This window comes from Acinetobacter sp. Marseille-Q1623, from assembly GCF_902809895.1.
In the GTDB taxonomy this organism is placed as follows: domain Bacteria; phylum Pseudomonadota; class Gammaproteobacteria; order Pseudomonadales; family Moraxellaceae; genus Acinetobacter; species Acinetobacter piscicola_A.
Genome location: NZ_CADDWG010000001.1, coordinates 1,787,816 through 2,018,501 on the forward strand (window position 1 = coordinate 1,787,816; position 230,686 = coordinate 2,018,501).

Consider the following 230,686-nt stretch of genomic DNA (forward strand, 5'->3'; position numbering starts at 1 on the left):
CCATCAACTCTAAACCCATTCAGCAGCAAACTTAAATGTTGTAAATAAAAACATCCTAAGCCTAGAAAACCGTTCTATTTTAAAATGAATTGAGCGAGCTTTTGGCTACTCTGCATTGCCAATTGGTCAACATAGCGGCTATAAAATTCAGCCATCCATAAGGTCACAGCGATGTACAATATCGATGCACACATCACTGCATTTAAATAACTCCAATGCCAATTTAAAAATAGATTGAACAACGGAATACACACCAAATACATCAACACCAAATGCAGTAAATACACAGAAAATGAAACTTTACCGAGCCAGATCAGTATAGGTTGATCTAAAACTTTCGATAATTTAGGATTCATTAAAATACTATAAACAATCAAGATACCCGCAAAGAAATTGCTATATTCATAGGTTCTTTCGCCGATTTGCTGATAGATCCATGCATAAGAAGCACTCGTATTATGCGCACCTGCCAAATATAGACCCAAAATCAATAAAATACTCGCAATGAACAGCGGAATTTGACGACCATAAAAATAAAAATACATACCAATAATAAAACTGGCAATGCCCATACAAAAACCTTCACCTCGCCACCAATATGCTAAAGCTGCCAAAACAACAGAAGCGATGATAAAAAGAGATGTATGTAGCTGTTTAATATAAATTAAAAAAAATAAGGCAAATGAGCCAAATAGCTCAATGGTCATTGTCCACAGCACCCAATTAATGCTACTTTCTGCAAATAGAAAAGAACCTATTGTTCCTTCATAGATTGCTGTTTTAAGTGAAAAATCTTGTGTGACATAGGCTTGTAACCACCCACCGACATGGTGACTATCAATTTTAATACTATTAAATACCGCCCAAATGATTACACAGGAAATCAATGCGGGAATCATTAAACGTGGATAACGTTTAATACACATATTTTTAAGTTTAGTTAAAATCAGTTCAGGCGATTTACATAGTGCATAACTCAATACATAACCACTGAGCACAAAAAAGATAAACACAGCCGCTGTACCTGAATACCAAAAGGCAAAAGGTGAATGATGAATGGCATAGATGAATGAATTATTCGCAATATCATTGGCATCAAACCGATGTAAATAAGGAATAAAACTCAAACTTAAATGCGAAAAAACCACCGCCAAACACGCCAAACCACGAATACTTTCAGCCGAATTTATTTTTTGCACGTGGTCATACTCATAACTATTAGCTTTGCATTCATTGCACTACATCGTCCTTGCATCATAAAAAATCCCACTGGATGTGGGATTTTTTCTTTGAATATTATTGAATAGAAATAATATTTCCATTTACGTCATGATGCACTGTGGTAACTTTTTGTTGTCGACCGACCTCAATGTCTTGCCCTTTTAGCGCAAAATGCTCAGCATAATCAGACAACGATTTTTGTTTCGCTTGCTGCGGTGTTTTTGCAGGAATAAAACGATTCCAAAGTAATAAACTGAGTGCACAGACCATCAGCGCAATCAGACCATGCTGCAAGATCACAGAAAAAGCAGCCATAATATTATGCACAAAATGTGGTTTCTGAATCCCAATCACACCCAGCAGCAGCAATAATGGACGCCATAAAAATAACCATACCGCCCAAAGCATCGCTGTTGACGTGTTGGACAAATAGCGTTTATGCCAAGGTAACTGTTGACGTAAGTCAATAATCAAATCTGATTTCATTTTATCAATACTCTACCAAGACCATTAAGAACGCATCCCACGATCTGGACTGATCCAACGTGCACGCTTGCCACTACCACGGAGCAAAACTTTCGGAAATGCGATAATGCTTGCTGTTAATGTAATTAACCAAAAAACAAAGGGATACCAAATCATCCAATAATAATTCTTGAGCAGATTAGGTTCATACCTACTATCCATCCATTTGCTTAAAGCAAACTGAAGTAAACAGCTTAAACCTAAAAGAATTCCACTGCCATAAGGTAAAAATGGTGAGCTTGCTGTCTGACTCAGACCTGAGATTGGGAAAATAAAATGCAGTAACCAAATCACAGCAACAGCAAGCATGAGATATGACCAAACTAAAGTTAATACCAACTCTAAAATCAGTGGCCACAAATAATTAAGTTTAGGCTTAAAAACAACATCGATGTTTTTAATCAATACCTGTGCACCACCCATTGCCCAACGCAAACGTTGTTTCCATAAGCCTGTTAGAGTTTCAGGCATTAAGATCCAAACTAAAGCATTGGGTTCAAAATGGATATTCCACCCTGCACGTTGTAATTTCCATGTAATATCGATATCTTCGGTTAAAGCATTCGGTGACCAATAACCCACATCATGCACCGCACTTTTACGAAAAGCAGTGATTACGCCTGAGACCGTAAACAAGCGTCCAAAGCTACGCTGCGCGCGTTTAATCAAACCCACAATCGAAGAAAACTCACCGACTTGGATACGCCCAAGTAAAGTGGAACGGGTACGAATTCTTGGATTACCTGTAACAGCAGCAACAGAGTTGTCTGCTAAGAAATGACGTACCATCCACATCGCAGCATGGGGGTCTAATAACGCATCGCCATCAATCCCAATCAAATATTCTGCATCTGTGAGCAAGCTACCCGCTTGCAATGCCATCGCTTTGCCTTGATTTTGTGCCAAATGTACCACACGTAACTTTTCATATTTGGCTGCCAAAGCATCCAAGACTTGTGCAGTATTGTCTGAACTTCCATCATTAATGGCAATCACCTCAAAATGTGGGTAATTTAACTGAAGCGCATGACTTAAAGTTTCTTCTGCATTGTCACCTTCATTAAAGCAAGGGACAAGCACTGCCACTTTAGGATAAGTGGGCAGAGGATTTGGTTGATCATAAGCAGGTTCTTTCTTCTCTTTACGGAAGAAAATCACAGCGCCAATCATCCAAAGATACGACATGAATAATGGATAGAAAAACACAAAATCCAAAGCCATATGCCAAAAATGCTGTAAAAATTTCATATAAATACTATCAAGGAACAAGACGATTGGTTTTTAAACCAAAGGTATCTCGCATAATTTTTGGGTCTGGATGATTTTTGAAAGGATCATCAGGATAATAGGCAATGTGCATTGCACCCTGCTGATATAACGATTTTATCGTATCTGCCATCTCTTGTGCTGGAACTGGCTGATTATTTCTCCAATTCGTCGCTTGTAACTCAAAGACAGTTTTCTTCAAACCCTGTGGATAAGACTTCACCCGTTTGACAAGGTCGTTAAAAAATTTCTCTTTATCTTCAGCCTGCTCCATATAAGGCATTGCCATAATGGCGGTAAAATCATAACGTTTAAGTGACTGTTCTAAAGACTGCGCATACCAATTTTCTGAGTATGCATTTAAAGCCACTTGAGCATAAAGATTACGTGCTGTCACTAAATAAGGATGGTAATAACGGATTTCATCTGCCAACTTCATAGCAAAATCATCAATCGTTTTGGTCTTAAATGCTGTCCATTTTTGCAATTGTGCTTCATCTTGACGTACAGCCTCTAGGTCAGTTGAAATCCCCGCAGCTTTATATGCACTCAGCGCATAATCACTGCTGTCTTCATAATCTGACAGTGTGGTATCGTCATGGAATAAAATACCATTAAAATTGGACGACTTCGCCAAATCTTCATAAATTCCACGAATCACTTCACGCGCTTGAGGTGAATATGGCGACAAACGATGGTAGCCCATATTTAAATGATCAGATGTTTTCGCTTGTTGCGTCACCACCAAATGCTTAGATACCGGATTATTTTCAGGTAATTGCCACGCCAAAAGCGGCATCCATGCATATAAACGGTTCACTTGAGTACGGGACTGAATTTGCCATGCGACCCGATTAAACAAATCTGCACGCATCGGTAAATAGCGATTCGGGAAATATACCATATCTGCTGAACCATCTGCATCTGGATCAGAAAAAGCTTGTAAGTACACTGTGTTGACTTTCATGGCTTGAATACGATCAAGCAAGAGTCCGATATTTTTTTCTTCTTGTGCTGGATCAGGATCGTACAAATAGTCTAAATCGACATGCATAATTTTTTGTGCGCGATTATTATCATTTAAACCCATTTCACGGGTTTTAATATCTGCTAATAAATCTGCACGAGTGGTATCACTTTCGACCAAAATCCGATTCAAATGGCTGAGGGACTGCTTCACATTATTCCCCCCATCATCCAACGTAATGGTGATTGGCATACCCAATTGCTTCGCAATTTCGACTGTTTTCATGTTGTACTGTCCATAAGGCCACACCATCACCCGAGGACTACGAATACCATGTTTTTGTAAAACTTCATTGTTTTTCTTTAGATCGGTATAAATTCGTGTTGCATAAGCTTGATCAGACTCATAACTTTTGCTTTCTGGAGAATACAACCGTGTCGTTGCAGCAGGTTCAGAATTTCCTTGAGGATTGCCCAATATGCCACGGTGCAAATCATAACTGTGGTTACCAATCTCAACATAACCACTGTCTTGCATTTCTTTTAACTCAGCCCACGTCAAAATATCACTGCGTGGAATTTTTTGATCACCAAAACTGACTTGCTGACCTTGCGTCTCAATCCACGAGCCTACAACAGACAATACCACAGGAACCCGTTTTTCTTTCACAATTGGATAAGCATATTTATAAAAGCTTTGGTAACCATCATCGACGGTCAGTAATAAAGGCTTTTTTGGTAATTTATATGAACCTTGATTGGCTTTAATCAATTGGTCTACGCTGATAAAGTGGAAGCCATCTTTCTTTAATGACTGAATCTGCTCGGCAAATTGTGTAGATTTAATCGCATATTGTGGAATCAATGCACGTTCATGATCGGTAATTTCATGATAACCAATGATCGTCAGTAAATTTCGATCAGGTGTATGCATGCCCGCATGGGTAACAGCACTCATAGAAGCAGCCAACAGGGTTAAACATGCAACGATGGGTTTAGAAAAACGATTCAACATAAATTTCCAGCTCATTGATTTTATAGATATTTACTTGAAAATAATTATATTCAACATTTAAAACCTTGAGATATCATTACTTTTCTACTTTATTCGTATAGCAACAACATTTAAGCGATTGAAGCAGAGGTCAAGCAAACATTCTTCATGGGATATTTTATAAAATATAATTCTGAAATGAATATTAAAATGAAAGTTTTGTTTTATTTGCAGATTATGTCCTACACTTAACCACTATAAAGCTCACAATTTTTACGATTTGCTTACTTGTTTTCAACATGCTCAATTTTCTTCGCACCTAATAAAAAAACTCCAAGCGATGCTTAGAGTTTTTATGAACTGCAATACCAATCACACGCTTAGTCACGTGTTTTGACATCATATAATTCAATTTCAAAAATCAAGTTTGAGTTTGCAGGAATGATATTACCCATTTTACGTTCGCCATATGCCAAATGTGACGGCACGATCAATTTACGCTTACCGCCCACTTTCATTCCCATGATTCCTTGATCCCACCCCTTGATCACACGCCCCGTACCGATCACAGTTTCAAAATAGTTACCACGATCAAGTGAAGAGTCAAACTTGGTTCCATCTTCTAACCAGCCCGTATAATGTGTGGTAATTAAAGCACCTTTTACCGCTTCTTTACCTTCACCCACCACTAAATCGATAATCTCTAACTCAGCTGTCATTACTTTGCTCCGCATTTAAATGTTTGATTCAATCTCTATATTCGTTTGATATAACGAAGATTACTGCAACTGTGTCCACTCAATCACAGCTTGGGCAGTGTCACCAATTAAGGTCCATTCACCATCCATTACATTGAGCTGTAATTGCATGGTACGTTGGCAAAGGTGTTGAATTGCCTCAGTGGTTGCTTCAGACAACTGCCAAACATGTACATTAGACAATGTTTTTAATTTTGAACTGCGTTTGTACCATTCGGCAACAGCTGAACCATACGCCACTACAGCCACATTTTTACAACGTGCAGCCGCTTTTTTGACTTTATCTTCATCAGGCAAGCCCACTTCGATCCATTGTACCAACTGCCCTGTCAGGTCTTTTTCCCACAGTGCCGGCTCATCCGTTTCAAATAAATCTTTGGTAAATTCTAAACCTTCATCGGCAAAACGCGCATATGCCAACACACGCACCATGAGACGTTCAATGGTTTCTGAAGGATGCAAAGCCATGGTCAGTTGATAATCACCATATTGATGTACATCCATATTGGCAATATTCAAATCTGCCTTATAAATCGTTGCTTTTAACGCCATGAAAAATCCAAAAATTCAAGTTCTCAACTATGGCGTTAGTCTATAAGATTTTAATAACCTTTACTGCGTTTTTTCGGCTGAATCTATGCGACAGTGCAAAATCGCACTTTCTAAACTTGCCCAATCCCGATCATGTTGCGTAATGACTTCTATTCGATTATCAATATTTTCTGCGCCTGACTTATAGTTGAGTTGCTCAGGATTAAAATTAAAGGTCATCCAACCTTGATTGGTATTAAAAATACCCTTAATCCGTAACCAATTTTCTTGCTCACACAGTACATCTAATAGATCATAAAAATCGAATTGCCAACGTTTGGAAAATTTCCAACCTGCAACAGTATAGCCATTGGAAGATTCAACATAGTGATATGGCAACTGCTTAATTTCAGGCAAATTTTCATCTGCTGAAAATTGTTTTTGTATATGTATCAATGGCATGATTTTACGTTGAATGCCTCGGTGGGGTATATCTATTTGTTCAATTTGAATATTGCCCTGCTCTGCCATGATCCACGTTTGGATGCCAGTCAAATATTCATCTTTTAGATCGCTCAATACACGCTGATCAACCTCAGACATACTGTTTGTATGGGACACCAACACAATTTGCGCTGCTTTGAGCTGATCTTGATACAAATCCTGTGAAATCCAATCGGTATCGTGTAAACGTGAGCCATCAATCACGGTAAGCAAAGCCCGCATATTCACTTGTGACTGCCAATGGGGTTCAGTCAACTGTTCAATAAGCTGCGCAGGATGCCCCAAGCCTGTAGGTTCAATAAATAAACGGTCAGGCTTTTTTTCTTGAATCAACCGTGATAATGCAATTTGCATGGGTAATTGACTCGTACAACACAAACAGCCACCAAGGAGTTCTTTGACTTCATAGCCTTGTGCATTGGGTAATAATTGTTGATCAATCCCAATTTCCCCAAATTCATTCATCAGAATTGCCCATGTTTCATGTTCAGGCTTTTGTGCCAATAATGCCTGTAACAAAGTGGTTTTTCCTGCACCCAAAAAACCAGAAATAATGTGGGTTTTGACTGTGACAGTCGTCATAATTTTCACAGAAGCATACTCAATCATGCATAAAATTTCATTTTCAAGCTTAGTGTAGAGTGTATCGTGTATAGATTCATCGCTGAATATTTTAAAAACCATCTCTTCGTGCTAAGTCAATATTTTTTATCATAAAATAATTGTTTGAATCTTATATATCATGCGCTAAATGCTTTATTTTTATATCTTTTAAATACATATCAACAGCTTATTTTGTGTTATTAGTTTTCCTAAAACCTATTGAATATGGCAGAAATCAGGGACATTTTGTTAAAGCTAAGTAATTTTTTAGACGATATTTTAAGCAACTTGTCATATTTACATACATTTTAAGGGCAAAAAATGCATTATTTTTCACATGAAGTACACAAAAGTTAGCGATTTATGTCTGCTTCGTAACCCAAACTGTTTTCCTTTGTTTAGAAGGTTGCCTAAATTTCATTCAGCACTTAGCATAATTTTCGTTCCCAATGATTGTTGTCACTTACTCAATCTACTCGACAATGTAAAAATCTTGGGAGTTATTTTTAAATGAATAAGGATGCCGAAAATGAAACTCGTTAAAACACTACTTGCAACAACTTTTGCTCTCACTGCTGCAACTGCTTCTTTTGCTGCTACCGAAAAAGCGGCTGATGAAGCTGAAAAAGTCATTGTATCAACACAAGAAGGTGCAACAACTGAAGATGCGTCTGCTGCTGCACAACCATCATCTGAACAGCCAGCAACTGAAAGTGCTGTTGAAGGTTCAGTACCTGCTGCTCCACAAGCAAACCAATAAAATGTGTTGATCTCCCTCAAGATAACAATTTAAGTTAAGTCCGCTTAGCTTTAAAAAAACCAGATCAAGCTGCGATCTGGTTTTTTTGTACTTAAGTATTTTAGTATTGTTCTCACTCATCATTTTCTGCCAATATTTTAATCGATGTACCTTGATCAATGCTTATGATTTAAAATGATCCACATGCTTCATCATAGATATTTATAATGATTAGATTTAATAAACCTATACTAAATTTATAATTTTATTTATCATTTTCAAAAACTTAAATAAAAATAAAGATTATCTACTGCACTTTATTCGACTAGCTTTCCACTATGGCATAGCTAGGCTTAGACCTATATTTCAGTCATTAATAGCCCCATATTGTGATTTGAATGGAACCATCGCTATGCGTTCAAAGATTGACTACAGCACTGAAGTGGCTATTTTAGGTGCAGGTCCTGTGGGTTTAACCATTGCTAACTACTTAAGTAAACAGGGCGTAAAAGTCACTGTGGTTGAACAGCTCGACAGTCTGATTGATTACCCTCGTGCCATTGGGATCGATGATGAATCTTTGCGTACCATTCAATCACTGGGTTTGGTAGATCAAGTATTACCTCATACTACACCGAACCATGCGATGCGCTTTCTTACACCGAAAGGTCGCTGTTTTGCGGATATTCAACCATTGACCCGTGAGTTTGGTTTCTCTCGTCGTAATGCATTTATTCAACCACAAGTCGACAGCGTATTACTACAAGGTTTAAAACAGTACCAAGGGGCGCAAGTTTTATTCTCTCGTCAGTTGAATGAGTTTAGCCAAGATGCCAACGGTGTAACCTTAAACATCCAAAACAAAGATGGCGACAAAGAAGTTATTCATGCGCAATACTTGATTGCATGTGATGGCGGTAACTCAATTGTACGTCGTACTCTCAATATTGGTTTTGATGGTAAAACAGCACCAAATCAATGGATTGTCATTGACATTGAAAATGACCCATTGGCAACACCACACATCTATTTGTGTTGTGACCCTGTACGTCCTTATGTGTCTGCAGCATTACCTCATGGTATCCGTCGTTTTGAATTTATGGTCATGCCGGGTGAAACTCAAGAAGAACTGAGCAAGCCTGAAAATATTGCCAAATTATTGTCTAAAGTATTACCTACGACCGATGGGATCGAAGTGATTCGTCAGCGTGTCTATACCCATAATGCACGTATCGCAGATAAATTCCGTGTAGACCGTATTTTACTTGCGGGTGATGCAGCACACATCATGCCTGTATGGCAAGGTCAAGGCTATAACAGTGGTATGCGTGATGCCTTTAACTTAGCTTGGAAAATGGCTTTAGTTGTGCAAGGTAAAGCAACGCCTGATTTATTAGACTCTTACCAAGTCGAACGTAAAGACCATGCCAAAGCCATGATCGATCTTTCTGTCATGGCTGGTCATGTCCTTGCTCCACCAAAAAAATGGCAAGGTTTTGTCCGTGATGGTATTGCCTACGCATTGAATTACATCAAACCAATTAAACAATACTTATTGGAAATGCGTTTTAAACCAATGCCTAAGTATCATGACGGTGCTTTACTTGCAGATGGTCATAAAGACTCACCTGTAGGCAAAATGTTTATCCAACCACAGGTTCAACTTGAAAATGGTCAAACCGTTTTACTTGATGAAGTGATTAGCAATGACTTTGCCGTAATCGCTTGGGGTGTAGATCCGAAATGGGGCATCAACGAAGCCAATATGAAAAAATGGCAAGCGTTAGGGGTTAAATTCATCCAAGTATTACCTGCCGTTCAGTTGGGCAATGAAAAACGTAAAATCCATGATGGTGTGATTACCATTGGTGATATCGGTACCGAGATTCGTTCGTGGTTCGGCAAGACAGATCAAGCAATCGTCATTTTACGTCCTGACCGCTTTGTTGCAGCTTTAGCAATTCCGCAAACCATGAATACGGTCAGTCAGCAATTATTTAGCAAACTCCATGCGAAATAACACAGCAATATTTTGATCATGTGCAAGAATCACCATGTTTCAAACATGGTGATTCTTTTAATGTAATTCATCCCTTCCTCTGTATTTCATTTTTGTTTTACACATCGATGTTATTCATTTTTCACCTCAACAGACTTCTGTAAATAAAAAGCTGTATTGAATGCTAAATTTAAGCATAATATCATCATTCAAATTAAGCCTTTTATTCTTATGAAAAAAATTATTTTAATTGCATTTATTTCCACACTCATAGCCTGTTCAAAAGCCACACCCGAACAAAATGCCTCATCAAACCAAACGGAAGCAAGTATTTCACTACAACCTTCAAAAAATACTTTCGATAGCACACGCTTTATGCGTAGTGATGAGGCTGGACCTTTATGTCCTCAAGACTCCCTACAATGTTATACTTATGCACAAGAGCAACTTCGTTCTAAATATCCTGATTTAATCCAAAAAATTGGCGATGGTATTAGTATTCAATTTTTTGATGGCACAATTAAAAAATATATGCCAAGTCGAGGCAAAGAAGATCATCCTGACTACTGTGAAGTCTGTGCTTATACTGTGGTCAATGAATATCCGGCGATTGATTCTTTACTTCTACATATTCAATATTATGAAGGCTCAAGTTATAGCGTGCTCAATTTAAAAACAGGTCGTGAAACCAGTCTGTCAGGTCTACCCACATTTAGTCCAGATTATAAATACATGCTGAGCATTAATAGTGACTTAGAAGCGGGTTATACTGACAATGAGCTCAATATTTACCAGCTTGATGACCAGCATAATCCTCAACTCATTTTTGAAGCAGTTAAAACCATTCCACAGTTTCAGAGTGAAAATAATATTGGCTTCTCTGCTGCAACATGGCTAGAAAACACAAAATTTATTGTGCAGTCAGACTATCTTTCAAATACCGAAAACTATTCCAATGACTATCCACATAAATTTTATCAATTTAGTTTAATGAATAATGATGCAACACCGCATTGGTCTGTCGAAACATTGTCAGAAGAAAGCTATCAGAAATTAAAAGATCAATAAGCAAATTTTCAGGTTTCACTTGGCGGCTGTTAAATCGCCAAGTGCTGCCTAGTGACTGATACAGCTTGCAAGCAAGCTACATTTGACTGAGTTAGGTTTAACATCCGTTTTGAACATGGTTTGAACTCATTTCCATCATTAAAACTAAACTCACCATTGCACCCGTCAAAACATCTCCATATAAAATTGCTCTTTTAAAATTTTTAAAATTAAATCAATGGCTTCATTCTTTTGATCTTTACGATAACTTGCATATAAACCAATCATCGGCAACGGCTCAAGCGTATTTTTCACCACGATCTTATCACCCAATAAGGGAATCACATAGGCAGGAACCAAACTCCACCCCACGCCCATCCCCACCAGATTGACATTGAGTAGAATATTGGTCGACTTCTGTACCACATTGACATTCAATTTCGATTGCTTGAAAAAATCCTGAATAATTTTATGCAGTTGAGGTGATGCATCTTCATCACTAATGACAAAATCTTGCTGATTAAATGACTTAATCCCGACATGCTTTTGTTGTGCAAAAGGTGAATCTTTAGGAATAATCAGAGTCAAAGGCTCTTGAAAAACCTGTATACTTTCAAACTCCTCGTCATCTCCAAGATAACGTGTGAAAGCAATGTCAATTTCCCCTTTACGCAATGCTTTAAATTGATCAGAATCAGTCAAACTATGAAAATCAATTTTAATATCAGGAAAATGTGCCCGAATATTGGGCATGATATACGGAAAAACTTTCATTTCAGCCACAGGAACGAAGCCAATATTCAGTTGATCTTTATGAATTTTAGCAATCTGACGTGCATCAAAAATTGCCTTTTCCGCATGTTCCAAACTGAGCAATGCTTCTTTTAGAAATGCCCGCCCTTCCTCAGTGAGCTCCACTTTTCGGTTGGAACGAATCAACAGTTGCACACCAACCTCTTGCTCTAAGTCTTTGATTTGTTGACTTAAAGAAGGCTGAACTGTAAACATCCTTTGTGCAGCTTTCGTAAAATTTAATTCCTCTGCCACTGCTACAAAATAGCGTAAATGACGTAATTCCATAGGTTTAGCCTTCTATTTTGCCGAAATTAGTTTTGGTGCAACGCTCATTTTGTATAACAACATGGTCATGAGTACAATCACTGCACAAAAAAGATATGTGAATTGATAACCCAAGTAAGCAATGATCAAGCCCATAACCACTGAACCAACTGCCATACCAAAATCAAACAAAGTGAAAAAAGTTGAAATTGAATACCCCATTCGCTCTTTGGGTACAGCTTGAATGGCAACGGTTTGAAAACATGGAAATAATGAACCATAACCGATACCAATAAAAACTGCTGCTAGCCACAAAATCCATTGTGAATGTACAAAACTGACAATCACTAAACCGATGGCAAAAAATACAAAAGATGGATAAATCACAGCACTCGCCCCTTTACGATCGTAAATTTTCCCAACCCAAGGGCGTACAATAATCATCGCCAACGCAAAAATAATAAAAAATAAGCTGACATATTGCAGTAAATTTTGCATTTCCGCATAGGCAGTAATAAAACTCATAATACTTGAATAAGAAAATGCAACCAGTAACGCTACACAACCGATAGGTACAGCACGTTGCTCAATAATATCTGAAAACTGCACACGCGTTTGAAGCGCTGTTTTCTGGTTTTTAACAGCAGAGTTTGATGCTAAAGGAATCATTAAACAAAAAATAAAACCAACACAAATAATTGCAGTCAAGACCTGAAAAACCGTTATAAAATCAGAATATTGCAAAACAGTTAAAGCAATCAATGGACCAAATACCACAGCCAAATTGGTTGACATCACATAATAGCCCATGCCCTCACCTTTACGTTGTTCAGGAATAAATTCATTGGCAATCGGCACGGCAACTGTCGTGAGAACACTAAACCAAATCCCATGAATAAAGCGAACAACCAATAAGATCCATAAATTATCTGCAAACAAATACGTAAAAGCACAAAGCACGAATAATAATTCAGAACCTCGAAAGGCGATTTTTTCCCCTATTTTTTCAATGATTAAGCCTGAAAATGGACGAATCGCAATAGAAGACACTAAAAATAATGTCAGGGCTAAACCAGCTTGCTGAACAGAGCCCCCCAAAGACTTTAAAATATAAACAGGTAAAATGGTTAAAAATGCAAAATAGTAAGTGAACAAGAATAAATTATTAAAAATGCATAAAATAAAGTTTCTATTCCACAGTTTTTCAGGCTGTATTGCAACCATGCGATTCATACTTGCACCTGTGTTTTTATTGTTTGAATCGGTGCTAAAGCCAATGCGACCAAATCATGAATATAGGCAGCATCAGGCATTTTATTAAAGAAAATAATTTGATAATGAATCGGAGCATAAATACTATCAAGCATCAATTCAAATGGATAATGTTCACAAATTTCACCCCGTTGAATTGCCAACTGAATCAGCTTTCGTGTTTCTTCTCGTCTAGGCAATAAATACTGCTGAAAAAACTCACCTGCTGCTTCTCGATTTTCCGCCATGACCACCAATAAAGCACGTCCGACTTGATGATCTAAGGCTTTGGCTAATTTTAGTAATTGTTGCTCTAAATTGAATTGTAGACTTTGTGAGAAATCCATGTCAAAAATCGAAGCGGTATAGGCTTTAAAGGCTTCAAAAACTAAATCGGACTTGTGTTTCCACCAACGATAAATCGTTGACTTAGCAACACCTGAACGCAAAGCCACATCCTCAATCGTGAATTTACGATAATCATGCTCTTCTAAAGCTTCCACCACTGCATCCAAAATACATTGTTTACGGCGGGCGGTTTTTTCAATTTCCATCATCCCTGCACCAAACGATACGCTACGTTTCGTTTGATTTTAAGAAATCTTGTCTGTCTTGCTAAATAGTTTTTTCCTTTCAGATCATCTGTAAAAACAATCAATCGATTGCGTTGTTTTTTATTTTTATAAAATTTTAAAAGCATGTTTTGAATAAACTGATGTTTAGAAAATCACTTTCAATGGCGTTGTTCACCCATAAAAAAACCTCCTAACAGGAGGTTTTTCTCAGCTATTTGAGCTTTTCTTATAAATACTACATGATGGATGATGGTTTTCTTGCAAACGAGCAACTTTACGATGCTCCGCAGCTTCAAAACGGCAACGCTTCCAATCATTGTCTAAATTTAAAGGCGGAATTTGTTTTGGCTTACCATTTTCATCCACAGCAACCATCGTAAAATAACAACTATTAGTATGACGAATCGAGCGCTTTTGAATATTTTGTGCCTCTACACGAATGCCGATTTCCATAGAAGTACGACCAACGTGATTCACACTCGCTAAGAATGTCACCAACTCACCGACATGAATCGGCTCTTTAAAGTTCACTTTATCCACTGACAAAGTGACAACATAACTGCCCGAATAACGGCTTGCACATGCATAAGCAACTTGGTCGAGCAGCTTTAAAATTGTACCCCCATGTACATTACCTGAAAAGTTTGCCATGTCAGGGGTCATCAAAATAGACATCGTTAATTCAGATTGGTCTTCTGTTGTAGGGATCATTTGATCGAGTGGTGACATTATTTTCTTGACTCAGTGTTAAGACAGGAGATAGAGGACTATTATTATATATCTTTTCAAGCAAAAAAAATGTTTAATTCGGCAATTGACCATTATCTGACATGATATTGTTTGATTGAATCATTTATAAAATATATGGTTCATCCCTTTTCATCATGATTTTTTTCAATGAGACGTAACATTTCCATGGGAATGTTGTCATAGCTAAGATCGTGTTTACTCATACTACACAATTGGATTTCATAAGATTGATCCAAATTTATTTTTGTAACCACAAAGATCACTTCAGGCTGTGTTGCGAGTTTTACTTGTTGACCGACTGCAATTTTCGTCATTTTAATTTCATAATCCTAATCATTAATATTTATTCAATATTAAATTTTTTTGGATTATAAATTTTTCATTAAAAATAGTAAATTTAAATTAATGATTTTTAAACCCATAATGTAATCAAATCACATTATTTATTTAAAAATTGACTCATGCCATAGTTCAAAACGATCAATCAATTATGCACAGTCAATTCAGAAAACTGCCCATTTTGTTGATCTTGTTTCTTGATATTTAACACAGTTTTAATATCGTTCAGTCGCTCATTGGCGGCATCTCGTCCAACTTGCATGGTGTATTCGCGAGTTTTTACATCAAAAATATGTGCTTTTTCACGCAGATCAGGCTGTATGACGATATCAGCACTTTTTAGTTCTTCAGCTGCCAAATGACTTTGCATAATATTAATATTTTGGTTAAACAGTCCCCACATGTTGGTGGTTTCAGTATAAACAGGTTGCGCTAAGATATTGACTGCAATGACAATATCAGCACCAAGCTCTCGTGCAACTTCTACAGGTACAGGACTAACTAAGCCCCCATCAACATATTCATGCCCTTCGATTTGAGTCGGAATAAACATACTTGGAATAGACACTGAAGCACGTACAGCCTGCCCAGTATTCCCATAATTAAAAACAACTTTTTTACCATTTCTTAGTTCAGTTGCGACCACATACATCGGTATTTTCATGTGTTCAAGTGGCTGTTGTCCTACTTGAGCATTGATATAATCTTCAACTTTTTGACCATCAAAAAAGCCTTTCATGCCTATTTTAAATTCACGAACATCTTTAACTTTCAAATTTAAAGCGATTTCACGTAATTCTTGCGCAGATTTACCACTCGCATACAGTGAACCGACAATACTTCCTGCACTCGTTCCGACGATAAAATCAGGCTTAATTCCTTGTTGTTCTAATACTTCAATGACACCAATATGTGCATAACCTCGTGCACCACCACTGCCTAAAACCAATGCAATTACTGGTTTTTTTTGAGAATCTTTAAATTTATAAAAACTTTTGTCGAGCTGAGAGCGTGCTACAGCATGGGCTTGCACAGCTGCTGTACTCTCTAAAGGCACACTTTGACAGCCAATCAGCATAAAACTACAACAGACCAACGATAAGATAATTTTTTTCATAAAAATATGATTCTCACTTTTACATATATCACAGCACAAATGCAGCCAAAAAACTGTTAAATTTTTTTGTCATATTTAAAACGTATAATTTTTAAAATGTATAATCAGAAAATTGTTGTATAGCCTCATCACGAGACAAATGACTCAATAAAAATATATAGACGGTTTAATTTGTGGTTCAGTCGTTTCATTTTTAAATAATACTTTTTTGCTCACATCTATTTTGAAATAATAAAGAGAAGCCAAAATCTTTAGCTTCTCTTTGCTGCGATTAGTTAAACAAAAAACTTCAAGATCAACTGAATCACTGTGGCATTAATCAAGTCGACAAAGAATGCACCGCATAAAGGTACAATCAGGAATGCTTTATGCGAAGGACCATACATATTGGTGATGGCTTGCATATTTGCAACCGCTGTTGGTGTTGCGCCCATCCCAAAACCACAATGACCTGCAGCTAATACTGCTGCATCATAGTTTTTACCCATAACGCGGAAAGTCACAAATCCAGCATAAAGCGCCATCGTCAAGGTTTGTGCTGTTAAAATCACCACCAATGGACCTGCTAAATCTGCTAATTGCCAAAGTTTCAATGATAACAATGCCATCGCCAAATATAGTGATAATGCAGCATTACCAAATACATCAATCGCACGATCAAACATATTAATACGTAATACACTTTCTAAGATATTACGTAAAATAACACCACCACCTAATGCCCAAACAAAAGTGGGTAATTCAAACCACTGCCCTTTACTAAAGCCTGTCATAAATTCAGCAAAAGCCAAACACGCTGCAAATAAACCTAGAGTCGTGATTGCATTATCGGCAGTAATCAAGCGGACTTGTTGAGGGTATTCAAAAGGAACATATTCACCTAAACCACTCAATGGCTCACTGTTAGCATCGTCTACTTCACTGCGCGTTCTCGGGCTAGCAAGTTGATAACGGTTAATTAATAGTTTTGCCAACGGCCCGCCAATGATCCCACCAATAATCAAACCAAAGGTCGCGCTCGCCATACCTAAAGCCAATGCACCTTGGATGCCGTGTTCAGATTCTAAAATTCCACCCCAAGCACCCGCTGTACCATGACCACCTGTGAGGGTAATTGAACCTGCGATAAGACCAATTAATGGATCTAGACCTAAAGCAGATGCCAAACTCATTCCCACAATATCTTGCACAATAATAAATGACGCGACGCAGACAAGGAAAATAACCAAGCCAATGCCACCTTCTTTGAGTTTGGCAAAGTTTGCACTCAAACCAATAGAAGCAAAGAAAACAAGCATAAAACTTGTTTGTAATTCACTACTTGTGGTAATACTATAGCCAAATAAATTATGTACAATCAAAGAAATAACCGCTGCAACCAAACCGCCTGCAACGGGTTCAGGAATATTATATTTACGTAAAAATTCAATTTTTTGAACAAGGAAACGCCCTAATAACAGCACGATGACGGCTGCTATCAGCGTATAAAAGGCATTAAAAGTAAATTCCATCATTATTTCCATTTAATTGAGGTGATACTTTTTGTTCTACAGTCTTATTTATACTTAAATATTTACTTCAAGTATAAGCGGATAAAACTGCACAACGAAAAGACAGATAGAACAATTAAAGTTCTGAGTTAAATTAACCTATGAGTGGCTATATTTTTTGATGGATAAAAATATGATAAACATATTAAATCTATTTGAGAAATCATCATTATTCCTTCTATCATTGATAAAATGGATAGTTTCATCAAAAAACATCAGAATTTACAGCCTATCCCAAGGGATCACATCGTGAATAAACTGAAGCAACAACATTCAAGTGTAAAAAATGCTGTCTTAACTATTATCGCTTTTCAAAACATGATTTTTAGCGATTTTAAAAAGATCGAACATTATGCTTAATTTCAAAAAAATATCAGCTTTTTTTACAAATTTATGCCTTTTTCCATCCTATTATTAGACTAAAGTTATAGATAGCGCTTTTATAGTGATAAATTTTAGCGTGAAGATAAAGTATAAATTTTTAGCAATATGTAAATAAAAACAGGAACTCATAGAGTTCCTGTTATTTTCATCTTCTGGTCACTTAAATGTGATTAGAAGTCATATTTCGCCATCAAACCTAAACGACTATCACGACCTTTTGCACCGCCTACAGTTTCACGCTCACCATAGACATATTCAGTACCGAATGTAATTGGTTTCACAGGGCTATACATCACGTTTAACCAACCTTGTTGTAACTTTTCATTCGCATCAGCGCCTAAAGTACTATCATCATAGAATGCTGCACCATAACCAATAGTACTGCGTAATTTAGGTGTAATCTTATAGGTTGCCCCTACAGTTACTGCATCAATATCAGTTAAGTCGATATCTGTTTTATTTGTTTCAACTTGGTATGGGTTTTCTGTATACAGTAAGAAGAAGTTATCACCTTTTACATGAGAATAATCACCAAATACGGTTAATTGTTCAGCAAGATTCAGTTTAGCACCCAAACCTACCCCCCAACCAAACTCAGTTGCGTCATCAGCAGCACGTGCACGTACTTCTTGAATCAAAGCACGACCTGTTAACAAAGCAGTATCACCCAATTTATGGCTAATTTTTGCAGTTGCCGCAGGTAAACGGTTTTCGTCACGACCTTTTTCTAAACCAACAAAGTATTGAGTATTTGCGTCTAGTTTATCGCTATAACGAACCATTGGAGTACGTTTTGTTCCAATCCCTAATGGTGAGTTGAAATCTAACATTTCTGGCTGAGTTTCAGTTGATAAGAACGATGATGTCGTTTGACCAAATAACCAATTATTATAGTTTAAGTAAGCATGACGAATACGTACTGTGTCACTTGAACCACGGAAATCGATTTCGATTTTACCGCCAACATCCGCACCTTGAACTGGCGCTTTAAAGTCTAAACCAATACGTGATGTTGCTGCTGTACTATAAAGGCGATCATCATTTTTTTCATCGCCTGCTTTATTAAGATCAACCTCATTGATACGGTTAAAAATACCGTCACCACCTTTTGCTTGATAAGAAGCATCTGCACGAACAAAACCATAAAGATTTACATCAGCACCCGTTTTAGATTTTAAAGAGGCTAAAGGTGACTGTGGTGCAGCAGGTTGAGCTGCGACTTCTTGTAATGTAACTTGTTGTTGCTGTTGTACTTGTTGTTGCTGTTGTACCAATGCTTTTAAAGCTTCAACCTCTTGACGAAGTTGTTTAATTTCCTCTTGATCAGATGTTGCTGCGTTTGCTGTCGTAACCATCAATGCTGTTACGGTTAGGGCTAAGCTCTTCAAAACAAATGTTTTACTGCTGAGGAATTGACTCATGAAAAACTCCTAGTTTTTAATCCTGTTGTACGTCCGTGCAAGCATTGGCTGAATCCCCCTATATCATGTTGAAGCAACCAATATTTTTTTGTGATCAGCAATCATTTCTTAATCTGCTAAATCAACAGATGCACTTCTGCTTTTTTGTTAAATTATGAAAGCGTTAAACTTAAGTTAAAACATAAAAGTAACATTATGTGTAAAATAATAACACACTTGTAATTTATCTTAACTCAACAACTTTATTAAAATCAGTTTTAACGAATAACATTGTATTTTCAATTCTTATTTCAGATTAACTTTGCATTTTTTGTTATATATTCTTACATTTATGCTGCAAAATAGCAGATCATTATTTTATGACTAAGACTAATGTCTAGGCATATTTTTATGACTTTGCACAAAAATATGAAAATTTGATGAAGTATCTTCCTCAATTCCTCCCCCACCGAGCGCCATAAGTATCACTTCAACGTTAAATCAACGATGATTTTTTACTGCTGTAATTGCAACTCTTTTTTAACAAACCAAATGGCAATCCCCCCTGTGGCAGTAAATCCCAGCATTAAAATCCCCATATTTAACACATGATTAAACATTAGAAAATTCAGTAAAATCCCACCCACTAAACCACATGTAAATTGAGCACTGCCCATAATTGCACTGGCCGTCCCTGCGCGTTCACCTTGTTTAGACATTGCCAAAGCCATTGCATTGGGGCCTGTAAAACCAATTCCTGAAACAGTGAAAAACAGTCCCACCATCACTACCCAAAGCGGTGTATCAAGAAATAATCCTGAAATAACGATCAGCATAGAACCCAAAATTTGACTCAATCCACCCAATTGCAAACGCTGCACGACAGAGAATTTTTTTGCCAATTTTTTATTTAAAAATGAAATACACATAATACCTAAGGCATTAAAACCAAAGGCATAAGCAAACTGTTGTTCATTCAGATGGTATTGATCCATCAATACTGCAGCAGCAGAACCAATATAAGCAAAAAGTGCAGCCCCTGTTAAACAACCTGCAAGCATAGGTAAATAAAAACTACGATCTTTGCAAATCTCTACATACAGTTGTAAGACTTGTCTCATATTGAGTTGTAAACGGCGTTCTACAGGCAATGTTTCTTTAAAGAAAAAATGCACACATGCCAAACAAAAAAAGCCAATCAACATTAAGACAATAAAAACGGCGTGCCACTCAAAAAAGTATAAAATCCAAGCACCCAAAGTTGGTGCGAGCACAGGTGCAATCCCCATAACAATCATCATACTGGCAAAAGCCTGTGCTGAACCTTGCACATCGAGTTGATCTCGAATGGCTGCACGTGCCATCACTACGCCTACGCAACCTCCAAGCGCTTGCAACACACGTGCCGCAATCAACGACCATTGATCATTGGCTAAAACGCACAGCAAACTCGCACAAGCAAATAAGGTCATCCCAAAGTACAATGGTTTTTTACGTCCAATGCGGTCACTGATTGGACCATAAATCAATTGCCCTACAGCCAAACCAAAGAAATATGCGGGCAATGAATTGGCAACTTGTTGTGTCGAGACATTAAAGTCTTGCGCCATTTGCGGTAAAGCAGGTAAATACATGTCGATCGACAAGGGTCCAAGCGATGTAAAGAGTGCGAGTAGCAAAATCCAACCCATTGAATATTGCGCTTTGACCTGTTGTTGAGACATAGAAAGTATGAATTTAATCGGAGGAAATGCAGACAAGTGTAACGCTTGCATTGTATTATTTCTATTGCTGATTAATTGAAGTTTCACATGTTACGCTTTGATTATTTTTAGACTTATTAAAAAGTGCTACACAAGGAATCGTTTTGAACACGTGGCTCAATCGACTTAAAAAAGCAACCTACAATACCAGTATTATGTATAACATTCGCATGATTATTGCTTTTGCAGGGACGGCTTTTGTACCGTATTTCTTAGACCAGCAGTTGATGACCATTCCTTTAACTTTAGGTGTCGTAGCGGCAGGTTTAAGTGATATTGATGATCGTTTTTCTGTGCGCATCATGAACTTGGTCTATACCTATATTGGTTTTTTTGTGACCGCTGCCTCAGTAACCTTGCTCTTTCCTTATCCGATATTGTTTGCATTTGGACTAATCATCTCCTGTATTGGCTGGATTTTATTAGGCTCCTTAGGTCGACGGTACGCCACCATCTCTTACGGTTGCTTAGTCATTTCAGTTTATTCGATGCTCGGTGTGCACTTGTTTGAACCCTGGTATATGCAACCCAGTTTATTGGTCATTGGGGCTGCATGGTATGGACTGATTTCAACCATCAGTTTCTTATTATTTCCTGTACGCCAAGTACAAGACAAACTTGCACAATGTTATTCGGCTTTAGGCGATTTTTTATTTTCAAAATCCAATCTGTTTGATGTTGATATGACTTCTGAAAGCTATCAACAGAGTATGATCAGTCTATCTATGGAAAATGGTCAATTGATTGGCATTTTCAACGATATGAAAACTGCCCTATTGACACGTTTAAAAGGTGACCGTGGTCAACGTGATACGCGCCGCAGTTTACAATACTACTTTGTCGCACAAGATATTCATGAACGTGCAGATTCAGCTCATATTGATTATCAAAAATTAGCAAAAATATTTGAACATAGTGACATTTTATTTCGCTTCCAACGGATTTTATCCTTGCAAGGTAAAGCATGTAAGGATTTGAGTGACAGCATTCTAAACCGTACTACTTATCAACATAATGCGCGTTTTAGTCATGCTTTTAAAAATTTGAGACATTCTTTAGATCGACTACGCACAGAACAAAATTATGACCAAATTTGGGTCAATGCGTTATTTTCCTTATATCAAAATTTAAAGTCGATCGATGCCCAACTCCAAAATGTCGAAACTGAACGCCATATCAAATATGATCAAAGTAAACACATCGAAAACCAACTCAAAGATGATGACTTAAAAGGTTTGGATGATATTTTCAGTCGGATTAAACAACACTTAAGCCCTGAATCAGTCCTATTCCGTCATGCGATTCGGGTCTCTGTGGTGCTGTTTATTGGTTACGTCTTTGTGCAAATCACCGAAATTGAATATGGCTATTGGGTCTTACTCACTGCGCTTTTCGTCAGTCAACCCAACTTTAATGCCACCAAGCGTCGTTTACGCCTAAGAATTATCGGGACTTTGGCTGGGATTATTGCGGGTTATGCGATTCTCTATTTTGTGCCGACTGTAGAAGGACAACTCTTATTACTCATTCTAAGCGGGGTTTTATTCTTCGATTTACGCAGTAAACAATATGCTCAAGCAACTGCTTTCATTACGATTTTAGCGCTCATTAATTTTAATTTAGATGGTTTAGGTTTTGAAGCCGCATTGCCCCGTCTAATTGACACCATCATCGGTTGTGCTTTTGCATGGTTTGGTGTGAGCTTTATTTTTCCAGATTGGAAATTCCGCCGCTTACCACGTACCATCAATCGTTCTTTAGAGTCACAATGTCAGTATTTGGCTGAGGTTGTTGATCAATATCATCATGGTCGTAACAATGCGCTGAATTATCGTATTGTCCGCCGAGCTGCGCATAATACCGATGCCGATGTTGCCTCATTAATTTCTACTTTAGCCACTGAGCCCGATTTTGACCCTGCACAAAAAACCTTGGCATTTGAGTTTTTATGTTTAAATCATACTTTTATTAGCTATATCGCAGCATTAGGTGCACATCGTGAAAAAATTCATGATTCAGAGATTTTAGGTTTACTCGATCAAGCACTTGATGACATTAGAGGTGCATTATTAAGAGACGAAATGCCTGATTTAACTGCACATAATATGTTGCAAACCATTCGTTTACGTTTAAATCAGTCGGATGAAGACTCAGCAAAAGCTTTGATTATTTTACAACAACTGTCTTTAATGTTTAGCATTTTAAAACAACTCAGTACGCTCAAACAAAGTTTAAGCCACGAACGAGATGAGCAGTCAACTGAACTTGCTTCACTGTAGACACAATGCATTTTGCAGGTATTTTGGTAGAATATACTGACGATTTGAATGTAAATAATGCTAAACTCTGCTTAGCTCTATATATTTTTTTAATACTGACATTATGACTGCCAAAAATCTTTACGCTTATACCCTACAACCTGTGCCGTATGAAGTTACTGAGGCGGAACAACGCAATGCTCAATTAATGATTTGGCGCAGTACCAATAAAATTGGTACCAAAGCGTGGGCAATCATGGGTGTGATTACCGCATTATCTCTACTTGGTCTTATTTTTATTAAAAATTATTCCACTGTCATTTTTTGGGTCTTGCTTGCCTGTGTTGCAATTTACCTCCTTGTACGTAAATTTGGCTTGGAATGGTATGTTAAACGTAAGATGAACGAATTCCCAGTGCAAGAAATCAAAGGCATTAAACTCGGCGTCCAACCCCACGGCATCGTAATGCGTCAGCAAATGGGCATGCAAGAAGGTGTTGGAACGATTGGTTGGAAAGATATTTATGAATGGTATAATACCCCAGATTTTTTATTGGTGAACTTTAAAGTCAAAGGTCAACAAGGTGCTTACATCCTTCCAAGTCGTATGAACAGCAAGAACTTTTCTTTTGAAACCGTACGCAAACATTTAAAAGAAACTGTAGGCGAACCAAAAACGCTTTAATTTCATATCAATATTAAGCCTCCTGTTAAGGAGGCTTTTTTAATGCATAAAACATAATGATAATGAGAATAAATATTATCTTTAAATCCATTCTCTCTACAATTTATTCAGTTATAATTGCCACATTCAAATTCTGCCTTTTACCTGAACACACATGTTTAAAAAAATACTTTTCCAACTTCATTGGTTTTTCGGGATTACTGCTGGCTTGATTCTCTCCATTATGGGGGTCACTGGTGCGATTTATTCTTATGAACAGCCTATTCAAAAACTACTCAATCCAGACAGTTATACGGTACAAGTCGAAAATCGAGCCAAACTTAGCCCTGCTGAAATTTATCAACATTTTCAGACCACACAGCCTGAAATTAAGATTAATAGCATCACCATAGACCAAGCGCCAAATGCCAGTTCAAGTATCAATATTGAGAAAGAAGGTGCACGTAAAGGCTTCAATATGATGATCAACCCGTACACAGCAGCAGTACTTCCTGATATTAAAGGAAGAGAATTTTTTCAATTTGTTCAACAATTACATCGTAATTTAACCGTTGGACCCGTCGGTAAACAAATTACAGGTGCATGTACCCTCATTCTGATTTATTTCATTCTCAGTGGTTTGTACTTACGTTGGCCTAAAAAACATTCATTGAAACAATGGTTCAGCATTAAACCTCAACTCAAAGGCCGTAACTTCCTCTGGGATTTACATGCGGTTGTTGGCACTTGGGTGGTCATCTTCTATCTTCTATTAGCTGTAACAGGCTTATATTGGTCGTATGATTGGTGGCGTAATGGCATGTACACAATTTTAGGCGTGGATCGTCCACAACCTGAAATGCAAGCAGGCGCAGGTAAAGCAAAACCAAATGAACATGCAGTAACTGAAGCTCAGGCAAAAAATGAACGCCGTGGTTCAGCAGAAGGTGAAAGACAAGATAAAGGTCGAGATAAAGCCAAAATTGATCCAAGTCAAATTGTCATCGCTTATACACAAACATGGACGGGCTTTCATGCACAATATAAACAAGCGTATTCATCAATCACCCTCTCTACTCCGAAAAAAGCAAATGGTGCCATGGACGTTTCTTTTGTAGATGTGACTCCACAACATGAACGCGCTCGTAACAAAGCAACATTTAACTATCAAAACAATCAAATTGAAAAAATTGAGCTTTATGAAGATAAAAAGCTCAATGAAAAAATCATGAGCAGTATGTTACCTGTGCATCGTGGTAGCTTCTTTGGTCCAATTTATCAATTCTTAGTGATGTTAGCTGCACTCTGTATGCCATTATTCTTTGTGACAGGTTGGATGCTGTATCTGAAACGCCGTAAACAAAAGAAATTAACATTAGCTGCACGCAACCAAACTGCAATTGTTGATATTGATCCAAATGCGACCCCTTGGCTGATCAGTTATGCATCGCAAACAGGCGTATCTGAACAATTGGCTTGGCGTACAGCCACCAACTTACAAGCAGCTCGTCAACCTGTGACAGTCAAAGCAACACAAGACTTAACCTTAGCAGACTTGCAAAACTCCCCACAAATCTTATTTGTAGTCAGTACTTATGGCACAGGCGAAGCACCTGATTTAGCCATCACATTTGTCAAAAAATTAATGACACAATCTTTAGACTTAAAGCATCTAAAATATGCAGTTTTAGCTTTAGGTTCACAAGAATATCCAGAGACCTATTGTAGTTTTGGTCATCAACTCGATGCTTGGTTACAACGTAATCACGCACAAGCCTTGTTTAAAACCGTTGAAGTCGATAATGGCAATGCCACTGATATTGCGAAATGGACATCTGCCCTTGCACAAATCACACAACTTAAACTCAGCAATATGAGTATTGAAAAAGTCTTTGATCAATGGACATTAAAGAAACAACAATTACTTAATCCACATAGCTTAGGTGCACCAGCATTCAATATAGAATTACAAGCAACACATGAAGTTACTTGGCAAGCAGGTGATATTGCGGAAATTCAAACAGGAAATAGTCCTAAGCGTATCCAAGCATTTATGCAAAAATATCAAATTTCAGCTCAAACACCTGTAGATGGACAAGATCAAGAGATTCAACATGCGCTGTGGAATCGTCAGCTCAATGTCGATGTTGAACCTTTTGCCAACATGCAGCATTTACTTGAACAATTACCCATATTACCTACTCGAGAATATTCAATTGCCAGTATTCCATCCCAGCAGATTTTACGTTTGGTAGTACGCCAACAAAGCGATGAAAATGGTGAGCTTGGTTTAGGTTCAGGTTGGTTAACACAACATTGCCAAGTGAATGATCAAATTGCGATGCGTATCCGTACCAATCCGTCATTCCATTTAATCGATGACAATCGCCCAATTATTTGTATTGGTAATGGAACAGGCATTGCAGGATTGATGAGTTTGATCCATAGTCGTGTGCGCTCAAGTTATACAGATAATTGGCTGATCTTTGGTGAGCGCCAACAAGCACATGACTTCTTCTTTAAAGAAACGTTAGAAGCATGGCAAACCACAGGAATGCTTAAACATTTAGATCTGGCATTTTCACGTGACCAAGTCGAGAAAGTCTATGTGCATCATAAACTCCGTGAACAAGAACAACGATTAAAGGCTTGGATCACACAAGGTGCTGTCATCTATGTTTGTGGTAGCATTCAAGGCATGGCAAGTGATGTTGACCAAGCATTGGTAGATATCTTAGGTGAACAACAAGTCAATCAGTTACGTGAAAATGGTCGCTATAAACGTGATGTGTACTGATTTATTTTTAAATTTTCCAAAAAATTAAAATCAAACCGAGCCACATGGCTCGGTTTTTTTATTTTGCTCACTATCAACTGACTTTACAATTTCAACGCTCAATAAAGCTAAGGCTTTGTTAAAATAATAACTAATCTTGTTTAAAATGATGATAATAGCGCGAATGAAGTTCTCTATTTTACTGCGTAGTAGCTTATTTATTTTAGGTCTCGTCCTATTTGTAGATGGTCTTATTCTTATTTTGCAAAATAAAATCCATCTAGGCACAATTCTGCCCTTTTGTATTGGACTATGCTTTCTCATCTACGTGATTTTTTATCAAAAAATTCAAAATATGCTACAAAAAAACCTAAAACTAAAAATATTTTGGCAAGTGGGATGGGGTTTCTTTAGTCTATGGGCTATCAGTGTCTTGGCTTTTTTTATCTACTTACATGAACAAACCCAAGCAAAGACCCCAATAGTACAAGTCGATGCCATTATTATTTTGGGTAGCGGTATCATCCAAGGTCGTCCCTCACCTACGCTCGCCTCACGCCTTGATACAGCAGCAGCGCTTGCACACCAACAGCACCCACAGGCATGGATCATTGTCAGTGGTGGGCTAGATTATGGAGAAAACATTACTGAAGCAAAAGTCATGTCAGCCTATTTACAAGAAAAATATCACTTAAATGCTGCCAAAATTTTAGAAGAAGATCAAAGTACAAGCACAGCACTCAATCTAAAAAATAGTCAGAAAATTTTACAAGCACATCATCTAGGTCTAAATGCAAAAATCGCCATAGTGACCAGTGATTTTCATACCTTACGTGCAGCAGCAATTGCAAGGAAACAAGGCTACCAAAACTTTATAACATACAGTGCCAAAACACCATTAGCAACACGCTACAACGCTTGGTTACGTGAATACTTTGCTTACCTGAGTGGTTGGTTACTTCATGAATATTAAAAATAAATCACACATAAGGTGATATTCTCACCTTATATTAAACCAACTTAAGTATGATGAATTCTAATTTTGCGGGGTAAAGGTAATTGATTATTTTGAAATAATACAGGTTGTTCAAGATATAAAGCATATAAAGCCTTTTTCATATCTATCAAAAACTTACTACCAGATACTAAAATATTCTGTCCCTCAGGCGTTAAATTGACTGACAGTAAAGTATTATTTTCTATAATAAATGGAATTACTTGCTCAATAAAAGCGACCAAATCAATCTCTTGAATAGAGTAACGAGCCCAATTATCTTTAATCAATAATTGCGTTAAACTTCGATTTTGCCAAACTGCAAATGCCTGCTGACCTGTAGGTGTTGCACACAACGCCCAACCTTCATCATATAAAGCATAGACTTTGGCTTGAGCAATAATGGTTTCAATAAAATGTCGATATTGATCTTCGGCAGATAATGCAGTTTTTTGAGTATTCGACGCAGACTTACGCTGATAAGGATTTCGCATATTTTCGTAATATAATTAAATTTTTTATCCCTATATATTACAGGAATTTTAAAAAATATGAAAAGAAAATAAAGAGATAAAATATGGTGGGCGCTGACGGGATCGAACCGCCGACATTCTGCTTGTAAGGCAGACGCTCTACCAACTGAGCTAAGCGCCCTGAGAAAAATAGCATTGCTATTTTAGGATACAAGACCAACAAAAGAATGTTGTAACTTGCTTTATCACACTTCCAAGATCAGGTATCAAGGAAATGGCGCAGCGGACGGGACTCGAACCCGCGACCCCCGGCGTGACAGGCCGGTATTCTAACCAACTGAACTACCGCTGCATTACGATACTTTACATGATGTAAAGTGAGGTCTTGTGCTTTTTATCGCATAAATATGGTGGGCGCTGACGGGATCGAACCGCCGACATTCTGCTTGTAAGGCAGACGCTCTACCAACTGAGCTAAGCGCCCTGAGTCATAAAAATAGCATTGCTATCTTTATCGTGCAAGATCAACACATGGTATCAACTTGCATTATTACAATTCCAAGATCAGGTATCAAGGAAATGGCGCAGCGGACGGGACTCGAACCCGCGACCCCCGGCGTGACAGGCCGGTATTCTAACCAACTGAACTACCGCTGCATTACGGCATTTATATATTACTATATAAATTATGGTGGGCGCTGACGGGATCGAACCGCCGACATTCTGCTTGTAAGGCAGACGCTCTACCAACTGAGCTAAGCGCCCTGAGCGAGATAAATATGAATTTAAACGCTAGTCAGGCATTAAACCTTATTGCAAATCTATTGTAAAGTGGCGCAGCGGACGGGACTCGAACCCGCGACCCCCGGCGTGACAGGCCGGTATTCTAACCAACTGAACTACCGCTGCACTTCAACAATTTTCATTGCTATACAAACGATTTATTGAACTTAAGTGGCGCAGCGGACGGGACTCGAACCCGCGACCCCCGGCGTGACAGGCCGGTATTCTAACCAACTGAACTACCGCTGCACTATAAATTCAACGTTAAAGCTTGGTGGGCGCTGACGGGATCGAACCGCCGACATTCTGCTTGTAAGGCAGACGCTCTACCAACTGAGCTAAGCGCCCTAACGACTTCATCGTTTGTGAGGTGCATTATAGAGAATCTTTACCGACTGTCAAACGCTTTTCTCCACGTTTTTCACTTTTTGCGTTTGAGTGATTAAAAAATAGATCATTTTGATATATTTTGAGCTTTTTTGTTTATTATTTATCTATTTATCGTGATTTAAATTGAATTTTTCAGACTTTATTTTATTCCCCTGTTTTGAAATATTGCGATTTTTAGCTTTTATTTTGCTTTAGAAATACAATTCGGCAATTTTTATTCTATTTTGAGCTTTTATTTTCAATGCATCTTAGCACCTTAAAATAACTGAAATTTTGTACAGCGCTTTATTTTAAAATTTTAATTTATCTTTCAACTTGCTCTTCTGGACGCGTCCAAAGCCAAATTGCCACAATTAACATGGTTAAATTGGTAAAAATTTTGACCGCTACAGGCGCATTGGTAAATAACATTAAGATCGCACTTGCTGTCATCATGAGGCTTGCTAACCATTTTGCTTTGCGTGGCACAGTACCATGTTCACGCCATGCTCTTAACGTTCTACCGTATTTAGGATGATTCAATAACCAATCATGTACTTGTGGCCAACCTTTGGATGCTGCCCACAGTGCCAAAATTAAAAAAACTGTTGTTGGCATACCTGGCAATATTGCACCAATAAAGCCAAGCACAATAAAAATAATCACCAGGCTACGCCAAAACAAAATTCGCATAGATCAACTCAATTTTTCAAACTTCGTTAGTATATATGTTTTATGATTAAACACTGTATTTTCTTTCTTTGGATCATTGCTTTTGAATGCGATCAATATCAGTTATTTTGAACCTTGGTTAAAATTTAAAACACCGATCGTTCGACAGTTAGCATTTGTGGTTGCAAGTCCTAATATTCTTGCGCAAATCCCAAATGATTTAGCGATTCAGCATTCATTTCAATTACATCCAGATCATTTTTGGCAACAACATTATCTACAATATGAAACTCGTCTTGAACAATTAGATCGAGATCCCACAGAATTACTTCATTTTATCGCACAACTGAAAAGCACACGTTTAGGCTTACGCTTTGAATATTTGATGTGGTTTTGGTTAAAAGATCACAGATTTCATGCCTTCAAATTGCTCGGACACAGCATTCAAATGTTTCAAGGGCAACGGACTTTAGGGGAAATTGACTTCTTAATTTTGAATGAAAATACTCAACAAATCGAACATTGGGAGGTCGCTTTAAAATATTATTTAGCTGAGGCAGATTTTCAACTGCAACATTGGTATGGTTTAAACCGACAGGATACGCTGCTGCGAAAACTCAAACATTTCACAGAAAAACAGTTTCAATTCACCGCTGTACAGTCGCACGAAATTCAAAAACGCTTTAGCGTGTTAAAGGGGCAATTATATTACCCAACTCATTATTTCCCATATAAAACAGAAGCTTGGATAAATGAGATGCGCCGTATCGGTCATTGGGGACGCACAATTCCACAGCAAAAATATTATGCCTTAACACGCCATGAATGGATTTGTCCAAATATTACACAAAGCACAAATAATGCAATATGGTGGACAAATGGTTTATATAAGCATCAGGATCAGCAAGATTTTTATATGTACCGTCAACCTCATATCCTCAATATTCATGTGCAAAAAGTGTAAAAATCACCCAAAAAATATACAAAATATAACCAAGCACTCATAAAACAATCATATTCAACTGTATATGATTTTTTTAATCTATCTAGGCATCAGAATAATTTTAAACTGGAGATCAATGATGAAAAAAGTTTTAGCAGCTTCAATTATGTTAGCGTTTGTTTTAACAGGCTGTAATACCATTAAAGGGGCTGGTCAAGACGTATCTAAAGCAGGAAATGCAGTGACAAACTCTGCTGAAAAAGTCGAAAATAAACTTTAATTTAAATAATAAAAAAAAGCCTTATCTTTTGATAAGGCTTTTTTTTATTTTTATAGCAAAGAATAAGTTCAACTCAGAAAGCTTTTTAGTTTTCATTCAAAACGATCTTCTCTATTATAAGCTTTCCCCTTTTCAGATTTTATTTTTAACCATGAATGCCTCAGACACTTTGGATCTCAGCCTCGCACTCTTACGTCAACCCTCAGTCACACCAGTCGATCATAGTTGCCAAAACATGATGGCTGAGCGTTTAGCTGCTGTCGGTTTCAACATTGAACATATGCGCTTTGAGGATGTCGACAATCTATGGGCACGCCGTGGTACAGAAGCACCTGTTTTTTGCTTTGCAGGCCACACAGATGTTGTTCCAACGGGGCATTTAGATGCTTGGGAATCTGATCCATTTTTACCAGAAATTCGTGATGGTAAGTTGTATGGTCGTGGCAGTGCAGATATGAAAACCGCTTTAGCTGCAATGGTGGTTGCTTCTGAACGCTTTGTCAAAAAACATCCAAACCATAAAGGTTCAATTGCCTTTTTGATTACCTCAGATGAAGAAGGTCCATCGATCAATGGTACAGTCAAAGTTGTTGAGACCCTTGAAGCACGTCATGAAAAAATGACATGGTGCTTGGTCGGTGAACCTTCTAGTACTTCAACATTAGGGGACATTATCAAAAATGGTCGCCGTGGTTCTTTAAACTGCGTTCTTACCGTGAAAGGTAAGCAAGGTCATGTTGCTTATCCTCATCTTGCGATTAATCCTATCCACACAGCATCAAAAGCATTGGCTGAAATGTGTGAGACAGTATGGGACAATGGTAATGAATATTTCCCAGCAACATCTTTCCAAATTTCAAATATTCAAGCGGGTACAGGTGCAACCAATGTTGTGCCTGGCACAATGACAGTGACCTTCAATTTCCGTTATTCCACTGAAGTGACTGCGGAACAATTAAAAGCCCGTGTGCTAGAAATATTAGATCGTCATCAAGTCGACTATGAAGCACAATGGACTTTATCTGGTTTACCATTTTTAACACCTGTCGGTGAGTTGGTAAATGCGGCAACAACAGCAATTAAAAATGTCACAGGAACATATGCTGCACTTTCGACGAGCGGTGGAACATCAGATGGGCGTTTTATTGCTCCTACAGGTGCACAAGTACTTGAATTAGGCGTATTAAATGCAACAATTCATCAAATCAATGAGCATGTTAATATTGATGAACTTGACCCATTAACCGACATTTATGAGCAAATTTTAGAACAATTACTGACCTAATCATATTGGTCAAAAAAGGAATGCATTGCATTCCTTTTCTTTTATTCGCTTAGCTCTAATTCTTTTTGAATCTTCGCTAAGTTAGGGACATGGAAACTTTCCTCACCTACTCTCACCATATATAAAATGGTTTCATCCTCAGACTGCTGCTCCTCGTCTACCACTTCTGAGATACGTAAACGAATAGAACGTGGCATTTCATTGCACAATAAAGCAAAACGTTCATTTGCGGAATCACCTTCAATCACCAAAGCAACCCCTAAAGTTGTATGGGGATCGCTCACACGAAATACAGGTAATTTACGCTCATGCCACTCTACTGTTTTCACTTGTGTTGGACTATCGAGTGCGGAAATGACAATATTTTGTGGCAATAACATTGGTGCTTTATCATAACAATCAATGATATATGCATCAATAAAACCCGTTGATACCGTAATAAGGTGCTGAAGCTCCTGCGTATTGGTTTGATCTAAAATCGATCCTTTGCCATTTTGAGACATCATTACTCCTTATTGTGCAACCAACAAATTCTGAATATTTTCCAACAAATCAGCTTCTTGGAATGGTTTACCCATATAATTCGTCACACCTAAACTAAATGCACGTTCACGATGTTTTTCACCTGTTCTTGAAGTAATCATAATGATTGGCAACTCATGATGAATTTCATGGTGGCGAATCCAATTGGTCACCTCAAAACCATCCATACGTGGCATTTCAATATCAAGCAACATTAAGTCTGGTTTGACATTTTCCAACTGCTCAATCGCATCTACACCATCTTTGGCAGTGATGACATCAAAGTTATGACGTTCAAGCAAACGCGAAGTCACTTTACGTACTGTCACTGAGTCATCCACAATCATTACCAAATGACGCTGATCACGGTGACGCGTTAACTCTCGTTGATCATTCGCTGCTTGACGTTTATTACTCAAAGCCTGACGTGCAATATTTTGTGCATCTAAAATTAAACAGACTTGACCATCACCCAAAATTGTTGCACCGGCCACAGCGCCAATTGATGTAAATTGCTTGCCAATTGGTTTTACAACAATCTGTGAGCGTGAACCAATCAACTGATCGACCAATAATGCTGTATTTTTACCGCTGTTATTTTTAATCAGCAGCACAGGTAAAGAATGTGCAATACCGGAGAAACGTGGCATTGGTTGGTGCGCCACAAACTCAGCCATATAACGTAAGTTATAGCGTTGCTGATCGATGACAAAGTCTTCTTTATTACTATGGAAATATTCTTCCAAGGTACTTGGTGCAATACGTACAATACGGTCAATTTGTGATAATGGTACAGCAAATTGCTGATCACCCACTTTCACCATCAAGGCATCACTCACGGCAACAGTAGTTGGTACACGAATGGTAAAAGTTGAACCTTGACCGAGTATCGAAGACACAGAGACTTGCCCACCAAGTGACTTAATTTCACTTTGTACCACATCCAATCCAACACCACGCCCGGAAATCTGAGTAACTTGTTGCGCAGTACTGAAGCCATGATGAAAAATATATTGCAATATTTCTTCATCAGACACGCTTTGATCAGCTTGAATCAAACCATTTTGCAATGCTTTGGCTTTGATGATTTTCGGATCAATTCCCTTTCCATCATCCTTAAACTCAACCAAGACATCTGTACCTTGACGACTAATATTCAGCTCAATGCGTCCTGTGGCAGGCTTATTACATTGCTCGCGAATAGACGTTTCTTCAATACCATGGTCAATTGCATTACGTAACATGTGTTCTAATGGAGACATGAGCTTTTCAAGAATATTACGATCCAATTCACCTTCTGTATTATGTACAATCAGCTCGGTTGGTCGATTTAAACTTGAAGCCGTTTGACGTACCAAACGTTGTAAACGGGGTAATAAGCGGGTAAATGGTACCAAACGAGTACGCATTAAACCTTCTTGAATTTCAGCTTGAATACGTGCTTGTTGTAACAATAAACCTTCTGTATCACGAATTTTTTCAGCCAATGTGCTCTTAAAATCCACCAAGTCCGATGCAGATTCGGCAAGTGACTTAGATAACTGATTTAAAGAAGAATATTGGTCCATTTCAAGTGGATCAAAATCAGCATAACGTGAATTTGAATCACCATGCTTAGCAATAATTTGTGACTCTAATTCCCCTTCCATTCGGCGTAACTGATCTGCCAAACGTTGAATCGCCAATTCCATTTCCGACAGCGTATTACCAAACTGCCCCAAATCCATTTCAATACGTGAACGGTTAATTGAGTTCTCACCCGACAAATCGATCATTTTTTCAATCAAGTCTGCCGAGATACGAATCATCTCATTACTGTTTTCAACTTGCTCAACTTGCCCCCATTCACCCAACATTGATGGTGGTTCAGTACCATCACCTTGAATAAACTCAACGCTCTGATTATCCCAAAAGATATCATTGCTAATTATTTTTTCAGGTAATTGTGCCGATACATCAACATACTGAATATTTTTAAGACCCGTTTTTATCGAATCAAAATGCTCATAATTATTCGACAAAATGGCATTTTTCAACCAATTAAATGCTTTACTCAATAACTGATCATAAGCATTTGAGTTGAAATTGTGCAAACCAAAACGTTCAAATGTATTTTCTAATTCATATGCAATATCAGATATTTGTGTATAACCAACCATTTTTGCACCACCTTTTAAAGTGTGGGCAATACGTTGTAATTGCAATAATAGACTACGACTACTACGCTCATCAAACCATTGATCTAAAATATCATCAGCACGTGCCAATAATTCTTCAGCTTCTTCTGCAAAAGCATCTTGTGCCACATCTTCGACTGAAGAATCATTTTGTATCGCAGCGACAGATCCCACTTCATCAACTGGCGCCTGTGCTTCAAATTGCTGAATAGAATCAGACTGCCCTACATGTTCAGGCTCTGCAACGGCAGAAGGCTCATCCGATGTATCGAATGCAAGTTTGATCGGCTGTTGCTTTTCAATGGCTTGCAAAAGACCTAAAAGATGAACAGCTGGATAATCAATCCCTTGTTCACGAATCACTTGAATACGTTCTGCAATTTCATCCTGAACCATACGAATGGTTTGCATCAACGCCACATTTACAGGAATTTGTTGCTTAATAATTCGTTCATAAATTGATTCTAAATGATGGGCAATCAGACCAATATGCTCTGCTTGTACCATATTCGCACCACCCTTTAAGGTATGCAAATAACGCATCAAATTATTTAATGACGTCAGATTTTGGGTATCAGAGAACCATACCGTTAAATCCTGATCAATCCCCACCAACAGCTCATCTGCTTCTTCAAGGAAAATCTCCAAGACCTCAGCATCAAAGTCTTTAAAACTATCGGCAGAATGTAAATATTGCTGATCTTTTGCAATCAGATTAAAGATTTGATTGCTATTAAATTCAGCTGTCGCTGCAGTTTCAGGAACAGTGATCGTTTCCAAATCTACAGTTTCAAGTGACTCTGTTTGTGCAGAATCCACAGCTTCAATCTGTTCAATGTCTTGTGTAACATAGTCATACAATTGTTCTAAAACATGTTGACCATTTTCATTTAAAACGACGCGTTGACCAGATGCTAATGCATCAAATAGATGAATAAACTCTTGATGTGCTTGATTAAACAGCTCAAATACATAATCTGTATTCAGTAAACGTTGATCAGCCAATATATGTTCATAAGCAACTTTTAATGCCAAGCTAATATCATGAATACCTTGTGCTGCGCGGTTGTCTGTATGTTCAATTAATACATCAGCTTCACGCATTAAGCTTTCAAAATATGCTGGATATTCAACTTTGGCTTTTTGATCAAAATCAAATTCAGCATCAAGCAAATGCTCAATATCTAAGTCAACCAGTTGAGAAACGAGATCTTGCTGATGCTCATTACTTTCTAAATATTCAGTTTGGAAATCATAACGTTCCCAAGCATCATTAAACTTTTGATAAATAACTTTTTGTTGTTCTGAACTATTTTCTTGCACCAGTGTATGCAAATAATCTCGAACAAATTCAGTATAATGTATTAAAAGTGCATTTTCGTTGGTGCTATGCTGTGTATCGTCTTTTAACAAAATTTTAAATAATTGTTCAACTTTACTACTCGCATGAAATACATCATCCACATGCGCCATCGCTGAACTACCACGCAAGGTGTGTAATGCACGAATCAAACGGTTATAGTGATCTGCGGTATGCTGTTCAATGCTTAAGAACGTGTCAATTGACGCCAGATGTTCTTCAGACTCTTCAATAAAGATTGCAATAGTCTCGGCCAGAAATCGACGATCCTCAGCTTCGTCAACCGCCTCCTTGTGATTCTCAAGTGAAGTTTTTTCAGACGAAATAACTTCTGGTTGTTCTGGGATAGTCACAGGACTTTCAGGAATTACAGGCTCTACCATAGCAGTTGTTGGTTTTGCTTGTGCTATAACCTCAGCCGCATCATCGGTTGTAGAATATTCTAAGCCTGTCAAAACATCTGCACTATTTAATTGCGCTGAAAGTGCAAGTAATTCTTCAAGTGCTGGCTCAATACTCAGATTTTGTTGAATCTGTTGTCCCAACAAAACCAAAGGTCTTAAATCTAACTGATGCGCTTGTGCTTTGGCAAAATCATCATGCAGCTTAAATTTATAAATATTAAATACCGCATTGACATATTGCTGTAATGGTTGAGATAAACTCAAACTTTTAGCAATCACACGATTTAATGTATCTTCAACCGTCCAAGCCAACTCACCTGATGACTTTGCGCCCACCATACGACCAGACCCTTTCAAAGTATGGAAATTACGGCGAATTACAGTCAAAAGTTCAGCATCTGACGGTTCACTTAACCATTGTGTTAACAACGGCTGAACATTTTCGATGATCTCTTCGATCTCTTCCACAAAGATTTCTAAAATTTCAGGATCTTGGTCCACAAATTCGTCTTGGGGAAGATTTATATTTTCAACTAAATCTTTTAATATTTTTTTCATAGCTCAGGCTTCTATCATAGTTCCTTAGAGGGACTAAAACCTATCAACAGCTTAATTTTATTAACAATAAATTAAGTGATCTAAGCGTGATTAATACCCAAAGAATACTTTTACACAGTACTCTTTGGGTTGCTAAATTATTGCTCTGGTAATTTAAAGTCAGATACAGATTGACGTAACGAGTCTGCCATACTTGCTAACTCTGATACCGAACGTGCTGTATCAAACGTCGCAGTGGTCGTTTGCGATGTAATCTCTTGTACAATATTCATCGTATTTGCAATATGACCTGCTGACGCTGACTGTAGTTTTGCTGAGTCAGAAATGTTTTCAATCAATTTTGCCAAGCTGCTTGATACGCTTTGAATTTCATCCAAGGCAACACCGGCATCTTTCGCCAAATGCGCACCACGTACAACTTCCGAAGTGGTTTGCTCCATTGAGATTACCGCTTCATTGGTATCTGTTTGAATGGTTTTTACCAGTGTTTCAATCTGTTTAGTTGCTGAAGCTGAACGTTCTGCAAGACGTTGTACCTCATCGGCTACGACTGCGAAACCTCGACCTGCTTCACCTGCCATCGATGCCTGAATTGCAGCATTCAATGCCAAGATATTCGTTTGATCGGCAATATCGTTAATCAAAGAGACAATGTTACCAATCTCTTGTGATGATTCACCCAAACGTTTAATACGTTTAGACGTTTCTTGAATCTGTTCACGAATCGTATCCATACCTTCGATTGAACGGTTTACCACTTCCGCTCCATTCGATGCAATTTGTACCGAACGTTGTGCTACGTCTGCTGATTCAGTCGCATTGGCAGATACGTGCTCAATCGATTGTGCGATTTCATTAATTGCGGTAGACGCACCTGCAATTTCTTGCGCCTGATGCTCAGATGCCTCAGCCAACTGGTTAGTAATCAACTGAGTGTTTTGGGTATAGCTTGCAACTTCTTGAGACGTTTCATTGATTCGCGATACAAGGTCACGTAATTGGTCGATTGCAAAGTTAATCGAGTCGGCAATTGCGCCCGTAAAGTCTTCCGATACTGTTGCATACGAACTCAAGTCACCATCCGCTAAATCAGCAATCTCATCAAGTAAACGTAAAATTGCATTTTGGTTACGGTCATACTCATCTTGTAAACGAGTTACACGAACTTTATCAGCTTCACCACGTAAAGTTAAAAGTTTGAATACAGAGAATAAGAAAATACCAAGCATGATCACTAATAATATGCCAGGAATAACCGTCGTTGCCCAAGAGCTACTGCTGAGATTATTTAAATCTTTTAACAGCTGATCAGATTTAGCAAAAATATTCGTCGATGCTTGACGTACTTTTACAATTTTTGAAGAGTTCTTTAAAATACTATCTGATGCAGATTTTAATACATCATTATAATCAGACTGTATACTTTGTAATGACTCACGCATAGAAGGTTGATCAATACGTGTTACACCAAGCTCTGCACTGCCTTTAAGTTGAGCATCAAGATATGCACCAAAAGTTTCTGTATCAGCATTAAAGTCATCTGCCGATGCACGCGCATTTTCAGAACCACTTAAAACTGATGAAATAGAACGTAAAATACGTTCGGCGATAAACACTTGGTTTTTCGCCAACACAACCTGTGAACTTGGCATATTTTCACGTGCCATTTGGTTCACCATTAAGTTGTATTCTGCCTGAATTCCAGGAATAACATCACTCATGGTAACGTTAGTATCATATAATTGATTAATTACTTTTTGTTCAGATGCAATTAAACTGATATCTGCTGAGACTTCTGACCAAAGTTTTTCTACTTTTTTCATGTCCGCATTTGATGAGTGAATATCTTTAACAATTTCCAAGTTTTCATCAAATTTCTTTTGCGATGCAACAAGATCTTTAATCGTATCTTCTTTACCAGAAGCCGTTGCCTCTGTCGCCTGACGAGACATGGTTTGAGAAAGTAACTTTAACTCACCAATACTACGTGTTAAGTCATTGTTTCGTGGAACATTATATAATAATGTAAGCAAACAAATTACAGCGACAATGATGGTCACCAAAGCTGTAATCAGATATGGTTTCGATTTATCACTGTCGCCGAATAACTTGGAAAACTGATCCAATTGCGTTTGCAACTTTGATGCTGCAATTGGATTATTTTTCTGCGTATTTTCAGATGTATTTTTCTTTTTTAGCTTAAAGCCCATTCAGCTTCTCCCCGAAACGCTTAACCTAACATTGAGCGTAGAAACTCGTTTATTTAAATTTTTCCGATGCATTCATGTATTTAGGATCACTCAACAATTGGCTGAACAAAAATATATTCCACGCACGATTATGCTGTTGAAAATACCCTTGACAGTATGTTTTTAGCTTCTTTTCTAAATTTTTGTTTTCTGAAAAAAAACTTTTTTTATTGAAATGTTGAATCCCCAAAACTTGATCTACAATCAAACCGACATAATGATCATTATGGCTAATGCATAAAACTTTTTGTGTTGGTGTAAACTGACTTCTTTGTCCAGAAATAAAATAGGTTAAATCTGATACTGACAGTAAACGTCCCCGAATATTTGCAAGTCCTTTTACCCAATTTTGTACGTTTGGAACTGTTGTACATTTAGGTGGGTAAATCACTTCGGTCACTTCACCTAATGGAGCAACAAAATATTGCCCCATCATTTCAAATGCAATGCCTGACCATCTATTTACTTCACTTTCTTTATCAACGTAGTTTTGATTTCCACGTTTGGACAGGCGAAGTAATTCGATAAATCCATTTGCTGCCATAATTATCCCGTCGTGAGATGCTGTTTAATCACATTGATTAAGACACTCTCATCAATTGGTTTGGTTAAATAATCACATGCACCTTGGCGTTTTCCCCAAACACGGTCAGTATCTTGATCTTTAGTACTGACAATCACCACAGGAATATGCTTTGTAGTTGCACCACGTGCGATTTGACGTGTCGCCTGAAAGCCATTTACGCCCGGCATCACAACATCCATCAAAACCAAATCTGGCTGTTCAGCTTGTGTTAACGTGACTCCATCGGCACCATTATTGGCTTCTAGAACATCATAGCCATGCCGACCTAAAATTTCTTTAAAACGATACATCTCTGTAGGAGAGTCGTCTACGATTAAAATTTTTGCCATCTTATTTCCCCATTCAGAATTTAAAATTAAACATGTTTCCGAATAGCATTTAATAATTCATCTTTACTAAATGGTTTAGTTAAATACTCATCCGATCCTACGACCTTTCCTTTTGCTTGGTCAAATAAACCGTCTTTACTTGACAGCATAATCACAGGAATATTTTGATAACTCTGAGAATTTTTAATGAGAGCACAAGTTTGGTAACCATCTAATCGAGGCATCATAATATCAACAAAAACAATATCAGGATTCGCATCAGCAATTTTTGAAAGTGCTTCAAACCCATCTACCGCGGTGATGACTTCACATCCTTCACGCTGCAATAGTGTTTCAGCCGTTCGACGAATCGTTTTAGAATCATCGATAACCATGACTTTTAAATTTTGGAATTTTTCTTCCATTTAATGCCCTTCCCCATAAATTCAGAATTTGACATTCCGAATACATTTATTTTTTGAAATTTATCATCCTTATTTAACATGCATTTGCTCACTTTATCAATCAAGATTTCGAATAAACTTAGGAATCATGTTTAAAAGCGCTATAAAACAGCGTTAAAAGCAGATTTACAGTTGATTAAGAAACTTATATATTCTTAAAATAGATCGCAAATTATCGTCTAGTTTTAACGTAATTAAAAATAATTATTGAGCTACATTCTGCTTTATTTGGGGAATTAATCATGCTGCAGACTTGGTCTTGGCAGGTGCGATCTAAAAAGTACTCCACAGTATTTTTTCAAACACTTGTGATCGGGGTTCTAAACATCTTACTATCAACCTTATGCTTTGCTACAGATGCACAACCCAAAGCAGTTTGGTATCGTTATTATGATAAAGGTGTTGCTAATATTAGTAGTACAGTCACGCCTGCACATATTCGTCATGGCTATGAAGCTCTAGATGCAAATATGCAAGTCATTCGTCTTAATCGTCCTTATAATGCCGAAAAAGATGCTCAACAATCTACCTCGCGAGCTGCACAAGCCAAACAGTATGAGCAAAATGCGCGCCTTAAACGTGCATATGGCAGTAGCTCAGTTGCCATCAATAAACGTGATGAACAATTAGCAAGTATAAAAAAACAAATCTCAATGCAACAAGCTCAAGTGAAACAGTTACAAAATGACCGTATTTTACTTAAAAGACAGGAAATGGAACATTTTCGTAAAGGAACCTCTGTACCTCTTCATTTAAAACAATCGATCCAATACAACAGCGATCGAATCAATCAAACCAAGAAAAACATTGAAACCTTGCAAAATAATTATCAAAAAACACAAGACTCTTATAACAATATTATTCAACGTCTTAAAGCAATGGAATAAGATGAAATCATGGCTTTTTTTCTTCTGCGCATGATTTATCTTCCTAAAACATTGCGCATTTTGACACCAAAAAATTTATCCTGACAGATAATTTTCATCAAAAGAACATTATCAAATGTTCCCTTGTTGGTTTTATCGTATAATCTCCACTTTAATGCTTAAAATTTTAGGACAGTTTCCATGCGCGCGAGTCGCTTTTTATTTGCAACGTTAAGAGAAACCCCAAATGATGCGGAAGTTATTTCACATCAATTGATGCTACGTGCGGGGATGATTCGTAAATTGGCTTCAGGTTTGTATACTTGGTTGCCGATGGGTGTACGTGTGCTCAATAAAGTTGAAGCGATTGTACGTGAAGAAATGGATCGCGCAGGCTCATTACAAGTATTAATGCCTGTGACACAGCCCGCTTCTTTATGGGAAGAATCAGGTCGTTATGTACAATATGGTCCTGAACTTTTACGCTTTAAAGACCGCCATAATAATGACTTTGTCCTTGGTCCAACACATGAGGAAGTCATTACCGACCTCGCTCGTAATGAACTTAAAAGTTATAAGCAACTTCCTGCTAACTTTTATCAAGTACAAACTAAATTCCGTGACGAAATCCGTCCACGTTTTGGCGTAATGCGTTCACGTGAATTTGTGATGAAAGATGCTTATTCTTTCCACGTTGACCAAGCGTCTTTACAAGAAACTTATGATGTGATGTACGAGGCATATTGCAAAATTTTCACACGTTTAGGCCTAAACTTCCGCCCTGTTCAAGCAGATACAGGTTCAATTGGGGGTTCAGGCTCACACGAATTCCACGTGTTAGCTTCAAGTGGTGAAGACGATATTGCTTTTTCAACTGAGTCTGACTATGCAGCTAACGTTGAAATGGCAGAAGCTGTACTTGTTGGCGAACGTGCTGCACCAACACAAGAAGTAAAAATCATTGATACACCTGATCAAAAAACAATTGCAGATGTTTCTGCATTTTTAGGAACTGATCCTACTCATTCAGTAAAAGCTTTGTTGGTTCAAGGTATTACAGATGAAAAAGGTCACGTCCCTGTAGTCGCATTATTCTTGCGTGGTGATCATGAACTTAATGAAATCAAAGCAGAAAAGCATCCTTTAATTGCAGCACCATTAACTTTTGCAACTGAAGCTCAACTGCAAGAAAATGGCTTAACAGCAGGTTTTTGTGGTCCACAAGGCCTTGTTGAAAAAGGCTTAACAGTCATTATTGACCGCGCGGCTTCTGTACTTTCTGACTTTGTTGCTGGTGCAAATGTGGTTAACAAACATGCAACAGGTTTGAACTGGGAGCGTGATGCCAAATTTACTGAAGTTTATGACTTGCGTAATGTAGTTGAGGGTGATCCATCACCCGATGGTAAAGGCACAATCCTAATCAAACGTGGCATCGAAGTTGGTCATATTTTCCAATTGGGTAAAAAATACTCTGAAGCACTTGGCTGTAAAGTATTAGGTGAAGACGGTAAGCCGATGGTCGTCACCATGGGTTGTTATGGTATTGGTGTAACGCGTGTTGTTGCATCTGCCATTGAACAAAATTTTGACGAAAAAGGCATCATTTGGCCTGCTGCGATTGCGCCTTTTGAAGTGGCGATTGTACCCATGAATGCTCATAAATCTCCTCGCACTTTAGAGGCGGCAGAAGCATTGTATACAGAGCTACAAGCTGCGGGTTATGATGTATTACTTGATGACCGTAATGAGCGTCCAGGTGTGAAATTCTCTGACTTAGAGCTTACAGGTATTCCACATCGTATCGTGATTGGTGAAAAAGGTTTGGATGCAGGAACTTTTGAATATAAAGGTCGCCGTGATGCCGAATCTGTGAATATTTCTAAAGAAGAGTTATTGGCTAAAATCGCTCAATAATTCCACATCAAAATAAAAATCCCGCTTAGTGCGGGATTTTTTATGCAGACCAACTTAAAAATTTAGCAAAATGTGAGAGAACCGTAACAGTTTTTTGCAGGGACTTGTGCTAAATCTATACCTTGTACATCAACCTGAGTGCCAAATACTGCACCAAAAATTGCCCCTACACCACTTAAGGAAATTTGTTGAGTAGCTTTTGCATTCTCAATAGTCACTTCAGGCAATGCTAACCACCAACCTTTTTGTGCTGCAACCGCATTCCAACCCGATGTTGCTGTAGTTGGCCATGTGACAGCTTGTTTTTGTAAACTTAAATAAAAATCTTTAGTTCCTGTTCCATCAGCAGATTTAAGTGCAATTTGATGAATTGCTTTTAATGTTTGATTTTTCAAATGAACATTACTAAGTGTCAAACCTAGGATTGTAGCATCTGCTGTCAAAGGACCTAAATCATCAATTTGAGAATCGCGATTAAAAACTAATTGCTTTTGAGTATCTCTTACTGTAGCAGATCCCGTTAACCATACTCCTAAACATGCACCAAAAACCAATGCTCCACCACATGCTCTAATATTTGTCATTTGTGTATTTTTTAAATTTAATGTCAAATTACCAGATAAAGAGTTAATTCCTGTATCATCACTAGGGTCTGAAGTATTGGAATTTGTTCCCAGTGAAAGTAGACCAAGTGCCTCTAAAGCCCCCACCCTAAAACCCAATATCTCTCTAGTAGCAGCTGTATCAGGGTTTTTTAGCGCAAATTCAATAAACGGATTTTTTAATATTGCATCACTTGCTGCATATTCCCCATTCACAGGATTAAGCCCAGTTAAACTCAAGTTATCAATGTCTATATCACAATTACCCGCACCATTCGTCCCACCACAACCAAGTTGTAATTTTTTAATATTCGCATTAATCTCAATTTCAGCTTCCATACCTAAACGATAAAATCCTAATCCTTGATTCGCATCATTAGTACGCGTCAAATTCATTAACGCCTGTCCTTGGGTTGCAGACAACTCATCATCAGACATTTGTACTAAATGCGTGTTTGCAGCCACATTCACGTCAGATGTATTTTCTAAATTTGCCGAATGTGCATAAGCAAATGACGTCATGATTGATAATATTGCTATAGATAAACTTTTCATAAGTTCACCATTCCTTCATTTTTGTTTTTCTTGCTCATCCCAACCATGAGATAACCGTTTATTTCTTACCTTAGTATAGGTTAGCATAACTTAATAATAAACGTAAAAAATACAATTTCCGATATATCGCAACAAAAAAATCCAAATTTTATATTTATCAAATTTTCAATAACTTAGTGAAATTCAGATCATTTAGTAATTTCAATCTAGCGATTAAAATATTACGATGGCATTGATCAGATTAATTCAATATATCACTCACCAAATGCCAGCATTGATTATGAACACTTAAAATAAAAAATTTGCAAAGACATACTTCATCTTAATTAAATAGATAGTGTAGAAATTTAATCCCTTAGCTCAATAAGAAAATACTCATTTTTCGAGTCGAATTTAATATTTTTATGATTAAAAATAAGTTACTTACTTTCATAATTATTTTGATCTGTTCATTATTTTTATCAATGATATTATATTTTATAAATCAATTTATAATTCAAACCCATAAGATATAAACATAAAAAAGCGCCAGTTACGGCGCTTAAAAATTTTTTAAAATATTAACAGAATGTCAATGTCCCATAGCAGTTTCGGTATGGTGCAGGTAGACCAACAATGTTACCTGCTTTTGCCCCACCTCCCAATATTGCTGAAGTAAACATATCTAATGGTTGCGCAATATTTAATGTAAATGCCGATGGTAAATACATTGCCCAACCTTTAGTCATTACAACAGCCTGAGAAGTTGCATTTCCATTTAAATCATATTGCACAAAGCCAGGATAGTACAAATCTTGTTTTTGTACAGTTAAACCAAATGTAGGAGAATCAATTTCTAAAGCACCAACATTTGATAAATTATATTTCAAATCAAAATTTGATAATTGAGAAACACTGATTCCTAAGCCATTTGCCAATTGCTCTTTTACTTTTGATTTAACACCACTTTTTAGCAAAGGGAATAATAAATCATACAATCCCCCTAAACCATCCTTACTCTCAACATTGGCAACTGAATCCACAACATCATTAACAACACTATCTAAATTAGCATTACGAATATAAGCCAAATTAAAACGATTTCCCTGATTTGAAACACCCCATGTACGTGAAATATCTTTTGTAATATCAGCACGTACATCACTTCCATAGACCCAGAGCAAAATATTCCAATCCGCTAGACCCAATGAGCCATTGGTACAATTAGAGGTACAAGTCCCTGGTCCAGGTCCGGGATTAGCCCCAGGATAAATTGGAAAAGTTTGGCTACGATCCCCATTTCCCAAATAGACGGAATTGGTGGTAAATGCTAAATTGTCTTTTTTCTGCATGGTAATATCAGCTTTTCCTGATAAATAACCAGAAAAGTTAATAATATCATTAAAACTCATCGGTCCCTTTGCATTTGCAGCACCAATTCTCACGCCCATGATTTCTCGAGTAGATGCTTTATCGGCATCCTTAATCGCAAATTGAAAAAATGGATTGGTTAATACAAAATCTTTCATTTGTTGCTGATTTGCCAAATTATCCGCGACAGTACTACTACTTGTCGTATGTGTAGCAGGATTATTCGTTGCACTACCTATCGTATTACTGGGTAATGAAATACAAACTCCTGAAGAGTTTGCAATACATCCTAATGAAAAGTTTTGAATATCGATATCACAAGCACCTGCACCATTTTCACCGCCGCAACCTACCTGTAAATTTTTAATATTAGCATTTAATGAAATTTGCGCTTCGAGTCCTAATGTATAAAAGCCAACATTTCCATTTGAAGCATTATAGTAATTTGTTGCTGCCCCAGGAGCGAGATAAGACAAACTAAATAACGCCTGACCTTGAACTTCCGATAACTCCTCATCTGTCATAGCGAACATCGAAGAACCGGCTTTTGTATTTTTATCAATCTCATTTGATGGTAATTCATTCGCATACAACAATGAACTTAAAGTACATAAGACAAAAATGTAAAAAAACCTGATCATCCCTAATCACCCTATCTTTTTTATATTAATACGGATTTTTCGTGTAATTCACGATATTACTCACAGGAATTTTAACATAATTACAAAAAACAAAATAAATTTAAAAAAACTTAACAATAAATTATTCAACTTATAATTCAATAATTTAACTAGTTCACAGCAATTACCACTCATCACTTTTATACCATGCAATAAAAGTAATTAGTTAACTTCAGTTCACATGCTCGAAAATTAATTTGTGTAGATCAGCCTTACTTTAAAACTGCGAAAAATATATAGCCTATATTCAAAATTATCTCACATCTAAACCGATGGTCACAGCATCAACAACAGAATAAATAAAAATAAATTACTGATATTTTTAATAAATTAAAAAATTTACAACAAAAAAATACATTTTCTTATAAAAATACACTATTTAAAAGCAAAAAATAATACGTTTATTTTAAAAAGTTTTAAACATAAAAAAGCGCCGATTACGGCGCTTTAAAGGAACTCTACAATTAGATTATCGTGGAGAGATTCCCAAAGTACTACGGATATTTCCACCTGTCATGACAATTTGTCCCAAAGTTTGGGCTGGAGGTAATACTGTGCTGCCTGTATTTTTAGGATATAAATTTACATCTGCACGTAAAACATTTACAGGTGTTTTTGTCGTATTTAGATTTACAGAATTGGTAAACTCTACCGTTGTAGCATTCATATTTAACTTGCTATCCAATCTCATATTACCAGAAAGACTTTCCAAGCCTAATTGAGATGGTGAGTCTGCACTTGTACTACCCGATTTATCACTTATTCTTAAATAATTTCGATTAGTATTCCCCGACTGATCTGCATTTAAAGCAATATCACCATAAATCGATAAGCCTGATCCGCTACTTGGTGCGACAACCAAATTTGCTGTTCCATCTATACGTGCAGCAAGACCAAATAATACATCGGTATTTTTACTGAAACTATCACTCGCAACAAAACAATTACTTGCAGTAGAATCCTTACAAGTTGATGAAACAACACGAGAGCCTGGTAATTGTCCAACAGCCAACTCTGCATCTAAAGCAGCGACTAATTTTGGTACAGATAACCATAATCCACTAGTCGTAAAACTTATATTTCCAGTTAAGTCTGCAAGTAAATTAATATTTCTTAAACCTGCATAATAGTTTACTGTTTCATTGTTATTAAATTGGTTTTTTGCACCATCAATCAATAAAATGGAAGTCGTTTGAGAACCTGTACTGTTACGTCCCTCTGTACTCATGCTTAAGCCAAAACCAATACTCTGCTTATTATTATTTGCATCTTTTACACCATATATACCAAGGTTTGCATTCAAGTTATAAATAGGTAGACCTAAGCCCCATGAACTCCCTGCATTCGTTACAGGATTTATTATACTGTTATCAGCGACAAATAATCCTTGACGTGCAATAGCTTGAAAGTCCATGCCCCGCACAGCAACAACTAAAGCATTTGATGGCGTAGAACCTGGCGTGTTATACAAAGCTGTTTTCAGTGTTGAAGCAGCAGCAGATGAATTTCTAGCATATATCTTATTTAAAAGTGCACTAATAGGAAAATCAATCGTATTGGTCTGCGCAGCATTGATATAAACATCACCGAAATCTATAAATGCCGAATCACTATTCAAAGCTAGACTTGTCGCTGTATTACTTCGAATTTGTAAAGGTGTTAAATTACCATAACGTAAAACATACGCATTTTTACCTGACATTCCTATATCAAAATACGTTTTTTGGGTACTTGCCGCATCATTTTCAAAATCAGCTTTCATTTGTAGATGTAAGCCACCTTTACCCGCTAAATTACCCGTGCCTGTATTTGCTGATCCCGAAGTTGCTGCACCTAAAGTTGAGTCTTGTGTACCATTAACTTTTATATATGCATTTTTTAATGTGCCTGAGGCACCAATTCGACCAAAACTTGAAATATTAGAGTCTAATCCTGTTGCCTGATAGGCTTTATAATCCGAACCTACATTTTTTTTGTAGCGTAAATCTAAATTAAGACCTGGTTGTTTCTTACCAGAAAAATCAGGGTCATCGACATCAGCAAGAACAACTCTATTTATATTCGAAGTCTCATTCTTTTTATTGGTGGATAAAACCAAACCTTCCGCTGGGTCTATATACAAATAGCCATTTCCAGCAAAATTAAAGTTAAAGTCTTTAAATATGAGTTGATTATATTCAGTCGCATTATTTAATGTATAAAAAAGATTTGCATTTTTTAAGCCAAAACCTAAAGAGACTGGACTCCCCCCATTAAACAAGCCATTTTGAGTTTCTAAAGAAAAGGTTAAATCCTTTCGGTTCTGAAAAGTTAATGCACCTAAAGACTGACTGCCAGCCCCTGTACAATCTGCAGTAATACCCGCACCATTAGGGCATACAGCCAAATTACCAATATGCATCGTTGCAGGTCCAAAAACTGCACTTAAACCTAAACCATTCGATGCTGTCGCACTTGCTCCTGGTTTCCCCCCCACATCCGCAGTAAATTTTGCACTTAGCCCACCGGAACCATAAGGGGTAGTTTCGATATTTCGCATACTCACATTCAGTACGTCGTCCGCACCTGTCGTGGTTTGCGTACTATCCTTCCAATTTACTTCTCCAATTTGAACTTTGTTTGCTTCAATCTGTAAACTGATACCATCTTGACCGGAGATCTCACTCAAAGAACTATCTTCTAATTCTTGCAATGCAAAACAATGTTGCGCACATAAAATACTCAACGTTAAAATATTTAACTGTATTATTTTTTTTCTCATCACTTATCCCTACCTGTGACATTTATTTTCGCTTAAATGCTGATAAGCGGTTTTTTTAGCAACGTGAAGCACTCGAACCATTACAACCAAAAATTTTAAGCGTTCCTGCGATTGCTAAATTTCCATGCATATTTAGACCTGTAAAGCCTGTTTCCTTGCCTTGATCAAAAACAGAAGCATGATTGGCAGCATAAGTTGTATTGTTTAAATAACCTTTTTGGGTGGTACTATCTGTCTCAATCTGTAAGGCTGCATAACCAAAATTACGAATTTTTAAAGGCTGAAAATAAGTTGGCGTTGTTGCACCATCATCACCAAAACGTAATTGAAGTGCTGTACGACTACCATCACCCGTTTGTGCCAAAGAAACTCCATCTAGTTGGAATTTTTCTAACTGTAAAGTTCCTTGCAATTGTTTAAAGACCAACCACTGTATATTTCCTGAGCCATCTTTACGATTATTCGGTGAAATTGCTAAACGACAATAAGCAGTATCACCAGAACATTCATATACTCTAGATAAAGAACCATCAGTGGTTGCCTTATGATTTAAAGACAATGTCCAACTTAAATCTGCACCACCTTGACCATTGATCTCACTCAATGTTTGATTATCTAATCCTATCAACCCTGCATGTGCGGTTGAAACCAAGAGTAACAAAGAACTCAATACTATTTTCATCATTAAGCTCCTTATAAACCCGTAGTGGTCATTTTAAAATGCTGAATTAATAAACCATCAATGACGGCAGAGCCTAAATTGACATCTGCGCCTGTGCCCTTCATCACAATGCCTGAAGTCGTTGATACTTTATCTGCATTCATGATTCTATCATTATTTGAAAACGCAACTTTACCAATAGAAATACTACTATGCGTTGCGGTTGTTCCTTGATAATTAGCACCACCTATTGAAACTGTAGTACCACAATAACGTACGTTACACGTTGAACCGGTATAAGTGGTACTATCTAGGTTGCCATAATCAGTATAAATTTTATTATATACGGCTGCTTGATTTGGAATACGTGTCAATTCTAAACTGAGATTTTTTCCATCGGGTGTATCAATAATTAAAGGTTGATAGATACTTCCTAAAACAAGATTGATATTTGGACTATATATATATAGACCTTCATTTGCATCAAAGACTGCTGCTGCCCCACCATCAATCGCAGGCGTCGTTAAGTCTTTAGCTGCACCCGTGGTTTCACGGGTACTGATTCTTAATACTTTATCTACCCAAGTACCACCATCTGCATTAAAATGCGTATTTAGACGCAATAATAGTCCAGCGCCTAAAGTATTATTATAGGTTGATGATAACCCGCCTGTCCCTGTTGTTGCTCCATCTAAAGTTTGAAATAGGCGTATTTGAGAACCTTCTAATAGCAAACCATTTGCAATCATTTGGACACGAAGCTTTTCTTCTAAGCCTTTTGAATCTATTGGTGCACCTGTATCAGGGTTCACAGCAGATGTTGAACCAGCTGTTGTTTGGTTACGCGCAAAAATATCACCCCATAGACCTAATTTAATCGTTTGAGTATTTAAAGGCTGAATACCCACTTGCGCTAAAGGTGCTTCTAATTGTAAATAACTTAGATCTTTTGACGTACCTGCAAAATTTGGAACATTTTTGGTATCAACACTCAATATCCATGGATTTTTTTCTGTGCCAGAACTCACACCGACATTACTAAAACGTGTCGTTACATTATTATCATTTTGAGAAAGTGCTAAACCATACAAGAAAATATCTGCTTTTTTAGCACCTGCATTCGTTGCAACTGAAGTTAATGGACCGACGGGAATGATACGGATTAAACCTGTATCTTTTGTTCGATCGCCCCATGATGCTTGTGGGTTTGCCACATTATCTTCAGCTTTTTGGAATACCATTTTAAAATTTTCAGGTAAAAAGGCCACGCCTTCACCTGTTGCCTCACTCAAGCTTTCATCAGTCAATGCTTCTAAGGCAAAACATGACTGTGATAACCCAAGTCCTAGCAGTGAAGCCAGTACCGTCTTTTTCAAGTTTACTGTATAACCGAGCTTAGTCATCTTGACCTTCCTATGTATACAATGCTCCGCACCATATTTTATTTTTCTAAAATTTCTTTGTTTTGAACAAATGACCATCTTTTTGTTCAAATAGGGCAATAATCCAATTCTGCCAACCTTTTCTCATTTTCCATTATGCTGAAAAATTTATCAAATGCAAAAAAAATACGATTTATCGTCCATTTTTCCGACAAACGTATGTTTATATAAAAAATCATAAATTAAATCAATATATTACATTTAAATAAAATCCACATTCCCACGATAAAATCGTGTGTGCTGAATTAATATTTATATACAAAAAAAGCAAGTGAGTGACACTTGCTTTTAAATGCTAAGGAGCTTTTAAGCCTTAGGTAAAGTCACACCTCTTTGACCTTGGTATTTACCACCACGGTCTTTATAAGAGGTTTCACAGACTTCATCAGATTCAAAAAAGAGCATTTGTGCCACACCTTCACCTGCATAAATACGTGCTGGTAAGTTTGTAGTATTTGAAAACTCTAAAGTTACATGACCTTCCCACTCTGGTTCTAGCGGGGTGACATTTACAATAATGCCGCAGCGTGCATAGGTTGATTTTCCTAAACAAACCGTCAAAACATTACGTGGAATACGAAAATACTCGACGGTACGTGCTAAAGCGAATGAGTTCGGTGGAATAATACACACATCAGATTCGATATCGATGAAGCTTTTATCATCAAAGTTTTTTGGGTCGACAATTGCAGAGTGCACATTGGTAAATACTTTAAACTCACGTGCGCAACGAACATCATAACCGTAGCTAGATACACCGTATGAAATTAGCTTTTCACCATTTGCATCTAAACGAACTTGGTTTTCAGCATACGGTTCGATCATCCCGTGTTTTTCGCTCATTTCACGAATCCAACGATCAGACTTAATTGCCATGTATTTTTCCCAAAATGCTTAACTGTATAACTGAACGTACTTTAACTTAAAATGCGTTTGATTGAAATGTTAAGCGCTTTAAAATTCAGGATTGCATGATATTCATACAAATTTCTATAAACTTAAAATTGCCGAATAACCAATAGGCACAGAAAATCCGAACAAGATTACAGAAGCTGTGCGCTGCATATTAAATGGGTTAAGCCAAGCAATTTTATTTGAAGTTAATTTTTTCCCTAAAAAGATCCAAAAGAACGCAATGGGAATAATTAAAACCAAGAAAACGAGCATGTGTGATACATAAGCAGCAAAATTATGCCAAACAAAACTTGGAAAAATTGCAGATGCAAAAAGTAAGGCTTTTGGATTCAGCAAAGTTGCACAAAATAATGCGCTTGGGCGAATAGTCGCTTGAGAATAATCTGGCTGTCGCTCTGCCTTATGCCAAAGTTTAAATGCTAAATAAATAATAAATACTGCACTAAACAATTTTAAAATGACAGGAATCATCGGAAATTGTTTGGCTAAACTGCCAATCAAAGCACCCCAAATCGTAATCGAAATAAAATAACCCAATGCTTCCGCAGGAATCAGGCTTAGAGATTTACGCACCCCCACTTGGATGCCAGAAGATGCCAACAATGTGTTGGTCGGACCCGGAGTCAATAAAATGGTGACAATGAGCCCAATAAAAAACCATGAAATCATTAAATGACCTCACTAAATCATTGAGCGCAGATTAAATCAGTTGCTCAGACTTATCAAAAAAATAATTGTAAGTAGAGATCTAAATTTTGGAAAAATATTGAAAATAATATTAAATATCAATAAAATAAAAAATATTTACAATTTATTACTTTTAAGTCACTTTATAGTAACAATCGAGATAAACTTTTATTTTTGAACATTATTTATGCAAAAAACTGAATATTCTGTACTTTTAAGCCATTTTTCAGCTGAGCTTATTATGATTTATTCATATTTTTAGAGAAATAACATTTTCCTATTGTTTTTATAAACAATCATGCACAATAACCTCTTACGATTTACGTTCAATGATTATGGCAAAACGTTTTTTCAAATCATGGCTTCCTTCCCCTGAAAAAGTCAATCATCTGAAAATTATGAAAATTTTCGGTCAACATACATTGAACCCACAGCTTTGGTATGTGAATCGTCGCTCTATTTCCAATGCCATGTTTATTGGTACATTTTGGGGTATCCTGCCAATTCCCTTACATAGTGCTTTAATTATTTTAACAGTCTTAATGTTTGAGGCGAATTTGCCTATTGCCTTACTCTTGGCTTGGATTATGAACCCATTTACGGTTGTTCCTATTCTCATTTTTGCCTTTTGGATTGGTGCAAAAATTTATCAGGTGAAAATGATCAATCAAGACATGCTTCTAGGTGTATTTCATCAAATTATTCATTGGATTCAAAACTTTGGTCATGGGCATATTGATTTTAGTTTAGCTAAAATCTTAGCCACAGGTTTATTTTTTGAAGCGTTATTGTTTGCGATTTTATTTTTTCTCGGTACACGTATTTATTGGCGTTGGAGTGTCGTGCGCAAATGGCAAAATCGACATTTAAAGTTAGACTGATTTTTAATTCAAGACTACTTCAATCAATTCAGAATATCCTGTGGATAAATCACCATTTAACCATTGCCAATTTTCAACCAGTTTGATGACATCGTTTTCTAATAATTCGATTTTTGTTTGACACTTTCCTGTACGTAATTCACCCGAAACTGTTAAATGTTGATAACAAATTTCAAAGCGATCATCAGACAGCATTTGCCCGATAATTGAGCCAATTTGTACCACACCACCCTCATATTTTGCGGTAATAACTTTACCTTTTTGTGTGTAATAAAACCGTGTTGCACCATTCACATCACCATTCGCTGTATTGGCAAGGCTCATAAATACTTTATTATTGAGTAAATTTAAATTTTTCATCGTCTGATCCCACAGTTCATCATTGGCCTACGCCATGACAAAGAGCAAGGCGTAGGATGACAATATCAGAAAATTCTTTGTGGGTCTTTTTCGACTTTAGTCAGTGATTGGGCAATTTTTTCTGCTATCGCAATATAGTGAGGTGCAGCATCATCTCCAACCACCACAGAAGGCTTACCTGCATCTACATTTTCACGAATTTGCACATTTAAAGGTAAACGTCCAAGCAGTGGAATATCATATTGTTGCGCAAGTTGATCGCCGCCACCTGTACCAAAAATTTGCTCTTCATGACCACAGTTCGAACAAATATGTGTAGACATATTTTCGACTACACCTATCACTGGAATTTGTGCTTTATTAAATAATTCAATGCCTTTTACCGCATCCATTAATGCAACGTTTTGCGGTGTTGTTACAATCACTGCTCCTGTCACTGGTATACGCTGCGCCATCGTTAATTGGATATCCCCTGTACCTGGTGGCATATCAATCATCAGCACATCTAAGTCAGGCCATAATGTTTGATTAAAGAGCTGCATTAAAGCGCCTGTTGCTTTTGGTCCACGCCAAGCGACAGGTGTATTTTCTTTACCAATCAAATGCCCAATAGAAAGCACTGCCATGCCATAAGCTTCAAGCGGGACAAAATTTTCAGCTTCAATCATTGGGGTTTGCCCCGAATTTCCAAGCATAGTAGGAATACTCGGTCCATAGATGTCCGCATCGAGCACACCGACTTTTAGCCCTAATTTTTGTAAAGCCAAAGCTAAATTTACAGTCGTTGTCGATTTACCTACACCACCTTTACCTGAAGACACCAAGATGACATTTTGAATCCGTGGATGCTTAGGTACATCACGTTGTTGGGGTGCGGCTTTTTGGATAGGCGGATTATTGGGATCATTTTCAGCTTGTGGCTGCGGTGCTGAAGCATCAACGACAGGCGGTAACTTTTGGCTTTGATTCTGAGTTTGTGGTTTAGAAGAACAGCTATGACCTTCTTTGCCATGTTGATCACTTGAACAGCTATGACCGTGTTTATGATCATGTTGAATTTTTTGTTGGATCACATGCATATTCAATTCTTGAATACCACATTTTTCCAAAGCATCAGCCAAATCATCATGAATTTTTTGTAAATGTTCAGCTTCCTCAGGAAAAGTATTAATCGTAATTTGTAAAACTTGCCCTTGTACATTGACCTGTGTAATACGATCTTTTAAGGCATTTTTTGAGTTTGGCAAAATATAATTTTGAAGCACATGTTGGATTTCTTCCTCTTTCACCTCTTGTGCAGGAGAAAAAACCGATTTTAAAGAAGAAAGCCACGACATATATTTGCTCCAAAAAGTGAAAATGCACCTAAAACACCTATAGTCTATCTGTAAATGAAGCTTAGGTTAAGTGAAGTTATATCAAGCTTTTTGAATGTACTTATAAATCTTAGTCATTTGGTTGGTTTTAGTTTTATTTTCATCATCAAAAATGAATAAAAATAAATCCTGAGTATAAAAAAGCACCTGATCAATCTTAATAGGTGCTTTTTAAATCGTTTAACTAAATTTGGAATCACTTTTGCTGATCTTTATCTTGCTCATCCACTTTTGCCGAATCCTCTTTTTTGAATGAATTAATTTTTTCAGTTGCAGCTTTTTTTAATTCGTCAAATTTCGTTGTTGCTTGTGCTTTGAGTTCATCAAACTTGACCGATGCTTCTTGCTTCAGTTCATTGGCTTTAAGTTTAGCCTCTTCAAACTTATGTGATGCTTCAGTTTTCAAATGCTCTAATTTTTCCTGTGCCTGCTGCTGTGCATCACTCCATTTGGCTTTAGCATCCTCTAACTGTGAATGTGCAGCATCTGACTGTTCTGCACTCTCTTGTTTAAGATCATGTTTTAAATCATTTAGTTTTTCTTCACCTGTAAGTTGCGCTGCCTTTGCTTCATGCTTGACATCATCAACTGCTTTTTCACCTGCAAGTTTTGCCTCATCTGCTTTCAACTTAAGGTCATCTTTTAACTCAGATGCTTTTTCTTTTAAATCATTCACTTTTTTTTCAATTGTCATGTCATTATCCTCTGATAGTATCAGTATGCTGTAAATTTTAAGCTTAACAATGCTTATCAATGATTTAGTTATACACTGTTTTTTACAGTGATGAATTATTACACAGCAATTTGCAATAAATACCATACGCAATGTTACGTATGTAACTTTTTGCTACTCTATTATTTATAATCTATTTTTAAATCATTAACGAATCATTTATTGCGCTGAACTTTTTCAATTTTAAGATAAGATACCAAATTCTATATTTCTATATGATCATGATGGAATAACTCATGACACCTGAAATAAGCTACAAAATGCTTGCGATCTGCAATGAAAAAATTGCGACGAAAGGTGAAAATGTCGGACTGTCCTTTTATGCGTTTTTGCCAATAAAAATGATGACCCCAAAACTTTAATGCAAGTTGCAACCTGGTGGATTCAAACCCACAAATTAGATCATTTTGAAAAAGCTATCAAAATTAAGCTTTTGGTTCAGAATAAAATGGATGAATAAACTTCTAGAAAACCATTGGTGGGGAATTGAGTTACATTCAGCCATTGTGACATACAATACCCTTTCATGGCTCAGTGATGCTTATCAGTTAAACTCACAATCCTTCTATGAATTATCTGAGGATTTATTACAAATTGAATTTCCTCAAAAAGATTTGATCATCGATGTCGGTTGGTATAACCCTTTTGGCACTCGACAAGGATTTTTCCGTATAGTCGTGATTAACAATATGGACTGGGAAAAACCATTATTCAGTAAAAATTTTAGAAAAATAAATACACTGAAACAGCAAGTTTCAATACTGATTCAAACTATTGAACAAGGTCAATTTCAATAAAATGCAATGTGAAATAAGAGGTTATTTGTCATTTTTATAGTGGTGGAAACTGTAATCGTTTATATTTTCGGAACAATGGCAAAGCAGGTTTAAACACCCATTTTTTATTTAATATTTTCAAATAGATATAATTTCCACTCCAAATACCAATCAACAAGGGTACAGCAAAAACACTCAGACTGATGATCGCAAAAATCAGGCTTTCCATGATTTCAGCCATTCTGCCATCCAGAAATTGACACAAGAAAATCAAACCCAACCAAACGATGCCAAAACAACGTATGACAGTGAAAAAACGTTGTATTTCAAATATTTTATGCGGAATTTTTAAAAACCTGAACATCAGCCAAAAACCAACAAATGCCATGATCATTAAAAAAGGCGTGAGATAGAGCATAACTTCTATACCCCGTTGTGCACTACGCGCTGAAGCAGCCACAAATAAATCGCCATGGTAAAAGTTTAAAAATAAACAAAAAGGGATCACAAGACTAAATACCGACACGATACTGGCGAAAAATGCCGAAAATAACAATGACCAAGATCTCATTTTTATGATCCTTTTTGAACTTGGTCTTATTCTGCCTGATTAAATTGTGATTTATATGAGAGAAATGTGAAATTTAAGTGAATTTGCTTAAGATTTAACTGCCCCCATAAAACTGATTGCACCAAACAACCAAATAAACAAGACAAAACAACGCCCTTGATTAAAATGATTTAAATCAGTGCCATGTAAAATATTATGCCGTGTTGCTGTGACTATAGAACTGGTATCCATTTTATAGGCAGCAAGTTCTGAGAAATACGGGTTTAGCTCATGCGCAATTTTTGCCTTATGCCACAAGCTCTTAATTTCATGACCTTTTAAACCAGGTACAATTTTATAGACATCGACAAATTTACTGTCTTGCTGTTTTAAATAACCATGTTGAAGCAAAATATCAGTGAGCAAACCTTCCAATTGTGCATACAATATTGGCGCACAACCTGCATAAAAACCCAGTTCGTACAATTTAAATGCTTCTTGAATCACATTTTTGCGTAATGCTTTATTGTCACCGATTTCTAAGCGATCGAATACTTGAAAAAATTCAGTTTGAAAATGCTCGGTATTGACCACTTCTAAAAGATTAAAGCTTTTTAAATCTTCAACGCGATGAATATCCTGCCAAAAATACAGTAAATACAATGCATCATTGGCGACCTTCGCATCCAATTCCTGATTTAATTCGTCTGCAAGTACAGCAAAATAAGGCTCCTCCTCTGCCAATTGATGTAAGCATTTCTGTAAATAGCCATGTTCATCTTCTGCAATCTCTTCAAGATAGAACTGTGCTTCTTTTAAGATCTGTTTTCCAAGTTGTTGCTGGCTGCCTTTATTTTGTGGAATACGGGTGACAGGTTGGTCAAAATCAAAATCGTCATCATAAATCATGGTCTTAGCACTTTTCCGAAATCAGGCAAGACTCAATATCATAATGTATTCATAAGACAAAAAAGTGATTTAAAAAACATTTCACCTATTCTGTTGTGCATCTTGCTAGCAATTACGCTAAAATCAATGCCCTTGCATTAACTTTGAGAAAGAGAGTTATATCCGTGCGAAATATTTTAGTCACTAACGCCCTTCCATACGCAAATGGTCCTATTCATATGGGTCATTTACTCGGTTACATCCAAGCAGATATCTGGGTTCGTGCCATGCGTGCAATGGGTCATAACGTGACTTATGTCTGCGCGGATGATGCACATGGAACAGCCATCATGCTGCGTGCAGAAGCGAACGGGATTACACCTGAAGCGCAAATTGCCAATGTGCAAAAAGAACATATCCGTGACTTTGATGGCTTCGGCGTACATTTCGACCATTATGATTCAACCAACAGTGACGAAAATAAAGCACGTTCTTCTGAGATTTATATCAAAAACCGTGAAGCAGGCAATATTGCAATTCGTCCTGTGACACAGTTGTTTGACCCTGAAAAACAAATGTTCTTATCAGACCGTTTCATTAAGGGGACTTGTCCAAAATGTAAAGCAGAAGATCAATACGGCGACTCGTGTGAAGTTTGTGGTACAACATATAACGCAACAGAATTATTAAACCCTCGCTCAACCTTGAGCGGTGCAACGCCTGTAGAAAAATCATCTGATCATTACTTCTTTAAACTGCCAAATTTCTCAGAATATTTGCAAAAATGGACACGTGATGAAAATCGCTTACCTGTGTCCATTGCCAACAAATTAGATGAATGGTTTGAAGCAGGTTTGTCTGATTGGGATATTTCGCGTGATGCGCCATATTTTGGTTTTGAAATTCCTGATGCACCAAACAAATATTTTTATGTTTGGGTCGATGCGCCGATTGGTTATATGTCAAGTTTTGAAAACTACATCAAAACCAAACGTCCTGACTTAAGTTTTGATGATTATTGGAAAAAAGATTCACAAAATGAGGTGTATCACTTCATTGGTAAAGACATCGTTTACTTCCATGCATTGTTCTGGCCTGCAATGCTAGAAGGTGCCAACTACCGCACCCCGACAAGCTTGTTTGTGAATGGCTTCTTGACTGTCAATGGTCAAAAAATGTCAAAATCTCGTGGTACGTTCATCAAAGCGGAAACCTATTTACAGCATTTAAACCCTGAATATTTGCGTTATTACTTCGCATCGCGTTTGTCAGATAAAGTTGAAGATTCTGATTTAAATCTTGATGATTTCGTTCAAAAAGTAAATTCTGACTTGGTTGGTAAAGTGGTAAACATCGCCAGCCGTTGTGCAAAATTCATCAATACTAAGTTTGACAATAAATTATCTGCGACTTGTGCAGAGCCTGAGTTGGTACAAAGTTTTATTGATGCAGGGACATCGATTGCTAAAGCCTATGAAGCACGTGAATTTTCGACTGCAATCCGTGAAATCATGGCACTTGCAGACCGTGCCAATCAATATATTGATGAGAAAAAACCATGGGCACTTGCGAAGATTGAAGGCGAAGAGCAACAAGTTCATGACGTTTGTTCTGTCGGTATTAACTTGTTCCGTCAATTGGCGGTTTACCTTGCACCTGTGTTACCGACACTTGCAGCACAAGTTCAAGACTTCTTAAAACTTGAATCTTTCGACTTTGCTTCAGCTCAAAGCATTTTGGTTGATCATGAAATTGCACAGTTCCAACCGTTAATGCAACGTGTTGACCCGAAAGCGGTTGCGGCCATGGTGGATGCATCTAAAGAATCTTTAGGTGCACCTGCTGAAGCGCCAAAAGCTGAAAAGAAAAAAGAGAAAGCCAAAGAGAAGAAAGCTGAGCCTAAAGTGGGTGAAGCTGAAATTATCGGTATCGACGACTTTATGAAAGTTGACCTACGTGTAGCGGAAGTTTTGGATGCTGCTACGGTTGAAGGTTCTGACAAGTTGCTTCAATTGACTTTAAATGTAGGCGAAGCTGAACCACGTAATGTATTTAGCGGTATTCGTGAGTTCTACCAACCTGAAGATTTAAAAGGTAAATTGGTGGTGATGGTGGCAAACCTTGCACCTCGTAAGATGCGTTTTGGGATTTCTAACGGTATGGTTTTAGCTGCAGGTAATGGCGAAGGTGTTTGGGTGATTTCACCTGAGAGCGGCGCTAAAGCAGGCGATAAAGTGTCTTAAGATTTTAAATCTTAGATAAAAAGCCTCTACTGATGTAGGGGTTTTTTATGAAACATGAAATTTCATTAATTATATTTTAAGTAATATGTACAAATTAAACATGTAAAAAGTTTTCCATAATTTACTTAAAATAAATGTTTTAGCGGTTTTATTACATGTTTACTTCGAGTAGATCACTTAAAATATCAGAGGCTCAAATCACTCTCAAACATCTAAAAATTTTGACTATGCCACTCACTACCAAAATGATCAAAATCCAAAGTTACAATAATTGTCATTTATAAAAGTCAACCAATATGTCTCTAATTTTCAGCATCTCTGAAAATTAAGACATCAATTAATTCTTTTAATTCTATTTGATTGTTAATAATATAACGCACCTTGTACTTGCTTATCAGCAACTGATATTTGTGAAATCGACCTCAGTTTTTCACCCATTTTTAATAAATTTTGTATAAAAATATTCTGTAGAGGCGTTAATTCTACTTTGCACACTTCACATTGATAGCTATAACTCACCGAATTATTCATAAAAATGAGAGAATATCCCTCTCTATTCTTCACAAATAAAAACTCATCTTTCACATATTCGGCACTTTGTGTCACATACAAATAATCATCCCATTCATAATAAGAAATTTTAGATCTATCTAGATTAAAATAACCTTCTAAGCGCTTATCATTAGATACATGAAGCTGAGATAAAATTTCAATTATTCGATGAACTGAAATTATTTTCACCCTAAATTTTTTCTCAGTTAAATACCCATATTCATTTCTAAGCCATTCCCCTTCAACCAGTTCAGCTTTTATTACATGCGCTTTCAATACCTCAGTTGGTCGATCATCTAGACCATTAAGTTCAGCATGAGGTGGAAGCCAAAGCAAATCATAAAGACCATTTTGAGTCTGCTCAGCTTCAGAATCCTGTAAGGTAATCTCATAGCATTCACCTACTTTGGGCAAAAGCTCAGACAATTCAATAATTGATTGCCAGCTTAAGTCCCATTTGGTTCGTGTCCAATTTGCCGATGCAAGTAATTCAATTTTATTCTGATTCATTGCTAGCCTTATGGATGGATTACTTCATCCCAAAAATTAATTTCAAGCCAAGCACCGTCATCACCCCACCTGCAACACGGTCAAACACTTTCTTAAACTTCAAATACACACGACGCGGCTTTTCGGCAGACAAAGCAACTGCAACGAGTGAATACCAACCTGCATCAATAAAGAAGCATAGCATTGGTAAAACTACATAAAAATAACTTGGAATCTCTTTCGGTAAAAGTGCAGTAAAAATACTGGCTAAAACAATCGCAATTTTCGGATTACTCATCTGCGTAATCAAACCTAAACGATACGCTTGTTGATAACTCATTACAGCAGTTACACCATCTGCCTGTTCCATCGGCTCTTTGGCATGTTTAATAATTTTATAAGCTAAATAAAGCAAATACAGACCACCACAGATTTTTAAAGCCAAATATGCAGAGGGCACAGCAAGTAAAATTGCCTGTAAACCCATCACTGCCAACAAGCCAAAAATCGCTGCGCCTGTACCCGTACCTAAAGCAGTAAAAAGACCATGCTTACGTGAAATCGCAATCGAGTTTTTTGCTACATAAATAAATGTAGGACCCGGACTTATTGCACCCAACATCAGTGCTAAGGTAATCGAGCCTAAAACAATCAAAGATTCCACGAAATCTACCTAAATTAAATTTTGAGCTATTTTAACCGATACTAAAAAGAAATAACGAACTTATTTATATTTTCTTCCCTCTATAAATTTTCAAAATCAATCTGAAAAATTAATTTTGGGCAAGCAAACGATAATCTTTGTCATGCACAGGTACCCCCCCGATGATCATAGTACGAGATTGTTCCTGCATTTTCTGAGCTGTCGATTCTTGTGCGCTACAACTGACTAAAATAAAAGTGAATAATAAACTGAATGTGATCGATATTCTTTTCATGACATATCCCCTGTCATTTTCTTATCCATGCAGCATAGCAGCTTTGATTAAAAGTACAGCAAATAAAGATTACTAAATTGTTTTAATTTTATACAAAATGAAATTCGTTAATCCATCACAATTCTATAATTTGCAGCACAAGGATTTTGCACAACTACATTTTGAATTGCCAATTCATGATCCATCGTATAAGTATATTCAAATCTAAAATCACCATTCGTCTCAAAATTTACATTTGATAATGTACTGAATTTTTTAAATTGCGGTACTTTATTATTTAAGACTAAACGTACTCTAAAATCAGGCACGCTATAAAATACCAATGAATGAGGCATATTTTTTAAGCCTGTTTCGTAACTTACCATACAGCTTTGAGCCTCATTGATCGCTTGAAAATCTGTATAGTCTTTCCGTTGGTTCTGTGCATTAATCACCGTTAAAATATGCCCTGAACCCGTTGCACCCAATAAAAAACCCATTAACGTTGGACTAAACTGATACACATTGGCTGTTCTCGACCAATCTTCGATTAAAACTTCACGATGACCTTGAGCATCATATAAAACATAGTCACAGTTATAACCCTCCGTATTGCAAAATTCTCGTTGGATTTTGATTTGACCTGCCTGCCCTAAAACCTGTGCTTGAGGATCTGCTTCATAGGCAATCGGTTTAATTTGATTCTTTGCTAAAACCACATGACTATTCATCAAAATCACCATGACCACAAATGTTTTATAGTGCCACCGCATCGTATATTTTCCTTATTGTGAATGAGCTTAATTATTTAAACACGGCGATGATTTTACAGTGTAATCTTTCCCCCACGTCCGATAGGATTGGGTATCGATATGAAAACGGTTATTGCCATATATGCCAAATCCCATTTTATATCGCTTCCCTTCTTTGCGCCAAAAATCACATAATTTTTTTTGCAATTTTTGACTGTCGGCTTTGTGTGTTTCTTTAGGATTTAAGATATGAAAATCCACTGCAAAATTTTGTAGATGTTTACTTTTTTTAGCACCTTCGACACAGCGATTTAATTCAGGATTTCGATAAGTCGCTGTAATCGTATAGGTTTTAAAATATTCATTTTGATGTAATTTTTCTAATAGTATTAAACTTGATTTGAGATTATTCCAATATTTTTTGGGTGGAATACTAAAGCGTACATGCTCACAACTTTTCGGTACAAAGTTTCGATTGGTCACTAACTCCATCAATGGAGGTGGTGCTTTCATAAAACCAGCAAAAAAGAGCTGATATTGTTTTAAAGCATTTGGGTCTTGCTTTGATTTCCATGCCTGATATTGTGCATTTAATGCTGAGTTTTCTTGTCCTTTTTGACTATTTTGCTGTTCTAGATTGGGCTGTTTTGAACAACTAATCAGTAAAAGCATACTGCTTAGAATAAAACTGCTTCGGATAAAATTTTTTATTCTGATTTTGCTCACAATATGAATACTCTAGTTATTTTAAATCAATAGATTAGCTCAAATATTTTAGATAGTTTTGATATAAAAACATATTTTCATTTACAAAAAAGTACAGAGCCTTTTATTTACAACGGACAAAAATGTCCGTTAAATATAGCTAAACCTTTTGCGTCATCGTCCAATTATGCTTAAACGCCAACAACAAGCCGCTCAAAATCGAGAAATCTTACTTGATGCAGCCCTGACTATTTTTAGAAAACATGGTATTCGTGCGCCACTACAAATGATCATGGATGAAGCAAATGTTGGACGTGCAACCTTTTATCGTAATTTTGCAGACCGTAGAGCATTAGTCATCGCCTTGATGGAACAAGCTTTGCTGCGCTTAGAAGAACGTGCAGCACAATTTGCTGATCGTCCTGATGGTTTTATTTTATTGATTCAAAATCATGTGCATAACTTGCCCTATTTAACGGCTTTAATGGAATATTGGCGAGTCATCGAACGGCAAGACCCTGTCTTAGTCGACCTTTATAAAAAGCGTGATGAGATCTTACAACCTCTCATTGATTGTGCAATCAAACATGGGGTGTGTCGTGCTGATTTAACACCTAAAGATTATGGTTTAGCGACAGCGATATTACGAGCATCTTTTCAAGGCTTAACTGATGATGAACAAATCAAACTGGCTACCCGTGCTGTTGAATTGTTAATCAGCGGTATTAAAGCCTGAGTTAGCATCCCATGGATCGTACACCTCGTTTACTTGAACCAGCACCTGATTGGACGCCTGAAGAACGCCCTACTTTACCGGGTTCTCCAGCTGCAATTGCGCATTCAATGCCAAAAAAGTTTTTATACTTCTTTATTGGTTTATTTGTTGCGCTGATGGGTAGCTTAAGTAATGGTTTTATTACAGCCAATTTACCCTTAATTCAAGGTGAATACTCTCTTACACCAACACAAGCAGCATGGATTCCTGCTGCCTATGTCATGGCAAATATCAGCTCAAACTTGGTTTTATTCAAGGCGAGACAACAATATGGGTTAAGACTTTTTTCAGAAGTTGGACTCGTACTGTTCATCTGTGCCTTAGTGCTACATATTTTTGTACACACCTTTGAAATGGCGGTCTTTGTTCGTGTAATCAGTGGTTTAGTTGCCGCACCCTTAAGTTCATTAGGCATGTATTACATCATGCAAGCCTTTAAACGTGCCAATTTTGGTCGTGGGCTGTATTTAGCCTTAGGGTTTCAACAGTTAGGTATACCGATTGCGTGGATCATTTCCCCGTATATTGTGGATGTCAATGATTGGTCAATTTTTTATACCTTTGAACTAGGCTTGGCACTATGTTGTTTAGCGATGGTAGTGTCACTCAAACTCCCTCGTAGCTTGCGTATTGCTGTCTTTGAAAAACAAGATTTTTTCACTTTTGCCTTGCTTGCACCTGCTTTCGCGCTCATCTGTATTGTGCTCACACAAGGTCCTATCGTGTGGTGGTTTGAAGCAAAATGGTTAGGTTATGTACTGATTCTAGGTTTTACCTTGTTAATGATTGGACTGACCTATGAGCACTTTCGGGTCAATCCCCTGATCATCACACGTTGGCTAGGGACATCCTCTACATTGCGCTTTATTTTAGGTGCATTTGCAATCCGTTTTTTAATGTCTGAGCAAAGCTATGCAGCGGTGAATTTTCTTAAAGCGATGGGTATGGGACCTGATCAATTTGTATCGTTATATATTGTGATCTTGCTTGCGATTGCTTCTGGTACTATTTTCAGCGCTTTGACTTTTAAACGTGAGCGGATTGTGTGGCATCTGCTATTTGCAGTGTCTTTGGTACTGATTGCTTGTGCTTTAGATTATCATCTGACCAGTGATGTCCGTCCTGAAAATTTTTATTTAAGCCAATTTCTCATGGGTTTTGCCAGTGGCTTATTTATTGGACCTTTGTTATTAACAGGTATAGTCAATGCACTGCAAAAAGGTCCTTCGCACATGGTCACTTTTATTGTGTTGTTTTCTGCAACACAAAGTTTTGGTGGCTTAGTGGGCAACTCATTTTTTTCAACATATCAACAATATCGCACTCAAAATTATAAAGTAGAATTGATGAGTGATTTATCTCAAACCGATCCTGTGGTTGCACAACGTTTGGCTTTGTATGAAAAAAATGCCAGTCAATATACGTTAGATCCAAAGTTAGAAGATATTCAAGCACAACGAAATTTAGACCAAATTATTAGCCGTGAAGCACAAGTACGTGCCTATAACGATGTGATTGCTTTAAATGGAATCTTTGCAATTTTATTGCTGATTTGGGGTAGCCTCAATATTGCACGAACGTATTATCAAAATAAAAAACAGCAAGTACTCAATAATAGCAGTTAGCTTTACTTGCCAACTTAGATGGAGCAGATCCAATTTTCAGCAGATTGAATAGATTGAATGAATGAGTATAACCATGAGCCAAGATCAAAAAAGTGAACAAAGCACGACCACAGAAAAAGAGACGACACCGACAGCACCACAAGCTGTGCCATCGAGTAAATTGATTCCCACAGCCAAACGTACGTTATTTTTCATGTTCATTGTCCTGTTAATGGGCATTGCTTTGATCATGTATGCTTGGAAAATTGGTCCATTTCAAAGTGCTATTGAGTCCACCGAAAATAGTTATGTCAAAGGTAAAACCACGGTTTTATCCTCACAAATTAATGGCTATGTTAAAGATGTCCTTGTCACCGATTTTGATCATGTTAAACAAGGTCAAATACTGATGCACATTGACACTACAACCTATGATCAAAAAGTCACACAAGCAAAATCAGGTGTAGATCAAGCACAAAATAATCTATCCAATCAAACCCAAACTATCGAACAACGCAAAGCAGATATTGTGGCAGCACAAGCCAAAGTTGAACAAGCGCGCGCAGCTTATGAACTCTCAATCGCACAACAGCAACGCTATCAACAACTCGGCAATAGTGGTGCCGCTTCAAAGTCTGAACAAGACAAAGCCGCCGCAGATGCAAAAAATAATTTAGCCTTACTTCAACAAGCTCAAGCCAATGTGCTAGTGACACAGCAAGCCCTCAAAACAGCACAAGTTTCTGAAACTGGTTTGGCTGCTCAAGTGACCAATGCCAAAGCACAACTCGACCAAGCCGTGACCACCAAAGACTATAGTGTAATTCGTGCACCCATGGATGGACAATTAGGTGAAGTCAATCCTCGGGTTGGACAATATGTTGCCGCAGGTACACAACTGATGTATCTGATTCCACAACAAAGATGGGTGACTGCAAACTTTAAAGAAACCCAAATTGCCAAAATGAAAATTGGTCAAACTGCAACATTTACTGTTGATGCAATGAATCATCAAAAATTCACAGGAAAAGTTGAAGAAATATCACCTGCCACAGGCTCAGAATTTAGTGTGCTTAAAGCAGATAATACAACAGGTAACTTTACCAAAGTGGTACAACGAATTTCTGTGCGTATCGCGATTGATGCCAATCAAAAAGGTTTAGAGCATTTACGTCCAGGAATGTCAGTGGTCACAAGTGTCGATACAAACTCTTAGCATGGTATGTCAGAATATCTTTTTAAAGCCTAAGGTTTTTAATGGTTACAATAGGCTTAAATTGTTTTGATGATCACTGTACATGTTTGATGATATTGCCCAAGGTATTACAGATCAGCAGATTTTTGTTGATGCACCTATTCAACTGACTATTCGGCGGCTTGATCAGATTCATCCGCAAATTTCAGGCAATAAATTTTTTAAACTGAAATACAACTTTTTAGCAGCCCAACAACAAGGCAAAACCTCACTGATCACTTTTGGTGGTGCATTTTCCAATCATATTGCGGCTACGGCTTATGCTGCAAATCGCTTTGGCTTTCAAAGTATAGGCATCATTCGTGGTGAGGAACTTGCCACTCAGCCACTCAACCATACGCTTGCGACAGCACAAAAATTGGGTATGCAACTTCACTTTGTGTCACGTAAAGACTATCGTTTAAAAGACAGTGCCGCTTATTTAAATGCACTTGAAACCCAATATCCAAACAGTTATATCATTCCTGAAGGTGGAACAAACGCTTTTGCCATCCAAGGTTGTACTGAAATATTATCTGCGAATGACCTAAATACTTACGATGTAATTTGTTGTGCGGTGGGTACAGGCGGCACGATCACAGGTTTAATCGAAGCCAGTACAGCACAACAACAAATTTTAGGATTTTCCGCGTTAAAAGGAGATTTTCTCAGCACCAATGTCGCACAGATGACAGAAAAAAGAAACTGGAAAATTTTAGATCATTATTGCTGTGGTGGGTATGCCAAGACGACCATTGAACTCTTACAATTTATTGAAAATTTTCAAAAAAAATATCAGATTCCACTTGAGCCCATCTATACAGGAAAAATGCTTTTGGGTATTTTTGATTTGATTAGTCAACATTATTTTGCAAAAAACAGCCGAATTTTGGTGATTCATAGCGGCGGTTTACAAGGTAGATCTTTATAAGCTACTGTTTAATTGCAAATCGCCACTTAAAAATCAAATGACCGTAGAATTAGTTTTGCACGAGCTTATTATCATTCAAAGCAATCAAACCTTTGATTAAACGATAAACATCCCAAATAAATACAACCAATAAAATCACAAAACCAACCAAAACAACGGCTAAAAGTGCACCTACGATATAGCCTACCAAACTGATCCAAAAGGTTTTGATTTGATAATTCACATGACTTTCTAGCCATGTACCACGCATATCATCACGTTTAACATAGTTCATAATAATTGCAATAAGCCATGTAAAACCGACCACATAACCTGCAAGATACAAAATATATGTGATTTGATTATATTGTTTTAAAGATGCAATTTCTGCATCTGTCTTTGTTAAATGATTCATGATTTTACCTTATATTTATGTACACTATTTATACTACAAAACATTTTAAGTTTCATTTAAGCTGTCGTACAAAAAAATATTATTTGCAAATTTGTTTTAACTTACGGCTTTTATTTCATCCTGTGATCACTGAAATTTCATGGCATTTTGTCTATAATGCCCTGCTTTCCTATTTTGATTTGAGTGTATTTATGTCTTCCAACGCCTATGATGTTGTTGTCCTTGGTGCAGGTGCTTCGGGCTTAATGCTTGCAGCCAAAGCCGCACAACGAGGTCGCAAAGTTTTAGTCGTGGAAAAAGCCAACAAAATTGGTAAAAAAATCTTAATGTCTGGCGGTGGTAAATGTAACTTTACCAATCTCTATGTCGAGCCTGAAAATTTTATTTCGCATAATCCCCATTTCGTCATTTCAGCACTCACCCGTTATACCAACTGGGATTTTATTGGAATGGTGTGTGAATATGGCATCGAGTATGAAGAACGTAAACACGGGCAACTCTTTACACTCAATGGCGCTAAAGAAATTTTAGCCATGTTACTCAATGAATGTGAAAAAACGGGTTTGGTCGAAATCAAAACCAGCTGTGAAGTCAAAGCAGTCAATGCCATTGATGAACAAAATTTCCAAGTCGCAACCAATATCGGCTACTTCCAAGCACAATCTGTGGTGGTGGCAAGTGGTGGCTTGTCTATTCCAACACTCGGTGGTTCAGACATTGGCTATAAAATTGCTCAACAATTTGGCCATCATATATTTCCCACACGTGCAGGCTTAGTTCCCTTTACTTTTTCAGATCAATTTAAAGAAGTGACCATGCGTTTAAGTGGGAATGCCGTTGAAGCAACCTTATCGAATGAATTAAATAGCTTTACTGAAGCACTGTTATTTACCCATCGTGGACTCAGTGGTCCAAGTTCATTGCAACTGTCTAACTATTGGAATGTCGGACAAAGCTTTAAAATCGATTTTTTACCTTCAGAAGAATTATTCACATTTTTTAAAGCTAAAAAACAAGCACAACCCAAAGTTCTGCTTCGCACCCTGTTGGCTGACTTATTGCCCAAAAGTGTCGTACTTGAACTGCAAAACTTAATTTGGGCAGAATTTGCAGAGATAGCGATTGGACAACTCAGTGATGAAAAACTAGAAAATATTGCCCAGAAACTACATCAGTTTGAAGTTAAACCCTCAGGGACAGAAGGTTATCGTACTGCCGAAGTCACCTTAGGTGGGGTCGACACCACAGAAGTTTCTTCAAAAACCATGGAAAGTAAAAAGCAAAAGGGCTTGTTTTTTATCGGTGAAATCTTAGATGTAACAGGTCATTTAGGTGGCTTTAATTTTCAATGGGCTTGGGCTTCAGCACATGCAGCTTCAGAATATGTGTAATATGGTATAAATAAAGAGCACTCTTTTAGATGTTGACCTTATGAAACTTCATCCCCAAGTGTGAAGTTTCATAAAAGATCTGCTGACAATTACTCCAAATAATCTGTTCTGAATAATATGATCTGTTGATTGTTTGCAACACGTTGCATTGCAATATCCATCAATACATATTCTGTATTTTCGGTTGTGTCAGCTTTACAAATCTGTTGATAAATATGATGTACAAAAGCAATAATTTTCATTTTAATTCCTTTTTAAATTTCATGTTTTATTGAAACTTCACATTAATATAAATCCAATTTATTTAATAAATATGAATACTTTAAATTTATCCAATAAACAGAAAGTTATCTACATTTTGTACAAAATATTTTCTATATATTCACTTAAATATTGTGAATATTCTCACTCTTCTGGTGCTTTTGCTGTTTCATCTGTTTCTTCAGACTGGATGATTTCTGCTGTATGCGTTTTTTTAGGCTTAGCAAAAACAAATTTATAAGCGCTGACTAAAAACCCCACTGTAATTCCTGCAATCACAATAGGAGCAATAAATTTATTCGGCTGTTTTTTTGACACGTTATTTCTCCTCATTTATGTTTCATTTTTCAAATAAAAAGATCGACCAGAACATCCTGATCGATCTTCATCATAAATTACAGGTTAATTCAGGTCATCTTTTAACGGATAATCAGAATTTGAATCTGGTGCAGGCTTTACTTGATCTAAAGTAGATTGATATTCAGATTCAATGGTCGGTGTATCAGTCGTTACTTGATTTTCTACAGGACTTGCTATTGTTGATTTTTGTGCCAAAGGATTCGGTTTATTACCTTCTTTCTTTGCTTTATCAATCAAATCCGTCAATACACGCTCCGCAGGTTGACGACCACCTAAACCAAATGCCAAAGCAAACGCAACTGCCACTGCACCCAAAGTTAAGCCAAATGCTAGATTTACAATCGAGTCAGCAATACCCATTGCACGTAGACCCATTGCAATGACAAGCCCCATGATCAGGATACGAACTAAATTACCTAACCAACGTGAACTGTTGTATTCACCGCGTTGCACCACATTTGCCACAAGGTTTGCCAACCAAAACCCGATTACTAAAATCACAGCACCGAGTAAGATATCCGCACCGAACTGGATAAACATCGAGATCAAGCCACTGACTTGCTCGAAGCCTAGACGGTTGGCTGCTTCTGATACAGCAAACAGCATGGTAAAAAATACAATCAGATAACCAACCACGCATGAAATTTTGGTTTGACCGAGAAAACGCTGTACATCGAGTTTTGCAGGAATCTCATCTACACCTGTCCCTGCAATGATTTCAGCAACCAAACGCCCAACAAAGCGAGAAACAACATATGCCACAATTAAGATCAGACCTGCCGCAATAATATGCGGAATGGCATTCATGATTTCAGCCAACATTGCGGTAGCAGGCTGAGAAATCGCTTGAATGCCTAATGCTTCAAATGCCACGATCAATGACGTAATCATCACAATGGCAAAAACAAATGAACCTAGTAGTTTAGATAAACTCCCATTTTTAAATAAACCAATTTTTTCAGCTTGCGCTTGTAGATTTAAACTATTGCTTAACCCTTCTACAATGCCACGTACAATTTTTGCTAAGATATAACCAACAAAAATAACCACACCAGCGATGAAAATGTTTGGTAAATAAGAAATAGCCTCATTGACCATATTTTGCACAGGAATCAATAAGCCTTGTAGACCTAAAATTGACAGTACAATGGGAAGGAAAAGCAATAAGATTAACCAATAAACAATATCTGCAATATTGTGACTAATTGGATTTACACCGACTTCTGCACTCAGCTTTTCATCGAGCTGAGTACGGTCTAATAAATTTTTTAGCCCGACTTTGACTAAATTGGCAACAATCCAACCCACAAAACCGATCGCAATGGCGGCAAGAAGTTGTGGAATAAACAATAAAAATTGCTGAATCATGTTACTAAATGGACTGCTGATACTGCTCAGATTGAGTACATTTAATGCACCAATCACCGCGATCACCATCACTACCCAAAAAATAACTCTCGAGACAATATTTTCAATATTTGAACGATGACCTGTCGCATTAGACAATTTTTGGTTTGTGCCTAACTTGGTCAATATCTTTTTAATCCCTGCTGCAATAATCAGTGCAATAATCCATCCCACCAATAAAATAACGATTGCAGCAATAATGGGTTGAAATTGCTCCCAATAATACAGGGCATCTAAATGACCACCACGCGCAACTAAAAATTCATTCATTTGTTATCCCCTTTTTTATGTTGAGGTTTTAAGTGGCTTAATTCAATTTCGTTTGATCATTTTTAAAGCACACCCTCACGTTATCTTGTGTTGTTTTTTTATTCAATTTTTAGCAGCATAAATACAACAAATATAAAATTTAAAAACTCTAACGAGCTGAACGCTGTTAGAGTTATTTAGGGTTTTCGATTATGAATTTTCAGCGTTTAAGTATATAAAAATATAATAAACAATAATTTATATAACGAAATGAGCTTACATCCAATCTGCAAGCATATACACAACTAAAGCAACAAGAAATAACCCCACAAGAATCAGCATATACACAGGTAAACGTTTTTTCTGTGTGGTCTCTTCAGTACTTATAACATGTGCTGGTCTAGAAAAGTCATGTTTCATTTCTATACTCCTTCTCCATGTGATGCATTTTTATACTATCAGGTGATCATGTTGCGGTGTGTAAATTAATTTAAATGAAAGTAAAGCGTCTATTTCATGGCAAGATTTTGAATATCAGCTATACTAATGACCCTCTTATTTGGCTATGGACAATATGGCTTATCAACGACAAAGTGTCTGTTTAGACTTAGACACAGATGTCACTCATCAATGCTTTTTGCATACCACACGTGATGAACATTTAATTGGGATCATTGAGTTTACAAAGCAAAGCTATGTTCTCAAATGGGGAGATTTAGAATATTTTCGCCGCCGTACTGAAGAATTATCCGTCATGCCATTTCCTGACTGTATTAATGCCATGATTATTGATATTCGTAATGTTGCACCTTTTTTAGATGCAGAAGTCCCGATTATTCCTTGGCGTTTGGTTGAAGAAGAATGTCCGATTCGCATCGTTGCTCCACAAGAGCGTTTAGAGTTTTATTCTGGTTTTTTTGAACCCACATGGCTCAGTACGGACATGGAGTCTGCCATTTATGAATTACGTGAATTTATGGATATGTTCGTACATTAAACATCAAAAAAGAGCATTTATATCATCTATAAATGCTCTTCATTCTAAAATCTAAGCTTTAGAAATATTCTACCAATAATTTTCTACAGCAATATTACCTTCACCACGTCTATTCATGCTCAAACCACGTGCCTTTAAAGCATCTTTGGTGTCATCCACCATTTGTGGATTTCCACACAACATCACGTGTGTCGTTGTAGGACTAAGGTTTAAACCGACTGCCTTTTCCAATTCACCATTTTCAATCAAAATTGGCAAACGATCATGTAAAGCAGCCTGTGGGTCTCGGGTAATAATCGGCACAAATTTAAAGCCTGTGTGCCCTTCCCCAAAAGTCTCAACGATTTCTTGAATACGGTCTACATAAGCCAGTTCAGCCGCTGAACGTACACTATAAACAAGCGTAATAAATTGATATTTCTGCCAAGTTTCAAAGTCTTGTAGCATGGAAATAAAAGGCGCTAAACCCGTTCCTGTCGCCAACAACCATAAATCATGCGGCAAAGGTAATTGATAGCGAGTTAAAGTTAAAAAACCATAGGGCACTTTTTCCAAATACAATTCATCTCCCACTCGTAGATGTTGTAAATTAGAAGTAAATGCACCATCTGGCACAACGATCGAAAAAAACTCTAAGGTTTCCTCGAACGGAGAAGAAACAACAGAATAGGCGCGCACCACCAAATCATCTGCAACTTTTAACCCAATACGTGCAAATTGCCCTGCGGTGAATTTAAAGTGTGCGGGTCGTGTCATGGTGAAGCTAAATAAAGTATTGGTCCAACGGTGTACAGATAAAACCTTTTCTACACTAAATTTTTCAATTGACATGATTTCAACGTGGCATGAATGACTATGCTCATGGTAGCATGTCAGGATAATTTATCGTATTTATTTCAATTGACTTCTTTCATCAAATCCAGTTTTTTGTTCATAAATCACCAATTAAATGGATTTTTAAAGCTTATGAAAAAACGTCTCAGCTTAAGGCTATTCACATGCGCATGACTTTACGTCAACTGGCTGTTTTCGTAGCAGTCGCTCAAGAAGGTACAGTAACCAAAGCCAGTGATGCTGTGCGCCTGACACAAAGTGCTGCCAGTATGGCTTTGGCAGATCTTGAAGATGGGTTGGGTGCACCTTTATTTGACCGCTTAGGAAAAAGACTACAACTCAATGATTTAGGTCGTTTTTTACTTCCACAAGCTTTAGAAATTTTAGGTCGTTGTGAATCTTTTGAACAAGCGGCCAAAGGTGAATTACAAAGTATCGACTTACGTATTGGTGCAACACTCACGATCAGTGATTACTTAATGCCTGATCTAATGGCCGATTTTTTACAAATCCGCCCACAAGCACATTTACAGTTACAAGTCGGTAATACCCGTCAAATGATTGAGGCAGTCAATCAATTTCAATTAGATTTAGCACTCATTGAAGGGTCATGTCATTTACCACAGTTACAATGCATTCCTTGGCGTGATGATGAACTCGCTGTGTGCTGCTCGTCCAACCATCCTTTGGCAAAATTAAATCGTCCATTGACCCCTGAGGATTTTTATACTGTCCAATGGATTTTACGTGAAGAAGGTTCAGGAACACGTGAAGTCTTCGATAATGCGATTTTACAAGATATTCCTGATGCCAATATACGTTTAACACTTGGACACAATGAAGCTATTCTAAAAATTGTCGCAGGTGGTTTAGGAGTATCGTGTATTTCTAAATTAGCCATTGAGCCTTTATTAGAAAAACAACAATTGGTTATTTTAAAAACACCTTTTTGGACACTGACTCGCCCGCTATATATGCTGGTACATCGCCAAAAATATCAAGGTCCAGGTTTACGTTCATTCTTGCAGTTCTGTGAAGATCAAGTCGAAATCCATACACATTAACCTCATCATGGTATAGATTAAAATGATCAATGCTGCCGATTATCTTAAGGCAGCATTTTTTTGTGCAGCATTTTTCTTTTCTTGCTCTAATTTATATAAATTCAGCTTAGCCTCTTGCGCTTGTTGGTGCTTTTGATATTTTTGATATGCCAAATAACTCACGGTTGCACCAAGCACTATGATAATCACAGCGATCAAATAAAGTGGATTGACATAAATTTTACGTTGTTTTTTTTCTTTGATGGGCTGCCATTTGCCATATAAAATTTGGGTTTTTAGATTTAGATATACCGAGTTTTCTTTAAAACTTGATATTTCCTTCAGTACTTGCTCCTTCGCTACTCTTGTCTCTATATTATTTTGCTTTACATCACTTTTAGTCACTGCTGCCTTATCTAAATCGACTGTTTTTAAGATTTCAGATGACTCTGTTTTGCTCACAGCACAGGATGTAACATTTTCATGTTCCACTTTAGACTGTTCAGGCACAGCATTGTAATCTGTTAATTTTTCCACTTGATCTGAAGAGACTTCTAGACTTGCTTGTTCTTGTATAATTTCAGGCTGCTTCGAGACATCAATCGGATGCTCAGACGGCATCATGATACTTTTTTGTACTTCGTCACCTGTCTTTAACTCAGTAAAAGGCTCATCCGTAATTTGTATGACTTTTTCAGCGAGATCTACATTTTCAATAATTTGAAAAGATAACTCTTCTTGCTTAACAGATGAAGTACACTCTATATCATCGTTGATATTATGCTGTGGTGGATGATGCTCAAATATAGGCATATCTTGTTTTTTTACAACAGAATGATCTAAATCAATTTCTAAATTTGATGAAGCTTGAGAAGCATCAATTTCATGGATCACTATACTTTGAACTGGTTCTAATACTTTAGCCTCAACCTCCAGGACAGCATCCTTGGAATTAACCTCTTGTATAATGCTATCTTGTGCTAAAGACGGTATATCAACTTGAATTTGATCATCTTTCAAAAAAGCGTGGGTTAAGGGCTGTAACTCTACATCGAGCAATGCTGTACTCGAAAGTGCTGTATCGGGTAATGGAGCTTGCTCTAAATCACTTGATGCTATTGCTATTGAGGAATCTCTATCTATCTTAGATCCATGACGATGATCTAAAGTTTTATCAATCTGTGCCTGTGGATGTGAGGAGCTTTCACGTTCTACATCATCTGCTGGAACTGATGATAAATATTCATTCAGTTGCAATTTTGCTTGTGGTGTCAGCTGTCGAATCACTTCCGCAATATTGTTTTGTGCTTCAACTGCTTCAACTGCTTTAACTACTTCAACTGCTTCAACTGCTTCAACTGCTTCAACTGCTTCAACTGCTTCAACTGCTTCAACTGCTTCAACTGCTTCAACTGCTTCAACTGCTTCAACTGCTTCAACTGCTTCAACTGCTTCAACTGCTTCAACTGCTTCAACTGCTTCAACTGCTTCAACTGCCTCAACTGCTTCAACTGTTGTACGACTTTCATTTAACAAACGCAATTTAGCAAGCGTAGATTTACGACTCATACGCTTAGACTGAACATGCTGTTCTTCTATCAATTGTGAAGTATAAGAGGTTTTTGTATGTTGTACTTTTTGAGTCGCATTTTTAATATCTAAACGTACAATACAATTGGCGCTCAATTGATCAGCACTTTCTAAAACCGCACATTTAATTCGTTCATTTAACTGAGGCGGAATGTCTGAATTTGGGAAATCAGACAAATGAAAATGAATGATGCGTTGATCTTGAACGAGTTCAATAAAACCCTTCTGTTCTTCAACATCATATTGAACCACGATCCCCTTATAGAACATAAATCAATTCTCTAATTTTTATAATAATTTCCGACAAAAAAGGAAGCTATAAAGCTTCCTTTTTATATTACTAAATTTTAGTCTTTTTGCACACTACCAAAAATTTTATCGCCTGCATCACCTAGACCAGGAACAATATAACCATTTTCATTTAGACCTTTATCAATTGAAGCTGTAAAAATAGTCACATCAGGATGTGCTTCAGTAACTCGTTTGATTCCTTCAGGTGCAGCAACAAGTACCATGACGCGAATATCTTTACAACCACTGGCTTTAAGCACATCAATTGCAGCGACTAAAGATGATCCCGTTGCAAGCATTGGATCAATAATCATCGCCAAACGATTTTGTACATCAGGCACTAGTTTTTTATAGTAAGTGCGTGCTTCCAAAGTTTCTTCATCACGCTCTAAACCGAGTACAGAGACTTTTGCACTTGGAATTAGATTAAGAAAACCATCTAACATGCCAATCCCTGCACGTAAAATAGGGACAACTGTAATTTTTTTACCTGCAATACGATCTACAGTCACTTTACCATTCCAACCATCAATTTCATGATCACATACAGGTAAATCTTTAGTTGCTTCATAAGTAAGCAGCATTGTGACTTCTTGCGCTAATTCACGGAAATTCTTAGTACTAATATCTGCACGACGTAATAAACCTAATTTATGACGAATAAGTGGATGGCGAATTTCTTGAATAGACACGGGAGTACACCTAAAAGGATAAAAGTAAATATTCACTATTATAAATGTTTTTTATATAAGATATAAGAAAAGCCCCCAATGTTTGAGGGCTTTTTTTGTTAAAACAAATCGTATTGATAGATTATTGCTGTTGGCTTAGCATCATATGAATAGGTGATAAAATTTCAGATTTAAGCGCTAAGTCAATCAATGGGTCTGGATAAACACCAATGATCAACACTAAAGCAGCAGCACCTAAAACCATAAGACCACCGACTTTTTGTCCCCAATGATCAACAGCATCAATACGAGGATTTTCAGGTGGGGTCATATACATCACAACCATCACACGTAAATAGTAATATAAACCAATACCACTACCCACAATAATCATTGCAGCTAAGAACCAGTTTTGAGCTGTCACAGCAGACATCACCACAAGGAACTTACCAATGAAGCCCGCAGTTAATGGAATACCTGCAAGAGATAACATCATCACAGTTAAAGTTGCAGTCAATACTGGACGGCGCCAGAATAAACCACGATAGTCTGCAAGTGATTCAGCTTCATCAACATTGTTATATGGGCTTGACATCAAAGCAACTGCACCAAAAGCACCAATCGTTGTTAATGTATAAGTCGCAATATAAACCGTTACACTGCCTAAGCTTGCATAGGTTGTGCTGACTAAAGCAATCAATAAATAACCAAAATGTGCAATCGAAGAATAACCTAAAATACGTTTTAAGTTCACTTGACGTACAGCAAGGAAGTTACCGACCAAGATTGAAAGTACTGCAATTACAGTAATGATTGTCACAATTGAAGGGACTAAAATTGCACCCGAAGTCAAAATGTAACGTACCAATAAACCAATCGTTGCAACTTTTGCCACAGTCGCCAAGAATGTTGCGATTGGCGCAGGTGCACCTTGATAAACATCAGGTGTCCATTTGTGAAATGGTGCAAGAGAAAGCTTAAAGCCAATTGCAAAGATAATGAGACCTAGACCTAAGATCACCATTGGTTGTTGAATGACTTGGAACAATGCAGGTACAGCATCATAGAATGCTAAAGAACCTGTATATGCATAGATATATGCCATACCCATCAACAACATTGCAGACGCAGTTGCAGAAAGAACTAAATATTTAATTCCCGCTTCTAACGATTTTGAACGTTGATGTGTATAAGCCACCAAACCATACATCGGAATCGACATTAACTCTAAGCTAATAAAGAACGATGCAAAGTGCGAACTTGCTACCATTAACATCGCCCCTGCAACAGAGATCAACATCAAGATATAAAGTTCTTCACGATGGTCTTTATAGGTTTCAATGTATGCATGTGACAAAGTACAACATGCTAACGCAGCAACAATCGCAAGCAATTGATAGAACAATGTAAATGGGTCAACCATAAACATGCCCATCACATTTGATGGTGCGAACGCACCACCAAACATCATGATTATCAAATCAAGCGCCGCAAGGTTTAAACCAACCACTGAAGCTGTTGCAATCAAATTATGATTACGTTTGATTGCCGTTAAGATCATCACCACGACTGCAGTCAAAGCTACAATCATGACAGGTGCCAAAGGCATGAGATCCGAAAATGACATTGTAAAATTCATGACTATTGGATCCCCGCATTTTGTTGAGAAACAACTTGCTGCGTTGCTTCAACGGCTTCTTGAACAGGAATATAGCTATTTGCAATCCACGCCATGCTTGAGTTTGAAACATCTAAGAATGTTTGTGGATGCATACCTAACCATACCAAACCGATTACACAGATCATCAAAAGACCGATTTCACGTGCGCCAAGATCTTTTAACGGAGCTGTATAATGCTGTTTTTGTGCTTCATTTGGCGTACCAAATAATGCTTTGTGGATCAGGATTAAACCATAAAGACCCGCAAATACTAAACTGATCGCTGCAATGATGGTAAACATTGGGAATTTACCAAATGAACCCATCAAAATCAGGAACTCACCAATAAAGTTACCTAAACCAGGAATACCGACCAATGCAGCAATAAAGAACATTAAGAAGAATGGTAAATATTGGAATTGACCACGAATACCACCCATCAAACGTAAATCACGTGTATGTAAACGCTCATACACTTGACCACACATAATGAACAATGCAGCAGAAGATAAACCATGCGCCAACATCATGATCATCAAACCTTGGAAGGTCAAAATATTACCTGCATAAAGTGCAAGTAACACGAAGCCCATGTGCGAAATAGATGTGTACGCAAGTAAGCGTTTCATATCTGTTTGTTGGAATGCACACCAAGCACCGTAGAAGATACCAATTAAACCAAAGATGATTGCAATATCTGCAAATTGTGCCGATGCTGCAGGGAAGAACGGAATGACGAAACGTAATAAACCGTAAGCCGCAGTTTTAATCAAGATACCCGCTAAGTCGACAGAACCTGCTGTAGGTGCTTGCGCGTGGGCATCGGGTAACCAACCATGTAATGGAAAAACAGGAAGTTTTACCGCAAAACCGATGAACATACAGATCATCAATGCATAAGCAATATGTGGTGCTTGAGCATCTAATGTACGTGCAACAGCCATTAAGTAATAATAGTTGAAGCTGATATTGCCAGACATCATGTAGCCATAGATCACTAGACCTAGGATACCCACAAGCATGATCAGACCTGCAACTTGTGTATAAATGAAGAACTTGGTTGCAGCATATACGCGTGATTTACCATCCGCGCCTTTATGCCCCCAGAGTGCAATCAAGAAATAGATTGGTACAAGCATCATCTCCCAGAAGAAGAAGAACAAGAACAAATCAATTGCAAGGAATACACCAATCACCCCACCTAAAGACCATAAAAGGTTTAAGTGGAAGAAACCAACATTCTTTTGAATTTCACCCCATGAACAACCGACTGCAAGTACACCGAGTAATGCAGTTAAGCCGACCATCAAAAGTGAAAGACCATCTATCGCTAAATGGATATTAATCCCTAAAGATTTAATCCATTCAACTTGAAATTGTGCAGCCCAAGCTGGGACTTGTTGTCCCAACTCATAGGTAAAACCACCTTGACTCCAAAGCACACCTGTTAAGCCCAAAGTAATGAGCATCCCCACGAGTGCAATATAGCGAGGCAAATGTTCATCGAGCTTATCGACTAACCAGCAAATAAAACCTGCAATGAAAGGTACAAGAATTAATGCGGGTAAAATCCAGTTATTTGCTTCCATCTTATTTCCCCACTACCTGAATCACGATCAAGATCATCAGCAATACCACTACACCGAGTGACATACTTGATGCATATTCACGTAATGAACCTGTTTGACGGGTACTTGTAAACTTATTACCACCTTTCACAATCGCAGGTAACATGAGCCATAAACCATCAATTGGGTCACGACCTAAGATTTTTGCAATCAATAAATAAGGTTGAACAAATACAATGTTGTATAACGAATCGAAACCAAATGCATTACGGCAGATATTGGCAAGACCTGTACCAAATGATGTTGCAGCAAAGCCTTTTACCGCTTGGTAAGCAAATGCGAACAACACAACACCCACGACTAAACCTGCAAGTGCAATACCGACTGCTGTATATTCAGCAGAATGCATACCGTGCATCAACTCTTCAGTTGGCACATTAAATACAGGAATTTGCGCAGCAGTCAGTGCTTTTTCCACTGGTGCTTTTAAGAAATAAGCCAAACCTGTTGACAGTACAGCAAGGATACCTAAAGGTAACCAATATGTTGCACCTTTGATTTCGTGATAAGGCGTATTTTCTTTGCCAAAGAATACAACCCAGATTAAACGGAATGTATAAATAGATGTTAAGAATGCACCTGCTACACCCACCCAGTACAACCAACCAAATGCTGCATTTGCTTGACCTTGTACCCAAACTGCGCCCAAGATCGCATCTTTAGAGAAGAAGCCAATTGTTACGAATGGAATCGCTGCAAGCGCACCACCACCGATGGCGAAACATGCAAACAAGAATTTATTTTTGTAGAACAAGCCCCCCATTTTGAAGATGTTTTGTTCGTGATGGTAAGCCAAAATCACCGCACCAGAAGACAAGAATAATAATGCCTTGAAGAATGCGTGAGAAAGCATATGGAATAGGCCAGCTTGATAAGCTTCGGCACCCACCGCCATAAACATATAACCGAGCTGACTCATGGTTGAGTAAGCCAAAATACGTTTGATGTCGGTTTGCACCAATGCTGCAAAACCAGCCACCAATAATGTTACTGCGCCTGTAATCGCAATGAATTGCATAATTTCAGGTGTCATTTCAAACACAGTGAACATACGGCAGCACAGGTAAACACCTGCGGTTACCATTGTTGCAGCGTGGATCAATGCAGATACTGGTGTAGGACCAGCCATCGCATCTGCCAACCATGTTTGTAATGGAATTTGTGCAGATTTACCCGCAGCACCTAAGAACAACATGAGTGAAGTCCAAAGCGCAAGGTTATGATCAAGTGCTAAAACTTGTGATGCATTGGCAACGATTGTACCGATATGCAAAGTACCAAATTGTTGATAAAGCAAGAACATCGCAATGAGTAAGAAAATATCACCCACACGTGTTACGGTAAATGCTTTGATCGCAGCCATACCATTTGACGGGTTTTGATAGTAGTAACCAATCAATAGATAAGAACACAGACCTACGCCTTCCCAACCTAAGAATAACAACGCTAAGTTGTCACCCAATACAAGCACAAGCATACTTGCTACGAACAGGTTGAAATAAGAGAAGAAACGTGCGAAATCCTCTTCACCACGCATATACCATGTTGCGAAGATATGAATCAGAAAACCTACGCCCGTGATCATGCCCATCATTAACAATGACAAGCCATCTAAACTTAAAGTAATACCTGGCGCAAAACCACCAACGTTAAACCATGTCCATAAATTTTGAACAAATACAGTTTCACCGCTGTTGATAAATGCCATACCGCTGATCAACGCAAACAATGCTGAAAGACCAACTGAACCCGCACCAATAATCGCAGCGACATTTTCAGGAAGTTTATTACGTCCTGCCGCTAAAAGAATAAAACCAATAAGCGGAAATAAAATCGTTAAATATAAAGTACTCATCCGCGCATCTCACTAGCAGCATCTACATCCAAGTGATGGAAGCGATGATAGAACTGAAGGACGATCGCAAGACCGATACACGCCTCTGCTGCAGCAAGCGTCAAAATTAAGATAAACATAATTTGACCGTCTGGTTGTACCCATGCACTACCTGCAACAACGAATGCTAGCGCAGCAGCATTCATCATGATTTCAAGGCTCATTAACATAAATAAAATATTGCGTCGTACCATTACACCGTAAAAACCGAGTGCAAAAAGGATAGATGCAACGATTAAACCATGCTCTAAAGGGATATTGCCCATTATTGTTTATCCTCTTCTGCACTTGGTTCACGTTTGCCTAAGTGGAATGCTGCAACCAATGCTGCAAGCAATAACATCGCGGCTACTTCAACCAATAATAAGTAGTGTGTAAAGAGTACTTGACCAACTTCTTTAGGACCGACCATTTGCGTCCCTAAAACATGTTGTGTTTGCGTATAGTCTGAACCTAACATCCAAACCAAACACAAACCCATCAAGAAACTCATCAATGCTGGATAAGCCCAAGCATCAGAAGTCAACCATTTACGCTCTTGATCAACAGTATGTTGACCAAGATTGAGCATCATCACCACGAAGACGAACAACACCATGATTGCACCTGCATAGACAATAATTTCTAATGCAGCAGCAAAGGGTGCGCCAATGGTTAAAAAAATCCCTGCAACGGCAAGCAGTGACACGATTAAGCTTAAAAGTGCATGTACAGGATTCGCATTGGTCACAACACGAACTGTAGAAACAATGGCCACGAGAGCCATTAAATAAAATGGCCACATCATGGTAATAAGCTCCGTACGTCAACAGGTGCGCTTTCACGTTGCGCTTGACCTTTTTCTTTACCGTCAATTGCCATACCCGTTACACGATAGAAGTTGTAATCAGGGTATTTACCAGGACCCGAAATGAGTAAGTTTTCTTTCTCATAAACAAGGTCTTGACGTACATATTCACCCAACTCGAAGTCTGGTGTTAACTGAATTGCAGTTGTTGGGCACGCTTCTTCACACATCCCACAGAAGATACAACGTGAGAAGTTAATGCGGAAAAACTCTGGATACCAACGTCCATCTTCTTTTTCAGCTTTCTGTAATGAGATACAGCCCACAGGACATGCAACCGCACATAAGTTACACGCAACACAACGCTCTTCGCCATCAGGATCACGTGTTAATACGATACGACCACGGTAGCGTGGAGGTACGATTTGTTCGGCTGGAACTTCAGGATATAAAATCGTATCACGTGGACGAGTGGCATGGGTAAATACCATCCATAACGAACGAACGATTGATCCTACGCCAGCTAGAATTTTATACATTTTGTACTCCCTGCTGTCCTAGGCTTGATTCATCAGAATCACAGCACCAGTCACCAAAAGGTTAACCAATGCAAGTGGTAAACATACTTTCCAACCAAAGTTCATCACTTGGTCATAACGAGGACGCATTAACGAACCACGTGCCAAGACAAACATCATCACAAAGAATGCTGTTTTTGCAATGAACCAGAACGCATCTGGAATGAATGGAATGTTTAAGTTAAATGGTGCTAACCATCCACCAAAGAATAAAGTCACGATCAAGGCAGAAATTAAGATGATGTTGACGTATTCAGCAACGAAGAACATCCCCCATTTCATACCACCGTACTCGACATGGTAACCTTCAGCCAATTCTTGTTCAGCTTCTGGTTGGTCAAATGGATGACGATGCGTTACCGCAACACCGGCAACCACGAAGATCATGAAACCAATGAATTGTGGAATCACAAACCAAACATCACGTTGTGCTTCTACGATTTCACGTAAGTTGAATGAGCCTGCTATTGCAACTACACCCATCAATGAAATACCCAAGAACACTTCATAAGAAATGGTTTGTGCAGCAGAACGTAAACCACCTAATAATGCATATTTGTTATTTGATGACCAACCACCGAATAACACGGCATACACTGCAATACCCGCCATTGCCATAAAGAACAATAAGCCAATGCTCATGTCTGCAACACCTAAATAAGGTGAAACAGGAATAACCATGAATGACAGTACCGCAGTTGCCATTGCAACTGCTGGTGCTAAACGGAAAGTCAGTTTATCAACAAACTTTGGTGTCCAGTCTTCCTTGAACATGATTTTCAACATGTCGGCAACAATCTGGAACATACCGCCCGGACCTACACGGTTCGGACCATAACGGTCTTGCCATAAACCGAGCAAACGGCGTTCAATGAACGACATTAGTGCTGCAAGCAACACCACAACCAACAAGATCACAATCGCTTGAATCACGCTATATGCGATTGGCCAATCTTGTGCCCATGTCGGGAGGGCGCGTAAAGTTTCGTTCATGAATTACACTCCTACCGCCACAGATACAGGCTCTGCAAGAGAAACGGTCGGCGCTTGTCCAACTGGATATCCGATATAACCTGTAGGTAAATACTCAATCACTTGAACTGGAAGACTGATTGAAGTCTCACCTGCTTTCACAGTAATTTTCTGACCATCTTGTACGTTCAAGCGTGCTGCATCTTGCTCACCCACAGCAAACATTGCTTCAGGAATACGAGATTCCATTGCAGGTGTTTTCACGGTGAATTCACCAGAAGCAAAAATATGGTGCATTGGCACTAAACGGAAGCTATCTGGGTTTGCCACAACTGCTGCTGGTGCAACATAACTCCGTGCTGGACGTTTAGGTAAACGATCGAATAGACGAACGCCAGAATCACCACCTTTTAAGTGACCACCCACTTCATCTTGGTATTTGTTCCAAGACTGTGGAGAGTTCCAACCTGGTGCCCATGCAAATGGAACCAATGCTGCAGGTGTCTGATTCCCCACATAACCTTCCATAGAGAACGTTAATGCTGAGTCGACATCGACTGGTTGTTTTGGCTCATGAACATTAAGTGGCGCACGCATCGCAGTACGACCTGAGTAACGACGTGGTTCACGCGCAATTTTCAAACCATGTACACGATAGCCTGCATCAGGTGCAACATCTTGAATCGCTTCAAGTGCAGGTACATTATTCACAACGCTTTCAATCACGTCATCAAGTAATGTCCAAGAAATCGCTTTGCCTTTCACACCGGTTTCAATGGCATGTAACCAGCGCCATGATTCTTTGATTGCAAGTTCTGGTTTGTAGTAGCTTGGGTCATACACTTGATAGAAACGTTGTGCACGTCCTTCTTGTGAAACCACTGTACCATCACCTTCAGCGAAACTCGCAGCAGATAAAACAACATCCGCAGCTTTTACAGTTTCAGTTTCTGAATGATCCAATACAATCACGCTTTGCGCTTTATTAAGCGCGGCTTGAACTTGTGCAGCAGGTAAACGACGGAATAAGTCATTTTCCATGATGATGATTGAGTCATAATCTTGTGCAAATGCTTGTTCTAAGCTTAAACCACCAAACAATGCCAAGCCCATTGAGTTCACTTCAGGAACAGTCAATGTTAAGCCTGCTGTTGAACCAAGATTCTGTGCAACTTGTGCAGCAGCTTCCATGATGGCAGCATCTTGTAAACTTGTACCCGAGATAATGAGTGGTTTTTTCGCAGCTTTTAATGTGTCAGCAATGGTTTGTGCAAATGCTTTTGCATCGTCATCTAAACCAAGAATCGCTTCACCTTTTACGCCCGCAGCAATCGCAAAACCTAAACGCGCAATGTCATTTGGAGAAGCAACCACTTCACCTGTCGCAACATCAGCAAGACGTGTTTGCGTCGCAGATAAGATGTAAATTGGAGATTTGGCATCTTGACCAATACGTTTAACAGGCTCTGCTAACCAATCTTGTGTACGACGTTCTGCTGCCATTTCTTTGGCTTTGTTTTTCGCAGCTTGGCGAACAGACAATGCCATACGTGGTGCAGTTTGCGTTAAGTCTTCACCTAAGATCAATACTGCATCGTAGCTTTCAATTTCACGCATACCTGGGTTATAAACACCTTCGGTTTGCATAATAGAAGCAGCCAATTCAACCAGATTTTGTTCTTTCTGAGAAAGACCTGTTGAATAGTGCTCTTGACCCACCAACTCACGTAATGCGAAGTTTGACTCAAGTGATGCACGTGGCGAACCAATACCCAAGACTTTTTTGCCTTGAACATTTGCAATCACAGAATCCAACGCCATATCTACAGAAATTGTTTCTACAGCAGTCCCTTTACGGAATTGTGGTTGACGAGGACGATCTTCACGGTTGACATAACCTGTACCGAAACGACCTTTATCACAGAGGAAGTATTGGTTTACTTCGCCATTGAAACGGTTTTCTACACGACGTAGTTCACCATAACGTTCACCCGGAGAGATGTTACAACCTGAAGAACAGCCTTGGCATACGCTCGGTGCGTATTGCATGTCCCATTTACGGTTATAACGTGCTGAGTGAGTTTTATCGGTAAATACACCTGTTGGACAGACTTCAGTCAAATTACCCGAGAATTCAGACTCTAAAGTCCCTGACTCAGGACGACCAAAGTAAACACGTGACGCATTGGCATATACACCAAAGTCAGTACCGCCCGCATAGTCGTTATAGTAACGAACACAACGGTAACATGCGATACAACGGTTCATTTCATGTGCAATGAACGAACCTAATTCTTGGTTGTGATGTGTACGTTTAGTAAAACGATAACGACGACGATCGTGTTGTGTCATCACAGTCATATCTTGTAAATGACAATGACCACCCTCTTCACAGACTGGACAGTCGTGTGGGTGGTTGGTCATCAAGAACTCAACGATCGATTCACGAAACGATGTCGCTTCTTTATCTTCAATTGAGATATAGGTATTGTCAGATGCAGGCGTCATACATGACATGACTAAACGCCCACGCGTATCTTCAGGATTCGCGTATTGCGTCACAGCACATTGACGGCAAGAACCGACAGAACCTAAAGCTGGATGCCAACAAAAATATGGGATGTCGATGCCTAGACTCAAACATGCTTGTAGCAAGTTTTCCGAGCCATTGACTTCATACGATTTTCCATCGACATGAATTGTAGCCATAGTCGAATTCCTTAAGCTTGTTCTACGTTGCGGGTTTGAGCAGCTGCATTGACAACTTTCGCTTCAAACTCGCCACGGAAATGTTTGAGTGCGCCCATAAGTGGTTCCATCGCACCTGGAGCATGGGCACAGAAAGTTTTACCAATCCATAATTTACGGGTCAATTCCTGTAAATGATCGATATCTTCCTGTTTACCTTCACCATTCTCAAGTGCTTTAAGCGCTTTAACCGCCCAAGGTAAACCATCACGGCAAGGTGTACACCAACCACATGACTCACGCGCAAAGAACTCTTCCAAGTTACGTGTAGCTGAAACCATACATTGAGTTTCATCCACCACCATCAGCAAACACGTACCTAAACGTGAACCTGCTTTCATGATGCTTTCAGCATCCATAGGAAGGTCGATATGTTCAGCAGCCAAGAAGTCAGTCGATGCGCCACCTGGTAACCATGCTTTAAGTTTCAAGCCATCACGCATACCACCGGCATGATCTTCAATGACTTCACGTGCAGTTGTACCAAATGGTAATTCCCATAAACCAGGGAATTTCACTTTACCTGATGCACCGTAGATTTTCGTACCTGGATCTTTAGACTTGCCCGCAGACAAACCAATATACCACTCAGGTCCACGCAACATGATTGCGGGTAAGTTGTTGTACGTTTCTACGTTGTTTACAATCGTAGGACGACCCCAAGCCCCTGCAACTTGCGGGAATGGCGGTTTAGTACGTGGATTGGCACGACGACCTTCAAGTGAGTTAATCAATGCGGTTTCTTCACCACAGATATAACGACCTGCACCAGTATGTACGTGTAAATCAAAGCTCCATCCTGAATTCAGGATATTGTCACCCAAATAACCTTTAGCACGAATTTGTTCTAAAGCTTCATTTAAGTATTGTGCAGCTTCGATATACTCACCACGAATGAAGATATAACCTTGCGTTGCTTCAAGGGTATAACCAGCAATCAACATCCCTTCGATCAATTGATGTGGAAGTTTTTCCATCAACAAACGGTCTTTAAATGTACCTGGTTCCATTTCATCGGCATTACAGATCAGGTAACGTGGACCACCATCATTGGGTGCCATCAATGACCATTTAATCCCTGCTGGGAAACCTGCACCACCACGACCCTTTACGGTAGCAGCTTTAATCACTTCAAGCACATCTTTCGGCGGCATAGAAAGTGCTTTTTTAAAGCCTGCATAACCTTCAAGTGCTTCGTAATCATCTGCACTACGAACAGACTCTTGCTTACTCAAACGCCAAGTTAATGGGTGAGTTTCTGGGTTACCGTCGCCATAAATTGGTTTTGGTTCAGTATTCATACATACTTCTCCAATAACTGTTTAATTGATGTCACTTCAACCAAGCCGTGAGTATCTTCATCAATCATCAAGGTAGGACCTTTGTCACAATTTCCTAAGCAGCAAATCGGCAATAACGTAAAACGACCATCAGCTGTCGTTTGACCATATTGAATACCCAATTCACGCTGGAATGCTTCTGCCAAAGTTTCCGCACCCATCAAGAAACATGCAATTGAATCACATAATAAAATTACGTGACGCCCCACAGGTTGACGGTAAATACGGTTATAGAACGTCGCTACACCTTCCAAATCAGCAACACTAATTGTCAATAATTGAGCAATTGCATGCAACTGTGCATCATCCACCCAACCATTACGGCGTTGTACGCACTTTAAGGCATCCAAAGATGCAGCACGTGGGTATGGATAATGACCAATGTGATGTTCAATTTCGTGGATTTCTTCCGCAGTCAAAATTCCTTCAACATTCACACGTGGCTTTTTATCAGTCAAAATCATCATAATGCGTTTACCCCTTAGCGATCCACGTCAGCCATAACGACATCAATCGTCGCTAAATAAATGATCAAGTCAGATACAAGACTGCCGTTAATCACGGAAGGAATTTGCTGTAAATGCGTGAAGGTTGGTGTACGAATACGGGTACGGTAACTCATGGTTGACTTATCAGAAGTCAAATAGTAGTTCGATGCACCTTTTACCACTTCAGCCATCACAGATGCTTCACCTGCAGGCATTACAGGACCCCATGACACGCTCAAGAAGTGCGTAATCAAAGTTTCAATATCTTGTAAAGTCTTGTCTTTTGGTGGTGGAACTGCCAAAGGATGATCCGCTTTATAAGGACCAGATGGCATATTATCCAAGCACTGTTTTATGATTTTTAATGATTCTTCGATTTCACGATAGTGAACCATCACACGCGCATACGCATCGCCTTCATACTCAACAGGAATTTCGAAGTCATAATTTTCGTAACCACTGTATGGACGATATTTACGAACGTCGAAATCAATCCCTGTCGCACGTAGACCAGTACCTGTTACACCCCAAGCCAATGCAGATTTAGCATCGTATTGAGCAACATTACGCGTACGACCAATAAACACTGAGTTTTTCAATGCAGCAGTATGGTATTCCTTCAAACGTTTTGGCATCCATTCGAGAATTTCACGAATCAGTTTTTGCCAGTTGTTTGGAAGATCATGCGCTGTACCACCGATACGGAACCATGCTGGGTGCATACGGAAACCTGTGATCGCTTCAATCGCGTCATAGATTTTTTGACGGTCAGCAAACATATAGAATACTGGGGTCATACCACCCGCATCCTGAATCGCAGTACCGATATACAACAAGTGGTTATTGATACGGAACAGTTCAGACATCATGACACGGATACATTGTGCACGGTCAGGAACAGTGATTCCCGCCATTTGCTCCACACCCATCACATAAGGCATGTTTTGCGCACAACCACCTAAGTAGTCCACACGGTCTGTATAGGGAATGAATGAATGCCAAGTTTGACGCTCAGCCATCTTTTCCACACCACGGTGGTGATAACCAATATCAGGCACACAATCTTTCACTTCTTCACCGTCCAACTGCAAGATCACACGGAACGCACCATGTGCAGATGGATGGTTAGGACCCAAGTTCAAGAACATGAAATCTTCGTCGTCATTACCACGAGTTAGACCCCAATCTTCAGGTACAAAACGAAGATGTTCTTGTTCGAAATCTTGTTTAGCCTTGTCTTGCATGTACGGCGTATATTCAGTCGCACGTGCAGAATATTCTTTACGTAATGGATGACCTTCCCAATACGTTGGTAACAAAATACGACGGAGCATTGGATGCCCTTCGAAATTGATCCCAAACATATCGTAAGCTTCACGTTCGTACCAGTTGGCATTCGGCCAAATATTGGTCGCTGTTGGAATGTTAATATCATTCTCATTCAACGCAACTTTAATACGAATATCACTATTGCGTTCTAACGATAACAAGTGGTAAAACACTGTAAAGTCAGATGCAGGCAATCCATCACGGTGTGTACGTAAACGCTCATCTACTGCAGACAAGTCAAATAGCATCACGTATGGACGTGATACTGTACGCAAGTACATTAAAACTTCTTGTACACGTGCGCGCTCAACCCAGACCGTTGGAAAATCTTCAAACGTTGGTTGCACGTAAAAGTTCTCACCAAATTTGGTTTTGAGATCTTCTACAATCGCAAATGCTGGGCGTGAATCAACAGGAGTCGATTCTGGCATAGCAATTTCAGTTTCAGCCATTGGCTTGGCTTCCTATTTAATACAAATTCTGTCAAATTTCCCGATGATCACAGCCTTCAGCTATGTCAAACATTCATCAGAAAAAATTACTCAATTTCATCCATAGAGCGTAAGTTTTTCACTGCAATACGTTCAGCGTTCTTACGGTCGCGTTCTGGCATCATCTTTGGCTTATACACTGGCTGAAGATCATCACCGATTACCGCTGAAAGCGGACGACGTTCTAATTGAATTTGGTCTTGCAATAACATCAGCGCTTGAATCAATGCTTCTGGACGCGGTGGGCAACCTGGCACATAAACGTCGACAGGAATGATCTTATCCACACCTTGTACAACTGAATAGATATCGTACATACCACCAGAGTTTGCACATGCACCCATTGAGATCACCCATTTAGGTTCAAGCATTTGCTCGTACAAACGCTGAATTACAGGTGCCATTTTAACAAAGCATGTTCCTGCAACGATCATCAAGTCTGCCTGACGTGGTGAAGCACGAATAACCTCAGCACCGAAACGTGACAAGTCGTGCACACCTGTTAAGGTAGTTGCATACTCTACATAACAGCAAGAAGTACCAAAGTTAAAAGGCCATAATGAATTTTTACGGCCCCAGTTAACAGCTGTATGTGCCAAATCCTCTAAACGAGTCATAAACACATTTTTATTCACTTCTTCTTCAAGCGGATCTGTAACAATCTGACGATCTTGAAGTGGATATTGATCAGCTTCTGGATTCGCACGGGTTAATGTATATTTCATTCCCGACTTACTCCTTATTCAGTGACATAGTCGGTGTTTTCGATTTAACACGACCAGATGATTGAGCTGGAATCGTACCAGTAGGATCAACAACCAACTCTTCAATAGAATTGAAGCGTGTGATTTCAGCAAGATCCATATTTGGCGAACCTATCTTAGCTTTAATTCCTGCTGCCTTGCGCTTATCAGAAGGTGACCAATTTAAAGCCCCTGTAGATAATTCATAAATCAAACCAACAAGTAAAACTAAAATAAACACAGCAGCCGCTGCAAATCCTATCCAACCTACTTCACGAACAGAGTTTGCCCATGCATATAGATAAAGTGCTTCTAAGTCGAACACGACAAAGAAGATTGCAACCAAATAGAATTTTGCAGATAAGCGGATACGTGCACCACCAGCACCTACCACACCTGATTCAAATTGCTCTTGCTTCGCACGCCCCCATGCTTTACCCCCAAGGAGTAAAGGGACTGTGAGCATAAAGACACATAGAAATGTAACGCCGATCACGAAGGCAATGATTGCCCAATCGTATGGAGTAATGGCACTCATGCGGGGATAACTCCTGGCAGGCCTATTATTAACAAAGAATGTATGTATTGGCCTAAAAATACACCAAACACAAAATAAATCTGAACAATTGTACCCGATTGGTATCATCTCTTGCTAGTTTATAACTATAAGTCTTTTGGATGATTTTTTAGTCTTTTGGGGTATTGACATATATTTCAGACTCATACAATGCCTAATAATCGTATTATTAAATCAACAATACAAAAATAATAAGTTTTTCCAAACACATACCCTTTTTTTTGATTTTTTATCTTAAATCATTTACTTAATTTTAAACTCTATCTAATTTTTATGTCTAATTTTCCATATTTTCACAATTTCATGCGTTTTTTATAGCAAAAATTAACCACAAAGATATTTAAAATATTTTGTTACATTCTTCAAAAAAAACCAAATGCAAAACCAATTAAAAATCTTAAAATTATCAAATAAAGATAATATATATAAAATTAAATACAAATCATTAAATTAAAAACCATTAAATTATCAAAAATATTTTACAATCGACACAGCTGACCAACACTTTACGATTACATAAAGAAATATTGCCTACTTCTCACCTACCTTAAGGACAACGCACCACAAAAGACACGACTCAAAAATGATAAAATTTAAGCAAGTTTTATTTTTCAATTCAATAACAACCCATTAATAAAGTTTATACAATTCATTAAGTTGTTCTGTGTATGCTAGAAAATAATAATAAGGAGTACAACACATGAGCATGAACTTTGCACACAAACCCAATTATTTTTTATTTGCTCAATTATTAGTTCGTCATATTGAGGGGTATATCAAAAAACATCCCGATGCCAATAATGCAATCTTCGATTTACGTGATATTTATGAGCTTTTTCGTCAAGATTTAGCATCAACCACCACCAATTTAGAGGGTATTTTAAATATTGCAGACGAATATACGATTGACACCCTAAATGGTGATCAAAAAATTATTAGCGAATATAAAATTGATGCTGAACAAAATAGTTTATTGATTGATTTTAATCCTGATGCGCTACAAGCTTTACGTGCTGGTAAACCGATCATTGCACCTGATGCAACCTTACACCAATAAGTTAAATGCCTCTCAATGAAAAACTCGCAATGAAAACTAAAAAAGCACCGAAATCGGTGCTTTTTTACAACAGGACTTAAACAAGCCCTATCACTAATTACTTCACTTTAAGTTTATTTCTATGCGCAGGCCAAGACATTTTAAAACGTGCACCACCTAAAGTTGGGCTTCCATCGACCTCAATCGTCCCACCAAACCAATAGGCGATTCGACTGACAATTGACAACCCTAAACCATAACCACCAGAAGCACGTGTACGACTGTCATCTAAACGAGCAAAGGCTTCAAAAATACGTTTACGATCTTCCTCAGGAATGCCCGGTCCATCATCTTCAACACAAACATAAGCCATACCTGTATCCGCATCGATACCACCACTAATATAAATACGATCATCGCAATAACGAATCGCATTACCGACTAAGTTTTGTACCACACGATGTAAATAACGGCGTTCTGCTTCCACGACTACATCATTAGACAATGGAACAAGATGTATTTCTTTTTGAGTTTTCAAGGCTTCTGTTTCAACAGCAACCTGATCTAACACATCGACCAAAATAATTTTTTCAAAATTAAGAGATGGCGTACCCTGCTCAAGCTTAGCATAGGTCATGATTTCATCAATTAACGTATTTAAAGCTTCAATATCTTTATCAATCATTTCCATCTGTTGCAAACGATATTCATAATCGTCTTCGTCTGCCAACATTTCCATACCAAAACGGATTCGAGCAACAGGGGTTCGCAATTCATGCGAAACTGCACGCATCAACTCCCTTTGTGCTTCGATCAAGCGTTGAATGTGGTCTGACATACTATTATAGCTTGTGGCTAAGCTTGCTAACTCATCATGCCCTTCTACAGGCACCCGTTGTGACATATCACCTGTCTTCATGACATCCAAGGCATCATTCACCTGTTTCAGTTTACGTTGCATTGGCACAATCAAGCCATAAACCCCCAGACACAGTAAAAACATACTGAGCAAGGTGATACCTGCAGCAAGTTTTACTGGCATCCAATTAAACATGGGTACTGGACCGATCACGAGCGCATCAGTTGGAGAGCTTGGCAAAGGAGAAACTATAGATATAGTTGTACCACGTACGGTTGCACTGTCGCGCCATAAAATAACAGGCTGATCTGAACGCAAACGTCCAAGTTGCTCAGGATCTAAATTAAGCCCCGAAACCTTTTCCACACCCACATGGTAGTAAAAATGTTGCTGAATTTTTTTCAGATACTCCTGCTCTTGTCCTGGATAGTAGACCAAATAATCCATAATAAAGACAGGAAGAGCTTTCATTTGTCGCTCTGCAAACTGATCGACTTTAATATATAAATAATGTTTAGGATCATTACGAATGCCTAAAACTAAATACGCAATACCATGTTCAGCATCATAACGTACAACAGCTTTTTGACTTTCTATACGTTTATTTTCAGTGCGAGAAAGTTCAACTTTACTGGCATCAACATAATGAATAGGAAGTTCTAATAAGTCGGAAGCATCTGAAATCCAATCTATTCTTTGTTGTTCAGTCTGTTGACGTGCCACCCCCTCACTGATGACATAAGAAATACCATCCGTTAGAGATTCACGATATTCTTGCGCACGTTGATAATTAATAATCTGAACAAGCAAATAGCCAAATAAAGCAACTAAGACGACAAGAATAACTAATCCTGCGTAAATACGCAGGAATATGCTGTGTTTGGACACGAAAACAACCTTATATAGAGCTAAATCCCTAACTAGAAAATAGCATTACATCCCATTTGTTTCTTTAACAAATAAGTACCCTTTACTACGTACAGTTTTAATGCGTTTTGGATTTTCAGGATCATCACCAATTTTTGGACGAATACGTGAAATACGCACATCAATCGAACGGTCTTGACCATCATATTCAATCCCACGCAGACGTTCAAAAATATCTTCACGTGACAAAATTCGTCCAGCATTAGATGCCAACAACCATAAAAGGTCATATTCTGCACTGGTGAAATCGACTAGCTCGCCGTTTAAAGTTACAGAACGACCACCGTTATCAATCACAAGATCATCAAACTCAATACGTTGTACTACTTCATCTTCTGGCGCTTTGTCTGTACGACGCAGTAAGGCACGAATACGCGCTAAAAGCACACGAGGTTGTACAGGTTTAGCAACATAGTCATCTGCACCCATTTCCAAACCAAGCACTTGATCCATATCTTCCGTACGAGCAGTCAACATCAAAATCGGTTGATGATAATGTGGACGAACTTCACGACAAACGGTTAAACCATCTGCACCTGGTAGCATCACATCTAGCACCACCATATCAGGTTGTTCAGCAATAATACGACGAATTGCACGGTTGCCGTCTGGCTCTACCCCAACCTCTAGCCCATTACGGATTAAATACTCTTGTGTTAAACGGGCTAAACGCTCATCATCTTCTACAATTAAAATTTTTGGTAACTTTTCTTCTTGGCTCATCTATTTGCCCCTGTATTTGACTTTGTGTCTGCTACAAATCTCGCAGATTCAACACACTATGCTTTGCAATATACACACGTTTACATTGTAAACAAGACCCTATTCACCAAACTGATACATGACAGTAGCATTTTGTTATATTTTATTAACTATTGAATTGTAGATAGTTTTCTCTCACACCTTTGATGTTTTTTAAATTTATTCTATTTTTTACTACGCTAAGGCACGTTTTTTATACAATTTATTTCATTGTACACATTCTGTCTTTTTAAACGCACTGTTTTTAGTTATCCACAAGGTTATCTATAAGCAGCTTTTACAGAGTTTGCTATGCTATGCCCTTGTCTAATAAGGCATATATAAAAACTCCACAAGAGACCCTAAATATTGCAATTTTTTTTCAACTTTTTCAGAAAGAAAATTATCGAAATGTCAATATTGATCTCCCCTAATTTTTACCGTATCTTGTGTCCTAATTTACATTAAACCACTAAGTATTGTGTTTAGTCCTCAAACATCTCGACAACATATTTCTTCTATGTTGCTGCGATTCAAATGGTCCATAAACATAACAATGATGACAATGGAGCTACGCTGACAATGAACGCCATTACAACCCCAGGTCTACTTCAAGTGATTAAACGCACTGGTGATGTAGCCGCTTTTGATGCAGATAAAATTTCTGTAGCAATTGGTAAAGCTTTTTTGGCTGTAGAGGGTCAACAAAGTGCAGATTCAAGCCGTATTCATGATCGCATCACTCAGCTCACTGAGATGGTAATGAATACTTTTAATCGTCGTTTACCTTCAGGCGGAACAATTCACATTGAAGAGATTCAAGACCAAGTTGAATTGGCGCTTATGCGTACTGGCGAACAAAAAGTTGCTCGTGCTTATGTGATCTATCGTGAACAACGTTCTGAAGCACGTAAACAAACAGGTGCACATCACCACCCTACTTTACAAATCACAGATGCGAATGGTCAGCTTCAGCCTCTAGATTTGGGCAAACTTCAAGCCACGATTGAAAAAGCAAGTGAAGGCTTAGAAGGCATCAATGTTCAAGCCATTGTCGATGAAACAGTTAAAAATTTATATAACGGTGTAAAACAGTCAGACATCTCAACCACGATGATGATGGCAACACGTACACGTATTGAACAAGAACCAAACTATACTTATGTGACTGCACGTTTACTCCGTGATGATTTGGTTGCAACAGGTCTTAAATTTTTAGGTCTTTCTGAAGAGACCTTAGAAAATGATGCTTTAGAAACATACTTAAACAAAGGTGTTGAGTTAGAGCTGTTATCTGCTGACTTATTGAACTTTGACCTTAAAAAATTGGCAGCAGCGATCAAACCTGAGCGTTCAAACCAATTTACCTATTTAGGCCTGCAAACTTTATTTGACCGTTACTTCATTCACTCAGACGGCGTGCGTTTTGAACTTCCACAATTGTTCTTCATGCGTGTTTCAATGGGACTTGCGTTAAACGAAGAGAATAAAGAACAACGTGCAATCGAATTCTATGACTTATTGTCTAGTTTCGACTATATGGCATCTACACCAACATTATTTAACTCTGGTACTTTACGTCCACAGTTGTCGAGTTGCTACCTCACAACAATCCAAGATGACCTATATGACATCTATGGTGCGATGCGTGACAATGCCCTTCTTTCTAAATGGGCAGGTGGTTTAGGCAATGACTGGACACCAGTACGTGCTTTAAACTCCTACATCAAAGGAACAAATGGTAAATCTCAAGGTGTAGTGCCTTTCCTTAAAGTTGCCAACGATACTGCGGTTGCAGTCAACCAAGGTGGTAAACGTAAAGGTGCGGTATGTGCATACCTTGAAACTTGGCACTTGGACATTGAAGAATTCCTAGAGCTTCGTAAAAACACAGGTGATGACCGTCGTCGTACACACGATATGAATACTGCGAACTGGGTTCCAGACTTGTTCATGCAACGTGTCTTTGAAGATGCTGAATGGACTTTATTCACACCATCTGAAACACCTGACTTACATGATTTGACTGGTGCAGAATTCGCTGAACGCTATGCGTACTACGAAGGCATTGCCAAAGAAAAAAACATGCTTCATAAGAAAATCCGTGCGAAAGACTTATGGCGCAAAATGTTGTCAATGTTGTTTGAAACTGGTCACCCTTGGATCACATTCAAAGACGTATGTAACCTACGTTCACCACAACAACACGTGGGTGTAGTGCATTCATCTAACTTATGTACAGAAATCACTTTAAATACCAATAAAGATGAAATCGCAGTATGTAACTTAGGTTCGATCAACCTTGTTCAACACGTACAAGGTGGCAAACTCGACCGTGAAAAACTAGCACGTACAGTTAAAACTGCGGTTCGCATGTTGGATAACGTAATTGACATCAACTACTACGCAGTTGAACAAGCACGTAATTCAAACTTGAAACACCGTCCAGTGGGTATGGGGATCATGGGCTTCCAAGATGCTTTATATGAAATGAAGCTTGCTTATGGTTCTGATGAAGCTGTCGATTTTGCAGATGAATCGATGGAAGTCATCAGCTACTACGCAATTGAAACTTCAAGCAACTTGGCTGTTGAACGTGGTGTTTATTCAACATTTAAAGGTTCATTGTGGGATCAAGGGATTCTACCAATCGACTCTTTAGACATCGTTGCTAAATCACGTCCTGAACGCATGTTCGAAGTTGACCGTACAACTCGTTTGGATTGGGACACTTTACGTGCCAAAGTTCAAAAAGACGGTATGCGTAACTCAAATGTGATGGCGATTGCACCAACTGCGACTATTTCAAATATTTGTGGTGTATCTCAGTCTATCGAGCCAACATTCCAAAACCTTTATGTAAAATCTAACCTTTCTGGTGAATTTACAGTGATCAACCCGTACTTAGTACGTGCGTTAAAAGATCGTGGTCTTTGGGACTCTGTGATGGTCAATGACTTGAAACATTTCGAAGGTTCAGTACAAAAAATTGCACGTATTCCTGAAGAATTAAAAGCCATTTTTGCCACTGCATTTGAAGTTGAACCACGTTGGATCGTTGATGCTGCGTCACGTCGTCAAAAATGGATCGACCAAGCGCAATCGCTTAACCTTTACATCTCAGGTGCAAATGGTAAGAAACTCGACCTAACTTATAAGATGGCTTGGTTACGCGGTCTTAAAACGACTTACTATCTCCGTGCATTGGGTGCAACTTCTGCTGAAAAATCTACCATCAATACGGGTGCATTGAACGCAGTTAAGCCAACTACGGTTGCAGCTCCTGTTGCTGAAGCTAAACCTGTTGCTCCTGCTGAGGAAGAAGGTTTCGCCAACGCTGCTCCAGTTCCACAAGCATGTTCAATAGACAATCCTGATTGCGAAGCTTGCCAGTAATTTTTTAATCCTCCCCGACCCTCCTTTGAAAAGGAGGGAGAAAGTCCCCCTTAAAAAAGGGGGATTTAGGGGGATTTTTTACGATAGAGAAATTTAAATAAAAGGAGAAAATTAAATATGAGTTTTATAGACAGAAATAAAAATGACCTGTCTATAGAAGCTATAAACAAGCCATTTGAAAACCTAAGCTTTCAGAGGTTTAACAACTCTCTAGAAAGTAACTTAAGTAATCAATGTTAAATTTGGCGATCTAACAAAAGTTACTTTAGCAAAATTTAGGGATTGAGTCACTCTTCTGAAAGCTCCAATTTGTAACTAGGAGCTAAACGATGAGTAATTGTACTTATCCTCGTGGTGTTAGTGTTCGATCATATATTCGTTACCGTTATAATCGGTGGGAAAATGTTTGTGCACACTGCCGTAGTTATCCAAACCAATTAAGTTTGTGGTAACAAAGAGAGGCTGAAAAGCCTCTCTCTTTAACCAAACTATTTAGGACTAAGAAATGTTCCACTTAAGTCAAAACTATGAGTTAGGCATAATTGTACTGATCTTAGCCTTTTTAGTTTTTTATGTACCTATGGCATACGCATTCTTTGCCATTCGTAAGCAACAAAAGCGTAAGCAAAATAAGTAGTGTGGATATCTAATCTTTCGTACAAGATTAGGACAATCATCGGCAAAACTTAATTTTGCTTACACAGAATGAGCGTATAGTAGGACATCTCTCGTTTGAGATGTCTAAATAAAAGATATAAAGCAACGAAGAGAGAATTGATATGTCTATCCTAAGTTGGGACGATTTCGAAGATGATGAACCGAAACAAGCTGCACAAGCTCACCAGCCTGCGCCCGTCGAACCGAAAAAAACGACTGATTCGCAAGTGGTATCTGATGCACAGCACGCATCGTCGACTGTGGCAGCTACACAACCCGCTCGAACCTATTCAGCAGGAACAACAAATTCAGCCGATCCATTGGCAAGAGCATCTAACGCTCTAGAAACCTTAGACGTTGCACCAGGCTTAGAAGAGCTTGAAATGGGTGCGCAACGTGTTCAAGTTGATGATAAAGCGATGATCAACTGTCGTGCTGACTTAAATCAACTTGTACCATTCAAATACGAATGGGCTTGGCAAAAATATCTTGACGGATGTGCAAACCACTGGATGCCTCAAGAAGTCAACATGAACCACGACATCGCACTTTGGAAGTCTGAAAATGGCTTAACTGAAGATGAGCGTACCATTGTTATGCGTTCTTTAGGTTTCTTCTCGACTGCTGACTCTTTGGTAGCAAACAACTTAGTATTAGCGATTTACCGTCATATTACTAACCCAGAATGCCGTCAATACATTTTGCGTCAAGCATTTGAAGAAGCAATTCATACCCATGCTTACCAATACTGTATCGAATCTTTGGGTATGGATGAAGGCGAAGTCTTCAACATGTACCGTGAAGTTCCATCAGTAGCACGTAAAGCAGCTTGGGGCTTGAAATATACGCAGTCTTTAAGTGATCCTACGTTCAAAACAGGTACACCTGAAAACGATCAAATCTTACTTCGTAACTTGATCGCATTCTATTGTGTACTTGAAGGTATTTTCTTCTACTGTGGTTTCAGCCAAATCTTGTCGATGGGTCGTCGTAACAAGATGAATGGTGTTGCTGAGCAATTCCAATACATCTTACGTGATGAGTCTATGCACTTGAATTTTGGTATCGACATGATCAACCAAATCAAGATCGAAAATCCAAACTTATGGACAGCTGAGTTCCAAGAAGAAATTATTCAAATGATTCTTGAAGGTACGATGCTTGAGATTGAATACGCACGTGACACCATGCCACGCGGTGTATTAGGCATGAATGCAGCAATGATGGAAGAATATTTAAAATTCATTGCAAACCGTCGTTTAGCTCAATTAGGCTTACCTGAACAATTCACTGGTGTGAATAACCCATTCCAATGGATGTCTGAAATGATGGACTTACGTAAAGAGAAGAATTTCTTCGAAACACGTGTAACAGACTATCAGACTGGTGGTGCGTTGAGCTGGTAAGCTCGTGCCCGTCACGCGACACATTGTTTGTCAAAAACGACACATGGTTTGTCATAAGACGACGCAAGGTTTGTCAAAACATCAATAGACACAGAAATTATCATTGATGCTAATTTCAATATATACCCAATAAGAGATCTAGGTTTCTTATTGGGTAACTTAAAAACATATCACTTTAAAATTTTAAATCTGAAATTGAATATAAAAGTTTGGCTAATTCTGGCTAAGGACTAATTGTGCTTTGAATAATCAAACAAATAATTAATTTCAAAATAAATAATCGATTAAGAAGGTAAAAATGGGCTTACAAAGTAAATTTTTAACATTTAACACCAATATCTACATAACTCGTCAAAGCGAGGAATATAAGAATGCACGTGAAAAAGACGATAGCATTACAGAAGACATTCGCAAAAAATTTCGAGAAAATGGCTATCCCGTTCAAGAAGATTTCATTCAAGGTTCTTTAGCAACTAACACAGCAATCAAGGAAAAAGGAAAAGACTTCGATATAGATAGAGCGATAGTCATCAATGAAAATGATGCCCCTACTGATCCAACTATACCTAAGAAGGTTGTCTTAGAAATTCTAGAAAATAGAGGTTTCAAGAACGCTAAAATTAAAAAACCTTGTGTCACTGCGGACTATAAAAATGAGGATTTACATATTGATATCCCTATTTATAGTAAATCGGAGAGCGGTTATTACAAATTAGCTGTGGGCAAGAAAAATTCTGATGAAAATAATAGGGAGTGGTCTGACTCAGATCCCAAAGGTTTAATTGATTGGATCAATGCTAAAGACAGCTCAGGCATTTATGAAACACAGAAACTTCAGCAATTTAAACGATTAACTAGATATATAAAAAGATGGAGAAACATCAAATTTCATGAGGATACCTGCAGAAAGGTTTTTTCGATCGGTCTTACTGTAATGCTCAAAGAAAAGTTTCAAAGTTCAATTAATGATGAAGGCCTTGAAAATGATCTAGAAGCTTTGAAAAATACTATCGACCAAATACTAGATCAGTCAAATTACTTTTTATACCAAAACGACAGTCAATGGAAAGTAAAAGTTGATTTACCCGTATCACCATACAGAGATATTTTCTCTGGCAGTAGTATAGATACAGGTACTCAATTGAAAAATAAGCTATCCACCTTGAGAAATAACTTAAAGAAAGTCATTGATGAGTCAGATGAATCCAAACAATGTGATCTATTAAGAGAAATATTTGGCGAAGATTTCCCTGAAAGTACTAAAAATAACTCAAAAAATGAAGCAGCTAAGGTTGTATTTCCTTCAGCTGGATCTGTAGGAACATCTCAAGGCGCATGAATTATCAATTAATAATTCAGCATCTACAAAGCTGTGGATACTCAGTATCTGCAGCCAATGTACTTGCTCGGAATACGATAGAAGTTAATGTGACTATTGGTAGTTATACCATTACACTTATTCATTTTGAAGTTGATGAAATAACTTCAATGCCTTCATTTTATTTAAAAGATCCTCAGCAATTTCCAAGACTTGCTCATACCTTGTCTTTCAATGATTATAACTTAGCAAGTATATGTGTGAATGTCACAGACTCTGTATCAGTAAATTATGAAGTTCCAACTCTTGCATTTGAGGATTCATTAAAAAAGCATATTGAATTGCTTACAAAATGTTTAACTGATCCAGTTGAAAACAAGAAAGAGCTTCTAAGAGAGTTCTTAGCCAGTTGGTATAGCTTAAATAATACAAAATTTAATGATGTTCTTTGTCTAGTAGATTCACCTGAATTTTGTAAATTAAAAGTTTATGCGCCTGAAGGGAAATACGGATTAAAAAGTAGCGTATTAGTTCACCCTGAAAATTATGATCTTGCAACAAAAGAACCTTTTTTTAAAATTCAAGTAGCTCAAAGAAAAAAGAGTCCTGATTTAGGTTGTATTCTCCCATTACCTTGTATTACCTCTATTCCATGGACTGCCTCAGATCTACCTCAGTGGTTTTTGGAACATTTCGAGTTATTAGATGCTGATACTAAAAAAAAATTCGTAACAACCTTCGCTCAAACTAGGAAGAATATATTCTGGGTAATCTTTAACATTGATACATCCTCAGGAAAATCTTGGTTTGGACTAAAATTTCAATATAAAAAATCTAAAGTAAACAAAACTTTTCCACTCAAATTAGAAAGCTTCACTGAATGGAATATAGAAGCATGCTCAATTAAATTATTTGATAAATCAAGCTTAATACCCCGTGGCGGTGCTTTTTGTGATCTTCAAGACAAACACGTTTTATTAGTAGGCTGTGGGTCTGTAGGTGGTTATATAGCAGATCAGCTAGCATCATGTGGATTAGGGAATCTAACTCTTGTCGATTCCGATACCCTTTCCATAGAAAATATATACAGACACTATCTACCAATAGAATATTTACATCAATACAAAACTATAGGACTACAATTTAGAATAACAACTAAATATCCTTGGGTTAACGTAATCCCTGCTGATGGATGTTTGCTCGAGCTGAGAAACGATTCTATTATCAATAGATATGATCTGATTATCATTGCTATAGGCTCACCAACAAAAGAACGGATATTTCATGATTACTGTATAAAGAATGAAGTAGAAACAGCCATAATTAATACATGGACAGAAGGCTATGGTGTTGGGGGACATGCAGTTTTAGATATTCCTGAGCAAAAAGGATGCTTAAGATGTGCTTATGTAGATAATGAAAATTTATGTAGAGGCTTAGTTTCTAATCTTAATTTTTTAAAACCAAATCAAGATTTAACTAGAAATCTTTCAGGATGTGGAAATGCCTTTCTACCCTATTCAAACTTATCTGCCATTCAAACCGCTAGTATCACTACAGATTTAGCCTTAAAATTTTTACAAGGGAAAGTCAAAGATTCTTCAAAGGTAAGCTGGAAAGGTTCTGATCTAGACGCTTTAAATGAAAATTTAGAGTTAACTGATCGTTATTCTAGCTTTTCAAAATCATTACTAGTCACACCACTATTGAATCCAGAATGTGATATTTGTAATGAATGACCAATTAACTGTTCATGTTTCTGACGCTACTGTTCATATCAATAAAGATATCATTGAAATATGGGAAGAGTATCGTCAAATCTCATCTGAAGCTAAAGAAGCTTGCGGAATATTGATAGGACATCAAATTCAAGGTACTGAAATCTTTCAAATAGAATTTGTTACTACTCCACAAAAACTAGACATTAGAACTAGGTATAACTTTGTGATGAAAGATCCATTTCATCAGAGGTTTCTCGATACAAAGTATAAAGAATCTAATGGCACATCTGTTTATTTAGGCACATGGCATAGCCATCCAGAATCGATACCTACACCATCTTCGATTGATAAGCAAGATTGGGAGAATTGCATAGCGAGAAATCATAATAGAAGACTATTTTTTGTAATCGTAGGCATTAAAGAAGTTAAAATTTACACTGATCAAAATAGCTATTTAAGTACATCTTCAGCCTTGAGGTTTTAATAAAAAACATGAGTGACACCAATTCTTTGCCTAAACTTGAACTAATACAAAGTAAACTAGAACCATTGGATAACTTACTAACAGCCAAATCATATATCGATGGAATAAAATCTGTTTTAACTTGGGATAGAGTCGGGCTATTCATAAGCCAATCAAACAAAAACTTATTAATCTTATTAATTACCTCAGAAAAAATCGAATCTCTTCTGCGGGTTAATCTCTGCGAAATAGATTTGTTAAATTTTCTAGATTACCTTTCAGGTACTCGATCTACTATCGAGCTAAGAGCTACGGATAATATTTTAACATCCGATGATATTGTAAACTTAGAAACGATAAATTCTCTATGGACAACATATGAGTTTTCTACCGTAAGTCTAAAGACGAAGTCATTAAAAATAAAGTTTATAAAAGACTTTTACAGTAATAAGAAAAAGACTGGCCGAGGTAAACAATTCACTAGTAAAACTATCACTAGCTTAATGATTGATAGTCATGGACGCTGTATGTTTACAGGCTGTGGTGAGCGATTAGATATAGATCAGCTTACAGGAGCAAAGGGAAACTTTGCTTATAATGCACATAATATTGCATCTTCAGACAATGGTGAGAGAGGTATACCTTTCTTATCTGAAATGCTTTCTGATGAACCCAATAATGTTTTATTACTATGTGATAAACACCATAGATTAATAGATAAAGTAGCTCCTAGTAATTATGATGCAGAAACTCTAAATAGTATGAGAAAAGCACATAGTGAAATGGCTCAACAACTTTTAGATGCTCTCGCATTTGAGCCAATTCCAGTATACTCAGTTCTTTGGCCTGTTCATGGCCAACCTGCCTCCAATCCAAACTTAAAAGAGATTTCATCTAGCCTTCTTCCATTACGCTATAGAGTCAATGGCTGCCTCATTCCCCTGTGTGACAGCACTATGAATGGTGAACTCTTCAATACACAGATGATTCAGCATATTGAAAATGAAGCAGCAAAAATTATCAACCAAACCAGAACGACTCATCATAAAGCTGCTATTTTTGCATTTGGCCCTATGCCAGCCTTAATTGGCTTAGGCGCATTGCTAGGAAATAAGGGGGAATTTATCCCTATGTTAAAGTTTAGGGATAGCCAAAAATGGGAATGGCCAAGTCCCACAATGGTGGATCCATTTAATGAAATAATTGGGTTAGATAAATTAAAGAAAAATAATGAAGTTGTGCTATGTATTCATGCTACAGCTAAAGTTGATAGAGTCCTTGAAAAGGCCCAGCAACTAGCAGAAAGCATTGATAATCAAGTCGTGGAAATATCGACTTTACCTGAATATATGGGTAGTAAAAGTATACCCCACCCATTAAACGTTAAAGCTCTTACTGCTCAAATACAAAAGCTATTACATCAGTTTAAAAGTGAGTATGGTATTGCCTTAGTACATTTATTCATAACAGCACCGAATGCTGCATGTGTTGCTATAGGGCAAGGGATTGATAAAAATCACCCAGATGTAATCGTTTACGACTATAAACAAGCTGGCTTAGAGTCTGTATTAAGGATTAATAGTACTGAAAATGGCAATGAGCTGATATCAGTTTAAAAAAAAGGCTTGGAAAATATTCTGGGCCTTTTAATTTTGAAAATAACATAATGTCAGAAAATCAAAAATATTAGCATCCAATATTTTTAACCAGTCCATTAATTCAATCACATCAAGTCGTCTTTCCAAAATTTCGACTTTGGAAACATACGATTGAGGCTTATTCAAGCGATGTGCAAGTTCAACCTGAGTCACATCTTTGGACTCACGGAGTTCTATAAGTTTCTTAATTAGGTCTTGATACCTAGGATCGTGTATTGAGCGCATGGCTCAATATCAGTTACAATTAAAAATATCCCAAAATAGGATATTTTTAATTTAACCCTATCTGTTTACTGAAATTTTTCTTTTGGATAATGATTGAACGATAGTTTAGGAATTCACTGTGAAACAAAAATTTTCTGTAGCTCAAATCAATAGAATTGTTAAAAAGCATTTGGCAGGCGCAACTATCGAACAGCTTTGCCAAGAGTACAAAATCAGTGTAGCTACTTTCTATCGCTGGAAAGCAAGTTACATAGATGTTAATGAGCAAATTCTGATTCGATTAGATAAATTGGAACAAGAAAATTTAGCTCTAAAGCAAATGTATGCAGAAGAAAAGCTATCTAAACGTCTAAAAATGTAAAGTATTTAAGTATACAAGCTTAAAGCCTTTACTCATTGTACGTATCAAAATTTTGAATGTAAGTTACAAATATGATTTGCATTCAAAGAATTTCAAATAACATCTGCTACAAGAAGATTACCACCTTCAAAATATTTTAAAACTTGCGTTTCATACAATAAATCTGATAATGCTCTTACACTTTCCTTTCTTGTAATACCCAGCTCACCCTTATCTTCCATTGATAACAAAAGGTTTATCAAAGTTCTGACATTTTTCGAAAAACTATCCACAAAATTTTTACCCAATACTTTCTCTGTTGAGCTAACCAAAGAGAAAACATTTGAATTAATTAATGAAATAAAGTGCTCACGATAATTAAAAAATGGAAGTTCAGTACAAATAATAAGTAAAGTCCTATAAATAGACTGACTTAATGCAGAAGTACACTCTTCTCTTTTAACAGCTAATTTAAAAAAAATTATCTGTGCTGCCAATGAATCCAATCCAGCTAAACACTCTAGCTGGCGTAATTTTCTTTTAGATAGATGCATGACTAATGTAGTACTCCCACAATCATATTTGTTAGCTTTATAAAGAATACGTTGGATTTCCCACGATAGATTTCTAAGCTCATCACTTAACAGCGATTCAATACTAATGGAGTTATTCATGACTTTCCAAAGAGTATGTTTAAGAAGCATAGAGCTGCCTTGTACATGAGATTCTGCTTGGCCTATAAGTATAGGACTTGGAGTATGTTTACCTAAGCGATAACCTCGCCATTTATTATTATGATAAGCATCACCATACTTATTTTTATTAAAAGCATCTGGCTCAATTACTTTTTCAATTTGATAATCTGAATTTTTAGATAAATTGACCCTGAGATACCAATACCATAATGAAACTCGAACGATATCCAACTCACTTCTTTTTTCCATTTTTGTATTTTTCATTTTTTAGTCAATCTCAAAAAAAATCCTAGTTATAGTTATTTATAATTTAAAAACAATAAATTAGAAATTTGTATAGAGTAAAAGATTGAGCTGTTTTTACTTTCTACACAACTTTTTTTAAAAGATATATGCTTCTGTTGTGACAGGACAATACAAGACACCCTATGCAAAACCATTTCATCGTTGATGCAACAACAATAGAAAAAGAGCTATTTGACCGTTACGGTCCACTAATAGCTGATGATGCTCTAAGAGTTGCTTTAGGATACAAAACCACAGATGCTTTTCGTCAAGCATTAACACGTAAAACTGTTCCTATTCCTATTTTCACTTTCCCAAATCGTCGTGGAAAATATGCGTTAGTAAAAGATGTTGCTACATGGCTAGCAAACCAAAGAAACTCATCTTTAGATCCGAACCATAACCACTAATTTTCATTTTTCAAAAAATTATTATGGAGTCATCATGAAAAACTAAATCAAAAATCAATAAAAAACGGACCCTAAAAGGATCCGTTTGTGACTTTATATAGAAGCATATAAAGACCTGAGAATCATAGTATCTTCTCTATATCGTCACCAGTCAAGTAAGTGCTATTCAATCGTAATAGTACAGATTAACTCATTCTCAAATATCTATTGAGAATAGGATTACTTCTGGATAAACAGATATGTCTTATAAAACAGTTTTTTCAAAAAATGATATTCAAATAAATATCCTTGAACAGATCAGGGTTGCCTTTGAATCAACAGCAAATGTAGCAGCTACACTTCATGGGCAACGTAAAATCTATCAAGGTGCTTTTGGTCGTCGAACTTCCCTATTCCCTAGTCAGAAGTGTTGTGGAGCAATACCCTTAGAAAGCCGACTTGAACTCGCACATGCAATCTCATTAGAGCAAGATCCCAACATCTTAAATTATCGCTCACAAGCATTAAAAATCTTGGTAGTCAATGAACAGTATTGTTTTCCAGATTTCTTGGTTCAAACCAAAGAAGGTACTTATGAAGTTCATGAAGTCAAACCATCCATAGCATCATTGTCAACTGATGACTTAAACCGCTTTGCAATACTTTCTGATCTACTCCACTCAATTGATATTACTTTTAAGCTAATAGATCACATAGACTTACCAAGTGAATCAGAAATTTCGCAGCTACTTTACTGGTATCAAAGAGGACATAGATTCAATTGGAACACCCTCGAAATCAATTACGCCTTACGTCACTTAAATTTCGAAGAATTTGATACCTCACAGCAAGTCTACAAAACACTTGAATCAATAGGTCTTAAACAAGAACTAGCTGATTATTTATTTTTTCATAAAAAAATTAAGCTTCGCTCTGAAAATATGAATAGTCGAAAGGTCTATTAATATGGAAAACTCTCTTTTTATACCTCAATCTGGTTTTCGTTTTTATTTTAAAGCACATCCCGACTATGTTTTTGAAATCGGATCTATAACCTATAATGCTATTCGATATGCTGCTATAGCTGGCGGAAAGTCATTTTCAATAACACCCACCGAATTCGAAAGTCGCTATAAATTAGGTGAAATTTTATGTGTATTTGCACCTGAGAAACTCATAATCAACCCAAACTATAGTTCAGAAATTCATCGCAAAGAACGCTATGTTGTCAATGCATTACAACTATTGGAGCACCCTACAAGTATTAATTTGCTTTCCGAATTAATCCCCCAGATAGCTTCCAACATTAATGACCTTAACCCACCTTCGTGCCGTACTGTGGCAAGATGGATCAATAAATATCAAAGTTCTTCTCAGAATAAACTGTGCTTACAAAATAAATATTCAGGTAATCGTAGTTTACGATTCCCTCCTGAAATTTATCAAATTCTAAATCAAGCAATTAATGAAGTTTATTTAAAGCCTGAATACAGAAGTGGTAAAGACGTACTTGCCTATATGCTTGGTCGATTCATGGAACAAGGCATCCCATTAGAACAGTTACCAACACTTCGTAGTATCCAGCGACATATCAAAAAATTAGATCCTTATATTGAATTTAAAATGAAAAAAGGGTCCCGAATAGCGAAGAAAAAATTTCAAGCTGCTGGCAAAAGTATCATTAGTCCATTCGCTCTTTATATGGTCGAAATTGATACACACTATTTAGATCTAATCGTGATTGATCCGAAGACGAAACTTGCCTTAGGCCGACCATTTCTCGCTTGTGCAATTGACATCTACTCTAGAGCCATTGTAGGCACTTATATCAATATGTACCCCCCTAGTGCTGCCACTACATTAGAAGTCATCAAAGATATGATTACTCGGCCAAACCAAAAGTTACCAGGAGGAATCCCAAGTATCGTCATTCCAGATAATGGTGTAGAGTTTAAAAACAATGCTCTCGAACGAGTATGTGAACAACTGAAAATTACTTTGACTCCCTCCCAAGTAGGTACACCTAATAACAAACCTCATATTGAACGTTTTTTTAGTACGCTCACACATGGGATTATACAAAAACTACCGGGAACAACTTTTTCCAATCCAACAAATAGAGGTGAATACAATTCAAGTAAAATTGCACAATTAACTTTAGAACAATTAAAACAATATATAGATACTTGGATTCATGAGGTTTATCACCGATCTATCCATCACACAACAGGGCGTTCACCTATCATCATGTGGGAAGATGCCATTGAAGATATACGACCGAGTTTTCTTACAGATATAGATGCAAAAATTTTATGCCGTAAGCCTATTGAAAGAAACATTAATCACGGTCAAGTACGTGTAGATGGCATTAGTTATTTTTCACACGCTCTAACTACACTACAAGCTAAAGGCATAAAAAAAGTTACCGTGCTTATAGATGATTTAAATTTAAATGAAGTTTTTATCATTGATCCCAACAATAAAGATATAGTTATTCAAGCGGATTCAACCAATCAAGACTATACATTTGGATTAACACGAGTAACCCATCTTGAAGTTCAAAAACTAAAGAGAATCCAATCTCGATCTGATAAACAAAAAATTGGTTCGATGTCCGATTTATATTATCTGTATAAACTTATGCATGAGATTCAAACCAATCTTGTGAGACGAAAGCCAAGATTGAAACCACTTACTCTTGAGCTTCCCAAGCAACTACAGAGGATCGAAGAACAACTATTCTCAAAAGACAAAGATATTGCTGAACAAGCTGTTTCCTTAATAAATGTACCTACACCAATTAATCAATTTGGTTCATTGGAGGTTTTTAAACATGGAAAAATTTGAGAATCGTTTTGAACAAATTCGATCTATTAACAATATTGTTATTACTTCTAATGAATTCATGACTGCTTTCACAGGTATACAAGATTGTGTAAAAAGAAGTATTTCATTTAGTGAGCCTGTTGGAAGTATGCTTCTTGCTGAAGGAGGTCTTGGAAAAACTACGCTCTGTAAAACGATCTTAAGTCTAATGCCTCGTACAGAAAAAATTGAGAAGGATCATAAGAAAAACATCATCCCTGTATGCTATGTGGAAGTACCATCGCCTGCCACAGTTAAATCATTAGCAATAACGATGCTCAAAGAGCTTGGTGATCCTACTTATGAAAATGGATATGGCACTACTGAATACTTAACTAGCAGACTTATTTATTTACTCGCACAATGTGAAACCAAGCTTATATTCTTAGATGAATTCCATCATTTATTTGAGCGTAAACCAACATCTACAAGAATGAATCGGACTACAGGAAATTGGCTTAAAACGCTAGTAAACCGAACAGGGATTAGTTTTTGTTTAGTTGGTTTACCTGAGTTTGTCCCACTACTTCAGGTTGATAGCCAGATTGCACGTAGATTCCCATTCATCTACCACCTAAATCCATTAACTATTGATCCTTCAAATGGCGGGAGCATGTTTGCATTTCTCGCTGAAGTTTCAAGAACACTCAATAAGCAAAATATCACATTCTCACCAGCACTAGATAGCCAACTCGTAGGCATGCAAATTCAATTAGCTACGAAAGGCTATCACTCATATGTAATGAGCCTGATTAGGGAAAGTATTACACATGCTTTACATGATAATAGGCAAGTAATAACTCCCCTTGATTTCAGTTATGCATGGAAATTAGGCATCACGCTCTACATTAGCAAACAAAATAAAAATCCATTTGAAATGAATATTTCACAAATCATTTCATTAATTTAATAGTCAAAATTATGCAAAATCCTCTTTTAATACAAGCAATACCTCATGAAGATGAGTCACCAATGAGTTTCTTGTTAAGAACAGCAGAACTCAATGCACATAGTTCAATTTTTAATTTAATAGGCAAAGAAAAGTATAAATCTATCATTCGTCAGTCTTTGAATTATCATATTTCTGATATGAAACGCTTCACTCAAGTGTTAGAAGTATTAAATCTTGATAGTTCTTATAAATTTCTAGCTTTTGAAAGATCAAGGCCAACCAATAGATCTCCTATAATGATTGGAACAATTGAAGTCCCCCATGAATTATTAGAATTAGAAGGTTTACGCTACTGTCCTACTTGTCTTTCTGAAAAAGCATATCTTAGAAAAATATGGACATTAAAGCCTATACATGCATGTCCAATACATTCTTGTTTGTTAATTGATTCTTGTCCTCAATGTAAGAATTTTCTTCTCCCCAAAACAGGGGTTCTAAACTGTTCTCGCTGCGGTTTTAAATTAGATAAAGGACCTGTACAAAAAGTAAAATCAATGGAAAGTATCTATTGGTTTCTTGACATACTTACGCATAGTTCAAAGGAAGTTTTTTCAGATTTTGCATCATGTTGGAAAGCATTCAATTCTTTCTTAAAAGATGATAATTCCAATACAAATGAAAATATTTTTTTTAAAGTGTATGAATATTTTTCTGCCCCAGAGACTTCTGCCATAAAATTAAGTGAAAATATTAACAGTAGAAGTGAGAATTCTCATCCACGTATTCTACTGCTACCATTTCTAAAACATAAAAAACTTTTCAACAAGCATATTAAAATCACCGAAAAGAATTCTTCAGAATATAGAATTAGTGAAAATAGTATTTCCAGAAATCTTAGAAATTATGAAATACAACTGATCTTAAATATTTCTCGATTTGAGCTTGAGAAGTTGATAGAAAATGACTTTTTGAAGCTTGGACAGAAAGAACTCTATAAAGGAGATATTGCTAGCAGAGACATAGAACACTTCTTAATTGATACATATTCTCAACCTAAATCTACACTTCTCACTAGCATCGAAGCACCCGCAGACAATGATAGTATGCAATTAAAGGATGTTGCTAAGTTGTTAGATATCAATTATGACCTTGCTAGAAAACTAGCAAAATCTGGATGGTTCAAATTAGAGAATACAAATGAAATACCACAGACTTTCAAAAAATATTCAAAAGAAAAGGTGAATGAATTCAAAGAAAATTACATACTCGTTAGTCCACTAGCAACACAGCTAAAAGCATCTCCAACTAATCTAGTGGAAAAATTAGCGGCTTTAGGTATTACTCCTACTAATGGTCCACATATAGATTCAACTGCAATCAATATTTTTTTAAAGACTGATGTCCAACATATAAAGCCAGATGACTTAAGTATGATTAAGAGCTATCCAACTCGTTCTGGAAGGCAAAAAAATGCTTTAAAAAATATATTTCAGAGTACAGATTATTACTCTTTAAAAAATGCTGCCGCACTCTTAGAAATCAGCCCCAATAAGGTTGCTGTACTTGTTCAAAAAGGAATTCTTATCAAAGACAAGAACAATCCTTTATCAGTTCAAATAGAAGCTAGCTCTCTATTAAGTCTGAAGAACAAACTCAATAGCGAAAATTATATTTCCTATGTAGATGCAGCAAAGCAATTAAATTCTCCCATGAACTGGATGAAAAAATATTGGTGCAATACAGGCTTCTTAAGCATTGAAGATTTAGTCTATTGGAAGCTCATTCCGCGAGAAGAACTCAGTGAAGTACTTAAATTGAAGGAAGTCTATATGACAGGTACTGAAGCTAGTGCATTACTAGGTATGCGTCATTCACATATCACAAACTTGCAAAAGCAAGGACTTATCAAAACCTATTACATGGGTAAAACTGATAAAAAAATTAGGCTTTTTAAACGTTCTGATGTATTAGGTCTGAGCTAGTACATATAAAATAGATTATCACTTTTGATTATGCGTTCTTCGTATAATTAAAAGTGAATCATTTGGAATTTCTACTTTCACCTTGATAGGAACCATATTCCCATTTTGATCTTTAGCTTTAGATGTATATTGGACTAAAGCATTTTTCCCAACACCTCTTAACAAGACTTCAGCATCTTTAATTTCTATGTATTCACCTTTCTTCTCTCCAATTCTGGCTTCAGGAAAAAAATCTTTGAATACTAATTTGATATAAATAAGGCTATTTTTATCATCTTCTCGTACAGAACCTAGTGTATTCTTAATAAAAATATTTGTATCTTTTCCTGCATAAAAAAGATATACGACACTAGGAACGATTAAAATATAAACCAACATTAATAATAATTTTTTATTTTTATAATCCTTCTCATTCTCAGTTAAATTTTCATTATTTAATTTTTCTGTTTTTAATTGATTTATGATTTTATCAATACAAAATTTTAGTAATAAACTTAAAAAAATCATTGTAATCAAATTCAATAATTTTCCACCATAAAAGCAAACACAAAGCCAAGCCAAAAACAGAAAGTAAAAACTTGATAAAAATTTTCCAATTCGATCAACACTTTCTTTCAAATCTAATTTGATAAAAAAGATTCAATAATTTTTGGCTAACTTTTCTCTAAAATAAAATAAGGTGATACATATATTTTTTAATACACTTAATAAACCAACTAAAGTATTCCGAGAGCATAGTGTGACCCTAAAAATAACAGATACACAAAACAAAATTTAACTGTGATAAGAAAGAATAAAAGACCATCCCCTAACGACAAATCTGTTGGGAAATAATCAATATAAATAAAATAGCAAAGTATAAGGCATATACCAAAACCAATGATAAACTTAGTAATTAGCCCACTAAATCCTATTAGCCATTCTATCTTCAAGAATAGAAATTTAAGAAATTCTGACATTTTTTATTTTTTTGAATCTAAATTCTTAATAAGAGTCTTCAACAAAATTGACCGCTGGAATTCCTAGACTATTTAATAATTCTGTAGTCATTCGACCATTAACTGTTAATGCTTTATCAACTTGATAATTTGCAATAGCTTTTCTTGTGTTTTTACCCAAATCACCATCAATTTTTCCGGAATAATAACCGAGTCGTAGTAAAGACATTTGTACACGTTTCACCTGTAGCACACGAGCCAATACCGGGTCTTCTGTTGCTCCAGTATTAACTGAAGTAGAGTTACCATAGAAAGGATTAGAGGCTGTATCAGTCCGTGTAGGTACATTACTATATGTTTTTACAGTTATATTTGAACTTTTTTTCGCAGTTGAAGTAGTTCCAGCATATGAACTACTCGTACTTGGTGCACTATAAGTCGGTACAGAATAGGTTGGAAGTTTAGAACTTGAATAGCCCGAATAACCAGTACCAGAATAATGACTCGAATGACTTGAGTGGCTACGATGACTTGAGTGACTTCGATGTGCAGCAAACACATTTTCGTACTCATAATTGAGAGGACGAATTGATACTGGCTCTAAGTTATCATAAGAATCAACAGTCACATTCGCCATTGCTTCCGCTTTATTATGAACGATTGGAGCTGATACAGCAAAAAGAGCTAACGATTTTATAAATTTACTCAAGTTTCCACCGCCCCAAAAAATAATAAGATACTAATTAATAAATATATTATGCAATTTAAGTGTTCATAATATCAACAAGTTTAATTGGCGACAACGTAGATGGCATCCATCCTGATTTGTACCAACTAAATAGTCCACAACAATCAGCTTTAATTTCACAACTATTACATACATCATCATATGTATTTTTCCAATCAGAAATACTTTTTGCTGTATATTGCCATAAGCTTTGCGGCAAACAGCATAGCGGAATATTCATTAAAATTAACCGAGTTTTAGTACTTAGCAATAAATCCACTGCCGCATTTAGTCGTTCCCACCAGTCCTTAATATCAACTTGGCTAAGTTCCTTATTCGCAAGTGCAAAACCAATAGGTTCACACCCAATTAGAGCGACCTCATTCACAAATGGAAGATTGGTTCGTATATAGGTACAAAGATCAATTAAGTTCTCTAATACAGGCTTAACTAAAACAATTCTTAATTGTATCGGTTGTTCGTAATGCTGGAGTACATATAGACCTTCTAGTGTTTCTTCAAAAGCCGAATGTTGCTGCACGACAAAGTCATGTAAAAGATCTGCGTGACCATATAATGGGATAAGCCAATTAACTTTTGTTTCAAGATTAGATAACACTGATTTAGCTATCTTAGGATTACTCAACAAGCGACCATTCGTTAATACATCAATCTTGGTTGTAGGAAATTTATTATGAATGGTATCGATGATTAACCTTAACTGAGTATCTAGTAATAATGGCTCACCACCCGTTAAACCAATATTCATCGGTTCATAGCTGAGATGATCAATAATTTCTAATGCTTGTTGTACTAACCATGAATCATCATGCTTAGTAGGTGGCTGAGAGCACATGATGCAATAGTTATTACATCTGTTAGTTAAAAACAAAGTATGGTGAGTATCACTTGCTCTCAGAAGTACGCTTAGGTTCTTTTTATATGGATCAATAGCAACCACGTCATTTGATTCTAGTGCTTGTTGTTCTGGAATAAAGAGATTATTTGCACCAACCCTTTCGAGCAAGTCTGAGCTATAAATTGAATAAAGATTATCTAGCCCAGCCTGAATATATCGATCAAAGATTTCAACTTCCTGGATATTAGTAACTGGCACTAAAATAGATTGATTAGGCAACCACTCTACATCTAACTTATCCAGATTAAGCACCCTAAAGATTTGTGGGGTATATTTTGTGACTGAGTCTAGCTTGATTTTTCTCATCTTATCTACTTACTAAAGGCCCATTGGTTTGCTAACTTCCTAAACTTGTCAGAATTTTGGTACTTATTAAATATCAAATCGAACAAACCCATGTAACGCTTACAATGACTGGTTAAATGTGTTGGTGGAGCCATCGTTTTGAATTCGTTATAAGCACTGATAGGATCAGGCCCACAATACGGTAAATAAGCACATTGACTACAACTTGGATCATTAAAATTCAAACTCGAAGTAATGATATTTTTTTGTAGATTAGAGCTTAATAATTGAGATAAAGCTTCACCAATTTTACCTAAGCGTAAAGAAATATCCCCTGTTTCTTTTAGCATACGAGATTCATCACTAGGGTATACGTATCCATCATAGTTATAGACAACACACCCCAGTCCAGCGCCTGATGGGCTTTGAAGATCAATATAACCTTGATCAAATGGGGAAAGGATTTTATTTAATAAGATCGCTGAATGGACTTCTATTAATGCATATCCTCTATCATTCCAATAAATGACACGCTCTAATGCTTTCTCATAAAAATCTAAGAACTCAGCATTAGTTGGAGCAAGTCGCTTTGAGTTCTTCTTAGCAAACCCATAATCACTCAAACCACGAATAAAAATATCCTTAAATCCTAATTGAACATATGCATCTACAATCTCTTGAGAATAATCCAAGCTTTTACGAGTAGTCGTCATTAAGGCAGACACTGAATCTTGACCTAATTCTTGACGTGCCAGCTCTAAGCCTTCAATAGTTCTTTCATAAGCATCTCGATTAGTAATCGGTCTATTTTTATTATGTAAGTCTGCAAGACCATCAATACTTGTAGACAATACCACTTGATGTTCTTTGAAAAATAAACACATTTCAGAGGTTAACTGATGCAATGTTGTAGTTACCACAAAACGAATAGATCTATTGTGTTCTTTGTTTTTTTCAGTGATGTATTCAATTGCAAGTTTGACTAAATCATATTTAATTAAAGGATCTCCCCCTTGAAACTCAACTGTTAATGTATCTGAAGTGCTTTCAAAGATAGTATCGCAGGCCAAAAGTAAATCTTTTCTGGAAATAGTGAACTCATCTCCTGTTTGTTGGCGACTGACTTGGCAGTAAGAACATGAGTGCATACATTGAATTGTCACAACAATAATGTGTAATGAAGTTCCTTCTAAGATTGTTGATTTCTTTGCGTGTAATCTTGAGGCTAAAGCTCGCTTTGAACCAATAGCATTTTGACTCATCAGAAAAAATTTGGATTTCAATTTGAGATAGATATCCATATCTAATGATTCATCTTTAGCAATAATTTTTTTTAAATTATCCTGAGAAATAAACTCAAAATCGCCCGTAACACTTGTTATGAGATAATTATCATCTGCCATTCGTTTAAAGTTAAATGGCATTAGTTCCACATTTTAAAAATCATTTTATTTACTTATACTTGCAAAATAATTGCATCAACAAAAGACTTTTGTTGAGGACTAACTTGCTTATTTAACTCTTTACGTAATTTAAAATCATTTAAGAAATTAAGAATTAAATTTTTTTGATACGAATCTTCAACTTTAAAAAAGAAATGTTGAGAATCTAATCGTTCTACCTCGTATGTAATTGGGCAAAATCTCAATGCCTGTATGATTTCATCTAATGACATCTCACTATGAATATCAAAGCCGAATTGAATTAATTTTGTGATCACATTACCCTCATTACTCTTGATTTCTAAAATTCATTATAAAATACTATATATCAACAATTTATAAAAATTCGTATCTCAACTTTTTTAAGAAAAGTTACATTTATATTGTTAATTAGAATATTTTCCCCTCTGAGCAGTCTTAAGATGAATTTATTTAGTATTATAAGAAAAATTCTAAGGTTTTAGGAAAAATAAGTGATTACAAGAGGTTATTACATAGGGCAAATCATTGATGAGTTTACTTCAATCTCTAGTCAGGTCAGAAGTAGAGCTGGTCTTCATCTATATGATTTGAACATCCATCTTGAAAACTTTTTTAAAGATGTATTAAACATCACTTATGGCCTTAAATTACGCAATCTCAATGAGGAAAGATCAAATAATCCTGGTTTGGATTTAGGGGATGAAAGTGAAGGAATTGCATTTCAGATAAGTTCTACAAAAACCTCTGCTAAAGTGGAAAAAACTTTACAAAAATCTCTCCCACAAAAAGATAAATTTTCAAAAATATACATATTAATATTAGGGGAAAAACAGACTAGCTACACCCTCAAAGCCGAACTAACAGCTCCATTCAATTTTACTAAAGAAGATAATATATTAGATATTGAAGATATTCTTAAAAAAGTCATGCTTTTACCAATTAAGTCTCTTCAAACTCTTTATGATTACGTAAGTCACGAAGTTGCCCGTATTAAAATTGAACTTGAGATTCCAGATAAAAATGGTAAATATCAAACGAATATTGATCAGTTTATTGAACAAATACCAAAAGAACAATTTTTAGGAATTTCTTCTTACTATAACTATTGGAAAGAGAAAGACAACTATGACATCGACCTTAAAGATGTTTTAGAGGACTTTAGACAATTTATAAAAAGCTTGAAAAATCTTCCGAGAATTACAAGACAATTCTACTCATTCTTACTTCAACGTGGAAAATGGGAAGAATGCACACGATTTATAAATGCTGATTATTTAAAACGAATATGTAGTTTTCCGGATATGGATGGCGAATTACGTTTATTAAATGAACATGGGCTTTGTTGGTATAATGAGCCAGAGGAACATGGACAAAGTGCAACTTTTCAAATTTCTACTGTAAATAGAGCTAATAGTTATGAATTTACTTGGGAGTTTTTAGGATTTATCAAACAAAAGAATATTCCTCTTGAAAAAGTCATAGTTAGTTTAGATTTTTCTGACTTTAATTAATGAATAGTTTTGATTAATAACAAGTATCATTTGTCTATCATAATTTTTTAGTAAAGTTCCACAACTTTCTATAATGACATCTTTTGTGTCGTTTTATATTAAAAATGACATTGGTTGTGTCGCTAATCAATGTCATTATGCGTCGCAACAATATCTAAGTCATTGAAGTTAATAAACCAGAAATGACAAACAATGTGTCGCATGACGGTGCCTCCGCGTCACGCGACACATAAGTTATCATTTACGACACATAAAATGTCATTGCGCGACACATAAGTTGTCATTGATCAAAAAACCGCCATAAATTGGCGGTTTTTTAAAATATACGATCTAGTCTTTAATTAAATATTTATATTACACATAGATGTTAAAACAATGAAAAGGCTAAAATGATGTGTGCTGAAATAACAGGACACTTCCACTTGGGAGATTCTAGGCAACTAACTTGTAAAAGTCCTCTGCCATTTGATTTGGTGTCTTAAAATTCAGTCCTTTCTGAATTCTCTGCTGATTATAGAAGAGCTCTATGTATTTTGTAATATCTGCCTTAGCTTCTTCCCTCGTTTTATAGTTCCGATGATGTACAAGTTCGTTCTTGAACGTTGTTCCTCACCCGAGAAACTTTCAATTGGTGCATTATCAAAACAGTCACCCTTTTTACTCATCGAACCTTGAAAACTATATTTTTCAAGCATATTCCGATATTCATGACTACAATATTGACTGCCTCTGTCCCAATGAATAATTAAGTTTCGAGGTGGTTTATGATTGCGAATAGCCATACTCAGTGCATTACAAACAAGTTGTGTTGTCATCCTTGCACTCAAGCTATACCCAACTACTTGTTTAGTGCAAAGGTCTTTTAACACAGCTAAATACAGCCAGCCTTCAGCTGTCCATATATATGTAATGTCACTTACCCACGCAATGTTTGGGGTAGTCTCTATAAAGTTTTGCTCTAACAAATTATTGTAAACAGAACGATTGTGATCGCTATTTGTTGTCCTTTTGAAACGCTTACAATACAGATGATTCTGCTGTTTAATGCAACGTACTGCATACTCGCTAATTTGAATGCCTTGTGACTGTAAATACCTTGTTAAGCGAATATGTCCATAACTTTCTTTAGTTTCTTGATGGGCAATTTTGACCAAGATGGTCTGTTGGTTTCTTTGAATAACTCGTTTACTTAAGCCCCGCTTTAACCAATCATAAAATCTTGATATTGAAATTTTTAGCAACCTAGCCATCATTATTGTTGGATATGTGTTTTTATGCTCTTTCATATAAGCGTACTTCACTGATTTTCCTTGGCAAAGTACGCCGCTGCTTTTTTTAGAAATTCTCTTTCCATTTCGGAAGTTTTAAGTTGTTGTTTCAGCTTCTTATTTTCTTCGAGTAGAGCAACGAGATCAGGCGAATATTGTTGTGTGCCAGCTAATGTTCCTGCCTTTGCTTTTTTATGCCAATTCGATAGCGTTTGCATGGAAATACCGAGTTGTCGTGCTGTTTCGGAAACATTACCTTTGTTTTCTTCAATGGCTTTTATTGCTTCAGCTTTAAATTCTGTTGTATAAATTTTTTGCTTTTTACTCATGGTAAACTCCTGTTGAGTAAGTTTAGTTTACCAAGTTAAAGTCTCCGTTTTTATCAGCACACATCAGTTACCCCTGTGATGTTCCTAAAATAAGATTAACTATTTTAAATTTCTAAAGAAAAAACTAAAATCTTATAAGTTTTTCCTGTTTTTCGATTATTCTTTTAGAAAGTTGAATGAAGTAATTCATAGACTTTGGATTTTTCATAGCATCAATACTAAATGCAGAGTCTGGCTTATTCCCCATTAATAACTTGCGTACAGGTATTTCCATTTTCTTACCTGTTAAAGTGTAAGGAATCTCCAAAACTACTAAAAACTCATCAGGTATATGTCGCGGTGAACATTTAACTTTTAGCTCAGTCTTGATTGCTTGAATCAATTCATGATTGAGATCTACACCCTCTGCAAGTTGTAAGAAGAGAGGCATATAAAAACCACCATCTTTAAGCTCACAGCAAACTACTAAACTATCTATCACCCCTGGGACTTGTTCAACCACACGATAAATTTCTGCTGTACCGATTCGTACTCCATAACGATTTAGAGTAGCATCCGATCTACCTTTAATTACGCAATGACCTGTAGGGGAAATTTCCAAGAAATCACCATGCTTCCAGATATTCGGATAATCTTCAAAGTATGCAGAATAGTATTTTTGATTATCTTGGTCATTCCAGAACCCTAATGGCATGCAAGGAAGAGGCTGAGCACATACCAGTTCACCAACTTTATCCCTTAACGAATTCCCTCGATCATCCCATGCTTGGATATCATTACCTAATAAGCGGCATTGCATAGCACCAGCTATTATCGGTTTTAGGAATGTAGGACCAATGAACGCACCACAAATATCTGTTCCACCACTTAGAGGCGCTAAAAGAACATCTGACTTAATCGTTTCATAGATCCAGTGAAATGATTCTTCTACTAGGGGAGATCCACTCATAATGATTGTTTTGAGGTTATCCAGTTTGAACCGATCTTTAAGGATAATCTCTTCTTTTTGCAGCAATTGAATATAGGTCGGGCTTGCTCCAAAAACCTCTAGATTCAATTGGTCCGCCATTTCCCATAGATATGTTTTAGATGGATAAATAGGACAGCCATCATAGAGAACGATTGAAGCTCCAAGGGTTAAAGCACCTTGAAGAAAGTTCCACATCATCCAACCAGTCGTGGTATAGAAAAATATTTTCGATTTTTCTTTAATATCCAAATGAAGTGAACAGAGTAGCCAAGATTCTAGAAGCATTCCTAAATGAGAATGTACAATTGCTTTAGGTAATCCTGTTGTCCCCGAAGAATATAATATCCACAATGGGTGATTATGCTCCACCCATTCAAATTTAAATTTCGCTTCAGATTCGAATTGAATTACATCTTTGAAATTTACAATATTAGGCAGCTCTATTACTGAGCATTCTTCTATGTAATTTACAAAGATAACTTTCTCAACACTATCTAATTGACTGATAATTTTATAGTTATCTTGATATTTACTAAAATTCTTACCATTAAATCTATAGCCATCACAGACCAAAATAACCTTTGGTGATATTTGAGAAAATCGGTCTAAAACAGTTTGAGCACCAAATTCAGGAGCTGCTGCTGACCAAATAGCTCCGATTGAAACAGTTGCCAACATTGCAACTGTAGTTTCCTCAATATTCGGCAAGTAACTCGCAACCCGATCGCCTTTTTTAACCCCAATGCTTCTTAAATATTTAGCAAAAGCTATAACTTGATGTTTTAGTTCACCATAAGTTAGAGATGACGGTTCTCGCGCTTCACTATACGTATAAAGGGCTATGTTTTGGGGATTCTGTTTTAAAATTTCATGAGCATAGTTAACTTTTGCGCCTTTAAACCACTCAACATTTGGCATCTCACCTTCAATGACTGATTGATAAGGTTGAGTTGTATTTATGCCTGAAGCTATAAAGCAGTTTTCCCAAAAATTAGCTAGATTTTCGCAACTCCATGCATGAAACTTTTCGTAGTCATATTTAAAGTCTATTTTATATTTAGCTTCTATATGTTCAATGAAACCTACCATATTGGTTTGTTTAATTAACTCAAAAGTAGGTGTCCACAGTATTGTTTTATCATTATTAATCATGCTTAACATCCTATTCAAAATCATTAATTAATCCAATTAGGCTTCATTTTTTCCAAGAAGGCCTGAAGACCATTCTGACCTTCATCTGAAGTACGACGTACCGCAATCATTTCTTCGGTATACCGTTTGAGATCAGCATTAAATTCTGAACCATGAATTTCGTTAAAGAGTTCCTTACAAGCTTGCTGAGCTTTAGGACCTTTTTTGAGGAAGTTTTGAATAAACAGACTTACTAAAGAATCAGCTTCATCGACTGAGAAAACTTTCTGCACTAGACCAATTTTTTCTGCGATTTGTGCATCTATTACTTCAGCGGTCATTGAATAATACAGGGAGTTTTTATAGCCAATCGTTTGCTGAACATAGGGACCAATTGTGGCTGGAATAAGCCCAATATTGACTTCGGAGAGGCAAATTTTTGAATTATCAATAGCTATTGCCATATCACAACAGGCAATCAGACCTACAGCCCCGCCATATGCAGCACCATGAGTTACAACCAAGGTTGGCACTTTAATATGATTAAGTTCCCAAAGCATATCAGCAAGGTATTTGGCATCTGTTAGATTTTCTTCATAACTTAAATTAGCTGAAGCTTTCATCCACTCAATGTCAGCTCCAGCGCAAAAATTTTTACCGCGTGCTCTTAAAACAAATAATCTGATATTTTCTTTTTCGTTAATTTCTTTAAATTTTGCTGATAATTCAGCAATAAATTCTGCATTTAATGCATTAAATTTTTCAGGTCTATTCAACCACAGTGTAGCTACACCTAATGAATCGATTTCTAAGTCTGTGTACACAGTTTGAGACATAACTAATTCCTTTTTTCATCACTGAGCCCCCATCTCTTTGAGCTCTTCATTGATCAGTTCTATACATTTTGATAACGCTTTAGGATGCGAAGACCAAAGCTTTTTCATTCTATTTAAAGGACCTACAATAGAAATGCCGTACCACTCTCCCGAGCAATTTATAGGCATTGCAATCGCAGCCAAATCTTCTGCACTTTCACCTAAATTTGACGAGAAACCATTTTTTCTTACTTCTTCTAAATCATTTAAAAACTCACGTGGAGAAGAAATCGTTTGGTCACTGTATTTGGTCATTTTTAAGTTAAGTAATTTTTCTAGCACATACTCATCATCATGTTGAGCTAAGATAGATTTACTAATCGAATTTGCATGAAGTGGTCTTAAATCCCCGACCTGTGCCCCATATCGAATCACTTGGTTAGACTCAATTACATCAAGATAAATAAGTTGATCATCCTGTATTTTCCCAAGAACAATACTTTCACCAACTTCCTTTTGTAAGCGAACTAAATGTTCGTGAATCATTTCAAGAATCTGATTACCGCCATGTATTTTAGCTGCTTGGGCTTCAAGCTTACGAGTGGGATAATATCCACCGCGACGTTTGACTTCATACAAATACCCTTTATCAATCATCGTTCTAACCATAGACAGGCAACTTGAAGGTGGAATGTCTAGATAGATCGCGAGCTCACTCAGAACCAGAGGACGTTGATGATGTGCAAATACTTCTATCAAATCCAAGGCTCTTGCCACTAGTTTTACTGTCATGATGTATTTCCTTCTTAAAAGTAAGTACCATATAACATACTTTTTTCTAAAAGAATTTTCGATCTTGACAATGATCTGTAATTTTAGGCCAATGCCTTAGCAACTTTAGAATTCGTTTCTCTACCTAAAACAGTATTAATGAAATTCCCTGCCTCAATCACTTTGTGTAAATCAATACCTGTGTCATACCCCGAGTTATGCAGCATATAGACCAAATCTTCAGTTGATAAATTACCAGAAGCCCCCTTTGCATAAGGACATCCACCTAAGCCCGCTACAGAACTATCAAAAGTTCTAATACCCTCCTCCAAACTTACCCAAACATTCGCTAATGCTTGCCCGTAGGTATCATGAAAATGTCCAGCCAATTTTGAAACAGGAACTTCTTCTTTCAGAGCGCGTAATAATTCTCTAGCTTTAAACGGAGTACCAACACCGATTGTGTCACCAAGCGACACCTCATATGCGCCTAAATCGATGAGTTTTTTAGTTAACTGAACAACAGTTTTGGTATCTACTTGTCCTTCATAAGGGCAGCCCAACACACATGAAAGATACCCTCGTACCTTAATATTATGCTTACGTGCTTCCTCTATAACTTCTCGGGTCGTTGCAACTGCTTCATCAATACTTTTATTGATGTTCTTTTTAGAAAAGGATTCTGATGCCGCGATAAAAACTGCTATCTCCTTAACTTCGGTTGTCAAAGCACTTTCTAAACCTTTCAAATTAGGAACCAAAGCAGCAAAGGTTTTATTAGATGCCTCATGCTCCTTTAGGTAATTGAAAATCTCTTTAGTGGATGCCATTTGAGACACCCATTTTGGAGAAACAAAACTGCCAGATTCAATATAAGTCAGCCCAGCACTATCTAAACGCTGAATTAATTCAATTTTATCTTCGAAGCTAATACTTTGTTTTTCGTTCTGCAAACCATCACGTGGACCAACTTCAACGATATTTACCCATTCATTACTATTCATTTTCTATTCCACTAAGATGCTTTTTCACATTTTTTCTTAAGGTTTACGAGTCCAGCATCTTGATTTAAGTTAGGTGGTAATCGGAAGATTGTCCCTGGAGTTCGTGAAAATTTCGTAGGTATATCAGTTAAGCGGATGTTTCCTTCAGTTGGATGCTGGTAAGTTTTGAAGAACCCTATATGCTTAAGATGTTCATCTTCGAGTAATGATTCCACTGTATTGACTCTAGCCATTGGAATATCAGCATCTTTCAATAGCGCTATCCATTCTTCTGTACTCTTTGTCATCATCGTTTCAGATAAAATGCTATACATTTCATCAATATTTTGACCACGAAGAGCTGGATTTATAAAGCGCTCCTCTTTGGCATGATGTTCTAAACCAGAAAGAGTGAAAAAACGTTCCCATTGTGCAGAGGTATAAGGAAGAATACCGAGATAGCCATCTTTGGTTTGATGTGGTTTTCTTGACTTAGACAACACACGACCATAACCCATATTCGGTTTTGGATTATCCGTAAAGGTTGCTTCAGCCATATGTTCCATGAGATTAAATGAAACCATGGTTTCAAACATTGGTACATCTACAGCTTGCCCTAAACCAGATTTTTCACGCTCATATAAAGCCATGGCAATAGCATAGGCTGCTGTAATACCAGTGACTTTATCCGCAATGACAGTATTTAAATATTCTGGTCTATATTCAGTTTTGTTTCTTCCCTGTAGATCAGCTAGGCCAGACATCGCTTGAATTAAATCATCGTATGCAGGCTTTCCTGAATATGGCCCATCTTCTGAAAAACCATAAACTCCGCAATAAATCAGTCTTGGATTAATGACCTGCAAGCTAGCGTAATCCAGCCCTAACTTAATCATTGATCTAGGGCGAATGTTGTAAAGCAACACATCAGCAGAAGATATTAATTCCAGCAGCTTAGCTTTTTCTTCTGCATTCTTTAGATTTAAGGCAATACTTTGTTTATTCCGATTCAGTTGAATAAACGAGGCACTCATTGTAGGGTGCTTAGATGGCGCTGTATATCGAAATACATCACCATCAGTTGATTCAATTTTAAGAACATCTGCACCCATATCACCAAGAATCTGAGAGGTATATGGCCCCATCACAACTGAGGACAAATCGATTACTTTCACCCCTAATAAAGGGCCTGAAGGCTGATGTAAAGTATCCATACTTTCCACTCCCTGATTAATAAGATTTTGGCAAACCCAAAACTTTCTCTGAAATAAAGTTCATGATCATTTGAGGGCTAATCGGAGCTAAACGTGGAATCCAGCATTCACGCATATAACGCTCTACATGATATTCCTTGGCAAAGCCCATACCGCCATGAGTTGCAACTGCAGCTTGACATGCTTGGAAGCATGCTTCCGCGGCTAGGTATTTTGCAGTATTAGCTTCTGCACCACATGGCTTACCAGCGTCATAGAGTGTTGCAGCTTTAAATACCATCAAATTAGCAGCTTCTAATGCCATCCAAGCTTGTGCTAATGGATGTTGTATACTCTGATTTTGACCAATAAGTCTTCCAAATACTTCTCGTTCATTGGCATAAGTAATTGCGCGTTTTAACGCAGCTTGCCCCATTCCAACGGCTTCAGCGGCAATCAGAATTCGCTCTGGATTAAGACCATGAAGTAAGTAGCTAAAACCTTTACCTTCTTCGCCAATCAAATCCTCATCAGGTACAAATAAGTTATCAATGAACAACATATTTGAATCGACACATTTACGTCCCATCTTTTCAATACGCTGAACTTCAACATGATTACGATCTAGTTTTGTGTAAAACAAACTTAATCCATCTGTTGATTTTTTCACATCTTCTTTAGGGGTAGTGCGAGCAATGATCAACATACGATGAGCTTGCTGAGCTGTTGAAATCCAGATTTTCTGACCATTTAGGATGTACCCCCCATCTACTTTCTTTGCGAAAGTTTTTAGGCTTGTCGTATCAAGGCCGGCATTTGGTTCAGTAACAGCAAAACAAGCTTTTTCATCACCAGCAATTAAAGGCGGTAAAAAGCGCTGTTTCTGCTCTTCATTTGCAAACACTTGAACAGGATTTAAACCAAAAATATTCATATGAATGGCCGAAGCACCAGACATACCTGCTCCAGAAGCACTTATTGCCTGCATCATAATTGCTGCTTCAGTAATCCCAAGCCCTGCACCGCCATAGTTAGGTTCCATTGCAATTCCCAACCAACCACCTTCAGCCATGGCTTTATGTAGTTCATGTGGAAATTCACCTGAAGAATCACGTTGCAACCAATATTCTTCGTCAAACTGTTTACAGATTTCTTCGATAGATTCTTTGATTTGAAGTTGTTCTTCAGTCATTAAAAAACTCATTGATAATATTCCATTAATTTCACATCCATGAATTTAATTATCCATACATGAATTTAAAAGACAATAAAATTATTGATAATTTTTTTTAAACTTCCTTAATTTGTTGATATAAATAGATTTAAATATTTTATTTAAATTTTGATTGATTTTTGATCTAGATGGTAATATTCATATATAGGAATTTTAATTCATGGTATCATAAGGAATAGACACAATGACTACAGAAAAGTTGGGGACGGAGTCTCCTTCCAGAAAAACTCAAATACTTGTTTTTTTATTTGCTTTGGTAGCACTAATCATCGATGGTGCTGATATTATGATGCTTTCATACAGCATGGTAAGTTTAAAAGCTGAGTTTGGTTTAACTAGCTTTCAAGCAGGAACATTCGCAAGTTTCACTTTAATGGGAATGCTTGTTGGCGGAATTATTGGCGGTTGGACTTGTGACCGCTACGGCCGAGTTCGAACAATCGCTGTCAGCGTAGCCCTATTTTCAATTGGTACATTCTTATTAGGCCATACACAAAATTATTGGCAATTTGGAATCACACGATTCTTTGCCTCAATGCCATTAGGTGCTGTTTATTTAGCCTGCAATATTTTAGTATCGGAGTATTTTTCGAGTAAATATCGCTCGACTATTATGAGCACGATGCTTTCTGGCTATATAGTAGGATTTATTCTTGCTGCATATTTATCAGGTCTGATCATTCCTGAGCATGGTTGGAGATGGTTATTCTATGTCGCCATTGCTCCTATTGTCTTAGTTCTATTTGTTCAGAAGTTTATTCCTGAACCACCCGTATGGAGAAAATTGCAAGAGCTTAAGAAACAAGGCGTAAGTGCTAATCCAATAACTAATTTAAAAAATCCAGCTCATCAATCCGGTTTAAAACATATCTTTAAGAATCCTGAATCCCGTTTAATGTTTATTTGCTGGACATTAATCTCATTCTTTCTTTTATACGGTTACTATGGTGTAAATGTTTGGATGCCATCGTATTTAGAAAAAGATTTAGGTATGAATTTCAAGTCTATGACTAACTACATGATTGGTTCTTACATAGCTACGATTCTTGGCAAGATTTCAGCAGGGGTTATGGCTGATAAACTCGGGCGCAGATTTGTTTTCTCTCTTGGATGTATCTGCACAGCGGGTTTCTTACTAATCCTTGTAAACTACAATAATCCGTCAAACATTTTAATGCTTCTAATTATGTTTGGTTTTGTATACGGTTTCTCAACTGGGATTCATACGACTTATTTGACAGAAAGCTTTAGCACAGCAAACCGAGGTTTAGCTGCTGGTATCTCTTATAACATTGGTCGCATTGGTGGCGCAATTGCCCCACCAACAATTGGTTTAATAGCTACACATACGTCTTTTGCTATTGGCTTTTTTGTAATTTGCACTGCATATTTGATCACAGCACTGATTCCAGCAATCTTTGTTAAAGATCGAATGTATGACCCCCAAAGCACATAATCTTAAATCATAAATAACTTAGAGGAGCCAAATGGCTCCTCTAAGTTATCGAATAATGATTTTTAAATAATGACACCTTATGTGTCGCGAAATTCGAACAATGACAGCTTATGTGTCGCAAAAAATGTCATTAGGCTTTACTAATGATGCCTAAATATATGATTTTCTATTACATCTTATGACAACTTATGTGTCGCATGACGCCGTATTCTCATCAATAAAAAAAGGCGCTTTCTAGCGCCTTTTCTTTTACTCAAATATTATGCAGGAATACGTAATACTTGACCTGGAAAAATATCATCCGCATTTTTTAACAATGGACGATTAGCTTCAAAAATTTTGTTGTACTGATTCGCATCACCATAAAATTCTTTCGAAATTTTAGATAAGTTATCACCAGATTTAACTGTATAAAACTTGCTTTCCGGTTCTGGGGTCGCTACGGTCAACTGATCATCTACCTGTGCAACATGGTCGATGTTTCCAACAGCCAAAATAATCTTTTCTTTGTCTGCCTGAGTTTGCACTTGCCCTTTTACGGTTGCCAAATCTGAAGCACCATTATAAGTCACAGATAAACCCGCTACAGGCAAGCCTAATGCTTTGATATGACCCAATAATTTATTTGCAATTTCTTGTGCAGATGGTTCAGCAGGAGTTGCTGGTGCTGCCTGTGGTTCAGCAGGTGCTGTATTTTTTTTACCGATACCTTTTACAAAATCAAAAAGACCCATTATGTTTCTCCGTATAAATTTAAGTTTTATTTAATCAAGGATTATAAAAATTTGTACTCCATTTTTATAACTAAAAAATATACTGAAATCGGTTGTCATTGGTGACAGAAACGTAACGATATGTAAACAATGTTTTTGATTTATAAATAAAAAAGCCACCGTAATGGTGGCTTAATCGCTGATGATGACTCATCAAGCACTCAACAGATTAACCAAGTTTTTTAGTTACATAGTCAATAGCTGATTGAACAGTTGTGATTTCATTTGAATCTTCATCAGGAATCGTGATGTCGAAGTCATTTTCGAAAGACATTACAAGCTCAACTAAGTCTAAAGAGTCAGCACCTAAGTCATCCATGAAAGATGCTTCGTTTTTGATCTCTTCAGCTTTCATACCTAATTGTTCTGCAACAGCTTGTTTAATGCGTTGTTCGATATCGCTCACAGGAATTCTCCTCATTGCTTGTGGCGGCGTTTAATTGCCTATAGTTTAATTGAATATTGAATTTTTTCAAAGTTAATACATGACATTAAGCCATGTATAAACCACCATTTACGTGTAATACTGTACCTGTGATGTAACTTGCACGTTCCGAAGCCAAAAAACTGACCGCATTTGCGATGTCTTGTGGCTCACCAAAACGATTTAACGCTACTTGATCACTCATTTTTTTGCGAATGTCTTCACTCAACTGCTCAGTCATTTCTGTTGCAATAAAGCCTGGTGCAATGCAATTTACAGTGATTTGACGACTACCCATCTCTTTTGCAAGGCTACGGCTAAATGCTTCAATACCTGCTTTAGCAGCAGAATAGTTTGCCTGCCCCGGATTTGCAAAGTGTGCAACCACAGAACTGATATTAATAATGCGACCAAAACGCGCTTTAGTCATGCCTTTCAGCACACGTTTAGACAAACGGAAAACCGCTTTTAAATGAATATTTAAAATATCATCCCAATCTGCTTCCGACATACGCAGTAACAAATTATCTTTAGTAATCCCTGCATTATTCACCAATACCATCACTGAACCATATTTTTGTTCAATATCTGATACCAATGCATCAATGGCATCACCATCGCGCACATCTAAAACCGCACCTGCACCATTTTCTGCAAATGTTGCTGTTAATTGTATCGCGCCTGCTTCAGAAGTCGCCGTACCTACTACAAAATAACCGTCTAAGATAAGTTGCTGAGCAATGGCTGCGCCAATCCCTCTGCTTGCGCCTGTCACTAATGCGACTTTGCGTTCTTGTGTCATGCAATTTTTCCTTCTGCCACTAAAATGGCATTCAGCGCATCTTCCATACGACTTTGCGTGTCAATTGGAAATGCTTTTTCAATGTTCGGCAAACGTTTTGCAAGATTCGCTAAGACATTACCTGGACCACATTCAACAACATATTGAATACCTTGGTCTTGCAGATATTGCATGGTGTTCGTCCACTGTACAGACTGATACAATTGTGCCGTCAATGCTTGGCGTAAAGCCGTCACATCACTTGCAATCGCTGCGTTGACATTTTGTATTACAGGAATAGTTGGTAGCTCAATGGCAGTTTGTTCCAAAGCTTGTGCGAACTGCTCTGCCGCAGGCTTCATCAATGAACAATGCGAAGGAACGGATACAGGAAGTGCAATTGCTTTACCTGATTGCTCTTTGGCTTGTGCCATAACGTCTTGCACCAATGCCGCAGACCCTGCGATGACCACCTGACCATTTGCATTGTAGTTTGCAGCTTCGACTGAGCCTTCAGTTGCTTGTGAAGCAGCTTGACACAATGCAACCACTTGAGCATCTTCTAGCCCCAAAATCGCAGCCATCGCACCTGCACCTTGTGGTACAGCAGATTGCATCAATTGACCACGTAAATGCACCAATTTCACAGCATCGACCAATGAAATTGCATTTCCTGCCACCAATGCGCTGTATTCTCCGAGTGAATGCCCTGCAAGGTATTTAGGTGCAACACCACCCAAATCTAACCATACACGCCACATCGCAATACTTGCTGTTAACAAAACAGGCTGAGTATTTTCTGTTTGATTTAAACCTTCACCGCTTTGGGCAATATTCCATAAGTCAAAACCAACAGCCTCTGAAGCTTCTGCAAATGTTTCTGTCACTACAGTAAACTGTTCTGCAAGTTCAGCAAGCATGCCTACTTTTTGTGAGCCTTGACCAGGAAACAAAAATGCAGTTTTCGTTGCTTGAGCTGCTTGCTCCAGTTGTTTAGTAGACATATAAAAGTCCTTTCTTCATACCTAGCTCGTTTCCGATGCGGCAATTTAACACTAAAAAAATAAAAAATTAATTGCCAAATACAACAAAAATTCAAGACAAAAAAAAGGGAGCGAAATGCTCCCAATTTTTTCACTAAGCTTTCGCTTAATGCATCAACAATTATTCAGCATCAGCTGCTTTAGCGAATAATTGACGACCACGGTAGAAACCATCTTTAGTCACGTGGTGACGACGATGAGTTTCACCTGTAGTTTGGTCTACAGTTAATGCATTCTCGGTTAAAGCGTCATGTGAACGGCGCATGTCACGGCGAGAGCGACTTTTACGGTTTTGCTGAACGGCCATGATGGCTCCTTACAAAGATCGAAAAAATGGATCAGAACAATTCGGTTGTCTTAACTAAACATTATAACACAAAAATTAGTTAAGTTTACCCTTTAAACCTGCTAAAACATCAAACGGATTATCCCGTTTTTCTTCAACAGCGTCCTGATCGACTGGCTGATGTTTATGTTCACAAGCATTATGCTTAGGAGACATTGGCATCAACGTTATCAATTCATCTTCTATTAGAGAAAGTAAATCCGCAGTCGCAGGAGTATTACTTGCATAATCACCCTGTTTTGTGGCTTCACTTTCGCCTAAGACGATGTAATCAGCATCCTCATCCAAGCGCTCTATCAGTGACTCATCATCGATCAAGGCTATATGAAAATCTGAAACAAGTTCAATTTCAACAGGATCCAAACAACGTTGGCATTCCATTGGAACTTTTGTTTCAGCATGTCCATCTAACCATACGATGCGATGATAGGCATCCATTGATAGTGTACAGTCTATATTGACCAATTGATTATCAATTGATCCAACAGCTTCACGAGCAATACGAACACAGCGAGACAATGGCAGTGTACCTGACCATGTAAAGCCCTGTTCAGCCCATTTAAACGGCTCAATCTGTGCCGGAAAGGTTTTTGCTGACATAATTAAGGCGGCAATTCTACAAATTCATCGGTACTCTGTCAAAGATTAAGATACAATTTTGTACTTATTTAGACAGATCATTTGGGTAATTTAAGTTATGCATCAGTTGCAGCCGCAACCTGAAGTCACCACTTCATTACAGTTAAACACTGATTTAACTTCAATTTCTTCTAAAAAATCAAGCCTTGTGCAACGTTTACAATGGTGTGATTTACAAACTGAAGTTCAACAGGTCGATTGGCTTATCTTACACTTTAATCTTTGGTTTTCCCACTTAAATGTACAACTTGTTCGTGGAGACTTTGAACCTGAGTATTTTCCTGCGACGGCAGACCACCCTGCTCGCATCCAATTTGCCCATGGTTATTTTAATAGTGCGCTACATGAAATTAGCCATTGGACGATTGCAGGCGAACAGCGCCGCTTATTACCCGACTTAGGTTATTGGTATGCGCCTGATGGTCGTACTGCTGAACAACAAGCACTATTTGAACAAGTCGAAGTGAAGCCACAAGCGATTGAATGGTTATTTGCTCAAGCTTTTGGACGAAAATTTCGTGTGTCTTTAGACAATCTCACCGGTGAAGGTGGCGATGGCGCAACATTTAAAGACCGTGTTTTCGCCCAAGTACAACGTTATTTTTCAGGAGAAACCGTACTGCCACGAGATGCAAAACGATTTATAGAATGTATCTGCTCTTGCACACGAGGTGGCAAAACATTACAAAGTCACGAGTTTCAACGTGAAATGCTTGATTAATTTACATAAATCAACATAGTAACATTGCAACTGTGCGTTTAAGCAAGTGATAATGAATGAAAAATATTCAGGAGAGAAAAATATGCTGCATTTAAGAGTTCATCCTGACAATCCTCAGCCCCGCTTGATCAGCCAAGCTGTGGAGCGCATTCGTGCAGGCGACGTGGTGGTCTATCCAACCGATGCGGCTTATGCGATTGGCTGTCAAATTGGGAATAAAAGTGCGATGGAACGTATTGCCCAAATTCGTGGCTTAGGTCCTAAACATCAATATGCTATTATCTGTGCAGATTTATCAGACATTGCCACCTATGCCAAAGTCGACAATGCGATGTATCGCCTTCTGAAAGCCAATACCCCTGCTGTCACCACATATATCTTACCTGCAACAAGTGAAGTACCTCGTCGTTTGATGCATGCAAAAAAGAAAACCATTGGTTTACGTGTACCTAGTAATGCAGTATGTCAAATGTTATTGAAAGAATTAGGTGAACCCCTTTTAACCAGTACTTTGATTTTACCAAATCAGGATCAACCTTTGGATGACCCTTTTGATATTGAACAACAGCTCGAAAAGCGTATAGATGTGTTTATCGACAGTGGTTTAGGGACACTAACCACAACCAGTATTGTTGATTTATCAGGGGCAAATCCTGAAATCATCCGTCGTGGTGTGGGGGATGTCAGTGCTTTCGAATAAGCTGTTTTAAGAAATAGTAAGTCTATGGCTTTGTTTTGATCTGAGCCGTTTTAATCTTAGCTGATATTCAAGACTTTCCTAAAGATATAATGATTTACACTAAACCACCTTAGTGTTTACACTCAAATACTAAGGTTATTTAGGATGAAAAAAGATTGTCTTCAAATAAAAAATTGAATGTTTTAGAAGCTGCTTAAATGGAAGCCTCCTGCTTTTTCAGCCCATATCATTATGCAAGATGATCTAAATTTACCCTCACTTTTATTTGCTTTGAAATTTAAGATGCTTTAAATCTAAAGATCTAGATCATTCTCTAGTTTGTAAACGCTTTTTTTGCTGCCCATTTTCATCAAAATTTTCAGGATTAAGCCAATTTTCATAAGCAATTTGTATCGTTTGCCATTCTTCATCCAGAATCGAATGCCATGCCGTATTACGATTATTGCCTTTAGAAATACGATCTTGACGAAAAATTCCCTCAAATTGAAAGCCAAAACGTAATGCTGCTTGTCTTGAGGGTTCATTTAAGTCATCACATTTCCACTCAACACGTCTAAATCCTTGCTCAAAACACGCTTTTAATAATAAATAGATCGTTTCAGTTGCAGCAGCACTACGTTTCATTTGATGTGAAAAATATACATTACCAATCTCAATGACTGCATGTTCAGAACGTTCATTCATCAATGCAATCCAACCTAAAATCTTTCCGTCAACTTCAATCAAAAAATGTCTTGCCTCTGTAAAACCAAAATTTTTTTTCAATGCTTGTTCTAACTGGACTTGAAAACTAAATCTTGAGTACGGCAAATATGTCCAACAAGCGTGATCTGGTTCGCTTTCTATAGCTTTCCAAAGCGCTGAAAAAGCAGATGTTTGTAAAATGTCATTGTGAATAGGAAATAAGCGCACATAATTTCCTACTAGAATATCTTCTTGAATTTTTTTTGGCTTTTCTCGCACCACAGTTTTACCAATTTTTTGCCCAAATTCATTAATTTGGTATTTTTGATAAGTCAGCATTTTGAGTATTTATAGACAGACATGAAAGAATAATATGCCTGTTTTTTGCTATTTTCTCTAGTAAAACACCGCTTATTTGTTAGACAAAAAACTGACCATTATCACGCAAGAAAATATTCCCTATTTATTTTCAGGTTTTTTTCACATTTCTGCATAATAACAATTTATTCCCATCGCATTTTAATTTAGAATATAAGCACTTCTATATTCAATGCAATTCGACTATCACTTCACCTCTCCTATTCTTGAAAAGTGATCTCCCGAATCGCCTAACATGCCTTTGAAAATTCGCGTGGCTAAAAACGGTAATGACTCAATCAGTCCATAACTCAATGGAAAGCATTCCACAAATTCGAGTACTCGATGAGTGGCAAGATTCGATCCCTGAGGATTTATACATTCCACCTGCTGCATTCGAAATTTTGCTTGATCATTTCGAAGGCCCACTCGACTTCCTGATTTACCTGATTCAAAAAAATGGTTTTGATTTACTTCAATTAGACATTGCACCCATTGCAAGTCAGTATCTATCCTATATGGATAGCATGAAATCTTTAAATATCGAGCTCACTGCCGATTATATGGTGATGGCTGCACTGTTAGCAGATTTAAAATCTCGTTTATTATTGCCAAAACCAAAATCAGTTACGCTAGAAAAAGACCCTAAACAAGCGTTGATTGATCGATTAGAAACCTATTTAAGAATTAAACAAGCTGCCGAACGTTTGGGGCAGATGCCTGTGTTTGAACGTGATATTTTCCCTACCCATGTTTCTCTTGGACAAACAGCAACTGTATATGAAGGCTATGCAGCTGAAATGCTGCGTGACGCTTTATATTGCATTTTTAATCGTCCTGAGCCTGTCATTCATAAGATTGAACATGAACCTGTTTTGCTTGAGGAACGTATTGCATATATTGAAAATATGATCACCTCTGGACAGGTTTTAAGCTTTGAAAGTCTGCTTTTGCCCACTCAAGGTCGTATGGGCATGGTTGTTACGTTTATGGCAGTATTAGAACTCACCCGCCAACAAAAAATACAGATTATTTCTAGTGGACTTGATGCGCCGCTTGCAATTCAAGGAGCTGCCGCATGACCATAGATCAAAATAATGTATTCAATGTTGATGAGTTGCATCATGAAGTTTTAATGCAAATAGAAGCCGTCATTTTTGCTAGTGATGCACCTGTTTCTCTTGCTCGCTTAAAAGAAGCATTTCAAAATCAATATTCGAAACAACAGTTGCAAAATTATTTACAGCAATTGTCAGTTTTACAACATGGTCGTTCAATTGAATTGGTCGAAGTTGCACAGGGCTTTCGTTTTCAAGTCCGTGCCAAATATCGCAATATCATTAGTCAAGTTTGGCCTGAACGTCCAACTAAATTATCCCCGTCACTGTTAGAAACTATTTCAGTGATTGCTTATCATCAGCCCGTAACCCGAGCTGATATTGAGCAAATTCGTGGAGTGACAAATAATAGTCAGCTACTCCGTACTTTATTTGAATGGAACTGGATTAAAGAATCTGGTTTTCGCGAACTCCCAGGAAGACCTGCGTTGTTAGTTACAACGCCACAATTTTTAAATGCTTTTGGTCTAGCGTCTTTAGATCAATTGCCTCCCCTACAGGATGCCAAGGAAGCTTTTATGGCATTGGATGCGCAAGCACCAAAGTCGTGAATAGGTACACTGTTGATTATTATTTCTAAGGTTATGCTGTCATGAGTGAAAAGTTGCAAAAGGTACTCGCACGAGTAGGATTAGGCTCCCGCCGTTATATGGAAGAAGTCATTGCTGCCGGTCGTGTGAGTGTCAACGGTCAAGTTGCTCAAGTGGGTGAACGTATCGAACCAACCGATGAGCTTCGCATTGATGGTCGTAAAGTTCAGTTCCAAATTGAAGATGAAATTCGTCGTCGCGTGTTGATTTATTACAAACCAGAAGGCGAAATTTGTTCACGTAACGACCCTGAATCACGACCTACTGTATTTGAACATCTACCGCCAATTGCCAATGATCGTTGGGTTATGGTTGGTCGTTTGGACATTAACTCAACAGGTCTATTGTTATTTACCAATGATGGTGAACTTGCAAACCGATTGATGCACCCTTCCAATGAAATTGAACGTGAATATGCTGTACGTGTGATGGGTGAAGTAACGCCTGAATTACGTAAAAACATGCTCAATGGTGTGGTTTTAGATGATGGTCCTGCGAAATTTGAATCATTTACTGAAATTGGTGGCGAAGGAATCAACCGTTGGTATCAAGTGGTGGTGAAAGAAGGTCGTAACCGTGAGGTACGTCGTATTTTTGAATCACAAGGTCTAAAAGTCAGCCGCTTATTACGTACACGTTATGGTACCGTGATTTTACCACGTGAGCTACGTACAGGTCGTTGGGTAGAATTAGATAAACAAGACATCGATAACTTAGCGAAAATTGTTGAGTTAAAACCGCGTCAAGGTACGGGTTTATTTGGTATGGCAAAACGCCGTAACGAACGTATGCAAGACAAACCAATGGCTGCACGCCGTGGTGGTTATCTACGTCAACAACGCCGTGATAGTGATGATGAGCAAGGTCATCACAACCATCACCGTCAGGACAATCGTCAAGATCGTGCTGGTTACGGTAACCGTGATCGCAATGATTTCCGCTCTGAACGTCCTGCACCTGCACGTTTTGAAGGTAATCGCGACCGTAATAGTAATAACTTTAACAGCCAAAACCGTGATGAAAATAAATTTTCACAACGTAAACCGTTTGGTTTAAAAAAAGGTTTTAACAAACCCTAATTTAGTTATATAGAACCTTTATTTTATATCCCCATAAGTTAAACACAATTTATGGGGTTTTATTTTTCTTTAAAGCCAACTAATTTTGAGCATCTTGCCAAAGCTGATATAAATGAAAAGGCAGATTCACTTGTCTTTGAGTATAAGATAAGCCTTGTTGCTCATGCGGAGCATCTCTTAAAATTTCCGCAATCTTCGCTGTAGATAAACCAAAAGGTTCGGCATCAGTATTAGAATAGGCATAGACAACTTTTTCGATACCTGCCATCCGTAATGCAGCCAAACACATTGGACATGGTTGTCCGCTCGCATAAACCACGCAGTCTTTCAGCGATGTACTTTTTAGATTTTGTGCAGCCTGACGCAACGCATTAAGTTCTGCGTGTGAGGTTGGATCACCTGTAGTCAAAATTTGATTTACCCCTGTGCTGACGACAACATCATTTTTCACAATGACAGCACCAAATGGACGACCACCTTGCTCAATATTTGCTTTGGCAAGTTGTACAGCTTGGTTCAGGAAATCCATATCATTCATCTATATCAACCATTTTCATCATATTGAATACATTATTCTAATACAGGAATCTCAACCCACTGACAGTGAGGAAAATGTTTTGCCAGATAATTTTTTAAATAGTCGGCAGTATCTTTGGAAATCAGTTCATCTTGCGATTGATCATTTAAATTATAGGCCAAGGCATACAGCTCTAAACCACGACTTTTGAGTGCTTCTAGACTTAAAATGGTATGATTAATACTCCCCAAACGCCCTGAAGTGACCAAAATCACAGGCAGTTTTTTTGCAGCGACATAATCGATCGTCAGTAAATCTGTGGTGAGTGGTACCATCAAACCACCTGCACCTTCGAGCAAGACAATTTCATATTTTTCTGCAAGTTGTGCTGTGGCATTTTCAATTTTCTGAAAATCAATCTCACGACCATCTAGTTTGGTCGCTAAGTGTGGCGATGCAGGATAAGTAAAAATTTCAGGCATAGTCAGCTTGCTTTCATCTTCAGGAAACCAGCCCATGCCCATAATCTGACGATGCTGTTCAATATCTTCTGAAATATCCACATTGCCCGTTTGGATGAGTTTTTGCGTGATGGTTTTCTTGCCTTGTTCATTCCAAAGCTTCGCCAAATAGCCAGTGGTATAGGTTTTGCCAATGCCTGTGTCGATTCCACTGATAAAGTAAACTGAACCTGTCATGGCATTCTCCGTGCAATACAATAAATCGGATGATAGGTTAATGGATATAGCATTTGACCTGATTCATCACTGAATAAAAATTGTTGATAATCCTGATAAAAGTTCTGCAAACTTTGCTTTGTCCAACGAAAATTGGAAGCCGTTGCAGTCACTCCTGTGGCTTTTAAATGCTGTAAAACTTGTTTGGGATGCTGAAAATTTAAAGCGGTGATCTGCTCAGAAAGATGTAATATTTCAAAACCATTGTTCTGTAATTTATCCTGAAGATGTTCAAGACTTAAATAATCCAAACCTTGTCCTGTTAAAGCTTTTATTTCCTGTAGATTTTTTTCACCAAAACTCGAAAATACCAAACAGGCTTGCGGATTTAAACTTTGACAGGCTTTTAAGAAAATATCATCTAAATTCTGCACCCATTGCAAGGCTGAACTTGAGGTAATTAAGTCTAAATGCTGTGGAAACTCAAGCTGTTCAATATCGCCTATGAGGTAATCGGTTTTAAAATTGGCTTGAAAATGTTGCTGAATTTCAGGATACAGGTCATTTAAAATCAAATGATCAATCTGCATATTTTTAAGCAATAAATGACTTAAATTGCCTGAGCCACAACCGATTTCTAAAACATTTCCTACAGCATTTTTAAATAATTCAGGGCAATATTGCCCAATTAAATCAAATAAATGCTGTGCAATCTGCTTTTGTACAATGGCATGTTCAACATAACTTTGCCCTGCCTGTGCAAAACGCAAAGCCACTTGTGATTTATCTATTTTTAAATGATTCACGTTATTCATCACATGCTATTTACAATAAATCTATCAACTGATGGAGATCAGTCTGCTGAATTTGTGCGGTCAATGAAATACGCAAACGGGAACTGTTTTGTGGCACAGTCGGTGGGCGTACAGGCATAATATAAAAGCCTGCATTTTGTAAAGCTTTAGCTTTCCCCACAGTTTTTGTAGATTCACCAATAATCACAGGCACAATATGCGAGGTCGAAGGACAATCAAAACCTTTGGCTTGAACAGCTTGCTGTAAATATTGACTAAGCTGTTGTAAATGCTGACGCTCCGCATTTAAATGCAGGACTTTTTTAAATATAAAATCTGTCCATGCTATACAAATCGGTGGTTGTGCAGTACTAAAAATCAGCGGACGCATCGAATTAATCAAATAATCCCGAATAACTTGATGACAAATCAGATAACCGCCAATCGACGCCATTGCCTTGCCGAATGTTCCAACCAAAAGGTCAATCTCACCTATGACGCCATATTGTTCGGCACAGCCTAAACCGTGCTCGCCACGCACACCAATGGCATGTGCTTCATCGACATAGAGCATCACCTTTGAAAATTGCTTTTTAATCCGCACCAATTCAGCAAGATCAGTTTCATCCCCATCCATGCTGAAAATGGATTCTGTGACAATAATGATCCGTTCAAATGCATCATCTGCATGATATTTCTGTAAAAGCTGAGTTAAATGTACCAAGTCATTATGACGATAACGCACATATTTCGCAGTCGATAAACGGATGCCATCAATCATACTGGCATGAATCAGTTTATCAGCAAGAATCAAAGTTTTACTGTCTGCAAGCGCAGGTAAAATCCCAATATTCATGTGATAGCCACTGTTAAATAACAGCGCAGAGCGACCATGAAATACCTGACTTAAACTTGCTTCGAGCTGTTCATATTCAGGGAAATTTCCAGTCAATAAACGTGAAGAAGATGAGCTCATCCAACGTGCTGTATTTGGGGTTTCATCAAAAAACTGTTCTCGTAGATGAATGTTGGATCCTAAACCCAAATAGTCATTTGAAGCTAAATTCAACATCTTTTGATCATGAATGATGATGTAACGATCTTGCTGAATATTGGATGTGAACTGTCGTAGATTGCCTTGTTGCTTTAAAACATCCAATTGCGTTGAAAAATGATCGAGCAGACTCATTGCGGTTGCTCCATGTTTTGCACCACTTCGACCAATTGTTCTAATAAAGTTGTTAATTCAACTTCGGAAATAACATAAGGTGGCATCACATAAACCAGTTTTCCAAATGGGCGAATCCAAATGCCACGGCGCACAAACTCCTGTTGTAAGGTTTTCATATCCACATTAAAGCTGAGTTCTACTACACCAATTGCGCCAAGTACACGTATATCTTTCACATCATCAAGCTGCGCAAGTGGTTGTAAATGTATACTGAGTTGCTGTTGAATGCGTTGAATATTGCTTTGCCAATCCTGTGAAATCAGCAGTTCGGTACTTTTGGCTGCAACCGCACAGGCAAGCGGATTTGCCATAAAAGTTGGACCATGCATAAACACGCCTGCCTCACCCTGACTGATGGTTTCAGCAATTTTTTGGGTTGTAAGTGTTGCCGACAAGGTCATATAACCGCCTGTCAGACCTTTGCCGATGCACATAATATCAGGCTCAATGCCCGCCCACTCCCATGCAAAGAGCTTGCCTGTACGTCCGAAACCTGTGGCAATTTCATCAAAAATCAGCAGGATATTGTATTTTTCACACAGTAACTTGGCTTGACGTAAATATTCAGGATGGTAAAAGCGCATTCCCCCTGCACCTTGCACAATCGGCTCAAGAATCAATCCTGCAATATTTTCATGCTGTTCTGCCAACGTTTTTTCGAGTTCGGCAATATCAGTTTGATGCCATTCATCATAAAAGCCAACTTGTGGCGCAGGAACAAAGATTCGATTGGGTAAATTTGAACCAAAAATCTGATGCATCCCTGTGACAGGATCACACACGGACATCGCATTCCATGTATCTCCATGATAGCCAGAACGAGGGGTGACAAAATTGGTTTTTGCAGAATGACCCAAAGCAGTCCAATACTGTACCGCCATTTTCAAAGCGACTTCGACCGCAACCGAACCCGAGTCTGCATAGAAAATTTTATCTAGACTTGGTGGGGTAATTTTTAACAGTAATTTTCCAAGTTGAATCGCAGGATCGTGGGTAAAACCACCGAACATAATGTGCGACATATTTTGCAGTTGTTCCGTCACGGCTCGATTGAGTTCAGGATGATTATAACCGTGAATGGCGCACCACCAAGACGACATACCATCAATCAACTGACGTCCATCTTCAAGTTCAATGATCGCACCTTGTGCCTTTTTGACTTTAAAGGTCGGCAATGGGTTCGTCATGGATGTATAAGGATGCCAAAGATGTTGTAGATCAAACTGTTGATCTGTTAATTCACTCAATGAATTAGCCAATACATCGGTCATCCTAAACTCCATTCCATTCGGTACAACAAAAAATCTAATTTACAGATCTTAAACCTGTGCGGTTTAAATTGAAATTGCGATTTTTGCCAGTCATCCTGCAAATTATTCTATTTTTTGTAAATATTGGCAGATTTTGTCAGTTATATCTTCATAATGAAATACAGGACAGCCGTGAGAGCCATTAATCAGCTCTGCTTTTAAAAACTTCGCATCTAATTTTTGCAGATTTTCGCAGACTTTGTAACTAACTAAGTAATCTTGCTTTGCGAGTAAATGATATTGCTTTCCTGTATAATTTTTCAGGATACTGACAAGATTTAATTGTTCCAAAAGTTTTAAACCCGCTTCAAGCAATTCGATTTTTTGTGCTTGAAGCAAACTTTGCAACATGATGAAATCTGCTTTGGCAGTTTCTACACCCTGACAGACCATAAAACCAAATTTTTTTAAAGTCGCAATTGCATTGTGTTCAAAAGACTGCTTAAAGCTTTGAAATGTCGTTTGTGGCATTGCCGTGTGCCATTGTTCATTTTCTACAAAGCAAGGATTAGAGGCTAAAGTGATCAGCACTTTTTGTTCATCATATTGTTGATCAATCTGATCAACCAATAAAGTGGCCAGTTGCCCACCTAAAGACCAGCCCATGATCACATCAAAATCTTTGGCTTTTTCGACATGCTGTTGCAAAACATACTGATCTAAAGCATTAAAAATATTAATCAATGTAACTGCATGACCTTTATTTTCCAAAGCCTGTTGAAGTGAATTGAGCAGTTTAGTACCACCGCCCCAGCCTGTGATGAGTAGAATTCGTTGGTTCAATTTAACAGCCAAAATAATATTGATACTTCATTAGACCATGCTTAAAATTCAAGGACAATCATCATCACAAAATCTAAATGACTATCGCTTTAATTATTCACAATCCAATCAATGAATTAGAAGAAAGATCAATCCCCATTTCAACTGAATCATTTTTTACTGATGCTTGGCAACCTCTTGCGAAAGTCTTAAATTTACAATGGATTCCTCTATTTCAAACAGGTGTTTTTATTACAAATGAGGATAAAGATGAAATCTTGGACGAATTAATTTTATTAATCAATAATCTAAACCTTATTCAACTCACCCAAATGGAAACTGATTACTTTAAAACACGATTAGATCTATTAATAAAAAAAATATCTGAGGTTTTTGCATTAAGAGATGGAATTACCATTTATATTGGATAATATTATTTTGACTACCTTTCCAAATCGACCAACAAAGTTGCTTTATAACCTCTTTCCCAATTTTGTTTAAAAGCTTTATGCATCGCATCAATGGCAAACTGACTTTCACGTCCAATGTGCTGTGCTTTGGCAATATCTTCAGCACGCATATCAGCAATCAAATAATTCTGACCTTCTAATTTCACATGAAACCACGACTCAACCAAAAACCCCTTCTGCTTTTAAGGTTTCAATGGCTTCATTTTTTTACTGAGATAAACATATAATTTTGCTAAGATCAAAATTCGGCTTCTTTTAGGACAGGCATAATGAAAACTGCTCAATATGTTGCAATCACCATACTCGCAAGCTTGTCCATTTTTACAATCCATAGCCAAACCTATGCACAAAGTTCTATCTTTTCATCAACTGAACAAAAACAATGGGTTGGGAAACCTGCGCCTGCATTTAAGCTACAAGATCAAAATGCTAAATGGCACGAACTTAAACAATATAAAGGCAAATGGGTGGTACTGTATTTTTATCCGAAGGATAACTCGCCTGGTTGTACCCAAGAAGCTAATGAATTCAAATCTCTATATCCGCAATTTATTAAAAATAATGCCGTGGTTTTAGGGGTAAGTTTAGATGATGTGCAATCACATCAAAAATTCTCTGAAAAATTAGGCTTAAACTTTCCAATTTTAGCCGATGAAAATCATCAACTTGCTAACCAACTAGGTATTGTGCGTAATCTTGGAATTGTTAAAATAGCGAAAAGAGAAACATTCCTGATTGACCCTCAGGGAATTGTGACCTATCACTATAGTAGTGTGAATACGCAAACTCATGCAGGGCAGGTTTTGGCGGATATTCAAAAGTTTGCTCAGAAATAATTAGAATGGATAACTTATTAGCAATTTCAGAAAATTATAAGATCATAAACGCACATGAGACCGTCTATTTAATAACACCGAAAAATCCTCATTCTCCTTATGACATCATCATCGGTGATTTTTATGGCAATCCTGAAGTTGCAATCATTGATCACAATGAAAATTGGTGTATATCCGCAGGTTGTGGTTTTATCCTCTATTATTTGAATGAGCCTTTTAAATCATACAGCTACAATACATTCAACAATCAATATGATGAATATTATCGTGATCCACCGAATATGTGGTGAATTGAAAATTTACAACAGATTTCTGATTCTGAAATTTTAATTACCAAAGAATTTGGTGAGCAATATATTTTCAATATACAAACCAAACAGTTTACAGTTCAAAATGGTGAATAAAAAAGCCCTTAGATATTGAACTAAAGGCTTCTACTCCACCTCATCCCGACCTTCTCCTCAAGGAGAAGGAGTAAACGAAGAAATCTTACATTTGCGATTGAATATAGTTTGGTAAACCAATTAACTGAATTAGACGCATTTGTTTTTCTAGCCAATAAGTATGGTCTTCTTCGGTGTCGGACATTTGCTGACGAAGCATATCACGAGTGACATAATCGCCCTTTTCTTCACACAATTTTACGCCTTGCGCTAATTTTTCACGTACATGATACTCAAGTGCTAAATCAGCTTTTAAACAGGTTACAACATCCGTACCAACTTCAATCTCATCACGGTTCATGTTTGGTGTGCCTTCAAGGAACAAAACACGGCGGATTAACGCATCGGCATGTGCGCCTTCTTCTTGGCTTTCATGATCGATCCGTTCAAAGATTTTACTTAAGCCCCAATCTTCATACATACGGGAATGAATTAAATATTGATCACGTGCAGCCAGTTCACCACCGATCAACATATTTAGATAGTCTATAACTTCTGGATTGCCACGCATTTCAATTACTCCATACCTTTTTCCACATTATGGACAAGTTTCTCTTACAATGCAAAAGATAAAATGTGTAAGTTTATGATTTTTATAAAATTAAAATGAGAAACATACGCATTTACAGTCACATTCATAATTTTTTCAGATAAAAAATAAGCCTTTGCAACATTTTCATAAATAAAAAAATGATAAATTTGAGCCAATAATTCAATTTTAAAATTTGTAACGATTCGCAATAGCACTGATTTGCACAGTGACCAGTGAGAATATTCATCTTTCGTTGATTAAGATGTTATAAACAGGTTTAGCATGGTTGTATTTTATGCTGTGCATTTAATAAAAAATAAAACCCATTTCTCAATATGAAAAATGGGCTGTCGTGCAATTTATGCTAGACCAGATATGTCGTAGTAAAGTTTAAATTTTTCATTTAAAAGTCAAAAGTTATCCCTGCTTTATAGGTACGAGCACCACCCACTAAAGCATAATTTTCATTAAACATGCCTTCCCAGTATTTCTGATCTGAGACATTGTCAACATTTACGAGGAAAGTCGTATCTACACCGCCCAATTTTGTCTTATAACGTGCACCTACATCCACAATGGTAAAATCAGGAAGTTCTAAGGTATTGGCATTATTCATATATTGCTTACCTACATAATTGACACGTGTGTTGACATTTAAACCATCAATAAACGGAATGGCATAGTCTAAACCAAGTGATGCAGTCCATTCAGGCACACCAAAGACGCTCTTGCCTTGGTTCGTTACCCCTTTGCTAATACCTGCTTTGGTTAATTCAGCATCGTTATAGGCGACATTAGCCAATAGATTTAAACCGTGGACAACTTCACCTGAAATCGCCCACTCGACACCACGTGAACGCGTTTCAGCATCATCCGTTGTGATCTGATTAATGTCCTTATTGGTTGCACTTGAATACGGCATCACCATGGTACTTGGCTTTTCAATTTGATACAGAGCTAAAGTATTCAACCACTTACCTGATTGATATTTTGCACCCACTTCATATTGCTTCGTTTGAAATGGTGCAAATGTCACACCTGCATTAGCATCATTGCTTAATGTACTATCAACAGTTGACCCTTCTGATAATCCTTCCACATAACTTGCGTATAGAGATAGATTTTTACCAAAAGGTTTCACCACAATGCCTAGGCTAGGTGAAAGTTTGTCTTCACTATAGGCGGTATGTTTCTGTAAGTTTTTCGTGTCAATCTCTTGATAACGTGCACCTAAAATCAGTTGTAAACGGTCATCTAACATTGAGAGCTGATCAGTTAAAGTATAACTCACATAGTGATTATCCCCCATTGGAACAATTTCAGGTCTTAGCAAAGGCATATGACCTTCATTCGATGGTTGATAAATATTGGTGTTAAAGGGTACAGCCGTTGCACCTTGTCCTTTATGCTGATCAAATTTACGATTTAAATAATCTGCTCTTAAACCTAAAGTATGTTTGATTGAACCTGTTTCAAATTTTGCCTCAAAACCTGCATTGGCTGAAGTATTTTGCTCTTGTGAGCCAACACGATAATATTGTGAAGTTGCATCACCTTGCGCATTTTGCAAAATCATACGTGTACCAAACAAATGCCCTGCATATTGTTTTTCAATATAGCCCACGCCCGCAAAAGCTTTTAGATCTGGAGTAAATTTATACTCCCCAGATAACCCCACAAAATTACTTTCTGTATACCCTTGTAAGTGTGGAAAGTAATTAGAGTCTCCTGCCGGTGCTTTAACAACATGGTCAAGTTTTTGCATGGAGATCATGGCAGGTGAGCCCCCTTTTCGGTCATCCCGCACAGCATAGGAGTCAAAGTTAATTTTGACTTTGTCTGTGGTATAGTCCGCAGCAATTGCACCTGAAATGTGACGATCATCCATTCCATCAATCGTATGTTCACCCTGACCATAAGTACCATTTACCCGTATACCAAACTCTTGGTTTTCACCCAAACGGCGTGAAATATCAAAACCTGATGTGTAAAACCCTTCATCTTCAAAAGCGCCCGACACTTGCGTAACTTCTTTGTCAGCACGTTTAGATTTCGCAATCACTACGCCGCCAACACTACCTGTCGGTGCGACTCCTGAAACCAAGGCATTTGGGCCTTTCAACACCGTTACACTGTCTAAGAACTCAGTGGGCACACGACCATAAGGTGCCATTCCAAACAGACCGTTAAAGGACATATCTTCATGGTTTAAATCAAAACCACGGATTTTAAAGTTTTCGTTTAAATGCCCTTGGTTACTGGTAATACGGATACCTGGATCATTTTTTAGAACATCCCCAATGGTTGATGCTTGTTGTTCTTCAATCAGTTGTTCGCTGTATGAAGTAAGGCTAAATGGCGTATCAATAATTTTTTTATTTCCTAATGGACCTAAATGGGTCTGTTGTTTGAGTTGGCCATTGGCAAAAGTCTCATTATTTTTTTGTTTTTGTGCTTGTAACACCACCTCAGGTAATGTGGTCACTTCATCTTCTGCTGATACACTTGCGCTAAAAGTGCTGGTAAGCATGGCAAGTCCAATCGAACTGACTAATATTTTTTTTGAAAACATAGAAATAAACACACCATTGATAATGAGAATTATTATTATATTCATAATCATTTTGTTTAATAATTGTAAAAATTAATCCTAATTTAAGTTTTCATTCAAATAAACAATAACAAATACCATTCTCATTTATATTGTAAGAGTGATTGAAAATTCAACCGAATGATTAAATTTCAATGACGTCTATCGTGCCCTACAGATTTAATATTCAACCTATGAACATTAAAAAGCGAAAGACTGCATAAAATGATTTATTTTTATTTGCGCATATAAAAGGAGAGCCTAAACTCTCCTTCATATCACTCAAAATTTATTGATATTGCTGAATAAACGCTAAAAATTCTTGCTCATTCATCACGGGTACACCCGCTTTTTGTGCTTTTTCTAACTTAGAACCTGCTTTTTCACCCGCAACCACACATTTAGTTTTACTCGAAACACTCCCACTGACGCGTGCACCTAAAGCTTGTAGCATTTGCGTTGCATCATCACGTCCCATGGTTGCCAATGTTCCCGTAATCACCCAACTTTCACCATTTAAAGGCTGACGGGTCGGTGCTGTTGGTGCATCCCAATGGATGCCTGCTGCCAATAAACGATCAATCACCTCAAGATTATGTGGTGCTTGGAAGAAATCCGCAATCCATTCTGCAGTAATGTCACCTACATCAGGGGTTTTTTTCAATGCATCTACATCCGCTTGACGTAAAGCTTCAAACGTTTGGAATGTCTGTGCCAACATTCTTGACGTATTTTCCCCAACACCACGAATCCCTAAAGCATAAATAAATGCAAATAATGTGGTTTTCTTACTATTTTCAATCGCATCAAATAAATTTTGAACAGATTTCTCACCCATTTTTTCAATGCTAAGCAACTTTTCACGGTGTTCATGTAAATGGTAAATATCTGCAACATCATTCAATAGGTTCAGATGCAATAAAGACTCCACCCAACGCTCGCCCAAACCTTCAATATCCATAGCTTTACGTGAAACAAAGTGGCGAATCGCTTCAATACGCTGTGCTGCACAATACAAACCACCTGAACAACGTGCCAAAGCCTCGCCTTCAGGCATGACCACAGGTGAAGCACAGACAGGACAATTTTCAGGTAAATGTACTTCAACCACATCATTTGGACGGAATTCTAACCAAACTTTTTCGACCTTTGGAATCACATCACCACTACGATAAACGCTGACCGTATCGCCAACCCGCACATCTAAACGATGAATTTCGCCAATATTATGTAAAGTCACATTAGATACGGTTACACCACCCACTGCCACAGGATTTAAACGTGCTACAGGAGTGAGCGTGCCCGTACGCCCAACTTGCCAATCAATTTGATCAACAGTAGTCAGCGCTGCCACCGCAGGGAATTTATAAGCCGTTGCCCAACGTGGTTCACGACTTAAAAAACCCAGTTGTTGTTGCTGTTTTAGTGAATCAACTTTGACCACCATACCATCGATTTCGACAGATAGATTTGGACGTTGTTGATTGATTTGTTCGTATTTTTCTTGAACTTCTTGAATGCTACTACAAACAAAATGCTGTTCACCAATAGCAAAACCAAAATTGGTCAACCATTCCAAACTTTCTGACATTTTTTCTAAGCCATGATGCGGTTCACATTGTGCAATGCCATACGCATAAAATGCCAAAGGACGTGCGGCTGCAATATTTGGGTCAAGTTGGCGTAAACTTCCTGCTGCCGCATTACGTGGATTAGCAAAAGTTTTTTCACCTTTGGCTTCATTTTCCGCATTGAGTTTTTCAAAACCTGCTTTCGGCATCAACACTTCACCACGCACTTCGAGTAAGCGCGGTATTGCAACTTTGTCTGATGAAAGCACTTTCGGTAAGTTGCGAATGGTTTTCACATTTTGGGTAATGACCTCACCTGTTTCACCATCCCCACGAGTGACACCACGAACCAAGACGCCATCTTCATACCACAGTGAAATCGCCAAACCGTCAAATTTCAGTTCGACATCATATTCAATTTTTTGATTCGGTAAGCGCTCTTCCACACGTTTTGCAAAAGAAAATAATTCTTCTTTATCAAAGACATTGCCCAAAGATAGCATCGGTACTGTATGGGTAATGCTTTCAAATTTAGACAATGCCTTGCCGCCTACTTTATGGGTCGGGGTATCTGCTTGAACAAGGTCAGGATACTGCTCTTCCAACGCTTTTAATTGGTGAAAGAGTTGATCATATTCACTATCAGCAATGCTCGGTTGATCCATCACATAATAGGCATGATTATGTGTTGCCAAGATTTGAATCAATTGACGCATTTGAGAAATGACGGCAGTGTTATCCATATTGTTTTCACCCTATAAATAGGCGAAAAGTCCGCCCTAATGAAGTTTGATGGCAATTATAAAGGAATTTTGTGGCAGGATATAAGTCAATGCTTTGTGCTTTACGACAAAAATTGTCGTACTTATCTTTCAATAGATGGTATGCGCTATTTGAGTTTTTTATATTTTCCCATCAAAACATTTAAATCGGCATGCATAAAAATAACCCCGTGATCTTGATCAAGGGGTTATGCTTCAATTGAGTCTTTTCTTTAAGCTTCTTGTTCAGAGCGATAATCAATCGCTTTATGACGCCAATGCTCTTTTAATTGTGGCGTAAACTCCAAATTATTTTCATCATACACCGTACCATCCACTTCACGTGCGATCAGACCTGCAATACTTGCCATGGTGTCAAAGCCTTTTTGTACGTTGCTATGTGGTAAAGCAAGGAAAAATGCTAAGCCTTTCACTTGCTCAGTTGACAGCGTTTCTAAATCAAAACCAACAGGGCCTTCATCGGTCAAACGTAATACAGAGAACATGAGTGGGCTTGGCTCATCGATATTTTCATAACGATGGAAACAAGACAATTCACCATAACGTAAACCATATTTCAGCAACACTTTTAAGGTTTTATCGCCTGACAATGCTTTACGTGGATTTGGATAAACATTCAGTGCAATAATACTTTGCGCATTGGCTAGCGTACTTTCATCATCAAAACGTTGTTGTTCATGCAAATGCACATCCAAAATACTGCTTTCTTCATCAAATTCTTTGATTTCAGCCGTTTCAATATTGGGATTTAAGCTAAATTCATCTACAGGTTTTTCTTCTTTTGCACCAGCAATGGCATCTTTTTGCTCAGGCTCTACATGTGTTGCGGTTTCAGCTGCTGACTGTTCAAGTTCATCAACTTTTGCTGTTTCAACCACTTTTTCAGCGATCGCGTCTTTATTTTCTACCGACTCAGGCGCAACTTCAGTGCTAACAGCATTTGTTTTGTGTTCAACATTTGCTTCTTCTGTGACCTGTGTCTTCTCTAAAGGATTTAAATCAGGCTCTACACGTACTACTTCTTTGGAACTATCGGCTTGGAGTTGATCACGAACATGACGTGGAATAACAGGCTGATTACTTTCTGAGTTAATGTGTAACTCAGATTCTAAAGAAGGTGCTGCATCATCTGATTTGCGTAAAACCATTCTTAAACCAATAAGAATAATAATGACTGCAACAACAATCCCAACGATTGTGGTGATTTCCATACTATGACTCCGCGGCTAAACCGTATTCTTTTGCCTCTTCCAAATTTACAGTGACGAGTTTTGATGTTCCCGGTTCGGGCATCGTCACACCCAGCAAATCGGTTGCCATCGTCATTGCAACTTTATTATGCGTAATGTAAATGAATTGGACTTGTTCAGAAAGCTCTTTTACCAAATTACAAAATCTTCCTACATTCGCATCATCTAATGGCGCGTCAACCTCATCTAATACACAGAAAGGTGCAGGATTTAATCTAAAAATAGAAAAGACCAAGGCTAATGCAGTGAGTGCTTTTTCCCCCCCTGACAACAGCGCCAATGAACTATTACGTTTTCCTGGTGGACGAGCCATCAATTTAACACCCGATTGCCAGTCATCTTCAAGACTTAAACTCGCCTCGCCACCATTAAATACTTTCGGGAAGAGCTCTTTGAGTTCAGCATTTACCCGATCAAAAGTCGTCATGAAGAGTTTTTTGGTTTCTTGATCAATACTTTTCATGGCATTTTTCAGTTGCTCAACCGTATTTTCCAAGTCTTGCATCTGATGACTCAGTTCTTCATGGCGTTTTGAAACTTCTAAATATTCTTCTGAAGCAGCCAAGTTCACTGCACCTAATTTTTCAAACCGACGTTGCGCTTGTTCTAAGTTCTGTTGATGGCTGAGCAAATCAATAGTTAAACCTTGTTTAACTTTGGCATTTAAATCATTGAGCTGATCTGAATAATGTTGCAAATCAGATTTTGCCACTTGCCAAGCCAAACGCTTTTCTTCTAACTGGGTACGTAACTTTTCATCATTTTGCTGATGTAAATGACGCATTTCCGTCAAAGTTTGCTGCTTAGACTGTACACTATTTAGCTCAACTTGCCAGTCTGCCCACGTTTTCTGTAATTTTTCAGTCAATTGTGATTGTTCAGCATATTGGCTTTGTAGACTTGGTAATTCAAGTTGGATCGGCTCGACAAATTTCTTTGCCTGATCCATTTGCACAATAATTTGTTGGTATTGTACTTTTGAAAATGTTAAATCTTTTTCAAGCAATTCAATTTGTTGCTTATTCTGTTCTGCTAAACGGCGTGTGCCTTCAAAATCTTGCTGTTTGAGTTGCAACTGTTGCTGTTGTTCCTCAACCTGTTCATTTAACTCATCGAGTTTATATTGCAACGTTTTATATTCAGGAAGATTTTGTTCAAGCTTGAGTAAGAGCGAATGTATATCGATTTCAAGGTCATCTTTCTGCATTGCATCTTCTTCAAGTTGCTCATCCAATTGTTGTAATTGACTGTTTAACTGAACTTTTTGCAGTGCAAATGCTTGTGACGTACTTTGCTGTTTGGCAATTTGTACATCAAACTGTTGTACTAACTTTTGCTGATTTTTGAGTATGTCTTGATCAGCTTGAAGCTGTTTTTGAATATTGCTCATTTGCTGAGTTAAGGTTGGCAAGACACTTTCAGCTTCTAGCAACTTAGGCTGTAAATCTGTCAATAGATTTTCAATTTCTTCGAATCGGATACGATGACTTAATGCACCTTGCGCAGCTTGGCTCGATTCATCATAAAATAAGCCAATCACCCAATCTTGCCCAATATGATAACCATCCAAGCTCAGTAGACTTTGCCCCGTTGTGAGTTGTGCTTGAAGGCTCAAAGCCTGTGCAAGATTTTCGACCATCGCGACTTGATGCCACAAAGAATATTGTGGCGATTCAATCCAATCGGCTAAACAAGGCAAGCCATTGAGTTGAATTTTATCATGTGAATTTAATGCTTTCAGCTGACGGGCTATGCTTTCGCTAAATGTTGAATTTGAATCAATAACCTGCGCAGAAAGCCATTTCGCTAAAAACTTCTCGACCAATGCTGCATGCGCTTTGCCATGTTCATTTAACCTTAATACTTGCATCAATTGCACTGTATGTGCATCGGTTTTGATTGTACTTTTTGCCATCAATTGATTTAAGTTTTTCTGTTCTGACTGCAATACTTGTACTTCAGACTTTAAGCTCGAAATCTGCGTTTTTTGCTGATTGATCTGTTCTTGCAGCTGCTCTAACTGAACCTTCGATTGTGTAATGTTATTTTCCAACAACACAATCTGTTCTTGAGCCGTTGCTTTATCTTGCTCAAGTTGTTGTACATCTTCAGTCTGAAATTGACTTTGTATTTGAATCGCTTGGCTTTTTAAGGTGTCTTTTTGCTGTTCAATTCGAGCGACATTTTTAGCAAGTTGTTCAATCTGTGCCTGCATCTGCGCTTTTTGCTGTTGCTGCTTTTCAACTTGGTTTTTGATCTGCTCAAATTGTTTTTGTGCTTCGCCTTGCTGTGCTTTTAAACTTTCACGACTTTGCTGACTCAGCAACATTTCAGACTCTAATGCTTGTAGAGTTTGACCTTGTTCATCGACTTGAGTCAACAAGCCATCAAGTTGTAGTTCAAGCAATTGAATACGTTCTTTGGTTTGGACTTTTTGTTGTTCTAATTGTCTGAGCATGTCCGAATTTTGTTGGAATAAACCTTGCTTTTGCTCTAAGGTCATCTTTAATTCAGACAATTTTTTCTCTGCCTGTTGCCACTCAAGTTGCAATGGCGAGGACTTTTGAATCAAACGTTGGAATAATTCACTCGTCGCAGCAAGGTCATGCTCCAACGTAGTCATATCTGAGCGAACCAATTTAAAATGCTCGCCCAATTCATTCATTTCAACAGAATATTGTTCTTGTAAGCGTGAGCTTTGCTCGCACTGGAACGACAAAATTTCAACTTTTAAAGTACGAATTTGTGTTTCTAAAGTTTTATATTGAACAGCAGACTCAGACTGGCGTTTCAGTGTTTTTAACTGCGCTTGTAATTCACTGGAAATGTCTTCTAAACGTTCTAAGTTTTGTGTGGTGTGTTCTAAATGTTGCAGTGTTTCTTTACGGCGCGCTTGGTAACGAGAAACCCCTGCGGCTTCTTCAATAAAAACACGCATTTCTTCAGGTTTAGCATCGACCAAGCGGTTAATCATACCTTGTTCAATGATTGCATATGAACGTGGGCCTAAACCTGTCCCTAAAAAAATATCGGTAATGTCACGGCGACGGCACTTGGTGCCATTGAGAAAATATTCTGATTTTCCATCTCGGTTCACTTGGCGACGAACTGCTAATTCGGAATAAGCATTATATGCACCACCAAGTTTGCCATAGGTATTTTCAAAACGCAGCTCTACACTTGCCATACCTACAGGTTTACGTTTGCTCGTCCCTGTAAAAATAACATCCTGCATACTGCCGCCGCGTAATTGACGTGCACTTGACTCCCCCATCACCCAACGAATGGCATCAATCACATTGGATTTACCACAACCATTGGGTCCGACTACAGCAGTACGGTTTGCTTTGAATTGTAATGTTGCACTATCGGCAAAAGATTTAAAGCCTGAAAGTTTTAAGCTGCTTAAACGCATAATGTCCTAGTTACTTAGCAACGCCTCTTAGCGACGCGATCGCCTCGCCCATGCGAGTTCAATTTGTTTCATACGTGCCAGCGATTCCAACACGAGATTACGCAAGTGTCGACAAAAATCTTCCATAAATAAAGTAGCTTGTTGTGATTTTCGGATTAAAATTGCATCAATCACGAGTTTTATGAGTTCTAAAGCCTCTTGTAGCTCGCGTCTTGAAGTATTTAAGGTTAAAAAATAACTTCGACGTAAAGATGGAAGTAATTCTTTATAAAACTTCATCAAATAAGGATTTCCAACCATATCTTGCTGTTCTGAAAGAAATTGGAATATGCCATCGTAGAATTTTTCAGTATTGCCTTGTTTCACCTGCTCAATCAGGTGAGTCAGCATTTTTTGCATTGCTTCGGCTTCATGGTTACGCCATGTTTCACTCATACGAGAAACGATTTGCCCAAGCAATAAGGCACTGGTGTCAAATAATGCACGAACTTGTTGCGCTGACATTTCAGACACAATCGCGCCACGACGTGGATAGATTTCGATGAGATGTGTTCTTTCAATCAACAAAAGTGCTTCACGTACAGAACCTCGACTGACATCGAGTTCTTTGGCGATCCGTAGTTCCTGTATACGCTCACCTTCAACCAATTCACCACTGATAATTTGCTCACTGATGTGCTTGGCAATTTGCTCTGAAAGGCTATCCACTTCTTCCAATTGCATATAAATCCTATCTTTAATTTTTTATTTTTCGACAAGGTTCTAACAATTTCAATTGTCTATATTTTAGTTTTACCTTATTCAACCTGTTTTAAACATGACATTGTCAGACAATATTCATGCATTTTAGGTCAACTTTGTTTTGGGAAAAAGCGCCTTTGGTCGGAAATGAATTTAAACCAGCATGGTCATTTACCGATATTGCACAATAACATTTGATGACAACTGTGACTCACCTCAAGTAATTCCAACCCATTGAATTAAGGAATCTCTCGTTTCAAGATTGATCAAGTGTATTAATATAAATCATGTAAAATAACGATCTTTCTTCATCCTCTAAAAGCGATAAAAGTAATTTAAAATCTACTGCATTCAACTTTTCTAAAATTTCATTCTGCAATCGTATTCTTCATTGTTCAGAAATGAATTTTCCAGCAATCGCATAAATCACAAATTCGATAATAATTTGTTCGACCTTTGAAAAACCTTGTTCATAATCGTAGATGAGATGTCCTATAACTGTTTCGAATTCTGCATCACTTTGATGTCCATGATCAATCATTTCTTCATAAAACTCATGTAAAACACCAAGTTTCAGCTTAAATGAATAATAGCCATCAGTACTTCTCACCTACTTTCAGTCATAAATAACTATTAAAAAAATGGCATTACACCTTTAAAGATAAAGTAACAACCAATCACCGTGAGCAATCCCGCAAAACACTTTTTCAACATTGCAGGAGACAGTGCATGTGCAACTTTCGCACCAAATTTTGCCGTAATAAAACTCATGATACTAATGCCAATAAAAGCATAAATATGCACAAAACCAATGGTATTCGGCACATTGATTTGCGCTTTAGCTCCAAAGAACATAAAACCGAGTGCACCAGCAATTGCAATGGGTAAACCACATGCTGCTGAAGTCCCGACAGCTTTTTGCATGACCACACCATTTTTATTGAGATACGGTACAGTCAAACTTCCCCCACCAATACCAAAAATTGCAGAAGCAACACCAATACCACCGCCTGCCAAAAGCTGCATGGTGCTTGAAGGTAATTGCTTGGTTTCATCTACTTTGACATTTGCCCCTTTAAACATTTTATAAGCCACCCAAATGGCAAATAGCCCAATAATCAGTTGTAAATTTGCACCCGATAGTAAGCCTGCAACGCCTGCCCCTAAAAATGAGCCTAAAACTAAGCCAGGTGCAAGATTTTTCACAACATTCCAAAGTACCGCACCATTTTTATGATGCGCCATCAATGAACTGATCGAAGTCACCATAATCGTTGCCAATGATGTCCCTAAAGCAAGGTGCATAATCACCGCAGGGTCATAGCCCATTTGGGTAAAAACAATATAAAGAATAGGAACAATAATTAAACCACCGCCGACACCAAATAGCCCTGCAGCAAAACCAGCGATTGCGCCAATCCCTAAATATATGATTAACTCCATAAATATTTTTCCATTCTCTTCTATTCAACATGGACTTAGAAACACGTCATCTACGCGAACTGCTGAGCAATGCACAGCAACTCCCTGAAATTTTGCTGTTAAAACATAGTACTACATCAACCAATGATGATGTACGCGACATCGCATTAAAAGGAATTAAAACGGTATTGGTATGTAGTGAAATACAGACTCAAGGTCGAGGACAGCATCAACGCGAGTGGGTTTCTCCGATTGGGAATATTTATTTAAGCACATTGCTACAAACGCAAACAACAATAGATGGTCGTTTAGCTTTAGAAATTGCGTTAAATATCTTACAAATGCCAAGTCTTAAAAATTTGCCGCATTTGCAAATCAAATGGCCAAATGATTTATATAGCTCACAAGGGAAATGGGGCGGGATCTTAGTTGAACCCATTTCACCCAATGAAGCCATTGTCGGTGTAGGGATTAACTTACTGCCTTTACCACAAGCGCAACTTGACCAACAAGCCACATCTATTGTGCAGTTGGGCGTAGAATTTCCAAATCGTATTCAAATGATCAGTGAACTTTATCTTGCTATTCATCAAGCAGGACAATGGTTTGACCATGGCTGCTACAACCTTGCTGCTCGCTTCAATCACTATGCTGCATTTATGGATAAGCATGTGTATTTTGAACAAATTAAAGGCAATATCGAAGGTACTTTTAAAGGTATCAGTGATGATGGATCTGTTCATTTACAAACAGCACAAGGTTTAATCAATGTCTACCAAGGACGTTTACGTCTCGCAAATCAAGGTGAACTATGAATACTCACGATAAAAAACTTTGGTTAGACATTGGCAATACACGTTTAAAGTATTGGGTCACAGAAGCAGATCAAATCGTTGAACATGCTGCCGAGTTACATCTACAATCTCCTGCTGACTTACTTTTAGGTCTCATTCAACACTTTAAAAATTTAGCCATTACTCGGGTTGGAATCTCTTCTGTTCAAGATAAAAAAAATAATCAACGCATTGAAAAAATTTTAAAACTTCTTGAGGTCCCTATCCATTTTGCCAAAGTTCATCATGACTATGCTGGGCTCAAATGTGGTTATGATGACCCCAAACAACTTGGAATAGACCGTTGGCTGCAAGTACTCGCTGTGGCAAATCAAGATGAAGATTTATGTGTGATTAGTTGTGGTACTGCTTTAACCATTGACCTCACACAAGGTAAACAACACTTAGGCGGCTATATTGTTCCAAATTTATATTTACAACGCGACTCACTGATTCAAAATACCAAAGGTATTAAAATTCCAGATGCTGCGTTTAATGAACTCTCTCCTGGACGCAATACCATTGATGCTGTACATCACGGGATTTTCTTAGGTCTACTCAGTACTATTCAGCACGTGCTACAACAATCTCCACGCAAATTGATTTTAACAGGTGGTGATGCCCCCTTATTTGCTCAATTTTTAGCAAAATATTCACCTCATGTTGAAGCTGATTTACTGCTCAAAGGTTTACAAATTTATATTGATTATCAAGCAAAATAAAGCAATAAAATGTCTATAAAATAAAAATTTAATGCTCAAGCCAATGCAAAAAACAAGGATATTTACATGTCTCAGCTAAAACCATTTTTCAGTGTGAGCTTGGTCTGTATCATACTGATCGGATGTGCCAACTCAGCCCATATGGCACAACAAAAACCACTTGAAATCAATACTCTTAAAATGGAACAGCCGCTCGAACACAAACAAAAAGAGCAACCGATTATTGCCTATTTTTCACCCGAAGCTGCCGAAGCATCAGATTTTGAAAATACCACTCACTTAGATACAGTGGGTGCGGGCTACTCTACCGCTCCTGTAGAAAATGGTTACTATCGTAAACTGTTAGATCGTGATCAATATGGACGTTACTTGGTGCAAGACTTTTTCCAAAACAGCCATAAAAAACAAACTGATCCTTATTGGATCAAAGAAGTCTCAGCATTAAAAAGTTTTGATGGTATATCTTCTGATGGACTCATGGTGGCTTATTATGAAAATGGCAATATACATATCAAACATCATTATAAAGACTTTAAAAAAGTCGGAAAAAATGAGTATTACTATGAAAATGGGCAACTTGCTTTTGCAGAAGAGATTGTCAGTGATGAATTGATTTTACAAAAAATCTGGTATGACAATGGCAAACTCGCTGCCGATCTAAAAATAAATCCAGCGGATAACAACTGTATTTTTGACAGCAAGGTTTGGGATGAAAAGGGACATTTGGTAACAGACAGTGAAAAAATTGACACGATTTTGGCAAAATTAAATTCGTATTTTTAATGTGTACCCAACCATCCCTCACAATACTGCTTCATATTTACAAATTTATATTGAAAATCAATGATGATGCTGCAAAATAACAGTGCAACGAATACTCAGCTTTATGTTTAATCTGTTAAAGCATATTTATAACAAGTGTAAAATAAGTGAACTTTATGATGCCAAATTTCAAACAACTTTTTTTGATCAGCCTACTTGGACTTTCAATTACAGGGTGTAGTCAATTACAGACCAATAACTCCACTGCTATTTCCAATGAAATTAAACAACAACTGCAAACAGAAGAACCTATTGTGGCATATTTTGATAAAGATGCCAGTTTAGGTGAAGAATATGACTCAGGTTATTCAGCAACGCCATTAAAAGATGGTTACTACCGTAAGCTTTTGGGACGCGACAAAGATGGACGTTTCTTAGTACAAGATTTTTATCAAAATAGTCATAAAAAACAAACAGCTCCTTTTTGGATCAAAGAACCTTTAGCTTTACGTAGCTTTGATATTATTTTCACGGATGGCCCAATTACCACTTATTTTGAAAATGGGCAAATTGCATCCACAGCAAACTATAATGAAGGTATGGAAGTTGGTCTTTCCAAAACCTTTTATCACAATGGGCAACAAGCTTATGAATATGAAATCGCAGACCCTGACCTTCATTCATACAAAATTAAATTTTGGTATGAAAATGGCAAACCTGCTGTTGAAGGTTTTGCTGCCTATGAAGACGATAAACCCACTTATAATGCAAAAGCATGGGATGAACAAGGACAGCTTGTGACAGACAATACCGAGATCAACAATATTGTTGAAAGTATTTATGAAAAAACCAATGAATAACTATTTTAATCACTAAAATACAAAATTTCGGGCGGTAAATATTCCACTGCCCGATTTTTATCTTGATATTTTCAATATTAGATTGAATTTTACTTGTTTATATTCTGTGGTATTGCAATCAATGGGCTTAATTTGTCCCATAACTGAGGAAATTCAGTAAAGCCATTGTCCTGCATAAAATGCCCAGCAGATGGTACTTCAACCAATTGCGCATGGATCGCTTGCCCTAAACGAATACTCAACTGTGCAGCAACATAAGGATCATTATTCGATAAAAATACAAAGCGTTTCTGAATTGCAGTATGAATGACAAATTCATCTATTTTGGCTTGTTGAATAAATTCATTTAATTCAGGCAATGCAGGTAATAATGCTTTAAAAGGTGCTATTAAAAAAATTGCCTTAATTTTCTTCGTTTTGAGTGCTTCTGATAAAAAATCTAAACTACTCAAACAACCTAAACTATGCGCAATCACAATACTATTTTCATCCAAAGGGGAAATTTGCATGTGTAAGCATTCTTTCCACACGGCGTAATTCGGTGCATCTGCATCTTCTAAATGAACAATCTCACACGTAGCCCCAACAGATTGGATTTTCTGTGCAAGCCAAGGAAACCAATGATTTTCTGGTGCTGCACGATAGCCATGGACAACAAAAACAGTATTCATATTAGATAGTTCTTCTTATCAATTGTTTTAGCCAATATAGCATAATTTAAGTTTAAATTTTTTAAAATATTATCCACAAAAAAGAGCGCTTAAAGCGCTCTTGTCAAGTCATAGGTTTGGATTATTTTTTAGGTTCATTATTACCAAATAATGGCCCCATACCACCACCGCCACCAAATTGTTTTTGTAAGCCACTTAATGAACGCATCATTTTTGCCATCCCTGATGGATTGGCAAATTTTTTCATCATTTTGGCCATTTGTGCATGTTGTTTGATCAGTTTATTCACTTCAACAACATCCATACCACAACCCGCTGCAATACGTTTTTTACGGCTTGGATTCATCAAATCTGGATTACGACGCTCTTTGATGGTCATCGACTGGATAATCGCTTCCATCTTTTTCACTTGCTTTTCAGGGTTCGCTTGCGCGATTGCATCTTGAATTCCTGAATTGCTCATGCCAGGCAACTTATCCAAGAAGCCCATCATGCCGCCCATCTTATTCATTTGTTCAAATTGCATCAGCATATCTTCAAAGTTGAAGCTGCCGCCTTTTTGCAATTTTTTCGCCATTTTTTCGGCTTTTTCTTTGTCGATCTTACGTTCAACTTCTTCGACTAAAGAAAGTACGTCACCCATACCTAAGATACGTTGTGCAACACGCTCAGGATGGAATGGCTCTAAGGCATCAAGTTTTTCACCCATACCTAAAAATTTGATTGGCTTACCTGTGATTGCACGGACTGAAAGTGCCGCACCACCACGCGCATCACCATCGGTCTTGGTCAGGATCACGCCTGTCAAAGGTAATGCATCGTTGAATGCCTTGGCTGTATTGGCTGCATCCTGCCCCGTCATCGCATCAACGACAAACAAGGTTTCAGTTGGATTGATCGATGCATGTAATGCTTTGATTTCATCCATCATGTCATCATCGACATGTAAACGCCCCGCAGTATCGACAATCAAGACATCATTGAAATTGATCTTCGCTTGTCCAATCGCACGTTGTGCAATTTTGATTGGATCTTCGGATGCTTCAGACTCAATAAAGTCCACACCGACTTCAGCTGCAACAGTTTGCAACTGTTTAATTGCAGCAGGACGATAAACGTCAGCAGAGACCATTGCCACTTTTTTCTTTTGACGTTCTTTTAAGAAACGTGCAAGTTTTGCAGCAGTTGTAGTTTTACCCGCACCTTGCAAACCTGCAAGTAAAATCACCACAGGTGGTTTTGCAGCCAAATCTAAGGTTTCGTTGGCCTCACCCATCATTTTGGTGAGTTCGTCATAGACAATTTTAACGAAAGCTTGACCTGGTGAAAGCTGTGTCATCACTTCCTGACCCAATGCCTCTTCCTTAACTTTCGCGATAAACTCACGAGTTACAGGCAGAGCAACATCGGCCTCGAGCAGTGCCATACGCACTTCACGTAAAGTGTCTTTAATATTATCTTCGGTCAGTTGTCCTGAGCCAGTAACATTTCTGAGACTCTGCGTGAGTCGTTCTGTTAAGGTATCAAACATTGCGAAATCCGCTTAAAATAGTTGTTGCAAAAAAACTTTCTGAAAAATAGAACTTTTATGCATAAGATGCTATAGGATACTTGAGTTCATATCGAATTTATATCTTATAACATGAATATTTATCATCCCGAAAAAGGTTTGACATGATTAGCCTCCCCTTGGTGTATACCATTTTAGCATTAATTGCCTATACCACATCATTTTGGTATTTATTTATGCATCTAATGTCTAAACGTGCGCCAAACCATTGGTTTATTGGCGTTGTCTTAGGCTTAGGGCTATTGTTACATGCCGCTGTACTGTATAACAATATGATCACCCCGTCGGGGATCAATTATGATGTATTTAATTTAATGTCTTTTACATCAGGTTTAATGTTGTTACTGAGTGTATTGTTTAGCACCTATCGACCTGTCATTGCGCTAAATCTATTAGGCATCCCTGTAGCAGCTTTAGGTCTAATCTTAGGCTTTGCTTTTAGTGTCCCTCGTCAGTTTATTGAAATGCATTCTTTAGGTTTAGATACGCATATCATTTTATCTTTATCTGCTTATGCCGTGTTATTGATGGCAACCATCCAAGCTGTACTGATGTGGTTACAAAATAGGGAACTCAAGAAAAAACAAAAAAAACGTGTTTGGGTCAACTTATTACCCCCCTTGCAAGTCATGGAATCCTTGCTGTTCGATATGTTGATCACAGGTTTTGCTTTATTAACGGTCGCACTGGGTTTTGGTTTCTTTACCGTTGAAAACTTCTTTGCACAACATTTAGCACATAAAACAGCGTTTAGTATTATTTCTTGGTTTGTCTATGGCGCATTATTGCTTGGGCATTATAAATTTGGTTGGCGTGGTCAAAAAGCGATTCGCTTTACCATTATTGGATTTTTCTTATTAGCCATTGGTTTTATTGGTTCTAAATTTATTTTGGAAATGATTTTGCATCGTTAAACCTTCATACAAAGAGGCAAAAGAGAAAACCGATTCTCTCACTTTTTTGATCCAATATTTGCGCTAAATATCAGAAATAAAAATAAAATCTCACTTTTATGACTTGCGTAAATATACGATTGGATCTAATCTCTTAAAAAAACTATGTGTATATATTTCACCCAAAAGGATTTTAAAATGACAATACCAACACATCCACCATTAGAACAACTCAATGCGATGACACCTGAAAGATGTCAACAATGTGATCAAATCTTTTTATTTAAAGATGCAGATCTCAATGATGATGGCGTAGTCTCTACCATTGATGACGACAGCTATTGTACATTTTCATGCGTTACCGAGAAAAAATAGTACGAGATGAGAAAATGTTTTATTTATAGTCAATCTATAAATGAACGTGGTGAATTCAATATCTATATAACTTGATCATGCGCCTTATAAAGTTATAAAGAGGAATCGCTTTGCATTTTGATCATTGGGTACTCGTCTAATTGAATATGCTTAAAATGAATAATTTGACTTTCAAATGACCAAGGAGATTGGCTTTGTTGTACGATCTGTTGCAGCATGGCTAAATCTTCTCCTGCAAGCCCCGATAATTCGCGGCGTTCAGACCATTCTCCTTTGTGCAGATCATTCCTATGATAAAAAACCAAGCCTTCTTTTTGAATTTTTCTGGGCTAATTCATTCTGATTCATTTTAGAATATTCATAGCAATTTGAATCTTCATTAAAGACTCTTTTCAGCTGAGGCGATGTTAAAGGCTGATTTCCCCCTAAGTAAAATGTATCAGGTAAGTTTGAATCAAAGTGAATGATTAATTGCTTTAACTTAGGCTGCATCCGATCTTGATAATCTACCTCGGATAAATCTGAAAATTCTTGAATAATAAATTTGAGATATTTTTCCCTTGTCCAATGAAATTGAAGCGTATTAACTTGAATTTCATAGTTTCCAGCTAGAGCAGTAGCATAACCAATCACCGCAAATTGTCGATGAGGTAATATATAAAGTGCACCGCCTTTTAAAGCATATTCACTTTCAAGCTGTGGGTTTGCCCAAACCATAGGTGTGCTACATAACAAACTGATCAACAGCATTTTATTTTTTTCATTTTAATTGTCCGATCCGTATAAATTTATATGTACGTTGAAAATACTTAATTGTCTGTATGTTTATTCACAGTTTAGATTGCTAGACAATCATCTCAAAAAACCGTATAACGCTCCTGTTTAGATTTCGCATTTAGGTAATTCATTGAAACTCGTTCTTGCACCCATGGAAGGCTTAACCGACCCTATTATGCGTGATGTACTGACATCTGTCGGCAGCTTCGACTGGTGTGTAACTGAGTTCATTCGTGTCACAGATTCGATATTACCCGATCATATTTACCACAGCTATTGTCCTGAATTAAATAATGACGGTAAAACAGCGGCAGGTACACCTGTCCATGTACAGTTTTTGGGAAATAATCCTGACATGCTTGCAGCCAATGCAGTGCGAGCTGTTGAACTAGGTGCGCCTGCGATTGATCTAAACTTTGGCTGTCCTGCAAAAACGGTAAATCGTCACCGAGGTGGTTCCGTACTCTTAGATGAACCTGAAGTGGTGCATGAGTTGGTTAAAGCTGTACGTGATGCTGTACCAACACATATTCCTGTCTCAGCAAAAATGCGTTTGGGTTATATGGATCGTAACTTCACTATGGAAAATGCGCATGCCATTGAAGACGCAGGCGCAGCATGGGTAACGGTACATGCGCGTACCAAAGCTGATGGCTATACCCCACCTGCTTTTTGGGATCTTCTTCACCCTATCCGTGAATCACTCAACATCAATGTCATTGCCAATGGTGAAATTTGGACCAATGCCGATGCAAAACAGTGTCAACTTGAATCAGGCTGTGAAGATTTAATGATTGGTCGTGGTGCAGTGACCACACCTGACTTAACCCAATGTATTCGCAAAAATACTGATGAAGCCTTGATTACATGGAACGAATTACTTGGTTTACAGATTCGGTTTTTAAATGGCAGCTATAAAAAAGAAATGAATATGGTTGGGCGTTATAAACAATGGCTCGGCATGATGTCAAAACATTATCCTGAAGCCAAAGCCTTGTGGGATGAAGTCAAGCGTTTGAAAAAAATTGATGAAGTGGTTGAAAAACTTAACCTTTCCCAAAATTGATGAGGTACATTCACACCCTTACTGTTTTAAACCTTTCACCTCTACAATGACCGTCGGCAAACTCCATGCACCCCCTGCAAAACCTTTGCACATGCCTGTCGTTGAGTCTAGGGTTTGTACATAACGCTGACCATTCCACGTCCATTCAGTCTGAGACCAACAATCACCTATACCACGACCTTTATGATTTTCAAAAAGTTGATTGTCTGACTCATCACTGATGGATGTACTGACCAATTGTTTGACTTGTGTCAGTTTTTTATTCATGACCCAAACGCCTGTACCAAAATTATATGCACCTGACCAACAAGGATGATGTACGATGCTTAATTCCGAAGTAATTGGTGTAATGACCACGCGATCTGACTCAAAATAATCTGATTCACCAAATAAAGTCGGGCAATCATCTGTGTTGGTGGTCGGCTTCAACAAGCGAATAATTTTTAATGCTTGTTCGCTTTTTGGCAAAAGTTGGGTTTCTTTGCCTTGCATCACGTCTTGTGCCACCACAATCGGCTTAGCTTCAGCTTGCAGTACATGTTGATTTGTATTTTGCCCTTTTCTAATCAATGCAGAAGATGTTCCAAGCCTTTTTTGAAACTCATCCATTTTCAATAAAACAGCACTCATGCCTTGTCCTGACAATCTAAAATTTTGCTTGCCTGCTTCAAAGATCACCGTTGCATCACGTTGTGCCGTGGCTAATAAGGCTTTAATTTGACTGGGATTGAGCGTACTCGATTCAGTGCTATTATTCACCCAACCATAAGATTTGCCATTTATTTTAAGCTCATATTGAGCATGTACATTTGGGTTATCTTCATTTTCACCAAACTGTACTTCAGCAACTACAGGCATATTTTCACCTGCTTTTCGAGTCAACAATACACTGACAGGAGACTCAAAATCCTCATCAGACTGATACCCTGCTGCGCGGCATGTTCCTGTATTATCACAGCTTAATTCCCAATCTTTATGTTCAAAACTCATTCCTTGTATGGCTGCAAAACTTGTACCATTAAAGAATACAAACAAAATCCCTAAGCTTATTTTTTTAGGTAAATGCGGTGTCATATCAGCATCCTATTTTTTAAATTTGAGTTATATTTAAATCTTATCTTAAACACATCTATTGTTATCTTGTGGAACGATAGACTTGTTAAAATGCCCGACTGTGTACCGTTCCATTAAAATTTAAACAATCTTCGATCCGCACTTTTTGCACAACTGAAAGCTCATCCAAAGTAAACCAACGGTATGCTGAATGCTCAGCACTGAGTTGAATTTCGGCACATCGATCTAACTGACATTTAAAAATAAAAGCATGGGAGTTCACGGCTGAATGAAAATACACACCTGATAAATACTCGATCTGTACCTTGCATCCAATTTCTTCGTGACATTCTCGTATTAAAGCCTCATGAATAGTTTCACCAACATCCAAACCACCCCCAGGTAAGCCCCATGCATGATCGGCATAGGTGGCTTTTAACAATAAAATTTGCTGCTGTGCATTACAAATGACAGCATGTGAACTCATTCGGTAAAAATCATGAAAACCCATGGCTTTATTTCCTTAACGCGCCAAATAACATTTTGAAAAAATCAAACGTAATGCATAGACGATTGCCATAATGAAAACGGCATAACCAATCTCTGGCACCACATAAGGAATACTAAGCACAATGATTGTCGTCAATGGATAGAGCCATTTTTTCATGCCCTGTAAATGATGTGCTTCGTGTAATAACCATAAACTTGCGCTATACATAACCAAAGGAATCGCCACCAACCATCCCCCCCATTGTGCCGAAATTTCGGCTTGATGGGTACTAATATCTACAGCAGCCGCTAGACTTGCACCCAGCGCCGCAATACTAATAAAAATAAAGAAATGCCCATATCCCCAAGAAAATGCACGTTTACGGCTATTTAGACGATCCGCAATTTCATGATCAAAATATGCCCACCAGATTGTAAACATCATGATCAAACCGCCGATCATTAAGAAAATAAGCTCAGTACTGACATGTTGATGTGCCAATGCGTCACTGATCGCAGCATAACTTCCCACAATCGACTCGCCTAATACAATAATCGTCAGCAGCGAATAACGCTCTGCAATATGATGTGGATGCCACGGTGTCATATTGGCAGATTCTGCCCAAATCGGCACACATAATTCAGCGATGACCAAGATTGCAAAAAGATAAACACTAAAATGAATCGGGCTAAAGTGAAAAAATAACCATCCGATTTGCACAACAACAATCCCACATGCATAACGTAAAGCTGTAGTTTTTCGTGCAGGATCACTGATGGCAACCCGTAACCATTGACTCACTAAAGCAAAGCGCATAATGGCATAACCAATGATAATCACATCAAAGTCTTGCTGTTGAAATGCACTCGGAATACCTGCTGCCAACACCAAAGAACCAATGATTTGGACAAAAGTCATGACGCGATATAAGGCATCATCATTGTCATAGGCAGACGCAAACCAACTAAAGTTCATCCATGCCCACCACAAAGCAAAAAACACCATGCAATACAGTAATATTCCATGTGCAAGATGATTTTCAACAATGGCATGATGGAGTTGCTGCCCTGCTGTTGCAATGGCCACCACAAAAATCAGGTCAAATAATAATTCTAAAGAAGTGGCAACCCGATGTTTTTCATGTGGATCACGAGGAGACAATGGTTTTAACCATTCATACTTTGCAAAAAATGAATTTGACATAGATCAATTTTTCTAAATATTTTGCGCTATTTTAGCGAGAAATATGCCACTTTTCTGTTCTATATTTTGCTTTTTTTTCGATATTTCTTCTTTTATTATGCCATCCAAAAGCTGACATATTCCATGTCAATCTGCTCATTTATCACTCTTGATCTATAACAGCATGGTATTAAAACACTAAAGTTATACCACTAACTTCAATTTTGGTTTAACCTTCAAATCAATTGCTTTTTTCGTCAGTATATTAACGGGGATAGAGATATGTTGATGCAATAAAATCCATTGTTCATCTTTCTTTTGTAAACATAATGTTGTACGACACCACGGCATTTGTAATATTGAACTCAATTGTGGATTTTCCACTTTGGTATAACAATATAAAAATGCAAAATCACCTGAGACATGAATTTTAATATCACGTCTACGAATATCCATACTCGAGGTAAAATATGGACTAACTTTTTCTAATTCTGTTTTGTATTGCTCAAGCCCATTTAGCTGTGAACTCACATCAAATAAACTGATGTCATCGGCATAGTGCTGAGTCATTTTTTCTAAATCATTATTTTTTAGTGCATCGTCCCATTTTTGTATTTGTGTCAGAATGTTTTTTGCAGTAATAGGATCACCATCCACCTCATATTTCATATAATTATTCTCACTAAATATCAATAAGTGTGATTAATTTTACATTTTTAAAAGTAAACCACAATATTAGTTTGATTATTTTTTTAATTATTTTATGTAAAAACAGCAAATTAATTAAAGATATAATTTAAATATACTTAATAAAAAATAAAATCAAATCAAATAAATTCCAACTAATTGCCATTTTATATAATGGCGTTGAAAAATAAATTGAGTTTTACCTTGCGAAAATGTTGGCACAATCACTTGAAAAGTATTTAAAGAAATATACTGTGCTTCAACTTTATTTGGATGGATTGTTATAACATGCTGCTTATCTTTTGCAGATAACCACTGATTTGAGACTTGTTGATTAAGTGGTTTGGTTTCTTGTATCATAACGGCGGTTACATGAGGTATTTTGAGTTGAATCACTTCTTTGAGTGCCTTGCCCTTCATTAAAACCATAATGCTTTCGGGGGTTACAAGTGTCTGTACGACTTGCCTTGCAAGTTGATCACTCACACGCTCACTAAAACGCCCGAACCAAGTATGATTATTTTCCAAACCTAAACGACTGATTATTTTTTGTTGAATTTGTGGTTCTAAACTTGCTTGTACACGAGGATAATCAATGTATTGAGAAATCTTCGCGGCTTGATTATGTTGTATCGCTTGATTGATTTGGTACAACATCCAATAGGGTGAAGCAAACCAAAGAACAAGAGACAACATTACAGAAAAACTCAAAAAATAAGATACTTTTCTCATATGCTGTCTCTTGAATCATGATCTGATTTTTAATCAGAATATGATGGAATATTTATGCCTTTTTCACAAATTCAGATTTGAGTTTCATACTCCCCACACCCTCAATTTTACAGTCAATATCATGACCATCACTCGCATCGGGCAATAAACGAATATTTTTAACTTTAGTACCGACTTTAACCACAGCAGATGAACCTTTAATTTTTAAATCTTTGACAACCGTAACTGTATCCCCATCATTCAAAATATTGCCAAAGGCATCTTTAATCACATGCTGTTCATCTTGTACTGCCTGCTCTCCTTGTGTCCACTCGTGTGCGCATTCAGGACAAATCAGTAGATCACCATCTTGATAAGTGTACTCAGAACTGCATTTTGGGCAATGGGGTAAAGACATAACAACCTCAAAATAAAGAAAAAATAATGTCCACTATAGCGTAAAAATCATATAAAACCTAAAATCCCGTATTAAATATATGGGTTATGTTGCATGTTTTTTAGCATGATCATAAACGTTGTTTTATTTGAATTTTCATCTTATTTTTGTCTTGTTGCACCGCTCAGATCTGTATTTCTTTAGTATATACAAACTTAAAAATTCTACTCGTTCAATAAAAAAAGCATACTGTTGGTATGCTTTTTATTGGATATGTCACTAAAATTTATTTTAATTCACCTAATTCTTCTTCAGTAAAGTCATCTTCATCAAATGCATCATCAAAGACATAAGTGGTGCATCCCCAACCATCATATTCACCGTTAAATTCTGTCGCAATTTTGTTGAACCATTCTTCAAGATCAACAATATCGGTATATTCAGGAAGTAAATTGACAAAAACAGTAATTACCCATTCATTGGGCTCAATTTCTTCATCGAGATACATCGAAACTTTTTGTTCTTCTAGCAATAAATGTAATGCACATTTTTCAGCAAGTGCTTGGGTTTTAAAATACATTGAAAATTCAATTTCATGTACTTCATCTAAATCATCACCATCTTCTTGCATTTGCCACAATAAATTGCCGTTATCATCATCAGGGAATTGTTCAAAATCGCGTGTCATTTTGGTGTCCTTGTTCTGTTTGCCATTTTTCTAGATTTAGATTAACTGAGTTTTATTGCAATTTGGCGATTAAAGTTTTACTGAATATGAAATGAGCAAATAAATTTAAAATTGATTTCCCACATTCAACTCCTGCCACGAACAGCCTTGACCCTTTAGATTAGATCCCTTTTTCAATTAATTTTTCTATATATTTTCGATCTTTAATACTGATTTGTGGTTGCATTTTGATATTTTGAATCGTGAATAATAAATCTTGGTTATTCTCTCGTTTTGCCTGCTCTAAATACTGATTTATCTTTTCTAAATCTTGAGCATCAGCGGGAGTAAAATCATAAATCATGACAATCGCACCCATCATCAGCAAAATATACAACATAAATCTTCGATTTTCCTTTGTAACTTCATAGGGTGACAAACCTTTAATGGTGATATAAATCAACCAAAAAATGATTCCACCCCATGATAAAACTAACAATACAATTAAAATTATTTGAGCAATTGCAGGCTGTATCATTTTATTATTTTCCAATGTTATAAAGAGTGAGATTTATAAAAAATAATGAAAATTCTAATGAATCTTAAAAAGGTACATCTCCCTGAATGATAACTTTTTCACCATTTAAAGGTTGTATAAACTCTAAATAACTTGCATGTAAAGCCATACGTTTTAAAGGGCTTTGCTTTGGATCAGGATGATAAATTTTATCGCCTGTAATCGGATGTCCAATATGCATCATATGCACTCTTAATTGATGTGAACGTCCTGTAATGGGTGTGAGTAAAACCCGTGTAATATCTTGCTGCTCATCATAATTTAAAGCTTGATACAGTGTTTGGGCTGATTTACCTAGCTCAAAATGCACCATTTGACGAGGACGATTTTCCCAATCTGTGATGAGTGGAACATCTACACTGCCCTCACCGTCTAATTTTCCCTGCACCAAAGCAATATAATTTTTCTTCACAGTACGCGCCTGAAACATTTTACTGATCGCGACTTCCGCATCTCTATGTTTCGCAAACATTAAAATTCCAGAGGTTGCCATATCTAAACGGTGGGTGATTTTAGCATTGGGAAATTGCTCTAAGACACGAAAATAAGCACTATCATGATGTTCAGGTAAACGCCCCGGAACGGACAATAATTCTGCAGGCTTATCAATGACGACCAAGTCTGCATCTTCATAGAGGATAGCAAGGGGGTCTTGGGGAGGCATATATACAAAGGTTTGATCTAAAGGCATGTCAAAAAAATCAAAAAAATTGTGAAGATTTTAAGTTTTACAGTACTAAATCGCCAGTAAAAATTAATATACTCATTCAGAGACTCAATTTTATACTCTGATTTATTTTACCTCACCTTAATTCATGATATTTCAGACTAAAAACTCCCGTATTATTGAGCAAATTTAAGCTATATTTCATTGCTATTATCATAAAAAGCAAAATTTTAAATTTAATTTTTACCTTATCCAACGCCTCAACCCTATTTTCAAACTGTCATTATGACTATGCTAGGAGTACATAAAATCATGCATGATTGATAAATCTTTGTACAATACAATGACTCAGTATTGGGATTCAAAGGGTTAAATAAATATGAAATTTCTACATTTAGGATGTATTTTATGCTTCGCAGGATGTACTACAGTAATAGAGCAAACACCTAAACAAACTAATCCTTCCACACAGCACGCCTTACAACAAAGCGTATATCAATACACTCAAGACCAAACCCAATATTTATCAGCTTTTCATGATTTAAATCAAGATGGTCAACCTGATGCTCTAGTATTACTACAAGGTTTAGACTGGTGCGGCTCTGGTGGATGTACCTTATTGATTTATCAAGGTTTACCTAGTCATAAATTTAAATTAATCAATAAAACCACGGTTATAAACCCACCTATTTATGTCAGTCAACAACAAAGTCATGGTTGGAAAAACTTAGTTGTACAATCTCGCAATCAAGGTGCAGTGCAATTAGCTTATAATGGAATGGCTTATCCAAGTAATCCATCCCTACTTCCTCCCCTAACCACACAACAACAAGCTCAAAAGATGCAGCTTTTAATTGCAAGCAAATAATGCTGCATCGTCTCATTTATTATATCAAGACAGATTATACTGCCTTGATATACCTATTTTTGTTGCTGTGCTGCATACCAAGCATTAATATCCTGCTTTTCAATGGCTTTTGCCATCAATTCAGGAAATTGATCGGGGGTACACGCAAAAGTGGGAATGCCTAATGCCGCAAACTTTTGTGCATTTTCACGGTCATAATAAGGTGTGCCCTCATCTGACAGTGCCAATAAAGTAATAATTTGTACACCACTATTGAGCATCTCAGCCACTTGTTTAAAGAGCTGTTGCTCACTGCCCCCTTCACATAAATCTGTGACCAACACAAAAATTGTTTCTTCAGGGCGGGTGATTTTACTACGACAATATTTAATCGCTTTAGCAATGTCCGTACCACCACCGAGTTGCGTTCCAAATAACACATCTACAGGGTCTTCAAGCAATGGCGTTAAATCAACAATTTGCGTATCAAACACCACCATTTGTGTGGTCACAGCCCGAATACTTGCCATCACCGCAGCAAAAATACTCGAATACACCACCGAGGGTGCCATCGAACCGCTCTGATCCACACACAGTACAATATCTTTTAAGGAACTGCGCTGGCGTGGATGTCCATGCAGTTGTTCAGGAATAATAGTTTTGTATTCTTCTTGCCAATGTTTTAAGTTGGCTTGAATGGTGCGGTGCCAATTAATATCTTGAATACGTTTTGGACGGCGCGTATGGGCTGAACGGTTGACTGAACCTTGAATGGCTTGCTCTAAACTTTGTTTTAAACGTCGCTCAATTTCCTCAACTAATTTACGTACCACAATACGGGCAGTTTCTTTGGTTTGATCAGGCATCAAGTGATTTAAGCCAATCAAAGTCGAAACCAAATGAATATCAACTTCGATATTTTCTAATAATTCAGGCTCTAGCAACATTTGTTGCAAGTTCAAACGTTCAAGCGCATCTTTTTGAATGATTTGCACCACAGAACTTGGGAAATACTGACGAATATCGCCCAGCCATTTGGCAATACGTGGACTAGAACGCCCTAAACCACCACGTTGTTGCTGTTGCGTGTTATATAACACATCTAAACACTGGAACATATTTTCATCATCACTCGACCAATACTCAGGTGATGACTGCTCAGGACGTTGACCTAAAATTAAGCGCCAACGTCGTTCTTGTTCTTGGGTATTTTGATTAATTTGTGACATCAGAACCCTCTTTTAAATCAGCTTTTTCAGCGCCATCTACACATGCAAGTTGAGGATGAAGTAAATTTCTTAAATTCAATAAAGTGTTATAACCACGCTCAAGATTAAATTGATGAGGCAGTTGCGCAATATGTACTGTCACCCCTGATGCTGCTTTTTCTGCAATTTTCGCAGATTCACTTGGACTAAAATCACTGGTTGAACGACGTAAAATAGGCAGAATATTGATAAATTGTTCTTCGGGTAAATCGCCTAGCCATGCATTCACCAAGTTCCATAAATTATCTTCATGTAACAATAATAACGCTTGATCACTGATAAAGCCTTCGAACCAACCTGCACTATAATCAACGGTTTGCCCAACCGATAAAGCTTGTGATAAATAATGTTCTATTTCATCTAAATCAAGCAATTGCTGCTGTTTTGCTAACTTGGTAACAGAGCCATGCAAATAACCATTCATATAGGTTTGTTGCAATAATTTGAGTATTAAGTCTTGCCAATATTGATTGAGCGTTGCATTGTCTAAACGCTGTAACAACAAATAAAGGCTATTTAACTGCTGTGCAGTTTGTTTTGCCATATCATCATTAATGGACTGACAATACTGTGGTAATGACAACATTAAACGTATGCTGAGCTGTTGAATAATTTGAAATAATTCATGCTCAGAAAATTGACGGACGCTACCATAACGCAAAGCTGTGACCAAAGGTGTTAAAGTCGCAAGCAATACATCAGGATCTTGGTGCAAGGTTGATAAAGATTGTAAACGCTGTAAAGCCACAGGCAAACTACGGTCTAAACCTGCCAGCAATATTTGCTCAATATATTTAGCAACAGTTGATAGATCATCACTATGCTCAATTTTATCTTGAATATAACTTGCGGCTGCATCAGCAATGGTATAGCCCCAAAGTGACATTTCATTGAGGTATAAACTGCTTTCAGGTTGCCATGACAATTGCCAGTTTTCTTTATAATTTCCTCGACCTGATGAGTAATTTTGTAATTCTGCCCATGCCAAACCCAGCAAATTTACCCGATGAAAAAACTGACTTTTACTTAAATCAAAAGGCTGACGCAAGTCCAGTTCAACCCCACGATGTACCGCTTCAAGCTTTAAACGCAACGACTTACATTGTTTTAAAAAGTCTTGTTGTATTGGTAATTCTGAATAATCTTCAGGTAAATGCCCCAGTTTTTCTGCCAATAGCATCTGATTCATGATCGGCTCAGGCAAATCATAACCATGATGCAGCACACTGCGAATCGCTTCTGTTAAATCATCAAGATCAGGAATACGGCGCTCACGCAATTGTAATAAAGACTGAATTAGTTGCGTTGCATCAATAATTTGCGCACTTGAGGCATCATGTCCTGCCTCACGCAAAGCATTGGCAAACTGACTGAGCCAATCAATACTAATTTTTTCAGCATCGACTTTGCCTGCAAGAGCTTGCTGATAATGCTTCCATAAATGTGCATACCAACCCACCGCTTGAATACCTGCGCCATAACCACTATCACGATGTAAACGTCCATGTGTCCATGCAATCCAAGCGGATTCAATCTTGGTTTTTGGCAAACCTTTTAACAGTTGATTGTCATCTTTTAAGCTTGTTTTTAAATCCACTAAAACAGGTGCATGCCATGCACCACAAATCACCACGATACGTTCAAAGCCCTGCTTCTGTGCTTGGCGAATGATTTTTCGCATAGACGCTTCGCGGTATTGTTCTATCAACTGATCATCATCAAGTTCAGTATTCGGATTTAAACTGTTCAAATAATCGCGAATTTCAGCCATTGCTTCATTGATCGACTGAAACATATCACCCGCATGTGGTTGCTGCTCAACCAAGTGTTCCCAAAAACGCTCACTGTCCTGATAACCTGCTTGATGGGCTAAAAGTGCGATGGGATCATGACGATATTGCAGAAATTTGCGTTCTTCATCTGAGATTTCAAATGCTTCATCTTCATCAGTGCTTTCATTGTCAGAAGCTGATTCATCAGCAAGCGTTTCATCAACATTCTCATCTACAGATGCTTCAGATTTTTCTTCTTCTGAATCTGTCTGTTGTTTAGCTTCAAGCGCTTGTCGTGCCTCCTCAGCCTGTTTTTCCAATGCAAACCGATGCTGGCAGGCTAAATCCATAAATTCAGCATGGATTTGATGTTTTAAAGCAAATTGTAATGCTTGCCATTCGGGTGAAAATTCTGCAAAAGGATAAAATACCGCACGTGGTCGTTCATCTTTTTGTACAGGTGTGTTGATGAGTAATGCAATCGGTGGCTCAATTTCAGCATGGCTGAGCTGTGCAATACGATCATTCGCATCAGGTGGTCCTTCAATGAGAATACAGTCAGGTTGCAACTGCTCTAGTGCATTTAAAACACTACGCGCAGAGCCAGGACCATGATGACGTACCCCTAAAATATAATGCATGGGCAAATCCTTTGACTGTAATTATTCTAAATCTCGGCAAGCTTGGTAAATCTCATTCCAACCTTCACGTTGTTTAATGACGGTTTCGACATATTCTTTCCAAGGCACCACATCTTGCACAGGGTCTTTGACAATCGCACCTTGTAAACCTGCAACTAAATCATGGGCATTTAAACTGCCATCACCAAAATGCCCTGACATTGCCCAACTATGGCTCATCACTGAAATCGCTTCGGCTGTGGATAATGTCCCTGTAGTGCTTTTCAGTTTTTGCTTACCATCTACTGTTTTACCTTCACGCAATTCACGGAAAATGGTCACAAGGGTTTTAATGTGTTGATCAAGTGGTTGAATTTCAGGTAAAGATAAACTACGACCAAGTGAGGCAACACGTTGTTGCACAATTTCAATTTCTTCTGCAATAGTAGCAGGTGGTGGTAAAATTACGGTGTTAAAACGACGTTTAAGTGCCGATGAAAGTTCATTGACGCCTTTATCACGGTTGTTGGCAGTCGCAATCACACTAAAACCTTGTACCGCTTGATATTCAATGCCTAACTCAGGTACAGGTAGATTTTTTTCAGATAACAATGTAATCAAAGTATCCTGTACATCAGCAGGAATACGGGTCAACTCTTCAATACGTGCAATTTTTCCTGTACGCATCGCACGTAACATTGGGCTTTGTACCAAGGCGTCTTCTGTAGGACCTTTGGCAAGTAACTGTGCATAGTTCCAGCTATAACGTAAAGTATCTTCACTTGTGCCTGCTGTCCCTTGAATCAGTAAAGTACTGTTACCACTAATCGCTGCTGCTAAATGCTCAGATACCCAAGATTTTGCTGTTCCTGGTACACCAAGTAACAATAAAGCACGGTCTGTTGCTAATGTCGCCACCGCAATTTCCATCAAACGACGATTACCAATATATTTAGGTGAAATAACCGTACCATCAGGCAGTGTAGTCCCCATTAAATAATCGACGACAGCATTTGGTGATAACTCCCATTGTGCAGGGCGTTGTTTTTTATCGTGTTCTTTTAAAGCTGCCAACTCATGGGCATATTGTTGTTCTGCTTTGGCACGTAAAACTTGACTCATGTCAGTGTCCTTTTTATCGAAAATTAAAATGATTTTTTGTTACGTAAGCAATGCCATTTTTTGTTTGGCAATGCTATTTAAAATATCAAAACGACTAGAATCTAAATCTTTTAATGGGCTAATTTCAGTTGGATAGCCATAGACCACAAGCCATTCATACAATGGATGCAATAAATAGGCATATTCCTGCTCTTCCTGTAGATAGATTTCCGCCAATAAACGCTCAGTCAGTTCTTTGGATAAAACACCTATCTCTGACGCAGGCAATGGTAAGCGTTTCCAAACATCCAATAAAAAATCAGGTTCATGACGTTTACGGGCTTGGCGTAAATGCTGCACCATCAAATGATCACGCTTTTCGATGCTCAGTAGCGGATACAGATATTGCATATTGGAAGCAAAACGGATGCTTTCGAGTTCTTCTTGATCATTTTCATAGAGCCATTGCGCTAAATCGGCACGCTGTTCATGAAAACAACGAAAACAAAATGCATCTAAAATGTGATTTCGCTGATTTTTATATTTCAGCTTCAGTAAACTTTCCCAGGTTGGGAAAATCTGTTGCCAATAGGACAAAGGCATCGCTTTTAAAATAAAATATAAATAGTCTTCAGCTTTACTCGATTGTGAGAATTTTATTAAATTTTCTTCAATATCTAGCTCTTTAATGACCTTACGTTCATTGCCATTTGCAGTGTAATCAATGATATTGAGTTGTTGTAATTGTTCATCCAATTCAATGCTCATTCGCACGATCATACAGCGATTTTTAGCATCAAATTCAATGACATTTTCCAGTAATTGCAGCATTTTTTGCGTATAAGTATGTTCAGAATCATGCAAAAACAAATAGTGTAAACCTTGCCCTAAAGCTTGTTCAGGTTTCTTTTGATGCAATGCAGTTAAATATGCAACATGCGGGGCAAAAAATGAAAATGGCGTATTTTCAATCCAGTCTTTACGCTGTTCTTTATCGATACGTTTCCATAAAGCTTCAAAATTTTGATGAATAAAATCGGCATGTTCAAGTGCAAGGTTTTGAAGTAAACGCTCAGCAGGACCTTTACTTAAACTGGCAAATTTTGCATCTTCTTCATCAATGGGTTGTTGTAAAATCAATGTCTGATGTAAAATTTTAACCACTTTTAAGCGATTATCCTGACGCAAATCTTGCAATTTGTAGCTTCGTTCAGGCAATGTTGCCGCTAATAGCACATCATTATTGGCAACATTCAGTACATCTAAAACCAAATGTGGCGCAATCGCCTGTTTCTGCAAACGAATGAGATGCAAGAGATAATTCATCCAAACAGGCTTATCATACTGAAAATTATATTGATTAAGTTGAACAATACTTTTAATTAGGCTATTCATACCCCGTTTACTAGGTGTAAATGGCGTTTCATCGTCAGCTAAGCGAGCAAGTTGTTGCGCTGAACAAGGATAAGCTTGTTGTGCAGACACTTGAAAAAGTGTCCATTGCAGATTTAAATCCAATACATCCTGTTCATCACTGACAAACTCAGAAATGGGCGCAGGTACATGAATCGGTTGTTGATAATGCTGCCCAAGGGTGAGTTTAAGTTCAAGTTGCTTGGTAAATTGTTCTAAAGGTGAGCTTATAGACATTGGTAATGCGCTCCTTGCCAAAGACTAATCAGTTGCAGTTCTAAACCATTCCACTCTAAACCTGCATAAAAAGGTTGATTACTCACCATCATCCATAACGAAATAAATTGATCAGTACTGAGTGCAATTGGCATCATATGATGTGTCGAATCAATCAAATAATAACGCTCATCTTTTTGACTTAAACGCACAGGATTCATCCACCAAAAACTGGTCAGATGCATCGGATTATGACTGAGCTTTTCTGCATGTTTGGCTAAAGCATCTTCAAAACACACAAAACCTTGCGGCGGTTTATTTTCAATTTTAATAGCGTCAATATCGTTGAGTGTGACTTGCTCTGCAAGTTTCAAACGTTGTTGTTCTACCCCAGGATAACGCTGTGCTTTGAGTTTAAAATGATGCTGACTTGGTAGGGTTAAGCCATAACGTGTATGCGGTGCAATATCAAAATCTAAAATTAAATAATCTGTACATGTTTTCTCATCCCATAACCATTGACGACGAAAATTCCCTTTGGACTGTTGTAATGCTTGTGTACGAGAAGCAAGCACACTTAACTGTAGCTCTTCTGTACTTTGGCTTGACCAAAAATCACTAGCCAGGTTAATGCCCATCAACTGACGTAATTCTTGCTGTAAATCTAGAGAAAGTTGTGCTCTTTTTTGCCATAGTTCAGCAATCAGATATAAACGCGCAAGCCAAAAAGCACTGTGCTGTTGCCAATTTGGCTGATACAACGCACTTGAAAATTCATCAATCCAAATATTGATTCCCGCAGCCTGACCATCTACCAAACGACTGGTAATTTCATGAAAAAATTGTCGTCCATTTTGTGAACGCACTTCACCTAAGCCTAAATTGACTACATCTTTCAGCCACAGTTGCAAAGCATCAATGGCTTGATCAATTTTTTTATCACGTGATTCTTGACGCTTAGCACGTGCTGCTTCATCAACAGGTTTATTGGCTTTTTCGGCTTTTTTCTCGGTACTTTGCGTGAGTTTGTCACGCCATTTTGTGACCCGTTCAGGAAATTGTGTTTCATCTTCCTGAATTTGAAACTCGGCGGGATGTTCTTGATACACCATCAGTAAAGCAAGCGCATGTTTACAAGGACGTTTAAAACTTGGACAACTACATTCACATTTTAGTTGGGGTAAAAAAATAGCACTTTGATAAATCGCACTCCCTTTGATTTCTGCCCAAACCCATTGATCTGTAGAAGCACCTTTATTATTCCAGTCATTGACTTTAGCCAATTTTTTAGCCGCTTTCTCTGAATTTGCATCAGGAATAATTTGTTGTATTTGGTCTGGCTGAATCGTCAGCAACATAAAAAGTCCTTATGTTATTTTTTCATTTTAAATTTCATTTGCTCAATCAATGTATATTTTTCATTTTAATAATTCAACGGAAAAAATCAGCTAAACGACAAAATTTGTCGTTAATGTTTAAGTCAAAATATCGGTAAAATTTTAGAAAAATTGGAATGCTCATACAACTTTTATGGTTTTGGATTTAAATTTATTTTTATTTGATTGTTTAAAATTTTTTAGGGTATTGGGAAAACATCGTATGGTTTACTTCAACTATTAAAACTTGGTAAGTTCTAACCCTATTGCCTATAAACTTTTGGTCTATAGCGTCCTAAGCCGAATCGAGATCTTTTGGATTTGTACTACACTCACGTTATACGCAACTGGTAGCAGGCTACTCTTTTCGATCCCATCACACCCTTTAGATTTATAGTAACCAAATGGCTACGGGATTAATTTCCTAAGATCAGGCAATTTTGCATAAATTTGAAAATATTTTTCACGATTTTCTGAATATTAATAATTTTTCCCATTCAAGCCAAATTTGTGCATTTTTTTACGTTATTTATGGTTAAAAATGAGATATTTTTCTTTGCTTAAATCTCATTTTGTATTTATACGGGAAAAGACTGGATTTTGAATAGTGTGTTAATGTGAGATTCAAATAACCACTGAATGCGCTGTGAGCGCTGCATTCAAAATATAATGCCGAGTGATACTTTAAAATCTGCGAAAAGCTCAATTTAAAAAAGCATAAATCACCATGAATCATGCAGAGGGTAAAAATATAGATATTGTGTTTTCAAGCGAAGATCTGACTGATCTAGAGAGGGACTTTTTTGATTATATATTGTTATGCTAAAAATTTTTTAGGGTATTTGGGAAAACGTTGTATGGTTTACTTCAACTATTAAAACTTGGTAAGTTCTAATCCTATTGCCTATAAACTTTTGGTCTATAGCGTCCTAAGCCGAATCGAGATCTTTTGGATTTGTACTACACTCACGTTGTACGCAACTGGTAGCAGGCTACTCTTTTCGATCCCATCACACCCTTGAGATTTATAGTAGCCAAATGACTACGGGATTAATTTCCTAAGATCAGGCAATTTTGCATAAATTTAAAAATATTTTTCATAAAAACTCGATTAATTCCAATTTTTTTCCTTTTATTCGAAAATTACTCATTTTTTACAGCGTAAAATCTCAATTCAGCAGAATTTTTATCTATCTTCTACAGTTCTCTTTCTTCAAAATTTATAGATGAAGCGCCAATTTAGACTGGCTGTCCTTATAAAATTGCTCTAGCTGTTGTAATTCAGCATTTAAAAAACACAGTAGATACTGCCTTGCCGTAGCAAAGTCTAATTTTTTGAAAAAATATAATCTTTGGTTTTACGGGTAATCAGTCCAAATACATCTTTTTGTGGCACGATAATGGCAACATCACTTTCAATTTTAAACTCTAAATCATCTAATTTTGAAAACGCGTTTAAAGTGAATCGAAGGCTTTGTTGGCTTTGCAGATCTGTAATCGTAAAACTCGCATTTTCACTATTAAATTGTAATTGCCGTACCAAAAGCTGCCGCCAAGCAATACTGTCAAATTTGATCAAAGCCTGAATGGCTGTGAATTTTTCTAAAAACTCATCGCCACCTTCTTGTAAATTTTTCGGTGTATGTACCACTAAGTCGAATGTTTTCATTGTTATTTTCCTATTAAACAAGTGGATTTTAACAACTTATCTTATATTATCGTTTTTATTTCCGATAAAAGAACATTTTAAAAATCGATCATTTTCAGCATGATTTCTTCAGTTTTGGCAGCATTTTGGACATGCTTGTATTTTTTCTTTAGGCCAATTCATGCGTGCACGTTTATGTGCTAATTCTACATCAGCAAAATAACCAATTAAAATTTGATGATAATTTTTTGGCAAATCTTCACATCCTTGCGTTGCATTATGTAACTGATAGACGCCATTACTGAGTGGATTTTCATCTATGATAAATTTAAGCATGTCCATTCCATCACCTCTGAACTATGATTTTATTTTCAATAATCCCATAAAAAAATTATGGATATATATTTATCTAAAAATTATGCTGTTTTTAGATAAAAATCAAATGTTTTTCGAGATCAATATCATGCAATATTTTTCAAAATATGTTGACCAACTCTTTATTGGTATTGGCAATTTATAATGGTGCTGAGGCTATCTTATTTTTCTTTTTTAAACGAATCCAACGTACCACCCAAATCATGGCAATAATACCCACAATGACCACGAGAATAGGAACAAGGAAGGACAAAATTGAAACCACTAATGCACTGATCCATTCACCTGTTGACACTACAGGATTAGCAATTCCTCCTGTAGTTGCAGTGGACAAGCCACGTACTGCAACTGTGCTCAGTTGTACTGCTGACGCTGTCCCGCCCCCAACAATAATTGCTGCTGCCCAACTGGCAAAGGGTGACATTTCTCCTGTGCTCACCGCCATCGTGGTCAGTGTGCCTGCAACCATTGCCGCAGGTGTAGAAATGGTGTCCAACGCATTGTCCACCCAAGGAATGTAATAAGCTCCAATTTCACAGACTGTAGCGACTGCAAGCCCAATACAAACCGATGGCATTGCCAACCATTCAAAGCCTTTCATCGGCTCAAACCATCCTGTTAAGGATGCTACACTCATCACAAGTAATGGGACAAATACACGAAAACCACAGGCAGCGCTTAATCCAATGCCAATGCACAAGCTAAGTATTGTTTCGATCATCATGCGTCTACCTGTATTTTTTATGGATGAATGGATAAGGTAGCAAAAAGCCCTATTGAGTAATAGGGCTTTTTTTTAAAACAGGGAGTAGCTGTTTTGCTTGTGCTGCTTAGGCATTCTTGTTGTTGAATTGATTGCCAAGGCATTTGGTACACGGTGGTAAACGATCTGTACCAATTTCTAAGTAGGTGCGGTGTCCGCAGTTGACACAAAAATAGAAGCCTGTTCCAGGTTTTTGACCAGCCATTACCATTTTTGTTCTCCATAGGTTTTTAGAAATGGTGAATAAAGTATAGGCTGTTTTTTGTGTTTGTCTATTGGTCATTTCGACAAATGATGATGGCATTTGAGCAAAAAATACTTAAGCCGTTTTTTTTATCAACTCTCGCTCAATTTGTGACATATTTTACAATGTTTGCTGTTTTGTTCGCTTAAAAAGACTCAAATGAATTGAATTTCCTATGTAGTCAAATATGTTTCAAGTTATTTCTGCATCAATATTGGCATTCCGTCCTCGTCAAAGGATACGCCTCGCTCAATTAATTTTTCATACGCTGCGTGATGAACCACGCCTCGTTTACTCACTTTAGCTTCGAGTAGTCTGCATAAAGTCGCTTCGCTGACATTAGGATGATTCACCACTTCTATGCGTACACCCCAAAATTTGTCATTGGCAAAGCGGTCGAGGATTTCAGCATCCGCATCGGGATTCATGGCGGCAACAACACGGATTGCCTGATTCGGGTCTGTTAAAAATGGTTCAAGTTCGGCTGTATTGGAAGCACCACACGCTAAAATATAGCGACGTTCTTCTTCGGCTTTTTGTTCGGGGGATTTTTTGGGCATGGGTTGTTCGCTTTGAATTCTTGTCTTTATTTTAGTAATTCACCTCTTTTACATCTACAAAAAAAATTTGTAGGTATGAATTCCATTGGAGCCATAACTTATTATTCAGTACCTCCTTTCCACACAAAGGGACTCATAGCAAGTATCTAAAAATTCGGTCTCTGAAACTTTGAATTAAACTCCTCAGAAAGATAAATATATTAACTCTCTCCAATCATGAAAGGTTTTATTTCAGGCATTACCTTCCTCTAATGGTCCCAATTTAATCCTCGAAAACTTTTGTTTCATTATTGATCAAAATAATTTGCTCAATATGAGCATCAATATTCTCATAAATTTTTTGAAAAATCACAGGTAAATATTGAATAATATCATTCATAGTCACTTCGTTTTTTTCAAATCGGTGGTAGGTCTTTAGATAATGAATTATTTCTTCTTTTTGCTCATTTTCAATCATAATCACGGGATCAAGATCTTGATATAAATGTTTATTTGATAAATGTATCAAACCGCACCCAAACTTATAAACAATCTGTTCCCAACCACCTTGTTTGATCATTTCCTTATCATTTACTTTCTGCATTTTCTGATTAGCATTCAAAAATCTCCACTCACCAAATTCAACACTATTTTTGACTAAATCCAAAGCATTCGACCTTAACTGAAAACCGCTATTATGGTCTACTAAGTAAGAAACACGTAATAAACTATCTAGTTCTTGCCTTATAATCCCAATGCAAACTCCATAACAATACGCATCATATAGCAAGTTAAAAGATTTTAAATTTTCAGCTGACCTAGCTCTAACCTGCTTAAGAAATTTATCTAATACATGCATTATTTCCGCCAATAAAAAACTCACTTAACAGAGAATATTTTCTAATAATATCAAATACTTTTAGCTTTAAATTTCAAACATATTTCCCTTCTATGAAACCTTATCAAGTTAACATTATCAAATCAATGTAAAGCTGAAGTTACTTCCTTCAATATGTTGTGAATATACGAAATCTAGATTAATTTCCCTAAACTTATTTTCATTTACAAGCCTAGTTAAATATGCATCATCTTGTGGCTTAGGATGAACACCTAAACACCATAAAAACCGATCAGTAGATATCTTAGATCCTTTGATTTTTTCATATTTTTCCATATCTTTAAGCATGTAACGAATACAGTGAGAAATATTTTGATGCTGTTTGATTTCTAAAGGAATTGAACTTTGCTTATATTTTTGACGAATCATGAAATCAATTGAGCAGATATCTTTTTCTTTGGATATACGCTTATCAAATTCAAACCGTACCTCTCTTTCAACAACAGAAATCTTCTCATGTTTATACATAAATATTGCAAATTCAACTTGCAACCAAATTTCCCATCCTTTGATTTCAAATTTTTCAAATTCTATAAGCTTATTAACGATTTTTTCTTGTTGAAAAAACTCATTCGATATGTCCTTTAAAAATTTAAAGTCTTCTTTTAATTGCTTCAACTTATTTACTCTATAATAAAACGACCCCACATCAATGTAGGGTCTTTTTACAACAATATCAAATACTTTTAGCTTAAATTATCAAGCCACATTCCCTTCCAAGAAATCCTGTGCAAAGCGTTGCAATACACCACCCGCTTCATACACATGCACTTCTTCTTCAGTATCCAAACGGCAGGTTACAGGCACTTTAATGATTTCATTTTGACCATTCTCAGTCGAACGCTCAATCACCAAAGTCAAATCAGAACGCGGTGCAATATTACCGATCACACTATACAACTCAGTACCGTCCAACTTTAACGTTTTACGATCCGTTCCAGCTTTAAACTCAAGCGGTAACACGCCCATACCCACCAAGTTAGTACGGTGAATACGCTCAAAACCTTCCGCAACAATCACTTCAACACCAGCAAGACGCACACCTTTCGCAGCCCAGTCACGGCTAGAACCTTGGCCATAGTCCTTACCTGCAACAATGATGAGCGGTTGCTTACGATTCATATAGGTTTCAATCGCTTCCCACATACGCATTACTTCGCCTTCAGGCTCAACACGCGCCTTAGAACCCTGCTTGATCGTACCGTCAGAACGAACCACCATCTCATTGAACAATTTCGGATTGGCAAATGTTGCACGTTGAGCAGTCAAGTGATCCCCACGGTGCGTTGCGTATGAGTTAAAGTCTTCCTCAGGCACGCCCATTTTATGTAGGTATTCACCTGCTGCCGAATCCATCATGATTGCATTTGATGGTGATAAATGATCCGTGGTGATGTTGTCACCCAAAATCGCAAGCGGACGCATATTTGCCAAAGTACGTGGCGCAGCCAAAGCCCCTTCCCAATACGGCGGACGACGAATATAGGTACTTTGCGGACGCCAGTCATATAACGGACTTGCTGCCTGAACACGTTCACCCAAATCAAACATCGGGATATACACTTTTTTGAATTGCTCAGGTTTCACTGCTTCCTTCACCAATGCATCAATTTCAGCATCAGACGGCCAAATGTCTTTCAGGTAAATTGGGTTGCCGTCTTTGTCATTACCCAACGCATCTGTTTCGATGTCAAAACGAATCGTACCTGCAATCGCATACGCCACAACTAAAGGTGGAGAAGCCAAGAACGCTTGTTTTGCGTATGGATGGATACGACCATCGAAGTTACGGTTACCTGAAAGAACTGCGGTTGCATACAAGTCACGGTCAATGATTTCTTGTTGAATCACTGGATCTAACGCACCTGACATACCATTACAAGTTGTACATGCATATGCCACGATACCAAAACCCAATTTTTCTAAATCGTGCAATACACCTGCTTCTTCCAAATACAACGCAGCCGCTTTAGAACCCGGTGCAAAAGAAGTTTTCACCCAAGGTTTACGTACTAAGCCAAGCTCATTTGCTTTACGTGCAAGTAAGCCTGCTGCAACAGTATTACGTGGGTTAGAAGTGTTTGTACATGAGGTGATTGCTGCAATGATGATTGCGCCATCAGGCATTAAGCCTTCAGCTTCTTGAGCTTTAGCCGCTTCTAAATTACCTGCAATACCTTTGGCTTTAAGGTCAGCTGTTGATACACGTGCATGTGGGTTTGATGGTCCTGCGATGTTACGCGTTACAGTAGAAAGGTCGAAACGAAGTACACGTGGGTATTCCGCTTGCTTCATATCAGAAGCCCAAAGACCAATTTCTTTGGCATAAGTTTCAACCAATTTGACTTGTTCAGATTCACGACCTGTTAGGGTTAAATAATCAATCGTGTTTTGGTCGATGTAGAACATCGCTGCTGTCGCACCGTACTCTGGTGTCATGTTCGAAATCGTTGCACGATCACCCACTGACATGCTGTCTGCGCCTTCACCGAAGAATTCTAAATACGCACCAACCACACGTTCTTTACGCAAGAATTCAGTGAGTGCCAAAACGATATCGGTTGCGGTAATGCCTGCTTGACGCTGACCAACAAGCTCGACCCCGATAATGTCAGGTAGACGCATCCAAGAAGCACGACCCAGCATTACATTTTCTGCTTCTAAACCACCCACACCGATTGAAATCACACCCAATGCATCGGTATGTGGTGTGTGTGAGTCTGTACCCACACAGGTATCAGGGAATGCAATACCACCACGGTTTTGAATCACTGGAGACATTTTCTCCAAGTTGATTTGGTGCATGATGCCGTTACCCGCAGGGATCACGTCGACATTTTCAAATGCTGTTTTGGTCCATTCGATGAAGTGGAAGCGGTCTTCATTACGACGGTCTTCAATCGCACGGTTTTTCTCAAAGGCATCTGGGTCAAAACCACCATATTCTACAGCCAGTGAATGGTCTACAATCAACTGAGTCGGAACGACTGGATTGACTTTAGATGGGTCACCGCCTTGGTCTGCAATCGCATCACGCAAACCTGCAAGGTCTACAAGTGCTGTTTGTCCGAGAATGTCATGACATACCACACGTGCAGGGTACCAAGGAAAATCGTGGTCTTGTTTACGGTTGATGAGTTCTTTTAAAGATTGTTCGAGAATGGCTGGGTCACAACGGCGTACCAATTGCTCTGCCAAGACTTTAGATGTGTATGGAAGTTTTGCGTATGCGCCTGGCTGAATATCTTCTACGGCTTGACGCACGTCATAATATTCGAGCTGGGTACCTTGCAGGGGTTTGCGGTAGTTGTTATTCATTACGTGTGCCTCTTGCATCATTTTGTACTGCGTTCTAATGGCTGAATAGTACACTGTCGAAAAGCCATTTCCCAAATCTTTTATATTTCATATAGTTATATATAAAAATAGGGGTTTTAGAAATATTTGGTAACATATTGCTCGATTTATTTTTCTGAAATGTGCATTTTTTATAAAAATAGCGGAAAATAAGCTTAATTCTTTAGTATTAGATTTAAGATAAGTGAGCAATTCATGAGCAATTTAGCTTTCTCCTCGTTTACTTTAATTGGTGTCGATGCACTGAAATTCTTACAAGGACAAGTCACTGTCAATGTTGAAGCTTTGGCTGAAAATGTAAACCAGTACACAGCAATTTGTGATTTGAAAGGTCGTATTCACTTTGGTTTATGGCTTAAAAAACGTAATCCTGAAGAGTTTGAGATCGTAACGACGCAAGATCAGGCTGAGGAATTTGCCAAACATATTAAAAAATATGGTGCTTTTTCTAAGATGAAACTTGAACAAGTTGGACATGTTTTTCCAACAGTGAATGGCACGACAACTCACTTTTCTGACGTTGAAACTGATATCTCTGCATGGAAAATTGCTGCGATTCAAACAGGTCAAGCTTATATTGATCAAACGATTGAAGGTGTTTTTCAACCACAAGAACTCCGTTTACATCAACGTGGTGGTGTCAATTATGACAAGGGCTGTTATTTGGGTCAGGAAGTGATTGCCCGTCTTTGGTTTAAAGCAAAACCGAAAGCATGGTTACATGTGATTCAAGGTTCAGGTGCTGCTCCTGCTCAAGCTGAGCAACTGAATAAAGGCGTTCAAGTGGTCAATAGCACTGCTTTTGAAAATGGTTTTATTGCGCTTGTGGTGGCTCGACCTGAAGCTTTGGCTGAGCTTGAAGTGACTGTTTTAGACTTACCTGAAAGTTTAAGTGGTGATGTGGCTCGTCCTGTTTAAAAAACATAGATCACGTGAAAAAAAGCGTGATCTTCTTTTCCAAAGTAGATGATCATTATGAAATGTGCGCCTGCTGATTTATCTTTTTTATTTCAATTACCTTATTTAACATTAGCTCGTCATCAAACAGCTCTTCCATTTTTATTACATCATGTTCAACTCGCTGATGAACTAAGCAATATTTTAACTGCTTATCCAAATTTAAAATATCAACCTTTAGATTTTTATTATATTTTACATAAATCTCTGAGCATTATTGATGAAGATGTCATAACTGACTTAATGTCAAAATATGGATGGCAAGGAAAAATCATTGCCGCCTTTTTATGTTTTTTAGCACCTGATCCAAGCTACAAAAATACGATCAACAATGCTATACAACATACTCCTAAAAGGAATCAATGGTTATTGCATCTCGCTTTATCTGAGTTCTGCTCAGACAATACCACCCCATATTTTTCAAATGAAATCTATACGTGTTTTAAAAATTTCCGAAAAAATTTAATACCCATCCGTCAAGCAAGATCAATCCGTAAAATCCCATATGAAAATTTAGAAACAGTAGAACAGCAACAAAAACTTTTGCTAAAAGAAATTTACAACTCCAAAGGCAAGGAAGCTGCTCATCAATTCATGAGGAATTCGATTTTTTATAATCTATTTTTTAGTTTCAAATAGAGCAATTATGAAAGTCATTTTCAAATCAAAATTAAGAGTTCTACGAGTATATTTTAACAAGCATCTAATATGTAATTGAAAATAGACAAAAATAGCCTCTAAAATTGATGACTAATCTTTCTTCCTCACATAATAAACCACCCCACCCCGATCATCGGAAAAATAAAATGAATTTGCATCAATTTTATAAATATCAGCAGGTCGACCATTTACTTTTTTACCCACTAAAAAACCATCCATAAAGGTTTCAAGTTTTTGCCCTTTACGCATCATCACAATTTTATAACCATGACCAATCTTTGCATCGGTTGAACCGTGTAATGCGACTAAAAAAGCATTTTTAATCGTGTCATCCGTGTTCGGATCATCAAAATAATCAAAACCTAAGGCAGAAGAATGCGATGGGAAATAGGCATAAGGCGATGGCACATTTTTACAGCCTGAGGCACGTTTAAACTTAGGGTCTGCAAAAACTTTTCCACCCGCTGAATAACAAGATGGCCAACCATAATCAGTATTCGCTTTTAGTGCATAAAATGTTTCATCAGGTTTATTTTTCCCTAAATGATCTGAGCCTTGATTGGTGGCAAATAAAAAGTTGCCAATCCATTTCAAACCCACTGCATTACGTAAACCTGAAGCATAAATTTTCTGCTCTGAACCATCAGGGTTCATTTCCAAAACAGTTGCCCGAACTTGTTCTTTCTCTACACAGGCATTGCAACTTGAACCGACTGAAACATAAATTTTACCATTGCCACCAACTGCTATCGTTCGTGTCAGATGCCATCCGCCATATTTATAACTTAAGCCATAATCAGGAAAAGTCGCCAGAACTTCAGACTTAGCCGAAGGTTTTATTTCACCTTGCGTGAATTTACGACGGGTGAGTTGATGGGTTTCTGCAATATAGATCCAATCCTGCCCGCCCGCATCTGTATAAAATTGTACTGAGTTTGGATTTTTTAAACCTGTCAGATAAGGTGTGATTTTGCTGAACTTTCCTGTTTGTGGATTCCATTCATCTAAAATATAAATACTGCCTTTATTATTATCAGACAGGTCATACATATCGGTGACAAACATTCTACCGTCTGGAGATTTAGCAAAAAAACGTACACGTTTTAAGCCTTCCGCAGCAGGAATAATCTCGTAATTTGCAGGTAAATTTAAGGAAAATTGCTGACCATTTTTCAAGTGAATTGGGTGTGGAACCAATTGGGGTTGCTCAGCGAAAATGCTTGTTGAATACACTAAGCTGATGAGTAATATTGAACGTATTTTTATCATTATTGCATTCATCTGATTCAATATGAATTTTTATAATATAAACTGAATGAACAACAGATCACAAGATTCTTTTAAAAAAGAAAAAATCAAGCTATATGATTGTTTTATATAATTTTAAAATAAATTAAAAATCAAGTTTACAATTTTAAAGCATGCATCTACATCAGTGTGTCATATCTCGATTTAAAGTCAGTGAGCCGCAAAGCTTACTTTACCGCTCAACTCAATGATTTGACTCAGTTAAAGTAAATATTCATCTCTTAAAAACCATGAAACAGCTTATTCATATCTTTACAAACATAGTCTTTAAAATGATAAGCACGGGCATGTTTTGCATCAAATTTTGCCGTCAAATCGCCTTTTTGAAAAATATAAACCCGATCTTCTTTACTGATCAGATATTCACTGCCCAATTTCATCAATAAAGCATCAATTTTATCTGCATCTGCAATACTTTCATCTTCAAGCACTTTTAAATAATTGCGCTTAATGGTTTTAATAAACATGCTCTACTCTACAGTTCAATTGAATAGGGGAATTTAACCAAAATCTACAGCAAAAACCTATTTGAACATGCAACAAAAGCGGTCATTCCTCTATTTCAATCTTGTCTAAAGCGAAGGATGCCGATAAAATTGCCACATCATGTGTTATCGCGGCTGCTGAACCCGATCAACTCATGATTTTTAAAATAATGGACACTCACTATTTAGTTTTAGAGCAAACCAAAGCACCGCCACACCCCCCAAAACGTAACCGAGCATGGCGACGTAAAAACAAATATACTCATCTACGACGGGATGCTCGACATCATCCCTCAATGTTTAAGCCTGAAAAGAAATTTAAGTTCATGGCAGGACGACCATTTAAACTAAAAAGAGCCATGCATTTAGGCTTTGAATATCCACGAATCTCACCTCAACAACGACGGCTCAATGCTCAACATGAATACTGGAATTCTATCAATTGAATATTCTTTTTATTTGTAGTCGTAACCAATGGCGTAGTCCCACCGCAGAGCATGTCTTTGCCGTGGGCTATGGCATTAAAACTCGCTCGGCAGGTACCAGTCGTCACGCGAAACATACCCTTTCATCCAAAGATATTGCTTGGGCAGATCTTATTTTTGTGATGGAACAAAAGCATAAGCAAAATATCAAAGAAAAATTTTCCAAACAGTTGCAACATAAGAAAGTCATTGTACTCGACATTCCTGATGACTATCACTATATGGATGCCGCGCTAGTTGAAATTTTGCAAGATGTTGTGCCACCCTACTTAGATGATTTTGCATAAATTTTAATAATTTTTCTCAATCAAATAATTACAGGAATAGGCTATATTTTTTTAAATAACTACGCCAATATCCAACCAATATTTTTTCGAGATTGATTATGAAAACGTGGTTCACTGCGCTGAGTCTGAGCTTTTTTGCCATGACTGCAAGTCATGCAGACATTAAAACCGTAGAAAAAAATCTTAAACAAAATTTCCCAGATATTGCAGTTAAGTCTGTCAGAACATCTGCTGTGAAAGATATCTATGAAGTCTATATGGGTGGGCGCATTGTCTATACCACCGATGATGCAAAATACTTTTTTGTCGGAAATCTAATTGATTTAAAACAGCAAAAAAACTTAACAGAAGAAAGTATGCAAGTTTTAAGTAAAATAGACATTGCCCAACTTCCACTGAACCAAGCCATTAAAAAAGTCAAAGGCAAAGGCGAACGTGTCATCTATTTATTTAGTGATCCTGACTGTCCATATTGTCAAAAATTTGAGCATGAATTGCAAAAAATTGACAACTTGACTGTGTATTTATTCTTGTATCCAATTCCAACTTTGCATCCTAATGCAGTGAATATTGCTAACCAAATTTGGTGTTCAAAAAACCCACATCAAGCATGGCTCGACTATACACTTGAGAAAAAACAACCCTCAAATCATAAAGTATGTGCTACACCCATCACGAAAATCGCAGATTTAGGCAAGCAACTTGAAGTTGAGGGTACACCGACCTTTTTCTTAAAAGATGGTACTCGTATTTCGGGTATTCGTAGTGCAGAAGACTTAGAAAAAATTCTAAAATAACACTATTAGGATGGTGACGATTCACCTACGCTTCACCATCCTTTTTTACAATCACAATATCATTTTCGAAACTTATTTTTTCAGTTATATTTAACCTCTGACACCTGTAAAATTATTTTCATACATTCATACTTTTATTGATTATTTTCGCTGTAAAAAAACATCATAAACCTTTATTTTCAAGAACTTAAAACGATGAAAAAAAATCTAATCACCTGCGTAATCTTAAGCCTAACACCATTGACTTTTTCGACTGCCAAAGACGTAGTGATAGAGCCTCGTATTGCTACCTCACCCGTTGAAATCATGCCACGCTCCATTCAAATTATCACAGCAAAAAATGAAACAGCAATGCAACTGAAAAGTGTCAAAACACAAGTGGAAATCATCAATGGTTTAGCTGAAACAACCGTGGAAATGCAATTATATAATCCGAATACGCGACCACTAGAAGGAAATTTAGAGTTCCCATTGCAAGAAGGTCAACAAATTACGGCGCTGGCTTTGGACATCAATGGTGAAATGCGTGATGCTGTACCTGTGCCCAAAGCCAAAGGACAGCAAGTGTTTGAAGCCATTGAACGGCGTAATGTAGACCCTGCTTTGCTTGAACAGACTCAAGGCAATAATTTTAAGCTGCGAGTCTACCCAATTCCTGCACAAGGTACGCGCACGGTTCGTATTCGTTACCAAGAAGCGTTAAGCCAGAGTTCACAAGATAAACGCTATCGCTTACCCTTACAATTTGCCAATCAAGTGCAAAATTATCAGCTTGAGATCAGCATAAAAGGTGTTGAAAATATACCTAAAAGTGAGCAGTTAACCTTTACTCGCAACGCAAAAAATGAATATCGTGCAACGCTTACAAATCCGAAACTCACCGATCTCAAACACATCGATATTTTGATTCCTAGCAATCAACAAGCCCAACTATTTACACAACATTTTAAAAATGCTGATTATTTTTATGCCGAAATTCCTGTTGTGGATATGTTACAAGCACGTCCGTTACCAGAAAATATTGGCATTTTATGGGATGCGTCTTTGTCTGCTCGACAACGTGATCTACAAAGTGAACTTGCCTTACTCGATGCATATTTTCAAAAGATACAAAATGCGACCGTTGAATTAACTCTGTTACGTTATAAAGCCTCTGCACCACAAAGCTTTAAAATTAAAAATAGTGATTGGTCAGCACTGAAAAAGTTCTTGGAAAATGTAGTATACGATGGAGCAACGCATCTTTCTGGCTGGAAAAACAACAGTAATATTCAAGAATATTTATTGTTTAGTGATGGCTTAGACAACTATGGTCTGCAACAAAACATTCAACTCAATGACAAGCAACGTTTATATACGATTCAAGGCAATGCCCTGAACTTAGATCATCAACAATTACGTCAACTTGCCGAAAAAAATCATGGGCAATATCTATTTTGGCAAAATACAAATGAGTTTAAACAAGCACAACATGCCCTACTCCATGATCAAAGCCGTTTAATTCAAGTCGATGGTAATGGCATCAGTGAATTATATATTCCATCGTATTTTCCTGAAAATGGAATTGTGCGCGTGTTTGGCAAATATTCACCCCTGGTCGGGGATCAAGCCGCCTTAAAGCTAAAATTAAACAATGGCGAGCAACAACAAACTTTACAATTGCCCTTTAACAGCAGTTTGAACAGTCAACAAGTCGCAGCACTTTGGGCAAAACAAAAAGTCGCACAACTACTGCCACAAGCAACGCTGAATGAACAAGCCATTCAAAGCCTTGCACAAGACTTTAACCTTGTGACGCCTAACACCTCTTTGATTGTCTTAGAAAATTTAGATGATTATGTGCAATATAAAATTCAACCACCTGCAAGCTTAAAAGCGGAGTATGAACAACGCATCACTGCTCAACAACAAAGTATGCAGCAAAAACAGCAGCAAGCTCTTGCCCGCAGTATTGATGAATATAAAGAACATCAACATTGGTGGGAAAAAGATTTTCCAAAACAAAAAATCAAGCGAAGTCATGCCGAAAAAATGGCCAATGCACCTGTAGTTGAAGTTGCACCTGCTCCTCAAATGCCCGCACCTGTCTCTGCTGAATATGCAGCAGATGCAATTGCGACAGATTCAGTTGCGGCTGCAACCGAAACAAGAGAAGTTTTACAAAGCCGCAGTCAAAAGGCACAGCAACGCAGCAGCAATACACCACAAAATATTACGATTGAGATTCAGCCGTGGAAAGATGACGCGCCCTATGTCGCACGTTTAGAAAAAGCATCGAAACAACAAGCGTACCAAATCTATTTAGATGAACGTGAAAATAACTTAAACAATCCATCATTTTATTTAACTGTTACGGAGATTTTTAAGCAAAAAGGCTTACATGATGAAGCCATTTTGGTCATTTCAAATTTAGCTGAATTAAATTTGGAAAATCGTCATGTTCTACGATTATTGGGTCAGCAGCTCATGTTGCTCCAACAATATGAAGATGCGATTGTGATTTATCAAAAAGTTTTAAACATGGCAGAAGAAGAGCCACAATCTTGGCGTGATCTTGCTTTGGCCTATGCAGAAAACAAACAATATGATGATGCAATTCACACCATGTACCATGTGGTAAGTCATGAATGGGATCAGCGTTTTGGTGGTATTCATTTAATTGCTGTAGATGAATTAAACAACTTTATTGCCAAAGCACCAAACAGCCCTGCGATCAAAGACATCGACAAAAAATTAATTCGTAATCTACCTGTGGGAATTCGTGTGGTACTGACATGGGACAGTGATAATTCAGATATGGATTTGTGGGTGATCGACCCGAATCAGGAAAAAACCTATTACTCAAATCGTCATAGTGCACAAGGCGGTAAAATTTCCAATGATTTCACAGGGGGTTATGGTCCTGAAGCATTTTGGTTAAGGCAACCCATGAAAGGTGAATACAGCATCAAAGCACATTATTATGGTGACCGTCAGCAAATCGTGACTGGACCGACGACTGCATTTGTGCGCTTAATTCGTGATTGGGGAACCTCAAAACAAAGCGAAGAAATTTTACGAGTGAAAATGACCAAAGATCGACTGCAAACAGGTGAAGATGGTGCAGTATTGATTGGTAAATTTAAGGTGAATTAAGAAGCCATTGTGAAGTACAACATCTGTTTAATAATCACTTTTTTGAATAGATGTTGTCACCTACACAATATATTCTTAAAAATAACATTAAATAACAAATATTTAAAAACAGAATATTTTGTATACATTTTCACACCTATTCATCTGTTTGCCTCACAATACCATACAAAAATTAAAGAAAAACACGCCTTTTAAGGCTTTACATCTTATTTTTAGAGCACTTATGATGAATCCACGAAAACTACAAAATTTCTTTCAGGAAGAAATGCTTCAATAAGGTTATGTATCAATGAAAAAAATTCTACTCTCTGCATTACTCAGTTTTTCTTGTGTAACTGCTTTTGCAGCACCACAAGCCTCATCTGTCGATCCCAAATTTGCAAAAGTTGAACAACTGATTCAAAAGAAAGATTTTAACGCAGCCTATAAAGAACTTGAAAGCATTGCTAAAACAGGTGATGCACAAGCTTTATATAATTTGGCATTTTTAACTCAAGCAGGTCAAGGTACTACAGTTGACACTAAAAAAGCCTTGCAATACTATCAACAAGCGTCTGACAAAGGCTATTCAGTTGCAAGTTATGCACTTGCTAAAGCCTATCAAACGGGTGAATTAGGCGTTCAAGTCGATCAAAACAAAGTCCGCCAATACTTAGAGAAGTCCTCAAAACAAGGTTATGACGATGCCACTGTCGAATATGCTGTACAACTTTTCTCTGAAGACAAAGCAGAATCAGACAAATTGGCACTGCAAAAGTTAGATCCTTTAATTAAAAAAGGGAATATGCAAGCGATCCACGCTAAAGCACTGTATGACATTAGCCAAGGATTTAAAAATAAGAAAATCGAATCTGTACAGCAAGGCATCAAGTCCATCCAAACACTTGCACAAAAAGGCTATATTCCTGCTTTGTTAGCAATGGCAAATATGATGGTAAAAGGCGAAATCATTGAGCAGAATTTACCTGAAGCAAAAAGAATTTATGAAGCTTTAGCCAAACAAAACGTGCCTACAGCCAAAGAAGCTGTTGAAGCGATCAATAAAATGATTACCAATAAAGCTGCGAATCCTGCAAAAAAATAGATATCCCCATATCATATAGACTTAAATCTTTTAAAATGGCAGTCAAATTGACTGCCATTTTTTCTTGATAATGCATTGTAAAATAAAAATTATTTAAAAATCCATTCTCGTATTTCACAACTTCCCCACTCAATATCTGTAATCTTTTGTAAATTAATCTTGCTAAATAAATAGTCTTTGTGACACTATATTTATATAGGCTATAAGACACTATATAGAGATGTAAAGATGTCTATTCAAATTAAAGATTCAAATAACAAAATAATTGCTGTGAAGACCAGACAATTTTCAGGCGGAGAACGTCACGTACAGTTCGAAGCAGATGAACTCACGCAACGTCAAGGTCAGGTTTATATTCAAGCCAAAATCAAGAATAGTCAGGATTTGATGGATTATTTGTTGATTGAAAATGTATTGATGAATCAAGGTTTAACAATCAATTTGGAAATCCCTTATTTCCCCTATGCACGTCAAGATCGTATTTGTGCAACAGGTCAGGCATTTTCACTCGACATTATGACCAAACTTTTGAATATCAATACTGAGCAATTTCCAAAGCAACGTCATTCCATCAAAGTTTGGGATGTGCATAGTGTGGTATCTGAAAAATTATTGGGCGAAAACACATTATTTAATAAAGTGATTAATGTTCAACCTAGTGAAATTATTTTAAAAAGCCAAGCCTTAACAGATATTTTAACAGCTCAAGATACAGTATTGATTTGCCCTGACGCAGGTGCAAAACAGCGTACTCAAGGCATTGCTGATGTAATCAATGCTCATCGAGCAAGCAATATTGAAATTGTATATTGCGAGAAAAACCGTGATCCAGTCACAGGTAAAATTCAAAACTCACATGTGCATACGACTGATTTATCAGGCAAAACAGCAGTCATTACAGATGACATCTGTGATGGTGGTGCAACCTTTATTGGTATTGCCGAAGAATTGAAAAAGTTAAATTGTGAGCATGTAGTGCTCTATGTCACGCATGGCATTTTCAGTAAAGGTTTGGCTGTATTTGATGGAAAAGTTGATCAAATTTTTACTTCTGACAGTTTCCCTCAAATCGCCAATGAAAAAATGACTGTGATTCACTTTGGCAGCAATGACTAAACGATTACCCAAATAAAGATATGATTACCTTAGGAAAATAAAAATGAGCTTAAAATTAAATCCATTGAATGCAATCGACTTTTATAAAGCAGACCACAGACGCCAATACCCTGCTGGCACTGAATATGTCTATGCCAATTTCACACCACGCTCGGCTAAATTGGCAAAAATGTTGCCCGATTTTGATGACAAAATCGTATTCTTTGGCTTGCAAGGTTTTATTAAACACTTTTTGATTGATACTTGGAATGAAGGCTTTTTTAAACAAAATAAAAATAAAGTCGTTTCAGCTTATAAACGTCGTATGGACAATGCTTTGGGGGATGGTGCTGTTCCCGTCGATCACATTGAAGCTTTACATGATTTAGGTTATTTGCCTATTCGCATTAAAGCCTTAGAAGAAGGCAGCCGTGTCAATATGAAAGTGCCTGTATTAACTATTATGAATACTCTGCCTGAATTCTTTTGGTTGACGAATTATTTGGAAACAGTACTGAGTGCTGAATTATGGAAAAGCTGTACCACTGCAACCATTGCTTTTGAATACAAACGTTTATTGACTGAATATGCAATTAAAACAGGTGCACCTTTGGATTTTGTTCCAATTCAAGGACATGATTTTAGTAGTCGTGGTATGAGTGGTATTTATGATGCCACCCAAAATGGCGTGGGTCACTTAACCAGTTTCATTGGCACAGATGCGGTGTCTGCAATTGATTATGCTGAGGAATATTACAATGCCGAAGGGGTTATTGGTGTTTCTGTCCCTGCAACTGAGCACAGTGTCATGTGTATGGGCAGTGAAGACAATGAAATTGAAACGTTTCGTCGGTTAATCACTGAGCTGTATCCTTCTGGTGTGGTCAGTATTGTGTCGGATACTTGGGATTTTTGGCGAGTGATCACTGAGTTTACGGTGGAGTTAAAAGCTGAAATTCTTGCTCGCCAACCGAATGCAATGGGTTTAGCAAAACTGGTGTTCCGTCCTGACTCAGGCGACCCTGTTAAAATTTTGTGTGGTGACCCTGAAGCCGAAGTAGGTAGCCCTGCGTATAAAGGCGCTGTGGAATGCTTATGGGATGTTTTTGGAGGAACAACAACAGATAAAGGCTATAAAGTTTTAAATGAACGTGTCGGTTTAATCTATGGTGATTCGATTACTTTAGAACGTGCTTCAAACATTCTTCAACAATTGGAAGCCAAAGGCTTTGCATCGAATAACGTGGTGTTTGGGATTGGGAGTTATACTTATAATTACATGACCCGTGACACTTTTGGTTTTGCGGTCAAAGCGACTTGGGGGCAAGTAAATGGTGTTGCTCGTGAATTGTTTAAAGACCCGGTCACAGACTCAGGCGTGAAGAAATCTGCAAAAGGTTTGTTGCGTATTGAAAAATCTACAAATGGTTTTGAATTATTTGATCAACAAACTGCTGAGCAAGAGCAACAAGGCGAGTTAAAAACAGTATTTGAAAATGGTCAGTTGACGCGTGAATGTCGTTTGGATGAGATTCGCGCTCGATTAGCTGAAAACCTGTAAGTATTGAAATGCTATCCTTGAAAAGAAACGTGTTTCAGGGATAGCAACTTAATAATTTGACTAAATCTTAGCAGTCATCTACCCATAATTTATAATGATCTAGATGATTATTTTTGAAATAAAATGTAATTGATTTATATTCGTCTTGTTCTGATGAAGCACTGAAACGATTTGGATTTTCTTCATCTGAAGTAATCTTGCCTTTAAAGATTTTTTGAAAATTGGCTTTGGTCATCGAGCTATCTATTCTTTTACCATAGAAAATCACCGCATTATTTTTAAGCATGTGGACGGTTTGAATTCGATTGTAGCCATTGACCGTAAATGATCCAAAATCATATTCATCTGGAAATTTTCCACCATTACATTCATCTGGCTCACCTTTAATCACTTTTAGAGGCTTTGGTAGTGTTTTTAGATTCAAATCAAATGAATGATATGTTTTACCATTGATCACAGGTTGAATGGTTTTATCTGCAAAGGTTAAAGTCGAAACGCAACATAATACTGAGATAAATAAAGTTTTAGTGCTCATTGTCTGTTCTTATTAAATTTATCTATGAATCGACATCATAAAGACTCGGTTTCAAACAAACAAGTTGGAAAATACTTGGCGAATATCCCCCTACCCTGTAATAATCCGAATACTCATCCACGTTGAAAATAAAGCGAGCCAGACCGTGATGTTTACATCTGAACAGGATTTTTTATCCAACTATAATAAAAAAGACTTTGATGCACCTTTGTTCACGGTGGATATGGCAATTTTTTCTGTAGATAAAGGACAACTTCAAGTTCTACTCATTAAGCGTTCTAACTTTCCACAAAAAGATCAATGGGCTTTGCCGGGTGGTTTTGTCGATTTGTCGAAAGATACCGATTTGATGGCTTCTGCTCATCGTAAATTGGTGGAAAAAACAGGACTTCAGTCACCACATTTGGAACAAGTCGCGACTGTTGGCAATGCTACACGTGACCCACGGGGGTGGGCAGTGACATCTTTGTATTTTGCGCTGATTGATTTTAAAGCCTTTCAACGCGTTGCCAATGAACAGACCGAGCAAAAGCAAACCGAGTATAGTGAATGGTTTTCTATTGCCGATGCTAAAAAATTGGATTTAGCCTTTGATCATTTACAGCTTTTGGATTTGGCGGTAGAGCGTCTAAGCAGTAAAGCTCGTTATACAGCACTGCCTGCGAGTTTAATGCCTGAACTCTTTACCCTGACTGAATTACAGCAGATTTATGAAATCATTTTAGGGCAAAGTTTGGAGAAAAAATCCTTTAGACGTCGTATGATTGAAGCGGGTGCGGTTGAAGAAACAGATCAATCCAAAATTGCAGGCAAACGTCCTGCGCAGTTATACAAATATGCTTTGGACAATTTTGATTTTCATTTTCCACGCATTTTGGAATATCCGAGGGAAAATCACACTGAAAAGTAATCATTAGAGTATAAAATGCATTTAGAACTTAAACTTTTTTTTGGATGGGTACAAATCAATCCAAATGTAGGATCAATTTTAAATCTTTAATTTAAACGATCAAAGCTGTGGCATATAAAATATTGGCAAACTCGACTCATAGAAAACATGCTAAATTATATATAGCATTTCAAACACTTGAATTCACATGACTGTACGCTTTCTTCATACTTCCGACTGGCATTTGGGACAATTTTTCTATAACCATTCCCGTCACTATGAACATGAGCAATTTTTGGCATGGTTACTTGAGCAAATCAAAGAAAAACAACCGCATGCTTTACTCATTGCAGGTGATATTTTCGATGTCATCAACCCCGCATCTGCTGCACAAAAACAACTTTATCAATTCCTCGCCGATACACATGACCTCGCCCCACACATGCAAACCTTGATGATTGCAGGGAATCATGATTCGGGTTATCGCATTGAACAAGTTGAACCTTTACTTGAAAAATACAATGCTAAAACTGTCGGTGTGATCCACAAAAATAATGAAGGTTCAATTGATTTAGACCGTTTACTTATTCCTATTTATGATACAAAAAATGATGAAAATAAAAAAATTGTTGCTTGGTGCTTAGCTCTACCCTTTTTACGTCCTGCTGAAATTACAGGTTTCAATGAGCAAACCACCAACAACCAAAACGCAATTGCTTATTTACATCAACAGATTATTGCCGAAGCAATCAAACGAAAAACAGCTGATCAAGCCTTGATTTTGATGTCACATGCACACATGCAAGGTGGCGAAACGTCGGACTCAGAACGCCCAATTATTATTGGCAATGAAGAGGCACTTTCCACTGCCCTGTTTGATGATGTGATCGACTATGTTGCGCTTGGGCATTTGCATAAACCGCAAAAAGTGGGCAAAGATCATATCCGTTATAGTGGTTCTCCGATTCCACTTTCATTTAGTGAAATCAACTATAAACATCAAATCGTTGAAGTCACCATTGATCCGAAAAAAACGGATGAATCTCGTTTTAAATATGAACCGATTTTTATTCCTCGCAGTGTGCAACTGCATAAAATCAAAGGGGAATTAACCGAAGTTTTTGTTAAACTCAAAGCCTTGCCAAGTGGTGAAATTGACAATATTGACTATCGTGAATATGTCGATATTGAGTACCATACTGCTGTACCACCACAGCCGAATTTAAGACAACAATTTGAAGATGCTTTACCCAAAGGTCGTTATCGTTTGGTGCGGATTTCTCGACAATATTTGGCTTCGGAAAAATCAGATAGTGAACAATCACATATCAGTTTAGAACCACCAACGCCAAAAAAACTCTTTGAACAAATTTGGCAAAAGCAAGGTTATGCCACTGATGATGCTGTGCTAAAAGACTTTCTAAGCTTGGTACAAGAAGCCGAAAAATCACTTGAAAATGAGCATGAAGGTTAAGGATTTGCCATGAAAATTTTATCTATTCGTATAAAAAATTTGGCATCTCTTGCAGGTGAGCATTTTATTGATTTTGAATCCGAACCTTTAGCTTCCGCAGGCTTAGTAGCAATCGTCGGGAAAACAGGTGCAGGAAAATCGACCATTTTAGATGCCATGTGCCTTGCGCTGTTTAATAAAATTCCACGTTTAAAAGACAGTGATGGTAAGTTGCAAGATGTTGATGGCACAGAACTTTTAACCAATTCTCCTCTAACCGTATTACGACGTGGCACGGCGCATGGTTTTGCTGAACTGACCTTTGTCGCTCAGGATCAAAAACATTATCTTGCCCGTTGGGAACTGAAACGTTCACGTGAAAAAGCAGATGGAAAACTGCAAAGCGTACAACGTTATCTAAAATGTATAACCGATGGTGTGGTCGTTGCAGACAAAGCCAAAGCGGTTGATGCAAGTATTTTCAAAATCACACAATTGAGCTTTGAACAATTCACTCGTGCCGTACTTTTAGCCCAATCAGAAGTCACCGCATTTTTAAAAGCCCGTGATAATGAACGTGGTGAATTACTTGAATATTTAACCAATTCTTCAATCTTTGGCAAAATTGGTCAATTGGCTTTTGAGCGCACCAAAGCTGTTGCAGTCAAACGCAAAGAACTTGAAAATTTACTGGGTCATATTGAAATTTTATCTGATGATGAAGTGGCTGAATTATCAAATCAATATCAACAAGTTGAAGCTGAATATAAAAAATTTGAGTCTGAAAAAACGCAACTCACGACCCAACAACAATGGTTTGAACGCAAGCAACAACTTGAAAGTGAAATTTTGGTGAAGCAACAATGGGTGGATACTCAACTTAAAGCGCAACAAGATTTAGCGCCTGAACGTGAGCGTCTGCATCGTTTAGAAATCTTTTCTGAAATTCGCTCAACCGTATTTCAACAGCAACAATTACTCAAAGCTGAACAACAACTTGCACCAAAAATTCAAAAGCAACAGCATTTATTTAATGAGTTAAAAAATCAGTTTGATATACAAAAAACTGCGTTTGTTCAGGCTGAAACCGCATTAAATGAATTACAAATTTTTGAAAGTGTTCATTTTGAATCCATCAATCAAGTCCGTCATTGTAATACTGAGCGTGATCGAATCGGAGTTGAATTTAAGAAAACTCAAACGAAACTGAATGAATTAGAAAGTAATCAGCAACCTTTATTTGAACAGAAAAAAAACCTTGAACGACAGATTCAGCAGATTACTGAACAGCAAAGTTTAGTGAATAAAAACCTTGCTGAAACACAAAAATTTTCGAGTTTAGATCAGGGGTTAAATGCGCATCTACAACAACTCAATCAATTTATTCAGCAATATCAAAATATTGAAAATCAGTTCGGAAATTTAACACAAGCTGAACAGCAATTATCTGCTCAAAAAACTCAGCATAAGCAAACCATTGAACAAAACGGAACGATTGAGCAATTAGAACTTCAAATTGAGCAAGCTCGTCAGCAACGTGAGCAAAAAATTCAGCAACGTAATCAACTGGATTTAATTCAGCAAAAATTAACGCATTTTTTTGAATTAAAAACTGAATCGCAATGCTTGAATGATCAATTGCAAACTGCATCAACGCAACTTGAGCAATCTGAAAAAGAAGCATTACAAGCTGAGCAAGACTTTCAAGCTGCAAAAACCGAACGTCAAAAATTACAGGAGATTTTGCAACAGCAACGTCTATTACATGCTGAAAATATTGAACATTTACGTGCTGAGTTGCAAGATGGTGAACCTTGCTTAGTTTGTGGTAGTACCTCACACCCTTATAAAGTGGATGATGCTGCTGTATCTAAAGCCTTATTCGAACTGCAACAGCAACAAGAACAGCAAGCCATTATCAAAGAACAAGAAGTATTTAAAATTTGGCAAAATTCTCAGCAAGTATTCACCAAATTTAAAACGGAACGAGAACAACTCGATTCATCTATTCAAAGTAATGCTAATAAAGTTGCTGTTGCTCAAAATACGCTACTTGCACAAGTTGATGCTATTAAAATCAAATTGAATTTAACTCAATCTCAAGTTGAAATTTCGGCTCAAATCAAACAACTTTTTGAACAATATCAGGCCGATATTCAGCAGATTGAAACGCAATCGAATCAATGGATTCAAAGTATTAAAACTCAGCAACAGCTCAATCAAAATATCCAACACGCTGAAAATTTATTAGATAAAGCAACTCAACTACAACATCAGGTTCAGCATATTGTCAGCGCATTATCCGATGCTGAAAAACATACATGGCAACAACACAGTACGAAGACAGCACAACAGATTTCTAATCAACTCAATCAACGCTTAAAAAATTTAGAACAAGCTGAAAAACTGCTGAAAGATTTTGATCAATTTAAGCAAAAATTGCATGCGTTGACTTTGAATATTGAACATATTTCGAAGCAAGTAACGGATACGAAACAAGCATTGGATGAAATCAAAATCAAAGGTTTGCAAAATACAGAAACGGCGAAACAACTGATTTTGCACATGACAGGTTTAAGTGATGTAAAACCGAATGAGTGGCTCATTCAGCATGATCAAAAACGCCTGCAAATACAAAATCAGTATCAACAACTCAAACAAAGCTTTGAACAGTTGCGCGTTCAATTTGAGCAACAAAAAAGCCAACTTGATCAACTCAATGCACAATTACAGCAGAATCAGAACAATGCTCATGCAGTGAATATTGAGATTCAAAATTGGTCGAATCATCATTCTGATTTTCAAACGACAGATTTGACCGAACTCTTACAGATCAGCCCTGCTCAAGAACAGCACATCCGTCAGCAAGTGCAAAATGCTGAACGCTTGTTGAATGAAGCAAGTTCTGCACTTAAAACCATGCAAGAACAAAGGACTGAACACACAAAAATGCAACCTGAGATTAATTTTGCTCAATTACAGCAATTGATTGCAGAAAATGCTGAAAGTTTAAAATCACAATTGGACGTTCGAGATCAACTCAAGCTAAAACTCGAATTGCATCAACAGAATGTAGCGAAGCAAAAACAATTTGCGGATCAAATCCAAGAAGTACAACAAGAGGAACATCGTTGGGGTAAAATTTCAGGCTTAATGGGCGATGCCACAGGTAAAAAATTCCGTGATTATGCACAGCAATATAATTTGGATATTTTACTTGAACATGCCAACCAGCAATTGGCGATGCTCTCGCAGCGTTATACCTTAAAACGTTTGGACAACTCACTAAGTCTAGCCATTATTGACCATGACATGGATGGTGAAACGCGTTCTGTGGCTTCACTTTCAGGAGGTGAGTCATTCTTGACAGCGCTTGCACTATCACTTGCAATTGCCAATATGGCATCAGGTTCAATGAAAATAGAATCGCTGTTTATTGATGAAGGCTTCGGAACTTTAGATGCCTCATCGCTACATATGGTCATGAATGCACTCGATCAACTGCAAAATCAGGGGCGTAAAGTTGTGCTGATTTCACATATACAGGACATGCATGAACGGATTCCAGTGCAGATTCAGGTCAAGCCTTTAGGTGCAGGCGCAAGTACCATTGAAGTGGTCAGTTAAAAAATGGCAACCTGTTGGTTGCCATTTTTGCATCATATGATTTATATATGCCTAACTTTCATCAGGTTTGACATTCCAACCTTCAATTTTTTTCTAATGCATCTAAAGTCACGTCATAATTGCTAAGAAATTCTTCTGTTGTTGCTTGTGTTGCAATAAGATTTTTCAATGAATCTTCATGACCATGCGCAAATACAATTGTCGTATTTAAAAAATAACCCCAAAACCAACGTGGTCATTTCTTCATAACATTATGTTTTTATTAAAGGTATTTTCTACTTTTAAAAAATACCTTAACTCTCGTGTCTTTTTCAATCACGATCTGCTGGGAATGCATTCGGTGGCGGTGCATATTTATTGGTCTGTTTCTGCTCTTCCTCTGGTGCTTTTAACTCATAGACCACTGTACCAATGATCCCTGTATTTTGAATTGAACCATTGTCCGAGTTTGCTGCATACGATTCTTCAGGTTTTCCAAATGTAAATGAAGCCACTGCATCAGCACTTTTACGGAAGCCTTCAATGGTTAAAGTATCATGGGCATGTAAGACATAACCTGAATTACTGCGTGATGCTGTACTACCATCAATCACATCCACACCATCCACACTCGTCACGATCTCAAATGTTTTACTGGTATTATTTTCATAATGGAGTTGATAGCTTTGTCCTTCACGTCCTGCCAAAAAGTAATTGCTACCTACGCGATACAAAGGAATATTCTCCCCACGATCATCAATAATCGTCAGGCTAATTTTACCCCCTGCAATTGAGATTCCTTGAATCGGTTTGCCTTGGTATTGTTTATCGGCATAACGGACTAAGGTTTCTGCAATCGGAGAATCTGACTTACGTTTTAAATCGACTTCGGTCACGGAGGAGTCAATTTCATCGCCCCATTTGGTTCCGAGTTTTTCATCACTTGCAACATCATTATTGGCATCAGTCGCAGCAGCTTCTGCACTGGTTGTTTCACTACGTGTTGAGGGCTGTGTGCTATTTTCTTCTGTTTTCTTCGCACATGCAGCAAGAAATACACACATCAGTAAACATAAAAAATAATTTATAATTTTCATCATGATGACCTTTTTTCAAAGATGACTGGGCATCTATTCGAAATTGATTATTTTCAATTGAATAGTCATTTTTAAGGCACTCGGATTATTATCAAGCTGAGCATAACCTGAATATTTCATTTTCTCTAATGCTTATTTTTTGTATTTATGTAACATTATAACATTATAAAAACTAGTCCGCAGGGAATGCATTTGGTGCAGGTGCATAACCATCATTTTGTACTGATCGTTCAGCTTTTGGTACTTTTAATTCATAAACCACTGTACCAATGATCCCAGTATTTTGAATTGAACCATAGGTACTATTGGCTACATAAGATTGTTGTGGTGCACTAAAAGTAAATGATGCCACAGCACGATTACTTTTCCTAAATCCCTCAATCGATATTGAACTATAAGGTCTTAATACATAGCCACTTTTTTTTCGAGATGCCTGATGACCATCCAGTACATCTAAACCATCTACACTTGCAACAATTTCAAATGTTTGTGCACTGCTATTGTTATAATGCAATTGGTAACTTTGCCCATTTTGACCTGATAAAAAATAACGTGTCCCTTCTCTATATAATGCTAATGTTCTTCCATGATCATCCAATATCGAAAAACTAATTTTTCCAGATGCCAATGAAATACTGTTAATACGACGTCCTGAAAATTGTTGATCTGTATAGCGAACTTGCGTTTCATCTACGGGCTGATTCGCCCCTCTTTTTAAGTTGACGTGTTGCACATAAGAACTGACATCATCACCCCATTTTGTGCCTAGCTGTTGACTCGCATCAATATGATTGCTGCTACTCTCGGTTTGAATGGCTTTGGCTGAGTATTCTGCATGGCTGTTTGGCTGCTGCTGAACAGGTTGTGATGTACATGCCGCAAGTAATCCAACCCAAAGCAAAGACAATAAATAATATGGCTTCATCATCTGTCATCCTGTTATTCAATTATTTTATGTAAAAAATGATTTAACTTCATATAAACAGATGTGAAACCAGTAATCTGTAGTCATTTGTAGGATAATTTTTATCCTACTGGCTAAGATTTAAAAAGCTTTCAACGACGTTTTTATAATGGTCGTAATGTCAAAATTTGCTCACTACGTCCAAATGGTCCATGTATGTCGTGCAATACGGAACTGGTTAAGCCAATGCCATCCTCACCATACTGTTGCACTGTTTCTAAACCTAACCATTTACCTTGGGGTAAACGATATAAATGAATTTGTAAGTCTAGATTTGGAAAGCCCCATGTAAATGGAGGGCTTTGTCGTGCAACAATCCCATTTGCGGTGTCAACCATGCCCATCAATTTGACAAATGCTGTGGTTTCTTGACCTTCCACCATATCTAATTCATTACTTAGCCACACGATGCCTGCACCTTGACGGCGCTGTTCTGTACGCGCCTCAATAGATTTGATATAGCCTCCCGGCCACTGACGGATGTCATGCCAAATGGGTAAGTTGTCTGGCGTTCCAATTTTTTGATCTTCTAAACCTGCAACATCTTGGCTGTTATTGGTCATCATGCGCCATGTTCTTGCCACGATACAGACTTTGCCTTGAGCTACCATTTCAGATTCAACCAATTCAATGGTTTTTCCACCTCGAATGACTTTAGTGGTGATGCTAAATTTACCCCCTGCAATGAGTCCAAAAATATCTAAACTGATTCGCCCAATACGCACATCATCTCGTGGAGAGAATTGTTCTAGTTCAGCACAGATAATTCCTGTCGCAGGTGCCATATGCTGTTCATGTTCATTCCATGCACCTTGTGCATGAAGCGTAGATTGGTAATGTGCAGTGACCACGCCTTGTTCATCGACTGAACGTTGTAATAACTGATAATAACTCGACATCTTCTTCCCTGCAGCTTGATCTTTAAAATATTTTTACAGCAATTTATACAATTAAATCGCTATATTTTTGTACTCAATTTAGCAAGAAATGTCCAATTTTCAGCAAAATACTGAACCCTATAGTTCAGTATTTTCATATACTTTTATCACGTTTCTATCACAGTTTTGAATAATCTCGTGCACCAAACAAAGCCGTTCCCACGCGTACCATCGTTGAACCTGCTGCAATAGCAGCTTGCATATCCCCTGACATTCCCATACTTAAAGTGTCCCAATCTTCAGGATGCGCATGTTGTAATTTGACTTGCTCAAACAATTGTTTTGCATCAACAAATGCCTGTGTATTATTCGGTGCAGGAATCACCATTAAGCCCCGTAGTTTTAAGTGCGGAAGTTGACTGATGTGCTGTACCAACTCTTCAACTTCACTCGGTTGGCAACCATCTTTACTGTCTTGATTATCGATATTAACTTGAAGACAAATATTGAGTGGTACTTGCGCCACTGTTCTTTGACTCGACAAACGTTCCGCGATCATTAAACGGTCAACGCCATGCACCCATGCAAATTTCTCTGCCAGATGTTTGGTTTTATTGCGTTGTACATGACCAATAAAATGCCACTCAATATCTAAGTCTTGTAATTGTTCAATTTTATCTAACGCTTCTTGTAAATAATTTTCACCAAATGCACGTTGCCCCATCTCATACATTGTTTTTAACATTTCACTTGGATGTGTTTTCGACACCGCCAATAATTGCACCTCATCCACATCACGTTGAGCAATGTGACAAGCATGTTCAATCTGTTCAAGGACAATCTTATAGGCTTGTGTTAAATCATTCATGGGCAGTGGTCTCATTTAAAAAAATTTCAGCTTTCTTGTTCATCAAATGTTGGTTATGCTGAACGAAAGCCTTATCATTCTACAAAATAATTAAGTAAATAGGTTTTACTTTGGGGACATTATGGACATTACAGAACTACTAGCATTTTCAGTTAAAAATGGTGCATCAGATTTACACTTATCAGCAGGTATGCCACCCATGATTCGTGTCGATGGTGAAGTGCGCCGTATTAACTTACCTGCATTTGAGCATAAAGATGTACACCGTCTTGTTTATGACATTATGAATGATAAACAACGCCGTGATTATGAAGAACAACTCGAAACTGACTTTTCCTTTGAAGTCCCAGGGGTGGCACGTTTTCGTGTCAACGCATTTAACCAAAATCGCGGTGCAGGTGCGGTATTTCGTACCATTCCATCTAAAGTTTTGACTATGGAAGACTTAGGTCTTGGGCAAATCTTTAAAGACATTTGTGATTATCCAAGAGGAATCGTGTTGGTCACAGGTCCTACGGGTTCAGGTAAATCAACTACCCTCGCTGCGATGCTCGATTATATCAATGACAACCGCTATGATCATATTTTAACGGTAGAAGACCCGATCGAGTTTGTACACCAGTCTAAAAAATGCTTGATCAATCAACGTGAAGTCCATCGTGATACACACGGCTTTAATGAAGCACTACGCTCAGCACTGCGTGAAGACCCTGACATTATCTTGGTCGGTGAGATGCGTGACCTTGAGACCATTCGTTTAGCCTTAACTGCTGCTGAAACAGGTCACTTGGTCTTTGGTACACTCCATACCACTTCTGCGGCAAAAACCATTGACCGTGTGATTGACGTATTCCCTGCTGAAGAAAAAGACATGGTCCGTGCCATGTTATCTGAATCTTTACAAGCCGTGATTTCACAAACCCTACTGAAGAAAAATGGCGGTGGGCGTGTGGCTGCACATGAAATTATGATCGGTGTACCTGCGATTCGTAACTTGATCCGTGAAAATAAAGTCGCACAAATGTATTCTGCGATTCAAACAGGTGCCAACTACGGTATGACCACACTCGACCAAAGTTTAAAAACATTGGTCTCTAAAGGCACGATCAGCGCACAAGTGGCACGTACTGCGGCAAAACAGCCAGAATCATTCTTATAAGAAAAAGTAAATTTGGGGAATTAGAATGGATTTTAATGATTTGCTTAATATGATGATTGAGCAAAAGGCATCGGACTTGTTTATTACTGCCGATGTTGAACCATCAATGAAGATTAACGGTCAAATTGTTCCTGTGGTCAAAACTAAATTGACTGGAGAATTGGTCGGGCAAATTATTCACTCAATCATGAGTGATAAACAACGTAAAGAATTTGCCGAAACGCGTGAGTGCAACTTTGCCATTGTCAACAAAGATAAAACTGCACGTTTTCGTGTCAGTGCATTTCAGCAACGTGATCAACCTGGGATGATTTTACGTCGAATCGAAACCACGATTCCAACCATGGAAGATTTAAAGCTACCACCGATCTTAAAAGATCTCGCCATGACCAAGCGTGGCATTATCATTTTTGTAGGAGCAACAGGTACAGGTAAATCGACCTCTTTGGCATCATTGATCGGTTACCGAAATCAAAACTCTAAAGGTCATATTATTACCATCGAAGACCCAATCGAGTTCGTACATGAACATGCAGGCTGTATTATCACCCAACGCGAAGTAGGGATTGATACAGACTCTTTTGAAGTCGCACTGAAAAATACTTTACGTCAAGCACCTGACGTCATTTTGATTGGTGAGATTCGTTCTCGTGAAACCATGGATTATGCGATTGCCTTTGCTGAAACAGGTCACTTGGTCTTTGCAACCCTGCATGCCAATAACGCCAACCAAGCCATCGATCGTATTATTCACTTCTTTGAATCAGACCGTCATAGTCAATTGTTTATGGACTTGTCCTTAAACCTCAAAGCCATGATTGCGCAGCAACTCATCCCAACCCCAGATGGCAATTCACGCCGTGCGGCAATTGAGATTCTCATTAACTCGCCATTGATTTCAGATTTGATCCGTAAAGGTGATGTACATGAAATCAAAGATTTAATGAAACGCTCACGTGAATTGGGTATGCAAACCTTTGACCAAGCTTTATTTGATCTTTATAAAGCAGGTCAAATTACCTATAAAGATGCGCTAAAACATGCAGACTCACCAAATGACCTACGTCTACAGATTAAGCTTGATGAAGAAGGTGGCGCACAGTTATTGAATGCCAACAACAAACTAACCTTTGACGGTCAATAATCATTTTTTAAAAGCGTGTAAAAAGGGAGCTAAACCACTAGCTCCCTTTTTTAATTTGTTGTATTTATGTGATTTTATTTCTTACGAAATGCCTCTTGGCATTCTTGTTCATCACAATAACCATAGAGGTTTAATGAATGTCCTGTAAGATTAAAACCGTATTGCTCAGCAACTTTATGCTGCTCATGTTCAATAATATCATTTGTAAATTCAATTACTTTATTACAGTTTTGGCACACAAGGTGATCGTGGTGATCTTCTTGCATGATTTCAAAAACAGAGTGATTATTTTCAAAATGATGGCGCTGAATAATTCCAGCTGCCTCAAATTGTGTTAACACACGATATACGGTCGCAAGACCCACATCTTCACCTTGTTCAAGTAATGTTTTATAAATGTCTTCCGCGCTCAAGTGATGTTGTCTTGAATTTTCTAATAATTCCAAAATCTTGATTCGTGGTAGGGTAACTTTAAGTCCAGCTTTGCGTAAATCCTGATTTGAAATAGGCATATAAAAGGGTCTCTCAACAAATTTTAAGTTGGAATATGCAACAGTCTTGAGATGCAGTATGATCTATCCATAGATCAATTGCATCATAATTAATTTGGGATAGTGTAGCAAAATGCAAAAAATCATGCTGACGTTATTCGTCGCTTCTTTACTTGGTGGATGTTCAGTATTCGGTGTCTATAAGGTAGACATTCCACAAGGAACACCACTCACCCAAGCCCAAGCCTCAAAAGTTCAAGTCGGTATGAGTTATCAACAAGTCCGCTTTTTGCTAGGCAGTCCAACTGTAACAGATCCATTAAATCCACTACGTTGGGACTACATTTACAACTACATCCCTGGAACTTACGCGAAAAAAGCAAAAATTCCAGCAGCACATGGGCAACACTTAAAAATATATTTTAATGAGTCAGGAATTGTGTCTAATATTGAAGGATTAGAGACGATCCCAGAATCTCAACCTGGTTTGCCTGCTTCCAAAGAAGCAATTTTGAATGCGCCTCCACTATAGTCAATTTAGAATAAAAAGAAACCCCTTAGCTAGGGGTTTTTTATTATCAAGTAGATAGTTTTAAGCGATCAACAAAATAAAGTACTATTTGGATAATAATTGGCGATAACGATTGCCACGACAATAGCGTCCAACAGGATTTGCCTTGGCGCGATTACGGCGAATATCTTTCGGATTGATGGTCAATGCACGATAAATTTCCACCCGATCCCCTGCTTGGAGCAACTGGTGTTCATCCGCGATCTTTAGCCCAAAAATACCCAACTGATATTTCTCAGGTAACTCAATCTGCGCTTGGATGCCACTTTGTACAATTGCATCCAAAGCCGTCATACCCTCTTGAAAAGCAACAGCGATATGAAACTGCTGCGTTTGAGTAGCATATGCCACCCAAACTTTAGATGTTCGATCCAGCGTCATTAGAACAATTGTCCCACTAAAGCAATGATTGCAAGCACAATCGCTAAAGGTGACACAATACGCACCGCGATACGCCAAATATTATAAAATGCCTCATTGCTGAAATTCATTGCTTTACGCAAATGACTGATCTTCATGATCCAACCCACAAAAATTGCATAGATTAAACAAATCACTAAACCCCATAACATCAAGATTGGATTGAAAATCACAGCTATATTTGGAATTGCCCATACCAACAATGCCACCAACACAATCACAAACTGTAAAACAGGTGCAATTTGACGTTGGCTTAACTGCTCTTTTGCCAATTGTAATAACAAGGCTGCACTTGCTATTGCGGCAAAACATACCGTATATGCAGGGATTTGTGCGGATACAGCAAAGAAACCAAAAGCAATGACAGCAATTAACTGTGCCAACCAAATTGGCAGTACAACACCCGTTGCAGCACTTTCTTTTGCATGCAAGGTGTTCGTCTGCCAATACAAACCTAGTCCTAAGCCACTCGCAACCAATGCCAAAATCGCTGCATTACCCCACTCCTTAAATTCAATAGCGGTGACATGCCAAGGCTGTAAGGCTGTACCAAATACATTTGCTACAATCAAAGAAGCAATCACAGCCAATGTCGTCAACACGACTAAAATCTGACGAGATAAAAATGACAATGCAAATGCCACCACCGCACAGATCACAAAGAATACATTGGCTTGTAAACTTAACTGTACACTTTGCAAAGCATTCACAGTGATATTAGATACAATTGCGCCTGCAAGAAATGGAATAAATACGACAGAAAGCCACCCCACAATGCGCCATTTTTGTGAAGCATCAGCATCACGTGTCAAAGCAGCTAAAGCGGCAAGCGGACTTTGTTTTGAACGTTTTGCAAGTGCAATTTCTAAATAGGTGATTGGCAATGCTAAAAGCAGCATAGTTGCTAACCACAATAACCAAAAATCAATTTGTCGATCAAACTGAATATCGAGACTTGGCGCTAAGCCAACAATAATCATAAATGAAAGACAAAATGCCATGAGCGGCGATAACCATCGTGACATAGAATAATCCTGCATGAGGTGTTTCGTAATAAAGTGCTGCTATTTTGCCTTTGTCCTCAGTGAAAATCAAAGTTTAGGCATAAAAAAAGCAAACCAAAACCTCTGGTTTGCTGCGCTAATAAGAATCTTATTCATTTTATTTCAGTTTTTATTATCTCAGTTAATAGAGTTAAGAGAAAAAGCGTTGAAACCAGTTTTTGCCTTTTTTCTTTTCATTTTCACGAATAATTCCCATCATATTATGTTTTACTGCCCCAACATAATCTGCATCATCGTGTTGAATATGGTTAATCAACCATTTTGCTAAGACTTCACTTAACTCATTTTCAATCGATTTACCGTCTTGAAAATCTTGGCGATAACCCTCGATACGCTTAATAAATAAATCATGTACGCGTTTATGGGGTACACGATATTTATAATTTGCTTCTTCTTGCAAACTTTCTTCAAATGTAAAATGTGATTGCGTATAATCAATAATATTATCTAAAACTTCTTTAACTTGTGCACGATCAGAGACAATATCAACATTTTGCAAATCATTAATATAATCTAAAATGCGTTTATGTTGATCATCGATAACCTCTATCCCTGTATTATATTCAGGAAGCCATTTCATCTTCATCGCATTGCCCCACACAAGTTAAAATATTTTCACAATCATTCAGCTACATCATAAACCTTTAAAAAACAAATAAAAATCAATCAGATTAGTCGGGATTCACTATTTTTTATACAAAAAAACATAAATTACTGTTTTGTATTAATATTTAATATAATGCCAAGTAAAACAATAAAGTATTTTTTAACCAATCTATAGTTTGATTTTAATATTATATATAAAATATGATTTCTTAAAATAAGCTAATAAATCAAGAAAAAGTTAAATAAATATCAGTGATAATATTTATTTAAGCAGAAACAATATCAGAATATATTGAAGAAAAAATAATACACACCCCTATGATAGTATTATGTAATTAATATTGATCCGCTTTCGTAACACGTTTTAAACTTGGATCTTTCGCTTCACGCTGCAAACGTTCAACGACAGTCAGTGCTTGTTTAATCGGTTGTCCATTTTGAAATAAAATCATTTCACCCGCTTGATATGCATGCCACACTTCATTATTGGTTAAAGGTTCAGTGGTAATCACTGCAACCCGATCCTCAGGTGTCGTGACTTCACTAAAATCAACTTCAACATCAAGATCAATCAGACTTGCGGGTTGGAACGGATATTCACGCACAATCCAATGCAGTTTTGTAGTCGCATAGCTAAAAAGAGCCTGCCCATTCGATAAACAAAAGTTAAATGTACCGTGTTCAGCTATTTTTGGAGAGATTTCTAGAAGTGCAGCAAAAATCTCATTTAAAGAGGGTTCATGATAACCAAATTTTTCTACCAATTTATCCAATAAATAACAAAAGGATAATTCACTGTCCGTATTGCCTACAGGGGTAAAACGCCCCGAAAGTCTTGGATTAAAATGATGTAAATCACCATTATGAGCAAAAATCCACTGCCTACCCCACAACTCACGGACAAAAGGATGTGAGTTTTCTAAAGTGATTTTGCCTTGTGTTGCTTTACGGATATGTGCAATCACGTTACGTGACTTGATCGGATAATTACGAACCAACTCTGCAATCGGAGATTCAACTGCAGATTGATTATCCACAAATAAACGACAGGCTTTGTCTTCAAAAAAGGCAATGCCAAAACCATCTGAATGATCAGATGTTATTCCTGCTCGTTGAGAAAACCCACGAAAGGAAAATGTAATATCTGTTGGTGTTGCACAGTTCATTCCGAGTAATTGGCACATAATCTTTTATTTGAACATGATCATTATGTGAATATTGTGCATGAGTCACACTTCGCTTGCAAATCTGAATGTTTACAAACGAAATGTGCTTTTCTTATATTATGAACGATTGACCATTTTATTGAGCACAAAATGCTTGGCAATTTCATTGACATCTAAAAAGACAAAATAATCTAAACAATTAAATTGTTCATCATGATAAGCCTGTTGTGACAAACGAGCTTTCATTTTCAAATACACATCAAATAATTTTGGAATACGTTCATCTTGTGGAAAACTAAACTCAGGATGGATCGGTTCATAACTCGGTCGTGCAGGAACATGAATGGTTTGGCTTTGATCTAGTTTTTTAATAAATTGATGGGTGTAATAGGCACGTGCTTTATTGTCTTCTAAGCGAATCGAAACACAGCCCATTAAATGTTTAGCTTTCATTTTCCAAAGCACCATCGGCACTAAATTTAACCATAAAATCGACAATGCCTTACCATTACGATAGCGCGGATGTACACAGGTGCGTCCAATTTCAACAATATTGCTTAAATTTGAAAACTGAGAAATATCAAATTCTTGAGCACTATAACTATGAGCTAAATCATCACCTTGTACCAATTTTAAACGAGTATAAGCAACGATTTCATCGCTCCATTTATCGCGCAAAACAGCATGATGACAATCTAAGTCATATAAATCTTGGTCTAAACCATGTTCAAATTGGATACCAAATTGTTGTGAAAATTGTTCTGCGCGAAACTTTTGAATTTCTTTGAGTTGTTTAATGTCTTCTGCCCACTCAAATTTATAGTGTAATTGTGCTTTTTTAGGACGAGTTAATGGGAAGCTAATGTTTTGTCTGTATTGATTTAATCTTGCAAACATAATTTAGAACTCCTTGTGCTTTTCATCACACTAGAGAATCTAAATGACAAATGAATGACTAATTGATGACCATTCAAAAACACATACATGTGTCTTCAATAGAAGCTAAATTTTCATCATAAAAAAGCCAGTTTAAACACTGGCTTCTTCAGTTGACGATTTTAAAGGATTAAGCACCGCTTGGCTTTGTTCGGTTGGTGATCAAAGTACCGACCCCATGATCAGTAAAAATTTCCAATAGCGTTGCATGTGGCACACGTCCATCCACAATATGTGCGCTCACCACGCCACCTTTCACAGCATCTAAAGCACAACCAACTTTTGGAATCATGCCACCATAAATCACACCTGTATCGATCAGATGATCAACTTCTTGGGTAGACAAACCTGTTAACAGATTTTTATTTTCATCCAAAACACCAGTGATGTTGGTCAGTAAAATAAGCTTTTCAGCACCTAAAGCTTCAGCCACTTTACCTGCAACCAAGTCGGCATTAATGTTATAGGTTTTACCCTCTTCATCGACACCTAAAGGTGCAATGACAGGAATAAAATCACTTTGGGTAAACATTTCTAAAACATCAGTTTTAACGCCAGTCACTTCACCGACTAAACCTAAATCAATGTGTTGTACTGAACCATCCTCTTGGATTTTTTCCATCAATAGTTTTTTAGCACGTAATAAATTACCATCTTTACCCGTGAGACCAATAGCACGACCACCATGTTTATTGATCAAATTTACGATAGATTTGTTCACACTACCGCCAAGGACCATTTCTACAACTTCCATCGTTGCAGGATCGGTTACACGCATCCCATCGATACGGTCAGATTCACGACCGAGTTGTTTTAAAAATGAATCAACTTGAGGACCGCCACCATGTACCACGATTGGATTAATCCCTACCGTTTTTAACAACACGATGTCACGTGCAAATGAGCTTTCCAAAGCAGGATCAGTCATCGCATTGCCACCATATTTCACGACTAGCGTTTTACCTGAAAAGCGTTGAATATACGGTAACGCTTCTGTCAAAATTTGCGCTTTGTCAGTGCCAGTATGTTGATGTGGCATTACGCCTCTCCCATGTAGAAATGATATTAATGAGCTTTCAAAATGTCTTGAGCAATCATAGGATAATGATCATGCAACATAGACGCAAATGTTTGTCGAATTTCATCTAAACGTGATGGATTGTCGGCATCAAAACGTACTGTAAAAAACTCACCCGTATTTGATGCTCGAATAATGCCAAATCCATGATCAAAATCAAGTCGAATGCCATCTATTTTAATCAATTCTGCACCATAACCTGTGCTCAATTGTTCAATTTCACTCAACACTTTTTTAGGATTGGTACTATGCGTACTGATATAAGTATCTTCGGTATAACAACGTTCAGGATAAGCTGCCAACACTTGCGATAACGTCGTTTCCTTGGGCGATTCACATAAATATTCCATTACACGCAACGCTGCATAGATACCATCATCGTAGCCTAGACCACGTCCATCATTAAATACATAATGCCCTGCATATTCGCCGCCAAAAACAGCCTGCCCTTTAGATTGGGTTAAATATTTGCGTAAAAAACTACTGCCCGTACGAATCATGGTGGCTTTACCCCCCATTTTTTCAATAGTTTCACGTACCATAGAAGAACATTTCACATCAAAAACAATTTCACGATGTGGATTGGCACGCAGACAAATCTGTGCAAATAAAGCCATTAAACGATCTGCAGAAATAATGTGCGCATTTTCATCTAAAATCACCACACGATCGCCATCGCCATCCAGTGCAATCCCAAGATCAGCTTGATGAGTTAAAATATTTTGTCGTAATAATTCCAAATGTGTCGCTTGAGATGGATCAGGTGCATGATCAGGAAAATTACCATCGGCATTACAGCGTAAAGCAATCACTTCACAGCCCAGTTTTTTCAAAATAATGTGTGAACAAAATCCTGCCGAACCATTTAAACCATCAATCACCACTTTCAAGGGTCGTTTTAAATAAATATCACGTAAAATTGCGGCTTGATAGGCTGTACAAAATTCTGTTTTGATTTCATGTTTGACTTGTGGCACGACCATTGCTGATTTTTGTTGTGCCAATACGTGCTTCGCTTCTTGACCCACTGCTTGAATCATATCAGGACAAGGGGGCTCAGCATTGATAATCCACTTTATCCCATTGTCAGTTTTAGGATTATGACTCGCAGTCACAATAATGCCATTGCCCTGTGTTTTTCTTGCAGCAAAATACATTTGTGGCGACGCACAGCAGCCAATCGAAATCACTTTAAAATGATGTTGTAAAAATACATTTTCTATAATTTTGGCAAAAATTGGACTCGTCAAACGTGCATCATATCCAATGACAATCTGGTCTTGTTGTTGTTGCTGATATTGTTTTACTAAAGCTTGCGCAATACAGTAAACCAATTCAGGTGTTAATAATTCAACTTTTCCACGAATATCATATGCACGAAAAATATGATGTGGAAATTCTAAGGAATTGATCATAAGCAATACTTCTAATGACTTCCGCCCTTTAGATAACCAATATAGAGTCACCTTTTTATAATGGGGACAAAATCAAAATGATTTAAAATTGTTGATATAACTATAGGCAAATATAAAACATATTTTAAATATACTTTTGGTTACAAAGCGACAAAAAAATGACAAAAAGCCTGATCAACAGGCTTTTTTATCTAAAAAATTACAAATGTAGATTAATTCTGACCTGTATGTCCAAAACCACCTGCACCACGTTCAGTCGCTTCAAAATCATTGACTAAATCAAACTCAGCTTGTACCACAGGCACAAGCACATATTGTGCTAAACGTTCACCAGGCTCTAAGGTAAATGTAGTCTGTCCACGATTCCACACAGATACCATCAATTCACCTTGATAATCTGAATCAATCAAGCCGACCAAATTACCCAAAACAATACCATGCTTATGTCCTAAGCCTGAACGTGGTAATACTAAGCCTGCAAAACTTGGGTCTTGAATATAAATCGCCAAACCTGTTTTCACTAAAACCGTTTGACCCGGTTCAATTTGTGTCGCTTCATCTACACATGCACGTAGATCTAAACCTGCTGAACCTGTTGTCGCATATGTTGGCATTGGCCATTCTTGACCTAAACGCTGATCAAGTACTTTGACTTGCACTTTCATACTAAAATCCTATATTGAACACAATGAAAACTAAAAATCTCTCTTATTCCCACACAGGTCAGAGAGATTTAAAAAGAAATAAAAGGGTAAATTAACGTTTTAATAACGCTTTTAAATTTTGTAGATAATGCTGTGCTTGCTGTTTTGGATCGACATTTTCAGCCAACTTTTTCTTGCGTCCTAACCAATCCAATTCATCTTGTGGCAACTCATCTAGGAAACGACTTGGGGTCATTTGCTTCATTTGTCCGCCATTTTTGCGCTGTTCCGCCAAGGTCAAGGTCAAGCCCTGTTGTGCTCGAGTAATCCCCACATACATCAAACGGCGTTCTTCTTCGATAGTTTCAGCCGCAATCGAGTTTTTATGCGGAAGCAACTCTTCCTCTAAACCCATGATATAAACAAATGGAAACTCTAAACCTTTTGATGCATGCAAGGTCAACAGATTCACTTTATCCGTGTCTTCTTCTTCCTGTTGCTGTTCAAGCATATCAAGCAACACCATTTTACGAATCACACTTTCAATGTTTTTTTCATCGACATCTTCGGCACGATTAATCAAACTTTGGATACTGCTATATAGCATTTCTACATTATCCAACTTGGTTTTTTCTTGCGCAGGTGTAGCAGCAGATTCACGTAAATAATCAATATAGCCTGCTTCATTCATCATCTGACGAATTTTCGGCACAGGCTCATCATCATCTAATAGTTCACGGGTAAAATCTTCAATAAAACCTGCAAACTCAGCCAGTTGTGTCGTCGCTTTTTTCGGCATCACCATGGTAAGACGTTGATCACTTGCAGCCGCTAAAAGTGATAAATGATTTTCTTGGGCAAATAAACCCAATTTTTCCAGTGTCACAGGACCAATCGCACGTTTTGGGGTATTGATAATACGTAAGAAAGCACTGTCATCTTCAGGGTTAATAATTACCCTTAAATAACTCATGATGTCTTTGATTTCAGCACGCGCAAAGAAAGACTGACCACCTGAAAGTTTATAAGGAATTTGCATTTGACGCAGTTGGGTTTCGAGTACACGGGCTTGGAAATTTCCACGATACAACACCGCATAATCTTTCCAATTTTTCCCATTCATCAATTTATGCGTTAGTAAATCTTTCACTACACGTTCAGATTCATCATCATCATTACGACAAGTAATGACACGAATGACTTCACCATGCCCTTTATCACTCCACAATTTTTTATCAAAAATATGCGGATTGTTGTCAATCACATGGTTTGCTGCTTTTAAAATACGACTAGTTGAACGGTAATTTTGTTCAAGCTTAATCACTTTTAAATTATGAAAGTCTTCTTTGAGCAATGCCATATTTTCAGGCTTTGCACCACGCCATGCATAAATCGATTGGTCATCATCACCTACGGCGGTGAACTGCCCCATCACACCAACCAGTAATTTCACTAAAATATACTGTGCTGTGTTGGTGTCTTGATATTCATCAACCAGTAAATAACGAATACGATTTTGCCAACGGTCACGTACTTCAGCATTGTCTTGTAACAACCGTGTTGGCATCACGATCAAATCATCAAAATCTACGGCATTATAAGCACGTAAATTACGCTCATAAAGTTGATATAAATGAGCAAATTGCACATCTTCTGTGGTTTCACAGGTATTGTGTGCTTGCTCAGGTAAAATCAGATCGTTTTTCCAATCCGAAATTTTCTTCATGGCTTTGGCGATCAAATCTTTACTTTCTGCACCTGATAAATTATCGCGATGCATCAAATCCATCAAAATACGTTTACAGTCATCAGCATCTAAGATCGAAAAGTTATTTTTTAAAGGCGTATGCTTCAACTCTAAACGCAATAAGTTCAAACCAAAGGTATGGAACGTCGATACAGAAAGCCCTTTGCCCTCTTCTTTACCTAACAGTTTACCCACACGCTCTTTCATTTCACGAGCAGCTTTGTTGGTAAATGTCATTGCCGTAATACGATGTGCAGGAATGCCACACTGTTGTACCAAATAGGCAATTTTACGGGTAATCACTGAAGTTTTGCCTGAACCTGCCCCTGCAAGTACTAACAAGGGTCCTTGAGTATACTTCATGGCTTCAAGTTGCTTGTCGTTCAACTGACTTGCTTTTGACATTGTTCATCCTCTAAAAACTTCGAGCTAGATTATAGTCATCAAAAGCGATCTTGCCTAATTTTTCATGCTTTTTCACAAATAAAAAACCACCCGAAGGTGGTTCTTTAAGTCAATTTAGAAACAATAATTATTTAGTTTCATAAACTGTGATTTCTACACGACGGTTTTGTTCACGACCTGCAGCTGTTGAGTTATCAGCAACTGGCGAAGTTGAACCATAACCTCTCGCTGTCATACGAGACGCAGAAATACCTTGAGTCGCAAGATAGTTCAATACTGAACTTGCACGGCTTTGAGACAATGGAATATTGATTGAATCATTACCTGTGTTATCGGTATGACCATGAATAACAAGTGCTAATTTACCAGCTGTACCACCTTCAGCCAATACACGAGCAACGTCATTTAACGCTGATTGGAATTTAGGTTGAATTGATGCTGAGTTTGTCGCGAAAGTTACACTTGGCATTACCATATTGATTGAGCCATCTGGATTACGGTTTACATCAACACCTGTACCCGCTAACTCTTCACGTAAACGTTTTTCTTTACGATCAAGCAGTGCTCCTGCACCTGCACCAACAACTGCACCAATTGCAGCAGCTTGACCCATTTTATCTTTATCAGCATTTGAATACGCAATACCAGCGCCTAATAATGCACCTAAGCCAGTACCAATTGCTGCTTTATCATATTCCATATTTTGGCAACCAGAAAGTGCCAAAGCCCCTACTACCGCTGAGATTACAAGTGCACGCATTACATGCCTCCAAGGTTGGTGTTTTTCTATGTTAGAAATAATGATTTAAATTATGCGCTTAAACCATTGACATTTTGTTAAAAATATCCCAATTCGTTACATTTTGAAATAAATAACTGAGTATTTTCAGTGTAGTTCATCATAATTTATACATAGTTAAGAAATCAGACTTTTTAATTGCATAAACAACGACTATATTTAAAAGCAGTCATGCGCACATAAAACTCTTTTTTAGGACTTTTCTATGTCATCTCAACAGCAGAAACACCCTTTTTTAAAAAAAATAAGCAAAGGCTTTACTGTCGGTTCTGTGATTACAGGAAGTACTTTTTTTCATGGTCCACCTGTATTAGCACTCGGATTAACCAAACTCTTTAAACAATCTAAAAAAGTTGATGAAACCAATATTCAAATTACCAACAGTTGGTTAAGTGTCAACAATTGGCTCATCGATCATATCTTACCGGAAACACAGTGGGAGATTTCAGTCGATCAAAATCTCGACTTAAATATGCAAGGTCGCTACCTTATGACCTGTAATCATCAAAGTTGGGTCGATACCACAGTTAATCAATATTTTGGCTTAACCCGTATGCCACTGACCCGTTTCTTTACCAAATGGGAACTTATTTTTATTCCTTTTGTGGGACAAGCCTTTAAAATTTTAGGCTTTCCAATGATGAAGCGTCATAGCAAAGCACAAATCGAAAAAAATCCAGCCTTAAAACATCAAGATATGGCAGAAGCGCGTAAAGCATGTGAACAATTATTGAGCCAACCCTTTACGTTATTAAACTATCTTGAAGGTACACGCTTCACCCCTGAAAAACATCAACAGCAACAGTCCCCCTATCGTAACTTACTTAAACCGAAAGCTGGCGGATTAGCTCTAGCATTAAATATTTTAGGTGATCAAATCGATGCCCTGGTTGACATGACCATTGTCTATCCTGATGGTGCACCAGGCTATGGCGAATTTTGGCTCGGTGAAGTTCCACGAATCGTAGTCAATCTACGTAAAATCGAAATTCCAACATGGGTATTGGGCGGTGATTATGAAGAAGATGCAGAATACCGTGCTAAATTTCAACATTGGGTCGATGAGTTATGGCAAGACAAAGATCAATTGATTAGTTCGATGAAACAAAAATATCAAAACTAAAAAATGATATAGAAACCAATAAGGATCGTTATGACAGAACAGGCTACAGCGAAGCAAAAAAGTATTCGCCCACAACATCACAATACTTTGGGTTGGAAAATGTTTTTAGTGTATGACATTTTCATGATGGCGATCATTGTCTTCAACCTGTTTTGTCTATGCGCTAACTTATTTTTAATGAGCAGTTTTGGGCAATTATTTTTTAATGAAATTCATTTGCCTGAAGTTTTAGCTTTTTATAAATCAGACTTACATCCATGGGTGATTAAAACTGAAGGATGGTTTATTTTATTTTTAGTAGTTGAACTCGCCATTCGTTGGTTGATTGCCATTATCTACAAACATCATCAGCGTTGGTTTTTCTTCCCTTTTATTCATTGGTATGAAATTTTAGCAATTATTCCTTATTTACGTTTCTTACGTCTAATTCGTGCAGGCATTATTGCCTATCGTTTACATGAGTTAGGCTATAAAGTTATTCCTGACAATATCATGAAAAAGGTATTGTTTTATTATCGCGTGGTGATGGAAGAAATTTCTGACCGTGTTGTTGTTTCTGTTATTGATGGGATTAAATATGAGCTTGATACCAGTTCAAGTCATAAAAAAATTATTCATGAATTGGTCGATCATCACCGAGAAATATTTGCTCAGGTCTTAGCAGAGATTTTACAAGATACGCTCGCCACCGAACTCAAAGCACAGCAACGCTTCATCGCAGACAACGTTGGGCAAATCGTCAAACAAGCGATTGAAGATACCCCTCAACTGACTCAACTACTCAGACTGATTCCCATTGCAGGTGGCATGATTGAAAATCAAATCCAGAGTATTGGTCAGCGTTTAGGTGAAAACATTACTCAAGGATTGATTGCTCCTTTAACTGCTGGTTCACATGCTCAGCCGAACCAAATTTATATGCTCATTTCTGACAAACTAAGCCAATTAAACATTGAAAATAAAGCCTTAGAACAATTGGTCGAATCAGCAGTCTATGAAAGCTTAGCGGCGATCCGTAAACAAGTGAAAATTAAACAATGGCAGATTGAACTCGAAAAATATGACCAAGCCAATGATTAAGTGATTCAAAGATTGAGCAAATCAATGCAAATATTTGTATCTATGCTAGAGAAATCGTTCAATTTGTTCTAGCATTTGAGCAGTTTTTAAAGTTTGACTTTATTTATCATTTTCAGGTGACGAGCCTTTAAGGAATAGTTATGGCTGATATACGGATTACAGGCAGAATGGTTAATTTTACCCGATTAATCTTCGATACAAATGATCATGATGCTATCCGCCAGCAACTTAGCGCTATGATGGCAGAAACTTCTTATCAAGGGGCTTTGGTCGTTCTTGACAGTACTGTTGAACAAGAACTCATTGCGTTAATTCAGCTATTAATTAGCCTAGATTTACAACCGATGGGCGTGATTGATGGCATTTTAAGCGAACAAGCTCAAGCGATTCAATTTCCAATCCTGCCTTCTGACCGACCTTTACAACGTATTAAAGCAACGAAAGAACAGGTGGTTGCAGCACCCGCAACAGCTTCACCTGCACATGACAATACAGATGC

At 37.5% G+C, this 230,686-nt stretch carries 214 protein-coding genes, 8 tRNA genes and 4 pseudogenes (1 of these 226 only partly in view); 74 read left to right on the plus strand and 152 right to left on the minus strand.

The features are described from left to right. Positions 1-74: 74 nt before the first annotated feature. The 7 genes from HUV91_RS08480 to HUV91_RS08510 all read right to left on the minus strand — a co-directional run bounded on the left by HUV91_RS08480 (position 75) and on the right by HUV91_RS08510 (position 7,374). Positions 75-1,199 (minus strand): acyltransferase family protein, encoded by a 1,125-nt coding sequence (locus HUV91_RS08480; protein ID WP_174493121.1) that lies wholly within the window; start codon positions 1,197-1,199, stop codon positions 75-77. 97 nt (positions 1,200-1,296) lie between these two features. Then, positions 1,297-1,707, minus strand: coding sequence for a poly-beta-1,6-N-acetyl-D-glucosamine biosynthesis protein PgaD (gene pgaD / locus HUV91_RS08485; protein WP_130073027.1), 411 nt, complete (start codon positions 1,705-1,707; stop codon positions 1,297-1,299). Positions 1,708-1,731: 24 nt separating this feature from the next. After that, positions 1,732-2,994, minus strand: a complete 1,263-nt coding sequence (gene pgaC, locus HUV91_RS08490; protein ID WP_130073028.1) for a poly-beta-1,6-N-acetyl-D-glucosamine synthase — start codon at positions 2,992-2,994, stop codon at positions 1,732-1,734. A 10-nt stretch (positions 2,995-3,004) separates the two neighbouring features. Beyond that, positions 3,005-4,993, minus strand: a complete 1,989-nt coding sequence (gene pgaB, locus HUV91_RS08495; protein ID WP_174493122.1) for a poly-beta-1,6-N-acetyl-D-glucosamine N-deacetylase PgaB — start codon at positions 4,991-4,993, stop codon at positions 3,005-3,007. A 359-nt stretch (positions 4,994-5,352) separates the two neighbouring features. Next, positions 5,353-5,691, minus strand: a complete 339-nt coding sequence (locus HUV91_RS08500) for an FKBP-type peptidyl-prolyl cis-trans isomerase (protein ID WP_130073866.1) — start codon at positions 5,689-5,691, stop codon at positions 5,353-5,355. Positions 5,692-5,751: 60 nt separating this feature from the next. Then, the gene (locus HUV91_RS08505; RefSeq protein WP_130073867.1) at positions 5,752-6,282 is read right to left on the minus strand and encodes a YaeQ family protein; all 531 of its coding nucleotides are present in this window, start codon (positions 6,280-6,282) and stop codon (positions 5,752-5,754) included. A gap of 60 nt (positions 6,283-6,342) precedes the next feature. Next, positions 6,343-7,374, minus strand: coding sequence for a CobW family GTP-binding protein (locus HUV91_RS08510; RefSeq protein ID WP_416377009.1), 1,032 nt, complete (start codon positions 7,372-7,374; stop codon positions 6,343-6,345). A gap of 523 nt (positions 7,375-7,897) precedes the next feature. Here HUV91_RS08510 and HUV91_RS08515 point away from each other — a divergent pair. The 3 genes from HUV91_RS08515 to HUV91_RS08525 all read left to right on the plus strand — a co-directional run bounded on the left by HUV91_RS08515 (position 7,898) and on the right by HUV91_RS08525 (position 11,174). Then, a complete protein-coding gene (locus tag HUV91_RS08515) occupies positions 7,898-8,128 on the plus strand; it encodes a hypothetical protein (protein WP_130073868.1) in 231 nt (76 codons plus the stop codon). A gap of 391 nt (positions 8,129-8,519) precedes the next feature. Beyond that, positions 8,520-10,127 carry a bifunctional 3-(3-hydroxy-phenyl)propionate/3-hydroxycinnamic acid hydroxylase gene (locus HUV91_RS08520; RefSeq protein ID WP_174493123.1) on the plus strand — a complete coding sequence of 536 codons (1,608 nt, stop codon included), beginning with the start codon at positions 8,520-8,522 and terminating at the stop codon, positions 10,125-10,127. A 210-nt stretch (positions 10,128-10,337) separates the two neighbouring features. Continuing rightward, positions 10,338-11,174, plus strand: a complete 837-nt coding sequence (locus tag HUV91_RS08525; RefSeq protein WP_174493124.1) for a hypothetical protein — start codon at positions 10,338-10,340, stop codon at positions 11,172-11,174. A gap of 165 nt (positions 11,175-11,339) precedes the next feature. Here HUV91_RS08525 and HUV91_RS08530 read toward each other — a convergent pair whose 3' ends face one another. The 9 genes from HUV91_RS08530 to HUV91_RS08570 all read right to left on the minus strand — a co-directional run bounded on the left by HUV91_RS08530 (position 11,340) and on the right by HUV91_RS08570 (position 21,302). Continuing rightward, positions 11,340-12,233: a LysR substrate-binding domain-containing protein gene (locus HUV91_RS08530; protein ID WP_130073871.1), complete on the minus strand. Its 894-nt coding sequence runs from the start codon at positions 12,231-12,233 to the stop codon at positions 11,340-11,342. 12 nt (positions 12,234-12,245) lie between these two features. Beyond that, positions 12,246-13,436 carry an MFS transporter gene (locus tag HUV91_RS08535; protein WP_416377018.1) on the minus strand — a complete coding sequence of 397 codons (1,191 nt, stop codon included), beginning with the start codon at positions 13,434-13,436 and terminating at the stop codon, positions 12,246-12,248. 5 nt (positions 13,437-13,441) lie between these two features. Beyond that, positions 13,442-14,020, minus strand: a complete 579-nt coding sequence (locus HUV91_RS08540; protein ID WP_130073873.1) for a TetR/AcrR family transcriptional regulator — start codon at positions 14,018-14,020, stop codon at positions 13,442-13,444. Between the two features lie 225 nt (positions 14,021-14,245). Beyond that, positions 14,246-14,767, minus strand: a complete 522-nt coding sequence (locus HUV91_RS08545) for an acyl-CoA thioesterase (RefSeq protein ID WP_130073874.1) — start codon at positions 14,765-14,767, stop codon at positions 14,246-14,248. A 140-nt stretch (positions 14,768-14,907) separates the two neighbouring features. Then, the gene (locus HUV91_RS08550; protein ID WP_130073875.1) at positions 14,908-15,102 is read right to left on the minus strand and encodes a hypothetical protein; all 195 of its coding nucleotides are present in this window, start codon (positions 15,100-15,102) and stop codon (positions 14,908-14,910) included. A 170-nt stretch (positions 15,103-15,272) separates the two neighbouring features. Next, the gene (locus HUV91_RS08555) at positions 15,273-16,244 is read right to left on the minus strand and encodes a patatin-like phospholipase family protein (protein ID WP_174493126.1); all 972 of its coding nucleotides are present in this window, start codon (positions 16,242-16,244) and stop codon (positions 15,273-15,275) included. A gap of 275 nt (positions 16,245-16,519) precedes the next feature. Continuing rightward, complete coding sequence (gltS, locus tag HUV91_RS08560; RefSeq protein ID WP_130073877.1) at positions 16,520-17,755, minus strand: sodium/glutamate symporter; 1,236 nt, start codon at positions 17,753-17,755, stop codon at positions 16,520-16,522. Positions 17,756-18,348: 593 nt separating this feature from the next. Continuing rightward, positions 18,349-19,599 carry a DcaP family trimeric outer membrane transporter gene (locus tag HUV91_RS08565; protein WP_130073878.1) on the minus strand — a complete coding sequence of 417 codons (1,251 nt, stop codon included), beginning with the start codon at positions 19,597-19,599 and terminating at the stop codon, positions 18,349-18,351. A gap of 494 nt (positions 19,600-20,093) precedes the next feature. Further along, positions 20,094-21,302: a multidrug effflux MFS transporter gene (locus HUV91_RS08570; protein ID WP_174493615.1), complete on the minus strand. Its 1,209-nt coding sequence runs from the start codon at positions 21,300-21,302 to the stop codon at positions 20,094-20,096. A 143-nt stretch (positions 21,303-21,445) separates the two neighbouring features. Between HUV91_RS08570 and yccS the strand changes: the two genes are divergently transcribed. The 4 genes from yccS to HUV91_RS08590 all read left to right on the plus strand — a co-directional run bounded on the left by yccS (position 21,446) and on the right by HUV91_RS08590 (position 28,012). Beyond that, complete coding sequence (gene yccS, locus HUV91_RS08575) at positions 21,446-23,620, plus strand: YccS family putative transporter (RefSeq protein ID WP_174493127.1); 2,175 nt, start codon at positions 21,446-21,448, stop codon at positions 23,618-23,620. 103 nt (positions 23,621-23,723) lie between these two features. Further along, positions 23,724-24,284, plus strand: coding sequence for an SdpI family protein (locus tag HUV91_RS08580; protein WP_130073880.1), 561 nt, complete (start codon positions 23,724-23,726; stop codon positions 24,282-24,284). 154 nt (positions 24,285-24,438) lie between these two features. Then, positions 24,439-27,060, plus strand: coding sequence for a PepSY domain-containing protein (locus tag HUV91_RS08585; protein ID WP_174493128.1), 2,622 nt, complete (start codon positions 24,439-24,441; stop codon positions 27,058-27,060). A 163-nt stretch (positions 27,061-27,223) separates the two neighbouring features. Further along, a complete protein-coding gene (locus HUV91_RS08590; RefSeq protein WP_174493129.1) occupies positions 27,224-28,012 on the plus strand; it encodes a YdcF family protein in 789 nt (262 codons plus the stop codon). A 47-nt stretch (positions 28,013-28,059) separates the two neighbouring features. On the opposite strand, the gene HUV91_RS08595 is transcribed toward HUV91_RS08590, so the two are convergent. From HUV91_RS08595 to HUV91_RS08640, 10 genes are all read right to left on the minus strand, one after another. Further along, positions 28,060-28,527: a DUF2750 domain-containing protein gene (locus tag HUV91_RS08595; RefSeq protein ID WP_174493130.1), complete on the minus strand. Its 468-nt coding sequence runs from the start codon at positions 28,525-28,527 to the stop codon at positions 28,060-28,062. A gap of 84 nt (positions 28,528-28,611) precedes the next feature. Further along, a tRNA-Val gene (locus HUV91_RS08600) sits at positions 28,612-28,687 on the minus strand. Between the two features lie 94 nt (positions 28,688-28,781). Next, positions 28,782-28,858 (minus strand) — tRNA-Asp (locus HUV91_RS08605). 56 nt (positions 28,859-28,914) lie between these two features. Next, positions 28,915-28,990: transfer RNA gene (locus HUV91_RS08610), tRNA-Val, on the minus strand. A 96-nt stretch (positions 28,991-29,086) separates the two neighbouring features. After that, positions 29,087-29,163, minus strand: a tRNA-Asp gene (locus HUV91_RS08615). A 32-nt stretch (positions 29,164-29,195) separates the two neighbouring features. Beyond that, positions 29,196-29,271, minus strand: a tRNA-Val gene (locus tag HUV91_RS08620). A 67-nt stretch (positions 29,272-29,338) separates the two neighbouring features. After that, positions 29,339-29,415 (minus strand) — tRNA-Asp (locus tag HUV91_RS08625). Positions 29,416-29,461: 46 nt separating this feature from the next. After that, positions 29,462-29,538, minus strand: a tRNA-Asp gene (locus HUV91_RS08630). Between the two features lie 23 nt (positions 29,539-29,561). Then, positions 29,562-29,637 (minus strand) — tRNA-Val (locus tag HUV91_RS08635). A 345-nt stretch (positions 29,638-29,982) separates the two neighbouring features. After that, positions 29,983-30,351 carry a YbaN family protein gene (locus tag HUV91_RS08640; RefSeq protein ID WP_130073884.1) on the minus strand — a complete coding sequence of 123 codons (369 nt, stop codon included), beginning with the start codon at positions 30,349-30,351 and terminating at the stop codon, positions 29,983-29,985. Between the two features lie 76 nt (positions 30,352-30,427). Between HUV91_RS08640 and HUV91_RS08645 the strand changes: the two genes are divergently transcribed. From HUV91_RS08645 to dapE, 3 genes are all read left to right on the plus strand, one after another. Continuing rightward, positions 30,428-31,294: a DUF1853 family protein gene (locus HUV91_RS08645; protein WP_130073885.1), complete on the plus strand. Its 867-nt coding sequence runs from the start codon at positions 30,428-30,430 to the stop codon at positions 31,292-31,294. 118 nt (positions 31,295-31,412) lie between these two features. Beyond that, positions 31,413-31,553 carry an entericidin A/B family lipoprotein gene (locus HUV91_RS08650; protein WP_130074048.1) on the plus strand — a complete coding sequence of 47 codons (141 nt, stop codon included), beginning with the start codon at positions 31,413-31,415 and terminating at the stop codon, positions 31,551-31,553. Between the two features lie 151 nt (positions 31,554-31,704). Then, a complete protein-coding gene (gene dapE / locus HUV91_RS08655; RefSeq protein ID WP_174493131.1) occupies positions 31,705-32,838 on the plus strand; it encodes a succinyl-diaminopimelate desuccinylase in 1,134 nt (377 codons plus the stop codon). A 41-nt stretch (positions 32,839-32,879) separates the two neighbouring features. On the opposite strand, the gene HUV91_RS08660 is transcribed toward dapE, so the two are convergent. The 6 genes from HUV91_RS08660 to pilG form a co-directional block, all read right to left on the minus strand. Further along, entirely contained in the window at positions 32,880-33,344 is a 465-nt protein-coding gene (locus tag HUV91_RS08660; RefSeq protein ID WP_416377010.1) for a hypothetical protein, read from the minus strand. A 6-nt stretch (positions 33,345-33,350) separates the two neighbouring features. Beyond that, entirely contained in the window at positions 33,351-37,859 is a 4,509-nt protein-coding gene (locus HUV91_RS08665; RefSeq protein ID WP_174493133.1) for an Hpt domain-containing protein, read from the minus strand. 137 nt (positions 37,860-37,996) lie between these two features. After that, positions 37,997-40,069, minus strand: coding sequence for a methyl-accepting chemotaxis protein (locus tag HUV91_RS08670; protein ID WP_130073889.1), 2,073 nt, complete (start codon positions 40,067-40,069; stop codon positions 37,997-37,999). 49 nt (positions 40,070-40,118) lie between these two features. Beyond that, positions 40,119-40,652 (minus strand): chemotaxis protein CheW, encoded by a 534-nt coding sequence (locus HUV91_RS08675; protein ID WP_174493134.1) that lies wholly within the window; start codon positions 40,650-40,652, stop codon positions 40,119-40,121. 2 nt (positions 40,653-40,654) lie between these two features. Then, complete coding sequence (locus HUV91_RS08680; protein ID WP_130073891.1) at positions 40,655-41,023, minus strand: response regulator; 369 nt, start codon at positions 41,021-41,023, stop codon at positions 40,655-40,657. Positions 41,024-41,049: 26 nt separating this feature from the next. After that, positions 41,050-41,427, minus strand: a complete 378-nt coding sequence (gene pilG, locus HUV91_RS08685) for a twitching motility response regulator PilG (protein ID WP_130073892.1) — start codon at positions 41,425-41,427, stop codon at positions 41,050-41,052. Between the two features lie 281 nt (positions 41,428-41,708). Here pilG and HUV91_RS08690 point away from each other — a divergent pair, with 281 nt between their 5' ends. Further along, entirely contained in the window at positions 41,709-42,353 is a 645-nt protein-coding gene (locus HUV91_RS08690; protein WP_227554772.1) for a hypothetical protein, read from the plus strand. 180 nt (positions 42,354-42,533) lie between these two features. Then, on the plus strand, positions 42,534-44,249 hold the full coding sequence (locus HUV91_RS08695) for a proline--tRNA ligase (RefSeq protein WP_174493135.1): 1,716 nt from the start codon (positions 42,534-42,536) through the stop codon (positions 44,247-44,249). 62 nt (positions 44,250-44,311) lie between these two features. Here HUV91_RS08695 and HUV91_RS08700 read toward each other — a convergent pair whose 3' ends face one another. The 7 genes from HUV91_RS08700 to HUV91_RS08730 form a co-directional block, all read right to left on the minus strand. Next, positions 44,312-45,406: a hypothetical protein gene (locus HUV91_RS08700; protein ID WP_174493136.1), complete on the minus strand. Its 1,095-nt coding sequence runs from the start codon at positions 45,404-45,406 to the stop codon at positions 44,312-44,314. A gap of 560 nt (positions 45,407-45,966) precedes the next feature. Further along, complete coding sequence (locus HUV91_RS08705; RefSeq protein WP_174493137.1) at positions 45,967-47,397, minus strand: hypothetical protein; 1,431 nt, start codon at positions 47,395-47,397, stop codon at positions 45,967-45,969. 508 nt (positions 47,398-47,905) lie between these two features. Then, positions 47,906-50,197, minus strand: coding sequence for a DUF6160 family protein (locus tag HUV91_RS08710; protein ID WP_174493138.1), 2,292 nt, complete (start codon positions 50,195-50,197; stop codon positions 47,906-47,908). Positions 50,198-50,252: 55 nt separating this feature from the next. After that, positions 50,253-50,882: a hypothetical protein gene (locus HUV91_RS08715; protein WP_130073895.1), complete on the minus strand. Its 630-nt coding sequence runs from the start codon at positions 50,880-50,882 to the stop codon at positions 50,253-50,255. A gap of 8 nt (positions 50,883-50,890) precedes the next feature. After that, positions 50,891-52,261, minus strand: coding sequence for a hypothetical protein (locus HUV91_RS08720; protein WP_174493139.1), 1,371 nt, complete (start codon positions 52,259-52,261; stop codon positions 50,891-50,893). 345 nt (positions 52,262-52,606) lie between these two features. Beyond that, positions 52,607-53,176, minus strand: coding sequence for a dCTP deaminase (dcd, locus tag HUV91_RS08725; RefSeq protein ID WP_130073897.1), 570 nt, complete (start codon positions 53,174-53,176; stop codon positions 52,607-52,609). 114 nt (positions 53,177-53,290) lie between these two features. Continuing rightward, a complete protein-coding gene (locus tag HUV91_RS08730) occupies positions 53,291-53,884 on the minus strand; it encodes a LysE family translocator (protein WP_174493140.1) in 594 nt (197 codons plus the stop codon). Positions 53,885-54,237: 353 nt separating this feature from the next. Between HUV91_RS08730 and HUV91_RS08735 the strand changes: the two genes are divergently transcribed. Continuing rightward, the gene (locus HUV91_RS08735) at positions 54,238-54,783 is read left to right on the plus strand and encodes a DUF2062 domain-containing protein (RefSeq protein ID WP_174493141.1); all 546 of its coding nucleotides are present in this window, start codon (positions 54,238-54,240) and stop codon (positions 54,781-54,783) included. A gap of 3 nt (positions 54,784-54,786) precedes the next feature. On the opposite strand, the gene HUV91_RS08740 is transcribed toward HUV91_RS08735, so the two are convergent. The 3 genes from HUV91_RS08740 to HUV91_RS08750 form a co-directional block, all read right to left on the minus strand. Beyond that, complete coding sequence (locus HUV91_RS08740) at positions 54,787-55,143, minus strand: hypothetical protein (RefSeq protein WP_130073900.1); 357 nt, start codon at positions 55,141-55,143, stop codon at positions 54,787-54,789. 65 nt (positions 55,144-55,208) lie between these two features. Next, positions 55,209-56,480, minus strand: coding sequence for an iron-sulfur cluster carrier protein ApbC (apbC, locus tag HUV91_RS08745; RefSeq protein ID WP_174493142.1), 1,272 nt, complete (start codon positions 56,478-56,480; stop codon positions 55,209-55,211). 235 nt (positions 56,481-56,715) lie between these two features. Next, a complete protein-coding gene (locus HUV91_RS08750) occupies positions 56,716-57,213 on the minus strand; it encodes a hypothetical protein (RefSeq protein WP_174493143.1) in 498 nt (165 codons plus the stop codon). Between the two features lie 275 nt (positions 57,214-57,488). On the opposite strand from HUV91_RS08750, the pseudogene HUV91_RS16610 reads away from it, so the two are divergent. Then, positions 57,489-57,712 (plus strand): annotated as a pseudogene (locus tag HUV91_RS16610) (DUF6500 family protein). Beyond that, entirely contained in the window at positions 57,705-58,049 is a 345-nt protein-coding gene (locus HUV91_RS08755) for a hypothetical protein (RefSeq protein ID WP_174493144.1), read from the plus strand. Before HUV91_RS16610 ends, HUV91_RS08755 begins: the two are co-directional and overlap by 8 nt. Positions 58,050-58,083: 34 nt before the next feature. On the opposite strand, the gene HUV91_RS08760 is transcribed toward HUV91_RS08755, so the two are convergent. Together HUV91_RS08760 and HUV91_RS08765 are read right to left on the minus strand one after the other, a co-directional pair. Next, entirely contained in the window at positions 58,084-58,599 is a 516-nt protein-coding gene (locus HUV91_RS08760; protein WP_174493145.1) for a hypothetical protein, read from the minus strand. An 87-nt stretch (positions 58,600-58,686) separates the two neighbouring features. Beyond that, on the minus strand, positions 58,687-59,487 hold the full coding sequence (locus HUV91_RS08765) for a hypothetical protein (protein WP_174493146.1): 801 nt from the start codon (positions 59,485-59,487) through the stop codon (positions 58,687-58,689). Positions 59,488-59,651: 164 nt separating this feature from the next. Between HUV91_RS08765 and metG the strand changes: the two genes are divergently transcribed. Continuing rightward, the gene (gene metG / locus HUV91_RS08770) at positions 59,652-61,709 is read left to right on the plus strand and encodes a methionine--tRNA ligase (protein WP_174493147.1); all 2,058 of its coding nucleotides are present in this window, start codon (positions 59,652-59,654) and stop codon (positions 61,707-61,709) included. A gap of 363 nt (positions 61,710-62,072) precedes the next feature. Here the strand turns inward: metG and HUV91_RS08775 are convergent, their stop codons facing one another. The 5 genes from HUV91_RS08775 to HUV91_RS08795 form a co-directional block, all read right to left on the minus strand. Continuing rightward, the gene (locus HUV91_RS08775; RefSeq protein WP_174493148.1) at positions 62,073-62,771 is read right to left on the minus strand and encodes a hypothetical protein; all 699 of its coding nucleotides are present in this window, start codon (positions 62,769-62,771) and stop codon (positions 62,073-62,075) included. Between the two features lie 19 nt (positions 62,772-62,790). Then, complete coding sequence (locus HUV91_RS08780) at positions 62,791-63,372, minus strand: LysE family translocator (RefSeq protein ID WP_174493617.1); 582 nt, start codon at positions 63,370-63,372, stop codon at positions 62,791-62,793. Positions 63,373-63,523: 151 nt separating this feature from the next. Continuing rightward, the gene (locus HUV91_RS08785) at positions 63,524-63,688 is read right to left on the minus strand and encodes an NF038215 family lipoprotein (protein WP_174493149.1); all 165 of its coding nucleotides are present in this window, start codon (positions 63,686-63,688) and stop codon (positions 63,524-63,526) included. A 107-nt stretch (positions 63,689-63,795) separates the two neighbouring features. Further along, positions 63,796-64,440, minus strand: a complete 645-nt coding sequence (locus HUV91_RS08790; protein WP_174493150.1) for a hypothetical protein — start codon at positions 64,438-64,440, stop codon at positions 63,796-63,798. Between the two features lie 27 nt (positions 64,441-64,467). Beyond that, on the minus strand, positions 64,468-65,091 hold the full coding sequence (locus HUV91_RS08795; RefSeq protein ID WP_174493151.1) for a D-Ala-D-Ala carboxypeptidase family metallohydrolase: 624 nt from the start codon (positions 65,089-65,091) through the stop codon (positions 64,468-64,470). Positions 65,092-65,311: 220 nt separating this feature from the next. On the opposite strand from HUV91_RS08795, the gene HUV91_RS08800 reads away from it, so the two are divergent. The 4 genes from HUV91_RS08800 (at position 65,312) to HUV91_RS08815 (ending at position 69,668) form a co-directional block, all read left to right on the plus strand. After that, positions 65,312-65,860 carry a TetR/AcrR family transcriptional regulator gene (locus HUV91_RS08800; RefSeq protein ID WP_130074051.1) on the plus strand — a complete coding sequence of 183 codons (549 nt, stop codon included), beginning with the start codon at positions 65,312-65,314 and terminating at the stop codon, positions 65,858-65,860. An 11-nt stretch (positions 65,861-65,871) separates the two neighbouring features. Then, on the plus strand, positions 65,872-67,524 hold the full coding sequence (locus HUV91_RS08805; RefSeq protein WP_174493152.1) for an MFS transporter: 1,653 nt from the start codon (positions 65,872-65,874) through the stop codon (positions 67,522-67,524). A gap of 73 nt (positions 67,525-67,597) precedes the next feature. Continuing rightward, positions 67,598-68,719 carry an HlyD family secretion protein gene (locus HUV91_RS08810; RefSeq protein WP_174493153.1) on the plus strand — a complete coding sequence of 374 codons (1,122 nt, stop codon included), beginning with the start codon at positions 67,598-67,600 and terminating at the stop codon, positions 68,717-68,719. An 82-nt stretch (positions 68,720-68,801) separates the two neighbouring features. Continuing rightward, a complete protein-coding gene (locus HUV91_RS08815) occupies positions 68,802-69,668 on the plus strand; it encodes a 1-aminocyclopropane-1-carboxylate deaminase/D-cysteine desulfhydrase (RefSeq protein WP_174493154.1) in 867 nt (288 codons plus the stop codon). Positions 69,669-69,717: 49 nt separating this feature from the next. Here the strand turns inward: HUV91_RS08815 and HUV91_RS08820 are convergent, their stop codons facing one another. Next, entirely contained in the window at positions 69,718-70,062 is a 345-nt protein-coding gene (locus HUV91_RS08820; RefSeq protein ID WP_130073915.1) for a DUF4870 family protein, read from the minus strand. A 191-nt stretch (positions 70,063-70,253) separates the two neighbouring features. On the opposite strand from HUV91_RS08820, the gene HUV91_RS08825 reads away from it, so the two are divergent. Next, positions 70,254-71,453, plus strand: coding sequence for an NAD(P)/FAD-dependent oxidoreductase (locus HUV91_RS08825; protein ID WP_174493155.1), 1,200 nt, complete (start codon positions 70,254-70,256; stop codon positions 71,451-71,453). A gap of 89 nt (positions 71,454-71,542) precedes the next feature. Here HUV91_RS08825 and HUV91_RS08830 read toward each other — a convergent pair whose 3' ends face one another. From HUV91_RS08830 to HUV91_RS08845, 4 genes and pseudogenes are all read right to left on the minus strand, one after another. Then, a complete protein-coding gene (locus tag HUV91_RS08830) occupies positions 71,543-71,695 on the minus strand; it encodes a hypothetical protein (protein ID WP_174493156.1) in 153 nt (50 codons plus the stop codon). A 163-nt stretch (positions 71,696-71,858) separates the two neighbouring features. Next, a complete protein-coding gene (locus HUV91_RS08835; protein WP_165353064.1) occupies positions 71,859-72,047 on the minus strand; it encodes a hypothetical protein in 189 nt (62 codons plus the stop codon). A gap of 69 nt (positions 72,048-72,116) precedes the next feature. Continuing rightward, a complete protein-coding gene (locus tag HUV91_RS08840; RefSeq protein ID WP_174493157.1) occupies positions 72,117-73,751 on the minus strand; it encodes a mechanosensitive ion channel in 1,635 nt (544 codons plus the stop codon). A 264-nt stretch (positions 73,752-74,015) separates the two neighbouring features. After that, positions 74,016-74,150, minus strand: a pseudogene (locus tag HUV91_RS08845) (hypothetical protein); the annotation flags it as partial. Between the two features lie 154 nt (positions 74,151-74,304). Here HUV91_RS08845 and HUV91_RS08850 point away from each other — a divergent pair. After that, on the plus strand, positions 74,305-74,727 hold the full coding sequence (locus tag HUV91_RS08850) for a hypothetical protein (protein WP_174493158.1): 423 nt from the start codon (positions 74,305-74,307) through the stop codon (positions 74,725-74,727). 69 nt (positions 74,728-74,796) lie between these two features. On the opposite strand, the gene HUV91_RS08855 is transcribed toward HUV91_RS08850, so the two are convergent. Further along, positions 74,797-75,558 carry a ferredoxin--NADP reductase gene (locus HUV91_RS08855; protein WP_174493159.1) on the minus strand — a complete coding sequence of 254 codons (762 nt, stop codon included), beginning with the start codon at positions 75,556-75,558 and terminating at the stop codon, positions 74,797-74,799. 167 nt (positions 75,559-75,725) lie between these two features. Between HUV91_RS08855 and gigC the strand changes: the two genes are divergently transcribed. After that, complete coding sequence (gene gigC, locus HUV91_RS08860; RefSeq protein ID WP_130073920.1) at positions 75,726-76,625, plus strand: LysR family transcriptional regulator GigC; 900 nt, start codon at positions 75,726-75,728, stop codon at positions 76,623-76,625. 39 nt (positions 76,626-76,664) lie between these two features. Here gigC and HUV91_RS08865 read toward each other — a convergent pair whose 3' ends face one another. From HUV91_RS08865 to ndhC, 15 genes are all read right to left on the minus strand, one after another. Further along, a complete protein-coding gene (locus HUV91_RS08865; RefSeq protein ID WP_174493160.1) occupies positions 76,665-78,464 on the minus strand; it encodes a hypothetical protein in 1,800 nt (599 codons plus the stop codon). 77 nt (positions 78,465-78,541) lie between these two features. After that, the gene (gene upp, locus HUV91_RS08870) at positions 78,542-79,177 is read right to left on the minus strand and encodes a uracil phosphoribosyltransferase (RefSeq protein WP_130073921.1); all 636 of its coding nucleotides are present in this window, start codon (positions 79,175-79,177) and stop codon (positions 78,542-78,544) included. A gap of 121 nt (positions 79,178-79,298) precedes the next feature. Next, positions 79,299-80,795: an NADH-quinone oxidoreductase subunit NuoN gene (nuoN, locus tag HUV91_RS08875; protein WP_130073922.1), complete on the minus strand. Its 1,497-nt coding sequence runs from the start codon at positions 80,793-80,795 to the stop codon at positions 79,299-79,301. Positions 80,796-80,797: 2 nt separating this feature from the next. Further along, positions 80,798-82,405: an NADH-quinone oxidoreductase subunit M gene (nuoM, locus tag HUV91_RS08880; protein WP_174493161.1), complete on the minus strand. Its 1,608-nt coding sequence runs from the start codon at positions 82,403-82,405 to the stop codon at positions 80,798-80,800. 1 nt (position 82,406) lies between these two features. Beyond that, a complete protein-coding gene (nuoL, locus tag HUV91_RS08885) occupies positions 82,407-84,299 on the minus strand; it encodes an NADH-quinone oxidoreductase subunit L (RefSeq protein WP_130073924.1) in 1,893 nt (630 codons plus the stop codon). Next, positions 84,296-84,604 (minus strand): NADH-quinone oxidoreductase subunit NuoK, encoded by a 309-nt coding sequence (nuoK, locus tag HUV91_RS08890; RefSeq protein WP_111860838.1) that lies wholly within the window; start codon positions 84,602-84,604, stop codon positions 84,296-84,298. Before nuoK ends, nuoL begins: the two co-directional genes overlap by 4 nt. Then, positions 84,604-85,122, minus strand: coding sequence for an NADH-quinone oxidoreductase subunit J (gene nuoJ, locus HUV91_RS08895; protein ID WP_174493618.1), 519 nt, complete (start codon positions 85,120-85,122; stop codon positions 84,604-84,606). Before nuoJ ends, nuoK begins: the two co-directional genes overlap by 1 nt. Further along, positions 85,122-85,664: an NADH-quinone oxidoreductase subunit NuoI gene (nuoI, locus tag HUV91_RS08900; RefSeq protein ID WP_130073926.1), complete on the minus strand. Its 543-nt coding sequence runs from the start codon at positions 85,662-85,664 to the stop codon at positions 85,122-85,124. The genes nuoJ and nuoI overlap by 1 nt, the downstream gene beginning before the upstream one ends. Before the next feature lie 18 nt (positions 85,665-85,682). Next, positions 85,683-86,696: an NADH-quinone oxidoreductase subunit NuoH gene (gene nuoH, locus HUV91_RS08905; RefSeq protein WP_130073927.1), complete on the minus strand. Its 1,014-nt coding sequence runs from the start codon at positions 86,694-86,696 to the stop codon at positions 85,683-85,685. A gap of 3 nt (positions 86,697-86,699) precedes the next feature. Further along, a complete protein-coding gene (gene nuoG, locus HUV91_RS08910; RefSeq protein ID WP_174493162.1) occupies positions 86,700-89,384 on the minus strand; it encodes an NADH-quinone oxidoreductase subunit NuoG in 2,685 nt (894 codons plus the stop codon). Between the two features lie 11 nt (positions 89,385-89,395). Beyond that, positions 89,396-90,724: an NADH-quinone oxidoreductase subunit NuoF gene (gene nuoF, locus HUV91_RS08915; protein ID WP_174493163.1), complete on the minus strand. Its 1,329-nt coding sequence runs from the start codon at positions 90,722-90,724 to the stop codon at positions 89,396-89,398. Beyond that, the gene (gene nuoE / locus HUV91_RS08920) at positions 90,721-91,230 is read right to left on the minus strand and encodes an NADH-quinone oxidoreductase subunit NuoE (protein WP_130073930.1); all 510 of its coding nucleotides are present in this window, start codon (positions 91,228-91,230) and stop codon (positions 90,721-90,723) included. The genes nuoF and nuoE overlap by 4 nt, the downstream gene beginning before the upstream one ends. A gap of 14 nt (positions 91,231-91,244) precedes the next feature. Further along, a complete protein-coding gene (nuoC, locus tag HUV91_RS08925; RefSeq protein WP_174493164.1) occupies positions 91,245-93,032 on the minus strand; it encodes an NADH-quinone oxidoreductase subunit C/D in 1,788 nt (595 codons plus the stop codon). 86 nt (positions 93,033-93,118) lie between these two features. Continuing rightward, positions 93,119-93,796 (minus strand): NuoB/complex I 20 kDa subunit family protein, encoded by a 678-nt coding sequence (locus HUV91_RS08930; protein WP_130073932.1) that lies wholly within the window; start codon positions 93,794-93,796, stop codon positions 93,119-93,121. Positions 93,797-93,803: 7 nt separating this feature from the next. Then, positions 93,804-94,352 carry an NADH-quinone oxidoreductase subunit A gene (gene ndhC, locus HUV91_RS08935; protein WP_130073933.1) on the minus strand — a complete coding sequence of 183 codons (549 nt, stop codon included), beginning with the start codon at positions 94,350-94,352 and terminating at the stop codon, positions 93,804-93,806. Between the two features lie 739 nt (positions 94,353-95,091). On the opposite strand from ndhC, the gene HUV91_RS08940 reads away from it, so the two are divergent. Then, entirely contained in the window at positions 95,092-95,448 is a 357-nt protein-coding gene (locus tag HUV91_RS08940) for a hypothetical protein (RefSeq protein WP_174493165.1), read from the plus strand. Positions 95,449-95,545: 97 nt separating this feature from the next. Here HUV91_RS08940 and bfmS read toward each other — a convergent pair whose 3' ends face one another. Further along, complete coding sequence (bfmS, locus tag HUV91_RS08945) at positions 95,546-97,174, minus strand: sensor histidine kinase BfmS (protein WP_217431194.1); 1,629 nt, start codon at positions 97,172-97,174, stop codon at positions 95,546-95,548. 45 nt (positions 97,175-97,219) lie between these two features. Then, complete coding sequence (gene bfmR / locus HUV91_RS08950; protein ID WP_130073936.1) at positions 97,220-97,936, minus strand: response regulator transcription factor BfmR; 717 nt, start codon at positions 97,934-97,936, stop codon at positions 97,220-97,222. Positions 97,937-98,491: 555 nt separating this feature from the next. On the opposite strand from bfmR, the gene HUV91_RS08955 reads away from it, so the two are divergent. From HUV91_RS08955 to HUV91_RS08985, 8 genes are all read left to right on the plus strand, one after another. Then, the gene (locus HUV91_RS08955) at positions 98,492-101,350 is read left to right on the plus strand and encodes a ribonucleoside-diphosphate reductase subunit alpha (RefSeq protein ID WP_130073937.1); all 2,859 of its coding nucleotides are present in this window, start codon (positions 98,492-98,494) and stop codon (positions 101,348-101,350) included. Between the two features lie 329 nt (positions 101,351-101,679). Next, positions 101,680-101,802 carry a hypothetical protein gene (locus HUV91_RS16680; protein ID WP_267313466.1) on the plus strand — a complete coding sequence of 41 codons (123 nt, stop codon included), beginning with the start codon at positions 101,680-101,682 and terminating at the stop codon, positions 101,800-101,802. Positions 101,803-101,855: 53 nt separating this feature from the next. Beyond that, positions 101,856-101,987 carry a preprotein translocase subunit YajC gene (locus HUV91_RS08960; RefSeq protein ID WP_174493166.1) on the plus strand — a complete coding sequence of 44 codons (132 nt, stop codon included), beginning with the start codon at positions 101,856-101,858 and terminating at the stop codon, positions 101,985-101,987. Positions 101,988-102,129: 142 nt separating this feature from the next. After that, the gene (locus HUV91_RS08965) at positions 102,130-103,413 is read left to right on the plus strand and encodes a ribonucleotide-diphosphate reductase subunit beta (RefSeq protein ID WP_130073939.1); all 1,284 of its coding nucleotides are present in this window, start codon (positions 102,130-102,132) and stop codon (positions 103,411-103,413) included. 298 nt (positions 103,414-103,711) lie between these two features. Further along, positions 103,712-104,752, plus strand: a complete 1,041-nt coding sequence (locus tag HUV91_RS08970; protein WP_092620383.1) for a nucleotidyltransferase — start codon at positions 103,712-103,714, stop codon at positions 104,750-104,752. After that, complete coding sequence (locus HUV91_RS08975; RefSeq protein ID WP_174493167.1) at positions 104,749-106,470, plus strand: ThiF family adenylyltransferase; 1,722 nt, start codon at positions 104,749-104,751, stop codon at positions 106,468-106,470. The genes HUV91_RS08970 and HUV91_RS08975 overlap by 4 nt, the downstream gene beginning before the upstream one ends. Further along, on the plus strand, positions 106,463-106,936 hold the full coding sequence (locus HUV91_RS08980) for a Mov34/MPN/PAD-1 family protein (RefSeq protein ID WP_092621883.1): 474 nt from the start codon (positions 106,463-106,465) through the stop codon (positions 106,934-106,936). The genes HUV91_RS08975 and HUV91_RS08980 overlap by 8 nt, the downstream gene beginning before the upstream one ends. 8 nt (positions 106,937-106,944) lie before the next feature. Further along, positions 106,945-108,531 (plus strand): SAVED domain-containing protein, encoded by a 1,587-nt coding sequence (locus HUV91_RS08985; protein WP_174493168.1) that lies wholly within the window; start codon positions 106,945-106,947, stop codon positions 108,529-108,531. Between the two features lie 30 nt (positions 108,532-108,561). Here HUV91_RS08985 and HUV91_RS08990 read toward each other — a convergent pair whose 3' ends face one another. After that, on the minus strand, positions 108,562-108,798 hold the full coding sequence (locus tag HUV91_RS08990; protein WP_151730892.1) for a helix-turn-helix domain-containing protein: 237 nt from the start codon (positions 108,796-108,798) through the stop codon (positions 108,562-108,564). A gap of 118 nt (positions 108,799-108,916) precedes the next feature. On the opposite strand from HUV91_RS08990, the gene HUV91_RS08995 reads away from it, so the two are divergent. Next, positions 108,917-109,159 (plus strand): transposase, encoded by a 243-nt coding sequence (locus HUV91_RS08995; protein WP_174493169.1) that lies wholly within the window; start codon positions 108,917-108,919, stop codon positions 109,157-109,159. Between the two features lie 92 nt (positions 109,160-109,251). Here the strand turns inward: HUV91_RS08995 and HUV91_RS09000 are convergent, their stop codons facing one another. Continuing rightward, positions 109,252-110,097: a hypothetical protein gene (locus HUV91_RS09000; protein ID WP_174493170.1), complete on the minus strand. Its 846-nt coding sequence runs from the start codon at positions 110,095-110,097 to the stop codon at positions 109,252-109,254. Positions 110,098-110,261: 164 nt separating this feature from the next. On the opposite strand from HUV91_RS09000, the gene HUV91_RS09005 reads away from it, so the two are divergent. From HUV91_RS09005 to HUV91_RS09025, 5 genes are all read left to right on the plus strand, one after another. After that, positions 110,262-110,528, plus strand: a complete 267-nt coding sequence (locus HUV91_RS09005; protein ID WP_174493171.1) for a hypothetical protein — start codon at positions 110,262-110,264, stop codon at positions 110,526-110,528. Between the two features lie 239 nt (positions 110,529-110,767). Continuing rightward, a complete protein-coding gene (locus tag HUV91_RS09010) occupies positions 110,768-111,472 on the plus strand; it encodes a hypothetical protein (protein ID WP_174493172.1) in 705 nt (234 codons plus the stop codon). Between the two features lies 1 nt (position 111,473). Further along, the gene (locus HUV91_RS09015) at positions 111,474-113,354 is read left to right on the plus strand and encodes a Mu transposase C-terminal domain-containing protein (RefSeq protein WP_174493173.1); all 1,881 of its coding nucleotides are present in this window, start codon (positions 111,474-111,476) and stop codon (positions 113,352-113,354) included. Then, positions 113,341-114,282, plus strand: a complete 942-nt coding sequence (locus tag HUV91_RS09020; RefSeq protein ID WP_151730896.1) for a TniB family NTP-binding protein — start codon at positions 113,341-113,343, stop codon at positions 114,280-114,282. The genes HUV91_RS09015 and HUV91_RS09020 overlap by 14 nt, the downstream gene beginning before the upstream one ends. A gap of 11 nt (positions 114,283-114,293) precedes the next feature. Further along, the gene (locus HUV91_RS09025; RefSeq protein ID WP_174493174.1) at positions 114,294-116,246 is read left to right on the plus strand and encodes a TniQ family protein; all 1,953 of its coding nucleotides are present in this window, start codon (positions 114,294-114,296) and stop codon (positions 116,244-116,246) included. A gap of 18 nt (positions 116,247-116,264) precedes the next feature. On the opposite strand, the gene HUV91_RS09030 is transcribed toward HUV91_RS09025, so the two are convergent. The 5 genes from HUV91_RS09030 to HUV91_RS09050 all read right to left on the minus strand — a co-directional run bounded on the left by HUV91_RS09030 (position 116,265) and on the right by HUV91_RS09050 (position 120,835). Beyond that, positions 116,265-116,864 carry a hypothetical protein gene (locus HUV91_RS09030; RefSeq protein ID WP_174493175.1) on the minus strand — a complete coding sequence of 200 codons (600 nt, stop codon included), beginning with the start codon at positions 116,862-116,864 and terminating at the stop codon, positions 116,265-116,267. Positions 116,865-117,230: 366 nt separating this feature from the next. Further along, positions 117,231-117,893 carry a His-Xaa-Ser repeat protein HxsA gene (gene hxsA / locus HUV91_RS09035; protein WP_130113992.1) on the minus strand — a complete coding sequence of 221 codons (663 nt, stop codon included), beginning with the start codon at positions 117,891-117,893 and terminating at the stop codon, positions 117,231-117,233. Between the two features lie 55 nt (positions 117,894-117,948). Further along, on the minus strand, positions 117,949-119,136 hold the full coding sequence (gene hxsC, locus HUV91_RS09040; RefSeq protein ID WP_174493176.1) for a His-Xaa-Ser system radical SAM maturase HxsC: 1,188 nt from the start codon (positions 119,134-119,136) through the stop codon (positions 117,949-117,951). A gap of 5 nt (positions 119,137-119,141) precedes the next feature. Continuing rightward, a complete protein-coding gene (hxsB, locus tag HUV91_RS09045; protein ID WP_174493177.1) occupies positions 119,142-120,539 on the minus strand; it encodes a His-Xaa-Ser system radical SAM maturase HxsB in 1,398 nt (465 codons plus the stop codon). A gap of 32 nt (positions 120,540-120,571) precedes the next feature. Then, complete coding sequence (locus HUV91_RS09050; protein WP_174493178.1) at positions 120,572-120,835, minus strand: hypothetical protein; 264 nt, start codon at positions 120,833-120,835, stop codon at positions 120,572-120,574. Positions 120,836-121,030: 195 nt separating this feature from the next. On the opposite strand from HUV91_RS09050, the gene HUV91_RS09055 reads away from it, so the two are divergent. Further along, positions 121,031-122,050 carry an SMEK domain-containing protein gene (locus HUV91_RS09055; protein ID WP_174493179.1) on the plus strand — a complete coding sequence of 340 codons (1,020 nt, stop codon included), beginning with the start codon at positions 121,031-121,033 and terminating at the stop codon, positions 122,048-122,050. A 432-nt stretch (positions 122,051-122,482) separates the two neighbouring features. Here the strand turns inward: HUV91_RS09055 and HUV91_RS09060 are convergent. From HUV91_RS09060 to HUV91_RS09090, 7 genes and pseudogenes are all read right to left on the minus strand, one after another. Beyond that, positions 122,483-123,647 (minus strand): annotated as a pseudogene (locus HUV91_RS09060) (IS3 family transposase). 124 nt (positions 123,648-123,771) lie between these two features. Further along, entirely contained in the window at positions 123,772-125,769 is a 1,998-nt protein-coding gene (locus HUV91_RS09065) for an acetoacetate--CoA ligase (RefSeq protein ID WP_174493180.1), read from the minus strand. A gap of 23 nt (positions 125,770-125,792) precedes the next feature. After that, positions 125,793-126,584: an enoyl-CoA hydratase-related protein gene (locus HUV91_RS09070; protein WP_174493181.1), complete on the minus strand. Its 792-nt coding sequence runs from the start codon at positions 126,582-126,584 to the stop codon at positions 125,793-125,795. Between the two features lie 18 nt (positions 126,585-126,602). Next, positions 126,603-127,355 (minus strand): IclR family transcriptional regulator, encoded by a 753-nt coding sequence (locus tag HUV91_RS09075; protein WP_130073945.1) that lies wholly within the window; start codon positions 127,353-127,355, stop codon positions 126,603-126,605. Positions 127,356-127,438: 83 nt separating this feature from the next. Next, entirely contained in the window at positions 127,439-128,338 is a 900-nt protein-coding gene (locus HUV91_RS09080; RefSeq protein WP_174493182.1) for a hydroxymethylglutaryl-CoA lyase, read from the minus strand. 11 nt (positions 128,339-128,349) lie between these two features. Next, complete coding sequence (locus tag HUV91_RS09085; protein ID WP_174493183.1) at positions 128,350-129,531, minus strand: CaiB/BaiF CoA transferase family protein; 1,182 nt, start codon at positions 129,529-129,531, stop codon at positions 128,350-128,352. A 16-nt stretch (positions 129,532-129,547) separates the two neighbouring features. Continuing rightward, complete coding sequence (locus HUV91_RS09090; RefSeq protein ID WP_174493184.1) at positions 129,548-130,714, minus strand: acyl-CoA dehydrogenase family protein; 1,167 nt, start codon at positions 130,712-130,714, stop codon at positions 129,548-129,550. Positions 130,715-130,928: 214 nt separating this feature from the next. Here HUV91_RS09090 and HUV91_RS09095 point away from each other — a divergent pair, with 214 nt between their 5' ends. Then, complete coding sequence (locus tag HUV91_RS09095; RefSeq protein ID WP_174493185.1) at positions 130,929-132,200, plus strand: MFS transporter; 1,272 nt, start codon at positions 130,929-130,931, stop codon at positions 132,198-132,200. 260 nt (positions 132,201-132,460) lie between these two features. On the opposite strand, the gene lysM is transcribed toward HUV91_RS09095, so the two are convergent. The 6 genes from lysM to HUV91_RS09125 all read right to left on the minus strand — a co-directional run bounded on the left by lysM (position 132,461) and on the right by HUV91_RS09125 (position 136,167). Beyond that, the gene (gene lysM / locus HUV91_RS09100; RefSeq protein ID WP_130073949.1) at positions 132,461-132,934 is read right to left on the minus strand and encodes a peptidoglycan-binding protein LysM; all 474 of its coding nucleotides are present in this window, start codon (positions 132,932-132,934) and stop codon (positions 132,461-132,463) included. A 208-nt stretch (positions 132,935-133,142) separates the two neighbouring features. After that, positions 133,143-133,379, minus strand: a complete 237-nt coding sequence (gene acpP, locus HUV91_RS09105) for an acyl carrier protein (RefSeq protein WP_065994154.1) — start codon at positions 133,377-133,379, stop codon at positions 133,143-133,145. A gap of 85 nt (positions 133,380-133,464) precedes the next feature. Continuing rightward, positions 133,465-134,199 carry a 3-oxoacyl-ACP reductase FabG gene (gene fabG, locus HUV91_RS09110; protein ID WP_130073950.1) on the minus strand — a complete coding sequence of 245 codons (735 nt, stop codon included), beginning with the start codon at positions 134,197-134,199 and terminating at the stop codon, positions 133,465-133,467. Continuing rightward, a complete protein-coding gene (gene fabD / locus HUV91_RS09115) occupies positions 134,196-135,182 on the minus strand; it encodes an ACP S-malonyltransferase (protein ID WP_130073951.1) in 987 nt (328 codons plus the stop codon). The genes fabG and fabD overlap by 4 nt, the downstream gene beginning before the upstream one ends. A gap of 160 nt (positions 135,183-135,342) precedes the next feature. After that, positions 135,343-135,528 carry a 50S ribosomal protein L32 gene (gene rpmF / locus HUV91_RS09120; RefSeq protein WP_004723964.1) on the minus strand — a complete coding sequence of 62 codons (186 nt, stop codon included), beginning with the start codon at positions 135,526-135,528 and terminating at the stop codon, positions 135,343-135,345. Positions 135,529-135,603: 75 nt separating this feature from the next. Continuing rightward, positions 135,604-136,167, minus strand: coding sequence for a YceD family protein (locus HUV91_RS09125; RefSeq protein WP_130073952.1), 564 nt, complete (start codon positions 136,165-136,167; stop codon positions 135,604-135,606). A 97-nt stretch (positions 136,168-136,264) separates the two neighbouring features. Here HUV91_RS09125 and HUV91_RS09130 point away from each other — a divergent pair, with 97 nt between their 5' ends. Then, positions 136,265-136,927 (plus strand): elongation factor P hydroxylase, encoded by a 663-nt coding sequence (locus HUV91_RS09130; protein ID WP_174493186.1) that lies wholly within the window; start codon positions 136,265-136,267, stop codon positions 136,925-136,927. An 82-nt stretch (positions 136,928-137,009) separates the two neighbouring features. Beyond that, positions 137,010-137,627 carry an L-threonylcarbamoyladenylate synthase gene (locus tag HUV91_RS09135; RefSeq protein ID WP_130073954.1) on the plus strand — a complete coding sequence of 206 codons (618 nt, stop codon included), beginning with the start codon at positions 137,010-137,012 and terminating at the stop codon, positions 137,625-137,627. Between the two features lie 306 nt (positions 137,628-137,933). Here HUV91_RS09135 and HUV91_RS09140 read toward each other — a convergent pair whose 3' ends face one another. After that, a complete protein-coding gene (locus HUV91_RS09140) occupies positions 137,934-138,650 on the minus strand; it encodes a GNAT family N-acetyltransferase (RefSeq protein ID WP_174493187.1) in 717 nt (238 codons plus the stop codon). A 308-nt stretch (positions 138,651-138,958) separates the two neighbouring features. On the opposite strand from HUV91_RS09140, the gene HUV91_RS09145 reads away from it, so the two are divergent. From HUV91_RS09145 to rluB, 3 genes are read left to right on the plus strand one after another with little or no spacing between them, the layout of a single operon-like run. Then, positions 138,959-139,750, plus strand: a complete 792-nt coding sequence (locus HUV91_RS09145) for a segregation and condensation protein A (protein ID WP_174493188.1) — start codon at positions 138,959-138,961, stop codon at positions 139,748-139,750. Beyond that, a complete protein-coding gene (gene scpB, locus HUV91_RS09150) occupies positions 139,747-140,337 on the plus strand; it encodes an SMC-Scp complex subunit ScpB (RefSeq protein WP_174493189.1) in 591 nt (196 codons plus the stop codon). Before HUV91_RS09145 ends, scpB begins: the two co-directional genes overlap by 4 nt. Before the next feature lie 41 nt (positions 140,338-140,378). Continuing rightward, the gene (rluB, locus tag HUV91_RS09155) at positions 140,379-141,455 is read left to right on the plus strand and encodes a 23S rRNA pseudouridine(2605) synthase RluB (protein WP_130073958.1); all 1,077 of its coding nucleotides are present in this window, start codon (positions 140,379-140,381) and stop codon (positions 141,453-141,455) included. Positions 141,456-141,534: 79 nt separating this feature from the next. Here rluB and HUV91_RS09160 read toward each other — a convergent pair whose 3' ends face one another. The 6 genes from HUV91_RS09160 to HUV91_RS09185 form a co-directional block, all read right to left on the minus strand. Continuing rightward, entirely contained in the window at positions 141,535-141,993 is a 459-nt protein-coding gene (locus tag HUV91_RS09160) for a nucleoside deaminase (protein ID WP_130073959.1), read from the minus strand. Positions 141,994-142,025: 32 nt separating this feature from the next. Continuing rightward, positions 142,026-142,670 (minus strand): dethiobiotin synthase, encoded by a 645-nt coding sequence (bioD, locus tag HUV91_RS09165; protein ID WP_174493190.1) that lies wholly within the window; start codon positions 142,668-142,670, stop codon positions 142,026-142,028. Beyond that, positions 142,667-143,455, minus strand: coding sequence for a malonyl-ACP O-methyltransferase BioC (gene bioC / locus HUV91_RS09170; protein WP_130074052.1), 789 nt, complete (start codon positions 143,453-143,455; stop codon positions 142,667-142,669). Before bioC ends, bioD begins: the two co-directional genes overlap by 4 nt. Positions 143,456-143,474: 19 nt before the next feature. Further along, positions 143,475-144,632, minus strand: a complete 1,158-nt coding sequence (locus HUV91_RS09175; protein ID WP_174493191.1) for an 8-amino-7-oxononanoate synthase — start codon at positions 144,630-144,632, stop codon at positions 143,475-143,477. Continuing rightward, positions 144,629-145,945: an adenosylmethionine--8-amino-7-oxononanoate transaminase gene (gene bioA, locus HUV91_RS09180; RefSeq protein ID WP_174493192.1), complete on the minus strand. Its 1,317-nt coding sequence runs from the start codon at positions 145,943-145,945 to the stop codon at positions 144,629-144,631. The genes HUV91_RS09175 and bioA overlap by 4 nt, the downstream gene beginning before the upstream one ends. Positions 145,946-146,047: 102 nt before the next feature. Continuing rightward, on the minus strand, positions 146,048-146,767 hold the full coding sequence (locus HUV91_RS09185) for a hydrolase (protein WP_174493193.1): 720 nt from the start codon (positions 146,765-146,767) through the stop codon (positions 146,048-146,050). A 77-nt stretch (positions 146,768-146,844) separates the two neighbouring features. On the opposite strand from HUV91_RS09185, the gene HUV91_RS09190 reads away from it, so the two are divergent. Continuing rightward, positions 146,845-147,177, plus strand: coding sequence for a hypothetical protein (locus HUV91_RS09190; protein ID WP_174493194.1), 333 nt, complete (start codon positions 146,845-146,847; stop codon positions 147,175-147,177). An 11-nt stretch (positions 147,178-147,188) separates the two neighbouring features. On the opposite strand, the pseudogene HUV91_RS09195 reads toward HUV91_RS09190, so the two are convergent. Continuing rightward, positions 147,189-147,423 (minus strand): annotated as a pseudogene (locus tag HUV91_RS09195) (DUF6176 family protein); the annotation flags it as partial. 62 nt (positions 147,424-147,485) lie between these two features. Between HUV91_RS09195 and HUV91_RS09200 the strand changes: the two are divergent. Next, a complete protein-coding gene (locus HUV91_RS09200) occupies positions 147,486-148,052 on the plus strand; it encodes a peroxiredoxin (protein ID WP_174493195.1) in 567 nt (188 codons plus the stop codon). Between the two features lie 5 nt (positions 148,053-148,057). Beyond that, positions 148,058-148,342 carry a hypothetical protein gene (locus tag HUV91_RS09205; protein WP_174493196.1) on the plus strand — a complete coding sequence of 95 codons (285 nt, stop codon included), beginning with the start codon at positions 148,058-148,060 and terminating at the stop codon, positions 148,340-148,342. A 199-nt stretch (positions 148,343-148,541) separates the two neighbouring features. Here the strand turns inward: HUV91_RS09205 and ftn are convergent, their stop codons facing one another. From ftn to HUV91_RS09245, 8 genes are all read right to left on the minus strand, one after another. Further along, positions 148,542-149,006, minus strand: coding sequence for a heteropolymeric bacterioferritin subunit Ftn (ftn, locus tag HUV91_RS09210; RefSeq protein WP_130073967.1), 465 nt, complete (start codon positions 149,004-149,006; stop codon positions 148,542-148,544). Positions 149,007-149,430: 424 nt separating this feature from the next. Next, positions 149,431-151,557: a TonB-dependent receptor gene (locus tag HUV91_RS09215; protein ID WP_416377011.1), complete on the minus strand. Its 2,127-nt coding sequence runs from the start codon at positions 151,555-151,557 to the stop codon at positions 149,431-149,433. 349 nt (positions 151,558-151,906) lie between these two features. Next, complete coding sequence (gene ligA / locus HUV91_RS09220; RefSeq protein ID WP_174493197.1) at positions 151,907-153,931, minus strand: NAD-dependent DNA ligase LigA; 2,025 nt, start codon at positions 153,929-153,931, stop codon at positions 151,907-151,909. A gap of 251 nt (positions 153,932-154,182) precedes the next feature. After that, complete coding sequence (locus tag HUV91_RS09225) at positions 154,183-155,181, minus strand: cell division protein ZipA C-terminal FtsZ-binding domain-containing protein (protein WP_174493198.1); 999 nt, start codon at positions 155,179-155,181, stop codon at positions 154,183-154,185. 1 nt (position 155,182) lies between these two features. After that, entirely contained in the window at positions 155,183-158,635 is a 3,453-nt protein-coding gene (gene smc / locus HUV91_RS09230) for a chromosome segregation protein SMC (RefSeq protein ID WP_174493199.1), read from the minus strand. A gap of 27 nt (positions 158,636-158,662) precedes the next feature. Continuing rightward, on the minus strand, positions 158,663-159,358 hold the full coding sequence (locus HUV91_RS09235) for a GntR family transcriptional regulator (protein WP_174493200.1): 696 nt from the start codon (positions 159,356-159,358) through the stop codon (positions 158,663-158,665). A gap of 406 nt (positions 159,359-159,764) precedes the next feature. Further along, entirely contained in the window at positions 159,765-159,986 is a 222-nt protein-coding gene (locus HUV91_RS09240) for a hypothetical protein (RefSeq protein WP_174493201.1), read from the minus strand. A gap of 23 nt (positions 159,987-160,009) precedes the next feature. Next, a complete protein-coding gene (locus tag HUV91_RS09245) occupies positions 160,010-160,819 on the minus strand; it encodes a sulfite exporter TauE/SafE family protein (protein ID WP_130073973.1) in 810 nt (269 codons plus the stop codon). A gap of 29 nt (positions 160,820-160,848) precedes the next feature. Between HUV91_RS09245 and HUV91_RS09250 the strand changes: the two genes are divergently transcribed. The 4 genes from HUV91_RS09250 (at position 160,849) to HUV91_RS09265 (ending at position 163,975) form a co-directional block, all read left to right on the plus strand. Beyond that, complete coding sequence (locus HUV91_RS09250; protein ID WP_130073974.1) at positions 160,849-161,613, plus strand: biotin--[acetyl-CoA-carboxylase] ligase; 765 nt, start codon at positions 160,849-160,851, stop codon at positions 161,611-161,613. Continuing rightward, entirely contained in the window at positions 161,610-162,353 is a 744-nt protein-coding gene (locus tag HUV91_RS09255) for a type III pantothenate kinase (RefSeq protein WP_174493202.1), read from the plus strand. Before HUV91_RS09250 ends, HUV91_RS09255 begins: the two co-directional genes overlap by 4 nt. Positions 162,354-162,419: 66 nt before the next feature. Then, positions 162,420-163,136: a toxin-antitoxin system YwqK family antitoxin gene (locus tag HUV91_RS09260; RefSeq protein ID WP_228721851.1), complete on the plus strand. Its 717-nt coding sequence runs from the start codon at positions 162,420-162,422 to the stop codon at positions 163,134-163,136. Between the two features lie 155 nt (positions 163,137-163,291). Further along, complete coding sequence (locus HUV91_RS09265; protein ID WP_130073976.1) at positions 163,292-163,975, plus strand: toxin-antitoxin system YwqK family antitoxin; 684 nt, start codon at positions 163,292-163,294, stop codon at positions 163,973-163,975. An 89-nt stretch (positions 163,976-164,064) separates the two neighbouring features. On the opposite strand, the gene HUV91_RS09270 is transcribed toward HUV91_RS09265, so the two are convergent. Both HUV91_RS09270 and ffh read right to left on the minus strand, forming a co-directional pair. Further along, complete coding sequence (locus tag HUV91_RS09270; RefSeq protein ID WP_130073977.1) at positions 164,065-164,646, minus strand: RBBP9/YdeN family alpha/beta hydrolase; 582 nt, start codon at positions 164,644-164,646, stop codon at positions 164,065-164,067. Between the two features lie 121 nt (positions 164,647-164,767). Then, positions 164,768-166,177, minus strand: a complete 1,410-nt coding sequence (gene ffh / locus HUV91_RS09275; protein WP_130073978.1) for a signal recognition particle protein — start codon at positions 166,175-166,177, stop codon at positions 164,768-164,770. 143 nt (positions 166,178-166,320) lie between these two features. Between ffh and HUV91_RS09280 the strand changes: the two genes are divergently transcribed. Then, positions 166,321-167,130 carry a cytochrome C assembly family protein gene (locus HUV91_RS09280; RefSeq protein ID WP_130073979.1) on the plus strand — a complete coding sequence of 270 codons (810 nt, stop codon included), beginning with the start codon at positions 166,321-166,323 and terminating at the stop codon, positions 167,128-167,130. Between the two features lie 177 nt (positions 167,131-167,307). After that, on the plus strand, positions 167,308-167,484 hold the full coding sequence (locus tag HUV91_RS09285; RefSeq protein ID WP_174493203.1) for a hypothetical protein: 177 nt from the start codon (positions 167,308-167,310) through the stop codon (positions 167,482-167,484). 92 nt (positions 167,485-167,576) lie between these two features. Here the strand turns inward: HUV91_RS09285 and HUV91_RS16685 are convergent, their stop codons facing one another. Both HUV91_RS16685 and HUV91_RS09290 read right to left on the minus strand, forming a co-directional pair. Beyond that, positions 167,577-167,702 (minus strand): hypothetical protein, encoded by a 126-nt coding sequence (locus tag HUV91_RS16685; protein ID WP_265937133.1) that lies wholly within the window; start codon positions 167,700-167,702, stop codon positions 167,577-167,579. Between the two features lie 70 nt (positions 167,703-167,772). Next, complete coding sequence (locus HUV91_RS09290; protein WP_174493204.1) at positions 167,773-168,234, minus strand: hypothetical protein; 462 nt, start codon at positions 168,232-168,234, stop codon at positions 167,773-167,775. A gap of 157 nt (positions 168,235-168,391) precedes the next feature. Between HUV91_RS09290 and HUV91_RS09295 the strand changes: the two genes are divergently transcribed. After that, a complete protein-coding gene (locus HUV91_RS09295; protein ID WP_174493205.1) occupies positions 168,392-169,327 on the plus strand; it encodes a tRNA dihydrouridine synthase in 936 nt (311 codons plus the stop codon). An 18-nt stretch (positions 169,328-169,345) separates the two neighbouring features. Here the strand turns inward: HUV91_RS09295 and HUV91_RS09300 are convergent, their stop codons facing one another. From HUV91_RS09300 to HUV91_RS09340, 9 genes are all read right to left on the minus strand, one after another. Beyond that, positions 169,346-170,401, minus strand: coding sequence for a DUF1176 domain-containing protein (locus tag HUV91_RS09300; protein ID WP_174493206.1), 1,056 nt, complete (start codon positions 170,399-170,401; stop codon positions 169,346-169,348). A gap of 85 nt (positions 170,402-170,486) precedes the next feature. Next, positions 170,487-170,891, minus strand: coding sequence for an NUDIX hydrolase (locus HUV91_RS09305; RefSeq protein WP_130073982.1), 405 nt, complete (start codon positions 170,889-170,891; stop codon positions 170,487-170,489). Positions 170,892-170,903: 12 nt separating this feature from the next. Next, positions 170,904-172,073 (minus strand): low temperature requirement protein A, encoded by a 1,170-nt coding sequence (locus HUV91_RS09310; protein WP_130073983.1) that lies wholly within the window; start codon positions 172,071-172,073, stop codon positions 170,904-170,906. A gap of 183 nt (positions 172,074-172,256) precedes the next feature. Beyond that, positions 172,257-172,721, minus strand: a complete 465-nt coding sequence (locus tag HUV91_RS09315) for a YybH family protein (RefSeq protein WP_174493207.1) — start codon at positions 172,719-172,721, stop codon at positions 172,257-172,259. A gap of 153 nt (positions 172,722-172,874) precedes the next feature. Further along, entirely contained in the window at positions 172,875-173,435 is a 561-nt protein-coding gene (locus tag HUV91_RS09320; protein WP_217431195.1) for a DUF2939 domain-containing protein, read from the minus strand. Positions 173,436-173,523: 88 nt separating this feature from the next. Further along, the gene (locus tag HUV91_RS09325; protein WP_174493209.1) at positions 173,524-173,868 is read right to left on the minus strand and encodes a zinc ribbon domain-containing protein YjdM; all 345 of its coding nucleotides are present in this window, start codon (positions 173,866-173,868) and stop codon (positions 173,524-173,526) included. 265 nt (positions 173,869-174,133) lie between these two features. Continuing rightward, positions 174,134-174,535 carry a ribonuclease E inhibitor RraB gene (locus tag HUV91_RS09330; RefSeq protein WP_174493210.1) on the minus strand — a complete coding sequence of 134 codons (402 nt, stop codon included), beginning with the start codon at positions 174,533-174,535 and terminating at the stop codon, positions 174,134-174,136. Positions 174,536-174,695: 160 nt separating this feature from the next. Beyond that, entirely contained in the window at positions 174,696-175,052 is a 357-nt protein-coding gene (locus tag HUV91_RS09335; protein ID WP_174493211.1) for a hypothetical protein, read from the minus strand. 64 nt (positions 175,053-175,116) lie between these two features. Next, the gene (locus HUV91_RS09340) at positions 175,117-175,782 is read right to left on the minus strand and encodes an RluA family pseudouridine synthase (protein WP_174493212.1); all 666 of its coding nucleotides are present in this window, start codon (positions 175,780-175,782) and stop codon (positions 175,117-175,119) included. Positions 175,783-176,137: 355 nt separating this feature from the next. Here HUV91_RS09340 and HUV91_RS09345 point away from each other — a divergent pair, with 355 nt between their 5' ends. Further along, complete coding sequence (locus HUV91_RS09345; RefSeq protein WP_174493213.1) at positions 176,138-176,626, plus strand: hypothetical protein; 489 nt, start codon at positions 176,138-176,140, stop codon at positions 176,624-176,626. A 53-nt stretch (positions 176,627-176,679) separates the two neighbouring features. On the opposite strand, the gene HUV91_RS09350 is transcribed toward HUV91_RS09345, so the two are convergent. The 13 genes from HUV91_RS09350 to acnD form a co-directional block, all read right to left on the minus strand. Beyond that, entirely contained in the window at positions 176,680-177,834 is a 1,155-nt protein-coding gene (locus HUV91_RS09350; protein WP_174493214.1) for a VWA domain-containing protein, read from the minus strand. Beyond that, positions 177,821-180,286 (minus strand): DUF5682 family protein, encoded by a 2,466-nt coding sequence (locus tag HUV91_RS09355; RefSeq protein WP_174493215.1) that lies wholly within the window; start codon positions 180,284-180,286, stop codon positions 177,821-177,823. The genes HUV91_RS09350 and HUV91_RS09355 overlap by 14 nt, the downstream gene beginning before the upstream one ends. Positions 180,287-180,307: 21 nt before the next feature. Beyond that, entirely contained in the window at positions 180,308-181,387 is a 1,080-nt protein-coding gene (locus tag HUV91_RS09360) for an ATP-binding protein (RefSeq protein WP_174493216.1), read from the minus strand. A gap of 39 nt (positions 181,388-181,426) precedes the next feature. Next, positions 181,427-183,016 carry a hypothetical protein gene (locus HUV91_RS09365; protein WP_174493217.1) on the minus strand — a complete coding sequence of 530 codons (1,590 nt, stop codon included), beginning with the start codon at positions 183,014-183,016 and terminating at the stop codon, positions 181,427-181,429. After that, on the minus strand, positions 183,007-184,353 hold the full coding sequence (locus HUV91_RS09370; RefSeq protein WP_174493218.1) for an SWIM zinc finger family protein: 1,347 nt from the start codon (positions 184,351-184,353) through the stop codon (positions 183,007-183,009). The genes HUV91_RS09365 and HUV91_RS09370 overlap by 10 nt, the downstream gene beginning before the upstream one ends. A 1,345-nt stretch (positions 184,354-185,698) precedes the next feature. Continuing rightward, positions 185,699-186,040: a hypothetical protein gene (locus tag HUV91_RS09375; RefSeq protein WP_174493219.1), complete on the minus strand. Its 342-nt coding sequence runs from the start codon at positions 186,038-186,040 to the stop codon at positions 185,699-185,701. Between the two features lie 108 nt (positions 186,041-186,148). Beyond that, positions 186,149-186,355 (minus strand): hypothetical protein, encoded by a 207-nt coding sequence (locus HUV91_RS09380; protein ID WP_130073999.1) that lies wholly within the window; start codon positions 186,353-186,355, stop codon positions 186,149-186,151. Positions 186,356-186,533: 178 nt separating this feature from the next. Beyond that, positions 186,534-187,112 carry a DUF4126 domain-containing protein gene (locus tag HUV91_RS09385; RefSeq protein ID WP_174493621.1) on the minus strand — a complete coding sequence of 193 codons (579 nt, stop codon included), beginning with the start codon at positions 187,110-187,112 and terminating at the stop codon, positions 186,534-186,536. Between the two features lie 112 nt (positions 187,113-187,224). Next, positions 187,225-187,461 (minus strand): zinc ribbon-containing protein, encoded by a 237-nt coding sequence (locus tag HUV91_RS09390; protein ID WP_174493220.1) that lies wholly within the window; start codon positions 187,459-187,461, stop codon positions 187,225-187,227. Positions 187,462-187,598: 137 nt separating this feature from the next. Continuing rightward, the gene (locus tag HUV91_RS09395) at positions 187,599-187,961 is read right to left on the minus strand and encodes a hypothetical protein (protein WP_174493221.1); all 363 of its coding nucleotides are present in this window, start codon (positions 187,959-187,961) and stop codon (positions 187,599-187,601) included. A gap of 262 nt (positions 187,962-188,223) precedes the next feature. Beyond that, on the minus strand, positions 188,224-188,799 hold the full coding sequence (locus tag HUV91_RS09400) for a hypothetical protein (protein ID WP_174493222.1): 576 nt from the start codon (positions 188,797-188,799) through the stop codon (positions 188,224-188,226). 117 nt (positions 188,800-188,916) lie between these two features. Then, the gene (locus tag HUV91_RS09405; RefSeq protein WP_228721852.1) at positions 188,917-189,456 is read right to left on the minus strand and encodes a hypothetical protein; all 540 of its coding nucleotides are present in this window, start codon (positions 189,454-189,456) and stop codon (positions 188,917-188,919) included. A gap of 81 nt (positions 189,457-189,537) precedes the next feature. After that, entirely contained in the window at positions 189,538-192,156 is a 2,619-nt protein-coding gene (gene acnD / locus HUV91_RS09410) for a Fe/S-dependent 2-methylisocitrate dehydratase AcnD (protein ID WP_174493622.1), read from the minus strand. 234 nt (positions 192,157-192,390) lie between these two features. Here acnD and HUV91_RS09415 point away from each other — a divergent pair, with 234 nt between their 5' ends. Both HUV91_RS09415 and HUV91_RS09420 read left to right on the plus strand, forming a co-directional pair. Beyond that, the gene (locus tag HUV91_RS09415) at positions 192,391-193,113 is read left to right on the plus strand and encodes a YgfZ/GcvT domain-containing protein (protein WP_174493224.1); all 723 of its coding nucleotides are present in this window, start codon (positions 192,391-192,393) and stop codon (positions 193,111-193,113) included. A 57-nt stretch (positions 193,114-193,170) separates the two neighbouring features. Beyond that, positions 193,171-193,791 (plus strand): hypothetical protein, encoded by a 621-nt coding sequence (locus HUV91_RS09420; protein WP_174493225.1) that lies wholly within the window; start codon positions 193,171-193,173, stop codon positions 193,789-193,791. A gap of 111 nt (positions 193,792-193,902) precedes the next feature. On the opposite strand, the gene HUV91_RS09425 is transcribed toward HUV91_RS09420, so the two are convergent. Together HUV91_RS09425 and HUV91_RS09430 are read right to left on the minus strand one after the other, a co-directional pair. Further along, positions 193,903-195,081 carry a PQQ-dependent sugar dehydrogenase gene (locus HUV91_RS09425; protein ID WP_174493226.1) on the minus strand — a complete coding sequence of 393 codons (1,179 nt, stop codon included), beginning with the start codon at positions 195,079-195,081 and terminating at the stop codon, positions 193,903-193,905. A gap of 260 nt (positions 195,082-195,341) precedes the next feature. Further along, positions 195,342-195,587, minus strand: coding sequence for a hypothetical protein (locus HUV91_RS09430; RefSeq protein WP_174493227.1), 246 nt, complete (start codon positions 195,585-195,587; stop codon positions 195,342-195,344). Positions 195,588-195,688: 101 nt separating this feature from the next. On the opposite strand from HUV91_RS09430, the gene HUV91_RS09435 reads away from it, so the two are divergent. The 7 genes from HUV91_RS09435 (at position 195,689) to HUV91_RS09465 (ending at position 204,049) form a co-directional block, all read left to right on the plus strand. Continuing rightward, positions 195,689-196,051: a hypothetical protein gene (locus tag HUV91_RS09435; protein WP_228721853.1), complete on the plus strand. Its 363-nt coding sequence runs from the start codon at positions 195,689-195,691 to the stop codon at positions 196,049-196,051. Continuing rightward, a complete protein-coding gene (locus HUV91_RS09440; RefSeq protein ID WP_174493228.1) occupies positions 196,048-196,377 on the plus strand; it encodes a low molecular weight protein tyrosine phosphatase family protein in 330 nt (109 codons plus the stop codon). Before HUV91_RS09435 ends, HUV91_RS09440 begins: the two co-directional genes overlap by 4 nt. A gap of 98 nt (positions 196,378-196,475) precedes the next feature. Then, positions 196,476-197,174 (plus strand): DsbC family protein, encoded by a 699-nt coding sequence (locus HUV91_RS09445; RefSeq protein ID WP_174493229.1) that lies wholly within the window; start codon positions 196,476-196,478, stop codon positions 197,172-197,174. Positions 197,175-197,369: 195 nt separating this feature from the next. Then, positions 197,370-200,309 (plus strand): VIT domain-containing protein, encoded by a 2,940-nt coding sequence (locus HUV91_RS09450; RefSeq protein WP_174493230.1) that lies wholly within the window; start codon positions 197,370-197,372, stop codon positions 200,307-200,309. Positions 200,310-200,598: 289 nt separating this feature from the next. Next, positions 200,599-201,393, plus strand: a complete 795-nt coding sequence (locus HUV91_RS09455) for a tetratricopeptide repeat protein (RefSeq protein WP_130074011.1) — start codon at positions 200,599-200,601, stop codon at positions 201,391-201,393. 228 nt (positions 201,394-201,621) lie between these two features. Next, on the plus strand, positions 201,622-202,509 hold the full coding sequence (locus tag HUV91_RS09460) for a phosphoribosyltransferase family protein (protein ID WP_174493231.1): 888 nt from the start codon (positions 201,622-201,624) through the stop codon (positions 202,507-202,509). A 43-nt stretch (positions 202,510-202,552) separates the two neighbouring features. Continuing rightward, complete coding sequence (locus tag HUV91_RS09465; protein WP_174493232.1) at positions 202,553-204,049, plus strand: nicotinate phosphoribosyltransferase; 1,497 nt, start codon at positions 202,553-202,555, stop codon at positions 204,047-204,049. Positions 204,050-204,116: 67 nt separating this feature from the next. On the opposite strand, the gene HUV91_RS09470 is transcribed toward HUV91_RS09465, so the two are convergent. Then, positions 204,117-204,584 (minus strand): hypothetical protein, encoded by a 468-nt coding sequence (locus HUV91_RS09470; RefSeq protein WP_174493233.1) that lies wholly within the window; start codon positions 204,582-204,584, stop codon positions 204,117-204,119. A gap of 148 nt (positions 204,585-204,732) precedes the next feature. Here HUV91_RS09470 and HUV91_RS09475 point away from each other — a divergent pair, with 148 nt between their 5' ends. From HUV91_RS09475 to HUV91_RS09485, 3 genes are all read left to right on the plus strand, one after another. Continuing rightward, the gene (locus HUV91_RS09475) at positions 204,733-205,494 is read left to right on the plus strand and encodes an NUDIX hydrolase (RefSeq protein ID WP_416377019.1); all 762 of its coding nucleotides are present in this window, start codon (positions 204,733-204,735) and stop codon (positions 205,492-205,494) included. 187 nt (positions 205,495-205,681) lie between these two features. Further along, a complete protein-coding gene (locus tag HUV91_RS09480; RefSeq protein WP_174493235.1) occupies positions 205,682-206,947 on the plus strand; it encodes an exonuclease SbcCD subunit D in 1,266 nt (421 codons plus the stop codon). A 9-nt stretch (positions 206,948-206,956) separates the two neighbouring features. Continuing rightward, positions 206,957-210,553: an AAA family ATPase gene (locus HUV91_RS09485; protein WP_174493236.1), complete on the plus strand. Its 3,597-nt coding sequence runs from the start codon at positions 206,957-206,959 to the stop codon at positions 210,551-210,553. A gap of 311 nt (positions 210,554-210,864) precedes the next feature. Here HUV91_RS09485 and HUV91_RS09490 read toward each other — a convergent pair whose 3' ends face one another. From HUV91_RS09490 to HUV91_RS09505, 4 genes are all read right to left on the minus strand, one after another. Further along, positions 210,865-211,629 carry a hypothetical protein gene (locus tag HUV91_RS09490; protein ID WP_174493237.1) on the minus strand — a complete coding sequence of 255 codons (765 nt, stop codon included), beginning with the start codon at positions 211,627-211,629 and terminating at the stop codon, positions 210,865-210,867. A gap of 172 nt (positions 211,630-211,801) precedes the next feature. Continuing rightward, a complete protein-coding gene (locus HUV91_RS09495; protein ID WP_174493238.1) occupies positions 211,802-212,557 on the minus strand; it encodes a hypothetical protein in 756 nt (251 codons plus the stop codon). 140 nt (positions 212,558-212,697) lie between these two features. Next, a complete protein-coding gene (locus HUV91_RS09500) occupies positions 212,698-213,492 on the minus strand; it encodes a thioesterase family protein (protein ID WP_174493239.1) in 795 nt (264 codons plus the stop codon). 157 nt (positions 213,493-213,649) lie between these two features. Further along, complete coding sequence (locus HUV91_RS09505) at positions 213,650-214,339, minus strand: YggS family pyridoxal phosphate-dependent enzyme (protein ID WP_130074020.1); 690 nt, start codon at positions 214,337-214,339, stop codon at positions 213,650-213,652. A 121-nt stretch (positions 214,340-214,460) separates the two neighbouring features. On the opposite strand from HUV91_RS09505, the gene HUV91_RS09510 reads away from it, so the two are divergent. Together HUV91_RS09510 and HUV91_RS09515 are read left to right on the plus strand one after the other, a co-directional pair. After that, positions 214,461-215,498 (plus strand): type IV pilus twitching motility protein PilT, encoded by a 1,038-nt coding sequence (locus HUV91_RS09510; RefSeq protein WP_130074021.1) that lies wholly within the window; start codon positions 214,461-214,463, stop codon positions 215,496-215,498. Between the two features lie 25 nt (positions 215,499-215,523). Then, complete coding sequence (locus HUV91_RS09515) at positions 215,524-216,642, plus strand: PilT/PilU family type 4a pilus ATPase (RefSeq protein ID WP_130074022.1); 1,119 nt, start codon at positions 215,524-215,526, stop codon at positions 216,640-216,642. A gap of 74 nt (positions 216,643-216,716) precedes the next feature. Here HUV91_RS09515 and fur read toward each other — a convergent pair whose 3' ends face one another. Further along, positions 216,717-217,154, minus strand: coding sequence for a ferric iron uptake transcriptional regulator (gene fur, locus HUV91_RS09520; RefSeq protein ID WP_130074023.1), 438 nt, complete (start codon positions 217,152-217,154; stop codon positions 216,717-216,719). Positions 217,155-217,266: 112 nt separating this feature from the next. On the opposite strand from fur, the gene HUV91_RS09525 reads away from it, so the two are divergent. Then, positions 217,267-217,665: an outer membrane protein assembly factor BamE gene (locus HUV91_RS09525; RefSeq protein ID WP_130074024.1), complete on the plus strand. Its 399-nt coding sequence runs from the start codon at positions 217,267-217,269 to the stop codon at positions 217,663-217,665. Positions 217,666-217,749: 84 nt separating this feature from the next. On the opposite strand, the gene HUV91_RS09530 is transcribed toward HUV91_RS09525, so the two are convergent. From HUV91_RS09530 to HUV91_RS09575, 10 genes are all read right to left on the minus strand, one after another. Continuing rightward, the gene (locus tag HUV91_RS09530) at positions 217,750-218,085 is read right to left on the minus strand and encodes an RnfH family protein (RefSeq protein ID WP_174493240.1); all 336 of its coding nucleotides are present in this window, start codon (positions 218,083-218,085) and stop codon (positions 217,750-217,752) included. After that, a complete protein-coding gene (locus tag HUV91_RS09535) occupies positions 218,085-219,164 on the minus strand; it encodes a hypothetical protein (RefSeq protein WP_174493241.1) in 1,080 nt (359 codons plus the stop codon). The genes HUV91_RS09530 and HUV91_RS09535 overlap by 1 nt, the downstream gene beginning before the upstream one ends. Positions 219,165-219,318: 154 nt before the next feature. Beyond that, a complete protein-coding gene (locus tag HUV91_RS09540) occupies positions 219,319-219,774 on the minus strand; it encodes a bacteriohemerythrin (protein WP_130074027.1) in 456 nt (151 codons plus the stop codon). A gap of 355 nt (positions 219,775-220,129) precedes the next feature. Further along, on the minus strand, positions 220,130-220,978 hold the full coding sequence (locus HUV91_RS09545) for a class II glutamine amidotransferase (protein ID WP_174493242.1): 849 nt from the start codon (positions 220,976-220,978) through the stop codon (positions 220,130-220,132). Between the two features lie 99 nt (positions 220,979-221,077). Then, positions 221,078-221,857: a GNAT family N-acetyltransferase gene (locus HUV91_RS09550; protein WP_174493243.1), complete on the minus strand. Its 780-nt coding sequence runs from the start codon at positions 221,855-221,857 to the stop codon at positions 221,078-221,080. Positions 221,858-222,026: 169 nt separating this feature from the next. Further along, a complete protein-coding gene (gene argB, locus HUV91_RS09555) occupies positions 222,027-222,935 on the minus strand; it encodes an acetylglutamate kinase (protein WP_130074030.1) in 909 nt (302 codons plus the stop codon). A 26-nt stretch (positions 222,936-222,961) separates the two neighbouring features. Next, entirely contained in the window at positions 222,962-224,389 is a 1,428-nt protein-coding gene (locus tag HUV91_RS09560; protein ID WP_174493244.1) for a phosphomannomutase/phosphoglucomutase, read from the minus strand. Between the two features lie 212 nt (positions 224,390-224,601). Beyond that, positions 224,602-225,054, minus strand: a complete 453-nt coding sequence (gene dut, locus HUV91_RS09565) for a dUTP diphosphatase (RefSeq protein ID WP_130074032.1) — start codon at positions 225,052-225,054, stop codon at positions 224,602-224,604. Positions 225,055-225,145: 91 nt separating this feature from the next. After that, entirely contained in the window at positions 225,146-227,185 is a 2,040-nt protein-coding gene (locus tag HUV91_RS09570) for a UvrD-helicase domain-containing protein (protein WP_174493245.1), read from the minus strand. A gap of 127 nt (positions 227,186-227,312) precedes the next feature. Continuing rightward, complete coding sequence (locus HUV91_RS09575; protein ID WP_130074034.1) at positions 227,313-227,945, minus strand: OmpA family protein; 633 nt, start codon at positions 227,943-227,945, stop codon at positions 227,313-227,315. 244 nt (positions 227,946-228,189) lie between these two features. Between HUV91_RS09575 and HUV91_RS09580 the strand changes: the two genes are divergently transcribed. The 3 genes from HUV91_RS09580 to minC all read left to right on the plus strand — a co-directional run. Further along, entirely contained in the window at positions 228,190-229,107 is a 918-nt protein-coding gene (locus HUV91_RS09580) for an acyltransferase (protein ID WP_174493246.1), read from the plus strand. A gap of 30 nt (positions 229,108-229,137) precedes the next feature. Further along, the gene (locus tag HUV91_RS09585) at positions 229,138-230,187 is read left to right on the plus strand and encodes a preprotein translocase subunit SecA (RefSeq protein ID WP_130074036.1); all 1,050 of its coding nucleotides are present in this window, start codon (positions 229,138-229,140) and stop codon (positions 230,185-230,187) included. Between the two features lie 140 nt (positions 230,188-230,327). Next, positions 230,328-230,686, plus strand: the 5' portion of a protein-coding gene (minC, locus tag HUV91_RS09590; RefSeq protein ID WP_130074037.1) for a septum site-determining protein MinC. It continues 373 nt past the right edge of the window; the window shows 359 of its 732 coding nt (coding positions 1-359); the start codon lies at positions 230,328-230,330; its stop codon lies beyond the right edge, outside the window.

Excerpts from the sequence above, each read along its gene's own strand:
- bioD (WP_174493190.1), bottom strand. The coding sequence starts at position 142,670 with ATGACAGGTTCAGTTTACTTTATCAGTGGAATCGACACAGGCATTGGC.
- HUV91_RS08590 (WP_174493129.1), top strand. The coding sequence starts at position 27,224 with ATGAAGTTCTCTATTTTACTGCGTAGTAGCTTATTTATTTTAGGTCTC.
- HUV91_RS08975 (WP_174493167.1), top strand. The coding sequence starts at position 104,749 with ATGAATTATCAATTAATAATTCAGCATCTACAAAGCTGTGGATACTCA.
- HUV91_RS09325 (WP_174493209.1), bottom strand. The coding sequence starts at position 173,868 with ATGTCTTTACCCCATTGCCCAAAATGCAGTTCTGAGTACACTTATCAA.
- HUV91_RS08540 (WP_130073873.1), bottom strand. The coding sequence starts at position 14,020 with ATGATGGAAATTGAAAAAACCGCCCGCCGTAAACAATGTATTTTGGAT.
- HUV91_RS08805 (WP_174493152.1), top strand. The coding sequence starts at position 65,872 with ATGGATCGTACACCTCGTTTACTTGAACCAGCACCTGATTGGACGCCT.
- HUV91_RS09465 (WP_174493232.1), top strand. The coding sequence starts at position 202,553 with ATGAGCTTAAAATTAAATCCATTGAATGCAATCGACTTTTATAAAGCA.
- ftn (WP_130073967.1), bottom strand. The coding sequence starts at position 149,006 with ATGCGTGGCAATCCAGAAGTTATAGACTATCTAAATATGTTGATCGGT.
- HUV91_RS08740 (WP_130073900.1), bottom strand. The coding sequence starts at position 55,143 with ATGAAAAATTTAAATTTACTCAATAATAAAGTATTTATGAGCCTTGCC.
- HUV91_RS09415 (WP_174493224.1), top strand. The coding sequence starts at position 192,391 with ATGAGCAATTTAGCTTTCTCCTCGTTTACTTTAATTGGTGTCGATGCA.
- nuoC (WP_174493164.1), bottom strand. The coding sequence starts at position 93,032 with ATGGCTGAAACTGAAATTGCTATGCCAGAATCGACTCCTGTTGATTCA.
- HUV91_RS08785 (WP_174493149.1), bottom strand. The coding sequence starts at position 63,688 with ATGAAAAGAATATCGATCACATTCAGTTTATTATTCACTTTTATTTTA.
- HUV91_RS09340 (WP_174493212.1), bottom strand. The coding sequence starts at position 175,782 with ATGCCTTTAGATCAAACCTTTGTATATATGCCTCCCCAAGACCCCCTT.
- HUV91_RS09370 (WP_174493218.1), bottom strand. The coding sequence starts at position 184,353 with ATGTTGCTGACGATTCAGCCAGACCAAATACAACAAATTATTCCTGAT.
- nuoM (WP_174493161.1), bottom strand. The coding sequence starts at position 82,405 with ATGGAAGCAAATAACTGGATTTTACCCGCATTAATTCTTGTACCTTTC.
- bfmR (WP_130073936.1), bottom strand. The coding sequence starts at position 97,936 with ATGAGCCAAGAAGAAAAGTTACCAAAAATTTTAATTGTAGAAGATGAT.
- HUV91_RS09545 (WP_174493242.1), bottom strand. The coding sequence starts at position 220,978 with ATGTGCCAATTACTCGGAATGAACTGTGCAACACCAACAGATATTACA.
- HUV91_RS09225 (WP_174493198.1), bottom strand. The coding sequence starts at position 155,181 with ATGGAAATCACCACAATCGTTGGGATTGTTGTTGCAGTCATTATTATT.
- HUV91_RS08730 (WP_174493140.1), bottom strand. The coding sequence starts at position 53,884 with ATGATTTCATGGTTTTTTATTGGGCTCATTGTCACCATTTTATTGACT.
- HUV91_RS09255 (WP_174493202.1), top strand. The coding sequence starts at position 161,610 with ATGAATACTCACGATAAAAAACTTTGGTTAGACATTGGCAATACACGT.
- HUV91_RS08550 (WP_130073875.1), bottom strand. The coding sequence starts at position 15,102 with ATGACGAAAATTGCAGTCGGTCAACAAGTAAAACTCGCAACACAGCCT.
- HUV91_RS08960 (WP_174493166.1), top strand. The coding sequence starts at position 101,856 with ATGTTCCACTTAAGTCAAAACTATGAGTTAGGCATAATTGTACTGATC.
- rluB (WP_130073958.1), top strand. The coding sequence starts at position 140,379 with ATGAGTGAAAAGTTGCAAAAGGTACTCGCACGAGTAGGATTAGGCTCC.
- HUV91_RS09085 (WP_174493183.1), bottom strand. The coding sequence starts at position 129,531 with ATGGATACTTTACATCAGCCTTCAGGCCCTTTATTAGGGGTGAAAGTA.
- HUV91_RS09215 (WP_416377011.1), bottom strand. The coding sequence starts at position 151,557 with ATGCTTACCAGCACTTTTAGCGCAAGTGTATCAGCAGAAGATGAAGTG.
- fabG (WP_130073950.1), bottom strand. The coding sequence starts at position 134,199 with ATGACACAAGAACGCAAAGTCGCATTAGTGACAGGCGCAAGCAGAGGG.
- HUV91_RS09575 (WP_130074034.1), bottom strand. The coding sequence starts at position 227,945 with ATGCGTGCACTTGTAATCTCAGCGGTAGTAGGGGCTTTGGCACTTTCT.
- HUV91_RS09090 (WP_174493184.1), bottom strand. The coding sequence starts at position 130,714 with ATGAGTTTTTTAATGACTGAAGAACAACTTCAAATCAAAGAATCTATC.
- rpmF (WP_004723964.1), bottom strand. The coding sequence starts at position 135,528 with ATGGCCGTTCAGCAAAACCGTAAAAGTCGCTCTCGCCGTGACATGCGC.
- HUV91_RS08790 (WP_174493150.1), bottom strand. The coding sequence starts at position 64,440 with ATGCGGTGGCACTATAAAACATTTGTGGTCATGGTGATTTTGATGAAT.
- HUV91_RS09375 (WP_174493219.1), bottom strand. The coding sequence starts at position 186,040 with ATGAAAACATTCGACTTAGTGGTACATACACCGAAAAATTTACAAGAA.
- nuoG (WP_174493162.1), bottom strand. The coding sequence starts at position 89,384 with ATGGCTACAATTCATGTCGATGGAAAATCGTATGAAGTCAATGGCTCG.
- HUV91_RS09025 (WP_174493174.1), top strand. The coding sequence starts at position 114,294 with ATGCAAAATCCTCTTTTAATACAAGCAATACCTCATGAAGATGAGTCA.
- HUV91_RS09535 (WP_174493241.1), bottom strand. The coding sequence starts at position 219,164 with ATGCAGGATTATTCTATGTCACGATGGTTATCGCCGCTCATGGCATTT.
- HUV91_RS08680 (WP_130073891.1), bottom strand. The coding sequence starts at position 41,023 with ATGGCAAAAATTTTAATCGTAGACGACTCTCCTACAGAGATGTATCGT.
- nuoI (WP_130073926.1), bottom strand. The coding sequence starts at position 85,664 with ATGTATAAAATTCTAGCTGGCGTAGGATCAATCGTTCGTTCGTTATGG.
- HUV91_RS09300 (WP_174493206.1), bottom strand. The coding sequence starts at position 170,401 with ATGACACCGCATTTACCTAAAAAAATAAGCTTAGGGATTTTGTTTGTA.
- HUV91_RS08735 (WP_174493141.1), top strand. The coding sequence starts at position 54,238 with ATGGCAAAACGTTTTTTCAAATCATGGCTTCCTTCCCCTGAAAAAGTC.
- acnD (WP_174493622.1), bottom strand. The coding sequence starts at position 192,156 with ATGAATAACAACTACCGCAAACCCCTGCAAGGTACCCAGCTCGAATAT.
- HUV91_RS08650 (WP_130074048.1), top strand. The coding sequence starts at position 31,413 with ATGAAAAAAGTTTTAGCAGCTTCAATTATGTTAGCGTTTGTTTTAACA.
- nuoF (WP_174493163.1), bottom strand. The coding sequence starts at position 90,724 with ATGAATACTGAACCAAAACCAATTTATGGCGACGGTAACCCAGAAACT.
- HUV91_RS09430 (WP_174493227.1), bottom strand. The coding sequence starts at position 195,587 with ATGTTTATTAAAACCATTAAGCGCAATTATTTAAAAGTGCTTGAAGAT.
- HUV91_RS09380 (WP_130073999.1), bottom strand. The coding sequence starts at position 186,355 with ATGCTTAAATTTATCATAGATGAAAATCCACTCAGTAATGGCGTCTAT.
- HUV91_RS09580 (WP_174493246.1), top strand. The coding sequence starts at position 228,190 with ATGTCATCTCAACAGCAGAAACACCCTTTTTTAAAAAAAATAAGCAAA.
- HUV91_RS08940 (WP_174493165.1), top strand. The coding sequence starts at position 95,092 with ATGAGCATGAACTTTGCACACAAACCCAATTATTTTTTATTTGCTCAA.
- HUV91_RS08520 (WP_174493123.1), top strand. The coding sequence starts at position 8,520 with ATGCGTTCAAAGATTGACTACAGCACTGAAGTGGCTATTTTAGGTGCA.
- hxsB (WP_174493177.1), bottom strand. The coding sequence starts at position 120,539 with ATGCCATTTAACTTTAAACGAATGGCAGATGATAATTATCTCATAACA.
- HUV91_RS09490 (WP_174493237.1), bottom strand. The coding sequence starts at position 211,629 with ATGAAAATTATAAATTATTTTTTATGTTTACTGATGTGTGTATTTCTT.
- HUV91_RS09260 (WP_228721851.1), top strand. The coding sequence starts at position 162,420 with ATGTCTCAGCTAAAACCATTTTTCAGTGTGAGCTTGGTCTGTATCATA.
- HUV91_RS08780 (WP_174493617.1), bottom strand. The coding sequence starts at position 63,372 with ATGTTGGGTGCAATAAGTCCGGGTCCTACATTTATTTATGTAGCAAAA.
- HUV91_RS16680 (WP_267313466.1), top strand. The coding sequence starts at position 101,680 with ATGAGTAATTGTACTTATCCTCGTGGTGTTAGTGTTCGATCATATATT.
- HUV91_RS08715 (WP_130073895.1), bottom strand. The coding sequence starts at position 50,882 with ATGATGAAAATAGTATTGAGTTCTTTGTTACTCTTGGTTTCAACCGCA.
- nuoK (WP_111860838.1), bottom strand. The coding sequence starts at position 84,604 with ATGGGCAATATCCCTTTAGAGCATGGTTTAATCGTTGCATCTATCCTT.
- HUV91_RS09205 (WP_174493196.1), top strand. The coding sequence starts at position 148,058 with ATGGATAACTTATTAGCAATTTCAGAAAATTATAAGATCATAAACGCA.
- HUV91_RS09495 (WP_174493238.1), bottom strand. The coding sequence starts at position 212,557 with ATGATGAAGCCATATTATTTATTGTCTTTGCTTTGGGTTGGATTACTT.
- nuoJ (WP_174493618.1), bottom strand. The coding sequence starts at position 85,122 with ATGTGGCCATTTTATTTAATGGCTCTCGTGGCCATTGTTTCTACAGTT.
- nuoN (WP_130073922.1), bottom strand. The coding sequence starts at position 80,795 with ATGAATTTTACAATGTCATTTTCGGATCTCATGCCTTTGGCACCTGTC.
- HUV91_RS08720 (WP_174493139.1), bottom strand. The coding sequence starts at position 52,261 with ATGACTAAGCTCGGTTATACAGTAAACTTGAAAAAGACGGTACTGGCT.
- HUV91_RS08965 (WP_130073939.1), top strand. The coding sequence starts at position 102,130 with ATGTCTATCCTAAGTTGGGACGATTTCGAAGATGATGAACCGAAACAA.
- ndhC (WP_130073933.1), bottom strand. The coding sequence starts at position 94,352 with ATGAGTGCCATTACTCCATACGATTGGGCAATCATTGCCTTCGTGATC.
- HUV91_RS08815 (WP_174493154.1), top strand. The coding sequence starts at position 68,802 with ATGTTTGATGATATTGCCCAAGGTATTACAGATCAGCAGATTTTTGTT.
- HUV91_RS08710 (WP_174493138.1), bottom strand. The coding sequence starts at position 50,197 with ATGAGAAAAAAAATAATACAGTTAAATATTTTAACGTTGAGTATTTTA.
- HUV91_RS08580 (WP_130073880.1), top strand. The coding sequence starts at position 23,724 with ATGACTGCCAAAAATCTTTACGCTTATACCCTACAACCTGTGCCGTAT.
- HUV91_RS09320 (WP_217431195.1), bottom strand. The coding sequence starts at position 173,435 with ATGTTGTCTCTTGTTCTTTGGTTTGCTTCACCCTATTGGATGTTGTAC.
- HUV91_RS08795 (WP_174493151.1), bottom strand. The coding sequence starts at position 65,091 with ATGCTTTTACTGATTAGTTGTTCAAAACAGCCCAATCTAGAACAGCAA.
- HUV91_RS09015 (WP_174493173.1), top strand. The coding sequence starts at position 111,474 with ATGGAAAACTCTCTTTTTATACCTCAATCTGGTTTTCGTTTTTATTTT.
- HUV91_RS09280 (WP_130073979.1), top strand. The coding sequence starts at position 166,321 with ATGATTAGCCTCCCCTTGGTGTATACCATTTTAGCATTAATTGCCTAT.
- HUV91_RS08825 (WP_174493155.1), top strand. The coding sequence starts at position 70,254 with ATGTCTTCCAACGCCTATGATGTTGTTGTCCTTGGTGCAGGTGCTTCG.
- HUV91_RS08525 (WP_174493124.1), top strand. The coding sequence starts at position 10,338 with ATGAAAAAAATTATTTTAATTGCATTTATTTCCACACTCATAGCCTGT.
- HUV91_RS09160 (WP_130073959.1), bottom strand. The coding sequence starts at position 141,993 with ATGAATGATATGGATTTCCTGAACCAAGCTGTACAACTTGCCAAAGCA.
- HUV91_RS08515 (WP_130073868.1), top strand. The coding sequence starts at position 7,898 with ATGAAACTCGTTAAAACACTACTTGCAACAACTTTTGCTCTCACTGCT.
- HUV91_RS08530 (WP_130073871.1), bottom strand. The coding sequence starts at position 12,233 with ATGGAATTACGTCATTTACGCTATTTTGTAGCAGTGGCAGAGGAATTA.
- HUV91_RS08585 (WP_174493128.1), top strand. The coding sequence starts at position 24,439 with ATGTTTAAAAAAATACTTTTCCAACTTCATTGGTTTTTCGGGATTACT.
- HUV91_RS08510 (WP_416377009.1), bottom strand. The coding sequence starts at position 7,374 with ATGATTGAGTATGCTTCTGTGAAAATTATGACGACTGTCACAGTCAAA.
- pilG (WP_130073892.1), bottom strand. The coding sequence starts at position 41,427 with ATGGAAGAAAAATTCCAAAATTTAAAAGTCATGGTTATCGATGATTCT.
- HUV91_RS08985 (WP_174493168.1), top strand. The coding sequence starts at position 106,945 with ATGAGTGACACCAATTCTTTGCCTAAACTTGAACTAATACAAAGTAAA.
- HUV91_RS09235 (WP_174493200.1), bottom strand. The coding sequence starts at position 159,358 with ATGCAATTGGAAGAAGTGGATAGCCTTTCAGAGCAAATTGCCAAGCAC.
- HUV91_RS09450 (WP_174493230.1), top strand. The coding sequence starts at position 197,370 with ATGAAAAAAAATCTAATCACCTGCGTAATCTTAAGCCTAACACCATTG.
- HUV91_RS09360 (WP_174493216.1), bottom strand. The coding sequence starts at position 181,387 with ATGAGTCAAGTTTTACGTGCCAAAGCAGAACAACAATATGCCCATGAG.
- HUV91_RS08595 (WP_174493130.1), bottom strand. The coding sequence starts at position 28,527 with ATGCGAAATCCTTATCAGCGTAAGTCTGCGTCGAATACTCAAAAAACT.
- HUV91_RS09470 (WP_174493233.1), bottom strand. The coding sequence starts at position 204,584 with ATGAGCACTAAAACTTTATTTATCTCAGTATTATGTTGCGTTTCGACT.
- HUV91_RS09190 (WP_174493194.1), top strand. The coding sequence starts at position 146,845 with ATGACTATCGCTTTAATTATTCACAATCCAATCAATGAATTAGAAGAA.
- HUV91_RS08500 (WP_130073866.1), bottom strand. The coding sequence starts at position 5,691 with ATGACAGCTGAGTTAGAGATTATCGATTTAGTGGTGGGTGAAGGTAAA.
- HUV91_RS08545 (WP_130073874.1), bottom strand. The coding sequence starts at position 14,767 with ATGTCACCACTCGATCAAATGATCCCTACAACAGAAGACCAATCTGAA.
- HUV91_RS08760 (WP_174493145.1), bottom strand. The coding sequence starts at position 58,599 with ATGAGATCTTGGTCATTGTTATTTTCGGCATTTTTCGCCAGTATCGTG.
- HUV91_RS09200 (WP_174493195.1), top strand. The coding sequence starts at position 147,486 with ATGAAAACTGCTCAATATGTTGCAATCACCATACTCGCAAGCTTGTCC.
- HUV91_RS09335 (WP_174493211.1), bottom strand. The coding sequence starts at position 175,052 with ATGATACAGCCTGCAATTGCTCAAATAATTTTAATTGTATTGTTAGTT.
- HUV91_RS09125 (WP_130073952.1), bottom strand. The coding sequence starts at position 136,167 with ATGTCAGCAAAAACCTTTCCGGCACAGATTGAGCCGTTTAAATGGGCT.
- HUV91_RS09500 (WP_174493239.1), bottom strand. The coding sequence starts at position 213,492 with ATGTCGAGTTATTATCAGTTATTACAACGTTCAGTCGATGAACAAGGC.
- lysM (WP_130073949.1), bottom strand. The coding sequence starts at position 132,934 with ATGGGTCTTTTTGATTTTGTAAAAGGTATCGGTAAAAAAAATACAGCA.
- HUV91_RS08830 (WP_174493156.1), bottom strand. The coding sequence starts at position 71,695 with ATGAAAATTATTGCTTTTGTACATCATATTTATCAACAGATTTGTAAA.
- HUV91_RS09175 (WP_174493191.1), bottom strand. The coding sequence starts at position 144,632 with ATGAGTCTGCTCGATCATTTTTCAACGCAATTGGATGTTTTAAAGCAA.
- HUV91_RS09420 (WP_174493225.1), top strand. The coding sequence starts at position 193,171 with ATGAAATGTGCGCCTGCTGATTTATCTTTTTTATTTCAATTACCTTAT.
- HUV91_RS09390 (WP_174493220.1), bottom strand. The coding sequence starts at position 187,461 with ATGCCATCATCATTTGTCGAAATGACCAATAGACAAACACAAAAAACA.
- HUV91_RS09445 (WP_174493229.1), top strand. The coding sequence starts at position 196,476 with ATGAAAACGTGGTTCACTGCGCTGAGTCTGAGCTTTTTTGCCATGACT.
- gigC (WP_130073920.1), top strand. The coding sequence starts at position 75,726 with ATGCGCATGACTTTACGTCAACTGGCTGTTTTCGTAGCAGTCGCTCAA.
- HUV91_RS09265 (WP_130073976.1), top strand. The coding sequence starts at position 163,292 with ATGATGCCAAATTTCAAACAACTTTTTTTGATCAGCCTACTTGGACTT.
- HUV91_RS08855 (WP_174493159.1), bottom strand. The coding sequence starts at position 75,558 with ATGTCAATTGAAAAATTTAGTGTAGAAAAGGTTTTATCTGTACACCGT.
- HUV91_RS08775 (WP_174493148.1), bottom strand. The coding sequence starts at position 62,771 with ATGAATCAGAATAAAATTGAATTACTTGCATCGGCAAATTGGACACGA.
- HUV91_RS08765 (WP_174493146.1), bottom strand. The coding sequence starts at position 59,487 with ATGATTTATGATGACGATTTTGATTTTGACCAACCTGTCACCCGTATT.
- HUV91_RS08570 (WP_174493615.1), bottom strand. The coding sequence starts at position 21,302 with ATGTCTCAACAACAGGTCAAAGCGCAATATTCAATGGGTTGGATTTTG.
- HUV91_RS08675 (WP_174493134.1), bottom strand. The coding sequence starts at position 40,652 with ATGGCAGCAAATGGATTTATCGAATTACTTCGCCTGTCCAAACGTGGA.
- HUV91_RS09145 (WP_174493188.1), top strand. The coding sequence starts at position 138,959 with ATGACTCAATCAGTCCATAACTCAATGGAAAGCATTCCACAAATTCGA.
- HUV91_RS08930 (WP_130073932.1), bottom strand. The coding sequence starts at position 93,796 with ATGAAATATACATTAACCCGTGCGAATCCAGAAGCTGATCAATATCCA.
- HUV91_RS09550 (WP_174493243.1), bottom strand. The coding sequence starts at position 221,857 with ATGTTTGCAAGATTAAATCAATACAGACAAAACATTAGCTTCCCATTA.
- HUV91_RS08990 (WP_151730892.1), bottom strand. The coding sequence starts at position 108,798 with ATGCGCTCAATACACGATCCTAGGTATCAAGACCTAATTAAGAAACTT.
- HUV91_RS08565 (WP_130073878.1), bottom strand. The coding sequence starts at position 19,599 with ATGAGTCAATTCCTCAGCAGTAAAACATTTGTTTTGAAGAGCTTAGCC.
- HUV91_RS09130 (WP_174493186.1), top strand. The coding sequence starts at position 136,265 with ATGCATCAGTTGCAGCCGCAACCTGAAGTCACCACTTCATTACAGTTA.
- HUV91_RS09305 (WP_130073982.1), bottom strand. The coding sequence starts at position 170,891 with ATGGGTTTTCATGATTTTTACCGAATGAGTTCACATGCTGTCATTTGT.
- HUV91_RS09560 (WP_174493244.1), bottom strand. The coding sequence starts at position 224,389 with ATGATCAATTCCTTAGAATTTCCACATCATATTTTTCGTGCATATGAT.
- HUV91_RS09250 (WP_130073974.1), top strand. The coding sequence starts at position 160,849 with ATGGACTTAGAAACACGTCATCTACGCGAACTGCTGAGCAATGCACAG.
- HUV91_RS09070 (WP_174493181.1), bottom strand. The coding sequence starts at position 126,584 with ATGTCTCAAACTGTGTACACAGACTTAGAAATCGATTCATTAGGTGTA.
- HUV91_RS08970 (WP_092620383.1), top strand. The coding sequence starts at position 103,712 with ATGGGCTTACAAAGTAAATTTTTAACATTTAACACCAATATCTACATA.
- HUV91_RS09245 (WP_130073973.1), bottom strand. The coding sequence starts at position 160,819 with ATGGAGTTAATCATATATTTAGGGATTGGCGCAATCGCTGGTTTTGCT.
- HUV91_RS09270 (WP_130073977.1), bottom strand. The coding sequence starts at position 164,646 with ATGAATACTGTTTTTGTTGTCCATGGCTATCGTGCAGCACCAGAAAAT.
- bioA (WP_174493192.1), bottom strand. The coding sequence starts at position 145,945 with ATGACCGATGTATTGGCTAATTCATTGAGTGAATTAACAGATCAACAG.
- HUV91_RS09460 (WP_174493231.1), top strand. The coding sequence starts at position 201,622 with ATGTCTATTCAAATTAAAGATTCAAATAACAAAATAATTGCTGTGAAG.
- apbC (WP_174493142.1), bottom strand. The coding sequence starts at position 56,480 with ATGTCGTGGCTTTCTTCTTTAAAATCGGTTTTTTCTCCTGCACAAGAG.
- HUV91_RS09005 (WP_174493171.1), top strand. The coding sequence starts at position 110,262 with ATGCAAAACCATTTCATCGTTGATGCAACAACAATAGAAAAAGAGCTA.
- HUV91_RS09365 (WP_174493217.1), bottom strand. The coding sequence starts at position 183,016 with ATGTCTATAAGCTCACCTTTAGAACAATTTACCAAGCAACTTGAACTT.
- nuoH (WP_130073927.1), bottom strand. The coding sequence starts at position 86,696 with ATGAACGAAACTTTACGCGCCCTCCCGACATGGGCACAAGATTGGCCA.
- pgaD (WP_130073027.1), bottom strand. The coding sequence starts at position 1,707 with ATGAAATCAGATTTGATTATTGACTTACGTCAACAGTTACCTTGGCAT.
- HUV91_RS08850 (WP_174493158.1), top strand. The coding sequence starts at position 74,305 with ATGGCTTATCAACGACAAAGTGTCTGTTTAGACTTAGACACAGATGTC.
- HUV91_RS09010 (WP_174493172.1), top strand. The coding sequence starts at position 110,768 with ATGTCTTATAAAACAGTTTTTTCAAAAAATGATATTCAAATAAATATC.
- HUV91_RS08705 (WP_174493137.1), bottom strand. The coding sequence starts at position 47,397 with ATGATCAGGTTTTTTTACATTTTTGTCTTATGTACTTTAAGTTCATTG.
- HUV91_RS09140 (WP_174493187.1), bottom strand. The coding sequence starts at position 138,650 with ATGCTGACTTATCAAAAATACCAAATTAATGAATTTGGGCAAAAAATT.
- dapE (WP_174493131.1), top strand. The coding sequence starts at position 31,705 with ATGAATGCCTCAGACACTTTGGATCTCAGCCTCGCACTCTTACGTCAA.
- HUV91_RS09355 (WP_174493215.1), bottom strand. The coding sequence starts at position 180,286 with ATGCATTATATTTTAGGGGTACGTCATCATGGTCCTGGCTCTGCGCGT.
- argB (WP_130074030.1), bottom strand. The coding sequence starts at position 222,935 with ATGCCACATCAACATACTGGCACTGACAAAGCGCAAATTTTGACAGAA.
- HUV91_RS09395 (WP_174493221.1), bottom strand. The coding sequence starts at position 187,961 with ATGCCCAAAAAATCCCCCGAACAAAAAGCCGAAGAAGAACGTCGCTAT.
- hxsC (WP_174493176.1), bottom strand. The coding sequence starts at position 119,136 with ATGAGAAAAATCAAGCTAGACTCAGTCACAAAATATACCCCACAAATC.
- HUV91_RS09400 (WP_174493222.1), bottom strand. The coding sequence starts at position 188,799 with ATGCATGTATTAGATAAATTTCTTAAGCAGGTTAGAGCTAGGTCAGCT.
- ligA (WP_174493197.1), bottom strand. The coding sequence starts at position 153,931 with ATGGATAACACTGCCGTCATTTCTCAAATGCGTCAATTGATTCAAATC.
- HUV91_RS08670 (WP_130073889.1), bottom strand. The coding sequence starts at position 40,069 with ATGGGCTTTAAGCTAAAAAAGAAAAATACATCTGAAAATACGCAGAAA.
- HUV91_RS09285 (WP_174493203.1), top strand. The coding sequence starts at position 167,308 with ATGACAATACCAACACATCCACCATTAGAACAACTCAATGCGATGACA.
- HUV91_RS08840 (WP_174493157.1), bottom strand. The coding sequence starts at position 73,751 with ATGAATGAATTTTTAGTTGCGCGTGGTGGTCATTTAGATGCCCTGTAT.
- fur (WP_130074023.1), bottom strand. The coding sequence starts at position 217,154 with ATGCCTATTTCAAATCAGGATTTACGCAAAGCTGGACTTAAAGTTACC.
- HUV91_RS08640 (WP_130073884.1), bottom strand. The coding sequence starts at position 30,351 with ATGCGAATTTTGTTTTGGCGTAGCCTGGTGATTATTTTTATTGTGCTT.
- HUV91_RS09020 (WP_151730896.1), top strand. The coding sequence starts at position 113,341 with ATGGAAAAATTTGAGAATCGTTTTGAACAAATTCGATCTATTAACAAT.
- pgaC (WP_130073028.1), bottom strand. The coding sequence starts at position 2,994 with ATGAAATTTTTACAGCATTTTTGGCATATGGCTTTGGATTTTGTGTTT.
- HUV91_RS09530 (WP_174493240.1), bottom strand. The coding sequence starts at position 218,085 with ATGACGCTGGATCGAACATCTAAAGTTTGGGTGGCATATGCTACTCAA.
- HUV91_RS09540 (WP_130074027.1), bottom strand. The coding sequence starts at position 219,774 with ATGAAGATGAAATGGCTTCCTGAATATAATACAGGGATAGAGGTTATC.
- HUV91_RS08865 (WP_174493160.1), bottom strand. The coding sequence starts at position 78,464 with ATGTTCTATAAGGGGATCGTGGTTCAATATGATGTTGAAGAACAGAAG.
- HUV91_RS08535 (WP_416377018.1), bottom strand. The coding sequence starts at position 13,436 with ATGGTTGCAATACAGCCTGAAAAACTGTGGAATAGAAACTTTATTTTA.
- HUV91_RS08665 (WP_174493133.1), bottom strand. The coding sequence starts at position 37,859 with ATGAAAAAAATATTAAAAGATTTAGTTGAAAATATAAATCTTCCCCAA.
- HUV91_RS09315 (WP_174493207.1), bottom strand. The coding sequence starts at position 172,721 with ATGAAATATGAGGTGGATGGTGATCCTATTACTGCAAAAAACATTCTG.
- HUV91_RS09290 (WP_174493204.1), bottom strand. The coding sequence starts at position 168,234 with ATGCTGTTGATCAGTTTGTTATGTAGCACACCTATGGTTTGGGCAAAC.
- HUV91_RS09570 (WP_174493245.1), bottom strand. The coding sequence starts at position 227,185 with ATGTCAAAAGCAAGTCAGTTGAACGACAAGCAACTTGAAGCCATGAAG.
- HUV91_RS08750 (WP_174493143.1), bottom strand. The coding sequence starts at position 57,213 with ATGACAATTGAAAAAAAAGTGAATGATTTAAAAGAAAAAGCATCTGAG.
- ffh (WP_130073978.1), bottom strand. The coding sequence starts at position 166,177 with ATGTTTGATACCTTAACAGAACGACTCACGCAGAGTCTCAGAAATGTT.
- HUV91_RS09075 (WP_130073945.1), bottom strand. The coding sequence starts at position 127,355 with ATGACAGTAAAACTAGTGGCAAGAGCCTTGGATTTGATAGAAGTATTT.
- HUV91_RS08660 (WP_416377010.1), bottom strand. The coding sequence starts at position 33,344 with ATGATGTCTCAAAATGGCAAAGGATCGATTTTAGATCAAACCAATACG.
- HUV91_RS08835 (WP_165353064.1), bottom strand. The coding sequence starts at position 72,047 with ATGAGGAGAAATAACGTGTCAAAAAAACAGCCGAATAAATTTATTGCT.
- HUV91_RS08980 (WP_092621883.1), top strand. The coding sequence starts at position 106,463 with ATGAATGACCAATTAACTGTTCATGTTTCTGACGCTACTGTTCATATC.
- HUV91_RS08700 (WP_174493136.1), bottom strand. The coding sequence starts at position 45,406 with ATGAAAAGTTTATCTATAGCAATATTATCAATCATGACGTCATTTGCT.
- HUV91_RS08820 (WP_130073915.1), bottom strand. The coding sequence starts at position 70,062 with ATGAATCATTTAACAAAGACAGATGCAGAAATTGCATCTTTAAAACAA.
- HUV91_RS09475 (WP_416377019.1), top strand. The coding sequence starts at position 204,733 with ATGTTTACATCTGAACAGGATTTTTTATCCAACTATAATAAAAAAGAC.
- HUV91_RS09345 (WP_174493213.1), top strand. The coding sequence starts at position 176,138 with ATGAAATTTCTACATTTAGGATGTATTTTATGCTTCGCAGGATGTACT.
- smc (WP_174493199.1), bottom strand. The coding sequence starts at position 158,635 with ATGCGTTTAAGCAGCTTAAAACTTTCAGGCTTTAAATCTTTTGCCGAT.
- HUV91_RS08505 (WP_130073867.1), bottom strand. The coding sequence starts at position 6,282 with ATGGCGTTAAAAGCAACGATTTATAAGGCAGATTTGAATATTGCCAAT.
- pgaB (WP_174493122.1), bottom strand. The coding sequence starts at position 4,993 with ATGTTGAATCGTTTTTCTAAACCCATCGTTGCATGTTTAACCCTGTTG.
- HUV91_RS09095 (WP_174493185.1), top strand. The coding sequence starts at position 130,929 with ATGACTACAGAAAAGTTGGGGACGGAGTCTCCTTCCAGAAAAACTCAA.
- HUV91_RS09510 (WP_130074021.1), top strand. The coding sequence starts at position 214,461 with ATGGACATTACAGAACTACTAGCATTTTCAGTTAAAAATGGTGCATCA.
- HUV91_RS09350 (WP_174493214.1), bottom strand. The coding sequence starts at position 177,834 with ATGTCACAAATTAATCAAAATACCCAAGAACAAGAACGACGTTGGCGC.
- HUV91_RS09585 (WP_130074036.1), top strand. The coding sequence starts at position 229,138 with ATGACAGAACAGGCTACAGCGAAGCAAAAAAGTATTCGCCCACAACAT.
- gltS (WP_130073877.1), bottom strand. The coding sequence starts at position 17,755 with ATGGAATTTACTTTTAATGCCTTTTATACGCTGATAGCAGCCGTCATC.
- nuoE (WP_130073930.1), bottom strand. The coding sequence starts at position 91,230 with ATGATGATTTTGACTGATAAAAAGCCACGTGTGAATGTTGAAGGAATT.
- dut (WP_130074032.1), bottom strand. The coding sequence starts at position 225,054 with ATGAAAGTGCAAGTCAAAGTACTTGATCAGCGTTTAGGTCAAGAATGG.
- HUV91_RS09505 (WP_130074020.1), bottom strand. The coding sequence starts at position 214,339 with ATGAATGATTTAACACAAGCCTATAAGATTGTCCTTGAACAGATTGAA.
- HUV91_RS08690 (WP_227554772.1), top strand. The coding sequence starts at position 41,709 with ATGCTGCAGACTTGGTCTTGGCAGGTGCGATCTAAAAAGTACTCCACA.
- HUV91_RS09525 (WP_130074024.1), top strand. The coding sequence starts at position 217,267 with ATGCAAAAAATCATGCTGACGTTATTCGTCGCTTCTTTACTTGGTGGA.
- nuoL (WP_130073924.1), bottom strand. The coding sequence starts at position 84,299 with ATGAGTACTTTATATTTAACGATTTTATTTCCGCTTATTGGTTTTATT.
- HUV91_RS08695 (WP_174493135.1), top strand. The coding sequence starts at position 42,534 with ATGCGCGCGAGTCGCTTTTTATTTGCAACGTTAAGAGAAACCCCAAAT.
- HUV91_RS16685 (WP_265937133.1), bottom strand. The coding sequence starts at position 167,702 with ATGCTGCAACAGATCGTACAACAAAGCCAATCTCCTTGGTCATTTGAA.
- HUV91_RS09310 (WP_130073983.1), bottom strand. The coding sequence starts at position 172,073 with ATGTCAAATTCATTTTTTGCAAAGTATGAATGGTTAAAACCATTGTCT.
- HUV91_RS09080 (WP_174493182.1), bottom strand. The coding sequence starts at position 128,338 with ATGAATAGTAATGAATGGGTAAATATCGTTGAAGTTGGTCCACGTGAT.
- HUV91_RS08555 (WP_174493126.1), bottom strand. The coding sequence starts at position 16,244 with ATGAAAAAAATTATCTTATCGTTGGTCTGTTGTAGTTTTATGCTGATT.
- HUV91_RS09515 (WP_130074022.1), top strand. The coding sequence starts at position 215,524 with ATGGATTTTAATGATTTGCTTAATATGATGATTGAGCAAAAGGCATCG.
- HUV91_RS08800 (WP_130074051.1), top strand. The coding sequence starts at position 65,312 with ATGCTTAAACGCCAACAACAAGCCGCTCAAAATCGAGAAATCTTACTT.
- HUV91_RS08955 (WP_130073937.1), top strand. The coding sequence starts at position 98,492 with ATGGTCCATAAACATAACAATGATGACAATGGAGCTACGCTGACAATG.
- HUV91_RS09455 (WP_130074011.1), top strand. The coding sequence starts at position 200,599 with ATGAAAAAAATTCTACTCTCTGCATTACTCAGTTTTTCTTGTGTAACT.
- HUV91_RS08755 (WP_174493144.1), top strand. The coding sequence starts at position 57,705 with ATGAATAAACTTCTAGAAAACCATTGGTGGGGAATTGAGTTACATTCA.
- HUV91_RS09065 (WP_174493180.1), bottom strand. The coding sequence starts at position 125,769 with ATGATTAATAATGATAAAACAATACTGTGGACACCTACTTTTGAGTTA.
- HUV91_RS09330 (WP_174493210.1), bottom strand. The coding sequence starts at position 174,535 with ATGACACGCGATTTTGAACAATTCCCTGATGATGATAACGGCAATTTA.
- HUV91_RS08810 (WP_174493153.1), top strand. The coding sequence starts at position 67,598 with ATGAGCCAAGATCAAAAAAGTGAACAAAGCACGACCACAGAAAAAGAG.
- HUV91_RS09000 (WP_174493170.1), bottom strand. The coding sequence starts at position 110,097 with ATGAAAAATACAAAAATGGAAAAAAGAAGTGAGTTGGATATCGTTCGA.
- dcd (WP_130073897.1), bottom strand. The coding sequence starts at position 53,176 with ATGGCAATTAAGTCTGATCGTTGGATTCGTGAAATGAGCGAAAAACAC.
- scpB (WP_174493189.1), top strand. The coding sequence starts at position 139,747 with ATGACCATAGATCAAAATAATGTATTCAATGTTGATGAGTTGCATCAT.
- HUV91_RS09480 (WP_174493235.1), top strand. The coding sequence starts at position 205,682 with ATGACTGTACGCTTTCTTCATACTTCCGACTGGCATTTGGGACAATTT.
- HUV91_RS09135 (WP_130073954.1), top strand. The coding sequence starts at position 137,010 with ATGCTGCATTTAAGAGTTCATCCTGACAATCCTCAGCCCCGCTTGATC.
- fabD (WP_130073951.1), bottom strand. The coding sequence starts at position 135,182 with ATGTCTACTAAACAACTGGAGCAAGCAGCTCAAGCAACGAAAACTGCA.
- HUV91_RS09485 (WP_174493236.1), top strand. The coding sequence starts at position 206,957 with ATGAAAATTTTATCTATTCGTATAAAAAATTTGGCATCTCTTGCAGGT.
- HUV91_RS09425 (WP_174493226.1), bottom strand. The coding sequence starts at position 195,081 with ATGATAAAAATACGTTCAATATTACTCATCAGCTTAGTGTATTCAACA.